This is a genomic window from Rhizobium sp. 32-5/1, from assembly GCF_029537235.1.
GTDB lineage: Bacteria > Pseudomonadota > Alphaproteobacteria > Rhizobiales > Rhizobiaceae > Pararhizobium.
The window spans coordinates 115,343-346,028 of the sequence record NZ_CP120639.1; the positions used below are offsets into that span (position 1 = coordinate 115,343).

The 230,686-nt window shown below is 57.6% G+C and carries 202 protein-coding genes and 51 pseudogenes (1 of these 253 only partly in view); 131 read left to right on the top strand and 122 right to left on the bottom strand.

What is annotated here, in order from left to right:
* The first annotated feature begins 190 nt into the window (after positions 1-190).
* From ccoN to P6U16_RS21990, 10 genes and pseudogenes are all read left to right on the top strand, one after another.
* Positions 191-1,843 (top strand): cytochrome-c oxidase, cbb3-type subunit I, encoded by a 1,653-nt coding sequence (gene ccoN / locus P6U16_RS21945; RefSeq protein WP_277704484.1) that lies wholly within the window; start codon positions 191-193, stop codon positions 1,841-1,843.
* 4 nt (positions 1,844-1,847) lie between these two features.
* Entirely contained in the window at positions 1,848-2,600 is a 753-nt protein-coding gene (ccoO, locus tag P6U16_RS21950; RefSeq protein WP_277704485.1) for a cytochrome-c oxidase, cbb3-type subunit II, read from the top strand.
* A 21-nt stretch (positions 2,601-2,621) separates the two neighbouring features.
* On the top strand, positions 2,622-2,792 hold the full coding sequence (locus tag P6U16_RS21955; protein ID WP_277704486.1) for a cbb3-type cytochrome c oxidase subunit 3: 171 nt from the start codon (positions 2,622-2,624) through the stop codon (positions 2,790-2,792).
* Positions 2,783-3,663 (top strand): annotated as a pseudogene (gene ccoP / locus P6U16_RS21960) (cytochrome-c oxidase, cbb3-type subunit III). Before P6U16_RS21955 ends, ccoP begins: the two are co-directional and overlap by 10 nt.
* A 210-nt stretch (positions 3,664-3,873) precedes the next feature.
* A complete protein-coding gene (locus tag P6U16_RS21965) occupies positions 3,874-4,689 on the top strand; it encodes a DUF2189 domain-containing protein (protein ID WP_277704487.1) in 816 nt (271 codons plus the stop codon).
* 98 nt (positions 4,690-4,787) lie between these two features.
* Entirely contained in the window at positions 4,788-5,075 is a 288-nt protein-coding gene (locus tag P6U16_RS21970) for a heavy metal-associated domain-containing protein (protein WP_277704853.1), read from the top strand.
* A 305-nt stretch (positions 5,076-5,380) separates the two neighbouring features.
* Positions 5,381-5,899: pseudogene (locus P6U16_RS21975) on the top strand (copper-translocating P-type ATPase); the annotation flags it as partial.
* A gap of 71 nt (positions 5,900-5,970) precedes the next feature.
* Positions 5,971-6,813, top strand: coding sequence for an HAD-IC family P-type ATPase (locus P6U16_RS21980; RefSeq protein WP_277704488.1), 843 nt, complete (start codon positions 5,971-5,973; stop codon positions 6,811-6,813).
* Between the two features lie 173 nt (positions 6,814-6,986).
* Entirely contained in the window at positions 6,987-7,139 is a 153-nt protein-coding gene (gene ccoS / locus P6U16_RS21985) for a cbb3-type cytochrome oxidase assembly protein CcoS (protein WP_277704854.1), read from the top strand.
* Positions 7,140-7,161: 22 nt separating this feature from the next.
* Positions 7,162-7,464 (top strand): hypothetical protein, encoded by a 303-nt coding sequence (locus tag P6U16_RS21990; protein ID WP_277704489.1) that lies wholly within the window; start codon positions 7,162-7,164, stop codon positions 7,462-7,464.
* A 357-nt stretch (positions 7,465-7,821) separates the two neighbouring features.
* On the opposite strand, the gene P6U16_RS21995 is transcribed toward P6U16_RS21990, so the two are convergent.
* Entirely contained in the window at positions 7,822-8,268 is a 447-nt protein-coding gene (locus P6U16_RS21995; protein ID WP_277704855.1) for a pseudoazurin, read from the bottom strand.
* A 902-nt stretch (positions 8,269-9,170) separates the two neighbouring features.
* On the opposite strand from P6U16_RS21995, the gene P6U16_RS22000 reads away from it, so the two are divergent.
* From P6U16_RS22000 to P6U16_RS22020, 5 genes are all read left to right on the top strand, one after another.
* Positions 9,171-9,665 (top strand): DUF1775 domain-containing protein, encoded by a 495-nt coding sequence (locus P6U16_RS22000; protein WP_277704856.1) that lies wholly within the window; start codon positions 9,171-9,173, stop codon positions 9,663-9,665.
* Between the two features lie 72 nt (positions 9,666-9,737).
* Positions 9,738-10,406 (top strand): copper resistance CopC family protein, encoded by a 669-nt coding sequence (locus P6U16_RS22005; protein WP_277704490.1) that lies wholly within the window; start codon positions 9,738-9,740, stop codon positions 10,404-10,406.
* A gap of 14 nt (positions 10,407-10,420) precedes the next feature.
* On the top strand, positions 10,421-11,302 hold the full coding sequence (locus P6U16_RS22010) for a CopD family protein (protein ID WP_277704491.1): 882 nt from the start codon (positions 10,421-10,423) through the stop codon (positions 11,300-11,302).
* Positions 11,303-11,470: 168 nt separating this feature from the next.
* Positions 11,471-11,761, top strand: coding sequence for a hypothetical protein (locus P6U16_RS22015; RefSeq protein ID WP_277704492.1), 291 nt, complete (start codon positions 11,471-11,473; stop codon positions 11,759-11,761).
* On the top strand, positions 11,703-12,197 hold the full coding sequence (locus P6U16_RS22020) for a hypothetical protein (protein WP_277704493.1): 495 nt from the start codon (positions 11,703-11,705) through the stop codon (positions 12,195-12,197). Before P6U16_RS22015 ends, P6U16_RS22020 begins: the two co-directional genes overlap by 59 nt.
* A gap of 45 nt (positions 12,198-12,242) precedes the next feature.
* Here P6U16_RS22020 and P6U16_RS22025 read toward each other — a convergent pair whose 3' ends face one another.
* Positions 12,243-12,395: a hypothetical protein gene (locus P6U16_RS22025; protein WP_277704494.1), complete on the bottom strand. Its 153-nt coding sequence runs from the start codon at positions 12,393-12,395 to the stop codon at positions 12,243-12,245.
* 8 nt (positions 12,396-12,403) lie between these two features.
* Positions 12,404-13,354 carry a ferritin family protein gene (locus P6U16_RS22030; protein WP_277704495.1) on the bottom strand — a complete coding sequence of 317 codons (951 nt, stop codon included), beginning with the start codon at positions 13,352-13,354 and terminating at the stop codon, positions 12,404-12,406.
* Between P6U16_RS22030 and P6U16_RS22035 the strand changes: the two are divergent.
* The 11 genes and pseudogenes from P6U16_RS22035 to P6U16_RS22085 form a co-directional block, all read left to right on the top strand.
* Positions 13,299-15,377: pseudogene (locus P6U16_RS22035) on the top strand (4Fe-4S binding protein); the annotation flags it as partial. The gene P6U16_RS22030 and the pseudogene P6U16_RS22035 sit on opposite strands and share 56 nt — an antisense overlap.
* 140 nt (positions 15,378-15,517) lie before the next feature.
* A complete protein-coding gene (gene nosZ, locus P6U16_RS22040) occupies positions 15,518-17,434 on the top strand; it encodes a TAT-dependent nitrous-oxide reductase (protein ID WP_277704857.1) in 1,917 nt (638 codons plus the stop codon).
* 20 nt (positions 17,435-17,454) lie between these two features.
* Entirely contained in the window at positions 17,455-18,807 is a 1,353-nt protein-coding gene (locus P6U16_RS22045; RefSeq protein WP_277704496.1) for a nitrous oxide reductase family maturation protein NosD, read from the top strand.
* Positions 18,804-19,726: pseudogene (locus P6U16_RS22050) on the top strand (ABC transporter ATP-binding protein). Before P6U16_RS22045 ends, P6U16_RS22050 begins: the two are co-directional and overlap by 4 nt.
* A complete protein-coding gene (locus P6U16_RS22055) occupies positions 19,723-20,550 on the top strand; it encodes an ABC transporter permease (RefSeq protein WP_277704497.1) in 828 nt (275 codons plus the stop codon). Before P6U16_RS22050 ends, P6U16_RS22055 begins: the two are co-directional and overlap by 4 nt.
* Positions 20,547-21,125 carry a nitrous oxide reductase accessory protein NosL gene (locus P6U16_RS22060; RefSeq protein WP_277704498.1) on the top strand — a complete coding sequence of 193 codons (579 nt, stop codon included), beginning with the start codon at positions 20,547-20,549 and terminating at the stop codon, positions 21,123-21,125. The genes P6U16_RS22055 and P6U16_RS22060 overlap by 4 nt, the downstream gene beginning before the upstream one ends.
* Complete coding sequence (locus P6U16_RS22065; protein ID WP_277704499.1) at positions 21,118-22,110, top strand: FAD:protein FMN transferase; 993 nt, start codon at positions 21,118-21,120, stop codon at positions 22,108-22,110. The genes P6U16_RS22060 and P6U16_RS22065 overlap by 8 nt, the downstream gene beginning before the upstream one ends.
* 158 nt (positions 22,111-22,268) lie before the next feature.
* Positions 22,269-22,541 carry a DUF2249 domain-containing protein gene (locus P6U16_RS22070; protein ID WP_277704500.1) on the top strand — a complete coding sequence of 91 codons (273 nt, stop codon included), beginning with the start codon at positions 22,269-22,271 and terminating at the stop codon, positions 22,539-22,541.
* Positions 22,542-22,553: 12 nt separating this feature from the next.
* A complete protein-coding gene (locus P6U16_RS22075) occupies positions 22,554-23,909 on the top strand; it encodes a hypothetical protein (RefSeq protein ID WP_277704501.1) in 1,356 nt (451 codons plus the stop codon).
* A gap of 4 nt (positions 23,910-23,913) precedes the next feature.
* Positions 23,914-24,423, top strand: a complete 510-nt coding sequence (locus tag P6U16_RS22080) for a DUF2249 domain-containing protein (protein ID WP_277704502.1) — start codon at positions 23,914-23,916, stop codon at positions 24,421-24,423.
* A gap of 41 nt (positions 24,424-24,464) precedes the next feature.
* Positions 24,465-24,575, top strand: coding sequence for an iron-sulfur cluster assembly protein (locus tag P6U16_RS22085; protein WP_277704858.1), 111 nt, complete (start codon positions 24,465-24,467; stop codon positions 24,573-24,575).
* Between the two features lie 210 nt (positions 24,576-24,785).
* Here the strand turns inward: P6U16_RS22085 and P6U16_RS22090 are convergent, their stop codons facing one another.
* Positions 24,786-26,012 (bottom strand): NnrS family protein, encoded by a 1,227-nt coding sequence (locus P6U16_RS22090; RefSeq protein WP_277704503.1) that lies wholly within the window; start codon positions 26,010-26,012, stop codon positions 24,786-24,788.
* A 296-nt stretch (positions 26,013-26,308) separates the two neighbouring features.
* Between P6U16_RS22090 and P6U16_RS22095 the strand changes: the two genes are divergently transcribed.
* The 3 genes and pseudogenes from P6U16_RS22095 to P6U16_RS22105 all read left to right on the top strand — a co-directional run bounded on the left by P6U16_RS22095 (position 26,309) and on the right by P6U16_RS22105 (position 27,988).
* Positions 26,309-27,001: a Crp/Fnr family transcriptional regulator gene (locus P6U16_RS22095; protein WP_277704504.1), complete on the top strand. Its 693-nt coding sequence runs from the start codon at positions 26,309-26,311 to the stop codon at positions 26,999-27,001.
* A gap of 142 nt (positions 27,002-27,143) precedes the next feature.
* Positions 27,144-27,437: a DUF6522 family protein gene (locus tag P6U16_RS22100; protein ID WP_277704505.1), complete on the top strand. Its 294-nt coding sequence runs from the start codon at positions 27,144-27,146 to the stop codon at positions 27,435-27,437.
* A gap of 87 nt (positions 27,438-27,524) precedes the next feature.
* A pseudogene (locus P6U16_RS22105) lies at positions 27,525-27,988 on the top strand (truncated hemoglobin).
* Here P6U16_RS22105 and P6U16_RS22110 read toward each other — a convergent pair.
* Positions 27,949-28,191, bottom strand: coding sequence for a hypothetical protein (locus P6U16_RS22110; RefSeq protein WP_277704881.1), 243 nt, complete (start codon positions 28,189-28,191; stop codon positions 27,949-27,951). The pseudogene P6U16_RS22105 and the gene P6U16_RS22110 sit on opposite strands and share 40 nt — an antisense overlap.
* 82 nt (positions 28,192-28,273) lie before the next feature.
* The gene (locus P6U16_RS22115; protein ID WP_277704506.1) at positions 28,274-28,528 is read right to left on the bottom strand and encodes a hypothetical protein; all 255 of its coding nucleotides are present in this window, start codon (positions 28,526-28,528) and stop codon (positions 28,274-28,276) included.
* Between the two features lie 326 nt (positions 28,529-28,854).
* Here P6U16_RS22115 and P6U16_RS22120 point away from each other — a divergent pair, with 326 nt between their 5' ends.
* The 4 genes from P6U16_RS22120 (at position 28,855) to P6U16_RS22135 (ending at position 30,477) form a co-directional block, all read left to right on the top strand.
* Complete coding sequence (locus P6U16_RS22120; RefSeq protein WP_277704507.1) at positions 28,855-29,304, top strand: hypothetical protein; 450 nt, start codon at positions 28,855-28,857, stop codon at positions 29,302-29,304.
* 200 nt (positions 29,305-29,504) lie between these two features.
* Entirely contained in the window at positions 29,505-29,936 is a 432-nt protein-coding gene (locus P6U16_RS22125; protein ID WP_277704508.1) for an OmpA family protein, read from the top strand.
* Between the two features lies 1 nt (position 29,937).
* Positions 29,938-30,168 (top strand): hypothetical protein, encoded by a 231-nt coding sequence (locus P6U16_RS22130; protein WP_277704509.1) that lies wholly within the window; start codon positions 29,938-29,940, stop codon positions 30,166-30,168.
* Between the two features lie 144 nt (positions 30,169-30,312).
* On the top strand, positions 30,313-30,477 hold the full coding sequence (locus tag P6U16_RS22135) for a hypothetical protein (protein WP_277704510.1): 165 nt from the start codon (positions 30,313-30,315) through the stop codon (positions 30,475-30,477).
* Positions 30,478-30,580: 103 nt separating this feature from the next.
* On the opposite strand, the gene P6U16_RS22140 is transcribed toward P6U16_RS22135, so the two are convergent.
* Complete coding sequence (locus P6U16_RS22140; RefSeq protein WP_277704859.1) at positions 30,581-31,288, bottom strand: helix-turn-helix transcriptional regulator; 708 nt, start codon at positions 31,286-31,288, stop codon at positions 30,581-30,583.
* Here P6U16_RS22140 and P6U16_RS22145 point away from each other — a divergent pair.
* The gene (locus P6U16_RS22145) at positions 31,232-31,384 is read left to right on the top strand and encodes a hypothetical protein (RefSeq protein ID WP_277704882.1); all 153 of its coding nucleotides are present in this window, start codon (positions 31,232-31,234) and stop codon (positions 31,382-31,384) included. The two genes, P6U16_RS22140 and P6U16_RS22145, sit on opposite strands and share 57 nt — an antisense overlap.
* Positions 31,385-31,777: 393 nt before the next feature.
* Here the strand turns inward: P6U16_RS22145 and P6U16_RS22150 are convergent.
* Positions 31,778-32,323: pseudogene (locus P6U16_RS22150) on the bottom strand (IS110 family transposase); the annotation flags it as partial.
* A 243-nt stretch (positions 32,324-32,566) separates the two neighbouring features.
* Between P6U16_RS22150 and vapB the strand changes: the two are divergent.
* From vapB to P6U16_RS22165, 3 genes are all read left to right on the top strand, one after another.
* The gene (gene vapB, locus P6U16_RS22155; protein ID WP_277704511.1) at positions 32,567-32,797 is read left to right on the top strand and encodes a type II toxin-antitoxin system VapB family antitoxin; all 231 of its coding nucleotides are present in this window, start codon (positions 32,567-32,569) and stop codon (positions 32,795-32,797) included.
* Positions 32,797-33,198, top strand: coding sequence for a tRNA(fMet)-specific endonuclease VapC (gene vapC / locus P6U16_RS22160; RefSeq protein ID WP_277704512.1), 402 nt, complete (start codon positions 32,797-32,799; stop codon positions 33,196-33,198). The genes vapB and vapC overlap by 1 nt, the downstream gene beginning before the upstream one ends.
* A gap of 109 nt (positions 33,199-33,307) precedes the next feature.
* Complete coding sequence (locus P6U16_RS22165) at positions 33,308-33,649, top strand: helix-turn-helix domain-containing protein (RefSeq protein ID WP_349017730.1); 342 nt, start codon at positions 33,308-33,310, stop codon at positions 33,647-33,649.
* 163 nt (positions 33,650-33,812) lie between these two features.
* On the opposite strand, the gene istB is transcribed toward P6U16_RS22165, so the two are convergent.
* Positions 33,813-34,589: an IS21-like element helper ATPase IstB gene (istB, locus tag P6U16_RS22170; protein WP_277704513.1), complete on the bottom strand. Its 777-nt coding sequence runs from the start codon at positions 34,587-34,589 to the stop codon at positions 33,813-33,815.
* A gap of 11 nt (positions 34,590-34,600) precedes the next feature.
* Positions 34,601-36,152, bottom strand: a pseudogene (gene istA, locus P6U16_RS22175) (IS21 family transposase).
* Positions 36,153-36,422: 270 nt separating this feature from the next.
* On the opposite strand from istA, the pseudogene P6U16_RS22180 reads away from it, so the two are divergent.
* Positions 36,423-37,722 (top strand): annotated as a pseudogene (locus P6U16_RS22180) (IS701 family transposase).
* A gap of 466 nt (positions 37,723-38,188) precedes the next feature.
* On the opposite strand, the pseudogene P6U16_RS22185 reads toward P6U16_RS22180, so the two are convergent.
* From P6U16_RS22185 to P6U16_RS22195, 3 genes and pseudogenes are all read right to left on the bottom strand, one after another.
* Positions 38,189-38,367 (bottom strand): annotated as a pseudogene (locus tag P6U16_RS22185) (DUF1515 family protein); the annotation flags it as partial.
* 77 nt (positions 38,368-38,444) lie between these two features.
* On the bottom strand, positions 38,445-38,588 hold the full coding sequence (locus P6U16_RS22190) for a hypothetical protein (protein WP_277704514.1): 144 nt from the start codon (positions 38,586-38,588) through the stop codon (positions 38,445-38,447).
* A gap of 31 nt (positions 38,589-38,619) precedes the next feature.
* Positions 38,620-39,297: pseudogene (locus P6U16_RS22195) on the bottom strand (M15 family metallopeptidase); the annotation flags it as partial.
* A gap of 748 nt (positions 39,298-40,045) precedes the next feature.
* On the opposite strand from P6U16_RS22195, the gene P6U16_RS22200 reads away from it, so the two are divergent.
* Positions 40,046-40,210, top strand: a complete 165-nt coding sequence (locus P6U16_RS22200) for a phage tail protein (protein WP_277704515.1) — start codon at positions 40,046-40,048, stop codon at positions 40,208-40,210.
* On the opposite strand, the gene P6U16_RS22205 is transcribed toward P6U16_RS22200, so the two are convergent.
* Together P6U16_RS22205 and P6U16_RS22210 are read right to left on the bottom strand one after the other, a co-directional pair.
* Positions 40,192-40,902, bottom strand: a complete 711-nt coding sequence (locus tag P6U16_RS22205) for a LamG-like jellyroll fold domain-containing protein (protein ID WP_277704516.1) — start codon at positions 40,900-40,902, stop codon at positions 40,192-40,194. The two genes, P6U16_RS22200 and P6U16_RS22205, sit on opposite strands and share 19 nt — an antisense overlap.
* A 76-nt stretch (positions 40,903-40,978) precedes the next feature.
* A complete protein-coding gene (locus tag P6U16_RS22210) occupies positions 40,979-41,434 on the bottom strand; it encodes a hypothetical protein (RefSeq protein WP_277704517.1) in 456 nt (151 codons plus the stop codon).
* A gap of 44 nt (positions 41,435-41,478) precedes the next feature.
* Between P6U16_RS22210 and P6U16_RS22215 the strand changes: the two genes are divergently transcribed.
* From P6U16_RS22215 to P6U16_RS22245, 7 genes and pseudogenes are all read left to right on the top strand, one after another.
* A complete protein-coding gene (locus P6U16_RS22215; RefSeq protein ID WP_277704518.1) occupies positions 41,479-42,180 on the top strand; it encodes an IS6 family transposase in 702 nt (233 codons plus the stop codon).
* A 61-nt stretch (positions 42,181-42,241) separates the two neighbouring features.
* A complete protein-coding gene (locus tag P6U16_RS22220) occupies positions 42,242-42,403 on the top strand; it encodes a hypothetical protein (protein WP_277704519.1) in 162 nt (53 codons plus the stop codon).
* Positions 42,404-43,199: 796 nt separating this feature from the next.
* Positions 43,200-44,059, top strand: a pseudogene (locus P6U16_RS22225) (xanthine dehydrogenase family protein subunit M).
* A complete protein-coding gene (locus P6U16_RS22230) occupies positions 44,059-44,535 on the top strand; it encodes a (2Fe-2S)-binding protein (protein ID WP_277704860.1) in 477 nt (158 codons plus the stop codon). The pseudogene P6U16_RS22225 and the gene P6U16_RS22230 overlap by 1 nt, the downstream one beginning before the upstream one ends.
* A 2-nt stretch (positions 44,536-44,537) precedes the next feature.
* A pseudogene (locus P6U16_RS22235) lies at positions 44,538-46,789 on the top strand (xanthine dehydrogenase family protein molybdopterin-binding subunit).
* 9 nt (positions 46,790-46,798) lie between these two features.
* Positions 46,799-47,043, top strand: a pseudogene (locus P6U16_RS28470) (MoaD/ThiS family protein).
* 80 nt (positions 47,044-47,123) lie between these two features.
* The gene (locus P6U16_RS22245; protein WP_277704521.1) at positions 47,124-48,545 is read left to right on the top strand and encodes an amidase; all 1,422 of its coding nucleotides are present in this window, start codon (positions 47,124-47,126) and stop codon (positions 48,543-48,545) included.
* On the opposite strand, the gene P6U16_RS22250 is transcribed toward P6U16_RS22245, so the two are convergent.
* The 12 genes and pseudogenes from P6U16_RS22250 to P6U16_RS22305 all read right to left on the bottom strand — a co-directional run bounded on the left by P6U16_RS22250 (position 48,542) and on the right by P6U16_RS22305 (position 56,226).
* Positions 48,542-48,745: a hypothetical protein gene (locus tag P6U16_RS22250; RefSeq protein WP_277704522.1), complete on the bottom strand. Its 204-nt coding sequence runs from the start codon at positions 48,743-48,745 to the stop codon at positions 48,542-48,544. The two genes, P6U16_RS22245 and P6U16_RS22250, sit on opposite strands and share 4 nt — an antisense overlap.
* Positions 48,746-48,825: 80 nt before the next feature.
* Positions 48,826-49,410, bottom strand: coding sequence for a plasmid pRiA4b ORF-3 family protein (locus P6U16_RS22255; protein ID WP_277700675.1), 585 nt, complete (start codon positions 49,408-49,410; stop codon positions 48,826-48,828).
* Positions 49,410-51,061, bottom strand: a protein-coding gene (locus P6U16_RS22260) for an IS66 family transposase (protein WP_277702652.1) whose coding sequence is annotated in 2 segments (ribosomal slippage) — positions 49,410-49,462 and positions 49,462-51,061 — 1,653 coding nt in all. Because the reading frame shifts where the segments join, the coding sequence is not laid out codon by codon here. The genes P6U16_RS22255 and P6U16_RS22260 overlap by 1 nt, the downstream gene beginning before the upstream one ends.
* 77 nt (positions 51,062-51,138) lie before the next feature.
* Positions 51,139-51,486 carry an IS66 family insertion sequence element accessory protein TnpB gene (gene tnpB / locus P6U16_RS22265; protein WP_277700677.1) on the bottom strand — a complete coding sequence of 116 codons (348 nt, stop codon included), beginning with the start codon at positions 51,484-51,486 and terminating at the stop codon, positions 51,139-51,141.
* On the bottom strand, positions 51,483-51,824 hold the full coding sequence (locus P6U16_RS22270) for a transposase (protein WP_277700678.1): 342 nt from the start codon (positions 51,822-51,824) through the stop codon (positions 51,483-51,485). Before P6U16_RS22270 ends, tnpB begins: the two co-directional genes overlap by 4 nt.
* A 204-nt stretch (positions 51,825-52,028) precedes the next feature.
* Positions 52,029-52,667 carry a glutathione binding-like protein gene (locus P6U16_RS22275; protein ID WP_277704523.1) on the bottom strand — a complete coding sequence of 213 codons (639 nt, stop codon included), beginning with the start codon at positions 52,665-52,667 and terminating at the stop codon, positions 52,029-52,031.
* Positions 52,668-52,698: 31 nt separating this feature from the next.
* A pseudogene (locus tag P6U16_RS22280) lies at positions 52,699-53,315 on the bottom strand (recombinase family protein).
* Between the two features lie 59 nt (positions 53,316-53,374).
* Positions 53,375-53,677: a transcriptional regulator gene (locus tag P6U16_RS22285; RefSeq protein WP_277704524.1), complete on the bottom strand. Its 303-nt coding sequence runs from the start codon at positions 53,675-53,677 to the stop codon at positions 53,375-53,377.
* Positions 53,649-53,990, bottom strand: a complete 342-nt coding sequence (locus tag P6U16_RS22290) for a type II toxin-antitoxin system RelE/ParE family toxin (RefSeq protein ID WP_277704861.1) — start codon at positions 53,988-53,990, stop codon at positions 53,649-53,651. The genes P6U16_RS22285 and P6U16_RS22290 overlap by 29 nt, the downstream gene beginning before the upstream one ends.
* A gap of 82 nt (positions 53,991-54,072) precedes the next feature.
* Entirely contained in the window at positions 54,073-54,360 is a 288-nt protein-coding gene (locus tag P6U16_RS22295; RefSeq protein WP_277704525.1) for a hypothetical protein, read from the bottom strand.
* 216 nt (positions 54,361-54,576) lie between these two features.
* Positions 54,577-55,029, bottom strand: a complete 453-nt coding sequence (locus P6U16_RS22300) for a hypothetical protein (protein WP_277704526.1) — start codon at positions 55,027-55,029, stop codon at positions 54,577-54,579.
* 267 nt (positions 55,030-55,296) lie between these two features.
* On the bottom strand, positions 55,297-56,226 hold the full coding sequence (locus tag P6U16_RS22305; RefSeq protein ID WP_277704527.1) for an AraC family transcriptional regulator: 930 nt from the start codon (positions 56,224-56,226) through the stop codon (positions 55,297-55,299).
* A 190-nt stretch (positions 56,227-56,416) separates the two neighbouring features.
* Between P6U16_RS22305 and P6U16_RS22310 the strand changes: the two genes are divergently transcribed.
* The 7 genes and pseudogenes from P6U16_RS22310 (at position 56,417) to P6U16_RS22345 (ending at position 66,322) form a co-directional block, all read left to right on the top strand.
* A complete protein-coding gene (locus P6U16_RS22310) occupies positions 56,417-57,889 on the top strand; it encodes an alpha-glucosidase/alpha-galactosidase (protein WP_277704528.1) in 1,473 nt (490 codons plus the stop codon).
* 211 nt (positions 57,890-58,100) lie between these two features.
* The gene (locus tag P6U16_RS22315; RefSeq protein ID WP_277704862.1) at positions 58,101-60,152 is read left to right on the top strand and encodes an ABC transporter substrate-binding protein; all 2,052 of its coding nucleotides are present in this window, start codon (positions 58,101-58,103) and stop codon (positions 60,150-60,152) included.
* 69 nt (positions 60,153-60,221) lie between these two features.
* Positions 60,222-61,234, top strand: a pseudogene (locus tag P6U16_RS22320) (ABC transporter permease).
* The gene (locus P6U16_RS22325; RefSeq protein WP_277704529.1) at positions 61,231-62,352 is read left to right on the top strand and encodes an ABC transporter permease; all 1,122 of its coding nucleotides are present in this window, start codon (positions 61,231-61,233) and stop codon (positions 62,350-62,352) included. The pseudogene P6U16_RS22320 and the gene P6U16_RS22325 overlap by 4 nt, the downstream one beginning before the upstream one ends.
* Before the next feature lie 10 nt (positions 62,353-62,362).
* Positions 62,363-64,033, top strand: coding sequence for an ABC transporter ATP-binding protein (locus P6U16_RS22330; protein WP_277704530.1), 1,671 nt, complete (start codon positions 62,363-62,365; stop codon positions 64,031-64,033).
* A gap of 23 nt (positions 64,034-64,056) precedes the next feature.
* Positions 64,057-65,427 (top strand): alpha-glucosidase/alpha-galactosidase, encoded by a 1,371-nt coding sequence (locus P6U16_RS22335; protein ID WP_277704531.1) that lies wholly within the window; start codon positions 64,057-64,059, stop codon positions 65,425-65,427.
* Positions 65,428-65,887: 460 nt separating this feature from the next.
* Positions 65,888-66,322, top strand: coding sequence for a hypothetical protein (locus P6U16_RS22345; protein WP_277704883.1), 435 nt, complete (start codon positions 65,888-65,890; stop codon positions 66,320-66,322).
* On the opposite strand, the gene P6U16_RS22350 is transcribed toward P6U16_RS22345, so the two are convergent.
* On the bottom strand, positions 66,279-67,517 hold the full coding sequence (locus P6U16_RS22350; RefSeq protein WP_277704532.1) for a HAMP domain-containing sensor histidine kinase: 1,239 nt from the start codon (positions 67,515-67,517) through the stop codon (positions 66,279-66,281). The genes P6U16_RS22345 and P6U16_RS22350 overlap by 44 nt on opposite strands.
* A 461-nt stretch (positions 67,518-67,978) precedes the next feature.
* On the opposite strand from P6U16_RS22350, the pseudogene P6U16_RS22355 reads away from it, so the two are divergent.
* Positions 67,979-68,561, top strand: a pseudogene (locus P6U16_RS22355) (transposase); the annotation flags it as partial.
* 304 nt (positions 68,562-68,865) lie between these two features.
* On the opposite strand, the gene P6U16_RS22360 reads toward P6U16_RS22355, so the two are convergent.
* Positions 68,866-69,909 carry an IS110 family transposase gene (locus tag P6U16_RS22360; protein WP_277704136.1) on the bottom strand — a complete coding sequence of 348 codons (1,044 nt, stop codon included), beginning with the start codon at positions 69,907-69,909 and terminating at the stop codon, positions 68,866-68,868.
* A gap of 78 nt (positions 69,910-69,987) precedes the next feature.
* On the opposite strand from P6U16_RS22360, the pseudogene P6U16_RS22365 reads away from it, so the two are divergent.
* Positions 69,988-70,602 (top strand): annotated as a pseudogene (locus tag P6U16_RS22365) (DDE-type integrase/transposase/recombinase); the annotation flags it as partial.
* Between the two features lie 689 nt (positions 70,603-71,291).
* Here P6U16_RS22365 and P6U16_RS22370 read toward each other — a convergent pair.
* Positions 71,292-71,609, bottom strand: a complete 318-nt coding sequence (locus P6U16_RS22370) for a hypothetical protein (RefSeq protein WP_277704533.1) — start codon at positions 71,607-71,609, stop codon at positions 71,292-71,294.
* 769 nt (positions 71,610-72,378) lie between these two features.
* On the opposite strand from P6U16_RS22370, the gene P6U16_RS22375 reads away from it, so the two are divergent.
* The 4 genes and pseudogenes from P6U16_RS22375 (at position 72,379) to P6U16_RS22390 (ending at position 77,036) form a co-directional block, all read left to right on the top strand.
* Positions 72,379-73,686 carry a UDP-glucose/GDP-mannose dehydrogenase family protein gene (locus tag P6U16_RS22375; RefSeq protein WP_277704534.1) on the top strand — a complete coding sequence of 436 codons (1,308 nt, stop codon included), beginning with the start codon at positions 72,379-72,381 and terminating at the stop codon, positions 73,684-73,686.
* A 34-nt stretch (positions 73,687-73,720) separates the two neighbouring features.
* Positions 73,721-74,736 (top strand): annotated as a pseudogene (locus tag P6U16_RS22380) (NAD-dependent epimerase/dehydratase family protein).
* 315 nt (positions 74,737-75,051) lie between these two features.
* On the top strand, positions 75,052-76,440 hold the full coding sequence (locus tag P6U16_RS22385) for a caspase family protein (RefSeq protein ID WP_277704535.1): 1,389 nt from the start codon (positions 75,052-75,054) through the stop codon (positions 76,438-76,440).
* Complete coding sequence (locus P6U16_RS22390) at positions 76,431-77,036, top strand: hypothetical protein (protein WP_277704536.1); 606 nt, start codon at positions 76,431-76,433, stop codon at positions 77,034-77,036. The genes P6U16_RS22385 and P6U16_RS22390 overlap by 10 nt, the downstream gene beginning before the upstream one ends.
* A 383-nt stretch (positions 77,037-77,419) precedes the next feature.
* On the opposite strand, the pseudogene P6U16_RS22395 reads toward P6U16_RS22390, so the two are convergent.
* Positions 77,420-78,259, bottom strand: a pseudogene (locus P6U16_RS22395) (IS3 family transposase); the annotation flags it as partial.
* Between the two features lie 64 nt (positions 78,260-78,323).
* Here P6U16_RS22395 and P6U16_RS22400 point away from each other — a divergent pair.
* Entirely contained in the window at positions 78,324-79,376 is a 1,053-nt protein-coding gene (locus P6U16_RS22400) for an IS110 family transposase (protein WP_277704537.1), read from the top strand.
* A 252-nt stretch (positions 79,377-79,628) separates the two neighbouring features.
* On the opposite strand, the pseudogene P6U16_RS22405 reads toward P6U16_RS22400, so the two are convergent.
* The 12 genes and pseudogenes from P6U16_RS22405 to P6U16_RS22460 all read right to left on the bottom strand — a co-directional run.
* A pseudogene (locus tag P6U16_RS22405) lies at positions 79,629-79,877 on the bottom strand (transposase); the annotation flags it as partial.
* Positions 79,878-79,985: 108 nt separating this feature from the next.
* Positions 79,986-80,618: an MATE family efflux transporter gene (locus P6U16_RS22410; RefSeq protein ID WP_277704538.1), complete on the bottom strand. Its 633-nt coding sequence runs from the start codon at positions 80,616-80,618 to the stop codon at positions 79,986-79,988.
* Positions 80,618-81,322 (bottom strand): MATE family efflux transporter, encoded by a 705-nt coding sequence (locus P6U16_RS22415; RefSeq protein ID WP_277704539.1) that lies wholly within the window; start codon positions 81,320-81,322, stop codon positions 80,618-80,620. Before P6U16_RS22415 ends, P6U16_RS22410 begins: the two co-directional genes overlap by 1 nt.
* A complete protein-coding gene (locus P6U16_RS22420) occupies positions 81,323-81,901 on the bottom strand; it encodes a peroxidase-related enzyme (RefSeq protein ID WP_277704540.1) in 579 nt (192 codons plus the stop codon).
* A 1-nt stretch (position 81,902) separates the two neighbouring features.
* A complete protein-coding gene (locus P6U16_RS22425) occupies positions 81,903-82,409 on the bottom strand; it encodes a CMD domain protein (protein ID WP_277704541.1) in 507 nt (168 codons plus the stop codon).
* 11 nt (positions 82,410-82,420) lie between these two features.
* On the bottom strand, positions 82,421-83,011 hold the full coding sequence (locus P6U16_RS22430; protein ID WP_277704542.1) for a 2-hydroxychromene-2-carboxylate isomerase: 591 nt from the start codon (positions 83,009-83,011) through the stop codon (positions 82,421-82,423).
* A 15-nt stretch (positions 83,012-83,026) separates the two neighbouring features.
* Positions 83,027-84,491: pseudogene (locus P6U16_RS22435) on the bottom strand (NAD(P)/FAD-dependent oxidoreductase).
* Positions 84,492-84,588: 97 nt separating this feature from the next.
* The gene (locus P6U16_RS22440; protein WP_277704543.1) at positions 84,589-85,659 is read right to left on the bottom strand and encodes an ABC transporter ATP-binding protein; all 1,071 of its coding nucleotides are present in this window, start codon (positions 85,657-85,659) and stop codon (positions 84,589-84,591) included.
* A gap of 3 nt (positions 85,660-85,662) precedes the next feature.
* Positions 85,663-86,454 (bottom strand): ABC transporter permease, encoded by a 792-nt coding sequence (locus P6U16_RS22445; RefSeq protein ID WP_277704863.1) that lies wholly within the window; start codon positions 86,452-86,454, stop codon positions 85,663-85,665.
* A 10-nt stretch (positions 86,455-86,464) separates the two neighbouring features.
* Positions 86,465-87,445 carry an ABC transporter permease gene (locus P6U16_RS22450; protein ID WP_277704544.1) on the bottom strand — a complete coding sequence of 327 codons (981 nt, stop codon included), beginning with the start codon at positions 87,443-87,445 and terminating at the stop codon, positions 86,465-86,467.
* A gap of 99 nt (positions 87,446-87,544) precedes the next feature.
* On the bottom strand, positions 87,545-88,645 hold the full coding sequence (locus P6U16_RS22455; protein WP_277704545.1) for an extracellular solute-binding protein: 1,101 nt from the start codon (positions 88,643-88,645) through the stop codon (positions 87,545-87,547).
* A 123-nt stretch (positions 88,646-88,768) separates the two neighbouring features.
* Entirely contained in the window at positions 88,769-89,749 is a 981-nt protein-coding gene (locus P6U16_RS22460) for a LysR family transcriptional regulator (RefSeq protein WP_277704546.1), read from the bottom strand.
* A 386-nt stretch (positions 89,750-90,135) separates the two neighbouring features.
* On the opposite strand from P6U16_RS22460, the gene P6U16_RS22465 reads away from it, so the two are divergent.
* Complete coding sequence (locus tag P6U16_RS22465; protein ID WP_277704547.1) at positions 90,136-91,218, top strand: NAD/NADP-dependent octopine/nopaline dehydrogenase family protein; 1,083 nt, start codon at positions 90,136-90,138, stop codon at positions 91,216-91,218.
* A gap of 93 nt (positions 91,219-91,311) precedes the next feature.
* Positions 91,312-92,532 (top strand): adenylate/guanylate cyclase domain-containing protein, encoded by a 1,221-nt coding sequence (locus P6U16_RS22470; RefSeq protein WP_277704548.1) that lies wholly within the window; start codon positions 91,312-91,314, stop codon positions 92,530-92,532.
* 6 nt (positions 92,533-92,538) lie between these two features.
* On the opposite strand, the gene ugpC is transcribed toward P6U16_RS22470, so the two are convergent.
* From ugpC to P6U16_RS22500, 6 genes are all read right to left on the bottom strand, one after another.
* The gene (gene ugpC / locus P6U16_RS22475) at positions 92,539-93,609 is read right to left on the bottom strand and encodes a sn-glycerol-3-phosphate ABC transporter ATP-binding protein UgpC (protein WP_277704549.1); all 1,071 of its coding nucleotides are present in this window, start codon (positions 93,607-93,609) and stop codon (positions 92,539-92,541) included.
* A 4-nt stretch (positions 93,610-93,613) separates the two neighbouring features.
* Positions 93,614-94,447, bottom strand: coding sequence for a carbohydrate ABC transporter permease (locus tag P6U16_RS22480; RefSeq protein WP_277704550.1), 834 nt, complete (start codon positions 94,445-94,447; stop codon positions 93,614-93,616).
* A gap of 4 nt (positions 94,448-94,451) precedes the next feature.
* Positions 94,452-95,360 (bottom strand): sugar ABC transporter permease, encoded by a 909-nt coding sequence (locus P6U16_RS22485; protein ID WP_277704864.1) that lies wholly within the window; start codon positions 95,358-95,360, stop codon positions 94,452-94,454.
* Between the two features lie 135 nt (positions 95,361-95,495).
* Positions 95,496-96,755 (bottom strand): sugar ABC transporter substrate-binding protein, encoded by a 1,260-nt coding sequence (locus tag P6U16_RS22490; protein ID WP_277704551.1) that lies wholly within the window; start codon positions 96,753-96,755, stop codon positions 95,496-95,498.
* 42 nt (positions 96,756-96,797) lie between these two features.
* The gene (locus P6U16_RS22495; protein WP_277704552.1) at positions 96,798-97,970 is read right to left on the bottom strand and encodes a PLP-dependent transferase; all 1,173 of its coding nucleotides are present in this window, start codon (positions 97,968-97,970) and stop codon (positions 96,798-96,800) included.
* On the bottom strand, positions 97,967-98,686 hold the full coding sequence (locus tag P6U16_RS22500; RefSeq protein WP_277704553.1) for a FadR/GntR family transcriptional regulator: 720 nt from the start codon (positions 98,684-98,686) through the stop codon (positions 97,967-97,969). Before P6U16_RS22500 ends, P6U16_RS22495 begins: the two co-directional genes overlap by 4 nt.
* A gap of 256 nt (positions 98,687-98,942) precedes the next feature.
* On the opposite strand from P6U16_RS22500, the gene P6U16_RS22505 reads away from it, so the two are divergent.
* Both P6U16_RS22505 and opgC read left to right on the top strand, forming a co-directional pair.
* Positions 98,943-99,122: a hypothetical protein gene (locus P6U16_RS22505; RefSeq protein ID WP_277704554.1), complete on the top strand. Its 180-nt coding sequence runs from the start codon at positions 98,943-98,945 to the stop codon at positions 99,120-99,122.
* Positions 99,123-100,398: 1,276 nt separating this feature from the next.
* Positions 100,399-101,568 (top strand): OpgC domain-containing protein, encoded by a 1,170-nt coding sequence (gene opgC, locus P6U16_RS22510; RefSeq protein ID WP_277702952.1) that lies wholly within the window; start codon positions 100,399-100,401, stop codon positions 101,566-101,568.
* 13 nt (positions 101,569-101,581) lie between these two features.
* Here the strand turns inward: opgC and P6U16_RS22515 are convergent.
* The 3 genes and pseudogenes from P6U16_RS22515 to P6U16_RS22525 form a co-directional block, all read right to left on the bottom strand.
* Positions 101,582-102,205: pseudogene (locus P6U16_RS22515) on the bottom strand (transketolase C-terminal domain-containing protein); the annotation flags it as partial.
* Positions 102,206-102,544: 339 nt separating this feature from the next.
* Entirely contained in the window at positions 102,545-103,579 is a 1,035-nt protein-coding gene (locus tag P6U16_RS22520) for a capsular biosynthesis protein (protein ID WP_277704555.1), read from the bottom strand.
* A 133-nt stretch (positions 103,580-103,712) separates the two neighbouring features.
* Positions 103,713-104,032: pseudogene (locus tag P6U16_RS22525) on the bottom strand (transposase); the annotation flags it as partial.
* Between P6U16_RS22525 and P6U16_RS22530 the strand changes: the two are divergent.
* The 17 genes and pseudogenes from P6U16_RS22530 (at position 104,030) to P6U16_RS22605 (ending at position 115,808) form a co-directional block, all read left to right on the top strand.
* Entirely contained in the window at positions 104,030-104,596 is a 567-nt protein-coding gene (locus P6U16_RS22530; protein WP_277704556.1) for a hypothetical protein, read from the top strand. The pseudogene P6U16_RS22525 and the gene P6U16_RS22530 sit on opposite strands and share 3 nt — an antisense overlap.
* Positions 104,593-105,063, top strand: a complete 471-nt coding sequence (locus tag P6U16_RS28475; RefSeq protein WP_349017731.1) for a transporter substrate-binding domain-containing protein — start codon at positions 104,593-104,595, stop codon at positions 105,061-105,063. Before P6U16_RS22530 ends, P6U16_RS28475 begins: the two co-directional genes overlap by 4 nt.
* Positions 105,060-105,431 carry a transporter substrate-binding domain-containing protein gene (locus P6U16_RS28480; protein ID WP_349017732.1) on the top strand — a complete coding sequence of 124 codons (372 nt, stop codon included), beginning with the start codon at positions 105,060-105,062 and terminating at the stop codon, positions 105,429-105,431. Before P6U16_RS28475 ends, P6U16_RS28480 begins: the two co-directional genes overlap by 4 nt.
* 356 nt (positions 105,432-105,787) lie before the next feature.
* A pseudogene (locus tag P6U16_RS22540) lies at positions 105,788-106,306 on the top strand (MobA/MobL family protein); the annotation flags it as partial.
* Between the two features lie 516 nt (positions 106,307-106,822).
* Positions 106,823-107,170 carry an AAA family ATPase gene (locus P6U16_RS22545; RefSeq protein ID WP_277704865.1) on the top strand — a complete coding sequence of 116 codons (348 nt, stop codon included), beginning with the start codon at positions 106,823-106,825 and terminating at the stop codon, positions 107,168-107,170.
* Positions 107,137-107,348: pseudogene (locus P6U16_RS22550) on the top strand (AAA family ATPase); the annotation flags it as partial. The gene P6U16_RS22545 and the pseudogene P6U16_RS22550, both read left to right, overlap by 34 nt.
* Positions 107,349-107,489: 141 nt before the next feature.
* Positions 107,490-107,954 carry a hypothetical protein gene (locus tag P6U16_RS22555; RefSeq protein ID WP_277704884.1) on the top strand — a complete coding sequence of 155 codons (465 nt, stop codon included), beginning with the start codon at positions 107,490-107,492 and terminating at the stop codon, positions 107,952-107,954.
* Positions 107,924-108,229 (top strand): hypothetical protein, encoded by a 306-nt coding sequence (locus tag P6U16_RS22560; protein WP_277704557.1) that lies wholly within the window; start codon positions 107,924-107,926, stop codon positions 108,227-108,229. The genes P6U16_RS22555 and P6U16_RS22560 overlap by 31 nt, the downstream gene beginning before the upstream one ends.
* 119 nt (positions 108,230-108,348) lie before the next feature.
* Positions 108,349-109,118, top strand: a pseudogene (locus tag P6U16_RS22565) (ABC transporter permease).
* Positions 109,115-109,774, top strand: coding sequence for an ABC transporter ATP-binding protein (locus tag P6U16_RS22570; protein ID WP_277704558.1), 660 nt, complete (start codon positions 109,115-109,117; stop codon positions 109,772-109,774). Before P6U16_RS22565 ends, P6U16_RS22570 begins: the two are co-directional and overlap by 4 nt.
* Before the next feature lie 2 nt (positions 109,775-109,776).
* A complete protein-coding gene (locus tag P6U16_RS22575; RefSeq protein ID WP_277704559.1) occupies positions 109,777-110,352 on the top strand; it encodes a hypothetical protein in 576 nt (191 codons plus the stop codon).
* Positions 110,346-111,101, top strand: coding sequence for a hypothetical protein (locus tag P6U16_RS22580; protein ID WP_277704560.1), 756 nt, complete (start codon positions 110,346-110,348; stop codon positions 111,099-111,101). The genes P6U16_RS22575 and P6U16_RS22580 overlap by 7 nt, the downstream gene beginning before the upstream one ends.
* A gap of 294 nt (positions 111,102-111,395) precedes the next feature.
* The gene (locus P6U16_RS22585; protein ID WP_277704561.1) at positions 111,396-111,938 is read left to right on the top strand and encodes a hypothetical protein; all 543 of its coding nucleotides are present in this window, start codon (positions 111,396-111,398) and stop codon (positions 111,936-111,938) included.
* A gap of 157 nt (positions 111,939-112,095) precedes the next feature.
* Complete coding sequence (locus P6U16_RS22590; RefSeq protein ID WP_277704562.1) at positions 112,096-112,482, top strand: hypothetical protein; 387 nt, start codon at positions 112,096-112,098, stop codon at positions 112,480-112,482.
* Positions 112,483-113,714: 1,232 nt separating this feature from the next.
* The gene (locus tag P6U16_RS22595; protein ID WP_277704866.1) at positions 113,715-114,089 is read left to right on the top strand and encodes a glycosyltransferase; all 375 of its coding nucleotides are present in this window, start codon (positions 113,715-113,717) and stop codon (positions 114,087-114,089) included.
* 394 nt (positions 114,090-114,483) lie between these two features.
* Positions 114,484-114,735: a hypothetical protein gene (locus P6U16_RS22600; protein WP_277704563.1), complete on the top strand. Its 252-nt coding sequence runs from the start codon at positions 114,484-114,486 to the stop codon at positions 114,733-114,735.
* Entirely contained in the window at positions 114,732-115,808 is a 1,077-nt protein-coding gene (locus P6U16_RS22605; RefSeq protein ID WP_277704564.1) for a DUF6716 putative glycosyltransferase, read from the top strand. The genes P6U16_RS22600 and P6U16_RS22605 overlap by 4 nt, the downstream gene beginning before the upstream one ends.
* A 118-nt stretch (positions 115,809-115,926) precedes the next feature.
* Here the strand turns inward: P6U16_RS22605 and P6U16_RS22610 are convergent, their stop codons facing one another.
* The 7 genes from P6U16_RS22610 to P6U16_RS22640 all read right to left on the bottom strand — a co-directional run bounded on the left by P6U16_RS22610 (position 115,927) and on the right by P6U16_RS22640 (position 123,008).
* On the bottom strand, positions 115,927-116,664 hold the full coding sequence (locus P6U16_RS22610) for a CatB-related O-acetyltransferase (protein ID WP_277704565.1): 738 nt from the start codon (positions 116,662-116,664) through the stop codon (positions 115,927-115,929).
* A gap of 29 nt (positions 116,665-116,693) precedes the next feature.
* Positions 116,694-117,719, bottom strand: coding sequence for a glycosyltransferase (locus P6U16_RS22615; RefSeq protein WP_277704566.1), 1,026 nt, complete (start codon positions 117,717-117,719; stop codon positions 116,694-116,696).
* Positions 117,706-118,269 carry a hypothetical protein gene (locus tag P6U16_RS22620; protein WP_277704567.1) on the bottom strand — a complete coding sequence of 188 codons (564 nt, stop codon included), beginning with the start codon at positions 118,267-118,269 and terminating at the stop codon, positions 117,706-117,708. Before P6U16_RS22620 ends, P6U16_RS22615 begins: the two co-directional genes overlap by 14 nt.
* Positions 118,270-118,277: 8 nt before the next feature.
* Positions 118,278-119,540, bottom strand: a complete 1,263-nt coding sequence (locus P6U16_RS22625) for a hypothetical protein (RefSeq protein WP_277704568.1) — start codon at positions 119,538-119,540, stop codon at positions 118,278-118,280.
* 125 nt (positions 119,541-119,665) lie between these two features.
* Positions 119,666-120,850, bottom strand: coding sequence for a DUF6716 putative glycosyltransferase (locus tag P6U16_RS22630; protein ID WP_349017759.1), 1,185 nt, complete (start codon positions 120,848-120,850; stop codon positions 119,666-119,668).
* Positions 120,851-121,119: 269 nt separating this feature from the next.
* Complete coding sequence (locus tag P6U16_RS22635; RefSeq protein WP_277704570.1) at positions 121,120-122,028, bottom strand: acylneuraminate cytidylyltransferase; 909 nt, start codon at positions 122,026-122,028, stop codon at positions 121,120-121,122.
* 41 nt (positions 122,029-122,069) lie between these two features.
* Entirely contained in the window at positions 122,070-123,008 is a 939-nt protein-coding gene (locus P6U16_RS22640) for an N-acetylneuraminate synthase family protein (protein WP_277704571.1), read from the bottom strand.
* Between the two features lie 914 nt (positions 123,009-123,922).
* Between P6U16_RS22640 and P6U16_RS22645 the strand changes: the two are divergent.
* The 4 genes and pseudogenes from P6U16_RS22645 (at position 123,923) to P6U16_RS22660 (ending at position 126,593) form a co-directional block, all read left to right on the top strand.
* A pseudogene (locus P6U16_RS22645) lies at positions 123,923-124,779 on the top strand (IS5 family transposase).
* Positions 124,780-125,151: 372 nt separating this feature from the next.
* The gene (locus P6U16_RS22650) at positions 125,152-125,901 is read left to right on the top strand and encodes a transposase (protein WP_277704572.1); all 750 of its coding nucleotides are present in this window, start codon (positions 125,152-125,154) and stop codon (positions 125,899-125,901) included.
* Positions 125,879-126,313 carry a hypothetical protein gene (locus P6U16_RS22655; RefSeq protein WP_277704573.1) on the top strand — a complete coding sequence of 145 codons (435 nt, stop codon included), beginning with the start codon at positions 125,879-125,881 and terminating at the stop codon, positions 126,311-126,313. The genes P6U16_RS22650 and P6U16_RS22655 overlap by 23 nt, the downstream gene beginning before the upstream one ends.
* 52 nt (positions 126,314-126,365) lie before the next feature.
* On the top strand, positions 126,366-126,593 hold the full coding sequence (locus P6U16_RS22660; protein ID WP_277704574.1) for a hypothetical protein: 228 nt from the start codon (positions 126,366-126,368) through the stop codon (positions 126,591-126,593).
* A 22-nt stretch (positions 126,594-126,615) separates the two neighbouring features.
* Here the strand turns inward: P6U16_RS22660 and P6U16_RS22665 are convergent, their stop codons facing one another.
* Together P6U16_RS22665 and P6U16_RS22670 are read right to left on the bottom strand one after the other, a co-directional pair.
* Positions 126,616-126,921: a hypothetical protein gene (locus tag P6U16_RS22665; protein ID WP_277704575.1), complete on the bottom strand. Its 306-nt coding sequence runs from the start codon at positions 126,919-126,921 to the stop codon at positions 126,616-126,618.
* A gap of 627 nt (positions 126,922-127,548) precedes the next feature.
* Complete coding sequence (locus tag P6U16_RS22670) at positions 127,549-128,862, bottom strand: UDP-glucose/GDP-mannose dehydrogenase family protein (protein WP_277704576.1); 1,314 nt, start codon at positions 128,860-128,862, stop codon at positions 127,549-127,551.
* Between the two features lie 81 nt (positions 128,863-128,943).
* On the opposite strand from P6U16_RS22670, the pseudogene P6U16_RS22675 reads away from it, so the two are divergent.
* The 3 genes and pseudogenes from P6U16_RS22675 to P6U16_RS22685 all read left to right on the top strand — a co-directional run.
* Positions 128,944-129,438: pseudogene (locus P6U16_RS22675) on the top strand (ABC transporter permease); the annotation flags it as partial.
* Positions 129,439-129,847: 409 nt separating this feature from the next.
* Entirely contained in the window at positions 129,848-130,090 is a 243-nt protein-coding gene (locus P6U16_RS22680; RefSeq protein ID WP_277704577.1) for a hypothetical protein, read from the top strand.
* Between the two features lie 896 nt (positions 130,091-130,986).
* Positions 130,987-131,843 (top strand): IS5 family transposase gene (locus P6U16_RS22685; RefSeq protein ID WP_277704867.1). Its coding sequence is split into 2 segments (ribosomal slippage): positions 130,987-131,782 and positions 131,782-131,843, totalling 858 coding nucleotides; the frame shifts between segments, so codons are not numbered across the junction.
* A gap of 81 nt (positions 131,844-131,924) precedes the next feature.
* Here P6U16_RS22685 and P6U16_RS22690 read toward each other — a convergent pair.
* The 11 genes and pseudogenes from P6U16_RS22690 to P6U16_RS22740 form a co-directional block, all read right to left on the bottom strand.
* Positions 131,925-132,248: pseudogene (locus P6U16_RS22690) on the bottom strand (transposase); the annotation flags it as partial.
* Positions 132,249-132,332: 84 nt separating this feature from the next.
* Positions 132,333-132,920, bottom strand: coding sequence for a hypothetical protein (locus tag P6U16_RS22695; RefSeq protein ID WP_277704578.1), 588 nt, complete (start codon positions 132,918-132,920; stop codon positions 132,333-132,335).
* Positions 132,826-133,386: a hypothetical protein gene (locus tag P6U16_RS22700; protein WP_277704579.1), complete on the bottom strand. Its 561-nt coding sequence runs from the start codon at positions 133,384-133,386 to the stop codon at positions 132,826-132,828. Before P6U16_RS22700 ends, P6U16_RS22695 begins: the two co-directional genes overlap by 95 nt.
* A 161-nt stretch (positions 133,387-133,547) precedes the next feature.
* Positions 133,548-134,019: pseudogene (locus P6U16_RS22705) on the bottom strand (DDE-type integrase/transposase/recombinase); the annotation flags it as partial.
* Positions 134,020-134,023: 4 nt separating this feature from the next.
* Positions 134,024-134,214, bottom strand: a pseudogene (locus P6U16_RS22710) (ABC transporter permease); the annotation flags it as partial.
* A gap of 5 nt (positions 134,215-134,219) precedes the next feature.
* Positions 134,220-134,523 (bottom strand): annotated as a pseudogene (locus tag P6U16_RS22715) (FtsX-like permease family protein); the annotation flags it as partial.
* Positions 134,511-135,784 (bottom strand): annotated as a pseudogene (locus tag P6U16_RS22720) (recombinase family protein); the annotation flags it as partial. The pseudogenes P6U16_RS22720 and P6U16_RS22715, both read right to left, overlap by 13 nt.
* 719 nt (positions 135,785-136,503) lie before the next feature.
* A complete protein-coding gene (locus tag P6U16_RS22725; RefSeq protein ID WP_277704580.1) occupies positions 136,504-136,890 on the bottom strand; it encodes a type II toxin-antitoxin system VapC family toxin in 387 nt (128 codons plus the stop codon).
* Positions 136,890-137,144 (bottom strand): type II toxin-antitoxin system VapB family antitoxin, encoded by a 255-nt coding sequence (locus P6U16_RS22730; RefSeq protein WP_277704581.1) that lies wholly within the window; start codon positions 137,142-137,144, stop codon positions 136,890-136,892. Before P6U16_RS22730 ends, P6U16_RS22725 begins: the two co-directional genes overlap by 1 nt.
* A 263-nt stretch (positions 137,145-137,407) precedes the next feature.
* Positions 137,408-137,521: pseudogene (locus P6U16_RS22735) on the bottom strand (IS5/IS1182 family transposase); the annotation flags it as partial.
* Positions 137,522-137,562: 41 nt separating this feature from the next.
* Positions 137,563-137,988 (bottom strand): annotated as a pseudogene (locus P6U16_RS22740) (DDE-type integrase/transposase/recombinase); the annotation flags it as partial.
* A gap of 621 nt (positions 137,989-138,609) precedes the next feature.
* Here P6U16_RS22740 and P6U16_RS22745 point away from each other — a divergent pair.
* The gene (locus P6U16_RS22745) at positions 138,610-140,037 is read left to right on the top strand and encodes an ISNCY family transposase (RefSeq protein WP_277704582.1); all 1,428 of its coding nucleotides are present in this window, start codon (positions 138,610-138,612) and stop codon (positions 140,035-140,037) included.
* Between the two features lie 295 nt (positions 140,038-140,332).
* Positions 140,333-141,706: an ISNCY family transposase gene (locus P6U16_RS22750; protein WP_277704583.1), complete on the top strand. Its 1,374-nt coding sequence runs from the start codon at positions 140,333-140,335 to the stop codon at positions 141,704-141,706.
* Positions 141,707-141,712: 6 nt separating this feature from the next.
* Here P6U16_RS22750 and P6U16_RS22755 read toward each other — a convergent pair whose 3' ends face one another.
* Positions 141,713-142,450 (bottom strand): hypothetical protein, encoded by a 738-nt coding sequence (locus P6U16_RS22755; protein ID WP_277704584.1) that lies wholly within the window; start codon positions 142,448-142,450, stop codon positions 141,713-141,715.
* A 792-nt stretch (positions 142,451-143,242) separates the two neighbouring features.
* Here P6U16_RS22755 and P6U16_RS22760 point away from each other — a divergent pair.
* Both P6U16_RS22760 and P6U16_RS22765 read left to right on the top strand, forming a co-directional pair.
* Complete coding sequence (locus tag P6U16_RS22760; protein ID WP_277704585.1) at positions 143,243-144,013, top strand: AraC family transcriptional regulator; 771 nt, start codon at positions 143,243-143,245, stop codon at positions 144,011-144,013.
* A 217-nt stretch (positions 144,014-144,230) separates the two neighbouring features.
* Positions 144,231-144,491, top strand: a pseudogene (locus P6U16_RS22765) (ATP-binding cassette domain-containing protein); the annotation flags it as partial.
* Between the two features lie 86 nt (positions 144,492-144,577).
* Here P6U16_RS22765 and P6U16_RS22770 read toward each other — a convergent pair.
* The 10 genes and pseudogenes from P6U16_RS22770 to P6U16_RS22815 all read right to left on the bottom strand — a co-directional run bounded on the left by P6U16_RS22770 (position 144,578) and on the right by P6U16_RS22815 (position 153,736).
* Positions 144,578-145,666: an ABC transporter ATP-binding protein gene (locus P6U16_RS22770; protein WP_277704586.1), complete on the bottom strand. Its 1,089-nt coding sequence runs from the start codon at positions 145,664-145,666 to the stop codon at positions 144,578-144,580.
* A complete protein-coding gene (locus P6U16_RS22775) occupies positions 145,663-146,463 on the bottom strand; it encodes an ABC transporter permease (RefSeq protein ID WP_277704587.1) in 801 nt (266 codons plus the stop codon). Before P6U16_RS22775 ends, P6U16_RS22770 begins: the two co-directional genes overlap by 4 nt.
* A gap of 1 nt (position 146,464) precedes the next feature.
* Positions 146,465-147,340, bottom strand: coding sequence for an ABC transporter permease (locus P6U16_RS22780; RefSeq protein ID WP_277704588.1), 876 nt, complete (start codon positions 147,338-147,340; stop codon positions 146,465-146,467).
* Between the two features lie 73 nt (positions 147,341-147,413).
* On the bottom strand, positions 147,414-148,424 hold the full coding sequence (locus P6U16_RS22785) for an ABC transporter substrate-binding protein (RefSeq protein WP_277704589.1): 1,011 nt from the start codon (positions 148,422-148,424) through the stop codon (positions 147,414-147,416).
* 135 nt (positions 148,425-148,559) lie between these two features.
* Positions 148,560-148,889 (bottom strand): NIPSNAP family protein, encoded by a 330-nt coding sequence (locus P6U16_RS22790; RefSeq protein ID WP_277704590.1) that lies wholly within the window; start codon positions 148,887-148,889, stop codon positions 148,560-148,562.
* A gap of 5 nt (positions 148,890-148,894) precedes the next feature.
* Positions 148,895-150,361, bottom strand: a complete 1,467-nt coding sequence (locus P6U16_RS22795; protein WP_277704591.1) for an aldehyde dehydrogenase — start codon at positions 150,359-150,361, stop codon at positions 148,895-148,897.
* A gap of 5 nt (positions 150,362-150,366) precedes the next feature.
* Positions 150,367-151,403 (bottom strand): annotated as a pseudogene (locus tag P6U16_RS22800) (LLM class flavin-dependent oxidoreductase).
* A 3-nt stretch (positions 151,404-151,406) separates the two neighbouring features.
* A pseudogene (locus P6U16_RS22805) lies at positions 151,407-152,332 on the bottom strand (flavin reductase family protein).
* A complete protein-coding gene (locus tag P6U16_RS22810; protein WP_277704592.1) occupies positions 152,329-153,126 on the bottom strand; it encodes an alpha/beta hydrolase in 798 nt (265 codons plus the stop codon). The pseudogene P6U16_RS22805 and the gene P6U16_RS22810 overlap by 4 nt, the downstream one beginning before the upstream one ends.
* Positions 153,127-153,133: 7 nt before the next feature.
* Positions 153,134-153,736 (bottom strand): amino acid synthesis family protein, encoded by a 603-nt coding sequence (locus tag P6U16_RS22815; RefSeq protein WP_277704593.1) that lies wholly within the window; start codon positions 153,734-153,736, stop codon positions 153,134-153,136.
* Positions 153,737-153,890: 154 nt separating this feature from the next.
* Between P6U16_RS22815 and P6U16_RS22820 the strand changes: the two genes are divergently transcribed.
* Both P6U16_RS22820 and P6U16_RS22825 read left to right on the top strand, forming a co-directional pair.
* A complete protein-coding gene (locus P6U16_RS22820; RefSeq protein WP_277704868.1) occupies positions 153,891-154,568 on the top strand; it encodes a GntR family transcriptional regulator in 678 nt (225 codons plus the stop codon).
* A gap of 156 nt (positions 154,569-154,724) precedes the next feature.
* Complete coding sequence (locus P6U16_RS22825) at positions 154,725-155,084, top strand: hypothetical protein (RefSeq protein ID WP_277704594.1); 360 nt, start codon at positions 154,725-154,727, stop codon at positions 155,082-155,084.
* Between the two features lie 78 nt (positions 155,085-155,162).
* On the opposite strand, the pseudogene P6U16_RS22830 reads toward P6U16_RS22825, so the two are convergent.
* The 11 genes and pseudogenes from P6U16_RS22830 to oiaX all read right to left on the bottom strand — a co-directional run bounded on the left by P6U16_RS22830 (position 155,163) and on the right by oiaX (position 167,539).
* A pseudogene (locus P6U16_RS22830) lies at positions 155,163-155,386 on the bottom strand (BrnA antitoxin family protein).
* 58 nt (positions 155,387-155,444) lie between these two features.
* A complete protein-coding gene (locus P6U16_RS22835; RefSeq protein ID WP_277704595.1) occupies positions 155,445-156,233 on the bottom strand; it encodes an SDR family oxidoreductase in 789 nt (262 codons plus the stop codon).
* 166 nt (positions 156,234-156,399) lie between these two features.
* Positions 156,400-158,334 carry a hypothetical protein gene (locus P6U16_RS22840; RefSeq protein ID WP_277704596.1) on the bottom strand — a complete coding sequence of 645 codons (1,935 nt, stop codon included), beginning with the start codon at positions 158,332-158,334 and terminating at the stop codon, positions 156,400-156,402.
* Positions 158,331-159,364, bottom strand: a pseudogene (locus tag P6U16_RS22845) (Gfo/Idh/MocA family oxidoreductase). The gene P6U16_RS22840 and the pseudogene P6U16_RS22845 overlap by 4 nt, the downstream one beginning before the upstream one ends.
* A 222-nt stretch (positions 159,365-159,586) precedes the next feature.
* Positions 159,587-160,651 (bottom strand): ABC transporter permease, encoded by a 1,065-nt coding sequence (locus P6U16_RS22850; protein WP_277704597.1) that lies wholly within the window; start codon positions 160,649-160,651, stop codon positions 159,587-159,589.
* On the bottom strand, positions 160,651-162,210 hold the full coding sequence (locus tag P6U16_RS22855; protein WP_277704598.1) for a sugar ABC transporter ATP-binding protein: 1,560 nt from the start codon (positions 162,208-162,210) through the stop codon (positions 160,651-160,653). The genes P6U16_RS22850 and P6U16_RS22855 overlap by 1 nt, the downstream gene beginning before the upstream one ends.
* A 1-nt stretch (position 162,211) precedes the next feature.
* Entirely contained in the window at positions 162,212-162,856 is a 645-nt protein-coding gene (locus P6U16_RS22860; protein ID WP_277704599.1) for a DUF2291 family protein, read from the bottom strand.
* A gap of 73 nt (positions 162,857-162,929) precedes the next feature.
* A complete protein-coding gene (locus P6U16_RS22865) occupies positions 162,930-163,871 on the bottom strand; it encodes a D-ribose ABC transporter substrate-binding protein (RefSeq protein WP_277704600.1) in 942 nt (313 codons plus the stop codon).
* Between the two features lie 77 nt (positions 163,872-163,948).
* Complete coding sequence (locus P6U16_RS22870; RefSeq protein WP_277704601.1) at positions 163,949-164,776, bottom strand: phosphogluconate dehydrogenase C-terminal domain-containing protein; 828 nt, start codon at positions 164,774-164,776, stop codon at positions 163,949-163,951.
* A gap of 145 nt (positions 164,777-164,921) precedes the next feature.
* Positions 164,922-166,271, bottom strand: coding sequence for a four-carbon acid sugar kinase family protein (locus P6U16_RS22875; protein ID WP_277704602.1), 1,350 nt, complete (start codon positions 166,269-166,271; stop codon positions 164,922-164,924).
* A 5-nt stretch (positions 166,272-166,276) separates the two neighbouring features.
* Positions 166,277-167,539 carry a 3-oxo-isoapionate-4-phosphate decarboxylase OiaX gene (gene oiaX / locus P6U16_RS22880; protein WP_277704603.1) on the bottom strand — a complete coding sequence of 421 codons (1,263 nt, stop codon included), beginning with the start codon at positions 167,537-167,539 and terminating at the stop codon, positions 166,277-166,279.
* Between the two features lie 207 nt (positions 167,540-167,746).
* On the opposite strand from oiaX, the gene P6U16_RS22885 reads away from it, so the two are divergent.
* On the top strand, positions 167,747-168,487 hold the full coding sequence (locus P6U16_RS22885) for a transcriptional regulator NanR (RefSeq protein ID WP_277704604.1): 741 nt from the start codon (positions 167,747-167,749) through the stop codon (positions 168,485-168,487).
* Positions 168,488-168,670: 183 nt separating this feature from the next.
* Positions 168,671-169,010 (top strand): annotated as a pseudogene (locus P6U16_RS22890) (transposase); the annotation flags it as partial.
* A 130-nt stretch (positions 169,011-169,140) separates the two neighbouring features.
* On the opposite strand, the pseudogene P6U16_RS22895 reads toward P6U16_RS22890, so the two are convergent.
* Positions 169,141-171,900, bottom strand: a pseudogene (locus tag P6U16_RS22895) (S8 family serine peptidase); the annotation flags it as partial.
* Positions 171,901-172,050: 150 nt separating this feature from the next.
* Between P6U16_RS22895 and P6U16_RS22900 the strand changes: the two are divergent.
* The 10 genes and pseudogenes from P6U16_RS22900 to P6U16_RS22945 all read left to right on the top strand — a co-directional run.
* Positions 172,051-172,575 (top strand): annotated as a pseudogene (locus P6U16_RS22900) (hypothetical protein); the annotation flags it as partial.
* A 242-nt stretch (positions 172,576-172,817) separates the two neighbouring features.
* On the top strand, positions 172,818-173,018 hold the full coding sequence (locus P6U16_RS22905; RefSeq protein ID WP_277704605.1) for an AraC family transcriptional regulator: 201 nt from the start codon (positions 172,818-172,820) through the stop codon (positions 173,016-173,018).
* A gap of 106 nt (positions 173,019-173,124) precedes the next feature.
* Positions 173,125-173,286, top strand: a complete 162-nt coding sequence (locus P6U16_RS22910) for a hypothetical protein (RefSeq protein WP_277704606.1) — start codon at positions 173,125-173,127, stop codon at positions 173,284-173,286.
* 11 nt (positions 173,287-173,297) lie between these two features.
* Positions 173,298-173,687 carry a hypothetical protein gene (locus P6U16_RS22915; RefSeq protein WP_277704607.1) on the top strand — a complete coding sequence of 130 codons (390 nt, stop codon included), beginning with the start codon at positions 173,298-173,300 and terminating at the stop codon, positions 173,685-173,687.
* A 320-nt stretch (positions 173,688-174,007) separates the two neighbouring features.
* Positions 174,008-174,196: pseudogene (locus P6U16_RS22920) on the top strand (IS6 family transposase); the annotation flags it as partial.
* A 276-nt stretch (positions 174,197-174,472) separates the two neighbouring features.
* Entirely contained in the window at positions 174,473-174,880 is a 408-nt protein-coding gene (locus tag P6U16_RS22925; RefSeq protein WP_277704608.1) for a DUF4360 domain-containing protein, read from the top strand.
* Positions 174,877-175,062 carry a DUF4360 domain-containing protein gene (locus P6U16_RS22930; RefSeq protein ID WP_277704609.1) on the top strand — a complete coding sequence of 62 codons (186 nt, stop codon included), beginning with the start codon at positions 174,877-174,879 and terminating at the stop codon, positions 175,060-175,062. The genes P6U16_RS22925 and P6U16_RS22930 overlap by 4 nt, the downstream gene beginning before the upstream one ends.
* A gap of 57 nt (positions 175,063-175,119) precedes the next feature.
* Positions 175,120-176,532: a DUF4360 domain-containing protein gene (locus P6U16_RS22935; RefSeq protein ID WP_277704610.1), complete on the top strand. Its 1,413-nt coding sequence runs from the start codon at positions 175,120-175,122 to the stop codon at positions 176,530-176,532.
* 298 nt (positions 176,533-176,830) lie between these two features.
* Complete coding sequence (locus P6U16_RS22940) at positions 176,831-176,971, top strand: recombinase family protein (protein ID WP_277704869.1); 141 nt, start codon at positions 176,831-176,833, stop codon at positions 176,969-176,971.
* A 976-nt stretch (positions 176,972-177,947) separates the two neighbouring features.
* Positions 177,948-178,660 (top strand): annotated as a pseudogene (locus tag P6U16_RS22945) (IS5 family transposase).
* 358 nt (positions 178,661-179,018) lie between these two features.
* Here P6U16_RS22945 and P6U16_RS22950 read toward each other — a convergent pair.
* From P6U16_RS22950 to P6U16_RS22980, 8 genes are all read right to left on the bottom strand, one after another.
* On the bottom strand, positions 179,019-179,915 hold the full coding sequence (locus P6U16_RS22950) for a heparinase II/III-family protein (RefSeq protein WP_277704611.1): 897 nt from the start codon (positions 179,913-179,915) through the stop codon (positions 179,019-179,021).
* Positions 179,916-179,932: 17 nt separating this feature from the next.
* The gene (locus P6U16_RS22955; protein ID WP_277704612.1) at positions 179,933-180,760 is read right to left on the bottom strand and encodes a heparinase II/III family protein; all 828 of its coding nucleotides are present in this window, start codon (positions 180,758-180,760) and stop codon (positions 179,933-179,935) included.
* Between the two features lie 272 nt (positions 180,761-181,032).
* On the bottom strand, positions 181,033-182,196 hold the full coding sequence (locus tag P6U16_RS22960; RefSeq protein ID WP_277704870.1) for a glycosyltransferase family 4 protein: 1,164 nt from the start codon (positions 182,194-182,196) through the stop codon (positions 181,033-181,035).
* A gap of 97 nt (positions 182,197-182,293) precedes the next feature.
* Positions 182,294-183,448 carry a nucleotide sugar dehydrogenase gene (locus tag P6U16_RS22965; protein WP_349017760.1) on the bottom strand — a complete coding sequence of 385 codons (1,155 nt, stop codon included), beginning with the start codon at positions 183,446-183,448 and terminating at the stop codon, positions 182,294-182,296.
* Complete coding sequence (locus P6U16_RS28485) at positions 183,397-183,561, bottom strand: hypothetical protein (RefSeq protein WP_349017733.1); 165 nt, start codon at positions 183,559-183,561, stop codon at positions 183,397-183,399. The genes P6U16_RS22965 and P6U16_RS28485 overlap by 52 nt, the downstream gene beginning before the upstream one ends.
* A 214-nt stretch (positions 183,562-183,775) precedes the next feature.
* Positions 183,776-184,882: a glycosyltransferase gene (locus P6U16_RS22970; protein WP_277704613.1), complete on the bottom strand. Its 1,107-nt coding sequence runs from the start codon at positions 184,880-184,882 to the stop codon at positions 183,776-183,778.
* Positions 184,883-184,888: 6 nt separating this feature from the next.
* Entirely contained in the window at positions 184,889-185,854 is a 966-nt protein-coding gene (locus tag P6U16_RS22975) for a GNVR domain-containing protein (RefSeq protein WP_277704614.1), read from the bottom strand.
* A gap of 44 nt (positions 185,855-185,898) precedes the next feature.
* Positions 185,899-186,525, bottom strand: coding sequence for a hypothetical protein (locus P6U16_RS22980; RefSeq protein ID WP_277704615.1), 627 nt, complete (start codon positions 186,523-186,525; stop codon positions 185,899-185,901).
* Here P6U16_RS22980 and P6U16_RS22985 point away from each other — a divergent pair, their 5' ends adjacent.
* Both P6U16_RS22985 and P6U16_RS22990 read left to right on the top strand, forming a co-directional pair.
* A complete protein-coding gene (locus P6U16_RS22985) occupies positions 186,526-187,197 on the top strand; it encodes a hypothetical protein (protein WP_277704616.1) in 672 nt (223 codons plus the stop codon).
* A gap of 11 nt (positions 187,198-187,208) precedes the next feature.
* Positions 187,209-187,847, top strand: a complete 639-nt coding sequence (locus tag P6U16_RS22990; protein WP_277704617.1) for a hypothetical protein — start codon at positions 187,209-187,211, stop codon at positions 187,845-187,847.
* Here P6U16_RS22990 and P6U16_RS22995 read toward each other — a convergent pair.
* The 6 genes from P6U16_RS22995 to P6U16_RS23020 all read right to left on the bottom strand — a co-directional run bounded on the left by P6U16_RS22995 (position 187,801) and on the right by P6U16_RS23020 (position 193,027).
* Complete coding sequence (locus tag P6U16_RS22995) at positions 187,801-188,457, bottom strand: hypothetical protein (RefSeq protein WP_277704618.1); 657 nt, start codon at positions 188,455-188,457, stop codon at positions 187,801-187,803. The genes P6U16_RS22990 and P6U16_RS22995 overlap by 47 nt on opposite strands.
* Positions 188,421-189,233, bottom strand: a complete 813-nt coding sequence (locus tag P6U16_RS23000; RefSeq protein WP_277704619.1) for a hypothetical protein — start codon at positions 189,231-189,233, stop codon at positions 188,421-188,423. Before P6U16_RS23000 ends, P6U16_RS22995 begins: the two co-directional genes overlap by 37 nt.
* A gap of 33 nt (positions 189,234-189,266) precedes the next feature.
* Positions 189,267-189,620, bottom strand: a complete 354-nt coding sequence (locus P6U16_RS23005) for a GNAT family N-acetyltransferase (RefSeq protein WP_277704620.1) — start codon at positions 189,618-189,620, stop codon at positions 189,267-189,269.
* A gap of 11 nt (positions 189,621-189,631) precedes the next feature.
* Positions 189,632-189,859 carry a hypothetical protein gene (locus P6U16_RS23010; RefSeq protein ID WP_277704621.1) on the bottom strand — a complete coding sequence of 76 codons (228 nt, stop codon included), beginning with the start codon at positions 189,857-189,859 and terminating at the stop codon, positions 189,632-189,634.
* Between the two features lie 528 nt (positions 189,860-190,387).
* A complete protein-coding gene (locus tag P6U16_RS23015; protein ID WP_277704622.1) occupies positions 190,388-191,383 on the bottom strand; it encodes a sterol desaturase family protein in 996 nt (331 codons plus the stop codon).
* A 162-nt stretch (positions 191,384-191,545) separates the two neighbouring features.
* A complete protein-coding gene (locus P6U16_RS23020) occupies positions 191,546-193,027 on the bottom strand; it encodes a polysaccharide biosynthesis C-terminal domain-containing protein (RefSeq protein WP_277704623.1) in 1,482 nt (493 codons plus the stop codon).
* Between the two features lie 74 nt (positions 193,028-193,101).
* On the opposite strand from P6U16_RS23020, the gene P6U16_RS23025 reads away from it, so the two are divergent.
* The 3 genes from P6U16_RS23025 to P6U16_RS23035 are packed head-to-tail and all read left to right on the top strand — an operon-like array spanning position 193,102 to position 195,640.
* A complete protein-coding gene (locus P6U16_RS23025) occupies positions 193,102-194,205 on the top strand; it encodes a glycosyltransferase family 4 protein (RefSeq protein ID WP_277704624.1) in 1,104 nt (367 codons plus the stop codon).
* Positions 194,202-195,185 (top strand): hypothetical protein, encoded by a 984-nt coding sequence (locus tag P6U16_RS23030; RefSeq protein WP_277704625.1) that lies wholly within the window; start codon positions 194,202-194,204, stop codon positions 195,183-195,185. The genes P6U16_RS23025 and P6U16_RS23030 overlap by 4 nt, the downstream gene beginning before the upstream one ends.
* Before the next feature lie 23 nt (positions 195,186-195,208).
* On the top strand, positions 195,209-195,640 hold the full coding sequence (locus P6U16_RS23035; RefSeq protein WP_277704626.1) for a hypothetical protein: 432 nt from the start codon (positions 195,209-195,211) through the stop codon (positions 195,638-195,640).
* Here the strand turns inward: P6U16_RS23035 and P6U16_RS23040 are convergent.
* From P6U16_RS23040 to P6U16_RS23050, 3 genes and pseudogenes are all read right to left on the bottom strand, one after another.
* Entirely contained in the window at positions 195,634-196,956 is a 1,323-nt protein-coding gene (locus P6U16_RS23040) for a cellulase family glycosylhydrolase (RefSeq protein WP_277704627.1), read from the bottom strand. The genes P6U16_RS23035 and P6U16_RS23040 overlap by 7 nt on opposite strands.
* Before the next feature lie 122 nt (positions 196,957-197,078).
* Positions 197,079-197,995, bottom strand: a pseudogene (locus tag P6U16_RS23045) (IS5 family transposase).
* A 1,057-nt stretch (positions 197,996-199,052) separates the two neighbouring features.
* On the bottom strand, positions 199,053-199,736 hold the full coding sequence (locus P6U16_RS23050) for an FkbM family methyltransferase (protein WP_277704628.1): 684 nt from the start codon (positions 199,734-199,736) through the stop codon (positions 199,053-199,055).
* A gap of 239 nt (positions 199,737-199,975) precedes the next feature.
* Between P6U16_RS23050 and P6U16_RS23055 the strand changes: the two are divergent.
* Both P6U16_RS23055 and P6U16_RS23060 read left to right on the top strand, forming a co-directional pair.
* Positions 199,976-200,646, top strand: a pseudogene (locus P6U16_RS23055) (IS5 family transposase); the annotation flags it as partial.
* A 9-nt stretch (positions 200,647-200,655) separates the two neighbouring features.
* Positions 200,656-201,080 (top strand): annotated as a pseudogene (locus tag P6U16_RS23060) (DUF4143 domain-containing protein); the annotation flags it as partial.
* Here the strand turns inward: P6U16_RS23060 and P6U16_RS23065 are convergent.
* A complete protein-coding gene (locus P6U16_RS23065) occupies positions 201,073-201,366 on the bottom strand; it encodes a hypothetical protein (RefSeq protein ID WP_277704629.1) in 294 nt (97 codons plus the stop codon). The pseudogene P6U16_RS23060 and the gene P6U16_RS23065 overlap by 8 nt on opposite strands.
* Before the next feature lie 509 nt (positions 201,367-201,875).
* Between P6U16_RS23065 and P6U16_RS23070 the strand changes: the two genes are divergently transcribed.
* From P6U16_RS23070 to P6U16_RS23080, 3 genes and pseudogenes are all read left to right on the top strand, one after another.
* Positions 201,876-207,320, top strand: coding sequence for an alpha-2-macroglobulin family protein (locus P6U16_RS23070; protein WP_277704871.1), 5,445 nt, complete (start codon positions 201,876-201,878; stop codon positions 207,318-207,320).
* Positions 207,320-209,403, top strand: a pseudogene (pbpC, locus tag P6U16_RS23075) (penicillin-binding protein 1C). The gene P6U16_RS23070 and the pseudogene pbpC overlap by 1 nt, the downstream one beginning before the upstream one ends.
* Positions 209,404-209,564: 161 nt before the next feature.
* A complete protein-coding gene (locus P6U16_RS23080; protein ID WP_277704630.1) occupies positions 209,565-209,789 on the top strand; it encodes a hypothetical protein in 225 nt (74 codons plus the stop codon).
* 51 nt (positions 209,790-209,840) lie between these two features.
* Here the strand turns inward: P6U16_RS23080 and P6U16_RS23085 are convergent, their stop codons facing one another.
* Positions 209,841-211,535 (bottom strand): caspase family protein, encoded by a 1,695-nt coding sequence (locus P6U16_RS23085; RefSeq protein WP_277704631.1) that lies wholly within the window; start codon positions 211,533-211,535, stop codon positions 209,841-209,843.
* Between the two features lie 660 nt (positions 211,536-212,195).
* Between P6U16_RS23085 and P6U16_RS23090 the strand changes: the two genes are divergently transcribed.
* From P6U16_RS23090 to P6U16_RS23100, 3 genes are all read left to right on the top strand, one after another.
* Positions 212,196-213,926, top strand: a complete 1,731-nt coding sequence (locus tag P6U16_RS23090; RefSeq protein ID WP_277704632.1) for a heparinase II/III family protein — start codon at positions 212,196-212,198, stop codon at positions 213,924-213,926.
* 143 nt (positions 213,927-214,069) lie between these two features.
* Positions 214,070-216,148, top strand: a complete 2,079-nt coding sequence (locus P6U16_RS23095; protein WP_277704633.1) for a caspase family protein — start codon at positions 214,070-214,072, stop codon at positions 216,146-216,148.
* 89 nt (positions 216,149-216,237) lie between these two features.
* Positions 216,238-216,522, top strand: a complete 285-nt coding sequence (locus P6U16_RS23100; protein ID WP_277704634.1) for a hypothetical protein — start codon at positions 216,238-216,240, stop codon at positions 216,520-216,522.
* A 54-nt stretch (positions 216,523-216,576) separates the two neighbouring features.
* Here the strand turns inward: P6U16_RS23100 and P6U16_RS23105 are convergent, their stop codons facing one another.
* The 4 genes and pseudogenes from P6U16_RS23105 to pncB form a co-directional block, all read right to left on the bottom strand.
* Positions 216,577-217,578, bottom strand: a complete 1,002-nt coding sequence (locus P6U16_RS23105) for a hypothetical protein (RefSeq protein ID WP_277704635.1) — start codon at positions 217,576-217,578, stop codon at positions 216,577-216,579.
* Positions 217,563-218,786, bottom strand: a complete 1,224-nt coding sequence (locus P6U16_RS23110) for a hypothetical protein (protein ID WP_277704636.1) — start codon at positions 218,784-218,786, stop codon at positions 217,563-217,565. Before P6U16_RS23110 ends, P6U16_RS23105 begins: the two co-directional genes overlap by 16 nt.
* Positions 218,776-219,114: a hypothetical protein gene (locus P6U16_RS23115; RefSeq protein ID WP_277704637.1), complete on the bottom strand. Its 339-nt coding sequence runs from the start codon at positions 219,112-219,114 to the stop codon at positions 218,776-218,778. The genes P6U16_RS23110 and P6U16_RS23115 overlap by 11 nt, the downstream gene beginning before the upstream one ends.
* Before the next feature lie 232 nt (positions 219,115-219,346).
* Positions 219,347-220,649 (bottom strand): annotated as a pseudogene (gene pncB, locus P6U16_RS23120) (nicotinate phosphoribosyltransferase).
* A 309-nt stretch (positions 220,650-220,958) separates the two neighbouring features.
* Between pncB and P6U16_RS23125 the strand changes: the two are divergent.
* The 10 genes from P6U16_RS23125 to P6U16_RS23170 all read left to right on the top strand — a co-directional run bounded on the left by P6U16_RS23125 (position 220,959) and on the right by P6U16_RS23170 (position 227,174).
* Positions 220,959-221,204: a hypothetical protein gene (locus tag P6U16_RS23125; RefSeq protein WP_277704638.1), complete on the top strand. Its 246-nt coding sequence runs from the start codon at positions 220,959-220,961 to the stop codon at positions 221,202-221,204.
* A gap of 39 nt (positions 221,205-221,243) precedes the next feature.
* Complete coding sequence (locus P6U16_RS23130; RefSeq protein WP_277704639.1) at positions 221,244-222,395, top strand: alpha-hydroxy acid oxidase; 1,152 nt, start codon at positions 221,244-221,246, stop codon at positions 222,393-222,395.
* 21 nt (positions 222,396-222,416) lie between these two features.
* The gene (locus tag P6U16_RS23135) at positions 222,417-223,790 is read left to right on the top strand and encodes an FAD-binding oxidoreductase (protein WP_277704640.1); all 1,374 of its coding nucleotides are present in this window, start codon (positions 222,417-222,419) and stop codon (positions 223,788-223,790) included.
* A 217-nt stretch (positions 223,791-224,007) separates the two neighbouring features.
* Complete coding sequence (locus tag P6U16_RS23140) at positions 224,008-224,334, top strand: hypothetical protein (protein ID WP_277704641.1); 327 nt, start codon at positions 224,008-224,010, stop codon at positions 224,332-224,334.
* A 245-nt stretch (positions 224,335-224,579) separates the two neighbouring features.
* On the top strand, positions 224,580-224,810 hold the full coding sequence (locus P6U16_RS23145; protein WP_277704642.1) for a hypothetical protein: 231 nt from the start codon (positions 224,580-224,582) through the stop codon (positions 224,808-224,810).
* A gap of 15 nt (positions 224,811-224,825) precedes the next feature.
* Complete coding sequence (locus tag P6U16_RS23150; RefSeq protein ID WP_277704643.1) at positions 224,826-225,005, top strand: hypothetical protein; 180 nt, start codon at positions 224,826-224,828, stop codon at positions 225,003-225,005.
* A 37-nt stretch (positions 225,006-225,042) separates the two neighbouring features.
* On the top strand, positions 225,043-225,306 hold the full coding sequence (locus P6U16_RS23155; RefSeq protein WP_349017734.1) for a hypothetical protein: 264 nt from the start codon (positions 225,043-225,045) through the stop codon (positions 225,304-225,306).
* Between the two features lie 130 nt (positions 225,307-225,436).
* Entirely contained in the window at positions 225,437-225,760 is a 324-nt protein-coding gene (locus P6U16_RS23160) for a hypothetical protein (RefSeq protein ID WP_277704644.1), read from the top strand.
* 39 nt (positions 225,761-225,799) lie between these two features.
* Complete coding sequence (locus P6U16_RS23165) at positions 225,800-226,006, top strand: hypothetical protein (protein WP_277704645.1); 207 nt, start codon at positions 225,800-225,802, stop codon at positions 226,004-226,006.
* Positions 226,007-226,352: 346 nt separating this feature from the next.
* The gene (locus P6U16_RS23170) at positions 226,353-227,174 is read left to right on the top strand and encodes a hypothetical protein (RefSeq protein WP_277704646.1); all 822 of its coding nucleotides are present in this window, start codon (positions 226,353-226,355) and stop codon (positions 227,172-227,174) included.
* A 309-nt stretch (positions 227,175-227,483) separates the two neighbouring features.
* Here P6U16_RS23170 and P6U16_RS23175 read toward each other — a convergent pair.
* Both P6U16_RS23175 and P6U16_RS23180 read right to left on the bottom strand, forming a co-directional pair.
* Positions 227,484-227,711: pseudogene (locus P6U16_RS23175) on the bottom strand (MFS transporter); the annotation flags it as partial.
* 5 nt (positions 227,712-227,716) lie between these two features.
* Positions 227,717-228,073: an antibiotic biosynthesis monooxygenase gene (locus P6U16_RS23180; RefSeq protein ID WP_277704647.1), complete on the bottom strand. Its 357-nt coding sequence runs from the start codon at positions 228,071-228,073 to the stop codon at positions 227,717-227,719.
* A 123-nt stretch (positions 228,074-228,196) separates the two neighbouring features.
* Here P6U16_RS23180 and P6U16_RS23185 point away from each other — a divergent pair, with 123 nt between their 5' ends.
* Positions 228,197-229,123: a LysR family transcriptional regulator gene (locus P6U16_RS23185; protein WP_277704873.1), complete on the top strand. Its 927-nt coding sequence runs from the start codon at positions 228,197-228,199 to the stop codon at positions 229,121-229,123.
* A 211-nt stretch (positions 229,124-229,334) separates the two neighbouring features.
* On the opposite strand, the gene P6U16_RS23190 is transcribed toward P6U16_RS23185, so the two are convergent.
* A complete protein-coding gene (locus P6U16_RS23190; RefSeq protein ID WP_277704648.1) occupies positions 229,335-229,766 on the bottom strand; it encodes a plasmid maintenance toxin (PemK-like) in 432 nt (143 codons plus the stop codon).
* Positions 229,753-230,031: a type II toxin-antitoxin system Phd/YefM family antitoxin gene (locus P6U16_RS23195; RefSeq protein ID WP_221127449.1), complete on the bottom strand. Its 279-nt coding sequence runs from the start codon at positions 230,029-230,031 to the stop codon at positions 229,753-229,755. The genes P6U16_RS23190 and P6U16_RS23195 overlap by 14 nt, the downstream gene beginning before the upstream one ends.
* 478 nt (positions 230,032-230,509) lie before the next feature.
* Between P6U16_RS23195 and P6U16_RS23200 the strand changes: the two genes are divergently transcribed.
* Positions 230,510-230,686 carry the 5' portion of a transposase gene (locus P6U16_RS23200; RefSeq protein WP_277704649.1) on the top strand. The gene runs 75 nt beyond the window's last position, so 177 of the gene's 252 nt are visible here — the first part of the coding sequence; the start codon lies at positions 230,510-230,512; its stop codon lies beyond the right edge, outside the window.

Consider the following 230,686-nt stretch of genomic DNA (forward strand, 5'->3'; position numbering starts at 1 on the left):
CGCTCTGGCGGCACAATGAATGTGCCCCGATTTGTTTCAACCGGCACCAATGCATTTCATGTTTCCCAGCGTTCTCGTGGAGGGAGTGGCGAAGTACTTTATCCCCGTTCCCCACATCAGGGGGTATGGTATTAGAGCTTGTTGCGTATTCCACGGTACTATTTTGACGTTCTATGGGAGAATAGACTTGATGGGTCAGCTGACGTCAGGAGAACGCGACCTTGCAGGCGCGGTTCTCGTTTTCATGGCCATCATGGGCGTAGCTATGGCTGCAGTGGGAGGGAGCGAACCGCTCGGCATCCACGGCGTCATGGTCCTTCTCTGCAGCGTCGGCCTTCTGTTCGTGCTGATGTCGACCGCGTTTGGTCCCGCCCCCGATCCGGCACGCCTCGGCAAATATTATGACGACCCGATCAAGGTCGGCGTGGGCTTTACCCTGGCATGGGCGGTCTTCGGCATGCTCATCGGCGTGTGGGCCGCAGCCCAGCTTGCATGGCCCGCCCTCAACTTCGACACGTCCTGGGCCAGTTTCGGCCGTATCCGCCCGGCTCATACCTCCGGCGTGATTTTCGGATTTGGTGGGAATGCATTGATCACGACGTCCTACCACGTCGTCCAGCGCACGTCCCGCGCACGCCTTGCCGACCAGTTTTCTCCCTGGTTCGTCCTTCTCGGCTTCAACCTGTTCTGTCTGATCGCAGTTTCCGGCTATTTCCTCGGCGTTACCCAGTCCAAGGAATATGCGGAGGCGGAATGGTACGCCGACATCTGGCTGGTGGTCGTATGGGTGGCCTACTTCGTCCTCTATGTGAGAACGCTGGCGCGGCGCAAGGAGCCACATATCTACGTCGCCAACTGGTACTACATGGCCTTCATCATCGTCGTCGCCATCCTGCATATTGTCAACAATCTCGCGGTACCGATTTCGTTCACCCAGGCCAAGAGCTACACGATCTGGGCGGGGGTGCAGGACTCGATGGTGCAGTGGTGGTATGGCCACAACGCGGTCGCCTTTTTCCTTACGGCGGGCTTCCTGGCAATGCTCTATTACTACCTGCCAAAACGGGCGGAGCGGCCGATTTTCTCCTACCGTCTTTCGATCCTGAGCTTCTGGGGCATCACCTTCTTTTATATGTGGGCAGGCTCCCACCATCTGCATTACACCGCCCTGCCGCATTGGGTTCAGAACCTCGGAATGACCTTTTCGGTGATGCTGCTGGTGCCGTCCTGGGCTTCGGCCGGGAACGCCCTGCTGACGCTCAATGGCGCGTGGCACAAGGTGCGCGACGACGCGACCCTGCGCTTTATGATGATGGCGGCGTTTTTCTACGGTCTCTCGACGTTCGAAGGATCCTTCCTCGCGATACGTCCCGTGAATTCCCTGTCCCATTACACGGACTGGACGGTGGGCCATGTTCATGCGGGTGCGCTGGGATGGGTCGCAATGATCACGTTCGGGTCGTTGTATACGCTCGTGCCGTCAATCTGGAAGCGCGAGCGAATGTACTCCGCAGCCCTCGTGGAAGTCCATTTCTGGCTGGCTCTCGTCGGGACGCTCATCTACGTGTTCGCGATGTGGAATTCCGGGATCATCCAGGGGCTGATGTGGCGGACCTATTCCGAGGACAATGCCCTGGTCTATTCCTTCGTCGATAGTCTGGTTGCGATGTATCCCTATTACATCGCCCGTGCGTTCGGAGGGTTACTGTTCCTCATCGGCGCGATTGTCGCATCTTACAATGTCTGGATGACCGTCCGCACCCCGAATCCCGCGCCGTCCCCCACGGGCGATGACTTGCCCATCGGGGAACACGCAGGCGCAATTCCTTCGGCCGCGGAGTAGACACATGACCGATACGCCCCATAGAAAACTGGAACGATCGGCAACGGGCTTCATGCTGGCGATTGTCGCCGCAGCCAGCGTCGGCGGGCTTGTCGAGATAGCGCCTCTTTTCACGATCGACGACACCGTCGAAAACGTGAAGGACATGCGGCTCTATACGCCGTTGGAGCTTGCCGGGCGTGACATCTACGTCCGCGAAGGATGCTACGCATGTCACAGTCAGATGATCCGGACGCTGCGCGACGATGTGGAGCGCTATGGACCTTATTCGCTCGCGGTCGAATCGAAGTACGACCACCCTATGCTCTGGGGTTCGAAACGCACCGGACCTGATCTTGCCCGCATCGGCGGCAAGTATTCCGACTTCTGGCATGTCGCCCACCTGAGCAACCCGCGCGACGTGGTTCCGGAATCCAACATGCCGTCGTACAGATGGCTGGCCACGACGCCATTGAAGCTCAGCAACCTGCCGCTGATGCTGAAGGCGCAGAGAACCGTCGGGGTGCCCTATACCGACGAGATGATAGCCAACGCCTCTGCCGACGCCCGTGGCCAGTCCGCGCCCGACAGCGAGCAGTCCGCGGGCGTATCCGAACGCTATGGCGAGGCAACGCAGGTGTCCGCTTTCGACGGCGTGGCGACGAACGTGACCGAAATGGACGCGCTGGTTGCCTATCTCCAGGTGCTTGGGCAGCTGACGAAGGCCGCCTACGAGAATACCGCCGCGCCTGAAAAGATGCCTGACCCCAACAACTAGCCCAACGACACGGAGGACGCGATGGAGTTCACCCACGATACGCTTGTCGAAGCCTCCAAAACCTGGGGACTGTTCTATCTGATCGGGTTTTCGATCTGCGTGCTCATCTACACCTTCCTGCCTTCGAACAAGAAAAGGTTCGAAGGCGCGGAAAGGGAAATTTTCGACAAGGAAGATGCCCCATGGAAGTAGAAGAAGTCGATCCCGTCACCGGCCGGAAAACGACCGGCCACGTCTGGAACGGTATCAAGGAACTCGACACGCCCATACCGCGGGGCGTGCTGCTGTTCCTGATCGTGACGCATATTTTCGCAGTGCTCTGGTGGTTCCTGCTCCCGACGTGGCCGCTCGGCACGACCTATACAAAGGGGCTGCTGGGCATCGACCAGAAGACAACCGTGGAGGAGACGTTGCGCGAGGGGTGGACGCCAGGGCCTCGTGGGTCAGCAAGATCGACAGCATGTCGTACGACCAGATCCGCGCGGACGAGCAGCTCATGGCAACCGTGCGCACCACCGGCAACCAGCTCTTCGGCGACAACTGCGCGGCGTGTCATGGAAGCGACGGGAAGGGCGGCAACAATTACCCCAACCTTGCGGACGACGACTGGCTTTGGGGAAGCGGGCCTGAGAAAATCCAGCAGACCTTGACGGTCGGCATCAATTCCCGCCATGCCGATACCCGTGTCGCCCAGATGCCCGCCTTCGGCAAGGACGAGATGCTCGACCGCCAGCAGGTCCGCGATGTGGCCGCCTATGTGATGGCGCTGAGTGATCCCAGCACGTCGACCGCCGAAAACATCGATCAGGTCGACAAGGGTCGTGAGGTTTTCCTGACCACCTGTGCTGCCTGTCACGGCGAGAATGCCAAAGGCAATCCGGACATGGGCGCACCGAACCTGACGGACGGCCAGTGGGTCTATGGCGGCGGGCTGCAGAACATCATCGATTCGATCCACGGCGGGCGACAGGGGCATATGCCGACGTGGGACGAACGGCTTTCTCCGTCCGAGATCAAAATCCTGGCGCTCTACGTGAACGCGCTCGGACAGCAGGAGCCTTGAATGACAGAGGCAGCGGCAAAGGGCCGAGGATGGTTCAGGCCTTTATGGCTGCTTTCTGCGGCGACATTGCTTGTGCTCGTTGCGAACGCGCATCTTGTTTATGTCGCTGTCTCCACCCAGCCCGACTGCGTCCCCCATCTCAAGGACAAGGGCAGTTCACCCAGCGCATACCGGGCCGCCAAATCGGCATGTTGATGTCAGGAGACCACGATGGCCACTAGAGACAATTCGACGGTTCTGGTTTCCGAGATGTCGGATATCGAGGAGACCCGCAGCGAAAGGTACAAGCGGGACGTTTCCTACGAAGCGGTCTTCGGCTGGCTGCGACACGGGTGGCGCGATCTCTGGACCCGGCCTGTCCCGAGCCTCCTTTACGGCGTGGTCGTGTTTGTCGCCTCCCTGGTCTTCATCGTATATATGTACAATACCGGGAGAGATTACTTCCTGTTTCCGGCCCTTGCAGGCTTCATGATCGTTGGGCCGCTGGTCGCGGCCGGGCTCTATCTGAAGAGCCGCAACATCGAAAACGGCCAGGATGTTACCCTCCGCTCGATGCTGTCCGTTCAGCCGCTTGCCGGCGCGCAGGTTTTCTTCACCGGAATGGTCCTGACGATGCTCATGCTCCTGTGGATGAGGGCGGCTGTCTTGGTCTACGCGCTCTTCTTCGGCCTGCGCCCCTTTCCGGGTCTCGACCACGTTGCGACGATGCTGGTCACCACCCCCGTGGGTTGGGCCATGCTTGTGGTCGGAAGCCTGATCGGAAGCCTGTTCGCAGGCTTTGCGTTCGCCATCAGCGTGTTCTCGATCCCGATGCTCCTCGACCGCCGGATCGATGCGATGACGGCAATGGGCGTGAGCATGGCGATCGTCTGGAACAACCTGAGGCCCATGTTGCTATGGGGCGCGATCGTGCTGGTGCTCTTCCTGCTCTGCGTCGCCACGGGCCTGATCGGCCTGATCTTGATCTTTCCGTGGCTCGGCCACGCGACGTGGCACGCTTACAAAGAAATGCGGGAGACGGCATGACCTGCTGCGCCTCAAGCACTGCTGCGATCGGCAGCGGGCGTCCTGAACGATGCACGCCTGAGGAAGTCGCGCTGTCGAGCAAGTCGCTGGCAGACGAAATGAGGCAGACCACCCTGTCCGTCCCAGGAATGCATTGCGCCTCCTGCATCCGGGCGATCGAGAACGCGCTGTCGGCGGTCGACGGCGTCGAAGCCGCCCGTGCCAACCTCTCGATGCGGACGGTCGTCGTGAACTGGAAAGGCGACTGTGGGTCACCCCCGATCTCACAGGCGCCTTGTCTGCTGTCGGCTATTCGTCCCATCTGCCCACCACTGATATGGGCGCGGAGGACCGGGTTCATGCCAGCCTGTTGCGGGCGCTTGCCGTCGCAGGTTTCTGTTCGATGAACATCATGTTGCTTTCGGTTTCGGTCTGGGCCGGCGCGGACGCCGGAACGCGGCAGGCTTTTCACCTTCTGTCTGCGGCGCTGGCTCTCCCCGCCGTGATCTATTCGGGAAGCGCCTTCTACGCCTCGGCGTGGCGTGCGCTAGTTCATGGCCGGATGAACATGGACGTGCCGATCAGCGCCGGCGTGCTCCTGTCCTTCGGGCTCAGTCTTTACGACGCCACAAGCAACGCGCCGCAGGCATATTTTGAAGCAAGCACGTCGCTGTTGTTTGTGCTTCTGGGCGGGCGCCTGCTGGATCACATGATGCGGCGCAAGGCAAAGTCCGCGGTAGCGGGGCTGGCGCGCCTCATGCCTCAGGGCGCGAACGTCGTGGCAGTGGATGGGTCGATCAACTACGTCCCCTTTAACGAGGTGGACGCTGGATCGCGGTTGCTGGTGCCCGTTGGCAGCAGAGTGCCCACGGATGGCTTGGTCGTCGAAGGCCGCTCCGAACTGGACAGTTCGCTTGTCACGGGAGAGAGTGTCTGGCAACCGATCGATGTCGGAAGCGAGGTGCGGGCCGGCGCGATCAATCAGGGCGCACCCTTCGTGTTGACGGCCTCCGTCGCGCCTGCGGATTCGCTTCTCTCGGAAATGACACGGATGCTCGCGACCGCTGAAAACGCCCGGTCGCGTTACCGACGGCTCTCTGATCGTGCCGCGGCCCTTTATGCCCCGGTGGTTCATTCCCTGTCTCTGCTTGCCCTGATCGGCTGGCTCTATGGCTCAGGCGATATCCATAGGGCTCTGACGGTCGCGATCACCGTTCTCGTCATAACGTGCCCTTGCGCACTGGGGATTGCGGTCCCGATGGTCCAGGTGGTCCTCGCCCGCCGCTTGTTTGACCGGGGGTCATGGCGACGGACGGCTCCGCATTCGAGCGCCTCGCCGAAATCGACACCGTCCTGTTCGACAAGACCGGCACCCTCACCACCGGGGAACCCAGGCTCCTTGATCGTGAGGAAATACCGGAAGAAGCCCTGGTCATTGCCGGATCGATGGCGCGCCTCTCGAGGCACCCGATATCCAAGGCATTATCGGCGGCCCACTCCCGTTCAGGACTGAAAGTGATCGCCTTTGACGACACGCAGGAGCTTGCGGGATACGGCCTCGAGGCCACCTTTGGCTCGGACATATACCGGCTTGGCAGGTCCGGTTGGGCCGTGGATAGCAAGATCGCGGCGACAGGGGAACTTTCCGCTGTCACCCTGTCACGGAACGGGCAGGCAGTGGCGAACTTCACCTTCGGGGAAACACTGCGTCCGGGTGCTGCCGATCTCGTTAGATCGCTTCGATCAAAGCGGATCGATGTCAGGATCCTGTCGGGAGACTCAGCACCGGCTGTCCGCAGGATCGCCCACATTCTTGGCATCGAGGAATTCTCGGCCGGGCTGCTACCCGGCGACAAGGTGAAAGCCATCACTGTGTTGCAGGGTAGCGGGCATAAAGTCCTTATGGTCGGCGACGGGATCAACGACGCCCCCGCATTGCGTGCCGCCGATGTTTCGATGACACCGTCCTCGGGCAGCGACATCGGTCGCAACGCCGCTGACTTCGTTTTCCTGGGAGACAGCCTGCAGGTGATCGACGAGAGCCTTGAAGCGGCGACCATCGCCATGAAGCTTATCAGGCAGAACTTCGCGCTGGCGGTGGCCTACAATATCGTGAGCCTTCCCTTGCGCTTGCGGGATTCGTGACGCCTCTCATCGCGACGGTGGCAATGTCGTCTTCGTCCATTCTCGTGGTGGCAAACGCGCTCAGGCTTTCGCTTCCGGGAAAAAGTCGAACAGGCGCAGATGCCTCGGCGCGGCAATGTGGTGGACGTTCACGCATGATGGCCCTTAACGTCCTCGTTCCCTTGACCCTGGCCATGGGAGCGGCAGGCTTACTGGCGTTTCTCTGGTCGATGCGGTCGAAGCAGTATGAAGATCTCGACGGCGCGGCCGAGCGAGATCCTCGTGGACGACGAGGAAGATATTGGCTGATACTTTCGGGAAACCAACCGGATATGACCGCGTTGTAGCATCGGGACGAAGGAGCGGAACATGATTGATGCGAGACAGGATTCGACGGCGAGTGCTTCCGAGGGGAAGGTCGCGCGGTGTGTAGGGGTTGTCGATCCGTCCGATGCTGTGACGGGCATCGGTATGGTGTTTGGAGCGATCGGTATGATCGTCGGCGTTATTGCCGCCGTTGTTGTGTCGCCCGACTTCAGCCTCTATCTCTTGGGCTACTGCGCTCTTGCGGCTCTTGCCGGAGGTTCGGTGGGCATCGTCACCGGCGGAATGATTGGTGCAATTCTGGCCGTAGCGAACGGTGTCGTTCCACAGCGGGACATTCGAAAATAGTCATGAGTGCAATTCTCTGGCTCCCACGACAAATTCGGCCGCGTTAACTGTAGGGTTCACAAAGTCTATGTCAGCGGCATCAACTTCTCAGGTTCTGTCCGATTTCTTCTTCTTCGGGGTAACCGAACTGCTGCCGGCGGCGGCGCTGAAGGAAACGATCTTCCCGTCCTCCTCGCTCACGATCGTCGCGTCGAGAACCATATCCAGAATAATTGAGGTGCGCCTCTCTGGCCCAAGAGCCTCTTGTGCCCTTTAGACATCGGTACGGACGACGTGTAGACACTCGGCAAGGCGGTTACGCCTGTACATACGAAAAAGCCTGCGCGGGGGCGCAGGCTTTTTTGTTCGTGCCGTCCGTTAGATGGCAGCGGCGGCAATGTCGGCATCGAGACGGGCACGCGCCTTCTTGGGAAGTTTCGCCGCCTTAATGGCATCGGCATTCGATTTTGGGTCGCCGACCACGATCAAGCCGACCATGCCCATCCCGACATGCGGCGAACACTTGACCACGTAGGCGCCTTCGACGTCGAATGTCACTTTGACCGCTTCGTTCATCTTGCCTTTGAACGCCGTTGCTCCGGCTGGCAGAAGGTCTTTCACTGTTTCCGCGTTGTGTGACTTATCGGTAGGGATGAAGGTCACGGTATCGCCCTTCGCGACTTTCGTAAGACTCGGCTCGAACACCATGATTCCGTCTTTGCCCTTGTTTAGCATATGGACTTCGAAGTCCGCAGCCGATGCGGCCGTGGTTATCGTGGCTAGTGCGGCGACCATTCCGAATGCCGCGTTGCAAATCATTCTCATCTTCGTGCTCCTTGGTGGCAGAATGCCTGAACCGATGGATGGAGAATAAAGCGCCCGGCACGGCTCCTCTTTGACACAGAACAAGCAATTTCCACATTTGTCCTGGCTTTCGTGCCGCCATTTGTTTTGGGCGGGAGTCGTTGGATCGGACCGCGACATCCTGCCTGACGAGACGCGCAGATGTGCCAACACTCCGGGCGAAACGATTGATGGTTCCTATAGCGGCGCTGCCTCGGCAGCGGGCCCGCACGCGGCGTTCGTCTCTTCATCCATCATCGCGTTTTTCTGCGTAACCTAATCCATATGGTTGACCGCGACATTAACTTGGAGAGGACGTGACGACTGTTCCTTGGCCGACGTGGCGATCGCTTCCATCTTTGTGTTTATGGTTTTGACCTGGCCGTCGATGTTTCGAAGGGCTTCCCCGGTGTTCTTCACCAATCTGAAACGGCTCGCAGCGTCGACCGTCTGTCTTTGGATTAACCCATTTGTTTCGCCGGTTATCCATGCCGCTACCATCGGCAATGTTTGTGCTGAAAGGGGCGTAGGACCGGGCGGAGGGGTTCCGTCACCCGGACAGAAAACGCGTCTTTTTAGCGCGAAATGGCGGGGAGGGCGTACCGCCGCAAGCCCGCCCCCGCGTGTTCCTCCAATGGACGAACGATCGAAACATAGACCGTCGAAACCAATCCTGTTTGTTGCAGATCAGACAAAACGACGATGCAGGAGATCGACGATCTGCATTTGGATTGACGTAGAACAAAGTTGGGGGCGGTCATCAAGAATATCCATGGCCATCGCTCCATTCGAAGCGAACGGTTTTCACCGAACAGTCGCCATGCGGGCGATGTCTGAAACAAAGGGTCAACCTAGTGTCCAAATTGAAGATTTGCCTCGCGGCTATGGCGCTGGCCGCCGTCACCGCGATCCCGGCACTCGCACACGTTTCGCTCGAAACTTCGACCTCCAAGGCCGCGGCAAACTACAAAGCGGTCCTGAGGGTGCCTCATGGGTGCGGCGGCAAGGCGACCGTCGCCATAAGAGTGCGGTTGCCCGAAGGCGTGATCTCGGTGAAGCCAATGCTCAAGGCGGGATGGAAGATGGAGAAAACACTTGGAGAGTATGCCAAGGCCTATGACCTCAACGGCGAGAAAGAGACCGGTGGCGTGAGCGAACTGAGGTGGTCTGGCGGAAGTCTCGGCGATGACGAGTACGACGAATTCGTTTTCCGCGCCTACATTACGGACGCGTTCAAGCCCGGCGACGTGGTCGCATTTCCTGTCGTGCAGGAATGCGCGGGCGGGGCGACGACGCGCTGGATAGAGATTCCACAGGTCGGCAAGGTCGCTGACGACTACGAGCATCCGGCCCCGTTCATAACGGTCGTCGACAAGTAATTCGAAACGACAGGGGACATGGGCATGTGCCGACGCGATGGACGTGCCCGTTTTCCGCTTGTTTGGACAGTAGTGACGCTTTTCGTTTTCGGATGGGCCTCGGTGATCGAAGCGCCCCAGGCGAAGGCCCACGCCGTCCTGGTCTCATCAACGCCTACACAGGGAGAGAGGCTCGGCTCCTCTCCCGTTGCCATGACGCTACGTTTCTCCGAACACGTTTCGAAGGTCGTGGCGACGTTGGTCGGACGGGATGGCCACGCGATCCCGCTCTCGACTGAAGTTTCGGGCGACGAGATCGCCATCCGGCTCTTGGAGCCGCTTGCCCGCGGCGCCTATGCCTTGAACTGGCGTACCGTTTCGGAGGACGGTCATCCGGTTGCAGCTTCGATCGTGTTCGCGATCGGCAAAGAGGCTGTCATTGGAGGGTTCGCGGATGGTACCGCATCCGAGGCCCTGCTCAAAATCCTGACGCTGGCCACGAAGTTCGGGTTCTACCTGGCCTGCCTCTTCGGCGTGGGCGGAACTGTCTATTCTGTCTGGATTGCTCAATCGCCGCCAACGAGGACGCTGACCCTGCACATTGTGGTCGGTTGGTTCTGCGGATTGCTTCTGATCGGGCTTGTCGGCCTTGAGGAAAGGGGCTTTCTTTCACCGCCCTGGGAGCATGGGAACCATGGGGCGCGGGCATGCAGAGCAGCCTGGCCAGGTCGGTCGCTCTTGTCTCGGTATCGCTCGGGCTAGCACTGGCCGCCCAGATGAACATGACCGCACGCGGCGCGCTTTCATCCCTCTCGCTGGCGACACTTGGCTTGGCTTTCGCGCTGACAGGACACGCCTCGGGTGCGGGCGTACGTTGGCTTTCGTTCATCGCCGTCGCGGCGCACGTGTGGGCCGTATGCTTCTGGATCGGGGCTTTACCAGGACTCTGGAAGCTGCTCGTTCACTGTGGACCGGAGCAGAAAAGGGCGTTGTGCAGGTTTTCGTCCGCCATACCGTACTCGGTCGCCGTGATGACCATAGCTGGAGGCTACCTCGCATATATCCAGGTCGAGTCTTCCGGGGCGCTGATCGATACCGACTACGGCAACATCCTACTCGTGAAACTGACGCTGGTGGCGCTCGCGCTCGGTCTGGGCGCTTGGAACCGGATTTTCCTGACGCGGCAAGTCGTGGGAGGACATCCGTCCGCAGCGGGAAAGATGAAAATCGTGATCGCGATCGAGATCGCTCTGATCGTCGGCGCACTGGCCGTCACGTCGCTGTGGAGATTTACGCCGCCTCCCAGGGCGCTGGCGTTAAGGCCCGTTCTGGCGTCCATCCATCTTCATGATCCGGCTGCGATGGCGACACTGTCGTTCGCAACGAAACCGAACCTTTCTTTTAATGTCGACCTGTCCCTTCAGACTGCCGACTTCAACTCTCTGGACACGCGGGAAATAAGGCTGAGGATGTCAGGGGCGGATGGCTCCGTTGCGGCTTTCGAAGTTCCGCTGAAAAGGCTCTCTGCGGGACGGTGGGCGGCACGGGACGTTCAAGCACCATGCGACTGCCAGTGGGCTGTTCGCGTCGATGTGCTTGCTTCCGATTTCGATATGATAGTTCTGGAAGGACAGCTGAAACTGATCTCCTCCAAATGACTGCCAAACGCACAGGACCCTCGTCCCGAATTGCTCGCCTTGTCTCGATAAGTCGCAACGTCCTTGTCCGAGCGCAAAGACGCGAAACCCGTCTCGGGATAAGCATGAGTTGAAGGAGACGAGAGCCATGGCGGCTATCGACGAACACCACGCCGTCCGGCGGGTGCGTTGCTTCTCGACTTTGTCGTGATGTCCTATCTCCACACGGATGATTTCTCGATGGCCAAGCTTCATCTGAACAGTCTTCTGGCGAGCATTAACACCCTGGTTCTCATTACAAGCGGCTGGTTCGCCGCCGAGGCCTCACGCGCGCGCGAAGACATGTTGCGCAGATGGTCGCTGGCGGGCTCGGCGGCGCTCGGTCTGGTGTTCGCCCTCGTAAAGCTGCTGGAGTATCAGGATGAAATACGCTTCCTCGGAGACGCCACATTCAACCCATTTTTCGACTTTACTTCGTAATAGCCGGACTTCATCTGGCGCAGGTGGTTTTCCTGAGCGTTGCCATGTTTATCGTTTTGCAAAGACCCCACCAAACCAGGGTCTCAGCCGTTACCACCGTCTCGCATGTCATCGGCATGGTCTGGCTGGTGATTTTTCCCGTCGTCTCCCTGGGGTGAGCCATGGAAAACAAGCAGCGCTGGCTGGTCGGGCTGGGGGCAATTATGATGCTGGTGGCTTTCGTGGCGGGTCTGGTTCCGGCACAGTGGAACCACCAGCCGTTGCCTCTCTACGCCCTTTTATCGTGCTGGCTTTCATGCTCGCCAACTCCCGCTGGGTGGTCTTGGATTTCATGGGGCTGCGCGGCGGTTACCGAGGACTGTCCGCCAGTTTGCTTGCATGGCCGACGTTCTTCGCTCTTGCCGCTGCCGCGAAGGTGTTGATGTTGGCGGCATGATCCGCCGACATTCAAAGCATTCGGGGGCGTCTTATCGCGGCGCCGTCAGAGAGCGAAACGACGGACGGTCTGAATACAGGAAATAAGCTGCGCCGCGAAATCCTGGGCCCGGTCTGCATCCTGCTCGCTTGCCGCATGGTCGCCGAGATACAGATAACAGTCCAGAATATGTTCGCTCAGCGGTAACGCCGCATCCATGGTCCCCGTCAGTCCGACATCGAGGGGAGGTCCACTTGAAAACCGCGTTCCTCCATGGACGTCATCCTCGATCGCGAAGCCAGACACTGCTCCTGCACGATCTCCCTTTCACCCGATTTGGCGTTTGCGGCCGTGGCTTCCAGCCGCCGCGACAGCCTGTCCTCGAGAACGCGGAGGTCGGGCCTGGCATGGGACACCTTTGCTCGTTCCAGATGGAACGCCCGGCGCCGCTCGCTTCGGAGTTTCGCGACATGTCCCAGCTCCTCGCGTGCCATCCGTTCGGCCGCATGCCTGATCTCGCGGGACTGGGCGTGTGCCGAGACGTAGGTCCAGAACATGAAGGCACGTTCTTCGTTTCGAACCGCCATTGAGAAGGCGCGGTAGGCAGATAGCAATTCGGGTGCGACAATGCCTGCGCCTTCGTCGTCGAACAGCTTTTCAGCGGTAGTTTCCGTCAACGTATCCTCGGTCCCGGATACGGCACTCCACTCGCGCACCTTGTCGAGATGATCCGTCTCTTCGGCGACGAGGGCATTAAACACCTCAGCAAGATCGGGCCGGCCGAACGCAGACATGCGCGCGCTCAGATCGAGGTAACCGTCGATGGCCTCCTTTTCCATAGAGGCGGCGATCGCGAGCATTTCTCCCAAAGTGTCGAAGTGCCACGACTCCGATTTCATAGCCGGCATATGCGTCCACTCCCTTTTGGCCTGTTTCAGAACTGTCTTCACATGTCGCAGAAAATTAAGCGCGCGCATTTGTTCCAAAACAAATTCGATCCGCGCAACTCGCATAGTTTCGGACTGACGTTGAACGACTTCAGAGAGATGCGGGTCGATGCGATACTTCGGTAAAACGCCCAGAACATTGCTCGCCGGCTTGATATTGCTGGCGGCGTTCTGCGTGTCTCTTTTGGACGCGCGGCAGGCATTTGCCGCCTCCCAGCTCCCAACTTTCATCCAGAAGGTACAGCCTGGAGAACTTTTCGAGGGCGCGGATCGCTTCGGAGAACCGACGGGCGAACCGCCCGTCGCGCCTGTCTACCGTGGCAAGGACCTGGCGGGCTATGCCTACCTCAATTCCGATGTCACCACGTCTATTGGATATTCCGGCAAGCCGATCCATATCGCGGTCGGCATCGATGCGTCGGGTGTGATCCACGGGTTCAAGCTTCTCGAACACCACGAGCCCATCGTTCTCATCGGGATACCGCAGGCTAAAGTCGTCGCCGTTCTGAACTCTCTTATCGGCAAGGACTTAGCACGGGTCGCCACAGGCGAGGAACGCCCGCCTCAGGTTGATATTGTCAGCGGTGCCACGGTGACCGTCCTGGTCATGAGCGACAGTGTCGTGCGGTCAGCCGTCACGCTTATCCGCAGCGGCCGCCTTGGCAAAAGCGACGCTGTGGCCGTCGAAGCCATCCCGGAAATCAGAAAACTGGACCTTTCTAAAGACAAGGCGAGCGACTGGCAGACCCTGCTCGGCGATGGGTCGATCCGGAGCTTACGCCTGACCGTGGGCGAGGTGTCCAAGGCTTTTGCCGATGCAAAACACCAGGATGGCGTTGCCCGCCCAGAAACCGACAATCCCGCCGATCGCTTCATCGATCTTTTCGTAGCACCCGTCAGCGTTCCGGCGATCGGTAAAACCCTGTTGGGCGAACCCGCGTATCGACGATTGGTAGCCACTCTTAAACCAGGCCAGTCGGCTATCCTGATTGGCGGCGACGGCGCCTACTCCTTCAAGGGCTCCGCATATGTTCGCGGTGGCATCTTCGACCGTATCGAACTTCTGCAAAACGAACAGGGCGTGCGGTTCCGTGACCGAAACCATACGCGGATCGCAGCTTTCGCACCGTCCGACGCGCCGCATCTAAAGGACATTGGCCTCTTCGTCGTGCCAGCGGACTTCATGTTCGACGTGACCGCGACCTGGGAAATCCAGTTGCTGGTGCAGAGAACCCTTGGCGCTCGAGAAAAGGCCGTCATCCCCTTCAATCTCGGCTACGCGCTTCCTTCGGGATATTATACGACGACGAAGGCCGCCGCCGTTGAACCCCGGCGGAAAAGCCAAGCGCCGCAGATCTGGTTGCCGACGAGCAGCCGCTCTGGGTCCGCATCTGGAATATGGACCGGGTGATAATCGGCATCACGGTTGCCGCCCTTCTGGTTCTCACCGGGATCTTCTTTTCCAGGACTGGCTGGTCAAACGGCCGCGACTGTTTGCCTGGGTTAGAAACGGCTACCTTTTGTTCACCCTTGTCTGGCTGGGCTGGTACGCCGGCGCGCAGCTTTCCGTGGTCAATGTCCTGACTTTCACCAGCGCTCTCGTCACCAATTTCAGCTGGGAGTTCTTCCTTGCCGCGCCTCTGATTTTCTTACTCTGGGCTGCCGTAGCGGCCGGGTTGCTTTTTGGGGGCGCGGGCCGTTCTGTGGCTGGCTTTGCCCCTTCGGCGCTCTCCAAGAATTGCTCAGCGCTGTCGCCAAACGCCTCAAGGTTCCCCAGGTCCGGCTTCCCTGGGGGCTGCACGAGCGCCTGTGGCCGATCAAATACATCATTTTCCTCGGTCTTTTCGGAATGTCTTTCTATTCGATGTCTTATGCGGAGATGCTTTCGGAGGTCGAACCCTTCAAGACCGTGATTATCCTGAAGTTCGTGCGTGACTGGCCGTTTGTGATCTTCGCCATCGCCCTTCTTGTGGCAGGCCTGTTCGTCGAGCGCTTCTACTGCCGCTATCTGTGTCCCCTTGGCGCGGCGTTGGCGATACCGGGACGCATCCGCATGTTCGAGTGGCTGAAGCGATACCCCGACTGCGGCTCGCCATGCCAGCGATGCTCGAAAGAATGCCCCGTTCAGGCGATCCATCCTGAAGGCCAGATCAACGTCAACGAGTGCATTTACTGCATGCATTGTCAGGAACTCTATCACGACGATCACCGCTGCCCGCACATGATCCAGAAGCGGTTGAAGCGAGAAAAATTCATGGCGCTTTCGACGCCGGAATCACGGGGGAGCAGCCTCCAAAGCCACCGAGGACCGTGGTCACCCATAACGGGCAACCCATCACCCCTCCTAATTCGGCGCGAGACATCCGGTCCGGGCCACAACAAAGGAAAATGAGCATGTCAGAAAAAGAAACACAGCATCGCTTCAACAGGCGGCAGTTGCTTGGCTCGACTGCCGCCGCCGCAGTCGCGGGGGTTGCAACGGCAGGGGGCGCCCTGACCATGTCGGGCGGGTTCGCGTCGCCAGCGAAAGCGGCCGCGCAGTCCGGCTCTAACGAGGTGAAGCCCGGCGAACTCGACGAATATTATACCTTCTTCTCGGGCGGTCAGTCCGGCGAGGTCCGCATCGTGGGCGTTCCGTCGATGCGCGAGATCATGCGTATCCCCGTATTCAACCGCTGCAGCGCAACGGGCTGGGGGCAGACCAACGAAAGCCGCAAAGTCCTCACGGAAGGCCTTCTGCCACGTACCGTCGAATTCCTGAAAGACAACGGCGGGGTCTATCACAACGGCGATCTCCATCACCCGCATCCGTCGTTCACGGACGGGACTTACGACGGGCGTTACCTGTATGCCAACGACAAGGCGAACACCCGGGTCTGCCGCATCCGTCTCGACGTGATGAAATGCGATAAGATCATTGAACTTCCGAACCAGCACACCGTCCACGGTCTGAGGGTTCAGAAGTTTCCCAAGACTGGCTACGTGTTCTGCAACGGTGAGGACGGCGTGCCGATCCCGAACGACGGCAAGGTGCTTGACGATCCGTCGCAGTACAGAGCCATCTTCAGCGCCGTTGACGGTGAGACGATGAAGGTGGCCTGGCAAGTCATCGTGGACGGCAACCTCGACAACGTCGATGCCGACTACCAGGGCAAGTACTGCTATGCGACGTGCTACAACTCGGAAAACGGCGTCAATCTCGAGCAGATGATGAGCAAGGACCAGGACTGGGTCGTCGTGTTCAACATCAAGCGCATCGAAGAAGCCGTCAAGAATGGCGACTTCAAGGAAATGGGCGGGGTTCCTGTCGTGGATGGTCGTCACGGCTCCCGCTACACCAGATATATCCCGGTCTCCAACGGTCCGCACGGTATGAACACAGCGCCGGACGGTATCCATGCGATGGTTGCCGGGAAACTCTCCCCGACGGTCACCGTGCTCGACGTCCGCAGGTTCGACGATCTGTTCGAAGACAAGATCAAGCCGCGTGACACGGTCGTAGCAGAGCCACAGGTCGGACTCGGGCCATTGCACACCGCCTTCGACGGCCGCGGCAACGCCTACACGACCCTGTTCCTCGACAGCCAGATTTGCAAATGGAACATCGACGACGCACTGCGCGCGTTCAAGGGCGAAAAGGTCGATCCCATCCGCCAGAAGCTCGATGTGAGCTATCAGCCGGGCCACAACCACACCTCCATGGGCCAGACCAAGGAAGCTGACGGCAAATGGCTTATCTCGCTCAACAAGTTCTCGAAGGATCGCTACCTGAACGTGGGTCCCCTGAAACCCGAAAGCGATCAGTTGATCGATATTTCGGGTGACGAGATGATCCTCGTGCATGACAACCCGACGTTCGCCGAGCCGCATGACGCGACAATCGTCCATGCGTCCAAGATCAATCCGGTCAGCGTCTGGAATCGTGACGACCCCATGTTCTCCGACGCGGTCGAGCAGGCAAAGAAGGACAACATCGACCTGCTGGCCGATTCGGAAATCATCCGGGACGGAAACAAGGTGCGGGTATACATGACATCTGCGGCCCCGGCTTTCGGTCTGGAGTCCTTCAACGTCAAGCAGGGCGACGAAGTCACAGTCTACGTCACCAACATCGACGAGGTGGAGGACCTGACGCACGGCTTTGCCATCGTCAACTATGGCATCAACATGGAAGTCGCTCCACAGGCTACCGCGTCCGTGACCTTCAAAGCCAGCAAGCCCGGTGTCTACTGGTACTATTGCTCGTGGTTCTGCCATGCGATGCATATGGAAATGAAAGGCCGTATGTTTGTAGAGCCTCAGGCGGCCTGATGCCCCGTTGGACAACCATAATGATGGCGGCCTTTTTGGCCGCCATCACCTCGGCCGCTGACGCTGTGGACCATATCGTCGCGCCGTCGGACCGGGTTACGCTTTCGAGCGTCGTCGACAAGGCGGCCGCCGGCGATCGCATTATCCTGCGCGCCGGCGCCTTCTCCGGCCGCTTGGTAATCAGGAAGACCCTGACCGTGGAAGGCGACCCCGGTTCGGCGATCGTCGGTGACGGAACGGGCACCGTCGTCACGATTGACGCTCCGGACGTTGTCCTAAGAGGAGTCGGCATCAGCGGCTCCGGGATGGACCTCGAGACAATGGACTCGGGTGTATTCGCCACTCAGGCGGCAACGGGGGCATTGATCGAGAACAACGTCCTGACAGGCAACCTCTACGGCATCTACGTTCACGGCGCGGCGAAATCTCTGACCCGCCGGAACCGGATCACCGGACTGACGGACGGGCGATTGAGCGAGTCCGGCAACGGTGTGACCGTTTGGAACGCCCCCGGTGCCAAGGTCCTCGACAATGACATCAGTTTTGGCCGCGACGGCATCGCCACCAATGCCAGCAAACGCAATGTCTTTAGCGGTAACCGCTTCACCAATGTCCGCTTTGCCATCCATTACATGTACACCAACGACAGCGAAATCAGCGGGAACGTATCGATCGGAAATCTCGTCGGTTATGCCATCATGTTTTCAAACCGCCTGAGGATCGTCGACAACGTTTCGGACGGTGACAGGGATCATGGCCTTCTCCTGAATTTCGCGAACAACTCCCTGGTGTCGGGCAATTCCGTGCGCGGCCATCTACAGCCGGAAAGCCGGTGGACACTGGCCGGGACACGCGCTTCGAGCGAGGACCTCCCGGTGGACGACAGCGCACCGCAGGAAGAGGGTGACCAGTCCGGGTTTCGACCGGGTCCCGAGAAATGCGTCTTCATCTACAACGCGAACAAGAACCGCATCCTGGACAACGAATTCAACGGCTGCGCGATCGGCATTCATTTCACTGCGGGATCGGAAGGCAACGTGATGACCGGAAACGCCTTCGTCAACAACCGCAACCAGGTCAAGTACGCGGGCACCAGATACGTTGACTGGTCGGTCGACGGCCGTGGCAACTACTGGAGCGACAACCAGGCCTTCGATCTCGACGGCGATGGGATCGGGGACAATCCATATCGCCCCAACGATCTCATGGACAAGGTACTGTGGACTTCGCCGCAGGCGAAGGTGCTGACCACAAGCCCCGCTGTCCAGGTGATCAGATGGGCGCAGGCTCAATTTCCGGCGTTGCTGCCGGGCGGCGTGGTTGACAGCCACCCGCTGATGGCGCCTCCGGCGCACAGGGAGGTGCTTCAGTGACGAAACCCGCAGTCATCGTATCCGGTATTGCGAAGCGCTACGGAAAGGTCAGCGCCGTAAGGGATGTCTCGTTCCAGCTGAACGATGGCGAGATCGTTGCCCTGGTCGGCCACAATGGAGCCGGCAAGACGACGATCGTCAAGTTGCTGCTGGGTCTGATACGCCCGTCGGAAGGTAGCGTCGAGGTCCTCGGAGAAGACCCCGCAAGAGGTGACTTCGCGGTCCGCCAGCGCCTTGGCTACCTGCCGGAAAGCGTCGCCTTCCACATGGCTCTGACGGGGCGCGAAACCCTCGCGTTCTACGCCCGGCTGAAACGGATCGAAACGTCGCGAGCCGAGGAACTCCTGGACAGGGTGGGTCTCGCGGCGGAAGCCGCGGACCGACCGGTCCGCACCTATTCCAAAGGGATGCGTCAACGTCTGGGCCTTGCCCAGGCTCTCCTCGGTCAACCGCGCGTCCTCCTCCTCGACGAGCCGACGAGCGGACTTGACCCCGCCTTACGGCGGAGGTTCTACGACCTGCTCGACGATCTTCGATCAAGCGGCACGACCATCCTTTGTCATCCCACGCGCTTACCGAACTCGAGGACCGCGCGGACCGTGTCCTGATCCTCAACGAAGGCGTCAAGATCGCCGACGGAACGATCGAAAGCCTGAGACGCATCGCACGGCTTCCCACGAAGATCAGCGTGACACAGACGGAAGGCGGTGACGCGTCCCTTTCCTGGATGACTTCATGCCATGCCTGGACGAAAACGGGACCCGAAACCTTCGAGACCGAGGTCACGATGGAAGACAAAATCTCCCTTTTGAAGGAGGTGACAGGCAATCCTGCTGATGTCGCGGCCCTGCACGTGACGGAGCCGACCTTGGACGATCTCTACGCACATTTCCTGAACAGTCGGAGGGCGGCCCAGTGAAGAACATCCTGATCATCGCACGCAAGGAAGTGCGGGAGGGCCTTCGAAACCGATGGGTCCTCGCGACGACACTCCTGCTTGCGGCGCTTTCGTTGACGCTTTCGTTCCTCGGAAGCGCGCCGACTGGCAACGTCGGGGTCAATCAGCTCGACGTGGTAATCGTAAGCCTGTCGAGCCTGACGATCTTTTTGGTGCCGCTGATCGCCCTTTTGCTGTCGCATGACGCGATCGTCGGCGAAATGGAACGGGGGACAATGCTCCTGCTGCTGAGTTATCCGGTAAGCAGAAACCAGGTCATCCTCGGAAAGTTCGTCGGGCACCTTGCGATACTCGCGTTCGCGACTCTGTTCGGCTACGGAGCGGCCGCCGCCGCGTTGGCTGTCACCGGTACCGAGATCGACACGGCAAGCTGGTCGTCTTTTGTGACGATGCTCTGCTCTTCGGTATTGCTTGGGGCGGTGTTTATCGCCATCGGCTACCTTGTCAGCGCCAGTGTCCGGGAGCGCAGCACCGCAGGAGGTGTGGCCATCGGCATATGGCTATTCTTTGTATTGATCTATGACATGGCGCTTCTCGGCGCCTTGGTCGCCTCGGGCGGGCACGCGCTGCCAGGCGGGTTGCTGGATGGGCTCCTGCTTCTCAACCCCACCGACGCGTATCGCATGCTCAATCTGGGCTCGGGAGAGGCGAGCGCCCTTTCGGGGCTTGGAGGGGTTGCCGAGCATACGGGGCTCACCGCCACCGTACTTGTCGGTGCGCTATTCGGCTGGGTCGTCCTCCCGCTTTCGCTGGCGGCCGCAAGATTCTCGAGGAGAGACCTATGAAGAAGTTCAGGATGCTGGCGCCGTTCGTGTCGATGCTGCTGCTGGCGGGCTGCGAAGGGGAGCAGAAGGCGGTCCCGCCCGCACCCTTCGCGCTGAATGCCGAGGCGATCGGTCGATACTGCGGAATGAATGTCCTGGAGCATGCAGGACCCAAAGGCCAGGTGATACTGGACGCTCGCGTGGGTGAACCCTTCTGGTTTTCTTCGGCGCGTGACACTCTGGCGTTCACAATGATGCCGGAAGAGCCGAAGGACTACGCCGCAGTCTATGTGTCGGACATGGGCAAGGCTCCCAGCTGGGAAACGCCGGGGGAGACAAACTGGATAGACGCCAAGTCCGCGTTCTACGTCATCGGAAGCGCGTTGCGAAGCGGCATGGGCGCGAGCGAGACCGTTCCGTTCTCCAGCCGCGACGCCGCCTTGAAGTTCGCCGTCGAAAACGGCGGCGAGGTGAAGTCATTCGACGACGTTCCGCGCGACTACGTCCTCGGTAATGGCGAAGCAGAAGCCCCGAACGACCAAGACTCCGCGAGAGAACCTCAGAAGAATGAGACGAAGGGACAGGATCATGGTTAAGACCTACAGTCGCCGAAGGGCCATTGCGATCTTCGCCGCGGTCGCGGGACTGCCGTTGCTGACAGGTGCAAGGTCGGTCGGCGATCCCGTGGCTTGGAACGGGTACGCTCTGGGAGCGCCCGCGACGCTGATCCTGAACCATCATGATCGCGCCGAGGCGGGGCGGCTCATCGAGCGTGTCGTGGCGGAGGTAGCCCGGCTTGAGGCCATCCTCAGCCTCTACCGCGAGGACTCGGCTCTGGTCGAACTCAACAGGGCGGGTTTCCTAATCGCTCCGCCATCTGATCTGGCGGCACTGCTGGATGCGTCCCGCGTATTCTGGAACAAGACGGGCGGCGCGTTCGATCCGACCGTCCAGCCGCTCTGGGCAACTTATCGGGACCACTTCAGCCGACCCGATGCCGACCCGTCCGGTCCTTCGCAAGGCGATCTCGGCCGCGCTCTTTCCCGTGTAGGCTTCGATGGTGTCAGGAATGACGAGGACAAGGTCGTCATGGGCAAGAAGATGGCCATCACCCTCAACGGCATTGCCCAGGGATACGTAACGGACAGGATCGTTGATATCCTTCGGGAAGCCGGGGTGACCAGCTGTCTCGTGGACATGGGCGAAGAACGCGCGATCGGTTCCAGGCAGGACGGAAGTCCGTGGAGGGTAGGGCTTGCCGAAAGTCAGGATTCCGAGAGGCCGGACCAAATTGTCCGAATCGTCAACAGGGCGGTTGCGACATCGAGCATGTCGGGTTTCCGTTTCGACGAAGCAGGCAAATTCGGCCACATACTCGATCCACGGAAGGGAGCTGTTGCGGCGTTGTACAGACGCGTCTCTGTTGTCGCGGATGACGCGGCTACAGCCGACGCGCTATCCACTGCCTTCAACCTGATGCAAGAGGATTCCATCGATTCGGCCATTCAATCGTTCCCTGAAGTGACAGTCGATCTCGTTCGCGCGGCCGGATCGAGGATTCGGCTAGGACGACAGATATAGAGGCCGTTAGAATTTCGATTTCGAGACTTCGCCTCTCTCGACCTGGGCAGGGCTATTCGAAGACCTGTTTGTTCTCCGACAAAGTCGCCATTGCGGGGTCTTCTATTGTCGAAGGGGCCGGCGCTTAGCGCCTTTATTCTCACGACAGGAGAGACCTGATGTCAAACCCGACCCCCGTTCCGGAAATAGACGTGCGGCAGATTCCGCCCGGTCATCGACACCCCGCCATCTTCGGCGTGCTCACCTCTCTACAGCCGGGAGGCGCTATGCAGGTAACGAGCGATCACGACCCGCGCCCGCTGCATACCCAGATCGAATCCCGGTATCCGGACGAGTTCGGATGGTCGTACCTCGAGCAGGGCCCAGACGTATGGCGGGTCGAGATCAAGCGGGCCGAAAGTTCGGGATGCGATTGCTGCTGCGGAAACTGATGGAGCTGGGCAATGCACGGAGCGTCGATATCCCGCTGGACAATGGCCTATTTCGCCGCTTCGCTCGCGTTTCTTATGAGTGGACTGGTACTGATGGGTTGCGGATATGGCCTGCCTATCGGCGCACTGGGCACTCCGGAAACACTGGCCGTCCTGCATGTCATAGCAGTTGGATGGCTGGGGCTGCTTTTTGCGGGAGCGCTTCTGCAGTTTGTCCCCGTCCTGGCAGCCACCCATCTTAGACTGCCGTGGTTGGCCGGGCCTGCGCTCGTTCTCCTGATCCTTGGCCTGGCGGTCCTCTCTCTCGGTTTCACTGCACTTTCGGGTCGGATAACCCTTCACCTCGAGGTTATGCCCTTGGGAGGTGTTTTCCTCTCGTCGGGATTCACAATGCTGACCGTGTCGCTCGCCACCACCATCATCGCTGAGAAGTCGTTCGACGTTCCCGGTATCCTTGTCTTGAGCGGACTAGCGGGACTTGTCGCCACGGCACTCACGGGAAGCGTATTCGCGGGTGTGCTTTCAGGCCTTGTCGATTTTCCGGATGTGGCTTTGCGTCTCTCAGACCTCGCTCCGTTTCATGCGGCGTCGGGCCTACTGGGGTGGATGACCATCACCGCCGTCGGAGTGAGCTATCGTCTGTTTGCGATGTTCCTGCTCGCTCCGGAGGTGAAAGGAAGCAGCAGACGCACGGTTTCAACCGCACTTTGCGCACTCTTGTTTCTGTGCGCGGCTGTCGCGTCAGGTCTGCACGGAACGAGCTTCTCGGCCATGTCGACAGCCGTCGCCGTCTTGGCGACCGGCGTCTCGACAGTCTTCTACGTCATCGACGTCTGGAGGATGTTTAGAGCCAGGCGGCGCAAGGTTCTGGAGCTCAACTCCGTCGCGGGTCTGGTGGCTCTCGGTTTTCTGGTGGCGGGCGTAGCGCTGCTGCAGTTGGCCTGGTTTTCCGGTGTCAGCATTCCTGTCGGTACCGCCGCCTTCTACGCACTAGCTCTGGGTTGGCTATCGGGTCTGGGCCTCTCCCAACTATTCAAGATCGTCCCGTTTCTGACGTGGCTGGAGACCTACGGTCCCGTCATGGGACGCGGGGCCGTTCCCAGGGTGCAGGACCTCGTCAACGAGCGCCGTGCGAGGGGATGGTTCGTCATATTCTATCTTTCGGTGACTGTCGGGGCAGGCGCCATCCTTGCCGATGCGGGGCTGTTTCTCCAGGCCGCAAGCCTCTGTCAAGGCGCTGCCGTCATCGGCCTGGCCGTGGAATACCTCCGCGCGCGCCGCTTGATCTACGCACCCGCCGATGTGCGCCTTCCCGACGGGGCGGTTATGCCACGTCTATTCTACGCCAAGACAAATCATCAGGAGTGAAAACATGGCACTGGAATTCATCGAGCTCGACGTGAGGCCAATTCTCGCAAACGGCGGCGCGCCTTTCCCGGCGATCATGACAGTGGTGGAGCGCCTCGCCCCCGGGCAGGGACTGATGCTGCTCGCGCCTTTCAGTCCGCAACCGTTGTTCAAGGTGATGGAGGAAAAGGGATACGTACACCGGGTTTCCGAACTCGATAGCGGCGACTTCGAAGTGAAGTTCACGCCACGCACAACCGAAGTTCTTGTCTCCGAGAACGTGCGTGATGGAGACGACTGGCCGGAGGCGACGCGCTCCTTCGATTTTTCCGAACTCGACCCGCCACAGCCGATGGTCCGCATCCTCTTAGAACTGGAGACCATGTCGCCTGGGGACGTGCTCTTCGCCGTTCTCGGACGCGAGCCGATCTTCCTGTTCAGGGAACTGACGAAAAGAGGCCACAAATGGGCTGGCAGCTATGACAGCGACGGTGAAATGTTCCGGCTGATGATCAAAACCGGGACCATGGCATGATGACCCGCGATACGGAGCTGTCGCTAGAGCAACAAGCGGTCATGGACGCCCTTCAAGGGGTCATAGACCCCGAGATCGGGCGGAGCGTGGTCGATGTCGGACTGATCTACGACGTCCATCCGGGGAGGGCCACATGTTGGGTATCACCATGACAACCACGACCCGGGGATGTCCCGCAACGCTGTTCCTGATGGACGCCGTCCGGGAACGCGCACTTGGCTTAGGAAATACGACCGCGTGGAAGTTCGCTTGACATACGAACCGCCGTGGTCGCCGGAAATGATGGCAGAATGATCGAGACATAGCGCGTTTCAGGACCCGAGCGGTGTCTCGAATTCGGGGTTTCGTCCGAAGGCGATATGTCACGCCGCGCGGGCGGAAGGCTTCCTTCTGAAGAGTAGCATCGGCGCGTACTCGATCAGGTACAGCCCAAATGCGCCGATCCACAAGGCGGCCGCAACGGAATAGACCGCGACGATGTGCTCCGGAATGAGGGTCGCGAGTGGCCTGGTCAAAGCGCATAGGAATATCGCGCCGTAGGAAAAGCAGGTTGGGAACGAAGCGGTGAGTTCCCTTCCCGTGTGACCTCTCGTGGCGCGGGTCATGACAGCAAGCATCATCGCGCTGACAGTGCCCACGGTGAAGACGTGTATGGCCGCCGACAGGTCCAATAACGCCGCCGCCGAAAGAGATATGGCCGTGAAGCCGATAGGCACGAAGGCATATGCGACGTGCAGGACCATCACCAACGGCTCGGCGGAAGTCTTCCATCCACCCCATCTCCTGAGCCGTACGGAGTGCAGCACGGCGGCAAGGCACGCGGCGATCGCTGTCGGAGTGCCTTCAGGCTGCGCGATCCAGAGCACGAAAACGGGAACGGTTAGAACAATGGTCGCCAGGTCGAACCTGTTATACGGAACGGGGAAATCGGTCCTGCCCGCTTTGCTCAGCCAGTTCCGGGTGAAGCTCGGCAACATCCTTCCTCCGACTATGACGATCATCATCGTGAGGCCCGCCAGAGCCAGCCGCGTGGAATGGTCAGCCCCGCCGCCCAGGACCGTCTCGTAGTGATAGCAGGCATTCGCGATCGCGAGCGCGCCGAGACCAGCGACGACTCTCAGGTCCGACCATTTTCGTCCGGCTAGGATCTCGCGCAAGCACACGACGAGCATGGTGGGCAGAAACGCGCTTTCCACCAGAATCGAAGGCAGCAGCCCAAATGCGTCCGGGGCCAGCATAACGGCTCGCCCGGCAAACCAGATAAGAAACAGAAGCATCAACGGCCTTCCGGATACAGGAAGGCGACCTGTCCAGTTCGGAACCGCTGTCAGCAGAAAACCTGCGACAATGGCCGAGCCGAAGCCGAATAGCATTTCGTGTGCGTGCCAGGCAGGAGCGCCATAACTGCCGCCGATGTCCATGCGGCCGGAAATCGCCGCTATCCAGACGGCCATCGCAACGCACGCCCAGGCGGCGCCTCCAAGAAAGAACGGGCGGAAGCCATACGAAAACAGAACGGGTCCCGTCGCTGACAAACCTCGAGGTATGCCGCCCTTGCGGCGCTGGGGTTCAATGGTGTCGTGGGCCATCTATCGCTCCTGTTGTTACCTGGAGGATAGGACAGCCATGATCACGGGTCTTTGCGCGAAAACAAGCTTAGGTCGGTGGACGAAGATGCCGATGCGTGATGCAGAGCAAAGATGTATTCCGGCAGCCGTTCCAAACGGTCGTCGTGATCCGATCCAAAAGAGCATCTCGCGCGCCCCAGCACTTCCTGGTCGTATGCGACCGATATTAGCATCGGCGCGGCACGGTGTTGTTCCATGTCAAACATTCCGCCACTGGAAACTGCTACGGTCGCCCCAGTCGCGCACGGGAGGCATCGTTGAAACTAGATAAATCGGTCGTCAAGTCCTTCCCCATGTTCGAGAAGATGCCTGACGGCGATATTGAGGCCTTACTCGCGCTGGCCGTCTCCCGACGCATCTGCCCCGGAGATGCGTTCTTTGAACAGGGCGGCCCGGCAACACACTTCTATCTGCTTATCAACGGCCGACTGAAAGTCACGCAGGTGACCCCTGACGGACAGCAGATCATCGTTCGTGTCGTCCATCCAGGCGATCTGTTCGGTTTTGCCAGAGCGCTCAGACGTGCCGACTATCCGGGCACGGCAATCGCGGCTATGGAAAGTCTGGCCCTTAGCTGGCCGACCGAGCTATGGCCGCAATTCATCAACCGAAGCCCCCATCTTGCCGTCAGCGCGCTCAATACCATAGGACAGCGGCTGGAAGAGGCCCACACCCGCATCCGTGAAATGTCGACGCAGGAGGTGGAACGAAGAGTGGCCCATACCGTCATCCGCCTCAGCAAACAGGCGGGCAGGGCGGAAGGGACGGGGATCAGGATCGACTTCCCGATTTCCCGGCAGGACATTGCCGAGATGACGGGGACGACGCTTCACACCGTGTCCCGGATTCTGAGTTCGTGGGAAGCGATCGGTCTCGTGAAAGGTGGTCGACAAAAGCTCCTCTTGCGAGACCCCGCCGGATTGCAGGCCTTGGCGAACGCGCTTGAATAGACGTCTGGAGCCATCATTTTTCGGCAGGGAGTCCCCCAGCCGCTACTGATCTCCGAGTAATGATATTAAATCTTGATATAGGAATGACGATAAGCAATCGTTCTCTTTTGGAGATTTTTGTAGCGTCACTGGCGCGTTTTGAATGGACACAAATTTGTTTGTCGAGTGCAGCCCAAACGGGGACTTCACCCTGGATTCGAGCGAGATCGCTTCCCGGTTTGGGGTGTCGCAATCGGATTTCCGCAGGTACATTCAGCGTGGTCTTGTCGCCAGTTCTGTAGAGATCGGTTCGGATGAGCACGCAGGGACGAGGCGTCTGTCGCTACGCTTCGGCAATCGTCAATGGTGCGCAATCGTCGATATGGAAAATACGGTTCAGCACGAGGAGCTGACGTTCCTCAGTGGTAGATCGTCGAGACGAACACCGCGTCCATGAATACTGTCTTCAAAGGAAGCGTGCACTGCATTTGCCGATGACAGGAGCAGGAATATGCCGCAAAAAATGCAGCGCATTGGTGGTGGAATGGACAATGAATTGCAAGCAAGGCCCGCTCATGATGTCGATATCGGCAATCGGGCGGATGAGGAAATGAAGGCGCTGGGCATTGATCGCGCCTTGATTAGCGCAGTGGTCGATACATTTTACGCGCGCGTGTTAAAGCATCCGGAGCTCGGTCCGGTTTTCGACGCACGTCTTTCGGGACGCTGGTCGGAGCACACACTGAAAATGAAAAGCTTCTGGTCAGCGGTTGCCTTCCGAGATGGCACATATGGGGGAAACCTGTTCAGGCCCATCTAGGGGTAGCCAACCTGACGCCAGAACTGTTCCCAAAATGGCTGGAACTGTTTGAAAAAACGCTGGACGACGTTGTGACGAATGAAGAAGCCAAGGCATGGTTTGTGGCGGCGGCGCAGCGTATCGCGCGAAGCCTGACGCTGTCATTATTCTACAATCCGGCACTCGATGACCCTAACCGGCGGTCATAAATGGCAACGAGCTTCTCGGCCGATCGCCGAGCTATCACCATTTGCAATGCCGACACACTCCTGAAATCGATGAGATCGAATAAATTGCCTCGCCTGACGAACGACAGGCTGATCTTTAAGTCGAGCTCCATAAGAGACAGGAATGCAAGCTTGAGCCAGAAGCCGTTCTCGTTCAGACCGCTTTGATCGATACTCCCACCCACCGGTGCCGCCTTTCGCCGGAACACGACCTCCAGCCAACATATTGTATCGTCCGTTGGCAAGACGGGATGTCAGGCATACCAGTCAACCAAATTCTCCTTGATGGCCTGTGGTCCATAAGCATTGCTCGCTCCTATGCTTGAACGCCGTTCGATATGGAAAAACAAACAAAAGGCACACGGCTGAGAGGACTATGCCGATCTCATGCCGTAAATTGCCGCCCAACGGTATCGAGAGCATCAGGCCGCTCGCAAAAACGAGGCTCCCGATCGTTGCTGCCAAGTTGGAATAAGTGAAGGTCACCGCCGACAACGCCAGACTGGCGGCGAGCGTCGTCATGACGGGTGTATGCACAGCAAGGGCATTGTTTCGGTAAAGGATCAGAAATGGGTTCCAGCTGAGCGCAATGGCCGCCGTTAGACAGACTGGAATGTGAGGTAGCGCTAAGCGAACTCATCGGTCGGCCGACCTGCTCGACATTGAGCTTCCCTTCGGTGGCGGCCTGATAAGAGACTTCGCCGAGATTGCTGTAGACAACCTCCTAAGCTCACCGCGGGGTTCTCCTTCATAGCGGAATTTTGTGTTGAGGGGAGCGGCCGCGTTATGTAGCTATGATCAGTCGCGACGGAATGCGGTAGTTTTCAATTGTGTAGCAGGAGGCATCTTTGCTGAAAAATCTGGTTTTCATCACGACAATGTTCTTTAGCAATTTTGCGCTGGCCGAAGAGCAGAGTGTCTTGCTGTCGGGCGGACAGATCAGTGTGCCGGTCGGCCTTACCGTACAGGTCAAAGCACTAAGCATTGGTAGCGATGCCACCAAAATACGCCTTCAGGCGAGCTTCGACAGCCACAAAACCAATTTTGTTAACATGAACGATCAGGAGAATGCTTACATATCCTGGGGAGACGGTGAGCAAGACCGGTTGCACATGCGCCAGATTGCAGACAACAAATGGATGAGGGTCGTTAATGGCACGACGATGGAGGGGGACTTGATCTTTCCCGGTGTCATTCCTGCAGGCGTCACGAAGGTCGCGCTCGTTTTCAATGCGGGAAATTCAGGTGAAGATACAAATGCGCCAGGGGTGACCATCCCGTTGGAACTGAAGAAATGAGGGCACCCGTCTTCCTTGCTCTCCTCATGGCCAGTCCGGCCGCCGCGTCGGACTACGCGGTGGTGTTCAAAGACGGTTCGTTGCTCGATCAGCAATCGGTATTCCGGGAAATGACTTTTCCAGCGTCGACTTTCGTCGAGAAAATGCAGCCTAGCAGCGAGTCCTTTTCCACGGCGGGCTCTTCGTTCGGATTGAAAGATATGAGCGAGGAAACGCGGGTAAGGACGGAAACGGCCCTTTCCGAACTCGGCGCAAAACCGGAGGGTGGCCGCATCATCGTCGACCTGCCAAGCGATATTCTCTTCGATTTTGACAAGGCCGACATTCGACCGGACGCGCGTCCGGTTCTTACGAAACTGGCAAACGTTTTGGCGGCGATGAAGGAAAGGCGCGTTTCTATCATCGGTCATACAGATTCCAAAGGAAGCGACGACTATAACGACCGCCTGTCGAGCCGCCGGGCAATTTCCGTGAAAACCTGGCTTTCGGAGAGCGGCATAACGTCGGAAATGACGACGGAGGGGAAAGGCGAACGATTTCCGGTCGCCCCCAATGAGACGGCTGGCGGTGTGGATGATCCAAAAGGCCGACAGTTGAACCGCCGCGTCCAGCTTATTATCGGAGACGAATGACATGGCACTGACGGCTTGCCCTGAATGCGAAGGCAAAGTGTCCGATAAGGCTTTTGCCTGTCCATCATGCGGTTACCGGCTGGCCCAGCAAAAAGGTGGGAGTGCCTGGCCTGGCGTGCTCGGCGGTGTTGCAGGGACCTATATCTCGGCGCAGACGCTTGTTGCGATCATCGTTGGAAGCATAATGTTCGTTGCGTTTGCCGCCATCATGATCGCCGCCATCTTGAGTTAGCGGGCAATCCGCAGACATGACGTTTTCGTCTTGGCGTTCGCTAACCAGCAGCGACACACCATTTCAGCGAGGTGCGGATATCCTCCAGCGAGCGTCTCGTAGTATCTTACCGAGTGGCCGGCCCCACTCCGCAAGGACGCGCACTTGTTTGAGATTTTGGCATGCAGTCCGACGCTGGGCGGTATTGAATTAGAAACCGCGCATGGCAAATTCGCGGCCTTCGCCGAGACACATGATCTGCTGGTGTCGGAAACAAATGTGCTCGCGGGATCACGCCCGCGGCGCGACCGGGATCCGCAGGTGCGGTAGGCGTTTGACTCTGCGCTGTCGGTTCAAAACCGGCCCTAGTGCAGGTGCTAGAGGCGCTCGATCCGTGTGGCCTGCAGGTAAAATTGGTTAGGGCGGCATGAGCTCATTTCGGCTCCGAGAAATACCGCCCGGGCGTTACGCCGAAGGCCTTGCGAAAGCCGGCGACGAAGGCGCTGGGCCCTTCATAACCCAGCCTGTCTGAAATCTCCGCGATCGGGATGCCGAAGGACAGAAGCTCCACCGCCTTCATCAGCCGCGCCTGTCGCCGCCAGGCTCGATAGCTCAGCCCCGTCTCGGCAAGAAAATGTCGCTCGAACGATCGTTCCGAAAGCGCAGCGCGCTGGGCGACATCGGCAAGACTATCCGTCCGCGCGGGATCAGCGATCAGTTCGCCAATCGCCCGGCGCAGGCGTTCCGAGCTTGGCATCGGCAAATGCAGCGGCGCAACAGGTACTGTAGCCAGTTGGTCGATTATCACTTGCGCGAGCCGGCCGGCTGGCCCCTGGCCAGCTTCCTCTGGCGGATAATCCAGGAAAGCCAGGATAAGCTCGCGCAGTAGCGGCGACAGGCGGATGACCGATGGCTGGCTGGGCAGATGCGCCACCGCCTCGGGCCGGAAAAACAGGTAGCGCAATGAGGACCGCTGAAGATACTGGACGGCGTGTAGCACATTGGATGGAATCCATAATGCTCGCTCTGGCGGCACTATGAATGTGCCCCGATTTGTTTCAACCGTCACCGAGCCCGAGACGATATGGAAAAGCTGCGCGCGCCTGTGGCCGTGCAGATCGAATTCAACGCCCCGGTCCATCACGCCCGCAAAGCCGACAACGGCGGCTGGATAGTCCACCGCTTCGTCGAGACTGAGATCGGGGTGCGTGAGATTGGCCGGATGGATCATCCCTGATGGTCTAGCCGGCAGCGTGGAATGGCGCAAGCACAGTGGCGACTCGAAAACATAGATCGGCGGAATGACGCTAACACGATCAAGGTCGATGGGAATAAGTTTCTTTCATGGAGCCGCAATGGCGGATGCAAGAACCTTGGGAGTAGCGGATATGTGCGAGATTACAGCGAGCAGCGATCATCAGCCGGCTGCGAATGCAAAGCGTTCTGTGGATCCAGTTTCGGCACGGAAGGTGCTGCAAGGCTTTATCGCTCATATTAGCCAGGAAGTCTGGATCCGGCGCGAAATCGCAAGGGCCCGCGCACTAGATGATCAGGTTCTCGCCGACATCGGTCTCGAACGTCGCGATATCAAACAGGCCGTTCGAGACGGGCGGTTCCGCGAGGCCAGCCACAACAATTCGAGGCGATCGAGTTCTCTGCAGATTTCCCCACTAAAGTTCTTTGAGGGTGGCCGACCATCACCAGTCCGAAGTTCTTCCAGACGTTGACGGCGATGAAGAGCAGTCCTTTGATGCGATTGACGTGGAAGACGCGCTCGGCGATCAGAGTTTTCCGCTCCCGGCCGATCCGTCGGTTGTCGTCTTCCTCGCGTGAGAGAAGTTTGACGATTGAGCACGCAGGTGGCTCGCCACGTTTCATGCCACCAAAGCGCGGATCAGCGTTTCGCCGTCGATACGGTCGGTCTTCGCCCGGCGATGTCGACGCGGCATGGCATTTGATGCGGCTTCTACAATGTGCTCTCGATCCAAGCTTCCTTGCTGAGCACTCGTCCCAGCCCGAAGCCGTCCGGCCCGGCCTCCTGGATCACTACCAGTGGGTAAAGCATGTTCTTTCGCCGAGTGGCTTTCTGACGAAGCGCTGCAAAGAACGAGAACAAGCCGGCAATATCCCCTCTAGTAACGGAGTGGCGGGACATCTTCTCGCCGCCAGGTGACAGGCACTTGAGCGCTTCGCGGCGGAGCGCGAGGGTTTCCGTATCTTGGCGGAACCGTTCCTGATTATCAGGCAAACGATCGCTGTGGGCTGAGCGGTGGTTCGGTTCCTGCAGTGCGAAGGCATCGGGCCATGTAACGTATTGAAAAATGACCGCGCGTGCGCCCAATGTATATCCCATTGACATATCCCGGAGGAAGCGCTATGTACATCATATAGTCTGTGATGCAATCTGGAGAGACGTAGGGTGGAACAGGGTGCAGTATTCCAGAGCAATCGAAGCCAAGCCATCCGTCTTCCCAAGGCAGTCGCTTTGCCTGATGACGTAAAGCGCGTCGATATTGTAGTCGTTGGACGCACTCGCATTATCGCGCCTGCAGGCGAGGTCTGGGACAGCTGGTTCGAAGGAGCGGCCGCCACATCCGACTTCATGAGTGAGCGTGATCAGACCGCCTCCCAGGAGCGCGAGGCATTTTAATGCTGAAGTACATGCTGGACACCAACATTTGTATTTTCACAATCAAAAATCGACCACAGCAGCTGCGCGAGGCGTTCAATCGTTTCCGTGATCAATTGTGCATCAGCTCGGTCAGTTTGATGGAACTGATTTACGGAGCTGAAAAGTCAGCCAGTCCTGAAAAGAACCTTCCCGTTGTGGAGGGCTTTGCGGCGCGCCTTGAAGTGTTACCGTACGATGAACCGGCAGCAAGCCATACCGGTCAATTGCGGGCCGAACTGGCGCGCAGTGGAACTCCAATCGGTCCATATGATCAATTGATTGCAGGACATGCTCGCTCGCGTGGGCTGATTATGGTTACGAACAATCGAAGGGAATTCGATCGCGTTCCCGGCTTACGGGTGGAAGATTGGACGGGTTAGTCTCAAACGTTTGCTCACCGTAGCCATCGACAACCCAGGATGATGTCTCTCCGCAGAAACCTACTGCCGGGTCAAAGGTTCGTATTGGTTCAAGGCGTAGGATGGATAGGTGCCGCTTACCCATCGCTCCCGTTTTTCGACCGGCGATGGCATCGCGGTCGGGAAACGAGGTTGTCGTCGATGCTCGCTGTTATGGTCGCCGCCATGGAGCTCGGGCCTGAAGGAGCATGATCGTCTGGCGCTGGCGCGTAAGATGACGGAGCGGCGGCTGGTCGGGAGGCTGACGTCGACAAAGCTGCCGGGGCCGATCGATTTGGTTGTCTCACGGCCGCTGGTGTCGGCCGGTATGATCGCGAGAGAACTTGCCGTCACGCTGCGGGCGGCGCTGCGGATTGTCGAGGTGTTGGGGTTGCCGGAATGGCGGGGAGGGACTTCCCGGTGTGGGGCGTGATCTAGCACTACTTTGGCAGATACGGGCAAGGCTGGTTTGAGATGATTTGCGCTCTCTTTGCGGATTTCGCTAAATCGGGACAGCGGTTTCAGCAAGTCGCGGACAAGCGTTTCGCTAAGTCGCGGACAACGGATGCGATCGAATCCCTGTTGCCTTGTTGCTGTTATGCGTGATTGATTTCGGTTATTTCGTCGCCGGTCAAGAGCGTCGGCGTTTTTCGTTTGCGCATGCTGTCGCCTTCGAGAGTGATGCGGTGTGCGTTGTGAACAATGCGATCCAAAATCGCATCGGCCAAAGTGGCTTCTCCAATCATTTCGTGCCAGGCGGCCACCGGAAGCTGAGCTGTGATCAGGGTCGATTTCCTTCGATATCGCTCCTCGAAGATCTCGAGCAAATCGAGGCGCTGTCGGTCATTCAGGGTATGGGTTCCCCAGTCATCCAACACCAGCAACTGAACACGTGCCAGCTTGTCGATGAGGCGCGGAAAGCGTCCATCGAGCCTGGCAAGTGCAAGATCCTCGAAGAGCCGCGGCATACGAACGTAGAGGACAGAGTAGTCGAGGCGGGCCGCCTGTCTCGCAAAGGCGCAGGCAATCCAAGTCTTTCCAGTGCCCGTTTGGCCTGTCAGGATCAGGTTCTCGTTTGCCTTCAGCCATGCACCCTGCGCCAAGGACAAGACATTGCGACGATCAAGGCCGCGGTGAGATCCAAAATCGATGTCTTCGATCGAGGCATTGGCAAATCCAAGCTTTGCCGTGGCGAGCCGGTTGGTCAGCCGTCGGTCGGTTCGGAGTGCGATCTCGCGGTCGAGCATGAGGCCAAGCCGTTCGTCGAAGCTAAGATCATTTCCATGAACTTGCTCAATAAGTTCGCGATAGGCGGTTGCCATTCCGGCAAGACCAAGCGCACTCATCTGGTCCAGTGTTGGATGTGTCAACATTTGATGTCCTTTCATTCGTAGTAGGTTTTGCCGCGGATATTGCCGTGCGGCGGTGCCGGCTTTACGGTCTCGCTTGCGGCAGGAGCCTGATCGAGACCAGATCTGAGAATGTTGGCGACGGACGAATAGGTCAGTGCATTGATGATCAACGCACGCTCACAGGCCAGCTCTAGCCGATCGGTTTCGTAACGACGCGCCAGGAAGAGAATGCCCTGAGCGGATCTGTAGCCTTGCTCCGGATGCGGCCGATCGCTAAGCAGACGCTCGATAAATATCGCCGTATTGGCCCCAACCTTCGCCGCTTCCTTGCGCAACGTGTGAGGCGTCATGTTTGCATAGCGCTGGTGAGCTTTCGGCATATGCTCATTGACCGTGATGTGGCCGGAACGCTGGGAGCTTCGGATGTGGCTGGCGACCCGCTTGTGGTCAAAGAAGATCTCGACCGCTCGATATGTCAGCCTGATATCGACCTTCCTGCCGATCAGACCGTGCGGAACGGAATAGAACGTCTTGTCGACGTCGACATGGTAATCGGGATGAACCTTGGTGACCTTCCATTCCGCGTATTCAAACGGCGTTGGCGGCAGTGGTTTGAGCTGGGAGCGCTCGACCTCATCGAACAGGGCTCGCCGGGATTTGCCATACCGGCGCATCGTTCGGCTGTTAAGGTCCTCGATCAGAGCGCTGATGCGGATATTGAGATCGACAAGGCTGAAGAAGCGGTCGTTTCGAAGTCTGGCCAAAACCCACCTCTCGACGATTAAAACTGATCCCTCCGCGGATGGTTTATCCCGAGGACGCCTCGGGCGTGCTGGCAGTACGGTCGTATCGTAGTGTTCGGCGAAGGCAGCAAATGTCGCGTTCAACGTCGGTTCGAACCAGAGAGCCTTGGCGACCGCGGATTTGAGGTTGTCGCAGATCGTCGTCTTCGTCACCCCGCCGAAGTAACTAAAGGCTCGCTGGTTTGCCTCGATCCAATCCGGCAGCTTCTGACTGAAGCTGGCATAAGAGAACGTCAATTGTGATGCGCTCAGGACGGCCACGTAGATCTGCGCTGCCCGGATCTCGCCGGAAGAGGGATCGATGATCGGGACAGTATGGCCGGCATAGTCGCATTCCATCGAGACACCAGCCACGTGACGACTTCGATAGGTGGGTTTGGCGCGGCTCTCATAATCGGCAAAGCGGCAGCAGAACCAGGTGTAGCCGTATCCATCCGGATGGGCCTCCCGGTATTCCTGCCATAGCAGGTTGAGCGTCACGCCTTTGCGTTTCAGCTCGCTGGCCACCTTCTGCCAATTCGGCTCATCGCTGTCCCGAGGAGGACGCCCCATCCGGCGGAAGAGGCGTTGCTCCAAGAGCTCGCCATCATCCGGCCGGGTGGAAGCGGCCATGCTGCAAGCCGGCCTCCCGCGCCCGCAGCAGATACGTCGAGACCGACGTCTTGCTCATCTTCAGCCGCTCAGAAACGGCGCGTATCGACAATTCCTGGTCGAACGTCAGCCGCAGTATCGATCGAATGTCTTTCACGCCAGTATGTCTCGCTTGCTTCCGTCTAGGCATTAGGTCCTCGCTTAAAACAAGAGAACAAATTGCCAGATCGGCGCTCACAAGATTCGATCGAAATCCGCTGTCGCTTCTGTCCGCGACTTACTGAATTTGCTGTCCCGAACTTTCTGAATTCGGTGTCCGCAACTTACTGAAATCCCTGTCCGGGACTTGTGAAACCCGCACTCTCTTCATTGGGAGCGCGATATGGCCGATTTGGATACGGAGCTTTCAGCATTTTTGCAGCCATTTTTGGACAAGCTGGGACACAAGAAACGACGACAGATGTGTCCGCTTTACCTATCCGGGCTCATTGGCCCTGGTGACCGCAAGAGCATTGAGCCGATGGCGGAACGGTTTGCTCCAGGCCAGTATGATCGCCTCCACCATTTCATTTCCGATGGCGTTTGGGATGCTGCGCCTCTTGAGACTGAACTCGCGCGACAGGCGGACAGGATCGTTGGTGCATCCGATGCGTTTCTGGTGATCGATGACACCGGTCTGGCTAAGAAGGGCGATCACTCGGTCGGGGTCGCGCCGCAATATGCTTCGATGCTAGCAAGAGAGCAAATTGCCAGACGTTGGTGTCGGTGACGCTTGCGCGAGATGAGGTTCCAGTTCCGGTTGGCTTGCGTCTGTTTTTGCCCGAGAGCTGGACCAGCGATACGGAACGGCTGATCAAGGCGGGGGTTCCGGACGGCATGCGAACGTCTCGTACGAAGCCGGAGATTGCTCTTGCCGAGATCGATCGGTTGACCGCGTCGGTGTCCGGTTTGGCACAGTGTTGGCAGACGCAGGCTACGGCCTATCAGCCGCTTTCCGACAGGCGCTGAGTAGACGTGACCTCACCTGGGCGGTCGGAATCCCCAAGCATCAGAAGGTCTATCCCTATGATGTCGGGTTGATCTTTCCCATCTCCGGGCATGGCCGCCCTCGTAAGCATCCGATCCCCGACACCCTGTCGGTCGCCGCAGAGACGATGCTGACACCTTCACGCTGGAAGAAGGTCAGTTGGCGTCGTGGCACAAAGGGCCGCCTGACGGCACGTTTTGCAGCATTACGCATCCGGATCGCCGACGGCACGCCGCAACGGATTCTCGACAAGGGACAGCAGCACATGCCGGGTGAGGAAGCCTGGCTGGTTGGCGAGTGGCGATCAAACGACGAGCGCAAATACTACCTGTCCAACTTGCCACCCGATGCGACATTGAAAGTCCTGGCGGCGGCCATCAAGGCGAGATGGGTTTGCGAGCAGGCGCATCAGCAGATGAAAGAGGAACTCGGCCTCGACCACTTCGAAGGCCGATCATGGCAAGGACTGCACCGACACGCCCTCATGACGATGATCGCCTATGCCTCCTCCAGCACCACAGATTGCAGACTGCAAAGCGGGGAAAAAAGACGCGACGAGTTCGTCATGGGCCACCTGAACCGACCTTGCCAGCCGTGCGGAGAGCAGTCATCAACGCACTTGCTCTACCGACAGCACAAATCCGATGTCCGCACTGTCGACAGCACTTTACAAGCAAAAATTCAATTCTGCCAAAGTAGTGCTAGCGTACAGCTCTCGCTTTCAGAGCCCTAGCGATCTGCTGCACGCTCTCTTGGGCTACTAGGGTGCGCGCTTTGTCTTTGCCGTCTTTATCTTGCGCAACCGATATGAAAGAAAGTTTAGTCCCATTCGGAACGGGGGTAATGTCGGACACCTTTGAGGCGTCTACTAGGATCTGTTCACCTCTGGTATTGGTTAAAAATAGCCACATACTCAAAACTCCACTTTGGGCCAGTAATAGATTAGTTATTACGCGCACTCTGCTTTCCGTCAACACTCTTTCAACTATGTGGTAAAATGCTAAGTTTTGCCAGCACCAATTTTGGGCGAGATATTGGACGTCTAGTGAACCGACGAAGAACGCTGAGCGGTTTGTTCGAGCGGCGATATTCCGCTCACACCGGCTAGGATAGCCGCACTCTGCGGCGCGGGGAATGGCGCCTAGGGCGCTGCCCAACCACCCGCATGGGGGTGTCAATCTTCGACGAGAGACCTGCGCGACGGCGCCCTCGACCTTGCCGACCCGCTCGACAAGATCATCCATGCGCCGGTGCATCGAAGACCGGCTGACGTCCGATTTATCCTCGGAGCGCCGAAAGTCCTCGCGGAGATTTTCACCTCCGCAAGGCGCGTACCCAGCTGCTGGTGCACGCTTTCATCGAAATCGCCCGCTGCCATCCGTATCTACTTCACCGGCGGCTGCGGCGTGGCGAGACCGGCAACACCGTCCCGCGTGATGTTGATGCCGAGCTTGATCACCTTGTCGGCCAGCAGAAAACCCCTGCGACCTTCGCCGCCGTGATCGGATCGAGCCCCAGTCCCGTCCAGTCGAAGGTGATCAGCGTTCCGACGATCAGGCCGATGAAGTTCAGGATGTTGTGAAACAGGTTCGTGTTCATGGTCATGTCCTTTCAGGTTTTGGAGAGAGTTTCAGAGACGCGCGGCCTGGACGTGCATCCAGTCGAAGTCGCGGGCCTTGCCGAGCGAAAGCCAGCCCTCGCTTTCCCAGACGACCCAGAAGTGACCCGCATCGGCATGCGAGAGGCGCGCCTGCGGCTTGTGCACATGCAACCCGTTGCGCAGCGGATCGAAGTCAATGGCGATGCCGTAGGCCTGCATGGAATAACTGTTGCCGCCGCGCATCTTGCGCACGTTCAGCGATCCACCGATCTGGTCGATGCCCAGGCTTGCCCGTTCCTTTGCATTGTAGATCTGCGCCACCCGTTGCAAAACGCGCTCGGCCGAGGCCGCCACTTTGCGATGCAATGTCATCTTGCGCAGACGCGTCGAGGGCGCCCATGCGAGGAACATGTCGAACGGAACATCGATCTGCACCTGGTTCTGCCCGACAGGACCATAGACAGCCAGGCACTCGGACTGCCGTGGCCAAACCGTCTTGGACGCCTGAAACGTTTCCTTGGCAGGCACGATGTCCCGGTTGGGGATTTCGGTCATGATCTTTGGCGGAACGGCGCTAGCCGAGGCACGCAGGGCTGCCACCACCTTCGGATCAGCGGTCCCGTCAATCGTCAGGCCGTTGGCCTTTTCGAAGGCCTTTAGCCCAGCGATCGTCACCGGCCCGATATATCCATCGATCATGCCCACCGGCCAGCCATAGCGATGTCCTTTGGTTTCGAGTTAAGGCCCGCAAAAGCTTGGTCAGGCATAGAGATGCTGACACAATTTTAGGCGCAGCTATGTGGAACAGAACGGTAACGATTGAACTACGTGGACGTGGAACGATTCATGTCCGCAATATTCGAAGCACCACTGAGGCAGCGAATTGCCTCTTGGGCGAGTGGCCGGTCAAAAGCGGGGGCCATTCAAGCAAGCCGTCGTTAGCTGCAAGATGGCTTTGTCGGGAGAACTCCCCGACGCACTCGCAAGATTTCTGTTTCAGGATGCAGCGCGAGCCGCTGGATTTGACGTTTCATTAAGTTCGGACATTGTGCAGCACGATCACTTCGTCACTGAGATTTCAGACGCCGCCGCAGAAATGTATGCCCAATCCTTATTAGGAGAGTCAAATGTTTGAAGATGACATAACGCGCCTAGCTTGGGCTATTGCGGCCAAACATTTCGCTCGCGGACAGACTGACCCCACACCCATGATAGCGGAAGGTATGCGATTAGAACGTGAGCGTTGGACTAGCCCGGAAACCAACGCGGACAATCAGCGGAAAACCGCTCAGTCATGACTTACGACTGGGACCGCAAAACAGTTCGGAGCCGCACAAAAGCGCAGCCGCACGTACCTATGTGGCAGAGATCGTCAGCATGGCGATGTCCTTTTAGGTTGCAGCGACAACAAAGCCGCTCTACATCCAGCGTTATGGATGTCTTTGCAAGACTTGTGATGAGAATGGCCTATTGGGTGAAACACCCGCCATCACGCACGCAGCTTTATATCGCGGCCGCCGTTATCGTTCTCGCTGCCGCGATCATGAGCATCGAATGGCTAGGTTACTGGCCGGAGTGGATGAAGGTCGAACGCCTCCCACGTCAGACCAAGCTCGGATAGCGGCTACCGATAGCGGCATCGACAAGAGCGCGTGACGCCGTGTCGCTCATATCACCAGCAAACACCTGCACGGCTGCGATCTTGCCCGAACGAAAATCGTTAGCATCCAGATTGTCTACCATGTCGCGGACGCCAAATAGCGAAAACCGGGATTGCCCATAGGTAAAATCGTATGTGACGGACCCAGCCAGCGTGCCGTCGATATAGATGCTCAATAACTTTGTTGTCTCGTTGTAGGTGACAAGCGCGTAGTGGAAAGCGGCGCTGCTCGCGGCCACGGATAGCCTCTGCGTCAGCGCCATCGCTGCATCCAGGGTCATGATCCGAAAAAGGTTGGATGTCCGAAGCTGGAATGCGATGCCGTTGCCGTCGCTACCGACAACACCGAATACGGTAGCTTGTGCGGAATCCCCGGCTTGGGCGACAATGGCGACGGACCAGTCAGCATTTGCCGGAAAATTGCTCGACGCCGTGTAAAGCCGACCCGCCGGGTTTGTTGCTGCACCAAGGGCATAAGGTTGCCCATCAGTCCCTCCTGATGCAACCCATGTTGGCAGAACTGCACGGGCAGGCTCCGCACGGATATTGCCGGTGCTGTCATACCACCCGTCGCTTTCGATTTCGCAGTGGGCCGCCGAATACCAATGTGTCATGCGGCTGTCCAGCACCAGAGCACGTTCCTGTGGCGTCAACACAATGTCGCCTGTACCGAGCGCGATATCGGGCGCAGCCTCAATGATTGTTGTCATTGCCATATCTAGAATCCTTTTAGAGTTTGATGTTTTGCGGAACGAGCCAATCGTAAACCGGCGTCGCGCTACCAGGGATGGCTAGGGCCACGGTGGATCGGAAGACGCCGCGCGGCATGTCTTCATTGGTGTCCGATACTGCTCCGGAGTGAGACCGGACGGCATACATGAGGGTGGTGGAGCCTTCCGCGCCCGCACGGGAAAGCGTGATGTCGATGCCGTTCCCGCTCACCACAGACGATATGACGCCGAAAGCGCCATCCTTGTCCTTGACCCACCATCCGCCGTCACGGCCTGTTGCCTCATCTCCGATCGGCGGCGGGCCGATATAGGCCGGATCAGTGTCGTCTGTCGGATAGCCGACGAGATCGCCGCTTTCGTCGCGTGTCAGTGTCCCGCCGTCTGGCAGGTAGCATTCGACGCGAATGGTGGTGTCAGATTGTTGATTTCCACTGAGAACTGAGCCAACAGGCATCGTCAACTTAACGGAATGTGGAATTCGATGTGCGATGACGGGGCATGCCACATCGTGACCCGCTCTATCGCCGCCATCGCTTTCCCGCTGAAATCATTGCTCACGCCGTGTGGCTTTATTTCCGTTTTCCTCTCAGCCTGCGGATGGTCGAGGACTTGCTGGCTGCCCGTGGGATCATTGTCTCCTATCAAACAATCCGGCAGTGGGCGGAGAAATTCGGCCGCACCTTCGCCAACGAGATCCGCCGTCGATCATCCGGTCAGCTCGGAGATAAATGGCACCTCGATGAGGCCGCCATTTCGATTCGAGGCAAGAAGCACTGGCTGTGGCGTGCCGTTGACCAGGACGGTTTCGTCTTTGAGGTGCTGGTGCAAAGCCGCCGAAATGCCAAGGCGGCCAAACGCCGGAGGCGCAAGCTCTTGAAGAGCCAGGGTCGAGCGCCGCGTGTAATGATAACCGACAAGCTTCGATCTTACGACGCCGCAAAGCGGGAGATCATGCCCGGTGTTGAGCATCGTTCCCACAAAGGCCTGAACAATCGGGCGGAAAATTCTCACCAACCAGTCCGGCGGCGAGAGCGGATCATGAAGCGCTTCAAGTCACCGCGACATCTACAACGCTTCGTCTCCATCCATGACCCGATTGCCAACCTGTTCCACATCCCGCGCCACGACATCACCTCCAGCCATCATCGCGAATTGCGTTCAGCGGCGATGAACCTGTGGGCGAAAATCGCCCGATCATGACCGACGAAATCGGCCAGCGCAGGTTTGCCCTCATTGTAGTTAAGGTTACGATGTCCTCACAGTGGTTGGTCAAGAGCGGTGGGAGTATTTCTACGCCTTCCGCACCATCAAGGAGACGGGGGCGCAGGTTGTTTTTGCCTCCGATTGGCCTGTTGCCGATCTGAACGTGATGCGGGGGCCACGCGTCGATGGTGCGCGCTCCCTATCTGCCGCATTCGCCTGACCAGCGTTTTACGCTTGATGAAGCGCTTCGGGGCTATACGGTTTAAGGTGCCTATGCAGAACACGGTGAGAATCTCAAAGGCAAGCTTAAAGCTGGCATGCTTGCAGACATCGTTGTGCTGTCTGCCGATATTGAGGCTGTGCCGACAAGTGACATTGCCTCAATTCGTCCCATCGTGACGATATTCGGCGGAAGGATAACCTTTTGAGACTGCACAATAGTGGCTCGCATCTGTGTCCACATGACTGGATTGCCTCGCTATGGGTTGCCCGATTTGACGATCGCGTTTGCTAAGGACGATGGCAACCTGGCGCGGCTTGCCGTCCTTTGAGAGATCAAGGAGAGCATCAATCAGGTGCAGCATGCGAGAACTTTTAAATCAGCAACAGGACGTGTATCAGAGTGCTACGTGAACAACTCATCTCCGGGCGTTTTGCACCGGCAACACGTGTAGCCTTGCGTGGTCTCGGCAAGAGCCCCGGAATTGGCCTGAGGCCGATCGGAGAAGCGATCGCCCGCATTATGGGGAAGGGACCCTTGAGATGAGACGGATTGGGCGCTTGTGTGTACTAGAGTTCATTCAGGAGCACGTTGAAGAACTGATCCTGGGTCGTTACAACTTCACGATTCCATCGCATTCTTGATGGAAGGGAGGATACCCTGCGCGCTTCCCGAGCCAGGGTCCTGATCGCCTCAATTGGGGCGGCACAAGCTGGAGAGAGCTGCCGCCAAACACTTTCGCTTTATTAGGTCGCAGATTGGTTTCTGTCCTAAGCTTATCACGAGGAGAACTCTATTGCGTTATATTCGTCCGAGTTCATTAGAGGATGCCATAGGCCTGTTGGCTCAGGCCACCGGCAAGGCGTCAATTCTGGCTGGCGGAAGCGATCTGCTGGTCAAAATGAAGGGCGGTTTTATCGAGCCAGACCTTATCATCGACATCAAAGCCATAGACGCCCTGGGGCACATTCGTGAAAGCGACGATGGTTTCGTCATCGGTGCCGCGGTGCCCTGCGCGGTTCTGGGAGAGAATGCAGCGCTGCGGCGCGCGTGGCCCGGCGTCGTGGAAGGGGCCAAGCTGATCGGCTCCAAGCAGGTGCAGGGGCGCTGCACGATCGTCGGTAACCTCTGCAACGCGTCCCCTGCGGCAGACAGTGTGCCTGCACTCGTGGCAGCAGGCGCCAAGGCTCTGATCAGGGGGCCAGACGGCTCTCGGACAGTCGCCGTGGAAATGGTGCCTGTGGGGCCTGGCAAGACATCACTTCTGCCCGGCGAGATCATCGAATCAATTTTGCTCGACAAGCGTCTGCCAAATTCAGGCGACGCCTACATGCGGTTCACACCGCGCACGGAGATGGATATCGCCGTGGTCAGTGCTGCGATATACCTCACCCTCGACGATCAAGGTATTGTCCAATTTGCGCGCGTCGCGCTTGGCGCTGCGGCGCCGACCGTGCTTGTCGTCGAAGAGGCCGCCGAAATCCTCATCGGTTCGCGTGTCGACGACGGGACGTTGGAGCGCCTTGCGCAGGCCTGTTCCGCCGCTTGTCGTCCGATTGACGACAAGCGAGGCACGATCGAATTCCGAAAAAAGTTGCGGGTGTGCTGGCCAAGCGGGTCGCGCTCACCGCCTATCAACGTGCAGGACAGAAATGATGGCAGGCATAGCAGTTTCGACGACAATTAATGGCGATATTGCCGAGTTCCTTTGTCACCCCGACGAAACGCTGCTTGACGCGTTGCGCGATCGCCTTGGATTGATGGGAGTCAAGGAAGGCTGCGGCACGGGCGACTGCGGCGCCTGCAGTATCATTCTCGACGACCGGCTGGTCTGCTCCTGCCTTGTGCTGGGGGCTGAGGCGGAAGGCAAGCACATCGAGACCGTCGAGGGCATGGCCCAGGGCGACACGCTTCATCCGCTGCAGCAGAAATTCCTTGAACACGCCGCCTTACAATGCGGAATCTGCACACCCGGCTTTTTGATCGCGGCCAAGGATCTGCTAGCCAAGAACCCGGATCCGACCGAAGAGGAAATCCGGTTCGGTCTTGCCGGCAATCTCTGTCGTTGCACTGGCTATGACAAGATCGTGCGCGCCGTTCAGGATGCCGCAAGCGTGATGAGAGGGGCATGACCATGAATTTCGATCCAACACACGCCAAGCACAGCTTCTCCTCCGTTGGCACTCGCCCCATCCGGCCGGATGGGGTCGACAAGGTGACAGGTCGCGCGCGTTATGGTGCGGACTTCAATATGCCGGGGCAACTGGTCGGACGCATTCTGCGTAGCCCCCATGCCCATGCGATCATTCGCAAGATCGACACTTCGAAGGCAGAGCAGCTTCCTGGCGTGAAGGCGGTTTTGACAGCGGCGGACTTGCCCGACTTCACCGATGGCGATGCGGCGATGTATGACATTCTCGATAACTGCATGGCCCGAAAGAAGGCGCTCTATGACGGGCATGCCGTGGCCGCCGTGGCGGCGATCGATGCACGCATCGCCAAACAGGCGCTCAAGCTCATCGAGATCGAGTACGAGCTCGTGCCGCACGTCACCGACGTTGACGAAGCCTTTGCCGAGGGTGCCCCGCTCGTCAACGACACGATCATCACGGCGGGGTGGAGCCGAAGCCCGAACGCGCTTCGAATGTCACGATGCGGAGCCAATTCGGCCATGGTGATGTCGAAGCCGGCATGGCAAGGGCCGACTTCGTGGTCGAGCGGACGTTCAAGACCGAACAAACGCATCAGGGTTACATCGAACCCCACGCTTGCGTGGCCAATGTCAGTTCCGACGGCACGGCGGATCTGTGGGTTTGTACGCAGGGGCATTTTGTCTATCGCCAGCATTGCGCACAACTGCTGGGCATCGATGCGTCCAGATTGCGGGTGACCGCGTCTGAAATCGGCGGCGGCTTCGGGGGTAAGACCCATGTCTGGGCTGAACCGGTGGCGCTTGCGCTGTCGCGCAAGGCAGGCCGCCCGGTCAAGCTGGTCATGACGCGTGACGAGGTGTTTCGCGCGTCGGGCCCGACAAGTGCCACATCGATCGACGTGAAGATCGGCGCCTTGAAGGATGGAACGATCGTCGCCGCCGACGCGACACTTCGCTATTCTTGCGGCCCCTATACCGGGGCGTGGGCGGAGACCGGCGCGATGACTGCATTTGCCTGCTACAAGCTCGAAAATGTCAGGACTGTCGGTTACGAAGTGCTGGTCAACAGGCCAAAGACTGCGGCCTACCGCGCGCCTTCCGCGCCGATGGCAGCCTTTGCGGTGGAAAGCGCCATCGACGAACTTGCCAAAAAGGTCGGCATGGATGCGGTTGACTTCCGTATCCGGAATGCGGCCCAGGAAGGGACCAGGTCCTCATACGGCCCGGTTTACGGTCCGATCGGCATTGGCCCGACACTCGAGGCTGTAAAAAACCACCCGCATATGAAAGCACCGCTTGGGAAGAACCAGGGGCGCGGCATGGCCTGTGGCTTCTGGTTCAACTTTGGGGGCCAGACCTGCGTTGATCTGAATATCGGGATGGACGGCACGATCTCACTCGCCGTCGGCACGGTGGATGTGGGCGGTTCGCGGGCGTCGCTGTCGCTGGTCGCGGCGGAAGAGCTCGGGATCGACTATTCCCATGTCAGAGCGGTGATCGCCGACACGTCAAGTCTCGGCTTTAATGACATGACGGACGGCAGCCGGGGAACCTTCTCATCCTCGATGGCTACCATTTCCGCCGCCCGCAACGCAATCAAAACCCTTCGCGAGCGTGCAGCGCAGATGTGGGACATTCCTGTCGAAGACGTGGCCTGGGAAAAGGGACAGGCTGTTGCCAAGGGGGACTCCCACGGAAATCTTCCGAACCTGCCTCTGAAGGAGATTGCGGCCGCATCGGGCACGACCGGTGGCCCAATCGCCGGTCACAGCGAGCTGGTGGCCGATGGCGCCGGCGTGTCCTTCGCCACCCACATCTGCGATATCGAGGTCGATCCCGAAACAGGGGCCACCAAGGTCCTGCGCTACACCGTCGTGCAGGATGCCGGCAAAGCCGTACATCCGACCTATGTCGAGGGGCAGTACCAGGGTGGTGCCGCGCAAGGCATCGGCTGGGCGCTCAACGAGGAGTATATTTACGGCACGGACGGCAGATTGCAGAATGCTGGCTTTCTCGATTATCGAATTCCCGTGTGTTCTGACCTGCCCATGATCGACACGCAAATTCTCGAAATACCCAATCCCAACCACCCCTATGGGGTTCGAGGCGTGGGAGAGACATCCATCGTGCCGCCGCTCGCGGCGGTGGCCAATGCGGTGTCCAATGCCGTGGGCGTCAGAATGCAGCACATTCCAATGTCGCCGCCGCGAATCCTGGCGGCGCTCGAAGCGTAAGGAGAGCACATGGTCGAGGTGACGCTCTGGGGCTCGCTTGCGGCAGCGGCGGGGGCCATAGCAAGGTCGAGATCGAGGCAAGGACCATCAGGGAACTGTTCAAAAGATTGAGCGAACGGTTCCCTGGGCTTGAGCCACTGATGGATCGCGGAATTGCGGTGGCGATCGACGGGACCATCTATCGTGACACCTGGTCGAAGAAACTGCCGACGGGAGCGGAAATCTATCTGCTGCCGAGGCTGGCGGGTGGCTGAAGATTCCACCGCGACCGCATATTGCTTGATCGAAACCATCCACACTGGATACGGCTTCATCGTTGCATTTGGAGCTTTCCTTGACGAATATCACCAGCCTGTCTGCCACCGAGTTGTCTGCCGCCATCCATGCCCGGCGTTATACCTGCGTTTCGGTTATGGGCGCCTTCCTCGCACGAATTGCAACCATCAACCCGGTCATCAACGCGATCGTCAGCTTGCGCGATGCAGATGCGCTCCTTGCGGAGGCTACAGCCGCAGATCGCGAGCTTGACCAAGGTCACTCGCGCGGCTTCCTCCACGGCATGCCCTTCGCGATCAAGGATCTGTCTGAGGCCAGGGGCATTCGTTGCACCTATGGCTCGCCGCTCTACCGAGATTTCGTGCCCGATTTCGATGACATCCATGTCGAACGCATCCGTGCGGCCGGGGCCATCATTATCGGCAAGACCAATGCGCCGGAGAAGGGGCTCGGCTCGCACAGCTACAATCCGGTTTTCGGTGTGACCTGCAATCCCTACGACCCGACGAAAAGTGCTGGCGGTTCCAGCGGTGGCGCGGCGGCAGGGCTGGCTGCGCGGATCCTGCCGCTGGCCGATGGCAGCGACATGATGGGTTCGCTGCGCAATCCAGCAGCCTTCAACAATGTCATCGGCATGCGTCCGAGTTTTGGCCGCATACCCGCGCTCGACAACGAGCTCTATCTTGGCCATCTCGCTGTCAATGGTCCGATGGGGCGCTCTGTCGCCGATGTCGCAGCCCTGCTCGACATCCAGTCGGGCTATGATCCCCGCGACCCCGCAAGCCTGCCGAAGGAGGATTTTGCGGGCGTCCGTCCAAAAGATGCGCGCGGTCTGCGCCTTGGCTGGCTGGGCGATTTCGGCGGCTACCTGCCCTTCGAACCGGGTGTTCTGCACCTTTGCGAGACGGCGCTGGAACGCTTCCGCTCCGTCGGCGCGACCGTGGAGACGGTTGACAACACCTTCGACATGGCCCGGCTTTGGCAGGCATGGAAAACCTACCGCCACTTCCTTGTCGCCAACGGCAATGCCGCTGACTATGCCGATCCAAACAGACGCGCGCTGCTGAAGCCGGAACTCATCTGGGAGATCGAAAGCGGGCAGGGGCTATCGGCCAGCGAGGTCCATGCTGCATCCTTGATCCGCAGCGACTGGTATCGCCACATGTTGACGCTGTTTGTCCGCTACGATTTCCTGATCCTTCCATCGGCCCAGGTCTTTCCTTTCGACGTCGATTTGCACTGGCCGAGCGAGATCGCCGGACGTCGGATGGATACTTATCATAGATGGATGGAGGTTGTGATCGGTCCGACCATGGCTGGCCTACCCGTCGCCGCGATGCCGACCGGCTTCGGTGCGGCGGGCTTGCCCACGGGCATCCAGATCATCGGACGCCCCCGCGCGGATCGCGCTGTGCTGGAACTGGCCATGGCCTATGAATATCTATGCGGGGCTTGGGTATTCCCCGAAGCCTTTCACTAGTCCTGCCGCGGCAAGCAGCTCTGCGGAAACATCCGCGGCGCGCCGCTTTTGAACCAGGCCTTGGCAATTTTTCCAAGTTCTATTTCGCAAAGACAGACACCATCGACGTCTCCCTTGCCCTTCGAAAATGTCCTCGTGACGGTTTCGTGGTCGATAACCAGATCGCCGACAACGATCCGGGTCAGCAAACGCGCGTGCAAATCCGGCTCCTTGAACCGCTCAATGTGACGGTCCCTAATTTCGATCGTTGAGCAGTAAGCATTCGCCGAAGGCCGCAGTTTCAGGCCTTCTTTCGCGTTCGGCGTTTCCATTTCGCAGCCAGAGCTTCGACGTTTTTGCCGAGACTTCTGGAATCGACCTCTCCGGGGTCGTAGTCTGAGCTTCCCCACCATTCGAGCAGTTCTTGATGTCGCTCATGGTTGACGTCGGCAAGAGCCTCGCGGAACTCTTCATAGCCCCAAGGGCCGCCAACATCCTCCGGAGGACACCGTCCGACAACCTCGAGAAGGAATGGATCGTCAAAGCCGGCCGTCGCTGGAAAGATCTTTTCGATTTTCACGGTGTGCGTCCAGCCGTCGCCGAAGTCATAGAGGTACTTGAATGATTTCGCGCCGATATCTTCGATGGCAGCAAGAAGCGTTTCCTTGCGTGCATCGATGGGACCATCAAAGTCACCATCAGGCACGCCAAACCCGATGTCACGGATCCTGAACTCATACAGATGACTGTTGGTCCAACCGAAAGCCTCCTGAAGAACTTCATGAAGCCGGTCAAGCCGAATGCGGAATGGGACGACAACGCGCCGCATCACCAAGGGATCAACGTCATCGAGCGTGATCTTCAAGCGAACGAGAGGACCTGCCATCAGGCTGCCTGCCTCAGTGGCGAGGTCTTGGTTTTCCGCCAATTCCAGGGAGAAGCTCATCAAGGCGGCTGGCTGGATGATCGGCGATGCGGGCGAGAACATCGGCAAGCCAAGCCTGTGGGTCAATGCGGTTCATTTTCGCGGTGACGATCAGGCTGTACATGGCCGCTGCCCTTTGTCCTCCGCGATCGGAACCGGCAAATAGCCAGGCTTTTCGTCCGAGCGCCACACCGCGCAGAGAGCGCTCCGCGCAATTGTTCGACAGGCAGATACGCCCGTCGTCGAGGAAGCGGGTGAAGGATTCCCAACGGTTCAGCATGTAGTCAAACGCCTTTGCCAAGTCATTGTCGCGCGGCAACCGGGCGCGGTGTTCGCGTATCCATATCTCCATGTCGCCGATCAGCGGTTTTGACAACTGCTGGCGGATTGCCTTTCGTTCATCTGCAGTGCGGCCATTGATATGGCGTTCGATTTCGAACAATGCGTCGATCCGCTGCACCATGTTCAAGGCGACCGGCGAGATGACGGCGGCACCTTTACCCTGCGCTTTTCGGCGCGCGTTGGCCTCCAGATCGGCTTGCGCAAAGAATGGTCGTCTGGCATGCGCCCAACACGCCGCCTCATGAATCGGGCCCGGACTTCGATCAGGAAGATAAAGCTGGCCATAGCCCGTATAGGCATCCGCCTGAAGGATACCGCTATAGTTGGCCAGATGCGCCTGTGGATGTTCGCCGGCCCGGTCCCGGGAATAATAGAACATCGCCGACGGAGGCGCCGTACCGCCAAACGGAGCATCGTCCTTGACATAGCTCCATATCCGACCGGTGACGGTCTTGCCGAGAGCGAGAACCGGCACGGTCGTGTCATCACCGTGGATCCGTTCAGACGCGAACGTATGGCTTTCAATCCGCCGCACCAGCGGGTCAAGGACCTGGCAGCACGCGCCAATCGCGTCTGCTGCAGTCGACAGACTGATCGGCACACCTTCCAGGGCAAAACGTTCGACCTGGCGATTGAGGGGAATGTGCTGGCCGAACTTGTCGCAGAGCATCATCGCCAAAAAGCTCGGACCAGCCCACCCTCTCGGTATGACATGGAAGGGTGCAGGTGCCTGGCTGATCTTCTCGCAGTCACGGCAGGTGAACTTTTCCCGCACCGTCTGAATGACCTTCCAGCTCCGCGGTACGCTCTCCATCGTTTCGGTGATGTCTTCGCCGAGCTTGCGAAGCCGTTCACCGCCACAGCAACTGCAGGTAACCGGGCCTGGCACCACGGCACGCTCACGCGGCAGATGTTCCGGAAATGGCTTCTTGACCGGCCGCTTGCGCGTAAAGCCGGTGACCGCAACCGCTGCAGCAACGGCCATTTCGGCGGCAAGCTCATCTTCGGTCGCCGTCGCTTCGGCGTCCTCAAGCATCAGCTCCATCTGCGCAATCAGCCGTGCCGTACGTTCCGACTTCTGACCGCGCAGTTCCCGTTGCAGCTTTTCGATATAGACTTTCTGGCGAAGAATGATGGCCTGATCGTCGGCCTCCTTGGCCTTGGCAACAGCCAATTCGGCCAAGGCTGTAGCCCGTTCCGCCCGCGCTGTCGCCAGCTCTGCCTCCAGGGCAGCGGCATGATCACGGTGATTTTCCGAGCCGGTTTCCATGCTCGAACTCAATCACAAAACCACTGATTTGCATAGGTTTTCTTGATGCCAATGGCGGCAAATCCCGCCCAAAAACACTATCCAGCGCTCGTCGGGCGCCATGTCTGCTGCGGGTTTCGCCAGTCAATTCCCTCAAGCAAATAGGACATCTGGCCAGCCGTCAGCGCAATCGCTCCACCCTCCGTCGTCGGCCAAATGAAACGGCCGCGCTCGAGCCGCTTTGCGTATAGCGAAAGCCCAATTCCGTCATGCCAAAGAGCCTTGATCAGCCGGCCGCTTTTCCCGCGGAAGACAAAAACGTCACCCTTGAACGGGTCTCGACCCAGACCTTCCTGCACGATCAGAGCCAGGCCCTGCATTCCCTTGCGCATATCGCAATGGCCGCTCGCAATCCAAACCCGCACGCTCGAACTGATCGGGATCATTTGAGCGCACGCATCACTGCTGCGGCAAGATCACAAGGCGCCCCGGACGCAATCCTCACCTTGATACCGTTCGCAAAGTCCACAACGATGGTCGCCGCACCACCATCGCCGTCGCCAGGAACGTCCAGGACAGTCGCTGGCACGAAAGCCGGCCCAACTTTCACAGACAGCGCTTGGCGCCGCCACGTGTAGAGCAGCCCCGTCGAAACATCAAAACGACGCGCTACTGCCGAGACATTTGCCCCCGGAGCAAATGCTGCTTCCAGAATTTCCAGCCGTTCATCCGGTGACCAACGACGACGCCGTTCTTGACCCGTCAGCAAAATGGCCTGTGCCATAGTTCCTCATTGCGCTCTTAAGTCCACTCTCAAGAGCGCAAAATCACAATCTCGGCAAATCCCCGCAAGGCGGTCCACACCGGAGGGATACGTTGAGAATGAGGCCGTAGCGTTGGTTTCCCGCTAAACAACGCTATCAGACATTTAAGCACGACCGCTAAGGATCGATGGTCTTGCGAATTTTTGGATTCGGCAACGCGACAGCTATTCCCAGAGGGATATTCCCTCTTGCGTTAAGGCTCGTTGCACAGCCGCTCGCTCCTCCAACCGACGTGCATGAGAGGTCCAAGCAGGGTAAGTATTTCGCATGTCAACGGCCATACGATTTCCCCACCTGTAGAATACGAGTAAATACGGATCAACGATTGAATAGGACTCTCCTACGGCCCAATCTCGGTCCGTCAACTTGGATTCTATAAGCGCAAACGCGGAAGCCAAGTGCTCCTTTCCTTTATGAACCAAGGGCTCGTACATAAATTGATCTGGTAAGAAAAAGTCGGCACGCCAGATCATTCGGACGGCGACCGCGTGAACCGCACTCGATAGCCAGTTAAACCATTCGATGGAATGGACGATGTTCTCTGTATCCGCCCCCAGCAGCCGCGCGTCTGGATTCGTCAGGCCCAGGTGAAACAAGATTGCCGGCGCTTCGGTGAGAGTGAAATTGTCGGCAATGAGAACAGGGATTCGCCCTTTCGGGTTTAAGCGGTGAAATTCGTCGGTCTTGGCTTCGGGATGGCCTGGCGACATCAACGCCAGCGAATAGGGCCTTCCTATCTCCTCCATGACGATGTGAGGTGCAAAAGAGCAAGAGCCTGGCGCAGCATGAAGTGTGTAATGCATCAATTCCTCCGAAATCCGCATCTTACCTGTGTCAATCTGTACTGAGTTGCCAACGACGTCTTGCTGGTTTGAAAGACGCTGAAGTTGGGCGGCTGATGCCCAGCCGGCGCATTTCCCGATAGACGGTGGAGCGCCCAAGCCCAAGCTGTCGGGCGGCTTCAGCCGGAGTTGTTTTTGCCTCGATGAGTTTAATCGCCGCCTCGACCCTCTTCATGTCGAGGGGCTGCCTACCAGGCAACTTTCCTTTTGCCCGCGCGGCCGCGATGCCGTCTTTCGTCCGCTCCGAGATTAGCCGACGCCCGAAATGAGCAATGGCGCCGAAGACATGAAAGATCAGTTCGCCAGCGGCCGAAGACGTGTCGATCTTCTCCTCAAGGCTCAGCAGGTCGATCTGCCGCTCGCGGAGCATCTTTACGGTTTCGAGCAATTCCGCCAGTGACCGGCCGAGCCGATCCAGGCGCACGATCGCAAGTGTGTCGCCGGCACGAGCATAATCGAGTAGTTCCACCAGTCCCGGCCTATCCATGGTTTTGCCCGACTTGATGTCTGTGAACACCTTGATCGCACCGGCTCCTTCAGACGTATCGTTTGACCGGCCACATCCTGATCGCCAGTCGAAACGCGCGCGTAGCCGAGAATGCCAGCCATAAAACTGCCCCCGAAACGGTCGTTCTGTGGACGATCACGAACGGACCAGCTGGCCTATCCTAGCGAAGGATATCCAGCCCTTTACGCTCAACAAGATCGAGAATCTTGATAGCTGTGCTGTTTGGTTTTTTGCTTCCCTGCTCCCACGCGGCAACAGTAATTTTCTTAACGTTGATGAAGCTAGCAAATACAGCTTGGCTTGCCTTCGTCCCCGCTCTGATCTTCTTGATCTCATCGGGAGAATAATCACGCAAAGGAGGGAGGCAAAGCGCGTCGAACTCTCTCATCGTCATGTCATCGACGAAACCTGCTTCGTGCAGTCGCTCAGCAGACTTATGTACGTTCTCCAGTATCCGGCTCATTGCACTCAATCTTCCGTATGGTGTTCTTTTTAATCATCTCAGCGAGCTTTTTGTCGTCAGCGCCCATGTAGACATCGCATAGCTTTCGAAGGGCGGCCTTCTCGTTCTTCTTAATGCTATCAATCTTGTTCTTCGCGAAACCATGAACAAAAATGAGCCTGTCAGCTTGCCGATGGCCAACGATGGTCCGATAATTTCCTGACTTGCCTCGACCCGGCGCGGCAACCCGTGTCTTTAGAAGAAAGCCGACGAGGCCCGCCTCGATCTCTTTTGCGGCCACACACAGCATCGCATCCGTTACGCCGTATTCGATGGCCTAGTTGTTGAGCTCCACATCTTTCAAAACTTCTCACTGGCAATTTGTATATTACTCCGTAATACAGATCTCAAGCCGATTATTGCAATAATTCAAAGAGGCGAACAAGCACGCCCCGAACCGGACGCTGACGCGAGTGATCATGGATGAGAACGGAAAGGACGCCTGGGCAGCTGTCGCCAAGCGTGTCGATCCGAAAGCGCTCCTCATCGCGGACGAACACAAGGCGAACGACGACCTCATCGGCCTTGTCTCCATGCACCGCGTGAACCACAGCCTGCACTTCCAGGAGGACGACGGGACGAATTCCAACGCTATTGAGAGCTTCTTCAGTCGCGTCGAGAAGGGCTACAAGGGCATCAACCACCGCTTCTCCGCCAAGTACCTTGATTGGTACATGGCGATGTTGTCGTGGAAGGAGGACACGCGATACATGGGCCTGCGCTGGCAGTTTGCCGGTCTGCTGAGGACGATCACCTCAAGGCCCACGTCGCGAAACCTCTGCGGATATTGGCAGTGCGCGGCCCCGAAACATCGTCGACCAAGTGTGGGTCCAGGGCGAGCCGCCGAACTAGCGGCTGATCTACCAGGGGTGGCGACGGCCATCCTCGGCGGTACCCGCTTGCCGAACCAGTCCCTGCCTCACCAGACCGTTCAACGTTGCGGAGAACCTGCTGGTGAGGGCGGACTCCAAGCGTGCTGTTTCGCTCCCGAGGCCTGCATCGCGTGCGAACTTCTCGGCAATCTCGGCCGTCGTCGCCGGACGCTCGGAGCGGCGCAGGATGTCGAGCACCGTGTGACGGTTGTTCTTGCCCTTCAGAAGCTCTGTCACGCGACCGCTTGCCGTTCGGCGTGACGAGGCGCGACGTGCCTTCGAAGGCGGCGCAGCCAGTTCAAAGTCAGGATCGCAATCCCTGATCACCGTCTCAAATGCCGCATTCTGATCATCGAGAACGACGATTTCGCGACGCAACACCTCCATCTTGCCGTCGATCTCGGCCGACTTCACTTTCGATTCGTCTACGACTTCCACCATAAGCAACACTCTCGAGGCAGCCTCAGGAGATAGCATCAGCCCTTATCGGAATCTTGTGGCACTTGCTTCATAATGCCCCAATTTCGTCTGACATCGGACCTCCCAATTCAGGATTTCATACCGCACGTCGATAGACTGCCCAATGTGTGCCAACTTCGCTGGCCGGTTGACCATATTCGCTTGAAGCCATGATTGAGAATCTGTCCCTACCCACCCCGCAGGGGAGGAAAAGCCACGCGCTTCGCTGCCCGGGCTGGCGTCGGCTTTTCAGTCCGCAGTTGCCAAGGATGAAACCTCTCCTTGCTGGCTTTTTGCGGCGACGCTGGAATACATGCCAGTGGTGCGGAACTCTGTCGGGCTTGCGCCAAAATAGCGGCGGAAGACCTTGGCGAAATAGTTCGGATCCTCGAAACCCGACATGAGGGAGACCTCCTTGACCGATAGGTCCGCTGCCTGGGTCAAAAGCTTCGTCGCGCGCTGCAAGCGCTTGCGCAATACGAATTCCGCAGGTGGCATGCCCTCGTTTGCGGTAAAGACACGGGAGAAATGGGCTCGGCTCAGGCCGGAAACGTCTGCCAGGGTTTCGACGGGAAGCGGTTTCTCCAGATTGGCTGCGATATAGTCGATAACGTGCTGCATCGTACGATATTCGTGGCTGAATGCTGGATGAGAGCCGAATACATCGTCATAGAGGACCATTGCGGCTTCGTAGGCGATCGCAGAAGCGCTGCCAGGCGCGTCTGCTCCGCCTGAGATCAGCCTGTAGCTGCAGTCTGCAAGCCGCTCGATCGTTTGCGGCTTGAGATTGAGGATGGGTCCGGCCGCAGCCAGGATGGCCTTGTGGATGCGCAGCGCCTCTTCGCCGTTCATCGAAATCCAGAAGAATTCCCACCGGCCGTGCTGCTCCAACCAGTAGCGGTGGTTGTGGGGCACGAGCACCAGCAGTGTCTCGCCCGCGCGCACACGGTAGTTCCGGTTCTCATACCGAAGATTTCCCGCCCCTGCGATGGTGTGCTGCAGGACTGTGAACGGCGTCTGGCCGCGTTTTCGGCCGTCCCAATCATAGCTTGCATCCGTGCGGATTTCGTAACCCGTGCTGGTCGGCATCGTATGCAGGCTATGACGTCCCCGCGGCAGTGAAACTGTCCGCATGACGGAGCCATTTTCGATGAGACGATTAAGCATATAATTACCCATGAAAGCACAATCCCTCTCTAGTGAGATGCCGCAATATACGCATAATGCCCCCGAGCAGCGCAAGATGGCCATCGGTGGCGTTACGCCTGCGGGGAGGATGGGGAGGAAAAGCGCGGGAGCGCAGGTCTTTCCATGCTTGAATTTTACCCTGTACGTTTTTCCCGGCCGAATGACCAGCGACGAGGATAGTATGAGCGACTTCAAGATTGCTATTATTGGCGCCGGCAGTGTCGGCTTCACCAAGAAACTCTTCACCGACATTCTCAGCGTGCCGGAGTTCCGGGGCGTGGAATTCGCGCTAACCGATGTGAGCGAGCACAATCTCGGCATGATCAAGTCGATCCTCGACAAGATCGTCGAATCCAACAATCTTCCGGCAAAAGTCACCGCATCGACCGACCGCCGCGAGGCCATTGCCGGTGCACGCTATATCATCTCCTGCGTGCGGGTCGGCGGGCTTTCGGCTTACGCCGACGATATCCGCATTCCCTTGAAATACGGCGTCGACCAGTGTGTCGGCGACACGATCTGCGCCGGTGGAATTCTCTACGGGCAGCGCAACATCCCGGTCATTCTCGACTTCTGCAAGGATATCCGCGAGCTGGCCGAGCCGGGCGCGAAATTTCTCAATTACGCAAACCCGATGGCGATGAACACCTGGGCTGCGATCGAATATGGCAAGGTCGATACGATCGGACTTTGCCATGGGGTCCAGCATGGCGCCGAACAGATCGCCGAAATCCTTGGCGCCAAGGATGGCGAGCTGGACTATATTTGCTCGGGCATCAACCATCAGACCTGGTTTACCGATGTCCGCGTCAAGGGCCGCAGGATCGGCAAGCAAGAACTGGTCGCTGCCTTCCAGGCGCACCCTGTCTTCTCGCAACAGGAAAAACTGCGCATCGACGTTTTGAAGCGGTTTGGCGTGTATTCTACCGAGAGCAACGGCCATCTTTCGGAATACCTACCTTGGTATCGCAAGCGGCCGGAGGAAATTACCCGCTGGATCGATATGTCCGACTGGATCCACGGGGAGACCGGCGGCTACCTTCGCTATTCGACCGAGACCCGCAATTGGTTCGAGACCGAGTTTCCGCAATTCCTGAAGGATGCGGAACGGCCGATCGATCCGGCACACCGCTCCAACGAGCATGCCAGCCATATTCTTGAAGCGCTGGAAACCGGGCGTGTCTATCGCGGTCATTTTAACGTCAAGAACAACGGCGTCATCACCAATCTGCCATCGGATGCGATCATCGAATCGCCCGGATTTGTCGATCGCTTCGGCATCAACATGGTCGCTGGCATAACACTTCCGGAAGCCTGTGCCGCCACCTGCATTTCTTCGATCAACGTCCAGCGCATGTCGGTGCATGCCGCCATATCAGGCGATATCGACCTGTTGAAGCTCGCCGTCCTCCACGATCCGCTGGTCGGCGCGATCTGCACGCCGGACGAGGTTTGGCAGATGGTCGACGAGATGGTGGTGGCGCAGGCGCAGTGGCTACCCCAATACGCCGATGCCATTCCGGCAGCCCGGGAACGTCTGAGCAAGGGAACGGTCAAGACCCGTGACTGGAACGGCGTTGCCCGTCGCGCGGTTCGCTCGATCGACGAACTTCGCGCCGAGAAGGAAGCGACAAAACTCAAGGCAGCCAGCTAGACGCATGGCGTGCTGACGATGCGGGACCTGTTTTCGGAGGAGGAGGCAGGTCTGGGAGTGGGCGATTTTTAGCCCGCTCTGTTCCGGCAGACGGCATGATGCCGCCCCGCCGGGTGCTTTTAGGAGGAGAGCCGCCCATACCGGCCGGCCCGAAGCATAAGGGAGAACCAACGACAATGAGCAGCTTTTTCACCCCAAGAAAACCGCCGCCCTGCTTTTGGGCGTATCGGCTTTCGCAGTAACGTCCTGGGCCTCAGAGCCCACGATTGTTCCGGAAGCCCAACCATTTCCGGGCCAGGGCAAGATCACGTACGTGCCGCGCAATTCGATCGAGGAATTCAAGGCGCTGCCGAAATATAGCGAACCGGAATGGGTCACGAAGAATTTCGTCGACACCGGAAAGTTGCCGCCTCTGGCCGAGCGCCTGCCCAAGGAGCCGCTGGTGTTCAAGACCGCCAACATGCCAGACGGCGTCGGCGTCTATGGCGATACGTTGCGCCATGTCATTGGCGGGCGGCCGGAAGGCTGGAATTACTCGGCGGGACAGACCCAAGGCTGGGGCGGCATCGATATTGCCATGTCCGAATGCCTGACCCGCACGGCACCGCTTTTCCAGGTGGAAGCGACCGACGTCGAACCCCTGCCGAACCTCGCCAAAAGCTGGGACTGGTCGGCAGATGGCCACAAGCTCACCATGCACCTAGTCGAAGGCGCAAAGTGGTCTGACGGTGTCGACTTCACCTCCGATGACCTGATGTTTTACTGGGACGACAATGTCGTCGACCCCAATGTGTCGCCGCTGAATGGTGCCACGCAGGAAACCTTCGGCGAAGGCACGACGCTCAAGGCCATCGACAAATACACCGTCGAATGGACTTTCAAGGAAGCGTTTCCCCGCCAGTATCTGTTTGCCATGGCCTATGGGACGTTTTGCCCTGGCCCGGCGCATATCCTGAAGACCAAGCACCCGAAATACAACAAGGACGTGACCTACGACCAGTACAAGAACGGTTTCCCGGCCGAGTACATGAACATTCCCGTCATGGGCGCCTGGGTTCCTGTGTCCTATCGGCCGGATGATATCATCGTGTTGCGCCGCAATCCCTTTTACTGGAAAGTCGACGAGAACGGTCAGCAGCTGCCCTATCTCAATGAGATGCATTACAAGCTTTCGACCTGGGCAGACCGCGATGTTCAGGCAATTGCCGGATCGGGTGACTTTTCCAACCTCGAGCAACCGGAAAATTTCGTGGAATCGCTGAAGCGCGCAGCCCAGGAAACCGCCCCAGCCCGTCTCGCCTTCGGCGCGCGGCTGATCGGCTACAATCTGCGCATGAACCTTTCCGCCAACGGCTGGGGTGAACCCGACCAACGCGGGCAGGCTGTTCGGGAACTCAACCGCAACACGGATTTCCGCAAGGCCGTGACCATGGCGCTCGACCGCAAGAAGATTGGCGACTCGCTGGTCAAGGGTCCATTTACCGCGATCTATCCGGGTGGATTGTCCTCGGGCACCAGCTTCTATGATCGCCAATCTACCGTCTATTATCCCTTTGATATCGACGGCGGCAAGGCGCTGCTCGAAAAGATTGGCCTGAAGGATAGCGACAACAACGGCTTCGTCAATTTCCCGGCCGACACCGCTGGCGGCCAGGACGTGCAGGTCGTTCTCCTGGCCAACTCCGACTACGGCACGGACAAGAACCTCGCTGAAGGCGTTATCGGCCAGATGGAGCAACTTGGCATCAAGGTGACGCTCAATTCGCTTGATGGGGTCAAGAAGGACAATGCCCATTATGCGGGCCAGTTTGACTGGACGATCCGGCGCAACGATCCGGAGCTGACATCCGTGGTGCAGAACACCACGCAGTTGGCTGCCACAGGTCCGCGGACGAGTTGGCATCATCGCGCCGGCAAGGATGGCACGGTCGATCTTCTGCCCTATGAGACAGAGCTTGTCGGCATCGTCAACAAGTTCATCGGCTCGCAGGACAACGGCGAACGGTCGGAGTTGATGAAGCAGTATCAGAAGATCGCAACGGAGAATGTTGATACGGTCGGCCTCACGGAATATCCAGGCGCGTTGATCATCAACAAGCGCTTCTCCAACGTGCCGGTCGGCGCCCCGATCTTCATGTTCAACTGGGCAGAGGATACGGTGATCCGCGAACGCATGTTCGTGGCTGCCGACAAACAGGGCGACTTCGAACTCTTCCCGCAGCAGCTTCCCGGCAAGCCCGGCGAGGCCGGCCCGATCAACTGATCCTCCCGACGCTTCGGGCCGCCCAGCGCGGCCCGAAGCCACCCTGACACACAAGAGAACCCAACAGCCATGTTCCGATTTCTGCTTGTGCGCATCGCATCCGCAATCCCCGTGCTCTTCGTGCTGAGCGTCGTCACCTTCGCGATCATCCAGGCACCGCCGGGCGACTACAGCGACTATATCCGCTCGCAAATGATCAATCAGGGGGCGCCACCTTCGAGCAGGCCGATGCCCAGGCACAGGCCTACAAGATCGCCAACGGCCTGGATAAGCCGATGGTCGTCCAGTACGTCAACTGGATCACGGGCATCGTGACACGAGGCGATTTCGGCCATAGCCTGTTCTACAACAAGCCTGTTTCCGAGGTTGTCGGCGAGCGTCTGCCCCGCACGCTCGCCTTGGCGCTTGTGTGCCATATTCTCGCATCGATCATCGGCATCACCTTCGGCATTCTTGCCGCCACGCGACAATATACCTGGGTCGATACGCTGCTTTCCGGCATTTCCTTCCTCGGCATGACGGTGCCGCGCTTCCTGATGGCGCTGATCATCGTCTATATCCTGGTGTTCCATTTCAACGTCACCGAGATCAACAGCTTCCACTCCGCCAAATATGGCGGGGCGCCGTGGTCCTGGGACAAGTTCGTCGATCTTCTCAAGCATGTCTGGCCGGTCATCGCCATCGCCACCTTCGGCGGCCTCGCCTACAATATGCGGGTCATGCGCGGAAACCTGCTTGATACGCTGAACGCCCAATATGTCGAGACCGCGCGCGCCAAGGGTCTGTCCGAACGCAAGGTCATCCTGCACCATGCCGTTCCCAATGCCTTGCATCCGCTGGTCATGTATCAGGGCGTCGTATTGCCCTACATGTTGACCGGCGAGATCGAGACGGCGATCATCTTCGCGCTTCCGACCGTCGGCCCGGCCATTGTCGGCTCGATGTGGGTCGGCGATGTCTATGTCACGGCAACCTTCATGCTGGTGCTCTCGGCCACACTGATCGTCGGCAACATCATCGCCGACATGCTTCTGGCATTGCTCGATCCGCGCGTCCGTCTGGGTGGAGGAGCCCACGCATGAACGTAGAGGTTCAAACAGCCGTCATCGTCCCGACACCACCGGCAAACCACGGCAATGAGACCTATTCGGCGCTGGTTTGGCGCCGCCTGAAGCGCTCTTGGACCGGCATGGCAGGCCTCGTCCTCGTGTGCATGCTCATGCTGATGACGATCTTCGCGGAGTTCTTTTCCCCTGTTGACCCGAAGCTCACCGGCGTTGCTTTCGCCCCGCCGCAGACAATCAGCATCACTGACCAGGAGGGCAGCCTCGTTTGGCCGCGCACCTATCAGGTCGGGGAGGGCACAGAACTCGACCCGATCACCTTCCAGCCGATCGTCGGCCCTGACTATGCCAACCCGCTCGACCTCGGCTTCTTCGTCAAGGGTTTTCACTACCGGTTCCTCGGCCTGGTCCCGACAGACCGCCACTTCTTCGGCGCAACGAACGGTACACCGGTGAATTTCCTTGGCACCGACAAATTCGGCCGCGATGTCTTGTCGCGCATCTTTCATGGCTCGCGCGTCTCATTGATGATCGCGCTCACCGTGGTCTTCATTGTCACCGTCGTCGGCACCACGGTGGGCATGGTGTCAGGCTATTTCGGCGGGCGCTTCGATACGTGGATGCAGCGCTTCGTCGAGCTGGTTCTCGCCTTTCCGCAGCTCCCGCTCTACCTGGCGCTGACCTCGCTCATCCCCGTGACGGCGCCGACCAATGTTTTCCTCGCCTTCGTCATCTTTGTCATGTCGGCGCTCGGCTGGGCGCAGATGTCACGCGAAGTGCGCGGCAAGACGCTGGCGCTGGCGCGGATCGACTATGTCCGGGCGGCGATGGCGATCGGCGCCACCGATCGGCGGATCATCTTCCAGCACATTTTCCCCAATGTCATGAGCCATGTGATCGTCTCGGTGACGCTGGCCATCCCGAGCGTCGTGCTGCTTGAATCCTTCCTTGGCTTTCTCGGTTTTGCGGTGAAACCGCCGCTGATGTCCTGGGGACTGATGCTGCAGGACACCTCGACCTATTCCGTCATCGGATCCTATCCCTGGATCCTATCTCCCGTGGCCTTCGTGCTGATCACCGTCTTTGCGTTCAATGCGCTGGGCGATGGCCTGCGCGACGCCGTCGACCCGTACTGAGGAGACGACCATGGCACCCGTGGACATTTCAACGCTGGCACCGGAACAACGGCACGATCACGCTGCAGCCGTCGGCACGCCGATCATCGACGCCCGGCATGTGGCCGTGAAATTCAAGGTCGAGAGCGGAACGGTGGACGCCGTGAAGGACGTCTCCTTCCAGCTTTATCGCGGCGAGACGATTGCAGTGGTTGGAGAATCCGGCTCGGGAAAATCCGTCACCGCCCGCACGATCATGGGTCTGCTGACCAAGCGGGCCACCGTCTCGGAGCGATCCAGCATCGAATATGACGGTAAGAACGTACTGAAATTCTCCGATCGCCAGCGCCGCGCGTTGCGCGGCAACCGCATTTCAATGATCTTCCAGGAGCCGATGAGTTCGCTCAATCCGGTCTATACGATCGGCACTCAAATCATCGAGGCAATCCGCGTCCACCAGAAGATGAGCAGCAAACAGGCGGCGGCGCGCACGCTGGAGCTTCTGCGCCAGGTGCAGATCCCCGATCCGGAATCGCGCATCAACCAGTATCCGCACCAGCTTTCCGGCGGCCAGCGGCAGCGCATTATGATTGCCATGGCACTTGCCAACAGCCCGGACGTGCTGGTGGCCGACGAGCCGACAACGGCGCTCGACGTCACTGTACAAGCACAGATCCTCAACCTCATCCGTGACCTGCAGAAAAAGCTTGGCATGGCAGTGATCCTGATCACCCATGATCTCACCGTCGTTCGCCAGTTCTCTGACTATGTCTACGTGATGCAAAATGGCGAGGTGAAGGAGCACAACACCACTTCAGCCCTGTTCCAGAATCCGCAGCATCCCTATACGCGCCACCTGCTCAATTCCGAGCCGAAGGGCATGGCCAACCCGATGCCGGTCGATTCCGCCGCCATTCTTGAGGGCCGCGACGTGCGCGTTTCCTTCATGCTAAAGGCAGGCGGTTTCTTCAAGCCCCAATTGAAGGAGCTGGTCGCGGTCGACAGCCTGTCGATCAAACTCCATCGTCACGAGACGCTGGGTCTCGTCGGCGAATCCGGCTCGGGAAAGACCACCTTCGGCCAGGCCCTCGTCAAGCTGCTGCGGGTGGACGGCGGTGAAATCCTGTTCGACGGCCAGTCGATCGAACACAAGACGCGTGAAGAAATGCGGCCTCTGCGCTCGCGCATGCAGGTGGTTTTCCAGGACCCGTTCTCGTCGCTCAATCCGCGCATGTCGGTCGGCCAGATCATCGAGGAAGGCCTTGTTGTCAACAAGCTCGGCGCGACACGCAACGAACGGCTGGAGCGGGTGCGCGAAGCGCTGAGCAGCGCCGGCCTGCCCAACAACATCCTGTCGCGCTTCCCGCATGAGTTTTCCGGCGGCCAGCGCCAGCGCATCGCCATTGCCCGCGCCGTGGCGCTGGAGCCCGAATTCATCCTGCTTGACGAGCCGACGTCCGCGCTCGACCTTTCCGTGCAGGCGCAAATCATCGAACTGCTGCGCAAGCTGCAGGACGAAAAAGGACTGAGCTATCTCTTTATCTCCCACGATCTGAAGGTCGTGCGCGCACTCTGCCACCGGGTGGTGGTGATGCAGCATGGCAAGATTGTCGAAGAAGGCGCTGTCGAAGACGTTCTGACCCATCCCAAGACCGCCTACACCGAACGGCTCGTCAGAGCCGCGTTCGAAGTAGCCGCATAACCGTTAGACGAGAGGCCTATTCCATGACCAGACAACCAAAGATCACCTTCATCGGCGCCGGCTCGACCGTGTTCATGAAAAACATCGTCGGCGACGTTCTGCAGCGCCCGGCGCTGTCGGGTGCGAAGATTGCCTTGATGGACATCAATCCGCAGCGGCTGGAAGAAAGCGAAGTGGTTGTGAGCAAGTTGATTGCGACGCTCGGTGCCAAAGCCACGATCGAGCTGCATTCAAACCAGCGCAATGCGCTTGACGGTGCCGATTTCGTCGTCGTCGCCTTCCAGATCGGCGGCTACGAGCCCTGCACCGTCACCGACTTCGAAGTGCCGAAGAAATACGGCCTGCGCCAGACGATTGCCGATACGCTCGGCGTCGGCGGCATCATGCGCGGACTTCGCACCGTGCCGCATCTCTGGTCGATCTGCGAGGACATGATGCAGGTCTGCCCGCAGGCGATCCTCTTACAATATGTAAACCCGATGGCGATCAACACCTGGGCGATCTCGGAAAAGTACCCTGAGATCAAGCAGGTCGGCCTGTGCCATTCGGTCCAGGGCACGGCGATGGAACTGGCCCATGATCTCGACCTCCCTTACGAGGAAATCCGCTACCGCTCGGCCGGCATCAACCATATGGCCTTCTTCCTGAAGTTCGAGCATCGCCAGGCTGACGGTTCCTATCGCGACCTCTATCCGGACCTGGTGCGCGGCTACCGCGAAGGCAGGGCCCCGAAGCCCGGCTGGAACCCGCGCTGCCCCAACAAGGTGCGTTACGAGATGCTGACGCGTCTTGGCTATTTCGTCACCGAAAGCTCGGAGCATTTTGCCGAATACACGCCCTATTTCATCAAGGACGGCCGACCCGACCTGATTGAGAAATTCGGTATTCCGCTGGATGAATATCCCAAGCGCTGCGTTGAGCAGGTCGAGAGATGGAAGGGCGAAGCCGCCGCCTATCGCACGGCCGACAAGATCGAGGTCGCGCAATCGAAGGAATATGCCTCCTCGATCATGAACTCGGTCTGGACCGGCGAGCCCTCCGTTATCTACGGAAACCTGCGCAACAATGGCTGCATTACCTCGCTACCGGACAATTGCGCCGCCGAAGTGCCATGCCTCGTCGATGAGAACGGCATCCAGCCGACCTATATCGGTGCGCTTCCGCCGCAGCTGACGGCCCTGATCCGCACCAACATCAATGTGCAGGAACTGACGGTTGCGGCGATGATGACGGAGAATCGCGAACATCTGTATCACGCTGCGATGATGGACCCGCATACGGCAGCCGAGCTCGATCTCGACCAGATCTGGTCGCTGACCGACGACCTGCTGGCCGCCCACGACACCTGGATCCCGCAATGGGCCCGTGTTTCGAAGAAGGTTCACGCTGGGTAAACGCACCCCGGTTGCTGGTTGCACCAGCGGCATGACCCATCACTCAGCCGTCAGATCGAACCGCATTCGGGGGGCAATTTCATGAGGTTGTTGTCGAATGCTTGCTCATTTTCTCGGTTGGCGGCAAAAGGAACCAGGTCCGACATAGCCGTGGACCTCAAGACCAGCTAGGCCGAAACGAAATTGGGAAGACGCAGGGACGCCGTCGACTTAAGGTTTGGGACGACTGGCACGATCTGCCGCTGACTATCGCTTCATGTCATCGCATGGCAGCCCCGCGTTGCACGCCGGCGGGGCTCCATGCGGCGACACATGTCGAACCGCTCGCTGGCGTGCCAACCACTCTGGCGCTATCACAAGCGACGGAGGTGCGAGACGCGCCCGTGACCTGATTGCTCCGCGCGCGACGGCGCAGCCATTCATCAAGACTGACATGCCCGCTATCGAATAGGTCGAGTTCATGCGCTTCATCAAGGAGCGTCGGGGCGGAAAGCACTATGTCTGCGAGGGTTTCGGTATATTCATCAGCCGCTCTAACCTTCACCGGTTGGCGCTGGTCGAGGACGGCCAGATACTGCGCATAGCTTTCGGAAACGACCAGAATAAGCGTTTAGTCAAGCACCGCGTCTTCCGCAGCGCGCCGCGTCAAATCATGAAGTGTGAGCGCGTTTCGCCATGCCCTCTCGCGGCGGGGTCGATCAGAACGCGCACATCGTCGCGCACCCACAATTTTTCCAAGGCGCGTCGTTCTATCCGAGGTGGATTTTGCTCCCATAGTGTTTGTCCTTCTCTGCCCACCACCAGTCCCCAGACCGGCGTGAAAGAAGCGCGTGGAACACGATCTAACCAGCCTATTCTTGTTCATCCTGAACAATCTGATCAGCAGGAATTGTAATTCTAAAACTTGTTCCCTGCATGTGTGCGGTTTCGACAACGATGCTCCAACCAAGTTGTTTCAGTGCCTTGGCGACGATTGCTAGCCCCATGCCAGTGCCAATCACACCGTTTCCCGGATTGAGACGGGTAAATGGTTCGAAGATTTTCTCCTTAAACACCGGATCAAAGCCAATACCGTTGTCCGTTATGACATATTCCATGCCTTCGTCCGACAATTGGGTGATTATCGATACCCTCAGCGTGCGGTCTACGGGTGTGTATTTGATTGCGTTACTGATGAGATTTTCGAGAATCTGTGAGACCAGCGTTGGGTCAGCGCGAACGCGAATATCGTGAATGTCAACTTTGACTTCGCCTTTACGGTCACGGATGGACAGTTCGTGCGTTTCCAACGCGTGTTTCGTTTCCTCCTTCAATGACAATTGGTGAATAACGGCTGTGTGCTGATCTAGCTCAGCGTGTTGAAGGATGTTGCGGACAAGATTGCGTGCCCGCTTTGCGGATTCGTTGATTGTCTCAAGGAACATTTTGAGGTCCGGACCTCTGGCTGTATCCTCCTCAATGGCCAATTCCGAGAAAGAGACGATTTTGCGTAAAGGTTCCTGGAGATCGTGAGACGCGAAATGGGCATATTGTGACAGGCTCGTGTTCATTTGCTCGAGCGCATCGGCTTTATCCCGCAGTTCCTGGGTTCGTTGCTGGATACGGAGTTCCAGTTCCGACTTTATCTGCTCCAATTCAGCATATGCACGCTGTTGCTCCTGGCCCGATCTCGCGAGTGCATCGTTCTTTTGCTCGAGCATGACTGTACTTGGCAGCTTCAGCGCCGACGGCATCAGCGTCCAACTGGCCACCGCAGTCGCGCCGGATACCACCGCTGTGGCCGCCTTGAGCACGCCTTCGAAGCTATAGACAGGCTCCCAAAGCGTGATAAATCCGACCAGATGTGTCATCCCGCAGGCGAAAATGAACACGCAAAACAACAGCGCTATGCGGCTGGGAACGAGGTCTGGCCGCCTAATGGTGATATAAAGAATGGCCGTGGGAATTATGAAATAAGAGGAGAATATGACGAGGTCGGATATCGCGTGAAGGGCTATAAGATCCGTTCGCCACGTCATGCAATAACCGTGGGCCAAGAACGAGTTTGTCTCGAAGTACTGGAGAAACTTTTCTAGCATGCCCTCGCCCATCCCCTATTCGGGAATGCCGAGCAATTCCCTTTGAATTGATTGCATGCCCAGCATTGTTTCCGGCTTTGCGAATGCACCGCTTGCCCCAAAGGACAGTGCCTGTTGTTGTGTCTTGTCGCTGTTGGTTGTGCTTACAATGTAGATTGGTACGACGTCGAGACGCCTCATTCTACGAAGGAGCTTCAGCAATTCCAAGCCGTTCATACCCGGCATGTTTATGTCAACGCATATGCAATCCGGAAGTTCGTTTTCTTGTTCGCCTAATGTATCAAAAAATCCAACGCATCCTGCCCACTATAAAAAACTGTAATCTTAACTTGCATGGCAGTCTTTATTTCAAGCCGCTTCAGCGAGGTTGACATCAGAAAGATATCATCTCTGTCATCATCAACTTGTAATGGCCCCATAAATATCCGGACACGATCTCCCACTTAACAAGTGTGCGAGGTAATGTGCCCATTATGACCAGTCACAGTCCTAAAATAGAAGTCCTGTCCGGCCCTGAGCGCCGCCGTCGCTGGTCGACGACAGAGAAGCTTGCCATCATCCAGGAGACATACGAGCCGGACGCGACCGTCAGCATCGTTGCTCGGCGTTACGGCATTCAGCCGAACCAGTTGTTCACGTGGCGTAAGCTCGCCACTCAAGGGGCTCTGACGGCCACGGCTGCGGAGGAGGATGTTGTCCCGGCGTCCGAATATCGTGCCCTTCAGAACCAGGTCAAAGAGTTGCAGCGCCTGCTCGGCAAGAAGACGATGGAAGGCGAGATTCTCAAAGAGGCGCTTGAGATCGCCACCGGCCCAAAAAACATCTGTTGCGCTCGCTGTCATTGCCGAAGGGAAGTTCCCGATGACGGCTGTGTGCGAGACTTTTGATGTTGCCCGGTCAAACATGGCTCAGCGTGTGAAACAGCGTCCCTCCAAAGCCCGTGGTCGGCCACCGCTCGCCGATGATGATCTCGTCGATGAAATCAAAGCGATCATCTCCGAGATGCCGACCTACGGATATCGCCGTGTTCATGCGATCTTACGCCGTAAAGCCCGCAGCGAAAGCCGTCCATGGCCCATATGTGGACGGCCCCCTACCTGCAAGAATTTATTTCGAATGATTTGATCGGATCGCTTGCGTTCATATGTCCGGCCTGTTGGTGCGTTCGCACATGAACGCTGGCCAAGATGGGTTCCGCACCACGAGTTCCAAACAATGCCTCGACCACATGGGCCATTGGGCCAAACGGAGTGTCTCGCGTCTCGGATCGATCGATCATACCATCTGTCGTTCTCTTGCAAGTTCACGTATCAGCGCACGGTAACTTCTGTATCATGCTCACCGTGGCCGACTGAGTTCTTCACGCCGCACAGGCCGGCGCCGACCGAGTCGCATTGCCCCTGTATGCCTCTCCGGTCACCATCATCTTCCAGGCAATGCGGGCGACCTTGTTCGCCAGCGCGACAGCCACCAGCTTGGGAGCCTTGCGCTTGAGTAATTCCATGAGCCATGGCGAGCCGTTTTTGCCGCGTCCCACTCTCACATGGCGAAGCAACGCGGTCGCACCCAACACCAGCGTCTTTCGCAGCACCTCATCCCCGGCTCTCGTGATAACCCCAAGCCTGACCTTGCCAGCGGTCGAATGGTCCCTTGGTGTCAGCCCCATCCACGCGGCGAACTGCCTTCCGGAGGCGAACTGTTTCGGCGCCGGCGCCTTCATCACCAGCAGCACCGCACCGATCGGGCCAACCCCCGGTATCTGAGCAAGCCGGCGGCAGCATTCGTTATTGCGATACCAAGCCATCAGCCTTGCATCCACCGCTTTCAGACGCTCGTTCGCCTGCGCGAACTCCGCAGCCAGGGACGCGAACAAATCGCGCGCCAGATCAGGAACGAAACCGTCCGCCATGATGCGTTCCAGCAGCAGCGAGATATGGCTTATTCCCTTGGCCGCGGTCAGCCCGAACTCGGCCGCATAGCCTCGGATCATATTGGCAAGTGCCGTCTGCGCCGCGACAGCGCGCTCGCGCATGCCAACCAGCATCAGTATGGCCTGCTGATCCGCGCTTTTCGTCGGAACGAACCGCATCGTCGGACGACTCATCGCCTCGCATAGTGCCTCGGCATCAGCGGCGTCGTTTTTTCCGCGTTTGACATAAGGCTTCACGAGCTGCGGCGCGATCAGCTTCACCTCATGCCCCAGCGAAGTCAGCAGCCGGGCCCAGTGATGCGAGGCACCGCAGGCTTCGATCGCAATCACCGTCGACGGGCATTTTGTGAAGTAATCCACCATTTCCTTGCGGCGCATCTTCTTGCGCAGGACCGGTTGCTCGGCAGCATTCACCCCATGCAATTGAAAGACACTCTTTGACGTATCCATACCGATACGGATAATCTGTTCCACGGACCGCTCCTTTGTTTGAGATCTTCAACGACTAAACTTGGCACATTTCGATGCCGTTCGGAGGCCGTCCACCCCAACAACGCCAAACGCGTTTATCGGGTGATGAAGGTGCACGGCCTGCTTCTCCAACGCCATACTGGAGCCATTGACAACCGCCGCCACGATGGTCGCGTTGCTGTCGCTCAGTCGAATTTGCGTTGGTGCTCAGACGGTTTCGAAATCGGCTGCGATAACAAGGAAAAGGTCCGCGTTGCCTTTGCGCTCGACTGCTGTGACCGCGAGGCCATTGCCCATGTCGCCACCACTGAAGGCATCAAGAGCGAAGATGTTCAGGACCTTGTCATAACGGCCGTCGAAAACCGTTTCGGCCGCATCAATATCCTTCCTAAGCCCATAGAATGGCTGACCGACAATGGATCGTGCTTTATTGCCGCAGACACGAAATCACTGCTTCTGGATATTGGGATGGAGCCTCGCACGACACCGGTCCGCAGCCCTCAGTCCAACGGAATGGCAGAAGCCTTCGTCAAAACCTTCAAGCGCGATTACATCTCGGTCAACCCCATCCCGGACGCCGAAACGGTCATCGCCCAACTGCCATTGTGGTTTGAGCATTACAACACGCTTCACCCCCACAAGGCTTTAGGATATCGATCTCCGCGCGAGTTCTTAAACCGTCAAACAGAAATCTGATCCTGTCCGGTTTTTATGGGGCAACTCCAATCACACCCTGACCGAGCCAACCCGTTGGTCTCCTCTAAAAACCTCCCTCTATCGCTTATTTTCTGGTTCAAGCGACCTGCGTGACTGGCGTGAGCGGATGATGCGTGGACAGCTTGGGAATCGGACGACAAAATCAGTATGTTTCGAGCCGTCATGATGCCCTCGAGGCGGCATTTTTTCCGCCGGGCCCTCTCCAAATGCGATCGGGATGCAAAACGAACTGGTGGAACAATGCGTCCACGACAAGGACAGCTACGGCAGCGTGGAGCATCTTGCCTTTGTCATGGAACTCCGCTCACAAAGGCCCTGGTAAACTGCGGGCCTTATCGAACGTTCCAGTTCTCCACTAAAGCGGCCATGCCTGGAGGTAGCCGGTAAGCCAGGTCGTTCCTCAGCAAGATCAAGCTGAGATTGTGGCGGTCGCCCCCAGAGGACGACACCGAGGTCATGGTCAGTTGGACAAGTGCAGAATTAATTCTCGCTCGTGCTCAATTCGGGCTAATGAGAACGCGCCTGCAGGTTTCGGCCCCCGTCGCCTGAAAAGATCACGGGTTTATCCTGAACCGCGATCGCGGTGGGGCGGGGCGTTGAACCGGAAGCGCGCGATGCCGCTGCACGACCTTGCGTTGGTGATACGCCCGCGCTCACCTACTTCGGATTTACACCCTAATCTGTCCGATGATCACTTCCACTTTGGCGTCGATCACGATTCTCAGATCGCGAAGCATTTCTGCCGACGACAAAAAAGCTGCGCGCACCTCGCTTTCGCGTCGCCGTTCCATGGACGCGGTGATGGTAGCAAGATTGATCAAATTGTCATCTGCCGTCCTGCTGCTGGCGGCTCTGGCGACGTCGCGCATGTCTCGGATGGCGGAGATTGCGCGCGTCAACAATTGGCGCCTCTCAAGGAGAGATGCCCGTTCGAGCGAATTTGCGGCCCGGACCAGTTCGGCGATCAAATCTGTTGTTGCGGTCATACGTGATCACTTGCAGGCCGTACGCAGTTGTCAACCAAATATTCTCGGTTCAGTGCTTAGCAGCACCATTTTACGACCTGGACCGGGCTAGGGATGCCGTCAACCGCATCGTGCTGGTAAGCCATGCCCGAGGCATCAACCCCTTGCCATTCGGGCCACATGCTGAGCGTATATTCCCAGCGTGCTGCCGACGCTGGCATCCCTGGTCTGCCGATTTTCCGTGTCCACGAACACCACCCCTGCCTGATCACTCGGACAGTCACCAAATCACGTCAAATCAACCGGGTCATGACGCAGAATTCCCCGCTTTGGATATTGCGGCTGTAAACACGACATTCCTGCCCGGAGTTTGAGCTTCGCCAAGAGCGGGCTCACTCGTCATCGAACGAAACAGTGCGCGCCCGTCGATACCCGGATGGCCCATGCTGCAGATGCGCTCGCAGCTAGGCTTTTCCTTTGCAGAGCCCCTACCGGATTATCACAAACATCATGCTGTCGGGCCAAGTACGACCGGGTTAGGACGACTATGCCGCTACGCAGACCGAAAGGTGAGGCACAGAACGCGTGGCAAGAATAGGCGATGATGTGGACATAGGGAGAATTTTCCCATCCTGCTGGCTTTGAAGATCATTTAGGGTGCTATAGAGTCGGAACTCGAAGGCGGTTCTGGCTTCCAAGCCGATGCGCGCATTTAAAAGGGAACAGAGTGTGCCGGGAATATCGGCCATTCTGTTTTTTATTGACTGAAACAGGCAAAGGGGATGGGTAGTTGCGCATTACAATGGTTGGCTCTGGCTATGTTGGTCTGGTTTCTGGGGTCTGCTTTGCCGATTTCGGGCATTCGGTTGTCTGTGTCGACAAGGACGTATCGAAAATCGAGAAACTGCGCGAGGGACACATTCCGATTTTTGAGCCGGGTCTCGATGCCTTGGTCGCAGACAATATTGCCGCGGGGCGCCTGACATTCTCCACCAACCTCGCTGAATGCGTCCAGGATAGCGACGTCGTTTTCATCGCTGTGGGCACACCGTCCCGTCGCGGTGATGGGCATGCCGATCTGAGCTATGTTTATGATGCGGCCCGCGAAATCGCAGGTCACCTGACGAAATTCACGGTCATCGTCACCAAGTCAACCGTGCCTGTTGGAACTGGTGACGAAATCGAACGGATCATGCGCGAAGTGAACCCCGACGTCGATCTGGCTGTGGTTTCCAATCCGGAATTCCTTCGCGAAGGGGCTGCAATCGACGATTTTAAGCGGCCGGACCGTATCGTCATTGGCCTGTCTGATGATCGCGCCGGCGCAATCATGACGGATGTGTATCGTCCGCTTTATCTCAATCAGGCACCGCTTTTGTTTACAACCAGGCGCACATCCGAGCTGATCAAATATGCCGGGAACGCGTTTCTTGCCATGAAGATCACGTTCATCAACGAAATGGCCGATCTGTGCGAAAAGGTTGGAGCCGATGTGCAGGACGTTGCGCGGGGCATCGGCCTCGACGGGAGAATAGGATCAAAGTTCTTGCATGCTGGTCCAGGTTACGGTGGCTCGTGTTTCCCTAAGGATACATTGGCACTGGTCAAGACTGCGCAGGATCATGAAAGCCCTGTTCGGCTGATTGAAACGACTGTGAGCATCAACGACAACCGAAAGCGTGCTATGGGCAGGCGGGTTATCGCTGCTGCAGGTGGGGACATTCGAGGCAAAAAAGTTGCCATCCTAGGGCTAACCTTCAAGCCGAACACGGACGATATGCGCGACAGTCCGGCAATCGCCATTGTTCAAGCCCTCGTCGATGCTGGCGCCAATGTCATTGGCTACGACCCCGAAGGCATGGAAAACGCCCGCAACGTTATTGAGGGGCTGGACTACGCATCGGGCCCTTACGAAGCCGCGAAAGACGCGGACGTTTTGGTGATCGTCACGGAATGGAACCAGTTTCGCGTACTGGATTTCGCGCGACTGAAGGGCATTATGAAAAGCCCCGTTCTCGTCGACCTACGAAACATCTATAGCAACGATGATGTCACAAAGCATGGCTTCCACTATTCCAGCCTTGGACGGCCGAACTAAAGAGATTCGACTGGCCACAATTGGGAGTAACCCCGTGCGATACCTAATTACCGGAACCGCCGGTTTCGTTGGTTTCCATCTAGCAAAGCGATTGATCGATGACGGCCATTTCGTGGTCGGCTTCGATGGAATGACGGACTATTATGACGTCAATCTTAAAAAGAAGCGCAAGGCAATTCTCGAAAGATCAAACGGTTACAGGCATTTCGATGGAATGCTGGAGGATGTTTCTGCGCTGCAAGAGGCAGCTGCTGATTGCCAGCCCGACGTCATCGTACACCTGGCAGGCCAGGCTGGAGTCCGTTACAGTCTGGAGTTTCCGGATACCTATATCTCTTCGAATCTGGTCGGAACCTTCAATATTCTTCAGATTGCGAAAGAATGCCAACCAAAGCACCTCCTGATTGCATCTTCGAGTTCAATCTATGGCGGCAATTCCGAGATGCCGTTCTCTGAATCCCATAAGGCGGATTGGCCCATTACACTTTATGCGGCGACGAAGAAATCCGTTGAGGAAATGTCGCATGCCTATGCGCACCTTTGGAAAATACCAACGACATGCTTCCGCTTTTTACGGTCTATGGGCCGTGGGGCCGGCCCGACATGGCGCTGTTCAAGTTCGTGTCTGCGATCGAGAAGGGCGAGCCGATCGAAGTTTACGGCGAAGGCAAGATGAGCCGCGACTTTACCTATATCGACGATCTCGTTGAGAGCATCGTCCGCTTGGCGGATGTCGTGCCCGCGGAAACCAGCCCGCTGGTGGCCGAGGACATCAAGGATTCTCTTTCCCCGGTGGCACCTTGGCGTGTCGTCAACATTGGCGGCGGCAATCCCGTCGGCCTAATGGCCTTCATCGAAACGATTGAGGCGTGCCTGGGAAAGCAAGCCGTTATGACCATGCTTCCCATGCAGAAAGGCGACGTCCAGTCTACCTATGCCGACCCAACTCTCTTGCAGGCGCTGACCGGCTACTTGCCCCAGACCAGCGTCGAAGACGGGGTTCGTAACTTCGTTAAATGGTTTTCTGTCTACAATCGGACGGGCTCTTAAGCGGAGCAAGCGCGAGTTTCGGCAGGCAAGCTTGAGCTTTTGCGGAAGGTCTCGACGAGTGAAAATCGAACCCTGACGAGTGGAACGGTAGGCCACCCAAGCTGCCGCACAGGGATTGCGAGACACGCTTGACTGGGAAGCATCCATGGTACTCACACAACGATAAAGACCGTTACCAATCGCAACCGGGACATATAGAAGCCAGCCATCTAGAGCTGATATTCTGTGCAATCATGAAAAGAAATCAAGCTTTTAGATGCTTGACTGGATCTTTGAGAAGTGCAAACTACGGCATCCTCCGGTCACGGTATTGCTATGAAGATATTTATACTAATAATTTTGATTTTTCTGTCAAATTCGACCCATACTTCTGCATCAACGAATATACTTAGTATAAGATCTCCCGAAAAGAAAATTGCGGTTGTCATTGGGAATTCGGCATACAAGTATGTTTCGCCCCTTAAAAACACGGCAAATGACGCCCACGGAGTGTCCAATCAGCTAAGGAATCTTGGCTTCGAGGTGATTTTATCGGTAGATGACGATCAGGATTTGTTTTTCTCAAAAATTGCGCGCTTCGTAGATTCGTCGAAAACCGCCGATGTAGTTCTGTTCTACTACGCGGGCCATGGAGCGCAGAGAAACAACCGCAACTACCTACTGCCAATCGACTATAGCGTTGGGGCCGCCGATCCTCTGGACTTCAATCAACTTGTTCAGACGCTGCAAACGGCAAACCCTGAGAGCGCGAAGATCTTTATCGTAGACGCCTGCCGAAACCTACCGGAAGCCTTTGCAGCGAAATTTGGCTTCGATGAGCAACGCGGATTGGCTCGGGTGACCCTGCCGGATAGTGCTGAAAATAGCGGATCTACAGGGGGTTATTTCAACATCATTGCATTCTCCACTGCTGCCGGGAATACTGCAGAAGATGGAAAAGGTGAAAATAGTCCCTACACGGCAAGCTTGATAAAATACCTCCCTCAACGAGGAATTGAGGTGGCCGAACTTTTCCGGATGGTCGCTGCTGACGTGCTTGTATCCACGCAGAGCACTCAGCGGCCGGAGTTTCTCGTTCAGACCAGCAGACCACTTTATTTCGCGGATCCCATTGTTACCGAATGCGACAAATTGGCGGTTGAACAGGAAAACTATATGGGCCTACCAGGAGTTCCATTCGAGGACGTCGATCCGCGAACAGCGGTGCCTGCATGCGAAAATGCAGTTCGGGCGGAGCCTACAAGTTCCAGACTGAAAAACAATCTAGGCCGGGCGTATGAGCGTGCTGGCCGACTGGAAGATGCGATGAGGCTTTATGATGAGAGCCACCGAGCGGGCAACGTTCAGGCGACGAACGCACTGGGTGTCGCATACATCGCCGGCTGTGGCTTACCATCACCGCTACTCGAAGAAGGCGTCGAGCTTCTTATAAGTGCTAAATTGCGTGGTAGCCGAGACGCGTTGGCATCTCTGACTGCTCATGATCTTGCAAACCACGTGACGCCTCAAACCTTGAAGCAGGTTATGTTTGTTCTGCAAAAAGCATCGTATGTGGAGCAAGTCGGGCAATGGGACGATCAAGCAAAAAATGCGTTGGAAAGATATCAGCGAGAACATGATTTGGCAGTCAAAGGACTAACGATTGAAACCTTGCACGCGATGAAACTGCACGGCAAGCTCCCAAAGGGTTTCAAATGTCACTGAAGAAAATTGCGGTCGTCACCTTAGTGGCGTTTTCCATGGGCTTAAGTCCGGTACGCGCTGGCGAGCTATTTGCAGACAGCTATTTTTCAAAAGAACAGAGACAAGCAATCGCGTTAATTACGAAAATCTTGAAGAAGCGAGGATTTGACGAGGATTCAATTTCCGAAATTGTCTCAGAAGGTTACATACCCCACCTCCAGGAAATCGCGCCGGACTTTAAGGCACGGCCGTATGGATTCGATCCGGAGACTGGAGTTCAGTATCCCTCTGATGTCCGTGGGTTCGCCGAAAATCTCAATAGTTGTTATTCCAAACTCTCGGCAAATAAATACTCACGAGACCTAGTGAAAAACGATAAAAATGACGATGGGACGCCAAGAAAACCGGTTGAGACATTTGGCTATTGCAACTACCGCTTCGATCCCGCCACAGGATGCCGACTGTCAGAGATTGAAGGATTCATTTGCAGGTATTTCTATCACAACGAGGCTGGCAGTATGACGTGTGACAATTGGGGTGCTGGCCCAAGTCTCGCTTTTGATCCAGATGGCGGGGGTCTGCAAAGCTCCAGTTTGAAGCCCCGAAAACGCAAATAGCAAGCGCACCGGAAAAGAAGACGAAGAAAAAACGGACGAAATCTAAGGTCTCAGTGAAGCAATGTAGTTTCTCCTACGTAAACGATGATTATTATTCGCCTAATAGAAAGTATCTGTTACAAGCGAAATCTGAAGGATATCCGAACTAGAATAACTCGATATCTACGGAGAACCAATTTTTGACGATAGATATTGGTTCGGTGCGTCGTATAGCAGACGCTGTGCGGATTTATTTCATCTTCCGGAGATTCCAGCTGGGACGTCATTGCGCAAAGTGATCGATGTCGCCCCCTATACGTGGCTCAGTGATGTGCTTGAGCACATTGACCTGAGACCCATCTTCCCTCCAATTTTCAGGAGAGTCTTGGGTTTTCAATCTGGCCTTATGCGGCCCGTTTTTCCAGAGCGATTTGCGATGCAAATTCACTGGGTGTGATGTTGCCTAGCGATGAATGTGGTCGGTTTCGGTTGTAGTCCTCCTTCCATGCGATGATTTCCGTCCTGGCCTGCGTCAACGACGAGAACAGGGTTTCGTTGAGGCATTCGTCGCGGAAGCTGCCATTGAAGCTTTCCACAAAGCCGTTCTGCATTGGCTTGCCCGGCGCGATGTAATGCCAGTCGATGTGCGTGTTTTGGCACCATTCCAGAATAGCCATGCTTGTCATCTCCGTGCCATTGTCGGAAACGATCGTTCGTGGCTTTCCTCGCTGGGCGATGACAGCATCGAGTTCCCGTGCAAGCCGACGACCTGAGAGCGACGTGTCGGCGACCAGCGCCGGGCATTCGCGGGTAAAATCGTCGACAACAGCCAAGACCCGAAAGCGACGACCATCCGTGAAGGCGTCGCTGACGAAGTCCAGGCTCCAGCGCTCGTTGGCACGCGAAGGCAGTGCCAGAGGCCGTCTCGTTCCCAAAGCCCGTTTGCGCCCGCCCCGTTTGCGCACGGTCAGCTTTTCCTCGTGATAAAGACGCCGAAGCTTCTTCAGGTTCATGACAATCCCCTGCCGATCCAGCATGACGTGAATGCGCCGATACCCGAAACGACGGCGCTCGGATGCGACCGCCTTCATAGCTTCACGGATATCAGCGTCATCAGGCCGGACGCTGCGGTATCGCACGCTCGACCGGTCGATGGACAAAACCTCGCACGCCCGACGCTGGCTCACCCCATGCTGCTTGCAGACATGAGCCACAGCGTCCCGCTTCACATCGGGCGTCACCATTAATGGGATGGTCCGCCTCGTCCTCCCGTAGCATTATGAGGCTGTCAAACCGAAGGAGGTTGCAATGCCACAACGCAATGTGCCGCGTTCAGCGGCTGTCTACGGAATTGATATCGGTAAGAACATCTTCCACGTCGTCGGTCTCGGAAGCGATGGCGTGCCAGTTCAGAAGGTTCGTTTCCGACGCGATACGCTGCTACAGTTCTTCGAGCGCGCAGCGCCAGCGATCGTGGGAATGGAATCCTGCGCGGGCTCTCAATGGATTGCCAGGAAGATAAAGGCTCTGGGACATAAGGTGCGCTTGATCCCGGCGCAATTTGTGAAGCCCTACGTAAAATCGAACAAGACCGACATCATCGATGCGGAGGCGATCGCTGAGGCAGCTACGCGACCAACGATGCGGTTTGCAGCACTCAAGAGCGAGGAACAAGCCGATCTTCAGGCTTTGCACAGGGTGCGAGATCAGATGATCGGAACGCGAACCCGGCTGATCAATCAGATGCGAGCCTTTTGCCTCGAATACGGGATCGCGCTGCGTCAGGGCGCAGGTCTGTTCAAGCTCGACCTGCCACAGGTTCTCGAAGACAAATCGAACGACCTTTCGTCGGCGATGCGTAAGCTGCTCGCAGATCTGTTTGCCGATCTACGCCAATTGGAACAACGTATCGGTGACGTCACACGCGAGATCGAAGCCATAGCCAGTCGAGAGGATGTGGCTCGACGGCTCATGACGATCCCCGGCATCGGAGCATTGGGGGCGACTGCACTTCTTGCAGCGATTGGCAACGGTCGGCAATTCCAAAAAGCACGCGATCTGGCTGCGTGGCTTGGCCTCGTGCCGCGAGAATACTCGACCGGCGGAAAGCAAAAGCTTCTCGGCATCAGCAAGCGAGGAAACCGCTATGTTCGCAAACTTCTCGTGCATGGCGCACGATCATGCTTTCGGCATCTCGACCGAACACGGGATCGACTGGGGAACTGGCTGGATGGCCTTCAAGCCCGGATGCACCCAAACAAAGCTGTCGTCGCACTTGCCGCAAAAATGGCCCGGATTGTCTGGGTCGTCCTGACCAAGCCTGGAGCGCTCTACGAACGCAGAGACCCTGCATTCGCCTGAAGCTCCAAGCTCGATTGCAAGGCTCGGGAATAGTGATGACGAAACAGTGGATCAACATGCCGTAAGTCCTGTGCAAAAAGCGGGCTTCGTGCCCGAACCATTTATTGGGAACGGCGTGTGCGGATCTCATCATGGCCTGGTTGCAACCGCAGCCCACTCGCGAGAGGCCGGATACATTTATGCAACTGGAATCGTCATTTGCGATGTCGCGAACCCTTGCACGGACGGGGCGGACCATACATTTTTTGAAGCGACATCCTTCAAAATGGCATTGTCCAGCATGGTCTCGGCCAGCAGCTTCTTCAGCTTGGCGTTCTCGTCTTCCAAAGCCTTCAGCTTGCGGGCATCGGAAATCTCCATGCCGCCGAACTTCGCCTTGTATTTGTAGAAGGTCGCTTCGGATATTCCGTGCTTGCGGCAGACATCGGCCGTCCTCAGCCCGTTCTCCTGCTCTTTCAATATCCCGATGATCTGCTCATCCGTGAACCGTGAATGCTTCATCCTGTCCGTCTCCTCAGAGGAACGGACTCTACCAAAATTTGGAGGAAGTTTTGGGTCTCAGGTCAATCACGTCACCAACAAAAATCGGAGCCAAGGCCTGAAACTCTCCTACCGGAAAGTTATTGCTGTAAGCTTCGGCAGCATGAGGCGGAAAGCGACGCTGCGCGCGCCCTGGAAAAGGAGGAGCGCTGCCCACAGGCCGTCATTGCCAAACAGCGGTTGCAAAATGGCCCAGGCGGCAAAATAGACGACGAGTGATGCCACCATCAGGTTGCGCATCTGCCGCGACCAAGTAGCACCGATATAGACACCGTCCATCTGGAAGGCGATGATCCCGACAAAGGGCAAGGCCACGACATAGGCAAGGTCAGATTTTGCAAGTGCCGCAACGGCAGCGGTCGGTGACGTGAGGTCGATCACCCATCCGCCGCCTGTGAAGAAAGCCAGTGAGACGAGTGCAGCGAAGATCAGACCCCAGATGGTGGTGAGCTTGATCGTGCGGTCGAAGGCCGGCCTGTATCGGGCGCCGACGGCCCGGCCCGCCAGCTGTTCGGCGGCTGTCGCGACACCATCGAGGAATGCGACACCGAAGAAATAGAAGCGAAGCAGGATCGTGTTGGCGGCCAGAACGTCTATGCCCAGGAAACCACTCTGGCGGGTAAAGAAGGTGAGGCCGATCAAAAGCGCGAACGAACGGATCATCATGTCGCCATTGACCGAGAAGGAACGCTTCAGCACCATCAGATCCGGTATACGCCATGCGGAGGGATCCGTTTTTTGAGGATCAAGAGCAGGCCAGCCATCGCTGTGACGGCCTCCGCCACCAGCGAGGCTATGGCGACACCTTCGACACCCCAGCCGAGACCGATAACCCAGTAATAACTGAGCCCCGCATTCAGGCCGTTAAGCAGCGTCTGCAGCACCATGCTCCACAGCGCTTCGCCGCGGCCGATAATCCAACCGAAAGCAACGAAATTGAAAAGCACGAAGGGCGCTGACCAGATCCTCCAGTGGAAATAGGTCGCTGCCGCGTCCGCGACTTCACCCCGTGCGCCCATTGCTGCAAGGCCCAGGCTCGCGATCGGCCCTTGCAGAAGAAGGAGGAGGAGACCCGCCACCAGCGCAATGATCAACCCGCTGGCAAGCATTCTCTGTTCGCCGACACGATCATTTGCACCCAGGGCCTGGGCTGTAAATCCGGTCGTCGCGGCCCTCAGGAAGTTGAAAGTGACGAAGATCACATCGAAGACCACGGCTGCAAGCGCCACGCCGCCGACCAATGATTCCCTGCCCATATGGGCGATCACGCCCGTTGCGACGAGGCCGACAAGGGGCGTGGAGAGATAGGCGATCATCATCGGGATCGCGATCTTCAAGACGTCCCGGTGGGCGATCTCGAAAGGGCGAATAGAGAGATCCTCTCCTTTCGTATGGGCTTTTTGCACTCAGTCTTTCCGATGCGGTTCGCCGAGCGTGTGCATCAGGCGGTTGGCCCATCCAAAAATGGAGATCGAGTGGATGAGGTCGAGAATCTGCAGGTCGTCGAGACCGACTTCGCGCAGATGATAAAACTGGTAGACGCCGACATTGTTCGGATGCGCTGTCATGTCGACGCCAAAGTTGAACAGGGCCTGCTCAAAGTCAGGCAGGTCCGCATTCAATCCGTTTTTGTAGATTTCCTCCACGACCTCGGGCCGCTTTTCGAGCTGGATATAGCGATTGGCATGGACAGAAGCACAGTAGATGCAATGGTTGACGAAGGAGGCCGCGAGCGCTCCGATTTCCCGACCGCCGCGTGACAGTCCGCCTTCGCTGTACATGATGTCGTTGAACAGCGGCGTGCGCTCTTCGAGGATTTCCGCCTCCTGGGCCAGGACCAGAACGTAAGCCGAAACTTTCGTATTGGAGGGCGTCACCTTCAGTGCCTGCAGCTGTTCCGGCGTTGCCGTGGCAAGATCCACCGGCTTGACGTAGGGGTTCCATTCCAGTGGCTCGAGCGTGAAATCATACACAACATCCGACATGTCAGTTATCCCTCAACATTTTGAGCCCGGCCACCACCAGCACTTGGTAGTTGACGAAAGCGATCAGCCCGGCAAGCGTGACGATATCCCGGTCGTCCAGACCCGCGGCTGCCAGCGCCTCAATATTGGCGCGGGTCGCCTGCTTCGGTGTCAGGGTCACCAGGTCGACATGACGCAGAACTGCTGCCATTCGACTTGTGCGATCGGCCGGCGTCCAGCCCGGTTCAGCCATGGCAATCCCATCGCCGACACCACCTTCGGCCTCAGCCAGTGCCTTGTAATGCGCGACCAGTTCCGACGAACTCCACAGGCCGGCCATGCGCGCGGCGACCGCAGCCCGCTCGGCATAGGAAAAGCTGCGTGGATCGGCCGGGTGAAGGGCTGCCACATAGCTCGTCTGGGTCAAATGCTTCAGCTTGGGGCGCTGTGCGCGCAGTTCGCAGAGCGGTGAGCCAGGCTGCAGGCCAAGAACCTTGTCGATCACATCGACCTCAATGGCTGTGGTCATAGTTTTTCCTTTCAGTCTGCCGACAGGGCTTCGTCGAGAAAGCTCAAACGATCCTGGCCCCAGTACAGAACGCCCCTATAGATCCACGTCGGTGTACCAAAGACACCCTTGTCTTGTGCTTCACGGTGACTGTCCAACCAGGCCTGCGTGATATCAGGCTCGTCCTCCATCACCTGCAGCTTCGCGCCATCAAGGCCCAATCGGTTGGCGACATCGATGCGCACTTCCGGCACGGTCACGTCAAGCTCCTCGCACCAAAGGGCACGCAGCAACGCGTGGCTTAGCTCCAGAGCCGGCAGACCCTGCCGTTCGGCGGCGATCACCATGCGCGCTGAGTATTCGTTGTTGGTCGGATAGTGCTTCGGCTTCAGCACCAGCGGCATGTTCAACCGCTTGCGCCAGCGATCCAGTTCCACGGCGTGATAATCCTGGCGCGGCTGTGGGCGCGAGCGCAGCGGTACGCCGCCGTTTTCAGTCACGATGCGGGTTGGCCGCACCAAGACATGGAGGTCATGTTTCTCGATCAGAGCCTTGAATTGCGGCCAGCCGAGATAGGCCCATGGTGAACTGAGCGCGTGATAGTAATAAACCGTTTTTTGCATGCCCCGCGCTTCCTCTCATGCCGTCTTCTGTCGATCGACAACAGCATCGGCATCCACCCATTCCGAGCCGTCCAGTTCAGGCTTTTCATAGTGCAACAGCTCCTGCCAATGATGATCGATGTCGCGGATGAACAGACGGCTGGCAATGCCACGGGCAAGCCACAAGGCACCTTCGCTAATTGCTGGAATGTCACCGCTGACCTTGCCCAGGCTCATCGTCGCGCCATAGTTGAAGCAATGGATATCCTTCAGCCAGGGCGCCGTACCCGGTTGCTTCTCGGTGAAGGAAAAGTCGTCGTTCAGCCAGGGAAAGCGGCCGAGCCCCGGGTTCTCTTCTCCGGCCGTTGGAACGTAGCGATCCTCCCAGCAGGCAATCGCCTCGCCATAGGGGCCAACTCGTCGCGGCTCAGCGGTTCGATATCGAAACCAGTGCCGAGAATGACGAAATCCGTGCTGAATGTGCGGCCGCTCATTGTGGTGATGACGACCTCCTCCGCCCTTTCTTCCATCGAGGCGATGCCGCAACCGAAGTGGAAGTAGGCATTGCTATGGCGGCTGACGCGCAAAGTGGAATTGTGCGGGGCAGGCGTCTGCTGCTTGGTGGAATAGTCCATGATGCGCCAGCGCCACTCTGGCGAAATCCGCGGAAAGCCCGCGGTCACGCCATAGGATCCGATGCCCATTAGCTTGTTGATGGTCGGCATCTGCTTGCGTCGCGCGAGAAGGCGCACCTCGCCGGCCCCGGCCTCCAGCGCTTCGGCTGCGTTGTCGACCGCTGACGCGCCGACGCCGATCACCACTACACGCTTTCCCTTCAATGCCTTGAGGTCGATGGCGTCGGCGGAATGCGCCCAGGACACATGGCGTTGCATGCCCTTGACGAACTCGGGGATGCTCGGTTCGCCCAGCCCGTCGCGGCCTGTCGCTAAAACCAGCTTGCGGGTAACAATCGGCTCTGCCTTGCTCCCGTCTATCTCAAGTTCCAGCAGCCCGTCGGGCCGCGGCGCAATCCGTGTCACATGGGTGCCGTTTTCAACCGGCACGCCCAGAACGTTGCGATACCAGGCGAGGTATTCCATCCACATCGGTCGGGGAATTCGGAACAGCGCTTCCCAGGCAGCTTCCCCGTGGTTGGCCGTGTACCAGGCGCGGAACGTGAGTGATGCCACGCCAAGTGCTGGGCCGAGCAGGTTTTAGGAGAGCGCAGCGTCTCCATTCGGGCATAGGTCAGCCACGGCCCTTCGAGCCCCTTCGGCGACCGGTCGACAATACGAAGGTTGCGAATACCGGCCCGCGTCAGCGACAGCCAGGCAACCAGACCGCACATGCCGCCGCCGATGATCACCACGTCGCTGACGCTGCGGCCGGTCTCGTCGGTGAAAGGCTTCGACCAGTTCGCCGGCGGATAGTTCAGATATTCCAGATCCTGCCGCACCCTCGCGTTCAGCTGCTCAAGCCGGGAAGCCTGTGGGATGGTCATGGTTGCGTCCTGTCTCTTCGTTCAAATCTTTGAGCATCCCGCGTTTCAAGGAACCGCGAGCTTGCTCCAAACTCATTGCTTCAGCGCAGCGCTTGCGTCAGTCGGCCAGCACCACGGCGTCGCTTTCCCACCAACCGATCCAGACCTGGTCGCCGGAAAGTTGCGACAGAGAGACGGGGTCGAGTTGCGCTACGATCTCCTGCCCGCCCGAAAGCTCGACGGTGACAGAGGTATGGTTGCCCTTGAAGATGCGCTGCTTAACCAGGCCCGGAATGCCCAGCCCGTCTTTGGGCTCGGCACCCAGGCAATAGAGTGCCTCTGGCCGCAGCGCCACCGTCACCATCCCGCCCGGCTTGTGCGCGGTTTCGTTCAGCGCAGCGTGGATCACCTTATCTTTCCAGCGCAGCGTTGCGAGATCGCCCTCGATCGAGACAAGTGCGGCTTCGAGGAAATTGCTCTCCCCGATGAAATTGGCGACGAAGCGGCTGCGTGGGCGCGAATAGAGCGTTTGGGGATCGCCCATCTGCTCGATCCGGCCATTGTTCATTACAACGATGACGTCCGACATGGTCAGCGCCTCCTCCTGGTCGTGGGTGACGAACAGGAAGGTCTTGCCGGTCGTCCGCTGGATCGATTTGAGCTCGATCTGCATCTGTTGACGAAGCTTGGCGTCGAGCGCGCTTAGGGGCTCGTCCAGCAGAAGCACGTTCGGGTTGGGCGCCAAAGCGCGCATGAGCGCCACGCGCTGGCGCTGGCCGCCGGAGAGCTGGTCCGGCGTGCGGTCGGCAAAGTCCTGCAGCTTGACTAGCGACAACAGTTCCATGGTGCGCTTGTGGATGGCATCAGAAGGCAGGCCTTGCAGTTCCAACCCGAAGGCGATGTTGCGACCGACTGTCAGGTGTGGAAACAGGGCATAGTCCTGAAAGACGATGTTGACGTTGCGCTTGTTGGGCGGCAGACGGGTGATGTCGTTGCCATCGAGATAGATCGACCCGGATGACGGCGTCTCAAACCCGCCCAGCATACGCAGCGTTGTCGACTTGCCGCAGCCGGAGGGGCCAAGCAGCGTCACGAACTGGCCAGCCTCGATTGCCAGGTCGAGACTGTCGACGGCCAGCGCCGTACCGTAGAATTTGTTGACGTTGCGGAAGTGTACGACTGGCGGCATCGGTCAGGTCCTTGAACGGCGGGTAAAGTGTTCGGCATAGAGACCGACGGCGGCAGTGACGACCAGAACGACCGTCGCCATGGCGTTGATTTCAGGCGACATGCCACTTTGCACTTTGGCAAAGATCAGCATCGGCAAGGTGGCCTGGTAGCCGCCAAGGAAGAAGGTGCGGACGAAATCGTCGATGCTGGTCAGCACGCAGAAGATCATGCCGCCGACTAGCGCCGGGGTCAGGTAGGGAATGGTGACGCGGATGAAGGCGATAAAATTGTCCGCGCCAAGATCGCGTGCGGCATCGATCAGGTTGTGCGGCATGGAGCGCAGCCGCGTCAGCACCATGATGACGACGAAGGGAACGGCATGCAGCGTATGGCCCAGAATGATCGCACCCGTGCCCGTCGGAATGTCAAGCACGCGGATGAAGATGCGCATGGAAATGGCATTGATCAGGCCCGGTACGACGGCAGGCAGGCAGGCGAGCGCGAAGATCGCGGCCCGGCCCCATATTCCTTCTGCCGAAATGAGCAGTGCGATCCATACGCCGATGATCGTGGCAAACAGGGTGGTCATGCTGGCAATCAGGACGGAATAGCCGACCGCATGGAGAAACTGCTTGTCTTGCAGAACCTTTGCATACCAGCTCAGTGTCCAGTCACTGATCGGAAACGCGATGAAATTGGCATCCTTGAAGCTCATCGCCATCATCAGGGTGAGGGGCATGAGGAGATAGATGACAAACAGCCAGTAGGACGCCGACAGGGCAGTCTTGGGTGCATCAGTGAAATAGGCGCGCATCATTGTCTCCTCACATCAGCCGCACGGAACGCCCGCCGGCGATCCGCATGAACAGTCCGACCGTGGACAGCGAAACGGCAAGCATGATCACGGAGAATGCAGCACCCTCCGGCCACTTATCGCTGGAGCCATGGAAGAGGGTTGCGATAATCTCTGGGAAAATCACGGTGTTGGGCCCACCTAGCAGCAGCGGGGCGGCAAAAACGCCGACCGAGGTGAGGTAAACCAGGCTGCAGCCTGAGACGATACCATCCCGCGATAGCGGCAGGATAACCCGGCGAAACCGCTGCAAGGGGCCGGCGCCGAGATCGGCGGCGGCATCGATCAGCGATACAGGTATCTTTTCAATCGCGGAATAGAGCGGCAGAAGCATGTAAAGCGCAATCAGATAGACGACACCAAAGGAGAGTGAGAAATAGGTGTAGAGCATCGGGATGGGGCGGTCGATGAAACCGAGCTCTCTCAAAAGCACGTTCACCGCGCCGCGATTGGCCAGAAGCATGATCACGGAGAAGGTGCGGATGATCTCGCCAGCCCAGAACGGCACCAGCAGCAGCAACAGCGCGCGCGTCCGGTTCCTTGGTGTGACCACCTTGGCGACGTAGTAGGCAACGGGATAGACAATCAGCAGCGTTACCAACGTCACCACGAAGGCGAAGATCAGGCTTCTGATGAAGGGAATGAAATAGAGAGGTTCCTGGAAGAACAGAAGGTAGTTATCGAGCGTATAGTCGGCGCCGCCGACGGCCGATGCGGGGTAAGTGCTCATCAGGCTGATGCGCGCCATCTGGTAGATCGGACCGATATGCAGCATCGCAATCCACGTCAGCGGGATCACCAGCAGCAGGACAAACCGGGCACGCCGACTGTTGGCCAGGAGACCTATCGTCAACTGGTAGGCGCCGGAGCCCATGACCTTACCAATCCATCCGGCATAGCGTGGGGCGCCGCGCTGCCGCGCAGGGCTAGTCTGCATCGTCGTATCCGCCATTCATATCGTTCCCGGCGCTGAAAAACTCTTGATATCGACCGGCCCTTCGTGAGGGCCGGCCTTGAGTATGGGCATGTCGCGTGAGCTACGAATAGAACCTCAGGCTGCCTTGATCTCGGCAGACGCCTTGTCGATCATCTCGTTCTTCATGTCGCGGTTCTTGGAGCTGAAGAACACGACCCGTTCCATCTGCTCCGCTGGCAGGGCGTTGGCGGCGCGCTCGCGATCGCTCAGCACCTTATCGACACCGTCGAAGGCGGAGGCAAAACCCGACTGACGCGTCATCGCCGCGCCGATTTCCGGAGACGACAACATGGCATCCAAGAAGGTGTAGGCAGCATCGGCATTCGGCGCGTTGTTCACCACATTGAAGGAATAGAGAAAGCCATAGGTGCCTTCTTTCGGCACGGACAGTTCAATTGGGTGACCATCCATGATCAGTTTGGCGGCCGGGCCGGACCAGGCCTGGGCCACATAGATGTCCTCATTCAGGAACATCTGCTGCACTTCCGATCCGGCGTCGTAGTATTTGCGCACCTTGTCCTTCTGGGCGATCAGGTAATCGCGCGCCTTGTTGGTCGCCTCCAGGGCGATATCCGGCTTGCCTTCATAGGTAACGTAGTCGCCATCATTGCCCTGATAGCGCATCACGATCGAGAGGAAGTCGGAGACGATGTAGGAGGTGAGGCCCTTGAACTCGTCCTCGAACATGATGCTCCAGCTGTCGGTCGGCTTGGTGTAGTCTGTGTTGCGGGCAAGGCCTTCAAATCCAGCCAGGAGCGGTACGCCATAGGTGGAGCCGTCAATCGTCAGCTGCGGTGCACCTTTGTAAGCGCTGGCCAGCTTGTCCCAATTTTTCAGGCGGCCGATGTCGAGCTTTGCAAGAAGGTCTGACGTAATGAACTGCGAGAGCCGGTGGCCGGTAACGGTCACGATGTCGGTGCTCGGCGCGGCGCCTTCGGCCGCCAACAGGTTGTATTGCTTGCCCTGGTCGTCGGTTAGGCGGACATTGACCTGGATACCGGTATCCTTCTGGAACTGGTCAATGAATTCCTGGGGCACGAACTTGTCGTAGGTGGTGATGTTGACCACCTTGCCCTGTGCATGGGCAGAGCGAATAATGCCCGGCGCCGCAAGCAGACCGGTTCCGGCAGCCAGAAGTTTGAGGGTAGACCGTCGGGTCGCTGCAAAGTCTCTCATGGCTCTCTCCTTGTTTGACGTGGTGGTTGTTGTCGTTCGGTTTTAAGGCCGCATACGTTGGTCAGTCATTTTAGACGCCGCCCTCGGGCACTCTTGAGCCGCGCTTGGGACGGTTTGTGCATTTCAAAGCGCCTCTTTGGCAGCGCCTCCCCCGTAGGTCATCTCCGCCACTTGGCCGGCCTTGGTGGGATCATGCGCCGTGAAATCAGGGATCCGGGCGGACGCGATCCGGATGATGAGCTGGATAAGTTCCTGAGCCGTCGCCGAAAGCGGTCGCGACGCTGCCGAAAAGATTCCCCAGAGAAACGGAATGTCGATATCGAGCGGCCGAACCGTGACGGGGGCCGACTGAACTCCGTATGCTGTGGCCGGCTCAACGATCGCGACGGCCATGCCGGTTGACGCAATCTGAACGGCATTCATGGCGACACTTGTGGCTATGATGCGCCCGGCACGGACATTGGCCGCCTCCAGAGCCTGATCGACGCGTCGCCTCAGGCGAAAAGGATTGGCCAGCGTAGCGATGGTCCGTCCGGCAAGATCGGAAATCGAAATGACATCTTTTGCCGCCAGCGGGTCTTGAGGCGATACGGCGGCCACACAGCGCCCCTGGAAAAACCCATGTGCTTCAAGACCGGGTTGTTCTGCAGGAAGCGATGTCACGCAGAAATCCGCGGTGCGGGCAAGAACGGCCTGAACGGCAGCCTCGGCGGGCATGCTCCTAAGATATATCGAATGTGGAAGCAGAGCTTCAGGAAGTTCAGCAAGCGCAAGCGGGATGATGCCGCTGGCGAATGCCGGCGTTGAGGCGATCTCGATAGGATCCGGTTCCATCAATGAGATGCGGCGTGCGCGTTCGCGCAGATGATCCATCCCGCTGATGAAGCGTTCTGCCTCTGCATGAAAGGCTATGCCTTTGTCGCTGGGTGTAATCCGCGGGCCGTTGCGATCAAACAGATTGAAGCCCAGGGAGGTTTCCAGATCCTGAACAAGGCGTGTGACCTGAGATTGCGAACGGTCCAGAAGGCGGGCCGCGCCGGTGATGCTGCCGGCGGACACAACTGCTAAAAAGACCTCAAGCTCGCGGATCTCCATGGATATCATGCGCCCTTTGCATTATGACATACTGATTGTGCATTAGACGCATGCTTTGCGCCAGTCACAAAAGACGTTTTTCTGATTTTTGCGGGCAAAGTAAAATCGGCTCCCAATGTTGCACTATTTTTGAGCGAAAACATGCACAAGGGTTCATGGGAAGTTCACCGGCAAGAAGGAGAGGGGCCTGCCTGCACAGCGAAACGTCCACTGATGAAATATGGGGCAGCGCCTGAACCGCCATGCGGCCGTGCCCGTGGCAGAGAAGCCACCTTTGCGACCCCGGACTTGTGACAAAATGACAACAGGGATGCGCCTTAGTCGAGACTGTGTCCGGTGGCTCCTCGACTTTAAAGTTTGTGCGGGTTCGTCCACACCATTTGAAAGGAAACAAAGTGCGCATTGCTATTCTTGGAGCAGGTTCCATCGCCTTTGGCATGGCAGCATTTTTGGCTGAGGCGGGACACATGCCCGTTCTCTGGTCGCCCTCGGGAAAAGGAACAGAAGCGCTTTTTGACAATGGCCTGCTGATTTCCACCGGCGCGGTGAGCTATTCCGGGCCGGTTGGCGTCGCCGCTGGATTTAGCGAAGCAGTTTCCGATGCGGACGTCGTTATCCTGGCCCTGCCTGCAAATGGCCATCGCGCGGTGTTCGACACTGTTGTCCCCCATCTCAGGGAGGGGCAACCTGTGATTATTAGTTCACACAGTTCGTTTGGTGCGCTCTATCTTTCGAAGCGTCTCGCCGCACAGGGCACGTCGCTGCCGATTATCGTATGGGGCACGACATTGCTCACTGGCCGCCGTCAGCCCGATGGTATCAGTGTATGCGTCAACACTGTGCGTCAGAAGGTTGATTTTGCAACGCTGCCGAAGACCGCGGCGCAAAGTGGCAGGACGCTCTGTACGATGCTCTTTGGCGATCGTTTCGTGGAGCGGGAAGGGCTTTTGGCCATTGCGCTGTCCAATTTAAACCCACAAAACCATCTTGGCATTGCGCTCCTCAACCTGACCCGAATGGAAAAGGGCGAAACCTGGGGGCAGGGCGAGCATGTTACGCCGGCCGTCGGCCATTTGATCGAGGCGCTTGATGCTGAGAGGCTGGCAATAGCTGCAAGCTTTGGTCTGAAGGTGAAGACCGTGCGCGAGCACTTCTCGCAATCGTTCCATGTGCCGATAGGTTCCGTGTCGGAGATGAACCAGCAAATGCATCGCGAAGGGCGCGGTGGCTTCGGTCCGACCACCACCGACAGCCGCTATATCCTCGAAGATGTTCCCTTTGGTCTCCTGCCAACCGTTCTTCTTGGACGAATTGCGGGGCGTCCGGCTATTCTTCATGAGGCGGGGATTTCGATGTTTGCCGCAGCGATCGACCGCGATCTGGAAGCCGACAATGATCTGCTGCCCGATCTTTTGCTGGCCAAGTTGGGGCCATCAGAGCTGAAAGCGCTTTGCGAACGCGGTTTCACCGGACGCTAAAGGTTGCGACGATGATGGCGGTCGCGGTCTTCTTCCCTGCTGTCACATTCCGTATTATGGGTGTCGCCTGCCGGAAGAATCAAGGATGCCCGCATGAACCCCATGAATATTGGCGATATCGCGTCCTGGCTCATCGCGCAGGGTCTGAAGGGATCGTCGGAGATGGAAATCCTCGACGGCTTCTGCGAACGCTGCCGTAAGAATGAGTTGCCCATAGACAGGGCACTTGCCCTTATTGACACGCTGCACCCGGTCTATGAAGGGCGGGCATTTCAATGGGACGGGATCGCAAGAGAGCATCGCGCCTTCGAATATGGCCCGACAGTCGACAGCACGGAGGCCGACAACTGGATGCGATCGGCCTTCCATCACCTGCGCACCACCGGCGGGGAGGAGGTTCGCAGAAGGATAGGTTTCGGCGAACCGGCGGATTTCTTCATGCTCGACACCCTTTTGGCCGCCGGCCATAAGGACTATGTGGCGATGATCCATCGCTTTGCCGAGGACAGCCATATCGGCGAGATGGATTGTTTCTATTCTCACTGGGCGACGACCGCGCCGGACGGGTTTTCCGAAGATGGCCTGTTTGCGCTACGCAAGCTCGTGCCGGTTCTGGCGCTGGCGATCAAGTCGGCGTCTCTGGCACGGATTTCCCGGACAATCGCAGAGGTCTATCTCGGTGAGGACGCTGCCAAACAGGTGCTCGAGGGCCGCATCAGCCGGGGCAAGGCGGAGCGGATCTCAGCCGCGCTTTGGTTTTCTGATCTGCAGAATTATACCCGCATTTCCGACAGCCTGCCGCCGGATGAGATCATTCCGTTTCTAAACGATTATGCCGATGCAGTGATCTCCTCGATCCATGAGGCCGGCGGCAACGTGCTGAAGCTGATCGGTGACGGGACGCTCGCCATTTTCAAGTCCGAAGAGGCCGAGGAGGCCTGCGGACGCGCCCTTCGCGCGGAGTATCTTTTGCGCGAAAAGCTTGTCGACCTCAACGCCCGACGCCATGCCGAAGGACGCCCGGTGACCGAAGTCTATCTCGGCCTGCATATCGGTGATGTCTTCTACGGCAATATCGGCTCGAGCGACCGGCTCGATTTCACCGTCATTGGCCCCGCCGTCAATGAGGTCAGTCGCATCGCCTCCCTGTGTCGGTTCGTCGATCGCAGCATCGTCATGTCATCCAGTTTCGTTTCGGCCGCCCCGCCAGCCCGCGATAGTGAAATGGTCTCGATCGGCCGCTATGCCCTTCGTGGCGTCAAGAAAGCCCAGGAGCTTTTCACGCTGATGCCGCTGGAGCCCGATGAAGGCTAAATTACCTCAAACCTTCCTTCCGCTCTCGTCGAAGAAATGCAGGTGGTTTGCCGGCAACCGGACCGCGACCGTGCCGGTGGCATTCAGGAAACGCCGGTCGAGCGTGAAGGCGTTGAGCGACACCGGGCCCAGTGTCAGGTGCAGGATGATGCCGAAGCCGGTGGGTTCGACGAGGTCGATCGCGGCCATTTGGGTTTCCGGCCCTTCCGCGCCGAGCACGACATGTTCCGGTCGGATTCCGAGCGTGGCACGACTTCCATCGCTAAGGTTTGCCGGAGCTTCGAGGGCAAGTTCCACCCCGCCGGTCGGCGCAAACACCGGCTTGCCGTCCACAAGCATATAGCGGCCTTCGAAGAAGTTCATGCCAGGCGAACCGATGAAGCCGGCAACGAAGAGATTGGCCGGATTGTCGTAGAGGTCGAGCGGGCTGCCAACCTGCTGGATGATGCCGCCGTGCATGGCGACGATACGGTCTGCCAGCGTCATGGCCTCGATCTGGTCATGGGTCACATAGATTGATGTGGCGCCAAGGTCCTTGTGCAGTTTCTTGATTTCGGCGCGCATCTGTTCGCGCAGGCGCGCGTCGAGGTTCGACAGCGGTTCGTCGAATAGGAAGGCTTTCGGCTCACGCACGATCGCACGCCCCATGGCGACTCGCTGTCGCTGGCCGCCGGACAGCGCCTTTGGCCGCCGCTCCATCAGCGGGTCGAGGCCCAATTTGTTCGCGGCACGAGCAACGACCGAGGCGATCGTTTCCTTGGCCGTCTTCCGCAGGCGCAGGCTGTAGCTCATGTTCTTGGCCACGCTCATATGCGGATAGAGCGCGTAGGACTGGAAGACCATGGCGATGTCACGGTCCTTCGGAGCAAGGTCGTTGACGCGCTTGCCGTCGATGCGGATTTCGCCGTCGGTGACGGCTTCGAGCCCAGCGATCATTCTTAAGAGTGTGGACTTGCCGCAGCCGGAGGGGCCAACCAGGACGACGAATTCACCGTCCTTGATCGCCAGGTCGATACCGTGAAGCACCGGATGAATGCCATAGGACTTGTGAATAGCGGCAATATCGATGGATGCCATGGGATCAGCCTTTCACGGCGCCGGCCGTCAGGCCCTGCACGAGATAACGTTGGATCAACAGGAAGAACAGGCAGGCCGGAACGAGCGCCATGACGCCCGCCGCCATCATCTGTCCGAAATCAACCGAGAATTTCGAGACGAACGAGAGAAGCCCGACCGGGAAGGTTGCCGCGTCATTGCCTGAGATCAGCATCAGCGAGAACAAGAGCTCGCTCCATGCGGCGGTGAAGACGAAGCCAAGCGTCGCGGCAATGCCCGGTAGCGTCAGCGGCAGGATGATCTGGCGGAAGGCAACAAATTGAGTTGCGCCATCGATCATTGCGGCTTCCTCCAGATCCTTCGGAATGCCGTCGAAAAAGGATTGCATCAGGAAGGTGGCAAAGGGCACGTTGAAGGCAGTGTAGACGATCACAAGGCCGGTCAGGCTGTTGGTCAGGCCGAGCGGCGACAACATCTTGAAGATCGGGGCGACCAGCATCACCAGCGGAAACATCTGGGTGAGGAGCATGAGCGCGACGATCCAGAATTTTCCGCGAAGGTTGAACCGCGAAAGGGCATAACCGGCCAGCGAGGCAAGCATTGTGACGATGACGGCGGTCGAGCCGGAGACGATCAGGCTGTTCTTGAAGAAAGTCGGAAATTCGCTGTGTTTCAGAACGAACTCGAAATGCTCAAAGCTGGTGCGCGACGGCCACATCTTGATGCCCTCGGAATAGAGCAGTTTGTTGGGTGTGACCGACACCTTCAGGAGCCAGTAAAGCGGAAACAGCGCGAAGGCGACATAGGCAAGGATGGCCAGTCGGTGCGCGAGTACGGAAACGATGCGTTTGGCTGTCATGGTCTCAATCCTTGCTCAGCAGCCATTGTCGCAGAACCACAATGAGCATCGAATAGGTGATCAGGAGTACCAGAAGCACCAGCGCGATAGCCGAGGCATAGCCGAAGTCGAGCCGCTTGAAGGCCTGGGTGAAGATGTAACTGGCGACGATCTGGGTGCGGTCTGCCGGTCCGCCATTGGTCATGACGATGATCAGGTCGGCGAAGTTTGAAATCCACACGGTGCGCAGCAGAACCGTGATGGCGATGGTCGGCGCAAGGAAGGGCAGGGTGATCGAAATGAAACGCTGCACCGGGCCGGCGCCATCGATGCTGGCCGCCTCGTACAGATCCCGTGGAATGGCCTGCAGGGCTGCGAGCAAGGTGACTGCAAAGAACGGAATGCCCCACCAGACATTAGCGATGATTGGTCCCCACATGGCCAGCTGTGGATCCGACAGGATGTTGTTCGGCTCGCTCATGATGCCGACTGCGAAGAGCCAATGGGGCAGGGGGCCGACAACGGGATTGAACAGCCAGGCCCAGTTAAGGCCGGCAAGGAAGCTCGGGACAGCCCAAGGCAGAAAGACCAGCGCTTGCACAATGGCGCGCCCAAAGAACGGCTTGTCGAGCAGCAGCGCCAGGATGAGGCCAAAGACGAACTGCAAAAGGACGGACCAGCCCGTCCACCACAGCGTGTTGCGGAGCGCCCGGTAGAAGTTCTGGTCCTGCGACAAAGTCCTGAAATGATCGAGACCAACAAAGCCGCCGGAAAAAGGATTGAGCAACTGGATATCACGGAATGCATAGGAGATGCCCAGCACCAGAGGCACCAGCATGACGGTGACGATCAGGATCAGCGCCGGCGCACTATAGAGATAGGGTGCAAGAGCATCAGCCAGGTGCTTTTTGGCGGCCGTGGGTCTCGTTGAGATCCGCCATTGCGGACTGCAAGTGAAGCCATCGTCAGGATTTCCGTTTTGCAACAAGCCTTAAAGGCTGCGTCTTCCAGTCAGAAAGGGAGCCGCAGGCGACGGTGTCCTGTCGCCGCCTGCGGTCAGTGACGGTGGTTACTTGCTCGCCAGGAACTTCTGCTGAGCCTTCGTCATATATTCGGCCCACTGCTTGGCCATCTCTTCCGGCGTGATATCGCCAAGCATGGCTTCCTGGCTGGTCTTGATGGCAAGCGAATCCTTGAAGAAGGCGAACTCTTCAAGATAGGTCGGCATGGTGGTCGGCACGGCGTCCTTGTCGGCCAGTTCCTCAAACCAACCTTTGAACTGTTCGCTAGCGTAGAATGGGTCCTTTTCGGCCACCTTCAGGGCGGGCAGGGCCCCGATCTTCTTGTTCCACTCGATATTGCCTTCCGGCCCCTCGAGCGTGGCGATCAGCTTCCAGGCGACATCCTTGTTGGCGCTGGCCGACATCATCGACCAGCCGGCATAGCCGATGGTCGGGAAGGTTTTGCCCGACGGGCCCTTCGGCATGGTGGCGACGCCATAATCGGCAGCGTCCATGCGCTCGGCAATCGCGATCAGCGCGTCTGGATCCTGGTCGAGCATGGCGCAGGTTCCAGTGTAGAAGCCGGCGACGATCTCGTTGAAACCCCAGTTGACGCTGTCTTTCGGCGCGTATCCGTTCTTGTAGAGATCGGTCATCCAGGTGAAGCCCTTGACCCAGCCCTCCTCGGAGAATTTCGACGTGCCATCCTCGTTGAAGAAGGTGTTGTCGCCGGCCATGGTGGCGCCGAACATCATCCAGCCGTTGAGACCGCCGGGACCGCCGCGCATGCAGTAGGCATATTTTCCAGGCAGCTTCTTGATCTTCTCGGCTGCGGCCACGAACTCGTCCATTGTCTTCGGCGGGCCTTCGACGCCGGCCTCAGCAAAGATCTTCTTGTTGTAGAACATGGCGCGCAGATAGAAGCCGTAGGGCAACATATAGGCCGTGTCCTTGACGTCGCGGCCGAGTTCCAGCGCGCGGTCGGTGAGACCTGCCGTCTGGTCCCAGTCCTTCAGGTAAGGCTCGAGGCTTTCCAGCATGCCGTTATTGGCATAGAGCGACAGCCAGGTATCAGGCATTTCCATGACGTCGGGGATTTCGCCGGCAGAAACCATGGTCGCGAACTTCTGGAAGGCTTCGCCCCAGGGCAGAGAGATGATCTCGACCGTCGTGCCGGGGTTTGCACTTTCAAACTTGGCAACGATCGACTTCAGCGTTTCGGTCCGTTCCGGACTGGTGATGACTTCCACCAGCTTCAGCTTGGTATCGGCAAGGGCGGTGCCTGCCACGAGTGTTGCGAGCAGCGTCGCAGCAAAGAGTTTCCTCATTTTCGTTTCCCTTTTATTGTTCACGTGGTTGCTACTTTCGCGTCAGCCTATTGATGCGGCAGCGATTGCCGCTTCGATATCGCTCCAGAGGGCCTCCGTTCCCTCCAGGCCGACATGGAGCCGTACCGACCGCGGGCTGATGCCGAAGGCGACCGCGGAATTGGGTTGTGCTTTTTGTGCCAGAACGACATCGCCAGGCACGATCAGGCTTTCGTGTCCGCCCCAGCTTACACCCAGCTTGAAGAGGTCGAGGTGATCCGAGAAAGTGCGGACATTGATGCCTTCCTTGAAGATGAACGAGAACAGGCCGGACGTGCCTTTCAGACCAGGCGGCAGGTGATTGGCAAGACCGGGATAGCAGACGGTCTGGACGGCTTCGTGCGCCTGCAACCGCTTGGCGATCTCGACCGCAGATTGTTCATGGGCTTTCATCCGTATCGGGAGCGTGCGCATGCCACGGATCAAGAGCCAGGCGTCGAAAGGCGAGAGCTTGCCGCCGAGATAGGGATAGGCTTCCGCGCGGACGCGGCCGATTAGTTCCTTCGAGCCGGCAACGACGCCGGCAACGACGTCACTGTGGCCGCCGAGATATTTGGATGCCGAATGGATGACCAGATCAACGCCGAGTGCGATGGGCTGCTGAAAGATCGGGCTTGCCCAGCTGTTGTCGATGGTGGTGATGACGCCGTGGCGTTTGGCGAGCGCGGCAAGGGCAGCAACGTCGTGAGTTTCCATCACCCAGCTTGTCGGGCTTTCCAGATAAAGAAGTTTCGCGCCGGGCAGGGCCTTCGCAACCTCCTCCTCGTCCTTGCCATCGACATAGGTCACTTCGATGTTCATGCGCTTGAAAAAGGTGCCGAACAGGCGAAACGCATCCGGATAGAGATGCTTGACGGCGACGATGCGGTCACCCGGTTGGACGAAGGAGAGAACCGTGGACGAGATAGCCGACATGCCGCTGGCAAAGCCGATGGCGTCTTCAGCCCCTTCAAGCCTGGCCAGCATCTCCTCGAACATGCGCACGGTCGGATTGAGACCGCGCGTGTAGATCGGCCGGATTTTCTCGCCGCGATAGGAGGCGATCATGTCGTCATAGTCGGTGAAGGTGAACAGCGATGTCTGCACGATCGGTGGCACGACGGCATCATAGGCATTGCTCATGTCGTGGGCGACGATGAGCGAGGCATCTTCGAGCGGATCGAACCCGTTGCTCATTTGGACATTTCCTTGATGTCTTCCTCGACGATGGCGAGGATTTTCAGTGTCTCGGCGCGTGCCGCCTCCGGATCCTGCGCTGCAATCGCGTTGAACAGCATCCGGTGAAAGGGGAAGGAGCGGTGGGCGAAATCCGGCCGGTCGAAGGGCTTATCCCAGAACCGCTCGAAGGCTTCGCGCATTTGCTCCAGAAGCTGTCTGAACAGCGGATTATGGGTGGCATCGTAGATGGCCAGATGGAAGGCCAGATCCTCCGGGCCAGATGTGCCTTTCGCCAGATGCACCCGTTCCATCTCGTCCAGCTTTTCCTCGATCGTCTTGAGGTCTTGCGGTGTGCGCATACGCGCCGCGACCATGCCGGCTTCCGCCTCGATGCCGCGACGGACCTCCAGGGTTTTCAGGAGTGCTTCGCGCAAATGTGTGGTCTCGAGCGAAAGCGGCATGTGGATCGTTGCCGCCGAGATAGCCCGGCGCAGATAGGTGCCGCTGCCCTTGCGGGCTTCGACGACGCCGAGCGCCTGAAAATGCCGGATGACCTCACGGATTGTGGAACGGCCGACACCGAGCGCAACGGCGAGTTCACGCTCTGTCGGCAGTCGTTCGCCGGCCATCAGCCGTGCCCGCTCGATGAAGTCCGCAAGTGCCGCCGTCGCCTGCCTCACCCGATCAGCCGGAGGCAAGGGTACGAGGGCCGCTTTTTCAACTTGATCTGGCATCGTTCCATCCAAGACTGGAATTGGTCTGACATCTGGACAATATGCAAAGTCTATGCGGCACGTCAAGCAGTCGGGAGGGAACAAGCTCGCTCAGTTCGACGCAGTCGGCGTTCTACCTCACGAGGATCGATCGTCGGATGATGTGATCTGTTCGGCGGCCTTCCCACTGTTGGCCATACTCTTGGCGGCTGATAGAACGCCAACGGCGGCTTGCTGACGCCCGCGTTCTACAGCGACAGGACATTGTCGCCGACAGTTGGGACCGACAATCACGGCGGCGATCGATTTCCTCGGTGGCAAGGTGGTGGCGCTCGCTACTTCGGGGAGGATGGCGGCTTTCCAGGCGTTCTATGATTGCAACATTCGCGCGTTGCGGACAGCTGTTGTTAACAGCGTTTTTACCGGAACACACGTGATGCAAAAAATAGCCAAATAGTGGTAGCTCCAGTCCGTACTTACTTACTACGCGGCAGATAACTTGATTGCTCGGTCGATGATCTATCTCGGTCGTGAAGGACGAGGTTTGGAGCAGGTTTTTCAGCGGCGCTTCTGCAGCGCAAATCAGCGAACCCTGCAGTGTTACAAGGACGCTCCAGCTATCTGCTCAACGGTGGTTTTCCAATCGGGCAATTCGCGGACCGCAGCATTCGACCGATAGCAATGTTGGAAGAACCAGAATAGGGCGGTGCGACGGTCGCTTTTGGCTGTTCCCCGGCGGCCTCGTCTCATCATCGTAGAGGGAAAAGTGCTGAAACAAGAAACATCGATTTCCGGTGGGCGTTGCTCACAGCGAAGTCGATTTCGATGCAAGCTTACGCGGACAATGTTCAAGAACGATGATAACGGCACATTCAACAGCGGAAACGTGTCGTAGAGACAAACCCGGAATTATGTAGCAAATGCCACGAAAGCCTTTTTATCATTTCGCCGGGGCTGAATTTTGCAGCCCAGTATCTACCCAGGTTCGACTCGAACACGATTTCCCAAGCCCTACGGCAGGGCTCCAGCCCATCGACGCAACTGAGGTACCAGTGGACACTTCACCGACTTCCCTAACTCGCTTCTCCTGACAACTCCAAATTTATTTTGGCGCTACCAAATATACATTACACCGAGCAACTAATAGACATTTCCCCGCATGTCTACTATACATTTGCCCGCTTCTGGCGGCGATGGCGGACCAATTTTCCCCGAATGGAAAACGGTGTCGAATTGGCCGTCATTAACCTTCACCTCGATGACTAGCTTGCTGGCAGTAACCACGCCGGTGTTTTCGAGTTTAATGCTGAAGGAAAGCTGATTGAACAGCGCTTGAAGGGTCGACGGTATACAGGCCGTAGCCCGTGGGACCGGCCTCATTGAGCGCGAACAGCTGGGGATAAATACAGGGGAATTGGCGCTTGTCGCTGCCGAGTCTGTAGGCCATGTCGCCGAAGTCGAGCAAACCAAGAGCGGAAGGATGGCTTTCCACCCATGGCCAACCAGGGCCTCTGTATTGACGCTCAGCTGCAACGGCCTCACGCGCTTGTCGCAACTTACCCTTGGTGCCAGCAGACCATAGGCGCACATTTCAGCAACTTGGTAGGTCGGAGTGTTTTTGCTGAATAGCTCAAAGACGGCGTTCTGGATTGCATTAACCGGAAAAACAAACGCCGCTCGATAGATGCCCGCAAAACTGGCATGAATGGTCAGAGCGGGAGTTGCGGTGCGGCATGGTCAAAGAGCGGGAAAATAGAATAGATCTGATCCGGGGCCTGTCGCTGCTCCTGATCTTCGTCGGCCATGCGAATTTCAGCTTCTCAGAGGGATTGCAGCATTCCCGCGGCTTTTCCGACGCATCCGAACTGTTTGTGCTGATGGCCGGCATTTCCGCAGCGCTCGCCTATTATCCGCGCACGGGCATTGTCGATCTTCGGTCATTGCTCGCCAAGCCGCTGCGGCGTGCGCGTAAGATCTACGCCGTTCACGTGGCCCTGATTCTGGTGCTTGTCGGCCTCTTCTCAATCGGGCTTGCCTCCGGCCTTCCGCTTTTCGTGCAGGCGAGCGCAACGCTGGAACTGACCAGTTTCTGGAGTGACCCTTCGGGCAATCTCGCGTCGATTTTTCTGCTGCGTTACATGCCCGGCAATTTCGACATCCTGCCGATGTATGTGATCCTCATCGCCTGCGTTCCCTTCTTCCTCTATTTTCACGATCGCCGACCGTTGTTGCTCTTTGGCGCTTCGGGAGTGGTCTGGCTTGGCGCCGGCTTCGGTCATGTCAACTTCGTCAACACGGCCCTTCCCGAGGGGCATTGGTATTTCGACCCGCTCTCCTGGCAGATGATCTTCCTGATCGGTCTCACCGTCGGCGTCCGCATCAAGACCGGCAGGCCACCGCTGCCCTATAACCGTTTGCTTTTCATTGCGGCGGCAGCATTCTGTCTCCTGGCCATCCCGATCAATATCCTGTTCCATTTTCATTTCGTCGAGCCACCATCGCAGTGGCTCTACCGCGCGATGACCAGCAAGACGAATGACGGCATCCTGCGGCTCGTCAATGCGGTGGCAATCCTCTACGTGCTTTGGAACATCGATGCCATCAGGCGCATGGCGAACGCTTCCCTGCTGCAGCCGATCTGCGTGATCGGCCGGCATAGCATGGCTGTCTTCGTCACCGGCCTGTTGCTATCGGATCTGATGACGGTGAGCATGGCGCTCGAGCATTCGCTCACTATCCCGGAGCAAATCCTGCTGATGACGACCGGCCTTCTGCTGCAACTGGTCGTCGGCCAGTATCTGGAGGCCCGCAAGTCCGTCATGCCCCATTCACGCCTGCAAACGGGTGAGTCCAGCGCGCGGCGCACAGGCCCGTTGGCACCATCCTCACACATCGCCGGCTGACGCCAGGTCTGCGCTATACGGCGGCGCCGACGTCGACCTGTTTCTGTCCGAGCGCCCTGAACACGGTGGAGACAATGCCGGCACGGTCGAGGCCGGCCTTGGCATACATGACCTCAGGCTTGGCCTGTTCCATCCAGACGTCAGGCAGGACCAGCGGGCGAACCTTCAGCCCGCTGTCAAGCAGGCCTTCATGGGCAAGGAACTGCATGACATGGCTGCCGAAGCCGCCGATGGCACCTTCCTCGATTGTGATCAGCACCTCGTGATGCCGCGCCAGCTGGCGGATGAGATCATGATCCAGAGGCTTGGCAAAGCGCGCATCGGCCACCGTGGTCGACAGACCGGCGGCGTCGAGGTCTTCGGCCGCCAGCAGGCAATCGGCGAGCCGCGTGCCGAAGGATAGCAACGCCACCTTGGAGCCCTGCTTCATCATCCGGCCCTTGCCGATTTCCAGAATTTCGCCCCGTTCGGGCATGTCCACGCCGACCCCTTCGCCGCGCGGGTAGCGGAACGAGATCGGCCCGTCATCATAGGCGGCTGCAGTACGCACCATGTGCTTCAGTTCCGCCTCGTCGGCGGCCATGACCACGAAGCCGGGCAGGGTGGCGAGATAGGTCGTGTCGAAGGAGCCCGCATGCAAAGAATGCGATCAGTGCTGGGTTGCTTAATTGTCAACTTTGATTTCAACGCGGCTATCCGTTGGGCTCGCTTTGATCGTATCGCATCTCGGCAAGACGCCAAGACGATGAACTCCCGTTCGTCAGCGATGGGGCAGACGGCGACCAAGAGCTTCTTCTCGATACGTGTGCTACATCGACGTCCTGCCGGGACGTGTGCCCAGCTGTTCTCTGTATGGGCATGAGAATGCTATGATGCGCGTCGGTGGCGATCCGTGGAATTGATATTAGGCAGATCGCGTCTTCAAGTCCCCAGAGCACCTCTTACGGCGATGAGTTTGAAACCGGTAGCAGGCGGTTCAACCGTCTGTCTGTTCCCGCGCTGCAAGCTCACCAACGAGCAAATCGATGGCCTGCAGTACATGTAATGGCTGCCACGTTACCGGATCTCTATAGGATGGGTAGAGCGAGAAGATAACTTCGACGAGTTCGTCCAGAGTGGGGCGTGCCTTTCGTCTTTGGGCAATCGCGGCCTTTGCCGCTTCGCTTGCCTTGTCCTGCGTGAGGCCCCATCCCGCGTAGAAGGGGACCGCATAACAGCGTACCGGCAGACCGCGTAACAATGCGTCCAGCCCAAATTGGCTCGATACCGTCCAAACCTCATCTACCACATCCAGGATCGAAGCCACCGAAACCGGATCGTCGACAAAGATAACACCCGGGGTTCGGGCGGCAGGTTCCGTCAGGTAGCCCTTGCAGTAACCGGCCATGACGTCGGGGTGGGTGCGGACCAGGCACTGACCGCCACTTGCGACAGCGTCGCGCAACATTTGTTCGAAAGAAGCAGCGTTTCCGAGTGCTCGCCCTACTGAGACATCGCCCACGACCTGGTCGACAAGCAGTATCCGCCGTCGCGTGCTTCTTTCCAGCTTTGGGGGCGTGTGTGGCAAGTGATTGTATTTCGAGAGTTTATGCTGAACGAGACGCTCGCGGATTGCCTTTCCAGATGCTGCGTTTCTCTCTAGGACAGGATCCTCAATCAAACGCTCCAGGCGCGATGGATGTCCGGCATCGACCGGCAAGCCGAGATCATCGGCGATGATTGACAAGGGAATGGATCCGGCTTTGCCCAAGCCAACCGAGCGCAGAAAACCATCCTCCAGATTCCAATGCGGCAGGCTGCGCAGATGGGCAATGCCTATCGCCGTCTTGGCGGGAATACGGCCGCCCCATGATACTATACCACCGATCCCCGGCGAGAGTGTCGAGCCTAACTCGGGCAACTCGAAATAGTGGTGCAACCATGGAAATGCCTTGCGAACAAAAAACGTTGCCCCTAGCCGCCCAGTTGGGGGAGGAAACCAATTCTTCTCCGGAATTTGCGTAAGCTCCACCCAGTATCACCTTTCGAGCTGGCTTCGTTTCCCGATGCAAACTATGGTGTGATCGTTTACAAGAACTGCACTGCCAGGTCCAGATGATGATCATGCGAGGTCGGCGTCGTTTAGAGTCTGACTCGAAAAGCCTTCAATGATATCGGTACCTTTCCAAGCGTCGTGTCAGCACCCGGATGTGAGCGATGGTGATCCAGGCCTCGGCTGATGCGACGGATTTTCCCAATCCTTGGCCAATCTTCGGCATCTACCAAGCAACGCGAAGGTGCGCTCCACGACCCAGCGACGCGGCAGAACCTCGAAGCCTTTTGCCTTATCGGTGCGCTTGAAGACCTGGAGGGTGAACTTTGCGATCTTTTGCAGGGCGCCCCTCAGCTTCGGTCCGGCATAACCACCGTCGGCAAAGTGAATGCGCACGCCGATGTGCAAGTGGAAGGTATCTACGCTCACATGAGCGAACTGCCGACGTCAAAGCCTTCTGACGCGCCAGATCAACTCGCTCGAATGCATACAGTTTTACAGCATGCACGAACTCTCGGTGTACGGCCGGCGGTTGCTATGATGTCGAGCACCGAAGGGGTGCTGAGCCACCCGGAGATGGATCTCGACGCGGTCGATCCGGGGGCGTTATTCGTTGGCCTTCCGGATTCCAATACGCCTGCCCGTCCGGTAAAGCTGAGGCATGCCCTGAAAGCAATCTCAACCAGCTTGATTGCGGTAAAGCGTCTCGATGGGTCGCTCGGGCCGGTGCCTGCCATTCCCGGCGTGGAAAGCGAGAAAGGTTGCTGCCTCCGACCCACTTGGAGCACCTACGCATTGATCTTACCGAAGTGCCAGAGGCTCGCTTTGGAGACCAGGTCGTACTGCTGGGCCGACAAGGCGATCAGATCATCACCCACGAGGACGTTGCCTGCCTTTGGGGCACCGACATGGTCGGCCTATGGCAAGCTACGGGATCACATCCCGAGAATCTACACAGGAAACCACAATTCAAACTCAAGAGAGGAACTTAAATGACCACGTTCAAAGTGATACTGCATTTCATGCTCGCAGTCATAATTGTCAGCCAGGCTCATGCGGAAGACAGCAAGACGATCAAGATCGCGACGGAAGGCGCCTTTCCGCCCTGGAATTCAGTCGATACGTCTGGAGAACCGGTCGGATTTGACATTGATGTCGGCAGGGCGCTTTGCGAGCGCGCGAAACTCGAATGCGTGTTCGTTACACAGGCTTGGGATGGCATCATCCCGGCCCTCAATGTTGGCAAATTCGATGCGATCATGGCCGGAATGTCGATCACGGAGAAAAGAAAGCAGGTCATCGCCTTCTCAAAGCCCTATGCACTGACATCCAACTATTTCGTCGTTGGTAAGTCGCTTGATCTTCCGGCAATGGATAGCGGCCTGAAGATCGACCTCTCTTCCGAAAATCAAGGCGACACCACCGCTTTGCACGCGCTGAAAAAAATCTGGAGGGGAAAGTGATCGGTGTACAGGGATCGACCAACGCTGAATCGTTTGTGCGGGACTACCTCGGCGATTCAGTCCAAGTCCGCACCTACGATAAGCAGGACAATCTCAATCTTGATCTGGTCTCGGGTCGCATTGATGGCGGATTGGCGGACTACTCGGTTTGGAAAGTCTTCCTGGAATCGAAGGAAGGTGCTACTGCGGGGCTCTACGGCCCTCGAATTTCCGACGGTGTATTTGGTCCCGGTGTCGGTATAGGTCTACAAAAACGGGACAAGGAGCTGGCTGCTAGGTTCAGTGACGCAATTGAAGCAACGGCAAAGGTCGGCACGCTGAAAGAAATAAGCCTCAAATGGTTTGGAGCCGATCTTGTTTCGCGGTAACAGCAGAGAGCGCTCGTGATCTTCGGCTTCTCGATCCGCGCAGATCGCGTTCGCTCATCGCTATCATCCCATCTACAATCTCTAACCCGGTGCGGCTGCAAGACATGCATGGACGTATCCATGCCAATTCGAGCCTCGGCGAGGCATTGTCGCCGCCAATCAGCAACGCCAGTGATGCGCGATATGCTTGTGGCATGGACGTGTCCTTGTTTGCCGCAAGACTACAGGCCAACGCAGCACCGGTAACATTGTAGAATCCTGCAATGGTTACGTCTGGCGAAATCCCTTACGCAGAGAGCGAAGCGAAAGGAGTTCCAAGGGCGCACTTACGAGTTGCTGCGCAACTCAAGTTCGCAATGCCCTTAACGGTCGGAGGCCCCGCGTTTGCCAATTTACCATTGCAGCATGAAGCCGATAGCCCGCAGCGGCGGCCGGAGCGAGGTCGCTTCCGCTGCCTATCGTGCTGCGGAAAAGCTGAGAACCGAAAGGACGCCCGTGTCGCCCGCGAATTCGAGGTGGCGCTACCGCATGAGCTATCGTCGGAACAGCGGATTTCGCTGACGCGTGAGTTTGCTCAGGAGTTGGCAAACCGTCATGGCGCGGCGGTGGATTTTGCGGTACATCAGCCGCATTCGCCCAGCGACGTTCGCAACCATCATGCGCATATCATGATGACGACCCGGCAGGTGACGGGGGAGGGGCTTAGCGAGAAGACCTACATCGAGCGCGAGAACAAATGGCTGCTGTCGAACGATCTTCCATAATCGCAGATGCAGCTTCGCGATGTCCGAAAATCCTGGGAAAGCCACGCCAACCGTCATCTGGTGCGGGCCGGTCTTGAGGTCAGGGTCGATCATCGTTCTCATCAGGAACGCGGGCTTGAGGTCGAGCCGACGGAGCATATGGGTGTCTTTGCCTCGCAGATGGATCGGCGTGGGCTGGACGTGTCAAGGACGCGGATCGACGAGAAGGCGGCACGCCGCAACGCGGAACTAATCCGGGGAAAGCCGGAGCAGGTGCTGTCGATCCTGACGGACGAAAAGAGCGTGTTCGACCGGCACGATGTGGCTCGGGCGCTGCATCGCTATATCGACGATATCAAGGGTTTCCAGACTGCCTTTGCAGCCGTCATGACATCACCGGCTCTGGTCGAACTGCGGCGCGAGCAGAATGGTGAGCTAGCGCGGTACTCGACACGGGAGATGCTGCAGATCGAACATACCATGGCCGCGATTGCCGGCCGGATGGGACAGTCCTTCAGCCATGGCGTTAACCGACATCATGTCGATCAGGCATTGAGCCTACAGGACGATGCGATCAGGGCAAGAACTGCGGCCTCACTTTCTGGAAAAGTTGAACGCGGCGAAATGCTGCTCGTCGATCGGGAGCGGATGATCGACCGTTCCAGGTTGAGTAAGGAACAACGCATAGCCGTTCAGCACGTCACCGGAAAAGCGCGAGTTGCGGCGGTGATCGGTTTTGCCGACGCTGGCAAGTCCACCATGCTTGCCGCCGCCCTTGATGCCTGGGAACGGCAGGGGTTATCGGGTTCATGGTGCCGCTTTGGCCGGCAAGGCGGCGGAGGGGCTGGAAGAGAGTCCTCGGGCATTGCTTCGCGCACCTTGACGTCCTGGGAATATGGCAGGCAGGCCGGAAGGGGACAGCTCGGGCAAGGGGCGATGTTCTCGTCATCGACGAGGCCGGCATGGTGGGCAGCCGGCAGTTGGCCCGGTTCGTGAAAGTGGCCGAGGCGCGTGGCGCCAAGCTGGTTCTTGTCGGCGATCACGGCAGCTTCAGGCGATCGGGGCGGGATCTCCATTCCGGGCGATTGCCGAGCGTGTTGGCGCGGTCGAACTTTCCGAAATCCGCCGGCAGAATGAAGGCTGGCAGCGAGAGGCATCGACTGCCTTTGCCACGCATCGGACGGGCGACGGGCTTGTCGCCTATGCCGATCGCGGTGCTGTAACCTTCGCGGACAACAGGGACGAGGCGCGCGCCGGTCTGGTCCGCGATTATCTCTCCGATCTGCGGGAGCGTCCGTCGGGATCGCCGATTGCATTGGCGCATCGCCGCGTCGATGTCCGGGCGATCAATGCCGATATCCGCGCATCGCTTCAGGACAGCCAGAGGCTTGGACGCGGCGAAGACGGTGGAGAGCGCGCGTTCCAGACCAATGACGGCAAGCGGTCTTTTGCGCCAGGCGACCGGATCGTCTTGCTGGAGAACAATCGCGACCTTGGCGTAAAAAACGGCATGCTCGGAACGGTGCAAGCCGTCGAGCCGGACGCACTACAAATACGTCTCGACGGCGCAGGGCAGGAGCACGCCCGTGTCCTATCCATACCGGTGAATAGTTACCAAGCCTTTGATCACGGCTATGCGACGACGATCCTTAAGTCCCGAGGTGCGACGGTCGATCGCGCCTTCGTCATGGCGTCGGGCACCATGGATCGGCATCTGACCTATGAGGCAATGACGCGTCACGGGACAGCGTGCAGCTTTACGCCGGCCGCGACGAGTTGAAGGACATGAAAGCGCTCAGCGCCAGCATGGGCCGATCGGGCGCGAAGGAAACACGCTCGATCATGATGGCGCCTTTGCCGAGCGGCGTGGTCTTGGAGGCATTCGGCGTTCGCAGTGACATCGCTGACGAACTCTCGCTTGGCCGGGCTGAAGATCGGCCTGCGGCTCACTACAGCGCTGTTGATGAGCGCGTTCGCTCGCAGGCCGATCTTCAGCCCTCATTATCTACACAGGTCCAACGAAGCGGAGAGAGTATCGAGGGGCCGGTGGTATGAAAAATGATCAGAATTTCATCGAGAACGATGCTGCCGCATGACGAGAGGGCTGGTGTAACCCTCGCAAAAGATATATTCTCATTGAATAAACCATAATCGAAATCAAGGTAGTGGCAGGGTTGAATTACATAGGAACGCACACCCGTGTGGTTGCCGCGTTGTTAATACGTGAAATGTCGACGCGATTCGGCAGCAAGCCTGGCGGCTACCTTTGGGCGCTGCTGGAGCCGATCGCGCACGTCACGTTTTTGTCAGTGATTTTCATGGCGATTTCCCGTACGCCGGCTTTAGGCACGAGTTTTCCGTTGTTCTTCGCCACCGGGTACATTGGATTCCATTTCTACCAGGCGAGTGCAGGCTACCTGAATACAGCAGTCACTGCAAACAAGTCCCTGCTGAGTTATCCTAATGTCGCACCCATCGACACGGTATCCGCTCGGTACATTCTCCAGTTATTGACGACGGTGGTCGTAGCCATTTTCTTGCTGACACCAATTGTCGCGTCGGTGCGGTTTCCGACCTTCATCCGCTTCCACTATTTGGTTGAAGCCGCGGTGATGGGAAGCACGATCGCGCTCGGTTTTGGGTTGGCCAACAACGTACTGTTTACAAAGTACCCGCTGTACGAGAAGATATTTGGTATCGCTAGCCGCCCACTCTTTATGTTGTCGGGAGTGTTCTTTTTGCCTGATTCGCTCCCCCAGGCGCCCGGGACATCATTTTGATGAACCCGATAGCGCATGTCGTCATGAAGTTCCGGATGGGATTTTACCCGCAATACAGGGCTGTCGGTTATGACGAGGATTATCTGCACGGCTTCGCACTTGTTTCACTGTTCTTTGGCATATTTCTGTTCACAATGTTCAGAACGGCATTGAGAGCACGATGATCCAGCTTGAGAACGCCACTAAGTTCGTCCGCATAAAGGGCGTCAAGAAAACCATAATCAACGATGTCTCGCTGACCATTCCTCGCGGCAAGAGCATCGCTTTACTCGGACGCAATGGCGCCGGCAAGTCAACTCTGCTGCAGATTATCGCAGGGACGCTTGACTTGGACGGCGGGCGCGTCGTTCGTAGGGGTAAGGTGTCTTGGCCGTTGGGTTTTGGGGGTGGCTTCCAGGGCAACCTCTCCGGCGAACAGAACGTTCGGTTTGTTGCGAGGATCTACGGTGTGGATACCAAAGAACTGATCGACTACGTGGCGGAATTTTCGGAACTAGGTGAGTTCTTCAGAGCGCCTGTTCGCACTTATTCCTCTGGCATGAAGGCTAGGCTTGCCTTTGGTGTTAGCATGGGTGTCAAGTTCGATTATTATTTGGTGGATGAAATCACTGCCGTCGGCGACACAAACTTCAAACGCAAGTCCCAAAAGGTCTTTAAGGAACGATTAAGCAATTCTGATGTGGTGATGGTCTCTCACAGTTCCTCCACGTTACGCGATTATTGCGAGACCGGCGTTGTGCTGGAAGAAGGCACGCTTACGTATTATGATAAGCTCGACGAAGCGATCGCCGCGCATGAAGGCAATCTTAAAAGGCGTTAACAGTGACGGAAATGGCATCAAGAACAAGCACGGTCGATCTTGTATCACAGCGTAGAGACCGCCCAGCGGCTCAATCTTCGGCACCGCGAAATCTTCGCTTGCTTAAGGCTTTGCTGGAAACGCCGGCTGTGGGAAAAACTTCGCAGCCCGAACATTCGCCTGAAATAGGTGTCGGGCTCGAACCGAAGCGTGGCTGGATCAGCCGGCTCAAGACACGGCACACCGTGATCGGAGCCGCCTTTTTAGCGCTCGTAGCCGTTCCATCCACGGGGACCTCGCTTTATATGGCTTTCGTTGCTGCCGACCAGTATCATAGCTCAGTGTCGTTCTCGGTTCGAAGTATCGATTCGGCGCAGCCTGCAGATCTTCTCGGGATGTTCTCGCAGTCATCGACCGGAAACACTGTATCCGATTCCTATGTGCTGCTCGACTACATCCTGAGCGAGCGCATGGTTCAGATGGTCGATGAGGCCTTCGGTCTCGAAACGATTTTGCGCCGCGCGGCGGCGACTTTTTCTTTGGTCTCGAACGAGATCAGCCGGTCGAAAATCAACTCGATTATTGGCGCAGCATGGTGACGGTCAATTTTGACCACACCTCCGGCATTATGAACTTACAGATAAAGGCGTTTGTTCCGGAGACGGCTCAGAAGGTGGCTAATTTTGTTGTGATGCAAAGCGAAAAGCTAATCAATGAGCTCTCGATCAGCGCTCGAGACGAAACGCTTCGCGTTGCTCAGTCGGAAGTTGCATCTTCCGAAATCCGGCTTTATGGGAGCCGCGCCGCGCTGAGAAACTACCGGGACGAATCGCAGGAGGCAGACCCGGTTGAAGGCGCTAAACTCGCAGCTCAACTCGTGGGGTCGCTGGAAACGCAACTAGTTCAATTGAAGACCGAACTTTCGACCGCTCTTACCCAGATGGGTGAAAACACGCCGCGTGTCCGGGTTATGCGGTCGAAGATTGCAAGCTTAGAAGAGCAGTTAAAGCACGAGCGGCAGCGGTTCGGTAGGGGCACGACCATCAAGCAGGGCCGTAACGCTGTGCAGTTCGCTGATGTCGCCGGTCGTATCCAGGAGTATGAAGGCCTGCAGACGCAGAACGAGTTTGCGGAGCGCGCGTATACGTCATCTCTGGTGGCGCTAGAGAAGGCACGTGTTGATGCAGCTGCTAAGCAGCGTTATCTCGCCGTCTTTATAAAGCCGACCCTGTCGGAGTTTGCCCAATACCCTCACCGCATCATGACCTCTCTTCTGGTTCTCTTGGGATCGGTTCTGACGTGGGGCATACTCGTAATGGGCTATTACAACATCCGCGACAGAAACTGATGGGAAGCCGACGGGTTTTCGGCACGGCAGATACCCCTGGGACGGCAACTTTGGCACCGATCGCGATAAAAGCGACACTTTTTCGGGACAATTTCGGGCGTGAATTTAAAGTCGATTTACGCAATCGCTGTTCTACAGATAGCCTGCTCTCCATCGGTATAAAAGGCCGTGCCAACTCCATTTGCCTGAGCGGTATGTAAAGAATGGATTTCTTCTCTCACTCATCTCCGCTTGTAGCGACAACAAGGCGACCTAGACCTTTTAACGATTTGCCATAATTCAAGGAGCCCGGGCGTGGGACTGGAAATACTGAATGCCGATAATATTTTATTTGTTCCAGCTTCGGAGAAATCTCATCGACTGCTGATTGTGTTTTCGGCGGCAAACTCTCGAAATTTTACATTTTATAATTCTTGTGCCGGCCTCCAAACGAATATGCTCTTTATTCGGGACCCACACTTTAATCATTGGTTTCAAAATGGATTTATAAAAAATCGGACGATTGATGACTCAATCTTATTTCTAAGAGAACTTTGCTCTGAATATGATTACATCTCGACCTTCGGCTCATCTATGGGTGGGTACGCCGCATTACTATTCGGTGAAAAGTTGAACGCCGACCGCATTATAGCGATTGGCCCACAAACCACGTTGAATCATAGTTATTCGAGGTCACCGAGAAGTAATGTTGTTTTACGCTATCCAAACTTGTCCTGTCTCGAACCATATTGCCCTAAAAGCAGGATACTAATTTTTGTTGGTATGCTTGATGGGGTTGACTTGCTCAACTCGATAAAAATAGATAATGCGACAGGAATGGATTTTTTACATTTATGATGGCGATCATTTCCTGCCAAAATCACTAGCGAACTCCGGGCACTTGCGTGGTTTACTTGAGTTTGCTTCTGATCCTAGTATAATCGAACCGAATCTTTCAGCGCTACATTATTTTAACAGGTTACCTTTTTCGACTGAGATTCGAGAGCTGTCTGTGATGACCACCGAACTATTACATGACAAAAAGGATTTTCACAAAGTCCGCTCGATAATAAATCCATATCTGTTTGATCCAGAACTCCCACCGTCGATTATGTATAGTTATGCTGCGGCTGCTTTTAGAGATGGACTATTTGGTGTGTGCTACAAACATCTCCGGCCTATTGCATTGAAATTTCCACGCTGTGTTGAATTTAACATGCTTGCGGCGGAAGCAGCTCTCCGATGCGGTAAGGTTGATTTTGCGAAAGCTTGTGCAAAACGCGTCCTAAGTGTGCGATCAAATAATAGAAGAGCGAGAGATATTTTTGAAGACGCTATCATCGCGCTTGGTTTGGCCGCAGATGTCTCCATAGCCGTTGGCTTGCCTGCTTTAGAGGAATAGGATCTTTTGGCAGCGTGTACGCCTCATCGCTGAATACCACTCTCGGGTTTCAGAATGGCGATGAAACTCAATCTCGGATGCAAACGGGAGGTTTGACATTGGAGCAGCGATTCCATTACAGGCATATATTGAGGCAAAAGATCTCGGCGTCCGGCTCGACAGAGTAAGCGTGACGCTCATGAGCGTCATCTTCTGGAGGCGGTCCCTGTGAGTGATCGCTACGTTCGATGACGGGTGTTTAACGTTGCTGCATACGCCCCTTTCGCTTCTTTTTGTATGAGATATCCAATGCTGCGTGTGTATGATCCGCGCGCATTAGAAGGTGACCAGAATGAACATAGAAGAACTTATTCTTAACCTTCATCGATCACGAGGACCTGATCGATCGCTGGATGAGGAGATTGCGACCTTGATGGGCTATGTTCGACAGGTTGGCGGTCCGAATGGTGTAGAGCGCGTTGTCTGGCTTGAGCCAGACGGAAAGCGGGAAGGCCGTATTCCAGTTTACACGAGATCGACTGAGCACGCTCGTGATCTCGCCGAAAGGCTCTTCCCAGGTCACGTAGGCGGCTGTAGTTGGGAGCCTCACATGGGAAGCGCCAGGGTTAACGAAGGGCCATTAATTCAAGCTGCGAACCCAGCGATCGCGCTTTGCATTGCCGTCCTAGTTGCTAAGCGAGATTTGGAACGATTGGGGACGCCTAAATGAGACTATCTTTGTTTTCCAGCATTTTTAACTCTTCGCCTGCGCCCGGCACGCAAGTTGAAGTGCCTCAGCGAAATAAGAAGGCCATAGTATCATGCATAACTGATAACTTCATCGGCCTAGGCGCGGCATTTGTTCAAAGCCTGATTGAGACTAACACTATACCTAAAGTTTGCGATCTAATTCTATTGACATGCCCCACATTCGCGCCTCTGTCCAAGCAGAATCGGACTGTCCTTCGGGAAATATTTCCTGCTGTTAAGTTTTTAAAAGTAGACACTTCGTTTCTTTCTGACGACTTGGTACGACGATGGTTTAAAGGCCAGCTGGTCAAGGAGAAGATAGATGCATCCCTCCCGAATAAGCGGAGCGTATATCTAAAACTTCATGTGCTTCGGATGACGAACTACGGATCTATTCTATGGCTTGATTCTGATATGATTGTCCTGCGCAGTATTGCGGGGATCTTCAGAGTACCTGCGGAGCTCAGCGTTGTTCCGGTCGGCCCCCCAGAGCGGAATTTGGCATCGACTACGGCCCATCAAAAAGACAATTCAACTCTGGCGTGATGCTGATTAAACAGAAATACATTTCGAATGAGTGGTTTGATAGAGCTATAGATCTTTTACATGAAAAGACACACACGTCTGTCCAGGATCAATCTCTACTCAACCATTTATGGCGCGATGAAAACAAGCTTTTTCTCCCGCACACATACAATTGGAAAGTGCCGCCGGATCTAACGGATGAGGTGGGTGAAAAGGCGATGTCAGATGCGCGCGTCGTACATTTCGTAGGCCCTGTAAAATTCAAGCTTGCACGGATGTCCGAGAACGTTCTAGTTGCCAAATTTCACGAATTGCGCGAAGCGGCAGGTGCACCGATTAGAATTGGTCGCTGAGCTTTAACCTGGCTCAGGTGCAACGCTATTGGAAAATTTAACAGTGACGGCTATGATGGAATGACAAAAAACTGCAACCGCTGCATCTGTACCCTTCACGCTAAAATGAACATTTCGAGCTGCTCGTAGCATTGGCCGAGTCGGTTCCAGCTCGATGCGAGCAAGCGGAAAAAGGACATCGAGAGACATGTTCAACCCCTTTTCCAGCGAAATTGTGTTTCAGTTCGGGCTACCGCGCCAATTTTCTAAATTCGTTTCTTTGACATGAACTTAGTAGATTTGCGCCGAGTACACTTTTACGGAAGAAAATTGAGGCACAGCTCCTTTGGTTGACAGCGAAAACTGGCGGTAGTTGCTCAAGCTTTCAAACCAAACCTAGCAGAATGAGGTTTCAGTGAAACTCTTGAAAAAGCTTGATAAACAAGCAGGTCTGACCCTGAGATGGGGGGCTGATCTCATCACTGGCAACTACTTCAAACGAATAGAGGTAAAACTCGGTTCGGTCGAACAGCAGTTGTCACAAATCAACAAGGCCTTAATGTATCGCGAAGACAGCGAAATTAAATCGCTAGTTCTCGCCATGTTCGACGAACAACAAGAGCGGATTTTGCGCGAATTCAATGCCAAGATGGAAAAACCAAATTGAAAATACTATTGCCGTTCCAAGAGGACTCGTCTCTAATATTTGCGGGCAAGGTCTTCCCAAAACTGAAAATGCGCGGTTTTGAACCAGAATTACTTCATATTGTCGACAGGAACGGGAAGGACGCAGTGTCTGATCGACAACTTTCGCAGAACATCGGATCGGCTGCCGTCCAGCAAATTGACATGGAATCATTTCCCGATTTTGATCGCCTTTCCGATTATCGAGGGGTGATAGTTTCACGCGTAATTGCTCCGATGCGCACGATGCTAAGTACACCTTGGTATAAATCTCGTACGGATCGTCCCTGTTTTCTCGCGTTTCAACCTGGTCTTGAATTTACTCCTTCTCGTGGTTTTACGAACCGCGCTGCATTTGATGCAATCTTTTTAAATAAGCAGCGACATGTGCATCTGTTTGAAGAGCAACATCCCACGAAGGACTGGCGATACGTGACCTGGGGGCACCCGTATTTTTCTCTGCCGTCGCAGTGGTACGATAAAGACGAGAGCCGCCGCAATATTTACTTCTTTGCTCAGGCAATCAGTCCGAAGTCGGTTCGTTCTCGCCAACATATCGTGCACGTACTTGCATCAATTGCTCGGGCTAACCCGGATCGTACTGTTTTCGTTAAGCTCAGGCACCTGCCAAGTGAAAACGTAAACCACGTTCACCGGGAAGAATTCGACTATCCTGCCTTGATGGAACAGCTGGCCGAGCCCCTGCCGCCGAACCTTAAAACGACAGACTGCTCCATGTCTGAAGCATTGGAAGATGCCGCAGCCGCCATTACTTGTACCTCAACCGCTGCGATGGACTCTATAAGTGCAGGCGTTCCGACCGCGGTCTACCTCGATTACGTGGACTTCATTTCAGATCCACTTCGCGACCCTATGCGTAGCGAATTCGAAACGAGCGGTGTCGTGACCCGATTACACGATCTTTTGAACTTGCGTCTGTCACTACCCAACGATGGTTGGCTGTCTGTCCGCTTCAGAGATGACTCTTTGTATGATGAAATATCTGCTGTTATTGCCGCGTTTAAAGATAGGAGAGAGCTTGCTCGACCAGCCTGAACACGGACCTGCAAAATCCGCTGACCGGACGCTCACGGACAAACTGAGCCACTCTCCTCAAGAAGCACGAAACTTCTTCAACTTCTGCGTATACCATCCAATATGAAAGGGAAACGCTTTAAAGAGCGAGTTCTTCGAGACCGATGTAGTTTCTCTCGAACGCCACCGCCCATTTTTTAACTTGACGTATTGGCGGATTACTCTCTTCGATAGCCGCTAAGCAACCTTCAACGTCAGAATAATCTGGAATCTTTCCTCCTAGCGACGAGATATCCCGATCCCACCAGCTAGTGACAATCAAGCGTTCAATAACGCCCGTAGAGAACCGATATTTGATAACTCTCGCTGGAACACCGACAACAATCGCATATGGCGGCACGTCACTTACGACCACCGCATGTGCTCCAATAACGGCACCATCACCGATCCTAACACCTCCTCTTATGAATGCGCCATCACCAATCCAAACGTCGTTCCCGATACGTGTTGGTGGGTAGTCGATTTTTGGTACACGGGTAGGCAGAATCTTTCTGATGTACGGATCTTGGTCAAATCCTGCTGCACTTCCAAAACTTACCGGATGCGTGGTCAAATTTCCAACAGGATGCTCTGTCAAACCTACACTAACCCGTCGAGCGATTGAGCAGAACCTGCCAATAGTTGCACTCCTGATTTCACTTTGTCGCCCAACATATGAATACTGGCCAATAGACACTTTACCATTCAAAGTAACTCCCCGAAGTGCAATGGGCGCCTCCAACTCAAGGCGCTTTGGTAGTCCTCCAGTTAAGCTGACGTCACAATTGTACCCAGAAAGATACTTTGAAAATTCCTGAAGAGAGTCAAACTGAATCATTGGTTCAACGCAGAACTCTATAATGCATGTTAAAGCCCCATTTGCTGATAAATCAGCTTTTCGATCTGCGCTGGATTCGCATTATGTTTACTATAGGCTTTTTGCAGCGCCAGATTGTAACGCGCTTGCCACTCTCTGCGCATTGTCTCGATCAAAAGGAAAAGTGATTTCTCGCCGAACTCATACGACAATTGATGCCACAATTCATCAATTGCAAGATAACTCTCTTCAGACTTTCTGACTTTAGCGTTCCAGGGCTTTTCGCCCACATAATGGAATACACAAATATCTTCCTCTTCCAGCCATCGCTTGATTGCATCAAGGTTCCCAACGTCACGGTTATGTCGGTTCATGTCGTGCAGCAGCATCCGTTTCGTATAGTTGAAGCGCGACGGCAAATACCCGAGAAATTCGTTTCTGAGAAGCATATTTAAAATTGCTTGATCAGCTTTCCCAGTGCCTGGCCGGGGTACGCGTCCACCGAGGTGCGACACCATACGATCGAACTCAAAACCTTTAATGAAGACCTCATTTAAAACCATCACTCCGGTGTTCACAAACCGCTGAGGTGATCCCGTCTCCGCGTGGGTCGCACGGACCGCAGAGAAAGGTGACGTGGCATGCAACAATGGCTCAAGCGAACCACAAATAACAATGTCACTGTCGAGCGCAATTATTCGTTTGAACGACTTCCAGCGCAAAATTTCAAGAACTGCGAAAGCTGGAAATAGGCGATCTGGAGTTCCAATGACATTGGTTGCATAATGATACAAAGGCGCCATTGCAATTTCAGACGTTGATACAAAGAAAACATTCTTGCAATGGTCAAAAATTACTTGCTTGCTGAATGTGGAAAGCGGTTTAATATTGCTCTCCACTACTATAACTGGAAAATCCCATCCGGGATTGTGCTTTCGCAGAGAGCGCTCCATCAAGACGAAGCCGGCTGCGAAGTCATCGCTCACAACCGAACAAATCACAGTTGGATGTTCTGCTGCTATTCTATCAATCTCTAATTGCTGTGCAGCCATGGCTCCAGTATCAAAATGCGTCATGACTTACACTCATAACTTGCGACCCGACAACATCCTCAAATCGAGCCCGAGGAAATACCTCAAGCCGACCGCCATCTGTACAATTTATGATCTTTATTCCTTCGTGTTCAAATCTCTTGCGAACTACTTCATAAGTTTTGAAGATCGGGCCATCATCTGCCCAGACACGCATCAATCCTTCGTATGAAGTCGTCGTAGTTTTGTGCTGCGAAAAGTCATAGAAGTACGACTTTGGGGAGTCTGGAGCGCTTAACCCATAATCACAGTCACACCCAACCAAGTAGATTTCTGAAATACCCATATAGTGCGCAAGTGGCAGGCAGAAGGTAACGATTCCAGTGTATCCGTCATCCATTGGCATGGTTAGATCAAGATTGATATCCCCCCGGATATCCACCTGATACTTGGGGCGATCAAAAAGCAGGAAATCGCACTCATTGGGAGAGAAGACGCCATCTCTTAACAGCTGATCTCTAAAGGGGTAGGATAGAAACTTATGCGACCCCGCTCCTTTTGCCTTCATCTGGGACAACCAATCCGGATTTGCCATCGGGTTCTTCACCCCCATCCACCAAACATTTCGTGGGACGAGACGCAGTAATAGTCTGGATTTATTGCACTGAAATTCGGGTGGTTAATAAACCAGTTGGTCGCAAAAGTAATTTCGTCTTTTAAAAGCGTAAGATCTTGTCCGTTTATAGAGGGACCATTTCCAATTATAAAAGCACGCTTACCAGCATGACAGTTGCGAAACTTCGTTAGGCTCTTGTATGCGCCAGATTGAAGATATTCATGTCGTTTAGCGGAACGCACTTTTTCAACAGCTGGCATAGAAATTTCATGAACAATCTTGCTGTCGACCTGTTGAGATGATTCAATATAATCATTTGCTGCTCCGGTGATGTTCTGCCGCTGATTTAGTCCACTAGACATAAGTACCTGTAGCGACCGAACGCCAAAGGCATTCCTACCGGTTCCTATTCTTTGACTCGATTTTGCGTTGACAGAATTTAGAGCGATCAATTCAATTTCAACTGGACCCGCACCAAGAGAAAGACTTGCCTCCAACAGAACTTGTATCCAGCCACCAGCGAGGCTGCGTATTACAATGTCGCGTTTTCCCAGATCGTATACGCTATTAAAATGTGCATACTTCAAGCTGTGAAGATCGATATTTACTTCAGATATATTTTCTGGAGCATCAATTTGACGAATGCGAATGCGAACAGAACGCGTTGTTTGAGGCTTAATTTCAAGCCGGAGGCCTCGAAATCCGGTTGCGCTTGTTTCAAGGACCGGAAATATTAAACTATGGACACCATTGTCTGTGTTCTCCTGAAGAACTGCTTGGGCCCGAGATTTATCGTCGGAAGTCTGATCAAAAATAAGTTTTCCACGCAAAGCTCGAACTTTGGTAGTTTCTGTGATTTGTACATTGATTTTTGAAAGTGTTTCGACGGCTTGCCCTGTAACAATTCGAGTAATGGTTTCGCTAAACAACGAAGAATGATGCTTTGCTTCCACAAGATCTCGAATTGTACTTTTGGAAAGTACAGGATTTGCAATAATTTCGGCTAGTAGATTATATATATTATCAAATTGACGACCTTGTTGTTCGTTCATTCTGAAGAGAATTGTAGCAAGAGACGTAAGGTCACTACCGATGCTGTTTTGCTTGTTATCGATGGCGACTAACTGAATCGCGTTGAGTCTGCTTACCTCGGAAGAAAGATGTTCATTCCGCTCTATTAAATCACCGATTGTCCGCTCGTAACGAACAACATCTTTCATAAGTGATTCAATCTCTTGGTTCTCTAACATAGTAGCTCCGTCTCAAATCTAATTTTCTTAGAAGCGCTTGAAGGCGCTAAGCATATAATCAGCAAAACTTAGCCGAACGTATTGAATGCAAACGATGTGGTCTTCGTAACGATCTTGTGCTGGAACTATGGTCTGAAGCGCCTTATCACGCCTGACCACATTTTCGTCAAGACACTGCGGTGGTGTTTCCTCACCTGATAACGCCGTAACAAAACGTTTTCGACGCCGTTTCGTTGGATCAAGAATTGTCGAAGTTCGGGAGACATTTCCGAATTCGGAGATCGCTCCGCCATCGACTGTCGCGGTTCGCCGGCCAATTGGATGGTCTCGACCACTAGGTTGTCTACGGTTCGTTTAGGATCCGTAATGAAGCGTGATTGCCACTCAATTGAAGGCTTTTGATCAAACGGAAATTTAAGGTCATCGAGCCGGCGCATTAAGCCCGACGAAAAGAAGTAAGGAAGCCCATAGTCTTCGTGCGCGCCAAAGTCAGAAATGATAGCAGTCGGTATCTTCGCAGATATGGCTTCTGCGGCGACAGTCGAGCTGATGGTCAAGCAGTGGGAGGCCTTGGCAAGAAGCTGTGAGGCGCTTTCCGCTGTCAAGCTAAGGTTTTTTGGCATTCCACCGTCTCGCTGAGCAACTTCTTTCAACAATCTATCGATCGGGTGCCAAGTCCGGTGGAGCGAGGTGTTGTCTCCCAATGTTCTGGCTTTAATCAAAAACGTTAGTTTTGGGTATTTCCGTGAAAGCTGAATTAATTTCTGTGCAAGGAAAAGCCGCTCGTCATGATATCGCGGAATAACGGCTTGCTCAAAGAAAACAACTGGCCCGTTACTAGCGTCTTTTGGTCGTTCGATGGACTGTAGCAGCGAGGGAATGCCAAAAACACGAGCACCATCTGAGTTTAGGCCAAATGCCGCGCACATTTGAACAAATGCGTCCCTGTCGGCTTCACAGTTCAGCCAAACGAGGTCGCTCCCTGTTCTCATAGAGTAGCCGTCATACTGATACCGTAGGACAAGTCCCGGATAGACGGAAATAACCAAAGGGCGCCTCGCTCCAAGCTTAGAGGAGTGATGTAGGAACCGGCGTGTTGAAGCGCCTTCTAAGCAGCAGATTACTATATCAAAGTAAGCTAGTCCATCACCGGAGCAAAGGTCTTCTACGGAGACCCATCGCATCTTGCCCTCTAACCCAAAGCCAGTAATTTGCGCCTGGCTTATCTGCTTCTTTCTTCTCGCCTTAACGAGCGCAAAGTCAACTGTACAACCATTCTTCTCGAAGTAAGGAGCAAGTAAGATTGCTATGTTTAAAAAGAGTCATAGCTGGCTAGGGCAAGTACACGCATCTAATATACTAAATCACGATGTCGTGTTTTAGAAGATAGTCTGACATTTCACGGATAGCACCGTTACCACCTAACTTTCTAAGAATAACGTGGGCGACTGAGCGAGCGCTTTCGTGAGCGTCTGCCGGGCAAAAGCTGATACCGCAGGCTCTCATGCAATCAACGTCGTTGATGTCATTACCAATATAGGCAATCTCAGACCAATCAAGACTATTGCTTTGACGCCAGCTATCGAGCGCTGGCAGCTTGTCGACTATATGGTGTTGAACATCCATTTTCAGCTTGGCGGCGCGCGCGCACTACCGGGTTCTGCTCGCGGGAAAGAATGAGCAAATGAAGTCCCCGATCGCGGAGCATTTCAATGCCCATGCCATCGGCGCGGCTGCATTTTACGAACTCTTCCCCGCTCTGGTTCACACTCACCTTGTCGTCGGTATGGACACCATCGAAATCCGTGACCACGGCCTTCAACTTGACCGCTGGCAAGACAAAGCGCTTCTCCTCGGATGCGGTGGCGAAAAGTTCTGCGAAAATCCAATCTTCAGCCGTATCGATTTCTATAGGCGGCATATTAGTTGGGACCAATATGCTTTTCCCGCAGAAGCGGGATCTTGTTTCGAGAAATGGCTTTACACGCATCGCGTAGATAGCGCCATTTTCCCGGTATCGAGGCGCCATGTCTTGGCGCCGTTGGCGCGGGCGCGTGTGATCATGGGTAATCCCTCTGGTGCTGCCGTCCTCGGCGACTTCCCATAAAAAGCCGTGATCCTCGATGACACTGAAAGCGCTGTCCGCGTTTTCGGAAATCATGCGAGCGACGAGCTCGTCAATTTGCTCGGATGTTGTGAATGGTGAGGTGCATTGTAGAAAGACCACGATATCAGGCAAAAACCCCGTTTTTTCAACTTCACGAAGCGCATGGATAATAGCCGATTCAGAGCTTGCCGTTGAATCTGATATTTCTGCCGGGCGCGTGATTGCCACGGCACCGAAACTTTCGGCGACATTCAGAATGTCCGCCGCATCAGAGGATACGTAGACCTCTTGCACAGCTGCACTGTTTTTAGCAGCTAAAACGGAACGCCCAATAAGGGGCGTCCCGTGGAATAGGCGAGTATTTTTGCCGGGAAGGCCCACTGAGCCTCCGCGAGCTGGGATAATCGCGACAACTCGCATTTTTACTGCACTTGACGGATCTGCTGCCCGTGCTTCTCTTCGCGCCATTTGAGTTTATTGCGCTGTACAAGCTCTACGTCTAACATCTCTTTTTCCTTGTAAGAAACGGCGAGACGAACATTCTTTAGATCGCGGCAGAGACGGCGCATGCCGTCTGGCTCCAGGCTGGCTGCATGGTCGGTCCCCTTCCAAGTACGGTCGAGCGTGAAATGCCGTTCGACATACTCGAACTCGCCCTTGCCATAAATATTACGGCCGATGATCCCTGCAGTCATGGCGGCGATGTCTGCGGCAATCCCGAGATGATGCCCGGAGAAGCCGATAGACTTCACTCGGTCACCGTAACGCTCCTGCAAACGGTTGATTTCGAGCACGCAGATGTCTTGAAACGCAACGGGATAACCCGAGGTACAGGCATAGATAACCAGATCCTTCGCGCGTCCACGATCCTCGTAGAATTTAACGAGGCGGTCTGTCTCGTCGTGGGTGGTCATGCCGGTTGAAACGTGGATCTCGCCATCGTAGTTCTTGCAGAGGAAATCCTGAAGTATGTAGTGCTGGTTCGTTGCCGACGGCAGCTTTATCAGGTTCGGCTTAAGCGTCGTGATTTCTTGTGCCGAAGTTAGGTCCCATACCGATGTAGAGTAATCGATACCGATCGCGCGGCACTCTTCCTGAAGCTCCTTGTGCTGACCCACAGAAAATTCAAGGAATTCGCGGTGTTCACCGTACGTTTTACCATAGGAATTCGCCGGAACCGGATGAGGCGTGTCAAATTCTTCCGGAGTCAGGAGTTCACGGTTGTTGCGCTTCTGAAACTTGGCAACATGAGCACCACAAACTTTGGCAGCAACGCCGATAAGCTCCTTTGCCGTGTCCATGCTGCCCATGTGGTTGCAGCCAATCTCAGCGATTACCTTGATTTCGTTGGATATGGTCATTTAAAAATTCCTATAGGGCGTGTGTCGTTCAGTTGATGTAACAGCCGCTGCGCCGTTTGGGGGAGACAGCGAGCCAAATATTCGACGTTACCTCTATCCGCCTGGTTGCTGTTTTGCAAGGTTCCAAAACAACCATGACATCAAATAGAAGCTCATAGCGTCGGTGTGCCATTGGCGCTGAGAATTAGCGCCGACGTACATGCTGCTGTTTCAAACGACGCTTTACTGTTTCTCATGGCCGTTTTCAAGGATTGAGGCATAGGTTTTCGTCTCGCCTTTAAACGCCGAGAAAACGGGCTGCCTATTGGAGGACGTGGCGGCATTGAGACGACGGTTGATCAGACTCTGATACGCGGGTTGGATACCGCAGGACCGTGGTTCTCGGGCCTTCCTCTGTCTCAAATGGCGCGTGTTACCGTTTCAGGTTCGCAGAATCAGAATGAGAGTTGCCCTGGCCGGCCGCCCCGCCCAAGATTAGGCAGCGCTATGATGTTGAAGGCTGTTTTCTCCTTCCGGCACCCGGTTGGGACCCATTCTCAGATTACCTTTGCTGAAGGGGTAAGCGATCTGTCGTGGCCCAGTCAGAACTCTTCCAGGCGCGACGCTCATTGTGAAGCGTCAGCCACAGCAACGCCAAAACCGCATCATCGATTTTGCCATCGTCGATCTCCACTCCGCAATGTTACCACGCACGATACCAAAAATCTTGCGGCCCACCTCGGGTGGATACCTTGGTCACTGACCGTGCCCAATCAAGGAACTTTGAGATCATCACCGAGATCCACGGGAAGCTATACAGCGGAGGATAAACGGCGCTCTGTTATAGCCGTAAGTGTCAGTCCACAAAGAAGTTGAATGATATGAATCGGTTGTGATTCCATGGAGTTGATTTAATTCGACGAGGCATGGAAGCTATGTGGACGAAGGCGAACCGTGGAAAGTGTCATCGGGATGGTTTGCGCTATCGCAGCGATTTGACGGACGCGGAATGGGCGCTGGTCGAGCCTTTAATCCCGCCTGCCAAGCGCGGGGGCCACACGCGTGAGGTAGACGTACGCGAAGTTCTCAACGGCCTGCTTTATGTTCTCAGCACGTGCTGCCAATGGCGAGCCGTGCCGAAGGACCTGCCGCCGAGTAGCACGCTGTTCAGCTATTTCGACCTTTGGAACTGGGACGGCACGCTCGGTCGCATTCATCAGGAACTCTATATGAAATGCCGTGAGGCAATGGGGCGCGAGGCCAGTCCGAGGGCCGCAATCATTGACAGCCAGAGCGTCAAAAGCGCTGAAAAAGGGGGCTGCATTGAACCCGAGCGGGTATGATGCGGGGAAGCCGCGACAAACGGCGTTTGCGCTGAGATCAAGGGCAAGAAGCGGCATATCCTCGTCGATACGGTAGGGTTGTTGCTGCACGCGCTGGTTCATCCTGCCGATATCCAGGACCGCGACGGCGGCCCGCTCGTCCTCAAGACGCTGTTCGGGCGCTATCCGTTCCTGAAGAAACTGTTCGCCGACGGCGGCTATCAGGGACCCATCTTGCCGAGGGTCAGAAGAAATCCATCCCCGGAATTGCGACAGCGATAGTCAAGCGCTCCGACACCGCCAAGGGCTTTGAGGTTCTTCCGAGGCGCTGGGTAGTCGAACGAACATTCGCATGGCTGGGGCGATGCCGAAGGCTGGCCAAGGACTTCGAGAACCTGTCTCGCAATGCGCTCGCCTTCCTCAAGATGGCGTCTATCCCCCTAATGCTGCGAAGGCTCGGTTCAAAATGAATAACTTTCCGGACCGACTCTAAGCTCGACTTTGTACAAAATCGGCCGCGATTTCGAGCTCTGCGGAGCGGCTCGGGTGAATCAATTCGCCGCAGTTTGCGTCCCTTGCGTCAGCGGTTCTATCGGATTCCAACCGATGGATAGCAAATCTCCTGATCGCAGAAATAATCTGGGCGACGCGGTTCCTCACATCCTTCGCCAACGGCTTTCACCATTTCGTGTCTGGTTTACCGCGTCGAGTTGGGACCATCTTCTGGTCCTCGTGATGGGTGCGATCCTTTCTCCCGGCAAGCGAACCGTGACGGCCTGTTTGCGGATCACCGCTCGATCAGAGGCCAGCAATTCAACCGCGCCCGCTGGAACCGCCGCCTGTTGTCGGCACGGCTGCTGTCCGTCATCGTTGAACGGCTCGTGCCCGCCGGCCCCGTCGTGATCGGCATGGACGATACCATCGAACGGCGCTGGGGCCAACGTATCACCGCACGTGGAATTTATCGTGACCCCGTGCGCTCCAGCCATGGTCACTTCGTCAAGGCCAGCGGTTTGAGATGGTTGAGCTTCATGGTTCTATCACCAGTCCCATGGGCCAGATGCATAAAAGCCCTGCCGGTGCTGACGATCCTGTGCCCCTCCGAGCGCCATGATCAGAAGAAGGGCCGCAGACACAAGCTGCTGACTGATTGGGCAAGGCAAGGCATCTTACAGCTTTGCCGCTGGCTGGCGAAGCGCGAGATCATATATGTCGGAGACAGCAGCTTTGCCGTTCATACATTGGCGGCAGCGCTTCCCGCCACGGCCACTCTCATCACGCGGCTGCGCCTGGATGCCAGTCTCTTTGCTCCACCGGATCAACGGCATGACCATACGCTCGGGCGACCGGCCCAAAAAGGCAGGCCAGTGCCTAAACTGAAAACACTTCTCAGGGACCCAAAGACCGAGTGGCAAAGGATTGTTGCATCCTCTTGGGTAACGCCAGGCAGACCGGCAAAGCCCTTGATGTCACGTCAGGAATGGGCCTCTGGTATCGACGTGGAACACCGCCGCGGCCCATTCGCTGGGTTATCGTCAAAGATCCGTCAGGTCGTGAACCCAGGCGCTCATGAGCACCAACGTCAATCTTGAGCCCGCTCACATCATTTCCTATTTCGTGCGGCGCTGGCAAATCGAGGTCACCTTCGCCGAAACGCGTGCATATCTTGGCGTGCAAACCCAACGGCAGTGGAACGACAAAGCCATCATGCGCACGACACCGTCGCTGCTGGGACTCTACAGTCTCGTCACGCTCTGGGCCTGCGATCTGCTCGGTCAAGGCGCTCGTCCCTATGCCGCCGCGTGGTACAAGAAAACGGACTTCACATTCTCCGATGCCATCGGCGCCGTTCGCGGCACTTTGTGGGATCAGAACATTTATCGACACTATCCGCCCAGACCCGGACATTCCCAAAATCCAAACAGAACGCCTCAAGCGCATGACGCAGGCGCTTTGCTTCGCCGCATAATGTACAAAGTCGAGCTAAGGAACTTTCCTCGATGACCGGACTTATGTCGCCGGGCGCGATTTGTCCCGACTGTATAAGGGAGGCTTGTTGACTACTGTCCATTTTGTATTCGATGATGGCTTGGGCGTGCAGCCGGATGGCTTACTAGAATTCCAGAGTTTGGATCATGCTAAGCGGAAAGCGATTAAGGCTCTTGCCGAGATGATGCATGAAATGGATGCCCAGCCGGGCGTCGCCGCGATGGCGGGCAACGACGAGTATGGAAAAGCGCTTTTCACGATTTCGCTACAGGTGACAACAAACAACGGCCTATAGTGGGAGTTGCGGCGAGATTCTGCTAGCGCTCGTCTCGACTAATCCCCTCGTCGAAAAATGCATCTACCAGCCGACCGGCTGTATTTTCCGATGTCTCGATCTCGAATGCTGCGTCTTCCGGATCGGGATTTTCTTCATAGGCCAATGCCCGATTTCGGATCACCTCCGCCAGCGCCTTGAAGGCTTCTCGCTTGCTCCAACCGGCCGCGCTGACCCGGTCGATTAGGTAGAGGACCGGGTAGCCCAACGCATCCTCAAGTTCAATATTGTAGCCAGGATCTTCTACCGAGCATTTTGGCGCTGCAATTTCCATAGCCGCGAATTCCATAGCCGTTCTCCTTTGCAGGAGAACTATGCAGCAGTGTGTAATGTTCCGCCTCAGCATACGCTTAGTCAACATTGGTCCACGTCAGCGTCCAATTCGTCATCGATGACCTGATTGTGCATGAACGTGTCACGCTCAGACGCGAACCGGCTTTCAATTGAAAGATGCCATCATGCGCGACCGCTTGCTGAACACGAACCATTGATGTCCATAGCCGTGTCAGTTTCTCGGTGGTAATGGTGAAGCCATCAGAGAGCCAACCCGGTTACCCCCTGCGTGCGCTCGCTTATACCGAAACGCTGCTCGATCTTAAGATTGAGAACGCCACCGATTGCCTGCCCATCCTGATAGGTCTCTGAGAGGTGTTAGAAGACAATCCGGCCAAAAAATGCCGGGCAAGATAGCGGTGACGAAAACCTGACGCGCACCGTACCTACCCCTTGAGTTCATCCGAAAGGGACGAGACCTCTCGCTACGCGTTGACTGCACTATCCTATTTCGAGTTTTTTGCGTCATAGGTGGTCTCTTGTGCGAACGCCCAGCAATCGATGCGCCCGCACTTGGCATAGATCCATGTGCGGGCAAGTTGGGTATGACGTAAGCAGTCCGGTATTTTTCCATCCGGCCGTGCTATTCAGTTTCCGGCCGGCCAATGCTGGTATATGTGAAGCCTTGTTTCGAGACATCGTCATTGCGGTAGATATTGCGGAGATCGACAATGACCGGGCTGTTCATGCAATGCCTTAAACGATCGAAATCGAGCGCCCGGAACTGGTCCCATTCTGTAACGATGACCAGCGCATCGGCGCCTTCGGCTGCGTCGTAAGGTCCGTCCGAATAGGTAATATCAGTGATCACCTTGCGGGCATTCGCCATGCCTTCCGGGTCGTAGCCCTTGACGGCAGCACCCGCATCTAACAGTGTCTGTATGATGGTAATCGCCGGGCTATCGCGCATGTCGTCGGTGTTTGGCTTAAAGGTCAGGCCGAGGACGCCGATTGTCTTGCCGCGCACGTCGCCACCAGTAGCCGCGATCACCTTGCGCCCCATGGCGCGCTTGCGACTATCGTTGATGGCAACCGTTGTCTCTATGAGGCGGACCGGGCTGTCATGGTCTTGGGCGGTCTTGACCAGCGCCAGAGTGTCCTTGGGGAAACACGAGCCGCCATAGCCGGGACCGGCATGCAGGAATTTCAAGCCGATGCGGCCATCAAGCCCGATGCCGCGAGCGACGTCCTGGACGTTGGCGCCAACCTTTTCGCACAGATCCGCCATTTCGTTGATGAAGGTAATCTTCATGGCCAGAAAGGCGTTGCCAGCATATTTGGTGAGTTCGGAGGTGCGGCGCGTGGTAAACAGTAGCGGCGCTTGGTTAAGGTAGAGCGGGCGGTAGACTTCCGTCATCACGTCGCGGGCACGCTCGTCATTGACGCCGATCACAATGCGATCTGGCCGTTTAAAGTCATCGATGGCGGCACCTTCGCGCAGGAACTCGGGATTGGAAACGACGGCGATGTCAGCATCGCGATTGGTTTCACGCATGATCCGCTCGACTTCGTCCCCAGTTCCGACGGGAACCGTCGATTTAGTGACGATAACGGTAAAGCCCGTGACATGGGCCGCAATCTCGCGGGCCGCATCGTAGACATAGGTGAGGTCGGCATGGCCATCGCCACGGCGCGAGGGCGTTCCAACCGCAATGAAGATTACGTCGCTCTCCGGAACGCATTTGGCAAGATCGGTAGAGAAGCTTAGGCGTCCGGAGGCGGCGTTGGACGCGACGAGCTGGTCCAAGCCGGGCTCGAATATTGGAATGCGACCGGCGCGCAACGCTTCGACCTTGCCTTCGACTTTGTCCAGGCAAACGACCTCATGGCCAAAATCGGCAAAACACGCCCCTGAAACGAGGCCGACATACCCGGCGCCGATCATCGTGATTTTCATATCAACTGTCTCCAAATAAAATCAAATCCGAATACCTACTGTCAATCTAGTGAAATGTGGTCTGTCAACCCTCATGCGTTCGGCGCCATTGCCGGCATGATTTGGCCTCTGCTGCCACTTTGGATGCGGTTGCGCTTCTCGGTCGACGAGGTGGTGACGACCTTGCTGCTCAATTTCGTCGCCGTGTTGATCGCCACGATGCTGATCGACAGGGTGCTCAACAACCCGGTGGCGTTCGGCTGGCCGCAGTCGCAACCGGTGGCCGACGCCGCCATGCTGCCGAAAGGTCTGGCCCGTTCCCGGCTTCACCTCGGCTTGGCGATTGCGGTCCTCCTGGCCTTCGTGCAGTCGCATGGTGTTCGGCATGCAGTCGCTTGCAGCGGGTTTCAATCCTCAAGGTGCCGCCTTCGCTGGCGCGCACCCTTGCCATCGTCGCCAACATTTCTGGCAGGCTTGCCGGTCTCGCTGGCGCGGTCGAGGTCATCGGCGTACAGAGCTAGGTGATGACCCCTGTCTCCCGGTTACGGCTATTCCGGCTTCGTGGTGGCGATGTTGGCCAGTCTCCACCCGCCCGGGCGTGGTTCACGCGCGGGTGAATACCTCGCCCGGACAGGAATGATGCCTGAAAATTCAATGAAGTTCGCCGAACCGGACGCCGCAATTGAGGTCGAAGGTGGAAGAACGCCTAACGCCTGGTTCGCTACATCGGCCGATCAACCTCTGATTTTCTTCGCCGGCATTTGGGTGCCGCGATGGGAAGCGTTCGCAAGGTGAAGGATGAGCGGTCATAACGGATCTCTTAGCCTTTCTGACAACCGAGCCAAACGCCATAGTCGTCGCCCCTATCCATCTGAAGGCAATGCCTGTACCCTCATTGAATGGGATGATGAGGTCAAGGTTTGGCTGACGGCGCCCTGGGAGCATGCAAAAGCGTTCCAGAGGCCCTTGGCTAATGACAAGCTGATCCTGTTGGAGGTCGCCTGACGTGCCCGATGAATATTACAGTGACTCGATCGCCCCACGGATGTCCCGCTGGCATTGGTGTGTGATGGAAGCTGCTATTGCCGAAGGCTATTTGGAGACTCTTGACACAGACGCCGCGCTACAAGACTTGCTGGCGCGGCTTCCGCAGCTCCCTGACCTCTTGGCCAACTATGTAGTCATACTGAAGGACACCGCTTCCGGCCTCGCCGATGAGATCGATGCGCTGAAAAGCACCCAAGAATAATACCCTCGCGCTCATTGGGCTCGCGGCGAGTTCGGAAAAGATCTTGGACGCGGCAGTTTCCGTTGCAAGGAACACCTACCGTCTGATGGCTTGGAGGGAACGACCCGTGGCGCACCTCGCGTGGAAAATTAGAAATCTTGGGGCGACAGAGCATTTAGAAGGTGACAAACGATCGACGAACTGGAAGACGTCTACGCGTTGCCGATCTTCCCGGTCTCGTGTCGGCCACATGATCACGATCGCCGGATAATTTTTTGAGTGATCACGTTCAGGACAGTCTCTTGGAATCCAAGCATTAGGACTTGTGAATAGCATGAACATAGGGGAACTTATCCTTAGCCTTCATCGATCAACGGGGCCGGATCGATCGTTGGATGAGAAAATTGCGATTTTGATGGGTTATGTTCGTCAGGTTGGCAGTTGGAATGGTAAAGAGCGCGTTGTCTGGCTTGAGCCTGACGGTAATCGGGAAGCTCGTATTCCAGCGTATACCAGGTCAACTGAGCACGCCTATGATCTCGCCGAAAGGGTCTTCCCAGGTCACCGAGGCGGTTGCAGTTGGGAGCCTGACATGGGAAGCGCTAGGGTCAACGAAGGCCCCTTTGTTGAAGCTGCTAATCCAGCGATCGCGCTTTGCATTGCCGTCCTCCTCGCTAAGCGAGATTTGGAGCGATTGAGGCCCTAGTATTTCAGGGCGGCCCCGCAGACCAGCTATTCGAACTTGCGCGCCATGCCATTGGATTTCGCGCGCTACATGAGTGCCGTCGCAGACCGGGCACTGATCGACAAGGCTATCTACAGCCGCTCTCCAAGCCTTAGAGCCTGACCGAAAAAGAGTTGAGTGAAATCAGCCAGTTGTGATTCTGTTTGTTTGCTTAGGACGAACGGAGGCCACAATGGGCTGGACTGATTTCACCCGTCGGCAATATGCCCGACGCGCAATGCGCTATGCAAGCGATCTGACGGACCGGGAATGGGGATTGATTTGGCCTTGCCTGCCTGGACCACGGCGGCTGGGCAGGCCGCGCAGCACCGATCTTCGTGAAGTCGTGAATGCGTTGCTGTACATCGCCACGACCGGTTGCCAGTGGCGAATGCTGCCGAAGGATTTTCCGCCTTTTACAACTGTGCAGTCATACTTCTACGAATGGCGAGCGACAGGGTTGTGGGCTCAGATCAATCATCGTCTGGTGATGGAGGCGCGTGAATTGGAGGGCCGGGAAGCCTCGCCGTCTGCGGGCGTGATCGACAGCCAAAGCGTGAAGACCACGGAAAGTGGTGGAATTTCAGGCTATGACGCAGGCAAGAAGATCAAGGGACGCAAGCGGCATATCGTCGTCGATACGCTCGGATTGATGGTCGGCCTCAGGGTTCACAGCGCCGAGATACAGGATCGCGACGGCGCACCTACTGTCCTCAAAACCATTCTCAAGCGCTGGCCGTGGCTGAGACATATGTTCGCCGACGGTGGTTATGCCGGACCGAAGCTGAGGGGCGCCCTGCAAAAGATCGCAAAGTTCACCCTCCAGGTCTTCAAGCGCACCGATAAGGCAAAAGGCTTCGAGGTTCTGCCGCGTCGCTGGGTCGTGGAGCGCACCTTCGCGTTGCTTGGTAGATGCCGAAGATTGGCCAAGGATTGGGAAAAATCCGTCGCATCAGCCGAGGCCTGGATCACCATCGCTCACATCCGGTATTGACACGACGCTTGGCAAGGTACCGATATCATCAAAGGCTTTTCGAGTCAGACTCTTAAGCCTTGAGCAAAGCTCTGAAGTTGGCTGCTATTCATTTCTCCCCGCAGTGCAACGCATTCTGATTGAAATTTTGGGGTCAATCCCATCCGCAACAACTGCGCGATGCCACGCGCATCTTTCCTCTCCGTCTTGATAATCATCGCCGACAGCGCGGCTTTCAAGTGACGGGTTTCCAGCAGAACAACATCAAAGCCAGCTTTCGTCAGACCTTCATACAACCATTGAGACAATTGGCCGGGTTCCAGACCGATCCGCTTCAAAGCAAGCCCCAGCGATGTAAAATGTTCGATGAGCGCATGCGGCTCGCCCGCCACCTTCGTCTCGCGGATGATCTTGCCTGCCGAATCCGCCAAACACACGCTGCTTGCTTCCAAAGAAACATCAATTCCAGCAAAGTACTCCATGGCGGTTCCTCGCTTGATGTTTGGGGCCGACCCGTTCGGAACCCGTTTCGACATCGTCATTCTGAGGGACAGCCACCAATCTGGCTACAATCTCGGAAGCGCCCGCCCATTACGGCGTCCAGTTTTGGTGTCTTTGGGCGCTTGCTCCAGCTTCATTCGCCCCAGCAGATCAAGCGCCTCTTCGAAGTTCAGTTCTGTCCTGAGCATAGGATCAAAGTACCTTGGGTAAAGAATGTAAGCCGCTGCAAATATTTCCTCCACCGTTCTCGTGGCGGTGCGGCGCGTGCAAGTTTGCCTATCATCGGTTACTCCCCAACCAGCATAGAAGGGCATTCCAATGCAACTAACCTTGCACCCCCGGATGAGCGCTTCGAAGCCCGATAGCGAGGTAATGGTATAAACATGGTCCACCGTCTCGAATGCATCGGCCAACGCGATGTCCTGTTTGAGGATCAAGCACAGATGCCGGACATCATCCGGGTTGGAATGGTTCCGCCGTGTTCCGTGCAGAATTTCCGGATGGGGCTTGTATATGATCTGCGCGCCCGGGTTCTCATCGAATGCAATCTGAACCAGGTCATTGTTGTCGATCTTGCGCGCGCAGCCCTTTTGATAGACGCATCTCCCTCCACCTGTCCCACAACCAAAATGCGCTTTCGATTTTTGGGCCATAAATCGCAGCGATGTCTCCCGCCTGCGAAGTATTGTACTTAGAGAGGCGCGAGTTGATCAGTTTGTAGATGCCGTCTCTTGCTCGTTGCATCAGAAACGGATCTGAAGCAAAGTCATACGCTTGCAGCAGGTTTTCAAGGTCGGAGGGACCTGTGGCATCAAAATACATACCGGACCTATCAAAGCACAAGGAGAGAGGCGGCGTCAGCGTAGCGCCCAGCTTCACAGAACGAATGAAACCGTCTTCGATGCGGATTAACGGGATCGACTGTCGCCGACAGAAGTCCTCGACGAAATAAGGCGCCTTGTAGCCCCAAACATAAACCTTTGAACCCTTGCGAGCGAGAATCGATGGCGCAATAAACGCGTGGAAGCGCCAGCGTGTGATCCAACGGCTGATACGCACGACTCTCTCGCCCCGAAGCCAATAGACGATAAACTTTTTCCAGGGACGCAGCCCGATCACGAACGATCGGGGAGGCAGCGCAAACCCGCGGCTCCGAAGAAAATCGCCAAATCTAATCACAAGCGTTTGCATAAAGCCCCGAGTTTTCTAAGCCTCTACCGGAAGATGCTCTTTGACATGTCATGAACCGCCCGGGTTTGCCGGAGGCTGTTTGGTTTAAGTTATGCGGCCAACGCTGGTTCGTCCAGCATGGTGTAATATCGCTCCTCGGCTTCGGTTGGCGGGATGTTGCCGAAGGGCTCCAGCAGCCGTCGGTGGTTGAACCATTCGACCCATTCAAGGGTGGCGAATTCAACAGCTTCGAAGTTTCGCCAGAGGCCGCGTCGATGAATGACCTCGGCCTTGTAAAGACCGTTGATCGTTTCGGCCAGCGCATTGTCGTAGGAGTCGCCGACGGAGGGTTCGATCCCGGTCTTCGCCAGTCGCTCGAAATATTTTATCGACACGTTGAACTCCCCTGTCGGAATGGAGGACGAGCCCGCCGCGCTGAACTGGCCGCCGATCATGGAGTGTCTGCACCCATGTATCGAGGACGAAACTGGCATGAGCGGTGTGGCTCACGCGCTAGGCGATGCGCCGGGCGAACGCGTCGACCACAAAAGCGACGTAAACGAAGCCCTGCTAGGTGGCCAGTGGAAACGGCGACCATGGGGGAGCCGGCACCTGTCCGTGCGGTCTCGAAGCCTTTCGCCATGGCGAGGAAGCCGGCCAGCATGCAGACGACCAACGCGACCGACAGGGCCATTGACACGGAGATGCGAGCCGGCGAGGCAGGCTAGAAAGATTGGCGCGGATCATCACGCGCGTTTGCCTGATAAGGGTGGACATGGCGGCTACCTCGTTCTGAAAGCGTTGAGGATAGGAGTGCGCATCGCGTTTATGGCCTGCAGCGCACCGGTGGCAAGGCCAAGGACGGCAATGATTGCGAGGGCCTTGGCGGCTATCAGGGGGAAAGACCAGGCCGAGCTCCGGGCCAGCAAGTTCCGTCGCAAGTTTGGCCAGCGCAAGGCCGATACCGCCGCCGACCACGAAGACGAACAGGCTCTCACCGAGCACCAGCGCCATGATCCTCAACCGCGAGAAACCGAGCGTCTTCAGGACGCCGATCTCGAAGCTGCGTTCGAATATTGCCAGAATGCCCGGTCGACCGGAAAGCTCGCCGCCTCGAGATCCCGCTGAAGGGCGTCGTGCACTTGATCACGACGGTTGGCTATGTTGCGTTCTGCTTCAGCGCTCGCAGCAATGGCTCCCGGTTCAACGACGCCAAGCAGCATCTCATCGATCGCATCGTCGACCCGCAGGCCGCCGAAGGCGATGCAGCGAGGCTCACCGTTGTCGAGCAGGCCACGCCAGCAGGAATAGCGAGGAATGTTATGATTGTTTCCAGTGTAGTGGACCCTCAGCTTCCGCCCGCACCTCTTACAACGGAAAAGGCCGGCAAGAAGAGCGTCGCCATGCTTCGGCGCCCCGTAATGTCGGCTGGCAGGCACATTACTGCTGACCATCTTGCGGATCTCCTCCGCCCGTTCCCAACTGACATAGCCTTCGTGGGCGTCCGGGATCAAGGCCAGCAATTCATTGCGCGCCTTGCGGCGAATTCCGGATCGGCCATCGTATCCCGGCACGGAGCGACGCTTACCATAAGCATACGCGCCTCCGTAGATCGGGTTCTCAATCATCCGATGGATGGTTGCGCAATTGGGCCTGCGCCAGGTGACCTCGCCATTGGCGCGCCTGACCGGCAGGTCCAGGCCCTGCTCAAGGAACCATAGCAGCGCCTGTCGTGCACTGCCGAGTTCGGCAACCTTGTTGAAGACGAGCACAATGGCCTCCTGTATGCGCCGGTCGGGATCCTTCTCGATCCTGTCAGGGCTTTCAAGAATCCAATCGGGACAGTAACGACAAGCTCACCGCGGCGAGCCTTCTCATAGCGGGCGGAAAGAGAGCGTTGACGCAAGAGATCCAGCTCATACTCGTTGAGGCTGCCCTTCAGCCCCAAAAGCAGGCGGTCATTACCCTGGCGCGGAGCATAGACCGCCTCTTGGTCGATCAGAACGGTGTCGACGACGCGGCACATCTCGATGAGCTGTTGCCAATCGCGGCTGTTGCGAGCAAAGCGCGATACCTCTCGTGCTGCAACCGCCCCAACCTTTCCAAGGCAGACCTCGGCGACCATCCGGTCGAAACCGACGCGGGTTACGCCCCCGGCTGCCGAACGGCCAACATCTTGATCAACTGTTTCGATGCGCGACCAGCCAAGTGCCTTCAAGCGATCACGCATAGCGTATTGAAGGGCGCTACTTTCGCGGTTGTGCAGAACCTGATGAGCCGACGATTGTCGAACATACAGAATAGCCCTGCGCTCAAGATGGTGGGCACTGATCTTCTCATGCATCATGACCGGCCTCCTTCGACTGGGGCGCGCTCAAGCCGTTTGCGTGGTCGACGAGCAGCCGCACGATGAGTGCCGTTACGCCTGTTGTGTTCCTTCCGGCAACGTCTGCCATTGCGCCATCGCTGGCGTCTTCCCGCTGCGTGTGCTCGAGAACAGATCGAACTGATATGTCGTGAACTGGCGTGGCATGGACATCTCCCCGACTCGTTTCGTGAGAGATCAATGCTGCGCTCATATCCGCGTCTTGCGAGGGGTGCCTGCCTCTTCCAGAAACTTTGCCAAAGCGAGCAGGCAAGCAAAATCGGCATACGCAATTGGGAAGACCAACCACGTGCACTCAGTGTTCGGTCAAACATCCACACCGGAACTTCGAGCAGCCGGCATGACCTCGAACCCGAAAGACTGCAGTGGAACACAGCAGATCCCTTGTCCACCAACCCATGGATATGGACGAGCCGTCCAGACCAAGGGTGCCACGGATACAGAAGCTCCCGAACCTCGGTCCCGTGGGTGTTCCGTCGCCTTGTTGTACAACACCGTGCGTCTGCATTCATCACTGAACTAAAAACACCGGCACACGAAGCCACCGTGTGGCCTCGCCAGAATGGCCCCGCTTCAACTCCAGCATCCAGCAGGGGCTCCCAGACCCAGCATGGGGGCAGGTCAAGAGGGCGCAACCTCTGGCGGCTGCTCTTGCTCCGCCACTATTTCGCCGTCACCTGTTATGCCGCTCGGATATTCGTCTGTTTGAAGTCGTTACCCTTGAAGAGAAGCGGCTCGCCGGCCAGCGTGGCAAGCGCGTAGGAGAAGCAATCCCCGTAATTCAGTGAAGCGGGATGACGGCCCTTGCCATAGCGACGCCAGGCCCGGCGAGCCTGGTCGGCGTGCTCGGCGGTCACCGCAACGACTTCCACGTTTGCCTTGTGCACCCAGAGATCGAGCTCTGCTCCGCCGGCTTCGCCAAAACGCCCCTCGATCACCATCGAGGCCTCGACGAGCGTTGCCGCCGAAATGAACCTGATAGGATCGTTGGCGATGCGTTCGCGATAGTTCGCGGCGTCCGGCTCATTGAAGAAGATCGCGACGATCGCGGACGTGTCGATCACCATCAGTTTGGAAGACCGTTTTCGTCGTACCCGATGATGTCATCAGCACTGCGGTCATCGAGAATAGGCAAAGCGATTAAACGCCGCTGCATCGCCTCCATGTCTTGCATGAGGGCATCTTTCTTCGCGTTTGATCCCATTCGCTTGAGGCGCTCTTCCAGCGCGCGCCGCGTCGCGATGGTGATGGTTTCACCGGTGCGTGCTGCGAGTGCACGCGCGAGTTTCTCCGTCTCGGGATCTTTGATACTTAGCGCCATAGCAGGTGTCCAGGTTCCTCAATATCTATATTATACCTAAAGGATCTCCACGACGCAATCGATCGGGACACCTGCGGCCGCGAATTCTCGCGGTGCTCACCCCACCCAGCGAGGGAGGGCGCGACCTCCGATAATCCTCACAAATTGCCGACTCGGACATTATGCCGCCTCGATACCTGTTAGTTTGAAATCTGCGCCGAAGAAGAGCAGGGCATTGGTGCGGGGATCATCAAATTTGCGGAATTCGGTCTTTGATGGGCCGATTATTTGGTTGCTCCCGTCGCGGCTTGGCAACGAACGGATTTCGGGCGTCCGCAGGCAAGCATTCGGTCGAGGATGGTGACGCCGATCGCAGCTTCCGTCTGTTGGGCACTGTAAACTTATCGGCCTCGGGTCAAGATACGGCACGCGGTCTCGATCAGGCTACCTGAACATGGGCGATCTCGCTCCACATCTGCATCGCGGCACCTCCCAGCTCACGATAATGGTGAGATGGAATGTGGTGGCGGGGAATTTGGAAGAGGTTGGCGATCGGGTCGTGGATTGAAACGAAGCGCTGGAGTTGTCGCGGTGACTTGAACCACTTCATGATCCTCTCCCGGCGCCGGATAGGTTGATGAGAATTCTCCGCCCGATTGTTCAGGCCCTTGTGCGAACGATGCTTGACGCCGGGCATGATCTCCCGCTTCGCTGCACCATAGGATCGAAGCTTGTCGGTGATCATAACGCGCGGGGCAAAGCCTTGCCCTTTCAGAAGCTTGCGCATCAGCCGCTTGGCAGCCCTGGCATCGCGGCGGCTTTGGACCAGAACGTCGAGGACGAAGCCATGCTGATCGACGGCGCGCCTACGGCATGGGCAATCACTTCCGCTGGAACCGGTGGCGACGATAGAGAGGATCACGTGCAGATCTGGTCATGCCGACAGATCCCACATCATCGTTTCTCGGTTAACGCTACAGTGCCCGTCAAACACATCCGTTCGCTGGCGCGCCAGCGTTGCATGCATGCATGCATCGACGCCAACAATCACGCATGCCAAAGAATCGAAGGTAATGAATTTCTCTTTCGTTGGAACTCCCATTCCACGCAAGCACCACCGGAAACCAGTTGGGCTGGCCATTTGACGTTGCGTACGATTGATGTCTATTCGCGTTTCCTTAGCGCGATCCGTCTCCACCGCAAGACGCAGTGTCTCTATTTCCGCTCCGTCGCTGATAGTCGTTGCATGTAATTGAGCAGATGCAGACGACGCATGGCTAATCGAGCGTTCCGGACTCAATCCAGATCATGTTCCATAATCTATCTTATGTGATCTTTGTCTGTAGCGGCATTTTAGAAATGCGACATATAGGCTAGTTAGAGACGCGACAGTCGTCGCCTCTTGGGATGCTGGTCGAACGTCAGCATTGGGAAGCAAGATAAGCGACGTGCATCGTGGTCGAGGCCATCTGTGTTCGGAGTCGTCATGTCTTGTTTGATTGTTATGTCTCAGAAGGAATTGCATCGTCTTGAACTAATCCAGCAGATTCGGGCTCGGAGGCTGACTGTCGTCGAGGCGGCTGGGTTGCTCGGTCTCAGCCGCAGTCAGGTCCACCGTCTGTTGCAAGCCTATGACCTGGCCGGCGCCGATGGTCTTGTCTCGAAGAAACGCGGCCGTGCGAGCAACCGGCGTCACAGCGAGGACTTCCGCAACCTGGTGCTCGACTTGGTGCGTGAGCATTACGTGGATTTCGGACCGACCCTGGCCGCCGAGAAGCTGCTCGAGCGCCACCGGATTGCCGTCAGCAAGGAGACGCTGCGTCAGTGGATGATGGAAGCCGGCATCTGGGTGACGCGCCGCGAACGCAAGAAGCGGGTTTTCCAGCCGCGCGGCCGGCGCGACTGCTTTGGCGAACTTGTGCAGATTGATGGGTCGCATCACTGGTGGTTTGAGAACCGCGGTCCCAAATGCGCCCTGCTCGTCTATATCGACGATGCCACCGGCAAGCTGTTGCATCTGCGCTTTGCCGGCTCGGAGAACACCTTCGACTATCTGCACGCGACGAAGGCTTACCTGCAGCAATGGGGCAAGCCGATCGCGTTCTACAGCGACAAGCATGGGGTTTTCCGCACCACCCATGCTTCGCAGCAGGACAGAACCAGTGGCCTGACACAATTCGGGCGGGCGCTTTATGAGCTCAACATCGACATCATCTGCGCCAATAGCCCGCAGGCCAAAGGGCGCGTCGAGCGCGCCAACCAGACGCTGCAGGATCGGCTGGTGAAGGAGTTACGGCTGCGTGGCATCGACACGATCGCGGCGGCCAATGCCTATGCGTCGGAATTCATGGCCGACTTCAATCGCCGCTTTGGCAAGGAGCCTCGCAATCCGAAGGACATGCATCGGTCGTTTGCCGCGCATGAGAACCTCGATCGCGCCATGTGCCGCAAGGAAGTGCGCAAGCTGTCACAGGCCCTGACGCTGCGCTATGACAAGGTGCTGTTCATCCTCGATCCGACGGATCTCGCCAAGACGCTCGCCGGTAACAAGGTCGTTGTCTGCGACTATCCCGATGGTCGCCTCGAGATCACCCACGAGGGGACGTCCCTGCCCTACAAAACCTTCGACACGCTGCGCTCGGTGCACCGCTCCGAGGTGGTTGAGAACAAGCGGCTTGATGACATGCTGGCCCTGGTGGCCGAGATGCAGGCCGGACGTGAGCAACAGCGCAGCCAGAGTGGACCACGCCGCACCGGTCAGACCGACCATATGTTCGGCATTCGCGACGGCAGTACAGCCAATGGCTACCAAAAGCGCGGCAGCAAGCCTGGCAGGAGGACGGATTTTACCAATGATCCAGTGGTAATCGCCCGGCGAGAGCAAGCCCTTGCGCAGTTGAAAGCGGCGGAGTGATCGGGGTGTCAAAGCTAAAGTTTACTCTTCCAGCTGGAGCCATCCGCCGCCGCCCGGCCTACGCAACCCCGACCAGCTCCACCCGGGCGGCGGCGTACGTCTGTGTATCGTCAAATATAGAATCTTGCAAAATCAGCAATAACGAATAGGATGGTGTCGCGTCTCTAAATTTCTTACTTTGTCTCATCTTTAAATAGCTGTGACAGGTATTGTAGCCGCAAAGTTGAAGTGTCCTGTTTCTGCAATATTAGAATGTCACACTCCCCGGGTCTGATTGACGTCTGGGAGATTGCAGATGGGATTGATTGCGATGAGCGAGCGTGACCTGCAGCGGATCGAAGTTTTGTCGAAGGTGGTGGCCGGCGGGATGTCGATGGTGACGGCCGCGCATGTACTTGACCTGAGCGAGCGCCAGGTCCGTCGTCTTCTGGAACGTATCCGTACTGGAGGTGCGGCAACGGTCCGGCACAAGGCAATCGGCCGGCCGTCGAACAATCGGATCAGTGATGGTATTCGTGATTATGCGGTGACGCTGGTTCGGGAGTGTTATGCGGACTTCGGTCCGACTCTGGCTTCAGAGATGCTGGCTGAACGTGATGGGCTGCGTGTGTCGCGCGAGACGTTACGGAAGTGGATGACGGCTGCTGGCATCTGGCTTTCGCGCAAGCAGCGTCGGACGTTTCATCAACCGCGATCGCGGCGCGAGGCCTATGGCGAGCTGGTACAGATTGACGGTTCGGATCATCGGTGGTTCGAAGACCGGAGTGATCCTTGCACGCTTTTAGTGTTCATCGACGATGCGACCGGCAAGCTGATGCAGCTACGGCTCGTTCGATCGGAAAGTGCGTTTAGTTATTTCGAGGCGCTCGAGCTCTATCTGCAGGATCACGGTGCACCGGTTGCGTTCTATTCGGACAAGCATTCGGTGTTCCGGGTGGCAAAGAAGGATGCCAAGGGCGGCCAGGGCATGACCCAGTTCGGGCGTGCGCTCTGCGAGCTAAACATCGAGATTCTCTGCGCAAATTCGAGTCAGGCCAAGGGGCGTGTCGAGCGGATGAACAGGACACTGCAGGATCGATTGGTCAAGGCACTGCGGCTGGCCGGGATCGATAACATGAAGGCTGGCAACGCGTTTCTGTCGAGTTTCATGGACCGTTACAATGCGCGATTTTCAGTCGTCCCTGCCCGACCCGATGATTTGCACCGGCCGCTGAATCTGGTGCCGGATCGATTGGCCGAGATCCTGTGCAAGCGCGAGCAGCGTTATGTCGGATCGCAGCTGACGTTTTCGTTCGAGCGCAAGCGGATCATGCTGGAGGAGACCGAGGTGACACGCGGTCTGGTCGGTCGTTATGTCGAGACCTATGCCTATACCGACGGTCGGCTGGATGTGCGCTGGAAGGGGTATTCCCTGGCCTATCGGGTGTTCGACAAGGACCAGCGGGTGACGCATGCGGCCATTACCGAGAACAAGCGGCTCGGCGAAGTGCTGGCCTATGTCAAAGAGCGCCAGGACCAGGATGTAAGGCCGAAGGTGAAGACCAACAGCGAGAAGATTGGCTACAAACCACGTGGACGCAAGCCAGGCAAGCGGACGGACTCCATGAATGATCCGGTGGTGATCGCGCGGCGAGAGAAAGCGTTATTGAGACAGCCAGCTGCGGACTAAAGATCGTCAATGCACGCCGATGTCACTTTGCGTATCCGATTCCAATTGCAGGCAGGCTGGCCAAAGTGGCGTCTTGTGGAAGGTTCCATCCTGAAGAAGCGTGAGCCCTTCGCGGGCTTCATAGAGTAAACCCAACCAGCACAAGCGCCGAAAGACGCCATACTGGAGGTCGGATTTCAACTGCCAGGCTTCTATGGTCATTTCGTTTTCCGTCAAAGGCACCAGGTCTGGACGGAGGATTTTGAGAACATCCATTGGGGCACACCCTTCTCTGGTTTTGATGTTGAGAAGGTTCAGAAACATGCGCCACCAACGTAACCGTGCGTGAACAGCCTGTTCACGTTCCGCGTCGTGGATATAGGAATAGAGATACTCCGTGGCGATCAGATCGAAGAAGGCTTGTGGGTTCACCAGAAACTCCCGGCCGCGTCTGGTTGGCAGCAGCACATCCTTTTTCCGGCGAAGAAGTTTTAGATGACGGGCCATGTCGCGCACGACCCAGAGCGGCGGCACGTCGCTCTCATTGAGCACCTTGTTCATGCTGTAGAGGTCTTCGGCAGTATACCCCGGCCACAGGAAGTGTACGGCGGCCCAATTCACGAACTTGCGGTTCATGGCGCCGGTCGCCGTCAATCCTATGCCACCCTCACCGTCAGCATAGGCGACCGAAAGAAGCATGCCGCGAACAAGGGGTGACAGCGCGGCGACATTGACGTCACCCTGCAGCTTGATTTCCGGAAGCATCGTGCGGCTTGATCCCTCGCCTGCCCCATGCAGGTGCCGCGAGTATCGACCGACAACGGAACAATTGCCAGTGAGAAAGCTAAAGCCGAAGGGGAGCGTCTCACCCGCCCCCGCCCTTCCCTTACAACCCGGCCCAGCCGGTCCGGTCGGGGGCTTGCTTCTGTGCAACGGGACATGTCGACTGTCGCATGTCTAACGGGCTGAAGACGCTGCCAAAGTGACATTTCAACTTTGCACCACGGCGGACATTCCAACCCTGCCGCCACATTGTCTGTAGAGATGCGACAGTCTCGCCTCTCGACGCACTGGTCAAAGCCAACGTTGGGAGCAAGGATGACGATCTTCAGCCTGGTCGAGACCACGAGCAGTTAGAGTCGTCATGTCCTTTCTGATCACCATGTCGCAGAAAGAATTATGCGTTTCATTGAGAGCACCCATCCCCTGCCGTTAATGAAATGGTGCCAAATTTCAATAATCTGGTCCTGATCTCCCGATCTACGAAGATTCTTGTCCCAAATGACTAGCGGAGCACCACAACGTCGAATATTTAGAAGCATGAGGCAGTACGCGCTGTCTCGGGGCGTCGAAACCCCTACGAGCGACTGGTGCTGATCGAAACAGCATCGAACTCTCTGACCTTTCGGGTCGGGGAGCCTGTGGCGTATGTCCAGGTTCCCCGGAACTAAAGGCCGCAGGGCTGTCTCGTACAGTTTCGAACTCCCCGATCATTCGGAGGTTTAGTGAGTTTCGCGGGGGCGTACCGCGACTAACTCTCATTCCGGGGAGCGACCGATGCAGAATCATGAGTCTCTGGCGGCCTTTTTCAAGTCTGGCAATTGCCGAACATTCTCTCGCCAAAGACGGTCTTGGGGCCGAGTCCATGCCGACCTTGTGCGCCGAACGGGGCTCGCAAAGGAAGAGACTGACATCACATCCACCCGCCACCTCATTCTCCTCAATTTGAAGGGAAATTCGGAACGCGGTGAGTATTTCCTGGATGGCAAGCCCACTGCTTTCGTGCCTAGAAGGCCTGGTGCAGTCCTCTTCGTACCTGCCGGATGTCGCTGGAGTGGATGGGAAGCTGGCGACGCGACCGCCGCCTATCTTTCAATTTCAGTGGAGCGAGTCTTCGTCACCAAGCTTTTTGAGCGAACCTTATCAAGTGATCTGCCGTCGCTTTCGCCCGATCTCGGATGCGAAGACTCAGTCATCATGAACGCGGGTCGCGCAATAGCGGCGGAGCTGGACGGGCGATATCCCCTGAGTACGCTGATCGTCGAAAGTTATGCCGCCACAATTTTCGCGCAACTGGTGCGCAAGCAAAGATATGTGCAACCTGCTCGCAAGGGCGGATTGGCATCGGCGAACTTAGCCCGCGTCCTACAGAGAATTGAGGACGATCTCGCCACCAACCTGTCTCTCCAACAACTTGCGGCTCTTGCCGGTCTGAGCATCCCCACTTCTGCCGGGCATTCAGGGCGACGCTTGGCTCTCCACCACACGCCTTCATCATTCATCGCCGGGTCGAGAGGGCGAAAGAGTATCTTCGTCACTCGTCTATGACTGTCACCGAGGTCGCTCTGGCATCTGGGTTTTCGAGCTCAAGTCACTTTTCAAATGCCTTTAGGCGGGGGTGGGAACAACACCGATCGGATACCGTGGCGCCTGGCGCGACAAATCCGGCGCATGATTTATCAGATCGCGCAGTCGTATCAAACGCTGCAAGCGCGAGCGCCTTAGACATTGCATCCTCGACAAAAGACCGCCGAGGATCATTCCAGTGAACACCAAACCTGCCGCCGAGAATTTCGAACCGGTTCAATCTGAGACGACGACGGCAGCACTCTGCGTAGTCGATTTGAAAAAGCGCTTCGGCCAACTCGAAGTCATCAAGGGTCTGTCCCTCCAGGCTCAGCGTGGCGACGTCATCTCCATCCTCGGCAGCAGCGGTTCAGGAAAAAGCACGCTCCTGCGCTGCCTGAGTTTTCTGGAGGAGCCAAAGGCGGGTGAGATCTGGGTTTCTGGACGGCAAGTGAAAATGCGGGCGGGTTGACCGGCGGGAAGGAAATCAACGAGCTACCCAAGACGCTTGGCGTCGGGCGGCAGAATTTCAATCTCTGGCCCCCTTTAGCCGCAAAAGACATGGGCGCCTGCCGGGTCGAACCCCAGGAAGACCGTGTCGCCGCGCGAAAGCCCCGCCGTTGCTGGATGGCCAAAGGGCAAGCGCACCGAGAGCGTTTCGCCGGACCCCGTAGATGCGGCAACGTGGATGTTGCTTCCCAGAAAGGTAATGTCGAGGACAGCGGCGGGAAGGCTTGGCATGGCTTGGGGCGCTGTGCCGCGCGTTAGGGTAAGGCGTTCCGGTCTCAGCATCAGGGATGCTGTCCCACCCGCGGTCGCGATTCCGTGCACAGGCACGCCGGCGATCGGCGCCCCGGCGCCTATCGACAGATCCGCAAGACCGTCCCGCATCGACAGAATCTTGCAGGTGACAAAATCACTGTCGCCGATGAATTCTGCGACAAAGCGGGTTGAAGGATTGGCGTAGAGCTCAGGCCCAGTGCCGATCTGATCGATGACCCCTTTCGAGAACACCGCGATACGGTCGGAAAGCCGCAGCGCCTCCTCCTGATCATGCGTCACGTATAGGATCGTGACTTCCGTTTCCTGATGAATACGGCGGATTTCATGCTGGATTTCTTCTCGCAGTTTTTTGTCGAGCGCCGAGAGCGGCTCGTCCATCAGGAGCACCGGCGGATCGTAGGCCAGCGCCCTGGCGAGCGCCACGCGCTGCTGCTGACCACCCGACATCTGTGCCGGCTTGCGCTCCTCGAAGCCTTCGAGCCGGACGAGCCGCAACATCTCCCGCACCCGTGCATCGATCGCCGCCTTGCCCCAGCGCCGTACCTTGAGCGGAAAGGCAATGTTCTCGCCGACGGAGAGATGTGGGAACAGGGTGTAGCGCTGGAACACCATGCCGATATTGCGCTTGTGCGATGGCGTAGCAATCAGGCTCTTGCCATCGAGAAGAATATCGCCTGCGGTCGGATTTTCGAAGCCGGCGAGGATATAGAGCGTCGTGCTCTTACCCGAGCCGGACGGGCCGAGAAAGGTCATGAACTCGCCGCGCTCAACAGTCAGGTTGATATTCTGGACTGCCGTGACGATGCCGTAATCCTTGCGCAGGCCTTCGATGTGCAGGAAGGGTTCCGTCATGATTTCAATCCTTTGCGCACCAGTGCAGCCAGAAGCATCAGGGCGATGGTAACGATGATGAGAAGCGTCGAGGCGGCCGCGACTACGGGGGTCAGGTCCTGCCGCAGCGTCGCCCAGATCTTAACCGGCAGTGTCTGCAAGGTCGGGCTCGCCATGAAGATTGCCAGCACGACCTCGTCCCAGGAGGTGAGGAACGAGAACACGGCTGCCGAAAACAGGCCGTGGCTGATCGCCGGCAACGTCACACGGATCTTAGCCTCCAGGGGATGGGCACCGCAGAGCACGGCAGCGTCTTCGATCGACTTGTCGAAGCCCTCAAGCACATTGGTGATCGAAAGAATGGAAAAAGGAAGCGCCACCACGAGATGGGCGATGACAAACCCGGTGGTCGTGCCGTTCAGTCCGATGCGCAGGAAGAAAGCGTAGAGCGCAACGGCCAGCACGACAACCGGCAGGATCATCGGTGTGAGGAAAAGCGCCCTCAGCGCCTCCTTGCCGATGAACCGGCCGCGCACAAGACCGAAGGAGGCGACGAGCCCGATCAGAACGGACAGCACAGTGACGATGGCAGCTATCCGAAAACTCGTCCAGGCGGCTTCCAGCCAGCGTGGGTCGGCGAAGAAGTCCGCATACCAGCGCAAGGTCCAGGAAGGCGGCGGGAAGATCAGCCATTGAGAAGAGCCAAAGGAAAGGGCCGCGATAAACAGGATCGGCAGGATGAGAAAAGCCGCCGTCAGGCCGGTGATCGCCAATAATATCCATTTCCAGGCGCCGAGCCGGTCGAAATTTAAGAGCATGTTAGCGCTCCCCAATGCGGGCGGGGCCGAACAGCCGAAGCTGTATGGCGTAGAGCGTCAGCGTCACGACGAGCAACACAAGGGCTGCCGCCCCGCCCATGCCCCAATTGACGAGCGATTGCACGAACTGGGCGATAAGTTCGGCGAGCATCATGTTTGCCGTCCCGCCCAACAGGGCCGGCGTGACGAAATAGCCAAGCGACATGACAAAGACCATCAGCGCGCCTGATACCATGCCGGGAGCGGCAAGCGGTATGAGGATGCGGGTGAGCGCCTGAAAACGTGTGGCCCCGCAAAGCGCTGCCGCCTGCAGGATCGCCGGGTCGATGCGACGGATGACGCCGTAGAGGGGAAGGATGATGAAAGGCAGCATGATGTAGGTCATGCCGATCGTGACGCCGATGAGGTTGTTGACGAGCGGCAGGGGTTCATTGATCAGCCCCAGGCCCATCAGCGTCTTGTTGATCACGCCGGTTCGTTGCAGGAGCACCATCCAGGCATAAGTCCGCGTCAGAAGATTGGTCCACATCGACAGGATCAGGATCGCGAAAACGACGGTAGACAGCCGCGACGGCATGATCGCAAGCGCCCAGGCGACGGGAAAACCGATCAGAAGCGAGACGACCGTGACGAGGGCCGAAACGATGAACGTATTGAGAAAGATCTTGAGGTAGGTGGTGGTCCCCAGCAGCTCGGCATAATTGCCAAATCCAGGCTCTGGTTCCATGACGCTCCGCAAAAGAAGGGCAAGAACCGGCAGGACAAAAAACACAAGGATCAGCAGCAGCGCCGGCAGGGTCTGCGCAAAATTGTACTGGCGTACGACACGCGACTTTACCGCGCCTGCACTGCTGCTCGTATCGGTCAGCAAAGCCATACCGAAATTCCTTCCGAGAAATCTGGAAAATGAGCGGGCACGCCTCAGACGCGCCCGCTGCATGAGTTTTCAGCTACTGTGCCTGCCAGGCGTACCAGCGCTCGCCGATTGCATCGCGGTTTTCAGCCCAGTAGCCCATATCGGCATTGACCTGGCTTGCGGTCTGCTGGTCCGGCAGGGATTTGGCGACTTCGGCATCCATCAGGGCCGGTGAGCCGACATTGATCGGCGCATAGCCGGTGCCCTTGGCCATTTCGGCCTGCGCTTCGGCGGAGGTGGCAAGCGCGATGAATTTCATCGCCTCATCTTTGTTCTTCGCACCCTTTGGCACCACCAGCGCATCGGCAGCGGTGATGTTCTGATCCCATGAGGTCTCGACCGTGACGCCGGTTGCGGCAAGTGCTGTCAGGCGGCCGTTCCAGAAGGAGCCGAACGGTGCTTCGGCGGAGGCGAGAAGCTGCTGCGACTGCGCACCACCCGACCACCAGACGATGTCGGCCTTGATCGTGTCGAGCTTCTTGAAGGCACGGTCGAGATCAAGCGGATAGAGCTTGTCGGCCGCCACGCCGTCGGCCAGAAGCGCCGCCTCGATCACGCCGGGTGCCGACCACTTGTAGAAGGTGCGTTTGCCGGGAAACTTTGCCGTGTCGAACAGGTCGGCCCATGTCTTCGGGCAGGCGGAAACCGCATCCTTGTTGCAGCCGATGACGAAGGAATAATAGAAGCTGCCGACGGAATAGTCGGTAACGAAGCGCGGATCGAGCTTGGTCTTGTCGATCACGGCGAAATCGAGCTTTTCGAGAAGACCTGCCTTGCCGGCCTGCACGGCATAATCTCCCTCGACGTCAACGACATCCCAGGTGACGCCGGCGGCCTCGACCATGGCTTTGATCTTGCCGTAGTCCGTTGGGCCGTCCTGTACGACCGTCGTTCCGGTCTTTTCGGTAAACTTGTCGGCCCAGGCGGCTTTCTGCACGTCCTGCGTCGTGCCGCCCCAGCTGGTGAAGACCAGTTCGGCGGCGCTGGCTGCTGTCGAAACGCCAAGCGTTGCGGCTAATGCCGCGATGATCGTAAAGTTGTTCATGTTCCCTTGCTCCGTTGCTTATGATTGTGTTCACGGTTTTCCGGACAAGCATCCGCGTTTCGTGCCGGGCTTTTCCTTTCCCCAGACGATGATGTCGTGCCCTGAAATGTTCTGGGCCTAAGGCCCCTGCCCGGCTCAGACCGGGCGCGCTCCTCCCACTGGCGAGAAGGCTGCCGGTTTCATGATCTTGTTTTCGGCCACCTCGATCAGGTCGCGGATTTTCGGGAGAAAGACCTGCCAGGCCGGATCGGCCATCAGCCGTCCACGCCGCGCCTCGCGATCATCAAGACTTGTGAAGGCCCAGATGTGGACGATTTCGTTGATGGGTCCTATTTCGGAGAAGAAATAGCCCACGAGTTCGCCGAGGTGCTGCTTCTGGATGGCGATGCCTTCGTCTTCGACGACCTTGAGATAGGTCGGGATGGCACCGTTTTTCAGCCGGTAGGTGCGGATCTCGTAAAACATGCCGGTCACCGCATCACGAAGGGATCGGGGATCGGGTCGTCGGAGGTTCTCAGCCAGATCGTTTTGGTGCGGGTGTAGCCCAGTGCGGCCTCGATGCCCCCTTCCCTGCCATCACCCGACAGGCCGGAGCCGCCGAACGGTGCGATCGGCGACACCGCGCGATAGGTATTGACCCAGACGATGCCCGCCCGGATCGATTTCATCAGCCTATGGGCGCGGGTCAGGTTCTGCGTGAAGATGCCGGATGCGAGGCCATAGGGCGTGTCGTTGGCAAGCGCCAGGGCTTCCGCCTCGGTGTCGAAGGATACGACGGAAAGCACCGGACCGAAAAATTCCTTGTCCATCGACGGCGAGCGGACGTGATCGCAATCGAGAATGGTCGGGGGATAAAAATATCCCTCGCCTTCCGGTTCCGAGCCACCCGTGACCAGCCGCGCGCCTGCATCGAGCGAAGCTGCGACTAGTGTTTCAATGTGTCGGCGCTGGCGCTCGGTGGCAAGGGGACCGACCTCAGTCTCCATCGACAACGGGGAACCGATGCGGATGGCTTCAGCCTTAGCAGACAGGATGGCGAGAAAACGATCCTTGACACTGCGCTCGACGATAAGCCGGGATGCCGCGACGCAACTTTGACCGGTGGCCGCGAAAATGCCGGCGATCTGCGCATTGGCAGCACTTTCAAGATCGGCATCGGCAAAGACCAGAAGCGGCGACTTGCCGCCGAGTTCCAGCGACGTCGAAGCGAGGTTTTCCGCGGAACCACGGACGATATGGCGCGCGGTTTCGGCGCCGCCGGTGAAAGCGATATGTGCAACCTTGGGATGGGTGGTCAGCGCCGTGCCGCAGGTGCCCCCGAAGCCTGTGACGATATTGACGACACCGGCCGGAAAACTCGCCTCGTCTACCAGTCGGGCGAATTCCAGCAGCGGCCCCGGACCGTCTTCGGAGGCCTTGACCACCAGCGTGCAACCGGCTGCAAGTGCCGGGCCGATCTTGACGGCCGCCAGAAACAGCTGGCTGTTCCAGGGCACGATGGCCGCAACGACCCCCACTGGCTCGCGTCTGAGCCAGACATCCATGTCAGGCTTGTCGATTGGGAGAGTAGACCCTTCGAGCTTGTCCGCGAGGCCCGCATAGTAACGATAATAATCGGCAACATAGGCGATCTGCGAGGAGGTTTCGCGGATGATCTTGCCGGTATCGCGCGTCTCGATCTCCGCCAGCCGAGGCGCATTGGCGGCGACGAGATCGGCCAGCCGATAAAGCAGCTTGCCGCGTTGCGTGGCCGTCATGCGCGCCCAGGGACCATTGCCGTAAAGTGCATCATGCGCCGACTCGACTGCGCGGTCGACATCGCCGGCGCGGCTCTCCGGCATTTGGGCCCATGGCTTGCCGGTCGCGGGATCAACGCTGTCGAAACGGGCTTCGCCGTCCTCGAACCGACCATTGATGTAGCATTGAAACTGGCGCATCCCGTTCACTCCGCAAAGGCCGGCATGACATCGGCGATAAAGCGCTCGAGCGAGACCTTCTTGCGCTCGAAGCTCATGCCCGTGTCGATCCAAAAGGAATATTCGTCATAGCCCATCGCCTCATAGGCTTTCAGGCGCGCGATGACCTCCTGGGAATTGCCGACAACGTTGTTTTTGCGCATGACGTCGCCCGACAGCATGGCATTGGCGACGATCTCTTCTGCAGAAATCCGTTCGATCAGCCCCTGGTGGATCGGCTTCTCGTTCTTGAACCAGGCGAAGAAATAGTTGTAGTAGACGCTCATCTCATACGCCGCCTGGGCGATGTCCGCCTCGTCCGATCCGACATAGGTGTGGCGCAGCAGCATGATCTTCGGGCGCTCGATCTCCGCGTGTTTGATGCAGGCGTCATTGAACCGCGCCATCAACGTTTCGACCTCGTCATCGCCCTGCCACAGCGGCGTGACCTGCACGTTGCAGCCGTTTGCAACGGCGAATTCATGGCTGTTGGGATCACGCGCCGCCACCCAGATCGGCGGATATTTCTGGATCGGCTTGGGCGCTGCCGTCGTTAAGGAAACTGGTAGAACTCGCCGTTGTGGGCATAATCGCCCTCCCAGAGCTTCTGGACAGCCGGGATCAACTCGCGCATGCGCTGGCCGGCACCCCAGGCATCGAGACCCGGCAGCAGGCGCTCATATTCGAAGGCATAGGCGCCGCGGGCAATCCCGATGTCGAGCCGCCCGTCGCAGATGAGGTCGGTCATTGCCGCTTCGCCGGCAAGCTTGATCGGATGCCAGAAGGGCGCAATGACCGTTCCGGTGCCCAGCCGGACGTTTTTGGTGCGCCGCGCCAGATCGGCGATGGTCACGAAGGGGTTCGGCGCGATGGTGAAGTCCATGCCATGGTGCTCGCCGGTCCAGATCGCATGCATGCCGCCCTTGTCAGCGATTTCGCAGAGTGCCACGAACTCCTCGTACAGGCTCTTGTGATCCTGTTCGGCGTCGAGGCGTTCCATGTGGACGAAGAGGGAGAATTTCATCGTTCAGGCTTTCCTTGCGACCGGGTGGACCTTGCCGGCGGTTTCATTGCCAAAATAGACGCCGAAATTGCCGATCGAACTTTCGGCGGTAAAGCGCCTCAAAATATCGGCAGTAGCCGGATTGGCCAGCCTCTCCGGTGTTAGGTCGGCGGGTTGGAGGAAGCGACCTTTTGCGGGCTCCCCTCGCCCCCCGAGGCGCGGTAGACGATATGCTGGCGACCATCGGTTCGGCTTTCATAGACCGAATAGAGAAAGCCGACGGAAACCGGAAGGCCGGTCAGTTCTTTCAGATAGGCGCCCAGTGTTGCTGGCGGATCGGCATCATCCATGGCGCAGGACGGCAGAGACAAGCGCTCATCCCCGAGCATCAGGACAGAGCCATTGCGCTCCAAGACGGCGCTCAGTTCCACCGCGCCATCCGCCGCGGCGGAAACCGCTTTGCCCGCCAGGGCCGGGGTAAAATAGCTGCCCTTGGCATAACCGAGGCCGTTCAGGCCATTGTCGGCGAAGGCCCGGACACGACCCATGAGGATCACATGATCTCCGGCCTCGATCACCTGTTCCATCGAACAATCGAACCAGGCGGCGGTATGGTCGAAGACCGGCGCACCGTGCGGTCCGGCTTTCCATTCCACAGCCGAGAATCGATCCTCGACGGGCCGCGCGAAGGTGTTGGAGACATCCTTTTGGGTCTCCGACAGGATGTTGACCGCGAAGCCATGAGCTTCCGTCATCACCGCAAAGTTCCGCGAGGTTTTCGCAAGACAGACCAGAAGCAAAGGCGGATCGAGCGACACGGAGGTAAAGGAATTGGCCGTGAAGCCGATCGGTTGGCCGGCCGGATCATGGGCGGTGACAACCGTCACGCCGGTCGGGAAGGACCCGAAGGCATTGCGCAGGGCGCGGGCATCGAAGTTTGCGTCACTCATTTGATCCTCTCCTCAAGAGCCAGCCAGTCCGACAGGATCGCGTTGACCTCACCGGGTGCCGTCAGATTGACCATATGTCTCTGCCCCTCAAGCACCACCGCGTAACCGGCTGGCGCGGCGTCTGCCATGGCCTTTGCCATGGCTGGCGTCGAGTTGGGATCATCTGCTCCCGTTAGAAACAGAGCTGGACAGCGAACTTTCGGCCAGCGATCGGCATAGGTGGCATCGCCGGTCGCAAAGGCCGTGTAGGCTGTCGCATATCCGTTGGGATCGACGGACGACAGCCAGTTCCTGGTCAGGCGGTAGGCCTCGCTTTCGCGGCTGTCTTCGCCGAACCAGCGCAGGAGTGGCCCCTCGAAATCGATGGCACCCTTGGAAATCTCTCTTGCCCGCGCAACAACCGCCGCGCTGGCATTTGCATCGCGGCGATAGACGCCATTGAGAAGAGCGACGCGTGCGACTTTCTTGCCCAAGGAGGCGGCAGCACCGCCGGCTATGAGAGCGCCCATCGAATGGCCGGCCAAGTTGACATGCTCCAAGCCCAGGTCGTCGAAAAACACCGAAAGCCAATCCACGAAGGCCTCAAGACCTGAACCTTCGGCAAGCGCGCGGCTTTCGCCGTGTCCCGGCATATCGACGGCAATCACCCGGTGCGTGCTACAAAGAGCTGCCATCTGCGGCGCCCATGCCTCCAGTCGCATCCCGACGCCGTGGATCAGGACAAGCGGTGCACCGCTGCCCGCTTCCGCCCAGGCCGTGCCGTTTCTGCTGTGGAGCCTCCGGATCGTATCCATGACAAACTCAAACCGCCGCCGGATTGTCGCTGTCGTGGCCGAGGTCTTTCAAGTCCTGGTATCGGTCTCCGATCCGGTGATGCGGCCGCCCGCCAACTGAAGCACCCAACGCAACAACAATTTCGCCAGCGGCTGGCGCATCGGGAATGGAAGTCTGGATCGTCAGATAGTGCGAGCGACGGCCCTCGTCGTTCTTGTCCATCAAGGGAATCATCAAGGGCGCATGGGCTGGGCCGCGGGTGTTGCAGAAGGCGAGATAGGACTTCGCGCCAACGGCCTGGCGATAATGATTGCCGAAGCGAAGCGTGTGGATCAGCGCCGAGGCGTGTTCAAGTTCGCCGTCCAGACCGACGACCGCAGCTTTTCCATAAGCTTCGACGAGGTCACCTGAACCGACGGCATCGAGGATCATCTTGGTGAGAAGTGCGCCGAGCACCGGCGCTGCCGCATGGATTTCGGGTTTGAGATCTTCGACATAGCCACGGCCGGCCCAGGGATTTTTGACGACTGCAATCGCGGCGAAGAGCCTGAGCGGCGTTGCAGCAGCCCTGCCGCCCTCGATCAGCGTCGTTTCGACCTGCAGTAGCGTTTTGCGGATCTCGATGGCCATGCCTGTGTCCTTGCGTCATTTCGATATTCCGTATGTTGGTATACCATCATATCAAGTGTCAAGCCTTGTCTTGAAACTTTCTAGCGTCTATGACTGGGTGATGAGCCAGAAGCTGTTTGCCGCCACCGCCGACGATCCCGTCCAGGACCCAGCCATGCTGCGGATCGACAATCCGCCCGTGACCCTGCGCGAGATGGCCCTGGAGCGGCTGCGCAACGCGATTATTGCCGGTATTTTTCGGCCGGGTCAGCGGCTGGTGGAGCGCGCGCTCTGCGACCAACTGGGCGTATCGCGCTCGGTCATCCGGGAAGTTCTTAGGCATCTGGAGGCCGAGGGATTGGTTGAGATGGCACCGAAACAGGGGCCGATCGTGGCATTGATCGCCTGGCACCAGGCCCGTCAGATCTACGACATCCGTATTGCGCTGGAAACGACGGCGGTTGCCGATTGCGCGCGCGGCGCAGATCCGGACACCAAGGAAAAACTGCGGACCGTGCTTGAGGATCTTGACCGGAACTCCCGCAAGAACGATGCACTGACGATCCTCGCCGCGACCAACGCTTTTTATGAAACCATCTTTCTGTCCGGCGGCCACGAGATTGCCTGGGATATCGTCAAGCGGCTGAACGGCCGAATTTCCCGCCTGCGCGTCATGACGCTCGCGACAGCCAACCGGACGATCTCCGGTCCGGCCAATATGCGCGCCATTTTCGATGCGATCCTGCGCAACGATCCGGATGCAGCGACAGCCGCCTGCCGGGCGCATATCACCGAGGCCGCGCGGATTGCGGAGGGTCTTCTTTCCCCAGAAACGCCAGCGACCATTGCCTGACTTCGGCAGGCTCTCAATCTTCAGGAATGTTTTGGAGCATTTCACCCAAAAAAGCGCGCGGGCAATCGGCGCTACGTCTTTCAAGCATAAGGATTGTCGCATATTGCTGCTTGTTGCTCGATGACCGAGCCAACCTACTATTTTGAGGGGACTTCCATGAAACGCGCTCTGTTTGCGATCCTGCTTGGTCTTGCAATGGCCGCACCTGCGGCGGCGCAGACCGTCAACGCCGGAAAATATAAAGTCGAAGGTACGAACCTTGACGGGTCCGCCTACTCGGGCACCGCCGAAATCACGCTGGCCAGCGAAACAACTTGCGTGATCGAATGGGAAACGGCCGGCACCAAGTCCACCGGCGTCTGCATGCTCAACGGCGATGCCTTTGCGGCTGCCTATATACTCGAGGACGCAATTGGTCTGGTTGTCTACAAGGTGAACGGAAACGGCACGCTCGACGGTGCATGGACGATTACCGGCAAGGACGGCAGCGGCACGGAAACGCTGACCGAGCAATAATCAAGACCTTTGCTCGGGGCACTGGATATCAAAAACGCACCGATGCTGGCGGGAGGGCGACCGACCGCCAGCATCGGTTTATGCGGTTCCGTTCATGGCGGCGCGTAAGACATCGTTGATGCGATCCTGCCAACCGGGACCATCTTTCTGGAAATATTCGAGCACGACGCTGTCGATCTTGATCGATACGAGCTCCTTGGTGTTGGGGATGGCGGCTGCTTCCCGCGCTGGCGCCACAGCTTTTTTGCGGGCTTGAACAAGGCTTCGGCTGCATCCATTGGGTTAAGCGGTCTGCGTGCCATAGGCGTATCCTCTTCTTCTGCAGAAATTTAGGTCAGCCAGAGCTGTTCGAAATCGCATCTACGGCATCAACTGTCCGCCATTGACTTCGATAATCTGCCCCGTGATGTAGCCGGACAGCATGTCGGAGGCAAGGAACAGGTACGCGCCGACACATTCGTCCGGCGAGCCAACGCGGCCCATGGGCACCGTCTTCCGCTGGGCGTCCAGCATTTCCGGACTGGTATAGCGATCATGGAAAGGCGTGGAAATCACGCCCGGCGCGACCGCATTGACGCGGATGCCATCCGCCACGAATTCCTTGGCATGTCCTCTGGTGATGGTCGAGACAAAGCCCTTGGAGGCCGCATAGAGGATGGCTCCGTTGCCGCCGCCATTGCGCGCGGCGATTGAGGTCGTGTTGATGATAAAGCCGCCTTGTTTGGCAAGGAAAGGCTGGGCTGCCCGGGTGGCGGCCAGCACAGAACGCGCATTGAGGTTCATCACCCGCTCATAATGGGCGTCGCTCATTTCCGCAGTCGTCATCCGGCCGAGCATGCCGCCGGCATTGTTGATCAATCCATCAAGACGACCAAAATGTGCCGCCGCTTCAGTGACCACACGCTCGGTTTCACCCTCGACCGACACGTCCCCCTGGACGAGCACCACATCGCCATCTGCGGCTGATACCTCTGCGGCGAGCTCCGTCGCTGCCGCACGGCTCTCATTGTAATGAATAGCGACCTTTGCGCCCTGCGCCGCGAAAGCCCGCACAAGGGCGGCGCCGATCCCTGTGGAAGCACCGGTGATAAGCACCGCTTTGCCTGCCAGGTCCGGAATCCGCATTCCGCTCCACACTGCATCCACCATATCCTAAACCTCCTCGTGCGTTTTTCCGCTCATGCGTTTGCTCCACCGCTGCAGCATCAGCTGAGTTGAAGGCGACGCTACTGCATATTGGCGGAAATCGGAATCGATATATGGTGCGAAGCCAGGCAACCTCAACACAGGTGATACAAGAGCGACAGTAGCCCTCTCAAAAATCTATCCGGGCAATGGCCAAGGGTGGCAGCGCCAAAAGTCCGCCTGAGAATTCGGCATCAGACAGGCTGTCCGACTGCCTGGCGGTCTCATCGACAATCGAAAGTCTGCCCTGCGACGACTGGTCCAGTGCAGACAGGTCGATCGTCTGCACATGAGCCGTGATGTTGACTGCCAGAAGCGCTGTTTCCTCATTCGCTTGAACCAGAAATGCCAGCGCTTTTTCTGGGTGAGAGGACAAACAGGCACGCCAGTTTTTAACCGAGGACTGGGCGAGCATGCGCACGACAGTGGCAAGTGGGCGTTCACCCCCGGCTGCAACCGGTTCACCCTTCCCGGCAATCAGGCCAAAACTGCCCGTCAGCGCCGAAAGCGTTAACGTCTCTAGTCCCGCATCGAGTACCTGAATTGCGTATGCCATGGCAAAGGCCGCCCCGAACAGGCCGTTGTGACGTGGATCGCGACCGGCCATGGGGATCCGGCCACCGTCAGCGTTTTCCATCGTCCGGCTGCCATAGGGATTCTGGCGCATGGGAATGGTCGAGGGCCCCAAGCGGTAGGCCATGTCCCCGTAGATGGCGCGCACCGACCGTGTGATGAAGGGCAGAGCTTCCAGGGTCTGCATGACACTCAAATCATCGGCGGCATGCACGATCGGATTGGTGCAGTGACTGATGAAACTAAGATCTTCTCCGGGCACGCGCTTGCGGTTGAGCTCGGTGAAATAGGACAACATCCCACCACCGAGCCGCACACCGGGAAACGCCATGTCTGCCGCCATGTAAATGTCTTGCAAGGGTGGGCATGCGGGCCACGGGCTGCCGGGTGGTGTTGACTGCCGATCGACGGATGGGCAGACCATGATGGCGTCAGGCACGAAGTCTGCGGCACGCATCCCGACCGCAATCTCCTGCATTTCCACGTCCAATGGGCGTTGGCAGGGAACGGCAATTTCCAGCGTGCTGGTGCCTTTGTGGATCGCGGATATTGCAGCGAAATCGATGAACGCACGGGCATCGTGCCCCGCGATTGGGTCGAAATGAAAGAGTAACTCCTGGACCTTTGGGGCGTCTGGCCGCGCGAGGACGGCAAGGCTCGCTTTGGCTTCCTCCGGCGTGATCAGCAGACCGACGGCGGGCATTTTCCCGGTAGCTTTGCTTGGGCTCAACCGGATTAGCCGTTCATGTCCGACGCCTGCTGGGTCACCGCTTGAGGCCGCGCGGCTGTCGATAATCGTGAGAGTGACCTGCTGGATGACCGGGTTGTTGGCGGGGATCTGATAGGGCCATGGCAAAGCCAGCGGCCGAACATAGGTCTTGTAGGATGCATCCGACCAGTTGCGCTGGTCCTCCATCTCGAACGTATCGCCGTCCAAGCGACATTCGACGCTGACGCCTGGCAGCGCCGTGTGACTGATGGCGCGCATGTCCTTGAAGGGCTGCCAAGGCTCGATGAGATCCGGTAGTTCCGTCTCTTCAAATGTGCCATCGACATGCTCGACGGTAACAGGCGTGCCGGCAACGCCGACGATCGGGTGCAGGATGCAGAAGCCACAGCGATTGGTCGTAAAACCGGTGGCCGAGCGAGCTTCGGCGGTGAAGGTCAGCCGGCCGTCCGCCGTACCGACGATCGAGGCGCCGATGTCAAGAAAGGTACCGCCGGGGCCCTCACAACGCGCATTGTAGGAGACGGTAAAGCCTGTCTCCGTTTCCGTGACGGCAAGGTTCGAGAGCGCGGGATCATACGTGCCCCAGTCACGGTCGCGCACCAAATAGGAAATCGCACGCAACACCTCCACGCCGTCATAGGCGATCATGCGCAGATTGCCATTGGCGAGTTGCGCAGTCAGTTTTCCGGCTCTCAAAACTCTTGGGACTGGTTCTGCTTGCGTGGTGCCATACAGTTTGAAGGCGAGATCGGCGGTGGTCATTTCAACAGGCTTCCGATGTCGACGGTGGCTTTCGAGGCGGCGCTTTCGTAGGCGGCTTCAACAAGCGCAAACGTCTTCAGATTGTCCGCTCCTGACGTCGATGTCTCCTTGCCGGCCTTCAGGCAATCGGTCCAATGCTGCTGGATGGCGAACACGCTTTCCTGGATATTGTGCCAGGGGCGAGAGGCCCAGGGCAGAAGCGACGGGGCGACATCGTTGTTGGCGGTGCCCTTGGCATGGGTGACCTGCAGCTTGTAACCCTGCGACAGCCGGATCGCGCCCTCGGTTCCATCGATCTCGATGAGCGTTTCGGGAAAAGCTTCGATAGACTGTTTCGTCGCATAGCTGACGTCGACGATGGAGGTGGAACCGTTCTCATGGTCGAGCAGGATGGTGGCGACATCCTCACCGTTGATTTTTGAATTGACGCGCCTTGTGCGAGCCGTCAACGCCAGCACATCACCGAGGATATAGCGGGCAATGTCCAGCGTGTGGATGCCGAGATCCTCAATGATGAAGCGCTTGCCTTGCGCGAGGTAAGGCTGGCCGGAAAAGACGTCGTAACCGGAGCGGAAGGAGAACCGACCCCAGAACGGTGTGCCGATCACACCCGAGTCCAGCGCCTTGCGCACAGCCTGGATCGGCGTCTGCCAGCGGAAATTTTCGTGGATCATCAGGGGAATGCCGGCGGCAACGCAGGCAGAGACCATGGCCTTGGCATCAGCAAGCGTCGGGGCGAACGGTTTCTGGCAGATGGCCGGAACCCTGTGGGCGGCCGCCATTTCCACAAGTGCGCGATGGCTGTTCACCGTCGTGGCGATATCAACGAAATCGAAGCCCCTTCGGCAAACATCTGCAAAGCGTCGGTATAGCGGCGCGCAATGCCGAACTGGTCGCCGACGATTTTCAGGCGCTCGGGGTCACGGTCGCAGATGGCGACGATGTCAGCGCCTGCGACGTCGTTCCAACCGTGCATCTGGTTAACGGCGAAGAAGCCGCAGCCGATCAGGGCACCCTTGAGGTCTGACATGTGTTTTCCTTCGAAACTCAAAAATCCCATTTCCGCATGAAAGGTGAGACAATTGCATATGTTCCATGGCCGCTAGCGATGGATATCCTCTTCTCCCCAACGGGGAGAGGTGCCGAGCGAATTCTAGGCGATGGACGGGACGGCGAAGACCCACAATGGTGGCAGTCACCCCCATCCGGCCCTTCGGGCCACCCTCTCCCGGCTGGGGAGAGAGCATCACAATCAGCCTTTCTTCGCCAGTTGCATCAATGTCACCTGCTGCTGCAGGCGACGTTGCGCCTGATCGACCACCACGGCGACGATGATGACGATGCCCTTGATGACCATCTGCCAGAAGGAGGAAACGCCCATCATGACGAGGCCATCCGACAGGATGCCGATGACGAAGGCGCCGATGATGGTGCCCCCGATCGTGCCGCGACCGCCGGACATTGAGGTGCCGCCGAGAACGGCTGCGGCGATGGCGTTGAGCTCAAACGAGTTGCCGGTGGCCGGATGCGAGGCCATCAGTTCCGACGAGATGACGATGCCGACGATTGCCGCGCAAAAGCCTGAGAACATGTAGACGAACATTTTCACGCGGTCGACGCGGATGCCGGACATGCGGGCGGCGCGCTCGTTGCCACCGACGGCAAATATCTGCCGGCCGATCGGCACATATTTGGCGACGTAAGCCGCGGCAAGGGCCACGACGATCAGGATCCAGATCGATACCGGCAGGCCTATGATCCGGCCGGAACCAAGGAAGCCGAAGCCGGTCGTGGCAAGCTCTTCCTTGCCGACCAGGTTCGGAAAGGTCTGACCATCGGACGACAAGAGCGCAAAGCCACGGGCAACATAGAGCGTGCCGAGTGTGGCGATGAACGGGGCGACATTCAGTTTGGTGATCAAAAGCCCGTTGACGGCGCCGATGAGGATGCCAACGACGAGCGTGATCAGGCAGACCTCGACCACGTTGAAAAACATCGTGTAGCCGAACTGCAGATCGATACCGTTCAAGATCAGGCCACCGGCGACCATGCCGCAGAGACCAACGATCGAGCCGACCGAAAGATCGATGCCGCCGGTAATAATGACGAAGGTCATGCCCATGGCAAGGAAGGCATTCAGCGCCACATGCTTCGACATCAAAATGATGTTGGCCGTCGAGAGAAAATTCGGCGCGAAGATCGAGAAAAAGGCGATGACGGCAAAGAGTGCGATGAAGGTCCTGGCCTTCATCAACGTCAAAAGGATCGAGCCGCTGTCCATCGCGGGGGCTTTTTCGGTCGCGGTTGCCGTGGTCATCACGCAGTTTCCCTTATCAATTTCTGTTCGGCCGACTTGTGTCCCTCGGACGCAGCCTTGACGATCAATTCTTCGGTGGCGTCCGCCCGGTCCAGGATTGTCGTGATCCGGCCATTGCTCATCACGGCGATGCGATCGGAAAGCGCCATGACCTCTTCGAGGTCGGAGGTCGAAAACAGGATGGCGAGCCCCTCGCCTGCCAGACGCCGCATGGTCCGGAAGACATCGGCCTTGGCGCCGACATCGATGCCGCGGCTCGGCTCGTCCATCAGCAAGACCTTGGGATTTGTCATCAGCGCCTTGCCGATGACGACCTTCTGCTGGTTGCCGCCGGACATCGAGGTGACCTCGAAATCCGGGTTCGGCGCCTTGATCGACAGGTTACCGATCGCATCTTTGATCGCCGAACGTTCACGGGCGCCAACGATGTGAAAACCAAATTTCACGAATTTTTCCAGGCTCGCCAGGGTCAGGTTGGAGGCGATCGACAGGACCTGAACAAGCCCCTCGCGCTGGCGGTCTTCCGGAATGAGCGCGAGCCCTTTGCGGATGCGCGTGGACGTATCCTTCGCGACGACCTCCTCGCCGCCGACGAAGATTCTGCCTGTTGAATGCGAATGCTGACCGATCACGCATTCGAAAAATTCGCTGCGCCCGGCGCCCATCAGGCCGTAGATGCCCAGAACTTCGCCTGATTTGACCGAGATCGACAAATGATCGACGGCGAGACCGCCGGTCCGGCGCGGCAGGCAGATATCTTCGGCGCGGAAGGCTTCCGCACCGAGCTTGTGATCGAGCGACTTTGCGAAATCCTTGGCGTCCGAGCCGATCATGGAGCGGACGATCCATTTGGTGTCGATATCGAGTACCATCGCCTGGCCGGTGATCTGGCCGTCACGCAGCACGGTGATGTAGTCGCCGATGCGCATCAGCTCTTCCAACCGATGCGAGATGTAGACGATCGCCACGCCTTGCGCCTTCAGCTCGTTGATCACCTTGAACAGGATATCGACTTCGGCAGCGGAGAGCGCGGAGGTCGGCTCGTCGAGAATGAGGATGCGCGTATCAAGCGAGATCGCCTTGGCGATTTCAACGAGCTGCTGCTGGCCGATCGGCAGGTCCTCGACCATGGTTTCGGCGCTGATACCGGCGTCCAGCTTGTCGAGAAAGATGTTGGCCTTTGCGATCTGCGCCTTGTGGTCGATGCCACGCAGGCCACGGGTGATCTCGCGCGTCGCAAAGATATTTTCGGCGACGGACAGATTGCCGAACAGGTTGAGTTCCTGGAAGACCATGCCGATGCCGTGCTTCTGGGCGTCGGCCGGCGAATTGAACTCGACCTCCTTGCCATCGAGCAGGATGCGGCCAAGCGAGGGCTTCTCGACGCCGGCAATCATCCGCATCAGAGTCGATTTTCCAGCACCATTTTCCCCGACCAGCACGTTGACCGCGCCGCGTTTCAGCTCGAGGCTCGCATGTTTGACGGCGACGATGCCGGAATAGACCTTCGTAACGTCGTCCAGTTTCAAGATCGTGTCTTGGGTGTCGGTCAGCGCCATTTCAGCCGCCGATCGTGATGGTGGCGGGCGTGAACAAAGCCGGCTGCCCCGAGGACGGCAACGGATAGGCGCCGAGCGCTTCGACCTTTTTGCCTTCCAGGCTCTCGCGCGGCAGCTTGTCGAGCGTCAGCCCGATGACATGGGTGTTGAGGGCCTTGCCGAATTCGGCCCATTGGATCTGATTCTTGAACTCATTGAAATTAACGAAATCGAGGCTGTCACGGATCGCGGTGCCCTTGATGACCGGGCCGATCTGAATGCGCACATCGCCCTTGCCGTCACCATCGACATCGGTTTCGAGATAGGCGGCGCGGGATTTGGTTTCGGCCTTGACGATCGTACCGGAGACCTTGGCTGCAAAGGTCCAGGGCGCGGTACCGTCCTTTTCCTTATGGCCATATTTTGCAGCGGCAGCATCGAGATCGGATGTCGCCAGACTTGAAACGTCCTGGAACGGGCCGGCACGTGCGATAAGAAACGGAATGACCTTGTCGTCCCACAGGCCCGCCACCTGACGCGCAGGATTGAAGCCGCCGCTTGCTTGCTCGGCAGCTTCTTCCGCCGTCGGCGTCTTGACGATCTTGCAGCCCGGCAAGGTCAATGCGATGGCGACCATGAAAAAGGCCGCAGCCCGGAACGTCGGCATGAAATTCAACTCCGTCACATGGAAAAAGACGCAGGGCGGAAAATTTCCGCCCTGCGCGCATCCTTTGGGAGGATCAGTTCGTGAGCGCGAAGGTTTCGAGCTTGGGGGCATTGTCGGCGTTGATCAATACGCAATCCATCAGCTGCTTTTCTTCAGCCGGACCCTTGCCCGTCTTGATATAGACGTCAGCCTGCTCGACGGCCATCTGGGCCTGGGCGTAGGCCGGCTGCAGAACGGTCGCCTTGATGCCACCAGAGGTGATCGAATCGCGCACGTCGTTGGAGCCGTCGAAGCCGACGACGATCACGTCCTTGCGGCCGGCAGCCTGAAGCGCTGCAATCGCGCCCATGGCCATCGTGTCGTTACCGGAGATGACGCCCTTGATATCAGGATTGGCCTGCAGGATGGTTTCCATCTTGGAATAACCTTCCGTCTGGCTCCAGTTGGCCGACTGCTGGGCCACCATCTTCATCTCCGGATATTCGTCGATGATGTCGTGATAACCCTTGGAACGAATGCCGGCATTGAGATCGGCTTCGCGGCCGAGAAGCTCGACATAGTTGCCGGCCTCGCCCATCAGCTTGACGAACTCTTCGGCGCCGAGCTGTGCGCCCTGGTAGTTGTTGGACACGATCTGCGAGACGGCGACGCCGGTGGCGTTGATTTCGCGGTCAATCAGGAAGGAAGGAACGCCTGCGTCCTTGGCCTTCTGGACGGCTGCGATCGAGGCTTCTGAGCCGGCATTGTCGAGAATGATTGCCTTGGCGCCGCGGCCGATGGCCGTGTCGATCAGCTGGCTCTGCTTGTTGGCGTCGTCGTCATGGACGAGAACCAGCGTCTCATAGCCGAGCTCCTTCGCCTTGGCTTCCGCGCCGACCGCTTCCGCTTTGAAGAACGGGTTGTCATGGCTCGGCGTGATGATGGCGATCAGGTCTGCAGCATAGGCCGGCATGGCGACGCTGAGCGAAAGAGCGCCGGCGAAGGCAGCAAGGGTCAGTCTGCGTGTCAGTTTCATAATATTCCTCCCGGTTGAGTTGAGCGGCCCCGTTCCCGGCGGAGCCGATGATTGTCGAGCTTGAGGCTCGAGTTCGATCAGGTGATCCGCCGAATGCTTTCGGCGATCTCCTCGGGTTCGAAGACTTTCTTCCAGTCGTCCTTCATGAGGACGGGGATGCCGAATTCGATCGCCTTGTTGCAAGCGTCGGAAAAGACGCCGGGCGTCTCTTCGAAGATCACCGCGCCAAGCACGTTCATATGGCCGAGCAGGAAGTCGCGCGCTGCCTGCTTCGGCACGCCGCGCGCGACGCATTCGTCCATCGCCTGGCGCATCACAACCAGAAGCGAGGCGCAGACGGTTTCAGACAGGCCCGGCTCCAGAAGTGCGATCTGCTCGACAGTAACGCGGTGCGAGCGCATGACAGGTGCCCAGATGACCTTGGCCACTTCTTCGCCGAGAGCGAAGTGCTCCTCCGGACCCTGCATCAGCGCGGAAACAATATGCTGCTTGGCCGCCACGCCACCAAAGAAGTCGCGCTTGGCGGCAGGATCGGTCTCGTCATTGAAGATCGGCGGATGGCACGGATGGGTGACGAAATAGGTGAGATCGTCACGCTGGGGCAGATGCCCGGCGGCCGGCGCAGCGGCGTCTAGGACGATGACGATGGTACCGGCTGCGAGCTTGTCAACGATACCTGCGGCGACCTTGCCGATGGCGGTATCCGGCACGGCAAGGACGACGACTTCAGCGCCCGAAAGGGCGACGTCGGCATCAACGCAGGAGAGGCCGAGGTCATCCTCGAGGCGTGCTTTGCCAGCGTCGCTGAGCTCGACATGGCGCACGTCGAAGCGCGAGCCCTTGAGGTTCTTGGCCAACCGGTAGCCCATTTTGCCGCCGGCGCCGAACAGTGCGATCGAAGTCATGTTTCCTCACCCGATGTCTCTTTCTCAAAGCACTACAGGCAACTGGTATGATGAGTCAATCAGTATGTCACGATATCGAATAGAATTTCGGAAAAGGCGCAGACACGTGCTGTGCGAAGGCAAGGCGGCACGTGAAATATGATGATCAGTCGCGCAATCCATCCCTGATCTGCGCGAAATAACCGTCAGACCCGACCTGCCCGCCCTTGAGGGCGATTTGCAGGCCGTTGGTGGCGGCATAATTGCCGTGGGCGGTGCAGAGCGGCGAGCCAGGGGTCTGCGGTAGCGGCAGAAGCGTCGTCAGTGCCTGCACGTGCAGTTCCCTCAGCGCATGGCTCGACGTATCCCCACCCGCGATCACGGCGCGGCCGAGTTTTTCCGTCTCCACGAGACGGCGCAGGATTTCGCCGAGCATGCGGCCGAGCCGGTGACGGCTGCCGGCAACGCGGTCGATCTCTCCGCCCTTGTCGGCCGATGGGCCGAGCGCCGTATGCAGGACAACGCTGCGGCCGGCCTTCAGGCTTTCGATACCTGTCGCGACGGCCTTTTCCAGTGCCAGCCCGCCGCCCTCCCCGACCAGTTCCACCGGATCAAGCCCGATACCATTAAAACCATCGCCGAGCGCCGTGCGGATCTGCCGCTCGGTGGTCGGCGAAACGCTACCGGAAACGACGGCCAGGCGATCGACCTTGCCGGGAAGCGGAAAGGCATCGACGGCTTCGGTGAGATGAGCCGCGTGCCAGGCGGACAGGAGCGCATATTCAACACCGGAGGAGCCGACGATAAACCAGCCTCCATCTTTCCGGATGCGCCAGAGCTGGCGCCCGGCCTGTTGCTGGGATTGAGGTCCATCGACGTCGAAGAGCAAAATGCCGTCATGATCGCGGCAGAGCGCATACACACGTTCGTCGGCATCCCGCCCAGCCAGCATCGAAAGGTCGGCGAGTTTTGTCTTCAGTTCCGTCTGCTTTGCCATATGCAAACGCAGATCGGCTTCAGTCATCGGGGTCACCGGATGGCGGCTCATGACCGGATGGCGATCGATGCGGTATACCTCGCCCTGATAGGCGGCAAAGAGATGACCGAAAGCGGTGTAGCGCTTCAACTGGGGCGCGCCGACCAGAAGCGGCACCAGGGCCTGCTCGAAGACCGATTTACCGATCTCGACAGCCGTTCCGATATTGCCGACCGTCGGGCTGGAATCGAAGGTCGAACAGACCTTGTAGTGACAGATGTCGGCGTTCAGCGATTTCAGCCATTCAAAGGCCGGCGTCAGGTTTTCGTGCATCCAGTCCGGCGTCTCGCTGCGGCTGGTGCCGGCAAGGCCGACGGCGCGACAATGGGAAAAGCGCTCAAGCATGGCCGCATCCGGCTGGTCCATGAACAGCACAGTCGGAACGCCATTGGAGGCGAGTGCCTCCATCACATCCGTGGAACCGGTCAGATCGTCGCCGTAATAGCTCAGCAAAGGGTGCAGACTCGTCGATATCGTCATTTGCCCTACTCGCCCTTGCCGCTGCCAAATTTTTCAATCGACGCAGCCAGTTCCGGATGGTCCTTCGCATAGACATCAAGCGGGATGTCGGCGACGGCAGCTTCCCAGGCTTGCGTAACGGCACGCACGCCTGCCGCCGGGCCGTCCGGATGGCTGACGATGCCGCCGCCGCAGAGATAGAGCAGGTCGGTGGTCCGTCCGGTGCGGCGGTAGGTCTCCGGCGCCTGCCCGCCCCATTGGCCGGAGCCGGCGACCGGAAGCGCGCAGTCCGACGCGTCAAAAAGCGGCGTCGTGACGGCTTCGAAGGAGTCCACGAAGCTTTCGTCCGGCTCCCAGTATTTGACGCCGATGCCGTTGATCTGGAACTGATCGACGCCAAGGAGCCGCCAGAACTGCTGCCAGACCTTGAAATCGAAGCCGATACCTGGATGACGCGTCAGCACATCCCAACCGTTGCGATGGGCGTGCAGAACAAGGCCGGACCGCTTGCGCAGGAACGCCAAGGCGCCCATGCCGATCGAGTTGATGTTGATGACGGCGCAGTTTCCGCCGGCTTCCACAACCATGTCGTGGTTGCGCATCATCTCGTCCGGATCGATCGCGGAGATGCCGAAGGCGTACATCACCTTCTTGCCGGTCTTCTGTTCATGATCGAGGATGCGCGGCATGATCGCGGCAATGCGCTCTTTCAACGGCGAATAGGCCGGGCTCATCAGCTTCTCGTCATCCTTGATGAAATCGACACCGGAGCCGATCAGTTCACCGACCAGCTCGGCGGTTTCCTGGGGCCGAAGTCCGAGTGCCGGCTTGACGATGGTGCCGATGATTGGCCGACCCGCAACACCGGTCAGTCGGCGGCTGCCTGCAACACCGAATTGCGGGCCGGGATAGGCACTTTTAAACGCCTGTGGCAATTGCAGGTTAACGACGCGGATGCCTGTCATGCCACGGATCGAGAAGACTCCACCGACCGCAATCGTCATCAGGGCCGAAAGATCGGTTCCGACAGCATCGAACGGAAAAGCGATATCGACGTCGGCTCGCTTGATCGGCCCATCCCCTGCCCGCAGTTCCGGCCAGGAGGGCTGCGCTGCGTCAGCAAGCGGCCTTATGGCGATGACCCGGGCAGCAACCCGCGCCTTGAGTTCTTCGGTTTCGCCGGGCACCGCAACGAAGGTGCCCGTAGACTGGTCACTTGCGATCTTGGCGGCCATGGCCTCGACGCTGCCTGTGGTTTCGATGCGATAGGTGATGGTGATCGTCGTCATGGAGGCCAGTCCCGGTGTTCGCAGAAATCAGATTATGAATGTGGAATGGGTCGGCCAACTGGTATAATGAGTACATCAATACATGCAACAGAAACCTTTCCGTTGCTAGATGAATGTGGACTGCCGGATCGCTATGCGTTTCCGGCTTTCGCTTTCCTCAAGCAACAGTGCATAATCCCACGAAGAAGCGTCAGGCAGCGAGAAACCATGGGCCCGCAAACAGAACAGATCGTCCGCCGCAAACTTTCCGACGAGGTTTTTTCGCGGCTGCGCAGCATGATCACCTCCGGCGAACTGGAACCCGGCGACGAAATGCCGTCCGAGCGCGAACTGATGGAACGCTTCGGCGTCGGCCGACCCGCGATTCGCGAGGCTATGCAATCGCTGGCCAATATGGGGCTGGTGGTCATTTCCCATGGCGAACGCGCCAAGGTGCTGGAGCTCACGGCGCAGTCGATCTTCCGCCAGGTCGACATGACCGCGAAGATCATGCTGTCGAAATCCTCCGATTCGCTGGAGCATCTGAAAAGCGCCCGCATCTTCTTCGAGCGCGGAATGGCGCGCGAGGCGGCGGCGAAGGCTAGCAAGCAGGACATTTCAGCCCTGCGGGAGATTCTGGAGCGCCAGCGCGCCGCGCTCGGCCAGGCCGAAGCCTTCATCTCTGCCGACATGGAGTTTCATACAAGAATAGCCGCCATTTCCGGCAACCCGATCTTCATCGCTATCAGCGAGGCAATGCTTGCCTGGCTCAAGGAATATCACACGGAAATGCTGATTTGGACCGGCAAGGAAAAGCTGACGCTTGCCGAACATGCGGAAATTATCACCTGCCTTGAAAGCAACGATCCGGATGCGGCGGAACACGCGGTGCTTCGACATCTGGAGCGATCCCGTGCTCTTTATGCCAGCAAGAACGCCCGGGGCGACATGGCTCATCTGGCTGGGTAAATGTCATTCGTCGTCACATCAACCTTGCAGATCTGGAATGTTATTCCAGTTTTGCAAGGATAATAATGCGAAACATTGTCCCTCATCTGGCGGAACTGATTGCCACGGGTGCTGGTGCGCGGATCAAATTTCGAGAGTTTCCGCCTATGTGGCTGCAATCGAAAAAAGCTTGAATGATCAACCATGCCACACAAGCATCACGCTGCCCGCCGTCATCACATCGGCAAGATGAAGTTCAAGTTGACGACTGGGTGGAATATGATGCGGGTCTGTGCCGACGTGGCAGTCTGCCCCTTTGGATGACGTCGGAGGCTGTTGACGGTTGCTCAGCACCACGTCGCAAGACAAGAGGTGGCCAGCCGCGTTATTCCGATCTCGCTATCGAGACGCCGTTGACGCTGGGCCTCGTGTTCGGAGTTCGGCTGCGGCAGACTGAAGGATTTTTGAGCTCCGTGCTTGCGCTGATGGGGTTGGATCTGCCAGCCCCCGACCACACAACACTAAGCCGTCGGGGAGAACCTGGAGCCCGCCCGCCAGACGTAGCAGGTGTCAGTCTCTGCCGGATGGTCTTTTGCCTCAAAACGCCACCTTGAAATCCCCCGGACTGAAGAGGCATCCGACGACCCCGAATATGTGCCGCGGTAGCCGATGCCGAGGTTGACGCGGTCGTTGAGGCGGTAGTCGGTGCCCAGTTCGATGCGCAGGGCATCGCGGGCAAGGGTTACGCCTTCAATGGCAAAGGGCGTGCCGCCGGCGAAGGCGACGTCAGACGAGCCCTGCCTGTCGCCGTAGAGGCGCTGCCAGCCGAGCATTGCACTGGCCTTGAGCTTGCCCTGGCCAAGATCGAAGTCCCTGGAGACGCGCAGGCCAGTGACGGTCAGGCCGAGATTGCGGTCCGCAACCGTACCGGAGAGCGCCGCCGAGCCGCCATTCTCGTCGAACGTGCTGCCGCTGACCGCCATGTAGGCAGCCGAGACGAAGGGCTTCAGCTCCATCTCGCTCACCGTTGCGCGGTAGCCGATTTCACCGAAGGCCTGTGCGGTTCGCGTCCGGTAGGAACTGGTTAAGCTGTCTGTAAAGCCGCCGAAGTCCGGGGAGCGGACGGTGTTCAGCGACGACCAGCTGTGCGCGGCGCCGATGCTGAGGTCGATGGCGTCGAACGACGTCGAAGCATAGGCAGCGATGTCGTAGTGATTGGAACTCAGGCTTGAATTCCTCTCGTCAACATCGCCGTTACTATGGCCCGTGCCCACGGCCAGGCCGACGCGGCTGACCTCACCGACCGGCATGTCCATGCCAAACAGCACATTGGCCATATCCCAATCGAAGGTCCCGACCCCGTTGCCGTCGACCGAACCTCCGCCGCCGTAGGCGGACGTCCAGAACGTCGCGCGTTCATCAACCGTATCGGCCTCGAAGCCGTTGCGGATGCGTTCGCCGACCGTATCCTGCAGCGCTGTCGCACGCGTCACCTGCAAGGCCGTGCCGCTGGCATGTATTTCGCCCGACATCTGGCCAAGGGCGCTGGAGAGCGCGCCGGCGCCTGTCGAGTACAACCCGGCAAACAACGGGTTGGTGCGGGTACCGGCCGTTGGCCGAAGCGCGTCGAGGGCTGAACCGACCGCATCCTGATTGTCCGTCGTCTCGAGATCGTTTGCAGAGAGGTTACCATAGGCGACCGGGGTGACGGCCAGCGACACCCCGGTCTGGCTGTAGACCGTATCGAAACGCGTAGCCCGTTCCAGTCCGGCGCCTGGTTGCGTCAATCGGTCGAAGCTCCCGCTTAAGCCGGCGCTTGACCCTATGATGTTGAACTGCGTGCCGAGCGGCGCAACATAGATGTTCGTCGCATTGCCAGTGATCCTGCGTGTTGCTGCGACTAACGTGCCGTCCACATGAATTCGACCGGAGGTGCCGGTCGTCACGAGGCGCGCATAGTTGCCCGCGCCTGTGCCGGTTCCGTCAATGTCGAACTGCGCGGTGGATGTCGACGTCAGGAAGACTGGGCCAGCGACGGTCAAGGTTCCGGCGGAATTGCCGGGCGCGATACGGCCAGCGACGCTGAGCGGGGCATTGATCAGGCCGGTACCGCGCAGCGTGCCGTTTTCGCCGACGACAACGAAAGCGCCAAGACTGCCATTGACCGACAGGCCGCCGCCATTGACGAGCGTGCCGCCGGCATAGGTGTTTGCGCCGGTCATCGTCAGCATGCCGGCGCCGGTTTTGGTCAGCGATCCCGCACCATTTATGTCATTGCCGAAGGTCGCGTCATAACCCTGCGTATCGATGGCGACATCCGACACGAAGGTGGCGTAGCCTCGAACGGCCTTGCGGGCATTGACCATACCCCAGCCATATATTTCACGATCGCCCATGGCGGTCGCCGTGGTCAGGAGCGTCTGCTGCAGGTCCTTGGCAGTGAAGAAGGGAAAGGCTTCCTTGACCAGGGCGGCGACACCCGACACCACGGGCGATGCCATCGATGTCCCATCCTCGAGACCGTAGTCTGGATCGGACGGTGTGCCTTTTCCAAGTGGCATGGTCGAATAGATGTCGACTCCCGGCGCGACCAGGCACCATTCGGCCGCAACGCCGCATCGATTGCTGAAGTCTGCGATGTTGCCATCGTCGTCCACGGCGCCGACGGTGATCCAATTGTCGCGCAGTTCCGGGATCCAGTAGGGCATTCCGCCGAGCGCATCCGGAGAAGGCTGACCTTCGTTACCGGTCGCAAACACCATGAGTACGTCTTTTTCCGCCGTGTATTTCATTGCTGCGATGGTGTCCGGCATCGTCTGTTCGAAATAGCCGGCATCGTAGTCGGTCACGTTGCAGGGCGGTGTCGTATTAATGGAACAGTCGTTGATGCCAAGGCTGTTGTTGACGATCGACACGCCCGAATCCGCGAGGTAGCGCCAGGATTCGGCGAAGACTGCGTCGGCGTTTGTCGCGCTTTGATTGAGGACGACCGGCAGGATTTCGGCGTCGAAGGCCACGCCGTGCATCCCTGTACCGTCGCGAGAGGCGGCGATAATACCGGATACATGGGTGCCGTGCGTGTCCGTGTCGAAATCGGCTTCGCGATCTATGGGGATATCATTTGTAAAGTCGTATCCTTCAAGCACCCGATCCTTGAATTCCGGGTGCCTTGCATCGATGCCGCTGTCGAGTACGCCGACGGCAACCCCTTTGCCGGTATAACCCAGAGCATACGCCTCGGCGGCATTAACTGCGCCCAGCTGCCAGCCAGCCCGGTACTCGCTCGTCCCCCATTCGGACGGGCTTTGGGCATTGCTGGTGTTCGGCACGAGAACGGCAAGACCGAGTGCCAGACCCGAAATCGTCGATTGTCTGATTTTTTCTTGCCCAAAATTGACCCTCCCACCGTTCACTGGAAATTGCCTTCCACGCACTTATCTCAAGTCTCGATAATCGTGATGAGCTTAAAATCTCATCTCTGGTATAGCCGTCCCATCGTTGTCAAACGGCTTTAAATTTGGGAGAGATACATGGCTGAGTCCGGCGAACCGGTTCTGCTGAGCCAGCGTTTTGATTCAGCGGGCATGAATTCGGCGGAAGCATTTCGCGGATGGCAGCAGGCAGTGGCTCCGGTGTTTGACATCGAGCCAATCGACGCTCACGGACCGTTCGCAGCTACTTACGACACCTATCATCTTGGCGACATTCTCGTCGGTATCGGCAGTTTCGATGCGACGGCCTTCACCCGCAGCCGACAAAAGGCTCTGTCGGACGGCATCGATCACGTGATGGTTCAGGTGTACACGGCCGGTGGCTATACGGGCATGCTGGACGATCGCCAGATCACCGTCCGGCGCGGCGATCTGGTCACGCTCGATATGGCTCGAGAGACAAGAACGGCCTCCGTCGCATCGACCAATATTACGGTCATGATTCCGCGCGATCTGTTGAAAGTTCGCGAGCTTCCACATGGGCATATGTCGCAGGGACCAAAAGGCTCCGTCCTCGGAGGGCTCATGGTCGACTTTCTTTCCTCGCTCAAGGACCGGCTTCCAACCATGCCGCGCTCGGTCGGTGCTGCCGCAGCGAATGCCACTTTGGCCTTGTATCATGCAGCGCTCGAGCCGATGGATGAGATGGGCGATACAGCGCCCCAGCCATTCCGGGACGCACAGTTTCAGCGCGCACGTCGCCTGATAGAGACACGGCTTGGCGACAGCAGGCTGGATGCTGAAACGCTCGCCCCGGCACTCGGCCTTTCGCGCTCGACGCTTTATCGCCTGTTCGAGCCTTATCGCGGCGTGGCGAGTTTCGTGCTCGATCGCCGTCTCGCCCATGCGCGGAAAGCCCTGTGCGATCCCCAGGATACGCGTCATATCGGGGTCATCGCCGGGATTTCGGCTTCGCCGACCCCTCTCATTTTAGCCGAGCATTTCGGCGCCGATTTGGAATAACGCCTATCGAGCAGAGGCGGCAGGGCCGCAATGCGCCCGCAAATAAAGACATGGGAGATGCCTTTGATCTGCGGCCCTGGATTAAGGACCTCTCCTGACGGACGTGAATATTCAACCCGACTATCGAAGCCCCCCAGTCGCTTCCGACTTGCCGTTGCTGAAACGATCTGCGAAGTGGACGTTATACACTGCAGGAGGATCTCGATGAGCGAAGCATTCGGCTTTATGTTCGCCTTTTATGGTTTGCTCCTTGGTCTGGCGGTTGCCGAAATCGCATCCGGCTTCTCGCGCGCTTACGACGAGCGGCACAAGCGGCGTCTGGGCATCATCGCACCCTCTTCGGCGCGCTGCTGCTCATCGATCTGATCACCTTTTGGATGAACGCGTGGGCCTACCGAAACCTGCCCGACATCAGCTATCTGCTCGCGCTGGTCGTCGCCCTTGTCGCCCTGCTGTACTACTTCGCCGCGACACAGGTGTTTCCCAAGGCCGCCGAAAAAGACACGCTGGACCACCACATAATGGAAAACAGGCGTGTCGTAATCTTTTGTGTACTCGCCAGCAACGTGCTCACACAGATTCCGAACGCAATCTCCGCTTTTTCGACGCCGTGGCCAATGTCGGAGGTCGTGCCTTGGGCCGGCCTCAACTTCATTTATTACATGCTTCTCGGGGTCGCGGCTTTGGCGAAAAGCAAGGCGACCGTCGGCGGTGCGGTCGGTCTTGCAATCCTGTTCGTGACCGGAGTGACGTTGATTTTCGCCTGAGTGTCTAGGTGAGATCAGTAACGGATTACGCGAGAATCGTGCTGGGAACAGGTTCAGTCTCCAAAGGTTCGTTTGGATGCACGGTGGTAGGGACGTCGTGCGTGCCGGTCAAACTGCTCCGGCATTGCTGATGGTTGTCCCGGAGTTTTGCCGATGATTGCAATGCAGCCATCGCTCGCGTCTTTTGACCACGGATGTACAGAATCGAACGGCCTACCGTTGGACAGGAAGGTTGGTGGGCTTGTCGCAGATTATCGGGCTTAACCGTGTGTTGACCATAGGCATGGAGTTTGAGGCTCCGAAAGTTGCCGAGGGAGCCCATGATTCTGAATTCTATTGCCGAGAAGCTGAAGCGCTAGTCGAAGGATGATTTCAAAGGCAGGCATTTCGCGCCATAGCTGATTGTACAGGCGGTTGCCTGGTAGCTTCGCTACCCGCTCGGCTATCGGGACTTGGAAGAGATGTTCCGCTGGCGGCGCTTCACGGTCGATCATAGCACCGGCAACCGCTAGGGATAATCGCGCGCTCCGAAAATGTTTGCGACAGGCCATTTCCAATCCCGTGCAACGCTTGCGCGGAGACTGCGAACATGCCGGAATTTGGCCGTAAACCGAGACCGTTTCGACCACATTTGGTTAAAAAGTTGTTTACGGGACTACGCTAGAAACAGGTCTGAACGTCGCTGAATTGTCTCTGAACACTTCACTCAGCAGGCATTCAGCAACACTTGAATAAAATGGACGCCGAACGAGGAAAACCTCGTTGGCCGTATCGAGGAAAAATCCATGAAAGCTCTTGCCGTTCTGCTCTCCACTGTCTTCATGAGTTCGGTCACCTATGCCGATGATATCTCCCTCGGAATTCCCGGCTATGGTGGCAGTGGTTGCCCCTCGAACAGCGTTTCCGCTACGCTCAGCCCCGATGCCAAGGCACTCAGCTTGCTGTTCGACGAGTATATCGTCCAGGCCGGCGGCGAGACGGGCAAGTCCTTCGACCGCAAGACCTGCAATGTCGCTATTCCCGTGCACGTTCCGCAAGGTCGTAGCGTCTCGGTGCTTGCCGTCGATTATCGAGGCTTCAATCAGCCGCCGCGCGGCGCCCGTTCGCAGTTCAATGTCGAGTATTTCTTTGCCGGCGCCCGCGGCCGACATTCATACAGAGCTTTACCGGTCCGAAGGAAAAGGACTACTTGATCTCCAACAAGCTGGTCGCCGACGCGCTCGTCTGGTCGCCATGCGGCACCGACGTCAACCTGCGCACGAATTCCAGCATCCGGGTCAACACCACGCGCGGTCAGGAGGCCATGGCGACGGTCGATACCCAGGACGTCAGGGCAGCCATTGTCTATCGCCTGCAGTGGCGCACCTGCCGGTAATTCTACACGAAAATGCAGGCGGCACTGCCCGCCGCCTGCAGCCTTGAGGAGAGTGTCTTGCGTATTCCTTTTCCCCTTGCCGCCGGTCTTGTCCTGACCGTCTTTCCGATTGGCCTGTCACCTGCACAGGCAGCCGATAGCTGTGCGCCTGGGACGTCGAGCACGGTAACGTCTCCGGATGGCAATGCAACCAGCGTTCTCTTCGACGATTTCTCTGCCGCCGGCGGCGGCACGGCGGGCATCGCACGCGGAACAACGACCTGCAATCTCAACATCGCCGTGACACAGCCTGAAGGCTACAGCGTATTCGAGGTCGATTATCGTGGTTTTGCGACTGTTGAAGACGGGCAGACAGCGACAATTACCAGCGGCAAGCCGGGCGAACAGAAAACCATCCGTACGAGCATCGACGGTCCTGCACAAGAGGACGTCCAGACCGGGGAAAAGATCGGCAGCTTCGGGTCGGACACGGTACAACTCGGCGTCACGATTATCGCCGAAGGGCCGGTCAACGAGACGGATTTTGCCGCCGGCCTCTTCCTCGACACCATTGACTTCGCGCGCATTGGCTTCACTACGGCAGATTCTGTAACGAACTCGCTTGATCAACTGGCCGACCAGAGACAGGCCGCCGCGATCGACCTCATGGACACAGCACAATTGATGCTGGGCGGTTACCAGAGCATTCAGGGCGAAACCAGCCTGGCTCTGTTTGGCAGTTCGAATGCGCCCGCTGCCGGCTTCAATGGGCGCTGGGAGGCTGGCAACGGCTTCAGCCTACTCGGAGGCGCCGCGCTCGCAGGCTCCGGCAACACGAATGTCGAGCGCGACAGCGCGCTGCTGATGGCCGGCGCCGTCCGCTATCTTTCTCCCGACAGCGGTTCTCCGCTGCGTGCCTTTGGCGAGATCGGCGCCTGGGGTTCGCCCGACATGTCGATCAGCTTCAGCCGCTCCTATTTCGACACGGGCCGAATGGTGTCTTCAATCGGCACGGACGAGGGCACGCTGTTTAGCACCTATGGCCGCATCGGTGCCATTTACGCGACTGACAATGCCAACGAACTGGCCGTGTCGGCCCGTTATACACGCAGCTGGCTTGATCTCGACGGCTATAGCGAGGCGGCCTCGAATGCCAATCTGTTTGCGGCGACCGTGGCCGGGCAGCGCACAATCACGGACACGGTGGCGGCCGAGATCGGTTGGACGCACGATACCGGCGGCAAGCTGGATTATACGCTGTCGGCGGCCCTCGGTCGCACATTTGGCACAAGCGCTGGCGCCCGTGCCGACATCGCCTGGGTCGGTTCAATCGAAGGCCGCTCGCAGGACCGTGACTTCGCCGCGATAGGCGGACGGCTCGGATGGAAATTCGATGAACGCTGGAAAGTCGACGCTACGCTCTCGGCTACATTTCGCGAGGGCGACAAGCCGAAACTGGGTATCGGGGGCCAGTTGAAGGCCTCCTTCTGAGGAGCGGGCCCTATCACTTCGAGGGTGCAGAGGGTTCGGCACATGCTAGCACTCTGCCCCTGCGAAAGCCGTCCCAACCCTTAGCAGTTTGTACGTTCACAATGGACAGTTCCCTCGGCAGAAATATGAACACGCGCCATCGATACGATAATTTCCAACTTGATCATGTCTTGTCTCCATTACCCGCGCAGCGATCAAGGCAAAGGACGATCCATGCGTTCAGGGACTGGTTGCTGGCCTCGGCCATTTCAGCCGAGCGGTTCCAAACAATGTCAGGAAGTCGGAGGGTGAACGTGGTATCACCGTCCGATCCCCGACGGAGGCGATCGATGCCACGAATCCGCACGGCGCATTTCTGTTCAACCTGTTCGCCTCGCTCTCCGAACACGAGAGAGTGCTGATCACCGAGCGGGTCAATGCGCCTGGCGGTGGCTCATAGCTGCTTCACATGCTGTGTAGCCACATGATGGGCGAGAACAAGCTCGCTTCGGCAGCGCTACAGACGACATCGTGGACTGCGCGCCTCAGTCGCGGACGTATTCATAGTTGCGCTTGTTTTGAGATCCTCGTCGCATAGAGCCTCACATGAAGTGCTAACCAAGAAAGAAACGGCCGCATTCTTACGTCTAAATGCCAAACGACACCATGTCATCTTCACTCATGGGGGATGGCTTGCTTGTCGTTTTGAGAAGATTTGGCGTCGCTCCGCGTGACCACATGATCGCGCGGAGCCCGCTCCGAAAACATGTCGAACTGTTCTGCGCAAAAGGGCCGACGAGCGACCTGCTGTTTGATAGCATTATGGCGTCCCAAAGCGGCGGTTCCGGAAAGACGTCGTCGAGAAAATCTAGATGCCGCACTAGTGGATCGCTGGGGTACAGCTACCCATTGTCTCGAAAGCAGGGTCTCACGAGGGACTTATTAGCTCGATAGCCAAGGTTCCAGCATCACCTCAGATTTAGCCCGATCGGGGCCACATTGCGCCGCTGCTGACGTCCCGCCCTGGTGTTACGGTCGGACTCGATTCGTTTAACCTAAGTCATGAACTGCAACAATTGCTCCGCATCTGCAAGAGCCTGCTCCCGTGTCGGGAACTTTCGGCTAGGCCAGCTACGTGATTCCCGTAGATACAGCACGTATACCCAAGATCCGCTCCAAGTCTCGCGCACCTCAATACCGTGCTCAAAAGCGATGTTTTTGAGCTTTATCATCGGAAATGCCTCCGCAGCGAACTCTGCGACGCCCTCGATGACTTAGCAACTGAAACCCGTCAAAACCTATTGTTAACCTTACCGCAGATCCAGCTTAAGGCTCGTTGACAGACGTCAGGTTTGTGCAAGCTTTTGGATTGAGTTTCGTCCTGTTGGACAGGAGGTCTTGATGCTGCGGTTCTTCGGGAATATCGATGGAAACGTCTGAAGGGTTTGCTGCCGGCAAGGTCAGTGATCCCGGACGTTGCGCCTACGACTATCGTCTCATTCTTGAGGCAATCCTCTGGAAGGTCCGCGTCGGTGCGCCATGGCGTGATCTGCCTGATGAATTCGGTCCTTGGAACTCCCTTTTCCAGCGCTTTCGCCGATGGGCAAAGAAAGGCGTGTTTGAGCGGATTTTCAATGTCTTGACAGGCGAGCGGGATTTCGAATTCGCGATGGTCGACGGCACGATCATCCGCGTTCATCAGCACGGCATGGGGGCAAAATGGGGGTCTTACCGTCAAGCCGTCGGCCGCTCGCGCGGCGGCTTGACGACAAAGATCGTCGCCCTCGTCGATACGCTCGGAAATCTTGCCCGCTTCGTCCTGCTTCCGGACAGCGGCACGACAGTACAGCGGCACTCGACCTGATCGAAGGCATCGACATGGAGGCGCTGCTGGCCGACAAGGGGTTCGACAACAACCGTCCGCGTCAAAATACTCTGTGAAACGCAAACACAGGCCGTCATCCCGCCGAGAGCGGATCGCAAAGACCTCATCCCTTGTGATTTCGCCATGTATCGCTGGCGGCATCTCGTCGAGAACGTCTTCTGCGATCTCAAACACTTCAGAGGCATAGCAACGCGTTACGACAAGACTGATGAAAGCTTCGCCGCATTCATCTTCCTTCGTGCGATCCAGCTCGCAATCAAATGAATGTCAACGGGCCTTAGTCAAGAGGCGACAATGAGAAGCGACAAATTCCTGTGCTGACAGCAAGGCTATAAGAGCAGCGATCATGACCGACGCGCTCATTCTCTGTGAACGATCGAAGTAATCTTCCAGCCCGATCGAGGACTGTGTTTCAGGCAATGCAACAACATTCGACGACATCATCATAAGCTTGAAGGTATGATTCGATAGCCAGTTGTTGCACATAAGTTACTAGCAGTTCTCGAGGGGTCCATTTTGGCGAGCGCTGCGGCAAGAGCATCAGGGTAATGTTATCTGGCACTTTCAGTTTCGGCCTCACGTGCCATCTTCCAGGCCTCGATAGGCGCTGAGACCGCGCGGATCATTGCGCTTGCCTCGCTACAGGTGTGCCACCAACAAGCTCTACCCTGGTTACCAGGCCATGCAGGGGTAGTTTTCCGCTCCAGACGATCCGTGGTGCTGGCAGCTTGGTTCCAAAACTGCCGGAAAACCAGCCGCCGCTACCAGGGGGCCCACCAAGGAGACTTCTAACCTCCCCCATGTGTGAGAACGATAGCTGTGCAAGCAATTGCCGGTCATAATAGATGTTCGCCCTTCGGGTCTCAATCTCCACAACCGCGCCGGGCGCCAGCTGGAAACAGACCTCCGCCATCTGATCATTGTCGCCTACTAAAGCATCGGCGATTGAAAAACCGCAAGGATCGGCCGTTACGGTCCTGCGATGAAGACACCCGAATCGCTTTTGGTATCCGTCGTGGGAGGCGACGATACGCCAATTTCGGCCTTCCTCGATTAGCTCCAAAGTGGCTGCCGCTTTGTGTGACCAGTTGAACGCACCCGACATGATACTTTGGTCGGAGCCGGCAAGTGCAAGCGTGTTATGAGCACGGGTGCTGCGGAACCAGTCCCGCCATGCTCCCCCGGAATGGTACAGATATGTGCCAGGGTCAATAAACAGCGGTTTCCCGTCCACGGTGACTACCAGAGAGAGGGCATCCGCATGGCCATGCGCCGCGATGGAGAGATAGCCTAACGGCGCGTGATCCATAATGATATGAACATCGTGCCCCTCCCTGGCCTCTCGTATGACCGTGTAGCCGCCGTCCGCAAAGGTCTTGAGGCCATAGGGGAGCGGAGCACCGGTAACAGGCGCTTGCAGCAGAGCATCGCGTAGTTCGGCTTGAGGGGGTCTCGGTCCTTGCATAGGTGCGCGGACGTAGCCGGAGATCGCGGACGAAACGGAACTTGGATAGGCCACCTCGTGTCCCCCGGAAGTCAGGACGCGCCCTTCGTCATCGTCGCAGATCCCCGGGACTCTGCCCTCGGCATCGGACAGCCAAGCGACGAACTCTGAAAAAGGGAAAGCCGTGCGGCAATAACAGCCGGAAGCGGCCGGCCCGTGGCGTCGGCGGCAAAACAACAGAGAAGCAGGAACTCGGCCGTGAAGGCACCATAGCTCGGCGACTGCTCAGATCCTACGCCGTCGGCGAGGATTTGCTTGCAAGCCTCCTCGGTGAGGATCCTACGGCTTTGGGCGTGGAGCCGGCTGGAGCGCGGCAGCTCCGGCATCGCGAGCGAGATCAGGAATAGACCGGCCGCTTCGGCGACGAGATGGTTGTTGGCCGAGGAAAATCGCGACGGGTACCGAGCCATCCAGACCTGATGGGCATGCAGGATCGTCCGGATTTTTTCAATTGTTGCTGCGGAAAGCGCTTCGCCGCACAGACTCATGACAATGAGGAGGCTGATACTCCGTAGGCTAAGCTCGATACCACTGTTCCAGCAAATTCCGCGGAACGGTGGATTTCCCTCGTACCAGCTGGAGACTGCCGCTTCGATGGCTGCGATCGCCGCAAGGTTCCCAGTCAATGCCGCGTCAGCAGCAAGCGGCTGCAGGAATTGCAGTCGGTTAAATTCCCAGACGTATTTAATATCGCCCAGCGCGCGCTCGTGGCGATACGCAATGTCGAAGCAATAGGCCCCGCTGCCTGGCCAAAAACCGCCAGTAATTGGATCAAGCTGCCATATATCGGAAGGAAAGAGGTTACTGCTATCCCGGGGCGGCCAGTCGGTTCCAAGCGCGCCGTAGCGCCCCTGGAGCACGTGGCTGCTTGCCGCAATAATGGCCTTCTTAATAGGTTCGGGTGCGGCTGCGAGATTGTCTGCCAGCTTCGATAGCCGGGGAGAGGACCGGTGGTTCGATAGCGCTCCCAACCCTCTAGGCGCCCCCGCGCGGTTATCTTCTTTGCTTTTTCAGCACACCGGTGGATGACCTCGGCGGGCCCCATTGCGCGTAGCCGGTTGATATACCAAGTCAGGGTCATTGTTCGTTCCGAAGGTTCGGTGAGATACCGATCGGCCAGTGACGCGGTCGCCTACGGCTGAACGTTCTTGTAGGCAGCGATCAGGTTCGGCACCTCGTATGTCCAGGCCATCTGGGTCTCAACGCGCTCACGCCCGAAGGCACCCATGGTCGCGCGCAGGGCCGGATCAGCCAAGAGCTCGATTATCTTTTCCGCAAAATCGATAGGGTCGTTGGCTTTTGCATAAAGCGAGGCGGCGCCGGCGCTGAAACGACCCTCGGTGACGTCAAATTGAACGATAGGCTTGCCGATGGCCATATATTCGAGGATTTTGTTCATCGTCGACTTGTCGTTCATCGGATTTACCCGATCAGGGTTAACACAAATATCCGCCGTCGACAGAGCCTCGAACAGGAGGCCATCGGGCGCTCGCCCGGTGAAAGTCACATACTCGGTGAGCCCCATGTTCTTCGACAGCGCTTCAAGGGCAGGGAGACTGGAACCGCCGCCGACCAGAATGAACTGGATGTCCGTGCGACCGCGGTCAAAGACGAGATGCCGAACGGCATCGAGCAGGAGATCGATGCCCTCCTGATCTCCCATCACCCCGACATAGCCGACTAGAAAGTCGCGGCCGTTCCGGAGCTTCGGATTCGAAGGAACAATTCGGACGCGGGAAAGATCAGGTCCGCTGCGAACGACGAAGACGTCTTCCGGCTTCTTTCCACCGCGCTCCAGAGCTATCCTGCGGTAGCTTTCGTTCGTGGAAATGACCGTGTCTGCTGTTTTGAAAGTCAACCATTCAAAGGCGAGCATCAAATACCAGAAAAGGCCGCGCTTGTTGAACTTGGCCTCATAGAGTTCGGGATTGATGTCGTGGTGATCGAATACATAGCGCTTGCCGAACAGCTTGAATTGCCAGGCGACGAGGAAGATGAGGTCAGGCGGATTGCAGCCGTGCAGTGTATCGAAGCCATGGCGAAACAGCACCTTCCAAGAGAGCAGTGTCTCCCACATCAGGGCAGCCCCGTATTCCAGCAGATAGCCGAGTGCGCCGCTTGCGTTGAGCGGTAGGGGATGGCGATAGACGTGGATGCCATCGAGCAGTTCATAGCGTGCGGAATATCCTTTGCCAGTCGGGCAGATGATCGCCACCTCGGCTCCGGCGCTTCGCAGGGTCCGAGCTTCTTGCCAAACGCGCCGGTCGAAAGGCACCGGCAAATTCTCGACAATCATCAGGACACGGCGACCCGCAAGAGTACCGGCGATCCAATCGTTATCTTCAGTTTTGGTAATCCCTTTTTCGTGAACTGTCATATCCATCCGGTAAACCTCACGAAAGCGTGTTCAGGTTGACGATGTTGTCATTCTTGCTGAGGTCCAGCATGCGATAAGTGTCATTGGTGATAATGACACAATCCCAGCTTCTTCGCTCTGCAGCCTCCCTTGTCACGAGGAGCCGCGAAAGCGTGGGAATGCGGGTATAGGCATAGCCAAGGTTGGCCCCAATCAGCTTGTTTGCATCGATCGCCGGATCAAAAACGGAGAGGTCGTAGCGTTCTTGCAGAAGACGGCGGGCAAGGTCGATATTCGGGCTCTCACGCAGATCGTCCGTATGCGCCTTGAAGGCGAGGCCGACCAAGAGGATGGAGGCGCCAGGTGCAAGGTTCTGCGTTGCATATTCAAAGAGCCTGTACTTGTGAGCTTCGTTGGAACGCAGCAGCGCGTCGACCAAATGGGCATTGGCTCCACAGTCGGTCGCGATGTATTGCAACGCCCGCACGTCTTTAGGTAGGCATGAGCCGCCGAAGGCGCCGCCCGGGCGCATGTAATAAGGTGAGATGTTGAGCTTGGTATCGGAAACGAAGATTTCGTGCACACTCTTCGTATTCAGGCCCAATTGCATACAGATGCGGCCGATTTCATTTGCAAAGGTCACTTTCACGGCATGCCAGGTATTGTCGACGAACTTGGTGATCTCGGCTTCAGCAACCCGTACATAAAAGGTCGCTGCCTTCAGGTTCTGGTTGAGGAGATCCATCCGTGCGCTAGGCTCGCCATCGACAGTGCCGATGACGATTTTTGGCGGATCGAAAAAGTCCTGCACGGCTGAGGATTCCCGAAGAAACTCAGGATTGTAGATGAGTTCCACAATATCCTCAAAAGAGTCGCCGAGCTCGGCAGCGAGAATTGGCACGATCAGACCCTCGACTGTTCCAGGACGGATCGTCGAGCGGTAAACCATGGTCAAAGGCGACGTCCGTTCCCTGCCGATCGCTACGGCTATCTGACGGGTTACTTCGGCGATGAATGTCATATTGTGCGCGCCGTCAGGTGCACTTGGAGTGCCTACGCAAACGATCGCCATATCGCAGTCGTGGAGGCGATCACCCACTTCGGTGTAGGCGGAGATCCGACCAGCTGCCAGGCCCTCCCTCAACAGTTCATCGACTCCAGGTTCCGTAATCGGAGAGATTCCTCGGTTGATCTGGCTAACTTTTTCTCGCTGATGTCGAAGCCAATGACTTCGCGGCCCTCCTTTGCGAGGCAGCACATGGCCGTAAAGCCCACGTAACCCAGACCGAATATCGCCACCCTCATCCGACAATCCTTGATTCAATGCCCAAAAAATAAGTCGCCCATTTCCGATACGCCAAAAGCCACCAGCGATCGGATATCGACATCCAATGCCTGGACTATCTGGCACCGTGCCATTACATCTTAATTGGCAGGGGTTGAATTTCGGTTCAGATTTCGCAGCAAATGCTTCCATTGTCTCAATTGTTTTACCGCCACCTCGAATCCGCTGCGCCGGCTAGAGCAGCGCGTCGTAACGGTCGCCGACGATGTCTATACTGAAATCCGCTGCGCGCCTGCGAAGGAGGCTCGGGTCCTCGGGGCTTGCCAGCGTTTCTTCCATGGCCCGTGCAAGGGCAGCCGCGTCGCCAACGGGCACTAGTCGGCCAAAAGCGCTGTCGGCGAGGATTTCGCGCGGGCCATAGGGTGCATCAGTCGACACGACCGGAACTCCCGCCGCCATCGCCTCGATCAAGACATTTCCAAAGCCCTCTTTTAAGGACGACAGGACGAACAGGTCGGCGCAGGCATAGCAGGCGGCCGGATCATTGACATAGCCTGGAAAGAGCGTGCGATTGGAAACGCCCAAAGCTTGCGCATGGGCAATGAGGTTCTCCTTAAGTGCCCCCTCGCCGAAGATCACCAGCCGATATCCGCGGCTAAGGTCGAGCTTGGAAAAGGCGTCCAGTAGTGTCCGGTGGTCCTTGACCGGCGCAAGGCGACCGACGGTAATGATAACCTTGCCCTTGCCCATCGACTCGAGCGCCGTGGTCCAAGAATGGACGCTAGACGTCCTAATGTGAGTTGGCGGCAGCGGATTGTGGATGATTGCGATCTGCTCGTCTCGGAAACCACGGACGGCAAGATCGCGTCCGACGCCTGCGGATACCGCGATCGCCTTGGTTGCACGGCGCACCGCCAACCATGTCAGGAGCGGCACGAGTCGCTCTCCGAGCCGATCTCCGCGTAGGGAGGCGGGCGCATGATAACTCGGGAAGAAGGAGGCACTGCTTCCGCCTGCCATTAGGGCGAGCGCCATTATAATGTTGGCGAATTCAGGACCGGAAAAAACCGCGTCGGGCCGCTCGCGGCGTAGAAACGCCGCCGATTTCACCAATCCTCGTAACGTTCCAGTTTTGCCAAAGCCCTCTCCACGCAAAGGCAGCTCTAGGCTGACTAGCCTGACGCCAGAATTAAGCAACTCTGCATTTGGGCCCTGGGCGTTCCACACGAAAAGCGTAACGTCGTGGCCGCGCACCTGCATTTCGTTTGCCATCAAGACGAAGACGCGCTCCGCTCCGCCCCCTACGAGGCTAGGGATGTGAAATATGATCCGCCTCTTCATAAGTCGCTACCGTGCCCCAGACCGAATGCCGGATGGCGTCCGCATGTCCGAAACAATCCCGCGCAGAAGCGAGAGACCGATGCCGAGTACCGCACCTGCGATACCGCCAAGGATCAGGAAAACAATTGCGCTTGGTGGCCAGGAACGACTAGAGGGCGGCAAGGGCTCGCTGATGACCCGAACGTTGTTCGTGTTAATCTGCTCACGCTCCGTGATCTGCCTTGTGCGGGAGAGGAAGCTTTCGTAGATCGCTGTCTTGGCTGCTACGTCGCGTTGCAGCTCGCGCAATTCGATCTGAGATTGGTTGTCGTCGAAAGTAGAATCTTCGAAAGCGTTCATCTTATTGGTAAGTTCGACAACAGTGGCATTGGCCTTGTCCAATTCCGCCTTGGCCGCGCTTCTAACGCGTTCAAGCTCTGCTCCGACCTGTTGCTGCATAGACAACCGGCGGGCTTGCAGGCGCACAATGGACGGGTGGCGTGGTCCCAGGATTGCAGCTTGGTCTTCATATTGTTGCTGCAACAGTCCAGAAGCTTGCAGCAACAAGGTTAGGGCTGGGGAAACGGCCGCCTGACTGCCAATCAGGGAATTGCCAGCCTTGAGCATCTCATCGTAACTCGATTGGGCGTTAATGGCGCGAGTGCGGGCGGCGATGATATCGTTGTTGAGCTGAGTGAGAGTTTGAGCGCTCACAAGCCCGCCGTTATCACCGATCGAGAGTTTGTGGGCGCGTTTGTAATTCTCCACGCGCTCGTCGGCGTCGAGCACGTCCCGTTTGAGGTCGCCCAGCCGGTCATCGAGCGCACGCGCCGTACGCGCCGCGTTCTCGGAATCCGCCGTCGCCAGCTCGACTTGAAAACCCTCAACGAGAGCTTCAGATATTTCAATCGCCTTCGCGGCCGTCTGCGCGTAAACGCTGAGGCTGGCCATAAAAGACTTTTCGTCGACAACGACAGAAACATGTTTTTGCAACGTTGACTGCGCCGCCCTGTCGCGGTCCGGTTTACCCGTAGGTTTCAACCCAAAAATGAACTTAGTCCGGAGGAATTACGGTAAAACTCTGGGTCATCAGCAAGTTTCAGATTTTTGACAGCTCTCATGATCACATTGCCCGACGTCAGGATTCTGACTTTGCTGCCGAAAGCGAACAGTGAAGCGTCTCCTTCGGCGGCTGGGGCGAAAGGGTCTTTGTTGAGGAGTTGGAGGTTGACTGGGTCAACGAGAATATCGGTGGTGACAGTATAGCTGCGCGGCTGCATCTGTGCCCACGCGGCGGCTGCGACAGCACCTGTAATGGCAAGCACGAGGGTGAGTTTGCGACCTGCCTTTAGCCACACGAGGCTACGCCGTAGATCTAACTCCATAAACCCCGCGATCCGGTCCAGGGTCACAGCTTCCTCTTCCGGGAGCGGAACTTTAGTTCGGCGACCGGGTAGCGTCTTGACTGGCTCCCGTTCGCGTGCGGAGGTGCCGGCGCGCACCGTATCCGGAATAAGATCGAGTAGGGAACCTTCCATTAGCATTAACGCCTCGTTTGCCATGTGGCTGTATATATAGAGAGGCATCGTTAAAGATTCGTTCCTTGACCGGTCAACGGGCGAGTAAACGAGCGCGGAGAAGCCAGCTTCGACAAGGATTTTCACATGGCCTACGCCACCTTCAAGGTCACCCCGGGATCGGCTGGCGTCGATCTAAGGGAAAATGCGTTCGCGATCCTGTTCCTGTTTCTGTCCATCGCAGCGGTTGCGTTGCGGTTGCTGGTGACGCCAGAAATGATGAATATGCTGATGAGCTATTCCATCGAGGGCGGGCCATTCTACCAGAAGCTCCACCTCGCCACCTATGCGATGTTGGCGGTGCTTTTCACAATTCTCGTAAATCGGCTAAGTAGACCACCTCAGCTTGCAGAAGAAGATGCCGATGTTTTGCGTTCCATGCTGCGCTATGGCGCCATACTGAGTGCCTTCGTAGTCTATTTTGTTGTTACTAGTCGGTTCAGCGCTATCGGATTCCTCATCGAAACCTATCTCACCGCGGTGCTGATGGTGATCATTCTCCTCTTCCAGAGCAAGCAGGCTCGCAGGCTCGTCGCCGTGGCGGTGCTTTGCATTCTCATCGCAAGTGCGTTCGTCGGTATCGTCGAGGCCATCCTTCAGCGTCATCTCGTTTCTATCAACGCGGGCGGGGACTTTTTCGTGCCTATGGACTTTCCAGCCATCCCCTGGCGCTCGGCGGACAATGTGCTCTCGCGATCGGCTTTGTCCCGCTCACACGATGGCCCCGCTGGGTTAAGGTCTCGGTCATTCTCACCCTGATCCTTGGCTGCGTGGCAGCAAACGCCCGTACTGCGCTGGCAGCTTGCCTCCTGGAATCCCTTCTCCTGATCGTGGTCCTGCGCTGGGATGGGCTTTCGCGCCGTCAGGAGCGACAGGCTAAGTTTATAACACTTTCCCTTGTGATAGCCTTCGGATTGGCTTTGGCGATGCTGCTCCTGTCTGTTGGACTACTCAGCCGTTTTTATTCCATAGTGGACGACAGCTCGCTGGCCCGCGTGCAGGTTTACGAGATCTTTGACTACGTTTCTTGGACGGACATTCTTTTTGGCATGGATGCCAGCGTGCTCTTGCAGGTCGTCAGAGAAAAGATCGGAATCCAGCATATCGAAAGCGCCCCTGTCTATTTCACCCTGTTGATGGGACTACCGATGGCGATCCTATTCACACTCATCGTTCTCAGCTATATGCGACGCCTTATTGGGGGAGCGGCAACATCGGCGAAGATAGGGTCTATTCTCATCATTCTCGTGGACCTTACAAATAACGCCTTTGCTACCAAGTCTGTCGACGTTCTTCTCGTCTCCGTTCTCCTCGTGGGATTGGGAAAGGTGGTTGACACGTCGGTAACGTCCAGAAGACAGGTCATGGCGAAAGCTGGTCGATCACCTCAAGTCGTCCTACGCGATTAAGTGTGTGAAGACTGGCATGCTCCTTGCCGGCTGTGTCAAGAATTGGCACGGTCGGGCCAAGCTGAATATCCCCGTCGTTAAGAGTGATAATTTCGCGCAGACCAAGCCCTCCGCCATAGGTTTTGGTCCCGTTCTGTACGGGTAGAAACAGTTTTCCGCCTGTTTCGATAACTCTTCCACCCGGCCGTGCACCAGCGCGGTCGATCGCAACAGGGTTCAAGGGGTGCGGCACCCACGGGCCGTTGAGGCGTTCGGCGCTGTAAATTGCCATCGTATCGGAAGCACTGCCGCCAGCGATTTGCTCGGTTCCGAAAATCCAAAGTCTGCCCCCAAAGGCAAGAAGGGTCGCGTCGGCGAATCTTTTTCCTTCAATCAGCACGCATTCCTGGCACCAACGATCGGGAAATGGGTCCGCTCGGTAGAGAACGACCCGATTTGCGGCACTACTTTCGGGGATCATGAAAATCTGCCCTTCATGTGCAAAGACGTTTGGATAGGACAGATGGTGCGCCTCTTCCAGAACGATTCGGGGACGACCAAAGCGTCCGTTCGCATCCAGTTCGGCCACCGAAATCACACCCCGGCCGCCGCTGTAGGAAAACTCCTCCACGAACAGATAGCATCGCCCCTGGTGCACGAAGGGAAACGGATCTGCATAGAAACGTTGGCCATCGTCCTCGATGAAGGTGAAGGGGGGCCCTCAATCTTTTTGGTTTCGCCGATGCCAGGCCCGTCTATAAAGCGATAGGCGGTCCTCCAGGAAAAATCGCGGCTCCCCGGCGTCATTCTTTTCAGCGCGCGCGTCGCAAGCCCGCCGATCAGCCGCGTCACATAGGCGAACTCCGGGCGCCGGACGGTCAGTTGAGTTGGCGGTACAGCGATCTCGTCGAGCACACCTGCCTTCATGCGAGCAAGACATTGAAGAATGAGGGATTGTATGCTTGCTAGCACTTCCTGGACGTCACGCGACAGCCACACCCGATCACTGATGAGCGGCGAGGCATGACCAACCGGGCGGCCATCGCAGCGAGCGAGAAGATCCACGAGGCCGGACCCAGATCGCAGTTTCATAAGCCCCTCGGTGAGACGGCGGCAGCCGCCGATTTCCACGGTCAGGACGGGTGCACGGTGTGAATTAGCCTCTCCTGTGAGATCGAGAACCACGTCCGGATCGCGAACTCGGGTCACGGGCAAAAGGGACACGGGTCTAACGGCGACACCCGTCCGGCGGCCCTCTAAGGCGATGACTGTCTGCAAGAATGGCGCCCTCGGGGCAGCTTCTCGGTAATCGGTATGGACATCATGCCCTGCCTCATGGAGCCGCGCAGCCAAATCCCTTTCCCAGTGTAGAATATTGCCCTGGAACGATATGATATCGACTTTCAACTCATCTCTCCAAGGCGCTTACGCTAGGGACAATCACGCCGGCTCCACCAGCTTTTTTGAAAATGCGGCCCCCAGCTTCTGGCGTACCCCTTGCGCCAGAAGCGCAAGCGAACCCTTCATCGTGCGTGCGCCGATGGTGGACCGCAACGGAACTACCTCGCTGGCAAGCCTGTCCTTGAACGTCTCGCCTCCGCAGAGCAAATCGACCACTCCCAATCCGTGGTCGAATGACCATTGCACATAGTCAAATATTAGGACCATGCCAGGCGAAGCCCGCCCGAAGTCAGGATCGTATGTCGTAACCCACGCCATCATCCTGTCGTTCTGAACGAAGTTGACCGAAATGGCCACCACGACGCCATCGAGTTCGATGACGAACAGACGCAAGAGTCCGGCCTTTACGAGCACGTCAACCAGAGCGTTGAGGAGCGGCGCCTCTCCATCGAAAAATCCGATACCAGCGAGTTCCGATCGAGCCATTTCCGTTTCAGCACAGCCAGCCGGTCGAGAACCGGCCCAAGCGGCTCATCGGGAGCCAACAACCGGAACTGCACGGTTCCAGCCTCTTCGAGCATCTTGAGACCACGGCGATAGTTCTGGCGAGCCTTCTTCGGGTGGCTTGCCAACCACGCCGCTCCGCTCTGCCAGCCGCCTATGCGAGAACTGATCTCTAGCCGATAGCCCGGATAAAGCCTCGTCCCATGTGCGCCTCTATCCGCGTCAATGAAACCTTGCGCCGCCGCGTCGGGGAGAAGGCGGTTTATGAAGGCAAGATCGAAGCCGCCCCTTTCCATAGTAACATCCACAATTTGTGCAGCTCTGCATCGGAACATTCCGGCGCACAAAGAAGATCGCAATAGTCGGTATAGGCGCTCGCCGCCCATTCGAGAATGCGTAATCCCTTGCGTCTGGTGATCGCAAAGGGAGGACGGCGATCAATCTGTCGCCGTTCCAGATCAGGCCAATTCGAAGCGTGACATGTTGCTGGTTTGCCGTGGTCCACCAGGCCGAAATCCAGGCATGACTTTGAAAAATGAGAGCGTCGGCAGAATGCCACAACTGCGTCCACTGTTCCTCGATCGCGGCCAGCCGATCGGATGCCACGACGATCTCCAGGCGCTGGACCGCCATGCCGTCTGTTGACGAGTACATGTTCATGATGAAGACGAATCCCTGGTTTGGACACCAACGCGCCTGGGTCGCCGGAAGTAGGAAGAGGCGCGGCGCCACATCTTCTTTAGTGGCAGGATATAGAGACCTGCCAGCGACTGATAATCTTTGGCGTCACGGTCGACGAGACCGAACTTCAGTTTCTCTTTCGGATCGGGAACGAATGAAGTGCCGAGCAGTCTGTCCCAGAACGAAAATAACAAGCCAAAATTCTTGTCGTAGTGCCGCGGGTCGACGCTATGGTGAACTTGATGCCAGTGCGGAGAAAGAATCACCTTGTCCAATGGACCAAAGGAAATCGGCAGGTGGGTGTGCCGCACGAAATCCATCATCAGTATGTTGCGCAGCACATAGACGTTCAGCCCGAAGACGACGACTTCCACGGGATTGAGAGCTATCACGCTCCATATGCCAAAGCAGATTCCAGGAATGACTGCATCCCATGCTCGGTTCATCAGTTCGTCCAACGGATGAACACGATCCTTGGTGATACCGACCATGACTTCGGCGGAGTGGTGGACTTTGTGCAGTTCCCATAGGAACGGAAAACGATGTTGCGCAACATGATATAAATAGTAGGAAATATCGTAGGCCAACAGCATGGTCGCTGTGAAGAGTACGAGCGTGACCGGACCAGGAGGACCGTCCATGAGAGGCGTCTCGCCGGCGAACGCCGAGCTTATCAGCCGGTTTGTCGCATAACCCGAGGCGGCTATAAACGTCGCTCCCGCCGGAATCAGCAGGAACGGCATCATCAGCCGTTTTGTGATCCAGAACATGGCATCGGCGCGCGCCGACGGATGCAGAATGATTTCTTCGGGAAACAGAAAGCCAAAGAAGTCCCTGATCGATCTGTCCTTTACCGTCCTGAAATAAACGATCAGAGCACAGAAAAGTGCAGTTCCCAAGATCAGCGCCAGAGTGACGTAATCTATATTATAAAGTTTTCCGATTATCTTACTGTAGATTTCACTAAACATCACACTGTCTTCCCCTCAAGGTAGGAAATCAATATACAAAAACGAAGTGAAGGAACCGTAAGAGCTAACTGATAATTTGGATGCAAATCCCATTTTCAAATCGCCGAATCTAAGAGGCCGGTATGAGCATGTCAGCCTCGCCCCATCGGAAATGCGTTGCTCTTATTGCAATACGCCGCAGGTGGCTGCGAACCGTCGCATGACAGAACGCGTCTGTTTCGGATAGCACAGCGCATTTGCTGCTATGAAGATGAAGACAGCTGCCGAGCCGGCAAGAGCTAGACGAGGGGCGACGTTTATATCCGCAAGCTTGTGACTAACGAACGATGAGACAATTCCCATCATTGTCGAAACTGCCAGTGAGATCGCAAGCGTACGCCAAGGCAAGGGTACCGGCGTCAGCCGTTCGCTGATTATCATGCATACCAGCAGGTTTGCCACAGCCCCGCCGGCGAGTGCCATCACGGCACCAGTTTCAGCAAGGTTCGGGATAAGGAGAAAACAAAGGAGGATGGCGGCCGCAGACCCGAAGAGCTTGCTGATGACGAACAACCAGGCCTTCTTGTGGGCGAGAACGACCGTGCTGTAGACGATGTCCGCAAGATTGATGCAAACCACGCTGCCTGCGATGACACCGAAAAGCAGGTTGAATGGTCCGTCATAACTTTTTGGCAGCAGCAGTTCGGCGATATCGTGGCCGAGCGCGGCAAGCAGAGCGGCGATAGGTAGACTGAAAGTGAAGATGAGCGCAAGGAACTGTGTAAGCAGCGCGGCCGCAGCGGGCCCTCCGTCCTCATCGAACCGGCCGACGATCTCAGGAAAGGCTCCCATGTTTAGGGCGTTTGCAACAAAGTCGACCGGCTGGCGGGCAAGTGCGTAGACGGCGGCAAACAGCGCGACGGCGGATGCGCCGTGATAGAACTTCAGAAAGACCCTTTCCATATTCGCAAGACCGAAACCGACGAGCGCAACCGCAACGATCGGAATGCCGAGGTAAAAGAATTCACGATGCGTGAAGCGTGCAGGACCTGGAACGACCTTGGTGGCCGCGGCAAAACCGGCGGCCAGGCCGGCAGTCAACATGCCCAGACTGGATGCGAGCGAAATTGCAAGGAAGGAATCGCTCTTCATCAGCATGATCGAGATCGGAAAGACGAGTTGCAGCAAGGCACGCAAGCCTTCCATCATGGCGTAAGTCTTGTGCCGCTGCTGCATCTGGAGGATGACGAGCCCATACCGAGCGACCGTCCCGGCGGCCAGATAAGCGCAGACGGCAATTGAAAAATCTCGCCAGCGCTCCGGCGCTACATATCCGCTGGCGATGACTGCCACAACGAGCGTGAGCAAGGTCGTGACTAGGAGGATGAGGCCAGAACGCGAAAGGCTGCCGCTTGTCACCGCCCCTTTCCACCGAGCCGGAGCAGAGAGGTGCGCAACCAACCCGTGAATGCAGCGTCCGTCATCTCCCCAACCGTGACAACGAGTGTCAACAGTCCAAACTCGGTCTGATCTATGAGGCGCGTGGCAACTACCAAGAAGAGAAGGGCCGACAGCCGCGTCAGCAAGATAGCGGGGCCGTAAATCAAAGTGGACTTGAGCAGCAAGGTTGTATCCTTGAAAGGCGGGACCAAGGTGCGGCGCCACGCATTGAATGCATACTACGGGAAAAATATTAACAGTTACGTGATTTCATCCCAAAGCGGAAACGGGAGAAAGACGTGCAACAGAAGGGCCGCGTGGTTGACGTGCTGGTGACCACGCCGTTGGGCGGAACTGGTCAAGGCGGCATTGATAGAATCATGGCTTCGCTGAAGCATGAGCTTGATCGCCATACACAGGATGATGTGCGGGCACGCTTCCTGCCCACTCGTGGCGAAGGACATGTCAGTGTCTCCGCCCTGTACCTTGCAGCTTTCTGCGCGAAAATGCTCAGCGCACGACTCCGTGGCAAAATCGACGTCGTTCACATCAACCTCGCCAGTCACGGAAGCACTTATCGCAAGCTGATAATTGCGGCATGCGCAACCATGCTGGCTGTCCCTTACATACTTCACCTTCACGGCGCTGAGTATATGACGTTCTGGTCGAAAGACGACACGTTCCTCAACCGGCGTATCCGGGCAATGTTTCAGAAAGCGGCTCGGGTCGTGGTGCTTGGAACGGTCTGGCGGGATTTCATAATTTCCAAATCGCCAGAGACCAAGAGGCAGGTTGTCATCGTCCCCAATGCCACGAGCGCGCCAGCTTTGCCGTGGAAAGGAGGTGGGGATCAGGTTCATATTCTTTTTCTCGGAAGAATCGGGAAGAGAAAGGGCGTTCCTGAACTTTGCGAGGCGCTTGCTTCGATGAAGGATTTGCCAGGCTGGCGTGCGACCATTGCCGGGGATGGCGAGGCGGAACAGTTGCGTTTTCGTCTCAATGAACTCGGACTTTCAGACAAAGCGACGGTTTTAGGGTGGCAAGGGCCGGACGAAGTCGCAAATCTGCTGTCCCGCGCAGATATTCTAACGCTTCCTTCCCACGCCGAAAACCTACCCATGTCGATCGTAGAGGGTATGGCGGCAGGCCTTGCTGTCGTGGCGACGCCTGTCGGCGCGGTCGAGGATATTGTGAGCGACGGAGAGACAGGTATTCTTGTTTCTCCAGGCGATGTGGCGGCACTAAAGAATGCGCTTGCGCGGCTTGTGGCGGATCCAGATCTCCGCCGACGAATGGGAGACGCAGGTCGGTCGCGGCATCGTGAATATCTCGACGTGGAGACGTTTACGGCCTCCCTTTGTGAAATCTGGCGGACAGTCGCACGGGATCGGATGGAAAAATGATGAAACCATTGGACGTTCTGCGCGGCTTATATGTGCGCAGCCCCGACTTCGTACGTAACGCGGCAATGCCCTTCCTCACCCTGGTACCAACGCGCATGAAGTTCGGCAAAACCTACGCCGATTGGCGCATGCGCATCTCAAGGGCAGCAGGCGATCCACGATTTGCGCATGAGCAGCATCTTGGATCGCTGCGAGCACTTCTCGCCAAAGCTCATCAGGGGAGCCCCTACTATCATGAACTCATCGATAAAGCGTTCGGTCGCGGTTTCGATGCGTCCACTTTGATGCCTGCAGACTTGCGGTGCCTGCCAGTTCTCGACAAGGAGCGATTGCGGCAAGCTGGCGATGGGGCGTTGGCGGTTCCGCTCTGGCAATTGGACAGAGCCGGGACGAACGGATCCAACGCGGAATCGCCCTTTTCTTTCTTCCTCGACAAAGACCGCAGCCCACGGGAAATGGCATTTGTCTACGACGTTTGGTCGCGGATCGGCTTTAGCGAGCAAGATGCACGTGTCAGGCTGCGCGGCTTTCAATTGAAGGACAGCGGGTCCGGTCACTATGAGTGGGATCCTGCCCTGCGGGAGTTAAAAATTGCCGTTTTCCCCATGCTGCCGGAGGACGTGCCAATTTATCTCGATGAGATCGATCGACGGGGGATTCGCTTCCTGTATGGCTATCCGTCCGCTATCGAGCTTCTTTGCCGCCATATGCGGAAGATCGGCAGGACGCCGAGTGCAGGCATTAAAGGCATATTGCCAATATCGGAGCCCCTCTTTGATCATCAGAGACGTCTGATCCGCGATGTCCTTGGCAATGTGGCTTTTAGTGCCTTCTACGGCCTGAGTGAAAAGGTGGCGTTCGCCGCCGAGGTTCTTGGAGAAGAAGGCCTCTACGAATTCAATCCACTCTACGGTTTAACCGAACTGTTGGATGAAAAAATGACCCCGTCACGGAACTTGGCCAAGAAGGGCGAATTGTGAGTACCGGGTTCCTATCGACGGGGATGCCATTCATTCGCTACGATACCGGGGATTTTGGCAAGCTAGCCCAATTGCCTACTCCCGAGAATGGAGAGCGTTTGCGCGTCCGGGCGCTGACGCCGCGTCGCAAGCCCGAGTTTTTGATCTCAGTCAGTGGTCAGCGCATTGTTACAGCGATGATGACGATGATGGTATCATCGGACGCCTATGATCCGGAGCTCTTTAGGGGCATCTCCGAGTTCCAATTCTATCAGGATACGCCCGGCGATGTTGTGATCCGCTATATGCTTGATCGAGATGGCTCGCAGGCAGATATAGAGCGATTCCGCAGTTACATGACTGAGCGGTGCCAAGGACACCTGGCATTTCAGGTGGAGGAGGTTTCCCAGATTGCCACCGGGCTGAGCGGCAAGCGGGCGTTTATCGATCAGCGGCTGGATGTCATGCGCTATTGAGTTGGAAGCCCGAGCGCTTGCAACATATCTTTGTCAGGTGATGCTTTCCCCTTGGGTTCGATTAGTGTCATACCGTACGGGTTCGCATACTCCCAGACAGACCACGCAATACCATTTTCTTCGGCCGTCTCACGAACCGTTCGCAAATAGCGAAGCCTGTCGCCGTCAAAGGCGCCGGAACGTTTATCGACAGCCATCCGGATGACACCGAACTCGCCCATAAAGAGACGTGACGGAGGAATGTCATTTCGCTCGGCCCAGGTAACAGCTTCACCGATGCGCGCTTTAAGCGTCGCTTTGCCCCAGTTCGTCTTAAAATACGTTTTGATCTCCTCCTCAGCCTTCGCCAAACTCCTAATCTCCTCCGCCCGGCTTACGCCAGCAATCCGCATCTGCGACTGGAGATGTCGGAGAGCTTGCTCGGGCGAGCCCCTGCTCGCGGGCCAAGGCAATCCAGAAGCAAAACCATTCGGCTCTTGCGCCTTTTGATGCGTAAAGCTGTGAGGCTCGTACATATGGAAGCTGTAAAGGATATTCGCATCGTCGAAGAATGGATCGATATCGAGGAGCCCAGTGATGCTACCACCACAGGCTCCGGTCGCTATTATGGTGAGTTCAGAACTGACTTTCCGGATATCGGCGACTGTATCTGCCATGATCTGCTGCCAGTCGCCGCTGCGGTTTTCACCGCAGGGATACTGGGCAGGCTCGTTATAAGGCTCAAAAGCTACCTTGCTCGTGCCAATCCGGACGAGCATGGCAGCGACATCCTTTGCCATGGCGCGGTAAAGCAACACGCCCTCGCTGTCGGGGGCCCCATCGAAGAAATCTCTGCTATAGGCAGGCACTTGTCCAACGGCATGTAGGTCGAAGACGACGCTCAGACCGACATCCGTCGCTTGCCTAACCGACTCGGAAAGGACATCCAGCGCCTCGTTTCGCTCCGCAGTCCCACCGGCAAGGAGCGGACCGGGATCGACGCTCAGGCGGATGAAGTCAAAGCCCATCGCCTTGATGCGAGAAAATTCATTTCCCTTCGGCCAGTCCGATAACGACCGGCCACCGTTGAGCCATTGCTCCACGCTGCGGTAGGGAGGTCTTCGATAGCTGCCGCTTGCTTCGACGGGCGACCAGTTCAGCCACTCATGCACGCCTACACCGCGGCTAAGCCGCAAAGGCGACGCCTGTAGCGTTGTGGCAATCATCAGGAGACTGAGAAGCGCAACAATCGATCTCATATTTAACCATTTTCTCTTTTCGCCTTTGATGCGTCGCTGCAGTAGGCAATGTTGGGGAGAACACTCGGCGGTTGCCAACCATGCGTGCCATTAGAGTGATCACTGCGCTATAGATCCCTGCACTCGGATTTGTCGGCGTTGTTGCGTTGGCCGATGAATGAACGGATTTCTGTCTTCAATGCTGTGCTATGCGGTTGCGGTCATGCGACGGACGGATTTTGGGCCTGCGACGCCAGCATGCAATTGTGGACGGCGCAGCCGAGGGCGACTACCCTCTTTTGCGCGGCCAATGAGCGCGCGCTTAGTCGGTGCCCAATTATAATGATCGATCGCGGTCTCGACCAGAGATCGCTTGCCGTAGTCAGTCGCGGCCTGCCATTTCATCCGTCCATCGGCGTTGATCACCGCGATGTCTCGTTGACAGGAGAGATCGGCGTCCGGCCTTTCCACCGCATTGGCGCGTGGCTGAATGCCCAACCGCTCACCCCATCTATGCTGGAGGACGGCGTCATGGGCTGGGTCGCCATCATAAGCGCCTTCGGCCGTGAACTGACCGATAGGGTCATCCATCTGGTCGAGCAGCGCCTCCACCTGCGAGGCGTGGCCAGCGTCCAGTTCGGTCATGAGGTGAGCGATGATCTCACCGCTGTCAGCATCCAGCGTCATGTGCAGTTTGCGCCATCGCCGACGGGACTTGGCACCATGCTTCTCCCCCAGCCATTGGTCGGCGCTGTAGGCTTCCAACCCGGTGCTATCGACCAATACGCGAAGCGGACCATCCGGCAGAGACTGACAATCGCTAGGTCTGGCGGGCGGGCTCCAGGTTCTCCCCCGACGGCTGAGTGTTGTGTGGTCAGGGACTGGCAGATCCGACCCCATCAGGGCCTTCACGGAGCTCAAAGATCCTTCAGTCTGCTGCAGCCGAAGTCCGAAGGCCAGTCCCAGCGTCAACGCCGTATCGATAGCGAGATCGGAATAACGCGGCTGGCCACCTCTTGTCTTGCGACGACGTGGTGCTGACCAATCGCCACCAGCCTTCGCCGTCATCCAAAGGGTCAGACTGCCACGTTGGCGCAGACCCGCATCATATTCCACCAGTTCGTCACCTTGAACTCATCTTGCCGAGGTGATGACAGCGAGCGGCGTGGGTTTCTGTGGCATGGGTGATCAATCAGGCTATTTTCGATTGCAGCCACATAAGCGGAAACTCGTGAAATCTGATCCGTACACCAGCGCCATTCTACTCTATTACGACGACGGTTCTCTAACGAAAATATGTAAACCAAAAATTTATTACAGAACCTGCAGTCTTTTTTATGGAGCATTTTCAGCCGCCTCATCCGTGGCGGCTTGTGCGCCCCTCAAATATTGCGATCCAAGCGATCAAAAATGGCCAAGCGAGACAAAGTAAAAGCCCGAGACAGCGCGCTCTGTCCCATCCCTTGGCCGACACCTCTCCCTCGATCATTGTTAACGTAACGCAGAGCAATGCGCCGAAGACCCAAAATATAATTACCGCCATAACAACATAATTCCCCTGATTTGATTTATATCCGTCAATCAGTCTCCTTCGAATGCAACTCCATTTCTGTTGAAGTCAGATCGCGCCTCACAGGGATAAACAACGGAACCGTCGACCCTGCGCAACTACCAAACTTGCACAAAAAATCTCTAACATCTGGAGACTCGGCATTGAAAGCACCTCCATTATATCTGTGCCATTCTACGATTAATCGACATCAAAACACCTTTGACTGGATCTACAACGGAGGCAACATGGTCAGCCTCCCCGAAGAAATACCGGTTTTCCACAAGTGACGTGGACACGCAAGACGCCGTCGATCGGCTGTACGAGGTAACGATGGCTCCTGAAAATTGGAGTAGGATCCGCGAGACTGCCAGCACTGGGATCGGAGGGTTTTTCGCCTCAATGACTTTGATTTTTCTCGGACTTCTACGCCTCATACGTCCTGCACCGCGGACGGCTACCATCTAGCCATTCGGTACTTTGGGCAAACACATCACATTCTGCCAGGGTAGAAGGTCATTCGCCGTGATCGGTGCTAAACGTCCATGGCGCGCTATGCGATAAAACGTGTAATCAGAAAGGGCTGCAAGAACGTCAGCTGGTTCGTATCCCGCAGCCTGGCATGTGTCTTGACCAATCTCAACGATCAACCAGGGCTTGAATCGCTGGATTGCTTCGGCGCCTCCCTGATCGCGGCCAGTTCAGCACCTTCAATGTCGAGTTTGATTCCATCTAACCGTGTAAGGTTCAAGTCTTTTACCGTCCGATCAATCGTGGTCAGCGCGATCATCCCGAGTTCAGAACCACGAGTATCTGTCGGGAAGATGGTGCCAAGTCCAGAATGTTGCGAGCCATCGCCGTAGCTCGTCGTGGCACCATACATTAAGTGGGTTCCTATCTGGTCCGAAAGACCTTGCTCTCGGACTGAGACAATCGATCCAAATTTGTTCCAGTCTATGTGTTGAATAAGCTTCTTCCGGATCTCCTCCACAGGTTCAAAACTTATAACTCTTCCCGCAGCCCCCACTCGTTTGGCAGCTAACAACGTCAACTCGCCAATGTTCGCTCCCCCATCTAAGAAGATGCCGCCGGCGGGAAGATAGTCCTTCAAAAGAACCGCCACATCCCGGCTGTAGTAGCCGAACCAGAAGATTTGGCTCGCCATGTGTTCTGATAAATCCAGCGTTATTATTAGGTCTTCATCGAAATCGGCAATTGTGACACTACCCATTCGATAGGACAGCCTTCGCACGACATCGATAATGCGATGCGTTCCCGGAAGTTTACGAATATTAACGCTTGCCTTGCGGGCCGCATGTAATGCCAGCATTCGCTTAATGTCCTATTTTTAGCCAAATTACATTTGGATCGAAGGTATAGTAATAATTGCTCGCCGACTAAAGATAGTTGATAAATGGTTAATTAGGGCGCCTGCTTCAGTAATTTTGGAACAGGGATTCCGGTAAATCGCGGACAGTGATTTCAGTAAATACGGCGCTGGTGCACGGATCAGATTTCACGAGTTTCCGCCTATGTGGCTGTAATCGAAAATAGCTTGATTGATCACCCATTCCACACAAACATCACGCCGCTCGCCGTCATCACATCGGCAAGATGAAGTTCAAGTTGACGAACTGGTGGAGTATGGTGCGGGTCTGCGCCAACGTGTCAGTCTGACCCTTTGGATGACGTCGGAGGCTGTTGGCGATTGGTCAGCACCACGTCGTCGCAAGACAAGAGGTGGCCAGCCGCGTTATTCCGATCTCGCTATCGACACGGCGTTGACGCTGGGCCTGGCGTTCGGACTTCGGCTGCAGCAGACAGAAGGATTTTTGAGCTCCGTGCTTGCGCTGATAGGGTTGGATCTCCCAGCCCCTGACCACACAATACTCAGCCGTCGGGGGAGAACCTGGAGCCCGCCCGCCAGACGTAGCGATTGTCAGTCTCTGCCGGATGGTCCGCTTCGCGTATTGGTCGATAGCACCGGGTCGGAAGTCTACGGCGCCGACCAATGGCTGGGGGAGAAGCATGGTGCCAAGTCCCGTCGGCGATGGCGCAAACTGCGCTTGGCGCTGGATGCTGACAGCGGTGAGATCATCGCTCACGTCATGACTGAACTGGACGCTGGCCACGCCTCGCAGGTGGAGGCGCTGCTCGACCAGATGGATGACCCTATCGGTCAGTTCACGGCCGAAGGCGCTTATGATGGCGACCCAGCCCATGACGCCGTCCTCGAGCATAGATGGGCTGAGCGGCTGGTCAAGTCACCGCGCGTTTACGTGCGCGACAGTGGCCTCGTCCACACGCTGCTTGGCCTGGGGTGATAAGGAAGCTGTACTCGGCCATCCGGTCGCCGGTGCAAGCTACGAGGGTTTTGTCATTTGAGACGCTCTGCGCCGCGGCACCGGAAGGAACGCAGGCAAATTTCTATCGCACGTCGGCAGGCGCGGAGATCGATCTGGTGCTGACCTTGCCCGGTGGCCGGATCGTCGCCATCGAGATCAAGCGCAGTCTTTCGCCGAAACTGGAGCGGGGATTCTACCACGCCTGCGAAGATCTCAAGCCGGAACGCCGTATCGTCATCTATCCCGGCATGGAGCCCTTCCCCTTGCGGGACGGTATCGAGGTAGTACCGCTTCAGCACGCAGCGCAAACCCTCAGGGATATTAGCTGACCTGACCGCCCAGGCGACCGTGTGGTGGAATATCGAAAGGTTCGCCATTCCCCCAGGCCTCGGCTGCGAGCATCAGCCGATTCATTTCGGCTTTCAGCGCGTGGCTGCGCGCGATCTCGTCCGCCCAGGCCCAGTTTATCCGCGGGTCATAGAAATCCGCAATATTGCTGTCGGCGGATTTTCGGGCCTCTTCCAGCCGTCGCTTGAGAAGAGCGGCTTGCGCCTTTGCCTCGAAGTACAATTTCATGCCCTGAAGGAAGCGGATGTCGTTTTCGCTGATATCCAAAAGCCTTGATACTCCACTGTTTAATTGCTGAACAGCGATCCCGAACTCAGGAATGGCCGATTGAGCGCAAATGGCCGATTGAGCGCAGCGTAGCTATTTGGCCGGCCTTCATGGCAAACTCGCGGCAGAAGCCATGAGATCTTCCGAAAATCAGAAAACGGCAAAGAAAAAGCCCGGTGCGGGAGGAGGTGCACCGGGCTATCAATTGGGACCGACAGCTGGGAGGAGGAGTGCTGTCCGTCAGATCGAAAGGGGTCCGGGAGGAGGTGAACCGCTTCGACGAGATTAGAATAATGCTGCGTCGCAGCAATTTCAAGCCGTGTTTACCAGAAAGTAAAATATGCGACAATTCGGCAACAGCACCTGTGGAGAAGCCCGTGCCGTGCCGCAACGAAACCGCCCTCTTCGAACCTCAAGGCCACGCACCCCACAATGTCCAGTTGACAATTTCCAGCGAAGTTTCAACATGCGGCCATCGAGACGAGCAGCAGTGGGAGGACTTGATGTCTATGCGCGCGTTCATCGGGTTTTCAGCCGTTCTTCTGATTGCTCTTGCTACCTCCCAGCCGGCGGGGGCCACGGATCCTTCTCGTGACATCGTCACGACGCAGGATAGCGACTATTTCGGCTTCGACCTGCGCACCGTTCAGGATGTTTCGCTTGACCAGTGCAAGACCTCCTGCCTCGACGATCAGTCTTGCCGGGCCTTCACCTATAATCCGAAGGTCAAATGGTGCTTCCTGAAGACCGACTTCAACCAGTTGAACACGTTTGCGGGCGCTGTCGCCGGCAAGGTCGTTAAAGTCGATGGCGACCCGGATATCGGTGCTGCGCCGAAACTCGACTTTGTCTCCGACGAGCTGTTGCAGCAGGCGCGCGAGCAGAAAGCCGGTCTCGCGCTGACGGCTGATCAGCAGAGCATGGGTTTTGAGGGCCTGCAGTCGATCGCCCGGGCCAATCTCGGTCTTTTGCAGATCGAGCAGGGGGTCAGCACGTTGAAAGGCGCGCTGGCTATCAATCCGGAAGACGGGGCGCTTTGGATTGAGGCCGCTCGCGCCGGCAACCGGTCCGCCGTCAGTTCGAGTATCGCAATCGAGGCGCAGTTGAGCGCGCTCAATGGCTACCAACTCAGTCGCACCACGCAAAGCCGCGCCGATGCATTGGCCGTACTTGCTGAAGCCTTTCGCAACACCCAGAATTTTCGCCAGGCGCTGAGCGCCTACAAGGCGAGCCTTGCCCTCGTGGATTCACAGACCGTGCGGGCTGCTTATGTCGACCTGAAGTCGCGCGAGGGCTTCCGCATGGTCGGAAACACCATAGATGCCGACAGCGCCAATCCCCGCGCCTGCGTTCAATTCTCGGAACCTTTGGTCAAGATCGGTACGGACTATGCGCCTTTTGTGACGCTTGATGGCGCACCACCCAAGGCCGTCGAGGCCAAGGGGAGCGAAATCTGCGTCGAAGGCCTGACCCACGGCCAGCGCTATAAGCTCGCCTTCCGCGCCGGCTTGCCGTCGTCCGTCGATGAAGCACTGGAAGCCCAGGTTGATCTCGACATCTACGTGCCGGACCGATCTGCCAGCGTGCGCTTCACCGGCGACAGCTTCGTCCTGCCGAGCACGGCCCGTCGCGGCATTCCGATCGTCTCCGTCAACACTCAAAGCGCCGATCTCAAGCTTTATCGGATCGGCGACCGCAACATTGCCAGCTTACTTACCAATTCGCAGTTCCTGACCCAGATGGACGGCTACAGCGCCCAGCGCATTCAGGATGAAAGCGGTGAGATTGTCTGGCAGGGCTCGATCGATCTGACCTCCGAACTCAACAAGGACGTGATTACCAGCTTCCCGGTCGATGACGCACTGCCGGAGCGTAAACCGGGCGTCTATGTCCTTACAGCCATGGCATCGAACAGCCGCGGGAATGAATGGGATACCAAGGCGACACAATGGTTCGTCGTCTCTGATATCGGCGTCACGACCTATGCCGGCACCGACGGCCTGAACGTCTTTGCGCGATCTCTTGCCACCGCCAAGCCCCTCGTCGGCGTGACGCTGGAGCTGCTTGCAAAGAACAACGAAATCCTGGGAACGGCGACCACGGACCCCGAAGGCCGCGCAACCTTCACCGCTGGACTGATGCGCGGAACGGCGGCCATGACGCCGGCAGTTATCACCGCCCGCAGCGGAACGCAGGACTACGTCTTCCTCGACATGACGCGTGCGGGGTTCGACCTGTCCGACCGCGGCGTCACCGGCCGCGCCGCCCCTGGCGCCATTGATGTGCTGGCCTGGACGGAACGCGGCATCTACCGTGCAGGCGAAACCGTACACGTCTCAGCCCTTGCCCGCGATAGTGAAGCCAATGCGGTCGAAAAGCTGCCGCTGACCTTCGTCTTCCTGCGCCCGGATGGTGTGGAAGATCGCCGCATCGTCAGCGATGGCGGGGTGGCTGGCGGTCACACGCTGGATCTTGCCCTCCAGAGCAATTCGATGCGCGGCACCTGGACGATGCAGATCTTTACCGATCCCAAGGGAACGTCGATCGCTGAAAAACAGTTCATGGTCGATGATTTCGTGCCTGATAGGATCGAATTCGATCTGACAAGCCAAGCCAAGGAGATCGACCCGGACGCAGTTACCCCGGTTTCCGTCGATGGCCGCTATCTCTACGGTGCACCGGCCGCCGGGCTGGAAATCGAGGGCGATGTCGCCCTGAAGCCGACCCGCAGCAGCGCTGCCTTTCCAGGATATGTCTTCGGGCTCGCCGATGAGGAGGCGAGCGAAGACAGCCGCACGACGCTGGAGGGCCTCAATGCTCTCGATGAGGATGGCAAGGCGACATTCGACGTCATGCTGGGCGAGGTTCCCTCGACAACGCAGCTCCTGAACGCCGATATCGTTTTGCGCATGCAGGAAGCCGGTGGCCGCGCCGTCGAGCGGACGCTGTCCCTGCCGGTCAAATCAACAGGTTCGATGATCGGCATCAAGCCGGAATTTTCCGGCGATCTCGCCGAAAATTCGATCGGCAAATTTCATGTGATCGCCGTTGATGCGGCCGGCCAGAAGCAGGCAATGTCAGCCCTTTCCTGGAAGCTCGTCAGCGTCCAGCGCAATTACCAGTGGTACCGCGAAGGCACGTCCTGGCGGTACGAACCTATAGTCTCGACCAAGCTCATTGCGAATGGCACGGTCGATGCAACCGTTGATGGTGCTGAAATCTCGGCTCCGGTCACCTGGGGCCGCTACCGGCTCGAGATTGAGACGGCGCAGATCGATGGGCCGACATCAAGCGTGGAATTCGATGCGGGGTGGTATGTCGAAGCAACATCGACAGAGACACCAGATGGACTGGAGATTGCGCTCGACAAGGAAAGCTATGCCGTCGGAGAGACAGCAAAGCTGAAGATCAGTTCACGTTTTGCCGGGGAATTGATGGTCACGGTCGGGGCGGAGAGCCTGATTGCGACAAGAAATGCCAGTATCGCAGCCGAGGGCGGCGAGATCGAGATCCCGGTTACTGCCGAGTGGGGCGCGGGAGCCTACGTGACCGCCACGCTGTTCAGGCCAGGAGATGCCCAGGAAAGCCGCATGCCGATGCGCGCCATCGGCATCAAATGGCTGACGGTAAACCCCGGCGAGCGCAAATTGTCGGTGGCACTGGATCTTCCGGAAAAGACGTTGCCACGCCAGACCTTGAATATCCCGGTCTCCGTTACGGGTGCAGGGCTGGAAGAAGCCTATGTCACGGTTGCGGCCGTGGATGTCGGCATTCTCAACCTGACGCGCTACGAGGCGCCGAACCCGGACGGATGGTATTTTGGACAGCGTCGCCTTGGCTTGGAAATCCGCGATCTCTATGGTCGGTTGATCGACGGATCGCTCGGCGCCACCGGGCGCCTGCGCACGGGTGGCGACGGCTCGGAAATGCCGATCCAGGGCAACCCGCCGACGGAACAACTGGTCGCCTTCTTCTCCGGCCCGGTGCAACTTGATGCGGATGGCAAGGCGATCATTAGCTTCGACATCCCGCAGTTCAACGGCACGGCGCGCATTATGACGGTTGCCTGGTCGAAGACCGGCGTCGGCCATGCAACGGCTGATGTGATCATCCGCGACCCGGTCGTGGTGACCGCAAGCCTGCCGAAATTCCTGGCACCCGGGGACCTCTCGGAATTGCGGCTTGATATCGCCAATACCGACGCATCGGCCGGCGATTATCAGCTGCAGGTGACCAGCAATCCGGTTGTCACCGTCGATCCGGTGGCCGCGACCCAGACGGTCACGCTTGCCGCCGGCGGCAAATTCAATGCCACTCTGCCCCTGATGGGCGGATATAACGGCGACGGCGTGATCTCCGTGAAGCTGTCGAATGCGGCCGGATTGTCATTGGAGCAGGTTCTGAACATTCCCGTTAGACCGGCCTCGCTGCCGATCACCACGCGCCGGCCCGTGACCATTCCACCGAATGGCAGCCTGCTGGTCGATGGCGAACTGCTGGCCGACAGCATCCTGCAGGGTGCATCGGTGAGCCTGAGTGTCTCGCGTTCCTCTGCCTTCGATATTCCGGCGCTGTTGATGACGCTCGACCGGTACCCTTACGGCTGCGCCGAACAGACCACGAGCCGTGCCCTGCCACTGTTGTATCTGAGCGAAATGGCCAAGAAATCAGGGATCGCCGATGATGGCGAGGTCAAGAAGCGGGTGCAGGAGGCGATCTACCGTGTCCTTGCCTATCAATCGTCGGCTGGCAGCTTTGGCCTCTGGAGCCCGGGATCCGGTGATCTCTGGCTCGATGCCTATGTCAGCGATTTCCTCACTCGCGCCCGCGAACAGAAATACGACGTGCCGGAAGCGGCCATGGTTCAGGCATTGGAGAACCTGCGCAATTCGCTCGCCTATGACGTCAATGTGCAGGATCAGGGCAACGAGATTGCCTATGCGCTCTATGTTCTGGCCCGCAACCGCAAAGCCTCGATCAGCGATCTCCGCTATTATGCCGATACGAAGCTTGCGGAGTTTCCAACACCGCTTGCCCGTGCGCATATCGCAGGCGCGCTTGCGCTTTACGGGGATGCGCAGCGCGCTATGAACATCTTCGAAAATGCGCTGCAACTGTCGACCGGTCTGGTGAATGTCAGCCTGAAACGTTCCGACTACGGTTCGTCGCTGCGCGACGATGCTGCCGTTCTGGCGCTTGCGGCTGAAAGCCGACCTGTGCCGACGATCATTCCGGAGCTTTCGAAGATTGTTGCGCGCAACTGGGAGCAGAAGCGCTATACCAGCACCCAGGAACAGACCTGGATGCTGCTTGCAGCGCGCGCCATTCAGGATGGGGATCAGGATCTGAAGCTGGAGATCAACGGCACCCCGCAGGCGGGCAGCTATTCCGCTCGCGTTACCGGCGACGATCTACTGGCTCAGCCCGTGACGATCCGCAACCGGACGAGCGATCCGGTCGCTGCAGTCGTGACGACAATCGCCGCACCTGTACAGCCGCTGCCGGCTGGTGGCGATGGCTTCGCCATCACCCGGACCTACTACACGCTGGATGGCGAGGAAGCCAATGTCAGCCAGGCGCAGCAGAACGAGCGCTATGTCGTTGTGCTCAAGGCCACCGAAACCAATGACTGGCCATCACGCGTGCTGATCACCGACCTTCTTCCGGCCGGTTTCGAGATCGACAATCCGGGTCTCGTCGATAGCGCCAAACTGTCGAATTTCGATTGGATCGGCGCAGTTGAGGCAGCCCACACCGAATTCCGCAGCGATCGTTTCGTTGCAGCCTTCGACCGGGGAAGCGGCGACAACAGGGAAATCACGCTTGCCTATGTGGTGCGCGCTGTAACACCCGGAACCTACGATCATCCGGCCGCAAGCGTCGAGGACATGTATCGTCCACAGTTCTCGGCCCGCACGGCGACCGGCCGCATGGAGGTTGTCGGAGCGCAATAATGGCGATCCTGCGGACAATCGGTATCGGCATGTCGGCCAGCATACTGCTGGCCGTGGCCGGGTTCTTTGGCCTGAGAGCGGCAGACAAGACCTATCCGCCGCCGCTCGACAGGGCTTATGAAGTCTCCACCGAAGTTCTCGATGCGGACGGGCAATTGCTGCGGGCCTTTGCCACGCGCGAAGGGCGCTGGCGTTTGAAGACCACGGCAAAGGACGTCGATCCACAATTCATTCGCATGCTGATTGCCTATGAGGACCAACGGTTTGCCGAACACCGCGGTGTCGATCCGCTGGCGCTTCTGCGGGCCGCAACGCAATTCATCGGCAATGGCCGTATCGTTTCCGGGGCCTCCACCCTGTCCATGCAGGTGGCTCGACTGATCGAACCGCGCGAGGGCCGCTCGTTCATCGCCAAGCTCCGGCAACTCGCCCGCGCGCTCCAGATCGAAAGGCGCCTGAGCAAAGCGGAAATCCTCGATCTTTATCTGACGCACGCACCCTATGGCGGCAATCTTGAGGGCATTCGCGCGGCCAGCCTGGCCTATTTTGGCAAGGAACCGAAGCGGTTGACGGTGGCGCAATCTGCGCTGCTGGTGGCCCTGCCGCAGCTTCCCGAGCGACGCCGGCCCGACCGGCACCTCGCTGCCGCCGAAGCGGCCCGTCTCCGGGTTCTCGAGCGCATGGCGGTTTCCGAGGTGATCGGCGAGGGCGAGGCCGGACGCGCAGCACTGGAAGCTGTTCCATCCCGTCGCCTGCAATTGCCGGCCTTCGCCGCCCATGTGGCCGAAGCGGCTCGTCGCAAGCAGCCGGCGGTTCAACAGCACCAGACGACGCTGCGTTGGCGAATGCAGCAGGGTCTCGAAACCGTTGCACGGGACGCGGCAGCCAGGCTCGGCCCGAAAGTGTCGATTGCCATGATCATGGCCGATGTGCGCACCGGCGAGATCATCGGCGAGGTCGGATCGGCCGATTATTTCGACGCCAGCCGCTCGGGCTGGATCGACATGACGCGTGTCACACGCTCGCCTGGATCGACCCTGAAGCCGTTTATCTACGGCCTTGCATTTGAGGAAGGCATTGTTTCGCAGGAAACCATCATCGAGGACAGGCCAGCCGACTTCTTCGGTTACCGTCCCCGCAATTTCGATATGAGCTACCAGGGCGATGTCAGTATTCGCCAGGCGCTTCAGCTTTCGCTGAACGTGCCGGCGATCCGGCTCCTGGATGCGGTCGGCCCGACACGGCTGATGGCACACTTTCGCCGCGCCGATGTCCGGCCGTCGCTGCCCAAAGATGAACCGCCCGGCCTTGCGATCGGTCTCGGCGGTGTCGGGGTTTCGCTGAAGGATCTCGTGCAACTCTATGCTGGCCTTGCCAATCGCGGCCAGCCCGTGCGCCTCGGCGACGGCATTCAGGATAAGCCCGAGCGAATCCTCGGCGAGCCGCTGATGGAAGCAGTCGCCGCCTGGCATGTGGCGGACATTCTCTCGGGCGTCATCCCGCCTGCCGGCAGCCGCCAGCGTGGCATTGCTTACAAGACCGGCACCAGCTACGGCTACCGCGATGCCTGGTCGGTCGGCTTTGACGGTCGCTACGTGCTCGGTGTGTGGGTCGGACGGCCGGACAATGGCGCAGTGCCCGGTATCACCGGCTATGGCAGCGCCGCGCCGATCCTGTTTGAAGCCTTTGCCAAATCCGGCGTAGCGATCACCAGTCTGCCCGGTGCACCCGCGGGGGCCGTGCGGATTTCGCAGACGCAGCTGCCGATCAGCCAACGCCGTTTTGCCATGACGCCAAGTGGGCTTCTCTCGTCGTCCAGCCGCGAACCGGCCCCGCAGATCGTTTATCCCCCGAGGGAGCACGGGTCGAACTCGGAGCTGCATCCGGGGGTGATCTGATGCCGCTGGCGCTGAAGCTCCAGGGTGGGCGCGCACCATTTCGATGGCTCGCGAACGGCAAGCTTCTTCCCGAAACCACACGCCGCCGCACCAGCCAGTGGATCCCCGATGGGGGCGGCTACTCGACATTGACGGTCATCGACGCGGTCGGCCGCGCGGCAAGCGTGCGGGTCTTCGTCGAATAGGCGCTTCCTTCGAAGCGTTGCGAACTTCGCCTACTCCCTGGAATTTCCACTCCAACGTGGCGCATTTTCGACGCAGGTCTTTTCGAAGGGAAATAGCGAATAGTCGCGATCGACGGTTTGTATGATATCGGTCACATATAAGGCTTCGTAGGAGAATCGCTATGTTGCCAGCAATCAGATTGAGTTCTTGGCATGACGGCTTCTTGGTTCGGCCACCAGCATTGGTCGAGTTTCGGGAGCTACGCAATATTCTGCTGTCGTTGACCGATTACGACGAGGGGAAGGTGGACATGATCTGCTCTTCCGTCGAAGAAGAGGGCGGCTGCGAGCTGGTGGATGAGGACGAAGACTGTCTCTTCGTTCTGGAACGGGTCCTGCATTCCTGAGACATCTTGGACAGAATCACGTGGGCCAGATGCCTGTAGTGGCACAATGTCTTATCCGAACTTCTGCCGGGACCAGTCGTCCAGCCGTTCATCAAGTTGCTGGCGGTCATCTTCGGAAAGACCCGACAAAATTCCCTTGAGTTGCGCAAGCGCCTCTTCGCGACCTTCCCGGGAGGCAAGCGTATACCAGAAGGCGGCTTCCATGGGATCAGCCTTGATGCCACTTTTGCCCTCGGCGTAGATATTCCCAAGATTGATATAGGCCGCGACAGCGCCGAGGCGAGCGGCGCGCGAAAACAGGTCGCGTGCGACCACATTGTCCTTCTTGACCCCGGTACCCTTCATATAGAGCGTGGCCAGATTGACCATCGAGCTCCGGTCGCCGACATTGGTCCCCCGCTGGAAATAATCTATGGCCCTGGCGATATCAGCCTTTGTTCCCAGCCCCTTGAGATAGAGCAGCCCGATCTTGTCCAGCGCCGAGGACCAGTTCTCATCCGCCGCGGCCGATAGCCATTTCATGGCAAGCGCATAGTCCTGCTTCACGCCCTGACCTTGCATATACATGAAGCCAACATTGCTCATATCCTCTACATGGCCGCGTTCCGCGGCATAGAGGTAGAGTTCGAATGCCTTGGAAATGTCCTTTTCGACGCCAAGGCCCTTGCGATACAGATTACCCATATTGTGATAGGCTGCCAGACTGCCAGCTTTCATGGCAATCTCATTCAGATCGCGCGCCTCCTCCCCTCGCCCGGCCTTGTCCAGTGCTCTCGCCAGCAGGGTCTTGAACCGCATGTTCGATGGATCCTGCTTCACGGCCGCTTCGCAGGCCGGGATGGCAATGTTCGGATCAAGGTTCGCATAGTCAACGCTGGGTCCGATCCTTTCCGGATCCGACGGATGCGCTGCGGCGAGATCGCAGGGGCTTGCCTCGATAATCGTTGGTTCGCCGGCGCGGGGCTGGAGAACGATATCGGTAATCAGGGACGAATTTTCCCAAGGGAGTTGTTTGCCTTCCGTGGCCTTGACGACCTTCACCCGCGCGCGTTTGAAAACGGTTTCGATGGATTGGCCCGGTTCGACTAGTGTTTCCGCGAGTGCCTCTGTGTAAGGGCTGTTCACACCGCTGCCATCTTGCGCAACGGCGCCGGGGGATGTCGAAAACGCGATCAGCGTGCCGGTCTTGTTGCTGGCAATCCTTGCAAGGCCGCGCGTTGCGCCGCCAGCAGCCGAGCGGGTCTTGGCTTGGCCGCTCCAGAACGGATTGTCGCGGCAGGCATCCAGGATGAAGATCAGGGAGCCTGCCTGGGACGCCTCGAACTGTCGTACGACCTCATTGGCGGCGATCGCGAACCAAGGCAGATCTTCAACGGAACTGAGCGCCGCATCCACCGGCACGAGATAGTTTTCCTCGTTCGCCTGTATACCGTGCCCGGCAAAGTAAATGACGATTATGTCGTCGGGCTGGATCCGGTTGCGAAAGTCGACCATGGCGCGGCCCATGGCGGTCTTGTCGGCATTGGTCAAAAGAGTGACGTCGAAACCGACCTGACGCAATGCCCCGGAGATTAATTCGGCATCGGCGACGGAGTTCTTGAGTGCGGGCAGCTTCTCATAGGATTTGTTGCCGATCACAAGCGCCAGCTTCCGAACAGCTTTGTCGGACTCCGCTGCGGCAAGAGGCCCGGCGAGAGCGAAGACCAGGGTCAAAATCGATAACATCAGCAGCTTGACGAATGTCACAGAGCGACCTCAACCATTGGGCGCTGACCGATCCTTAGCGCCGGATACGAAAATCAGTAATTCGACCTGTCACGGAACACCTCAACCTGCACTGGAGCCGTACTGGCCTTAATCCTATTTCTCGTGGTTCTGGCCTTTGCCTTCGGTTTAGCCTTTGGAGCTTTAACCGTAACGCAACGTTGCTTTGCGGATGATGCCTTGGTTCGGCAAATCTCAGGCTTTCCCGCAGTGGTTTCACAGCCGCTTATCACCATGCTTCCTGCCAGCATTGCGACCAAGGCAGTAATCTTTCCAGTCAAAAATTTCGTCATCACGACACCAGGTAACGAGAGGGGAAATTCATTTATGACAGAATGTAGCAACACACCTATAAGGCAAACAAACTGTGCTTAGCAAATGAGTATCTGTCAACTGGAAACCACAGAGTAAAGTGTTCTCTTTCCTGTTTTAACTGGGTGCTCACGTTCGCTACAGTGACCCCAGCAATTTGAATGCCGAAACTCAACCAGAGAGAGCGGGTTCAAGCGCGGCGCTTGCCGAGCGCTCGGGTCGGACACTTGTGGCTGACCTCCCACGCGAGTAGCTTGATGTTTGAGGCTATTGGTTTTTGAACCGGTTCCAGCCTTGCTGGTGGGGAAATCCGAATGAACGGAGGTCTGCGTGCTGTTCCTCAACGGAAACGATGCGTCCGTGCTCCGACATCGCGTCGTGGCAGAGCCCCATGCCAGAGCCCTGGCGGAGACTATTCTCGCACAGGCGCAAGCCATTATGGCCAAACCGCTGATAGACCGTCGTTTCGAGGTCGGGCGCCCCGTGATGCTCCAGACGTCACGGCTGATGGCGGATCGGGTCTTTCTTCTTGGCGTGGCCTTTTTCCTGACGGGCGGTCAGATCTACAGGCGGCGGCTGATCGATGAGATGCTTGCCGCCTGCAGCTTCCCAGACTGGAACAGGTCACATTTCCTCGATACGGCCGAAATGGTCGCCGCCATTGCCATCGGCCGCGACTGGTGCAAGCCGCTGCTGACATCCAGCGAAAAGAGGGTAATCGATGCCGCGATCGTCGATTTCGGACTTTTCCCGGGGTTGCGTTCGCTGATCAGCGGTTCGGCCTGGACAAAAACTCCGACCAACTGGAACATCGTGTGTTGCGGGGGTTTGATTGTCGCTGCGGTGGTCATGGACGACGCCGAAATTAGTGGCCCTGTTCTGGAAAAAGCCTGTAGCGCCATTCGGATTGGCCTTGCAGCCTATGGACAGGACGGCGGATGGCCTGAAGGTGCAAGCTACTGGGAGTATGCCACCCGGTTTGCCGTTCTGGCTTTCGCGGCTCTCGAAAGCAAGGGTAGCGCTTTGCTCACGGTGGATGAGTTTCCGGCCCTTGCCAGGACCTGGCGTTTTGGTCGAGCCCTTACCGCGCCCTCGGGAATGGTTTTCGATTCCGGCGACAGTATCGCGATCAGCCGCCGTCTGCCGGTCTATGGCTGGCTTGCACAGAAGAACAACGACAGGGAGGCAGCGCAGTGGCAGTGGCAGGCACCGGGTGACGTCCATCCGCTCGACCTTTTATGGTACACGTCCCCGTCGTCGACGCTGATATGCGAGGCGACACGCGCGACAGAACTATTCCGCGACGCAGGCTATGCCACACTGCAGAACACGGCCCCCCAGCAAGGGGTTTACCTTGCGATACAAGGGGGCTCAAATAGCACGAACCACGCGCATCTCGATCTCGGAACCTTCGTCCTCGAGTATCAGGGTATCCGTTTCGTGAGTGATCTCGGCCGCGGTGACTATTCAACCGCAGGCTATTTCGAACCGGACAAGCGGTTCACGCATTTCCTAACGCGGACCTGCGCGCACAACACCATCACCTTCGATGAACGCGATCAATCTCTCGACGCCAGAGCCGATTTCATCGCATCCCGCTCTGATTCGGAGGTCCAGGAAATCGCCTGTTGCATCGATGATCCGGGGGCATCCTTCCTTCATTATCGCGGGTTTGCATTGTGGGATGATGGCACCGTCGTCGTTCTTGATCGGTTGATGGCAAGAACCGCTGACGCAGCCCCATGCGATCTGGAATGGAGTATCCACACGCAGGCCACAGTGGCGGTCCACGATTCCAGGCTGGACCTCGTGCTCGCCGGCAAGCGGATATACCTCTGGGTCAACGGGTTCTCGAATACAGTACCCGCCGTAGAGCTCATCGGTGGCGGTGAATTTCCGTCGCGCGAGGGCGCATTTTCCCGCATCTCCCTGAAGACGGCGGCAGCAGGCGGCGCAGCGATCGCCGCTGTTTTCTCAGACAGGCCGGACGGCGATCATTCCGCAAGGACGAGGCGTCTGGATCGGTGGCTCGAAGAGCTCATGCACCCTGTCTTGCAATAGGCAATGAACGGACGATTGCCGCTGCCAATGCGACAGCCATATCGGGAATTCCGGCTCTTACTTGACCGGGCAGATGGATACCGTACCATTCATCCGATGGGATATTCCCAATTTCAAATGACAGGGTGAAGCATATGTTGGTGATGAAAATTCCAGCTGTCGTTCTATTCCTGCTGCTGAGCGCACTCGGTGCCCATGCCGAAGGCGATGCGAGGATCGCCCTGATCATTGGCAATTCAACCTATAAATCGCTGCCGAAGCTACCCAACCCGATAGAAGATGCGCGCCTGATGGAGAAGGCTCTGAAAGCCGTGGGCTTTGAGACAGTCACCATCGTCGATGCTACGCGGCAAAGGTTCATAGAGGGAATGAAGACGCTCTCGTCAAAGATCGGCCCCGAAAGCAGCGTGGTGGTCTTCTACGCCGGTCACGGAATACAGTACGAAAACGAGAACTATCTGATCCCGATCGACAGCGAATTGTCCGATGCGGCGAGCCTGCCCTTCGAAGCCTTCAGTCTGAAACTGGTGACGGACCAAATCGCGCGGCTGCAGCCGAAAATCGCCATTTTTATTCTCGACGCCTGCCGCAACAATCCCCTCGAGACCAACCGTTCCGCTGGAACCGCAGGGGCAACGCCGAATGGCGCGACACGCGGCCTTGCCCGAACGACGGGTCCCCTTGGGACCTATGTCGCCTATGCGACCGCGCCGGGCCAGGTGGCCACGGACGGACGGGGCAAGAACAGCCCTTTCACCCAAGCGCTGGCGCAGGTCATCACAACGCCCGGCCTTCCCGTCGAGCAGGTGTTCAAAAGGGTGCGCGAGCGGGTTGTTGAGGATACCAAAGGTGCACAGATTCCCTGGGACAATTCCTCGCTGATCAGGGATTTCTTCTTCAAGACAGCTTTGGCGGAAGAGCCCCAATTTTCGGTCGAGGCGACGCAGGATGCGCAAGCCTGGCAGGTTGCATCTGCGGCTGATACACAGAATGCCTACGCCACCTATCGCGATGCCTTTCCGCAGGGGCTTTTCGCTGAGATTGCCGAGGCGCGATTGAAGAGCCAGAAGGACAAGGAGCCGTCCACGGAGGTCGCAACGCTGCCCTTGCCGGTGGACCGGACGGTCGATGCTTCAAGTGATCTTCTGACCTGGAATGAAATTGCCGGCTCCAGCGATCCGGATCGGTATCGCGCCTATCTTGAAAAACACCCGAATGGTCTTTTCGCAAAGCTTGCCCGCCTGCGGCTGGAGGATCTTTCAAAGGACGGCATCAACGCGGTGACGAGCCTCAATGCAAAGCTTTCTCCCCAATTTGCTGAATTCGAGGAAACGCCGCTCTATCCGGAAATCACCGATTGCGATCGCCTGGCCGGCCATGTCCAGGAGATCGCGGATCCGTCCGTTGGTGTTTATTTCAGAGAAATCGTCCCGGAAAAAGCTATCCCGGCATGTCTTGAAGCGTTGAAGCAGTTTCCCGATAGCCTGCGCATTCTCGTCAATTATGCGCGGGCGATTGATGCGGCGGGCCGTCACGACGAAGCACGCGAAATCTACCGCATGGGTGCCGAGAAGGGTTTTCCAATTGCCATGCGGTCGCTCGGGGATGTCTATCGCGACGGGCGCGGCGTGGACAAGAACATGGACGAGGCGCGCTACTGGTACGTGCTGGGTGCCGCCAAGAGCAATGTATTTGCCGAGTTCAATCTCGGTCTCATTTTTCTGCAGGGCCTCGGCGTTCCCGAAAACAAGGAGAAAGCGGTCTTCTGGTTCTGGCGTGCGGCGCGGCAGGGGTTTGCACCGGCGATGCAACGGCTCGCCAATTTCTACATCACGGGGGAAGTGGTGAAGAAGGACGAGCAGCAAGGACGGATATTGCTGCAGGGTGCTGCCGAAATGGGCAATGCACCCTCCAAGCTCCGCTATGGCGAGGTGCTGATGCAAGGCATTGGTGGAGAAAAAGACCTCAAGGGCGGGAAGCAGTGGATCGAAAGTGCTGCTTGGAGCGGATATGGCGCCGCGCAGGTCAAGCTCGCCGGGCTTTACAGGGATGGGATCGGCGGAAAACCTGATGCCCAGCAGGCGCTGAACTGGCTTGTTGTGGCGGAAAAAGGCGGGGTCGCCACCGCGAAGGCTGCCGTTCCGTCGCTGGCGAAAAAGCTCGGCAAGGCTGGTCTCCAGAAGGCCGGAAAGTTTGCGGATAGCTTCGTTCCCAGGCCTTGAATCACCGCTGCGATCAGACCTGTTCCGTTTTTTGGAGGAAAAAGACCGCGTTGTTGTTGAGGCCGTACCAGGCGCTCCCCGGTATATTCATGGCGGTGAGGGTTCAGGAGAAAAACGGCGTCACGGACACTAGACCGGCCAACCTCCTTGTCGCCATGGATGTAGTTCTTGCCGAAGCGCGCCCGGAAGATGGATGCAAGGCAACGCTTAGGAGCGATATGCAGGACCCGGCGATTGCCGGTCAGCAGACCCTGTCCTTCAGAAAGGCGAAAACGAGGCGATGGCGCTCCAGCGAATGGCAGTTTTCACAGACGATGCCCTTGCGAACGAAGATCGATTTCTCCGTCCGGCGCGTGTCGACAAAGGTGCCGTGACCGCAAATATTGCCGGCTTTTTTATGGCGCCTCCCAAGTCACGCTCCTTATGACTTAGCGCCGGGTGATGTCGAAATCGGTGCGAACCAGCCGCGCATGATCCTCGATATACCGGGTGATTTCCCGCGCCCCGTTCGTCCATTTGATGAGGCGGCAGCGTGCGGCGATACGACGACGCTCGCCCGGATCCAGCAATTGCTCGACATGGGTCCGCACATGGGCAAGGTCATAGTCGCGGCGCATCAAGAGACCATGGCCTGTCAGTTCCGCCCATCGCGCGCGGTTCAGCTGCAGGTCCATTTCGTCGGCCTCATTGGGCATGAATAGCGTCGGGACCGCACCCAGGACATGTTCGTGGAACGTGTTGTAGCCGGCAGCGGTCACCGCTGCGTCGAAGGCACGGCTGTAGCGGAAACTCGGGAAAAGCTCTGCGACGCGGTAGCGCGGATGTGCCGGTCGCTCGGCAACCGCCTCTGCTGCGATGGGTGAACGCAAATCCAGAAGCACGGTGTCCGGGCGCTCAAGAACGGCGGCGATCACCGCTTCGCGAACGGGTCCAATGTCAAAATTTGCGCCGGATCCGAGTTGCAGAGCAACAACGGTGACACCGTCCGGCAAATCCAAGGCGGCGCGTGCCGCCTCGCGGCTCATCCGCTCGTCGGGCTCGATATGCAGTACGGGCTGTACAAGCAGAACTTTCCCACGCTCTTCCTTCGTCGGGCCGTGATCGAAATCCTCAGCCAGTTCCGCCGGTTCGACCACCGCATCGAAATGCGCGGAAAACTCCATAAACTGCCGGTGGTTCTCATGCCACATCGGCCGTCGGACCCAGATGGAGAAGATATTTGGAAACATCTTCAGCGCTTCGACTATGCCGCCATATACGGCGGTCGCGTCGTAGGCAAAAACCGCTGGTCGAAGATGGGTCAGGAGATCGAAGACTTCTTCTGCCAGGGTCCGGTTCCAGTCTTCCGTGGTGGCGTTCAAGTGTCGGTGATAGGTGAGGAAATGGGCCAGATAACCTTCTTGCACCAAAGCCTTCATGGAATGGGACATGGTCGCAAAGACCGCACGCAGGTCGGGGGAAGATGACGGGCGATCGCAAGTTGCCGAGCGAGGTGCCCCATACCTATGCCATTGGAGGAGACAAACAAAACGTTGCGTCGCGGCAAGGGGTCAGGCAGCCCGCTGGGTTGCGGCGATGCGATCCCGAACCGATCGCGCAGGCGGCCGATCCGCCCCTCGTAGACATCCGCAGAACAGATGTTGACGGCGAAACTACGCGCCTTGTGCGCTTGCGATTCGTAGGCTGCGGGATCTGCAACGAAGCGGCTGATTACCGTTTCAACCTGATCCGGTGTGGCATAAACGGCGGCCGCGCCGAATATGGTTTCGAAATGCGGTGGGATGATCACAACCAGGCCGACGGTTAGCGCTTCGAGGATTGTGCGGCCGAAGGCCTCCGACCATTTCTCGTCGTGATAATAGACATAGAAGTCCAGCGACGCGAGGAACGAAGCGATACCGGTAAAGGCAAAGGGCATGAGTTCCCAATTGCCAGGCAGCGGGCCGTATTTTCGCTGCAGGTAGTCGTCGGCTCCCAGTACCCGGATATGATAGCGTTTTCCGTCGGGCGGATAGGCCAGCCAAGCGTCTTCCCGCGAGGGCCATTTCAGTGGATCGGGCCGCGAATGCCGACCGATGACGATAGGCTCTCCGATCGGGCGGACGCCCCGTTCCGGCCATTCGTCGATGTCGATCAGGTTCATCCAGTCTTCTTCGAGGACCGTTGCCTGCTCCGGCAGTGTTCGCGACAAGCTGTTGCGCACCACCCCGCTGACCGGCGCGAATGCCGGCCACGGCCCGAAAGCGTCCCGGCAATTCCTGGAGATGATCGACAGATCGTACTGCCGCGCACCGTGGCGATCGAACATCGGGTGATGCAGGACCACGACCAGTGCACGGGTCTGTATGCGCAATGGGACCGTGGGGCGGTTCGCCATGATCGTCGGGTGATGGATCAGGACCAAGCCGGCCTCTATGGGCAAAGACGGATCGACCCGCTCCACGAGACCAGCATCAAGCATGCCGCGGATGTCGGGGTGCATCGGAAAGGGGAGCCCAAGAAGCGGCCCCTTGACCGTCAGGAGCCCGCAACGAAAACCGGCGCGGGCCGCGGCACGCATTTCTACCGCGATAGCAGTCGAGGTGCCACCCTCGAAGCGGGCGTCGGCGACGAACAGGATATCGAATTCAGCGCTCATCCGCACCGACCTTTGCCGTATCACTCGATACGGACGCAAGATAGGCCTCGACATTCTGTCCATAGGCCAGCAGGTGCAGCGGCTTCCATTTTGCCAGAAGCAGATCCCATCGCCCCTTCAGGTAACTTTCCCACGGCATGGTTTCTGCATGCGCCCTCTGTTGTTCAAGAGGGGGCAGATATTCGAACATGACGCCTTGCCGGCGAAACTGCATGAAATCGAGGCTGTTCGTGATGAACACCAGCCGGTGGCGGGGCAAAAATTTCCTTTTCGCGACCGAGATGATCTCATCGATATGGGAAGGATCGATCCCCAGAATGGTGATCATAACGACTGAGATGGAGGTGTCGGAGGCGTAGATATGGATTGTTTCGGGTTCTGTTGCCGCGGTGTCTTCTTTTTCCGAATTTCAAAAGCCAGTTTGGAACCACCACGAACGCCTCCGAAATCCGCCAGATCGGCTTTCCCGGCATTTAAACACGCGGCCTGGAAACAGGAAACAGATTTGCGGAAATTTGCTGTGGCTCAAAGTCTCTCCAAAGCTGATGACCCGGCGATCATCAGACTTTAACAGATTGTTCGATGAAATCCTCGGTTCCGAAGAACTTCAGGTAACGCTCGACCTCCGCCGGCTCCCCGGTCGCCTTGCGGGGATTATCCGATAGCTTGACCGCTGGGCGACCATTGGCATCACTCACCTTGCAGACGATCGAAATCGGGTTGAGCCCTTTGATTTCCATCGGCGCACAGTCGGCAAAATCATTGGTGAGGTTAGTGCCCCAACCGAAGCTCATGCGAACCCGGCCTTGGAAATGGCGATAGGTTTCGAGGATTGTTTGAGCGTCCAGGCCATCGGAGAAAATCAAGAGCTTCTCCCGCGGATCGCGGCCCATTTTTGTCCACCAAGCGATAATCTTTTCGCCCCCTCGATCGGTGGTGCACTGTCGGGCCTGAAACCGGTCCAGTCTGCAACCCAGTCCGGCGCACCGCGCAGGAACGCGGCCGTGCCAAAGGCGTCGGGTAGGACGATTAGAAGGTTGCCACCATAAAGGCGGTTCCAGTCCTGCAATACCTTGTAAGGGGCGACCGCAAGCTCTGCATCTGTCTTTGCCAGGGCTGCAACGACCATCGGCAGTTCATGTGCGTTGGTGCCGAGCGCCTCAAGGTCCGTATCCATGGCAAGAAGCACGTTGCTGGTCCCGGAAAAGGATGCGCCGATGCCTTCCTTCAACGCTTCCACGCACCAGCGCTGCCAGAGAAAACTGTGTCGACGCCGTGTCCCAAAATCGGATATCCTGAGATCGGGATAGACCTTCAACTGTTCGACCTTGGACCACATCTTGGCCTTGGCGCGGGCATAGAGAACGTCGAGGGCAAAGGGACCCATCTCCTTCATCGCCGTTCGGGATCGCAACTCGTTGATGATGGCCAATGCCGGAATCTCCCACATACTGGTGTGGGTCCATTTTCCTGGAAAAGTCAGTTCGTACTGACCATTGCGGCGCGAAAGCTCGTAGTCCGGCAATTGGAAGTCACCGAGCCAGGCGAGAAAGTCCGGCGCGAAAATCTGCTTTCGCCCATAGAATGTATTCCCAGCGAGCCAGATCATCTCCTTCTTGGTCAGCCGCAGACTGCGCACGTGATCGAGCTGCTCACGCAACTCCTGCTCGTCGATCTCGTCGGTCAAAAGCACAGTCTTGGTGCGGTTGATCAGGGAAAAGTTGCGTCCACATCCGGATAAAGCCGCCAAATCATCTGCAGCATCAAAAGCTTGTAAAAATCCGTATCGAGAAGGCTGCGCACGACGGGATCGAGCTTCCAGGCATTGTCGTAAACCCGCCGGGCGATATCGGTCTTGGTCATGTCCAGTCCTTTTCACGCACGGCGCTTATATGAAAGACCTACAGCGATCAACTTGGCCGCCTGCAGCCGCAACGGCAGATTTGCCGCTCGATACTCATGGCATGTTGGGGGCCGTTTTCGCAACAGCGCCCTTGCCACGCGACGAAACCTCATTCCAGAATGTGGATGGTCATTGTGCAGATTGTCCGGCCCTTGCATTCTCGCTTCGCCGTGCGAACGCCTTGATCGCGGCAGTGCATGGTGGTTTTTGGCTCGGCTTCGTGCAAAGAGCGAGCAGCGGCGGTCTTGATAAGCACCATCGGAATCACGATGGCGATCGGGATCGCCGGCATCAAAATCGGGCAAGATGATTTGCAGATGCATTGCCCGATGCGTGCGCGCGGTAGGGCATTATCGGATTGGGCCGAGGCGAAGCTCTACGAGATCATCGACAAAGTGAACTCGTCAATGTCGGCAGATGCATGTGTTGCGGGCGCAGGGGCAGATTGGGAGGAGGCGCAACAGGCATTTTACGACCAGCCTCCTCTTGAGGGACTTCCCGCTATACCTCCATAGCCGTTAAGGTCACCTCGAATCGAGGAGCATTCGGCCGGCATGAAGAACCTGCACAGACGTTTCCCCTGCATAACCGACATGGAAGCTTCCGCCGCGCGGCGCATGCCGGGGTTCGTCCATGACTATCTGGTCGGGGGCCTCGGGCGCGAGAGCAGCGTGCGGCGCAATATGGCGAGCTTCGATACGATCGAACTCATGCCCCGTTACTTGTCGGACGCACCATCACCGGATTTGAGCGTCACGCTTTTCGGAAAGCGTTTCGAGGCCCCGTTTGGGGTTGCACCACTTGGGCTTGCCGGGCTGCTATGGCCGGGGTGTGAAGTGCCTTTGGCGCAAGCGGCGAAGGCTCACAATATCCCGCATGTGCTCTCTACCTTCGCCAACCGGTCGATGGAAACCATCGGTCCCGAAGTCGGCGACAATGGCTGGTTCCAGTTCTATCCTCCAAACGACCCGGTGATGGAGCTCGACATGCTCGAGCGCGCAAGGTGCGCCGGCTATCAGACGCTGGTGCTGACCGTCGATGTACCAGCGCCCACCCGTCGCGAGCGCGATATCCGCAACGGTATGTCGGTTCCGCCGATCCTTGATGCGCGCACGCTGCTCCAGATCGCCACCCATCCGCGCTGGGCGCGCCATGTGCTGCGCCACGGCATTCCTGATTTCGAGAACCTGTCACCCTATTTTCCAAAGGGCGTATCGCTGAAGGAATCAGCTGCCTTTGTTGGCCGTGTTATGACCGGCCATCTCAGCACCGAGCGCGTGCGTCGCCTACGCGATGCCTGGAACGGGAAAATGCTGATCAAGGGCGTATTGGATGCCACCGAAGCCGAGGCCTATATTGCGCTCGGCACCAACGGCCTTATCGTCTCCAACCATGGTGGTCGACAACTGGATGCAGCACCCACCGCGGTCTCTGTTCTGCCCGGCATCCGCAGCAAACTCGGCCCCAGCGTCCCGATCCTCGCCGATGGCGGCATCCGCTCCGGCCTCGACATCGCCCGTATGTTGGCGCTGGGAGCTGACGCTGTCCTGCTGGGCCGACCGTTCATCTTTGCTAGTGCGGCCATCGGGGTCGAGGGCGGCGACCACCTGATGACCATTCTCAAAGCGGAACTGTCCGGCGCCATGGCGCAGCTCGGATGTCGGACCGTTGCGGAGCTGCCGTCATTCCTTCACAGCTCGCATTAAAATGGCGCATGAGATGTCTTCATGACCGTCCTTGATGACCTTATCGACGCTCTTGGCCCGGATGCAGTTCTCGTCGGTGTTGCCATCGGTGAACGCCATCGCAGCAATGCCAGCACCACCGGACGCGCACTTCCGCTTGCGGTGGTGTACCCATCGAGCACGCAACAGGTCTCGCGGATACTTGCCATCTGCGACCGTCACCGTCAGCCGATCGTGCCGCAGGGTGGCCTCACCGGTCTTGCAGGCGGCGCAAATGCGGCGGGTGGCGAGATTGCACTGTCGCTCGAGCGATTGTCCGGGATCGAAGAGATCGACGCCGATGCAGGCACGATGACGGTGCTGGCCGGCACACCGCTCGAAATCGCCCAGCGCGCTGCGGAAGAAGCGGGCCTGCTGTTGCCGATCGATCTTGGAGCGCGCGGTTCCTGCCAGATCGGCGGCAATCTTTCCACCAATGCCGGTGGCATTCGCGTCATTCGCCACGGGGTCACCCGTGACAACGTGCTCGGGCTGGAAGCTGTCCTTGCCGATGGCACCGTGTTGACCTCACTCAACAAGATGATGAAGAACAACACCGGCTATGATCTGCGGCAATTCTTCATTGGTTCGGAAGGCACGCTTGGCATCATCACCCGTGCCGTGCTGCGCCTTCGCCCCCTGCCCGCCGCCCGGCTGACAGCGCTCTGCGCCTTGGAAACCTATTCCGATGTCGTCGCACTTTTGAAATTTGCGCAGCGCGAGCTTTCCGGGCTGTCAGCTTTCGAGGCGATGTGGGAGAACTATTTCCGCTTTAATGCGGAGGCGCTGAGGCTTACGCTCTTCGAAAGGGCAACGCCATTTGCGGTGATCGTCGAACAGGATGTTGGCGGTACCGCCGAAGACAAGGACCGGTTCGAGGCCTTCCTCGGCAAAGCCGTCGAGGACGGCATCGTCACGGATGCTTTGATCGCCCAGTCGGAAAAGGAAGCCCGTACCTTCTGGTCGGTGCGCGAAGGTCATGCGATGGACCAGCGGCTGCCGGGCCTCGTCAATCTCGACATCAGCCTGCCCATCGGTCGGCTTGACGATTTCGCTCGCGACTGCGAGGCGGCCCTTCGGGCGCGTTTCTCCAACGCCCATGTCTCCTTCTTCGGCCACGTCGGCGACAGCAACTTGCATGTGGCTGTCTGGATCCAAAACAGGGGCGAACACGAGCTGCATGAAATTGATACGATCGCCTATGACCTCGTGCGGAAATACAATGGCTCGATTTCCGCCGAACATGGCATTGGCACGCTGAAACGCGATTTCCTCGATCATTCCCGCAATGAAGCCGAACTCGCCGTCATGCGACGGATCAAACGAGCGGTCGATCCGAACGGCATCCTCAATCCGGGCAAGGTTTTGCCGGTTTAACTAGCCTTACAATGACAGGCGTTGGCGTCCCCGTAGCAGACGGGACAGCCGGGTTCATCCCGTTTGACATCGCCCCGACAGATGAGGAATATGCTGTGATAGATCAACCAAGGGGTGTCGGGCCCTTCGCGCGTTACGAAAGCTGCGCTGGGTGGCTCTTTGGCTGATACTGGAACATTCTGCTTCGTCAATTCCTCAAATCCGGAGCAAGGGACCAATGGCCGATACAGGCAAGAACGCGAAGGCTCCCATCGCCCTGGCGGTGATTTCCGGCTATCTGATCCTGCGTTGTTTATGGCGGGTGTTCATCCCCGGCAGTGAATATGCGCTACCACCTTGGCCCATTCTCTCGCTGATTTTCGACACTCTTTTGATGGCAAGCCTCTTCATCTTCAAGCCGCAGGTCCCTGTCGCTCGCCCGGATGATCCGGTCCAAATCCGCTATGCCACCCCGTTGTTTATGGGTGGAATAGTAGCCACCGCAATCATGGTGCTGATCAGAATCTCGAGCGACAAGGGGTGGTGGACAGGGCACATGATGTAAGCATTCGTCAAAAACCGTAGGGCAGACACTGCAGGACATCCCGTTTCGCCATTCAACCGCACCATCTCCGCCCCCAGTGACTGTGTCACACGATTTCACGCTCAAGCTTTCCCTTGAAATCGCCCGCTGTGGCCACCTTCAATCTCGCCGACCCGACAAATAAACCGCCACGCTTAGGAAAATGTTCTTGACTCTCACGCAGAAAATGAGAACATTACGGGAACAAAACAGAGGAAATTTGCCCCATGAGTGAAAAATTCATCGTCATGCCATTCAAGAAAGTTCGCGGCGGGCTGGCGCCGGGTGAAATGCGTCAGGCGTCGAACGCCATCAGTGCGGAGAAGATCGCGACCGCCATGGCACCTCGACACGTCGGCGTTGCGGCCTACGCGGTTCAGGTTGATGAGGAAAGCGGCGATATGAGCAGCCCGCGCGTCCTTATCCAGTTCGGCGAGATCGCCGACTTGGCCGCATGAGGAAGGGAGACTGCCATGCGCAACACGCAAGAGGTCCTGGAGAGAACCCAACTTCTCCTCGCAAAGAACCGAGCATTTCGCGAGCGCTGTGAGGCGGGCCGCGATGAGCTTCGAGCGCGCATCGAAGTGGCCCAGATCAAACGCGGCCAGCTGTCTTTTGTATTTCCGACGAAAACTCAAAGTCGCAACCATTGAGCCGCGGCTAGCGTCCCACGTTCCGCCCCATTGAAAATTGAACATTCCCTGCGCTGTGAACCACACAGGAGAGCCGACCCGTGCGCCCAATGAAGTCCCTCCCCTGGAAACGGCAGAACCGCCGGAATTCGATGAATACGCCGCCACGCTGATCTGGCACGACGGTGACAAGGCTGCGGCGATCCGCACCTTGCTCGCTGATTGTCGCCATCTCCGCGAGCAACTGGCGCTGTCGCGTATTGCAATGAGCCTGGGATTTACGCGCGGGTGGATGCCTTCGCCGGACAGGAATGATGCCTGAAAAGCCACTGGCGTGAGATGATCCATTCGGCATTGCTGGCTGGCTGGCCAATCTCAAGATGAACGGCCAATTCACGTTGCATTCAGTCAGGAAGGCTCATGGTGAGCCACAGTCTTGAAAGGATGTCCAAATGAGAAAGATAATCCAGATCATCGGTGCCGCTGCTGTTGCTGTGGTGGTAGGCCTTACAACATTTACGCCGGTTTCGGCCGCTCCATTCGTCCCTGCAGGGAGGCAAGTGACGTCTGACGTTCAGACCGTCCAATATCGCCACAGAGACGACGACGGCCCGCGTTGGAAAAGACGATATGAACGTCGTCACTACCGTGCTGAGCGACGCTATGACCGTCGCGGCTACTGGAACGGGCACCGGGGTTATCGCGAACACCGCCGGCACAGGCGCCATTATGATGGCTACTACGGCGGCCCCGGTTTCCAGATCATCATTCGCTAGGTGGTCATAGAGTAAGAATAAGCTGTCATTCCGAAAGGCGTGGCGGCTTTTTCGCTGGCGGCGGTAAAAGGAACATTGGGCTTGGCAGCGCGGGTCTCCGGCAAAAGGGAAAAATCTCATGGATTTCGCATCTCGAAATGCCTGATTGACGACCCTCACCAAATTGTAGAATTGCAAGAAGCGCTGGACTACCCCGTCCTCGACTTGAGCCAGAGCGGCCGGCTGAACAGCTCGCGCCGCAACTGAGCGGACGTCCCGCTGATCGCTTACTCGTGCGTTTTGTCGATGGCCGCGACGTGGCCCGCTAGCATCCCAACCGGAGGGGGTGCCGATGGTTCACGAAAATCACGTTGCAGGCGCAATAGTTGCAGGCCTCAGGAACGGGAAACTGGACACATCTCCATTTTGGGAAAGACGACTGAATTGTTTTTTCGCGTAGGAAACGCAACTTCGCCGGTCTGAAACGGCACGCTAACGGGATCGACCCGCTTGGAATGGCCGCCGTATGCCGGCCTGCAAATAGCTGTTGACGCTGTGCAAGAATGCCGGATATCAGACAGCGGGTCCCGCTCCCGGCGCGAAATGGTTCTGCATGGACACTCTTCGGTATTATACCAGTGCGCAGGTCGCATCGGACTTGATCACTTACTCGTTCTGCACGCTGGTGACCGATTTCACCCGGTACGAAAGTATGGTCAAGTCGTTTCGGCATCTCGGGTTCGATGCGGGCGATTGCGAATTTCTTTACATCGACAATACGGTTCGCAACCAGGCTGACGCGTTTTCTGGTTACAACTCTTTTCTGCGCAAGGTACGAGGCCGCTATGTCGTCCTCTGCCACCAGGACGTCACCGGCCTTGACGACGGGCGCGAAGGCCTGGATCGACTGTTATCCCAGCTGTCCGGGCAGGATCGGTTCTGGGCGCTGTGCGGCAATGCGGGCGTGGATGGCAGTGGCCGGCGCTGCATCCGGATATCCGACCCCTATTCCCCCGACCAGTCTATCGGGGGCCCTTTTCCCCGCCGTGTCGTCAGCCTCGACGAAAATTTCATCGTGGTCCGGAACGAGGCAAATCTGGCGCTGTCGCGGGATCTGTCGGGCTATCATTGGTACGGGGCGGACCTATGCATCATCGCGGACATTCTCGGCTGGACGGCCTACGTCATCGATTTCCATGTGTGGCATGACAGCAAGGGGCATATGGATGATAAATATATGCTTCTTCGACGCGGCCTGCGCGAGAAATACCGCCGCGCGTTCCGGTCCAGGGTGCACAGGGTCGTGAGTGAACGCAACATTTACCTATCGGGGCAGCGGATTGTTCCGGCAATCATCAATGGAGCGCTGGATCTGTCCATCTGGCTCTATGCGCATTTCAAGCGGCTAGTCCTGTCGAAGATGAAGCATCGATAGAAAGAAAGCACGCCCACCCCACAAGCGCTGATTTCCCGCTCCGATTAGGGCAAGAGGGCTGGACTGGTCCGTCCATTGTTTGCGGACATTGGCACTCCTTTTCGCGGGTTCGCCAGCGCCGATTAATCTCCCTCCGGATGCACAGCACCTTCCCGAACACGATCAGTTGCCTCAACAAGCGCGCCGGTCTATCTGGCATGATCGCGAGCAAGGCACGTCACTGCTAGCGTGAAACCGGATCGTTTTCTCCGGCGTCATGCGCTGCTCCACCGCAGTGAATACGGGATAGATCCAATACCGACGATGCCGGATGGCCGCAACAAGCGAACCGATGGCGTATATCGTGACGAGCTGGCCGATGGCGGAGGGTGCGACAGCCAGGTCAGCGCTCATCTGCGGCAGAAGTCCTGCCGGCAGCGATTCCGTCAGAATGGTGATAAAGCCAGCCATGGCAAGGGCAAGCAGGGCCGCCATCGGCAATCGGCCGTCGCCTGGCCTTGCGTTCGCCGGACGCTTCTCCGGGATCGAACAGGACATGGCTTTCAACCGGTCCTTCCGAGTTTAGGCAGAACCAGGTCGCCGACGCTGTATGTGTGGAATTCGCTGGTCGAGACAGTGTCCAGCCTGCGGAATTTCTCAACGAAAACAGGATCCGAGAAGAACTCGTCCACATTGCCCGCGCCCTGGATCGCTTCGATGTTGACCACGGTCAGCCCGTCCGTGCTCTTGGCCAGATTGCTCCAGAGAAATCCCGGCTTTCTCTCTGCCACATAGTGGACGACGTCCTGGATGATCTGAAATGCCTCATCTTGCTTGCCCGGATGGGCGTGAATGACGTTGACGATAAAGGTGGTCGGTTCCGGCAATGCGACAAAGCCGGCTGGGGACTGCGTAGTCATGTATTTTTCCTTTCACGAAATCGGCCTTGTTCGCCGTGCCCCCTAGATATTGGTCGGCCGATAGGCGATAAATAGGCGCGTATTCCGATGAGTACGGAAACTTATTCCTTAATAGGCCCAGTTATGGACAAGCTTGGTACGCTCGGCATCTTCGTGCAGACGGCAGAGGGCGGCAGCTTTGTCGCCGCGTCACAACGGTTGGGTCTCTCCAGTTCGGCCGTTGGCAAGGCAATTGCGCGTCTCGAGCAGGAGATGGGTGTGCGCCTCTTCCACCGCTCGACGCGCAGCATGACGCTGACCGAGGAAGGCAGTTTCTTTCTCGACAGCTGTCGCCGTATCCTGTCCGAACTGGATTCGGCGCAGGCGCAGCTTTCAAGGTCGCACGGCAAGCCTCGCGGCTTGCTGCGGGTGAGCTTCCCGCTGACCGGGATGCTGCTCATGCCAGCGGTATCGGCATTCATGAAAGCTTACCCCGAAATCAATCTGGATCTGGATTTTACCGATCGTCTCGTTGATGTGATCGAAGAGGGTTTTGATGCCGTTGTCCGCACCGGCGAGGTGCGTGACACGCGGCTGATGAGCCGCAAGCTTGGCTCATTCAGACACCGGATCGTGGCCTCACCCGACTATCTGAGAACCGAGGGCAGGCCCCAGACCCCTGAAGACCTGCTGGGTCATCGCTGCATGCATCATCGATATGCCAATTCGGGCAAACTGGAACCATGGCCCTTGGCAAGAGACGGCAAGGACCTGCGCATCGCCCTGCCGACGACGACAATCGCCAGCACGCTTGAACCGCTAATTCATCTTGCCGAGAACGGCTTTGGCATAACCTGCCTGCCATATTTCGCGGTGGCTCAACAGCTGGGGGAAGGCAAGCTGATCCCGATACTGGACGACTTTACGGCCGAGACGGGTGTCTTCCGCGTCCTGTGGCCAACGAGCCGTTATCTATCCCCGAAAATTCGCGTGTTCGTGGATTTCATGGCTGATAATCTGTTCGCGTCAGAGAGGCCTACAGGTCATGCAAATGGAGAGAACGCTGGCTAGAGTTTTCAGCCACCTCAACGCTTCCTGTTGGCACATTCCGGTCAATCCGAAAGATTCCAATAATCCTGGCAGGTAATTAACTGTATCATTCCAAGGAAATTGATTCCGCTTAATCAAGCTGATCGACACGGTAGAATCGGGGCAAATCACAGCCCGTGAGGCAGGAAGCTGCGTCCTATGGCGTTCGAAAACGATGAAAATGGCAGACGAGCTATTCGCTGCGCACCGCCGCTTGGTGGCGCCGGCTTTTCGCCAATTCGACAAAACGGCGCTTCACCTGATCGAACAGCGCCGGCGGCAAAGGCCCGTGATAGCCGTTCTCGCTGTCGATCGGCCGAACATCGGGCCCGGGCCAGACAAAGCGATTGCTTTCCGTCAGCACGATCCAGGAGCGCTCGTCGTCAAGGCCGAGCCGCCGTTTGGTGGCTGCCGGGATTTCGATAGCATCAGCAGGATCAGAGGGTGGCGTGTGCGTTACCGGCAGCACGCGCACAATGGGCGTTCCGTCCTCAAGCGCCGCAACCAGCGCCAGCACAAGAACCGGGCGATCCTTGTCGCCTTCTTCACGGCCTTCCAGATGCTGCCAGTGCCAGAGGTAGGAATAGCGAAAGATCCAGCCGACTTTTGGTTCAGCTGGCAGCATTCTTTCCCGTCACCAGTTCGCTATCCAGATGATCGAAACCCGGCTCCATGTCCGACGCCTCGACCACTGCCAGATCGTCGTCGCCGAGCATCGCTGTGACCTCGACGCGTCGGTCGCGGCGGGCCAGGCGCAGATAGTCTTCGTAGGCGATCAAGACCGTCCGCGGCCGGCCGTTCTTGGTAATGATCACCGGCTCACGCACGGCGGCGTCCTGATAGGCGCCAAAGTTCTTGGATACGGCAGCTGCCGTTACGGTCGATGTCATCACCGCCTCCTGTTTTCCGTAAAGTACGGGATTTCCGGACTTTATTCAAGTCCACGACCAAAGACACGGAAGATCCATGACCAGTAATCCGCTTTCCGACAAAGCCATCGACACGCGTCGAGTCTACGGCATGATTTCGTTCCCTCGAGCCCAGCAGTCAAGTTCCGAGTCTTTCTGGTTACCGTCATGCCAAATTTGCCTTTGACGAAATGCGTCATGCGACTTTTTGCGCCCGGCACGTTGCAATTCGTGCTTAACATATCCGCGTGAATGCGGCGCGACCTGAACCACCCCCGCACCTTTGCGTCGTGGGATGGACGTCTGCAAGCATTTAGAGGTAGCCCTGAACTTAAAAGGACACAGATATACGGCTAGTCGACTAGGCTGTGTGGACGAATTGCGAGTGGTATAATTTGGGGTTTTCTTGGCGAATCTGTTGTGATTCATAGGGTTCCGACCGAATCGGAGGTAGGGATCGATGTCGACGCGGATGGACGAAGAAGATTGGGCGCACACACTGGCCGTGTTTCGGGCTTGCCTTCCCCGGCGCGGGCGCAAGGCTGCTGATGATCGCCTGTTCCTGGAAGCCCTTCATTTCTTCGCGGTTGAGAATGTGCGCTGGCGTGCGTTGCCGGAGCGTTTCGGCCATTGGAAC

What these genes read in the sequence shown, in the direction of transcription:
- ccoN (WP_277704484.1), top strand. Translation starts at nt 191, where the DNA reads ATGGGTCAGCTGACGTCAGGAGAACGCGACCTTGCAGGCGCGGTTCTC.
- ccoO (WP_277704485.1), top strand. Translation starts at nt 1,848, where the DNA reads ATGACCGATACGCCCCATAGAAAACTGGAACGATCGGCAACGGGCTTC.
- P6U16_RS21955 (WP_277704486.1), top strand. Translation starts at nt 2,622, where the DNA reads ATGGAGTTCACCCACGATACGCTTGTCGAAGCCTCCAAAACCTGGGGA.
- P6U16_RS21965 (WP_277704487.1), top strand. Translation starts at nt 3,874, where the DNA reads ATGGCCACTAGAGACAATTCGACGGTTCTGGTTTCCGAGATGTCGGAT.
- P6U16_RS21970 (WP_277704853.1), top strand. Translation starts at nt 4,788, where the DNA reads ATGAGGCAGACCACCCTGTCCGTCCCAGGAATGCATTGCGCCTCCTGC.
- P6U16_RS21980 (WP_277704488.1), top strand. Translation starts at nt 5,971, where the DNA reads ATGGCGACGGACGGCTCCGCATTCGAGCGCCTCGCCGAAATCGACACC.
- ccoS (WP_277704854.1), top strand. Translation starts at nt 6,987, where the DNA reads ATGGGAGCGGCAGGCTTACTGGCGTTTCTCTGGTCGATGCGGTCGAAG.
- P6U16_RS21990 (WP_277704489.1), top strand. Translation starts at nt 7,162, where the DNA reads ATGATTGATGCGAGACAGGATTCGACGGCGAGTGCTTCCGAGGGGAAG.
- P6U16_RS21995 (WP_277704855.1), bottom strand. Translation starts at nt 8,268, where the DNA reads ATGAGAATGATTTGCAACGCGGCATTCGGAATGGTCGCCGCACTAGCC.
- P6U16_RS22000 (WP_277704856.1), top strand. Translation starts at nt 9,171, where the DNA reads ATGGCGCTGGCCGCCGTCACCGCGATCCCGGCACTCGCACACGTTTCG.
- P6U16_RS22010 (WP_277704491.1), top strand. Translation starts at nt 10,421, where the DNA reads ATGAACATGACCGCACGCGGCGCGCTTTCATCCCTCTCGCTGGCGACA.
- P6U16_RS22020 (WP_277704493.1), top strand. Translation starts at nt 11,703, where the DNA reads ATGAAATACGCTTCCTCGGAGACGCCACATTCAACCCATTTTTCGACT.
- P6U16_RS22025 (WP_277704494.1), bottom strand. Translation starts at nt 12,395, where the DNA reads ATGGATGCGGCGTTACCGCTGAGCGAACATATTCTGGACTGTTATCTG.
- P6U16_RS22030 (WP_277704495.1), bottom strand. Translation starts at nt 13,354, where the DNA reads ATGAAAGTTGGGAGCTGGGAGGCGGCAAATGCCTGCCGCGCGTCCAAA.
- nosZ (WP_277704857.1), top strand. Translation starts at nt 15,518, where the DNA reads ATGTCAGAAAAAGAAACACAGCATCGCTTCAACAGGCGGCAGTTGCTT.
- P6U16_RS22045 (WP_277704496.1), top strand. Translation starts at nt 17,455, where the DNA reads ATGATGGCGGCCTTTTTGGCCGCCATCACCTCGGCCGCTGACGCTGTG.
- P6U16_RS22060 (WP_277704498.1), top strand. Translation starts at nt 20,547, where the DNA reads ATGAAGAAGTTCAGGATGCTGGCGCCGTTCGTGTCGATGCTGCTGCTG.
- P6U16_RS22065 (WP_277704499.1), top strand. Translation starts at nt 21,118, where the DNA reads ATGGTTAAGACCTACAGTCGCCGAAGGGCCATTGCGATCTTCGCCGCG.
- P6U16_RS22070 (WP_277704500.1), top strand. Translation starts at nt 22,269, where the DNA reads ATGTCAAACCCGACCCCCGTTCCGGAAATAGACGTGCGGCAGATTCCG.
- P6U16_RS22075 (WP_277704501.1), top strand. Translation starts at nt 22,554, where the DNA reads ATGCACGGAGCGTCGATATCCCGCTGGACAATGGCCTATTTCGCCGCT.
- P6U16_RS22080 (WP_277704502.1), top strand. Translation starts at nt 23,914, where the DNA reads ATGGCACTGGAATTCATCGAGCTCGACGTGAGGCCAATTCTCGCAAAC.
- P6U16_RS22085 (WP_277704858.1), top strand. Translation starts at nt 24,465, where the DNA reads ATGGACGCCCTTCAAGGGGTCATAGACCCCGAGATCGGGCGGAGCGTG.
- P6U16_RS22090 (WP_277704503.1), bottom strand. Translation starts at nt 26,012, where the DNA reads ATGGCCCACGACACCATTGAACCCCAGCGCCGCAAGGGCGGCATACCT.
- P6U16_RS22100 (WP_277704505.1), top strand. Translation starts at nt 27,144, where the DNA reads ATGGACACAAATTTGTTTGTCGAGTGCAGCCCAAACGGGGACTTCACC.
- P6U16_RS22115 (WP_277704506.1), bottom strand. Translation starts at nt 28,528, where the DNA reads ATGACGACGCTCGCCGCCAGTCTGGCGTTGTCGGCGGTGACCTTCACT.
- P6U16_RS22125 (WP_277704508.1), top strand. Translation starts at nt 29,505, where the DNA reads ATGAGCGAGGAAACGCGGGTAAGGACGGAAACGGCCCTTTCCGAACTC.
- P6U16_RS22130 (WP_277704509.1), top strand. Translation starts at nt 29,938, where the DNA reads ATGGCACTGACGGCTTGCCCTGAATGCGAAGGCAAAGTGTCCGATAAG.
- P6U16_RS22145 (WP_277704882.1), top strand. Translation starts at nt 31,232, where the DNA reads ATGGAAAAGCTGCGCGCGCCTGTGGCCGTGCAGATCGAATTCAACGCC.
- P6U16_RS22140 (WP_277704859.1), bottom strand. Translation starts at nt 31,288, where the DNA reads ATGGACCGGGGCGTTGAATTCGATCTGCACGGCCACAGGCGCGCGCAG.
- vapC (WP_277704512.1), top strand. Translation starts at nt 32,797, where the DNA reads ATGCTGAAGTACATGCTGGACACCAACATTTGTATTTTCACAATCAAA.
- istB (WP_277704513.1), bottom strand. Translation starts at nt 34,589, where the DNA reads ATGTTGACACATCCAACACTGGACCAGATGAGTGCGCTTGGTCTTGCC.
- P6U16_RS22190 (WP_277704514.1), bottom strand. Translation starts at nt 38,588, where the DNA reads ATGAACACGAACCTGTTTCACAACATCCTGAACTTCATCGGCCTGATC.
- P6U16_RS22200 (WP_277704515.1), top strand. Translation starts at nt 40,046, where the DNA reads ATGAGAATGGCCTATTGGGTGAAACACCCGCCATCACGCACGCAGCTT.
- P6U16_RS22210 (WP_277704517.1), bottom strand. Translation starts at nt 41,434, where the DNA reads ATGCCTGTTGGCTCAGTTCTCAGTGGAAATCAACAATCTGACACCACC.
- P6U16_RS22215 (WP_277704518.1), top strand. Translation starts at nt 41,479, where the DNA reads ATGCCACATCGTGACCCGCTCTATCGCCGCCATCGCTTTCCCGCTGAA.
- P6U16_RS22230 (WP_277704860.1), top strand. Translation starts at nt 44,059, where the DNA reads ATGGCAGGCATAGCAGTTTCGACGACAATTAATGGCGATATTGCCGAG.
- P6U16_RS22255 (WP_277700675.1), bottom strand. Translation starts at nt 49,410, where the DNA reads ATGGCAGGTCCTCTCGTTCGCTTGAAGATCACGCTCGATGACGTTGAT.
- tnpB (WP_277700677.1), bottom strand. Translation starts at nt 51,486, where the DNA reads ATGATCCCGATCAGTTCGAGCGTGCGGGTTTGGATTGCGAGCGGCCAT.
- P6U16_RS22270 (WP_277700678.1), bottom strand. Translation starts at nt 51,824, where the DNA reads ATGGCACAGGCCATTTTGCTGACGGGTCAAGAACGGCGTCGTCGTTGG.
- P6U16_RS22275 (WP_277704523.1), bottom strand. Translation starts at nt 52,667, where the DNA reads ATGCATTACACACTTCATGCTGCGCCAGGCTCTTGCTCTTTTGCACCT.
- P6U16_RS22285 (WP_277704524.1), bottom strand. Translation starts at nt 53,677, where the DNA reads ATGAGCCGGATACTGGAGAACGTACATAAGTCTGCTGAGCGACTGCAC.
- P6U16_RS22300 (WP_277704526.1), bottom strand. Translation starts at nt 55,029, where the DNA reads ATGGTGGAAGTCGTAGACGAATCGAAAGTGAAGTCGGCCGAGATCGAC.
- P6U16_RS22305 (WP_277704527.1), bottom strand. Translation starts at nt 56,226, where the DNA reads ATGGGTAATTATATGCTTAATCGTCTCATCGAAAATGGCTCCGTCATG.
- P6U16_RS22310 (WP_277704528.1), top strand. Translation starts at nt 56,417, where the DNA reads ATGAGCGACTTCAAGATTGCTATTATTGGCGCCGGCAGTGTCGGCTTC.
- P6U16_RS22325 (WP_277704529.1), top strand. Translation starts at nt 61,231, where the DNA reads ATGAACGTAGAGGTTCAAACAGCCGTCATCGTCCCGACACCACCGGCA.
- P6U16_RS22330 (WP_277704530.1), top strand. Translation starts at nt 62,363, where the DNA reads ATGGCACCCGTGGACATTTCAACGCTGGCACCGGAACAACGGCACGAT.
- P6U16_RS22335 (WP_277704531.1), top strand. Translation starts at nt 64,057, where the DNA reads ATGACCAGACAACCAAAGATCACCTTCATCGGCGCCGGCTCGACCGTG.
- P6U16_RS22345 (WP_277704883.1), top strand. Translation starts at nt 65,888, where the DNA reads ATGCGCTTCATCAAGGAGCGTCGGGGCGGAAAGCACTATGTCTGCGAG.
- P6U16_RS22350 (WP_277704532.1), bottom strand. Translation starts at nt 67,517, where the DNA reads ATGGGCGAGGGCATGCTAGAAAAGTTTCTCCAGTACTTCGAGACAAAC.
- P6U16_RS22370 (WP_277704533.1), bottom strand. Translation starts at nt 71,609, where the DNA reads ATGACCGCAACAACAGATTTGATCGCCGAACTGGTCCGGGCCGCAAAT.
- P6U16_RS22385 (WP_277704535.1), top strand. Translation starts at nt 75,052, where the DNA reads ATGAAGATATTTATACTAATAATTTTGATTTTTCTGTCAAATTCGACC.
- P6U16_RS22390 (WP_277704536.1), top strand. Translation starts at nt 76,431, where the DNA reads ATGTCACTGAAGAAAATTGCGGTCGTCACCTTAGTGGCGTTTTCCATG.
- P6U16_RS22400 (WP_277704537.1), top strand. Translation starts at nt 78,324, where the DNA reads ATGCCACAACGCAATGTGCCGCGTTCAGCGGCTGTCTACGGAATTGAT.
- P6U16_RS22410 (WP_277704538.1), bottom strand. Translation starts at nt 80,618, where the DNA reads ATGGTGCTGAAGCGTTCCTTCTCGGTCAATGGCGACATGATGATCCGT.
- P6U16_RS22420 (WP_277704540.1), bottom strand. Translation starts at nt 81,901, where the DNA reads ATGTCGGATGTTGTGTATGATTTCACGCTCGAGCCACTGGAATGGAAC.
- P6U16_RS22425 (WP_277704541.1), bottom strand. Translation starts at nt 82,409, where the DNA reads ATGACCACAGCCATTGAGGTCGATGTGATCGACAAGGTTCTTGGCCTG.
- P6U16_RS22430 (WP_277704542.1), bottom strand. Translation starts at nt 83,011, where the DNA reads ATGCAAAAAACGGTTTATTACTATCACGCGCTCAGTTCACCATGGGCC.
- P6U16_RS22440 (WP_277704543.1), bottom strand. Translation starts at nt 85,659, where the DNA reads ATGCCGCCAGTCGTACACTTCCGCAACGTCAACAAATTCTACGGTACG.
- P6U16_RS22445 (WP_277704863.1), bottom strand. Translation starts at nt 86,454, where the DNA reads ATGCGCGCCTATTTCACTGATGCACCCAAGACTGCCCTGTCGGCGTCC.
- P6U16_RS22450 (WP_277704544.1), bottom strand. Translation starts at nt 87,445, where the DNA reads ATGGCGGATACGACGATGCAGACTAGCCCTGCGCGGCAGCGCGGCGCC.
- P6U16_RS22455 (WP_277704545.1), bottom strand. Translation starts at nt 88,645, where the DNA reads ATGAGAGACTTTGCAGCGACCCGACGGTCTACCCTCAAACTTCTGGCT.
- P6U16_RS22460 (WP_277704546.1), bottom strand. Translation starts at nt 89,749, where the DNA reads ATGATATCCATGGAGATCCGCGAGCTTGAGGTCTTTTTAGCAGTTGTG.
- P6U16_RS22470 (WP_277704548.1), top strand. Translation starts at nt 91,312, where the DNA reads ATGAACCCCATGAATATTGGCGATATCGCGTCCTGGCTCATCGCGCAG.
- ugpC (WP_277704549.1), bottom strand. Translation starts at nt 93,609, where the DNA reads ATGGCATCCATCGATATTGCCGCTATTCACAAGTCCTATGGCATTCAT.
- P6U16_RS22480 (WP_277704550.1), bottom strand. Translation starts at nt 94,447, where the DNA reads ATGACAGCCAAACGCATCGTTTCCGTACTCGCGCACCGACTGGCCATC.
- P6U16_RS22490 (WP_277704551.1), bottom strand. Translation starts at nt 96,755, where the DNA reads ATGAGGAAACTCTTTGCTGCGACGCTGCTCGCAACACTCGTGGCAGGC.
- P6U16_RS22495 (WP_277704552.1), bottom strand. Translation starts at nt 97,970, where the DNA reads ATGAGCAACGGGTTCGATCCGCTCGAAGATGCCTCGCTCATCGTCGCC.
- P6U16_RS22500 (WP_277704553.1), bottom strand. Translation starts at nt 98,686, where the DNA reads ATGCCAGATCAAGTTGAAAAAGCGGCCCTCGTACCCTTGCCTCCGGCT.
- opgC (WP_277702952.1), top strand. Translation starts at nt 100,399, where the DNA reads ATGGTCAAAGAGCGGGAAAATAGAATAGATCTGATCCGGGGCCTGTCG.
- P6U16_RS22530 (WP_277704556.1), top strand. Translation starts at nt 104,030, where the DNA reads ATGAGCGAACTGCCGACGTCAAAGCCTTCTGACGCGCCAGATCAACTC.
- P6U16_RS28475 (WP_349017731.1), top strand. Translation starts at nt 104,593, where the DNA reads ATGACCACGTTCAAAGTGATACTGCATTTCATGCTCGCAGTCATAATT.
- P6U16_RS22545 (WP_277704865.1), top strand. Translation starts at nt 106,823, where the DNA reads ATGATCGACCGTTCCAGGTTGAGTAAGGAACAACGCATAGCCGTTCAG.
- P6U16_RS22570 (WP_277704558.1), top strand. Translation starts at nt 109,115, where the DNA reads ATGATCCAGCTTGAGAACGCCACTAAGTTCGTCCGCATAAAGGGCGTC.
- P6U16_RS22580 (WP_277704560.1), top strand. Translation starts at nt 110,346, where the DNA reads ATGGTGACGGTCAATTTTGACCACACCTCCGGCATTATGAACTTACAG.
- P6U16_RS22590 (WP_277704562.1), top strand. Translation starts at nt 112,096, where the DNA reads ATGACCACCGAACTATTACATGACAAAAAGGATTTTCACAAAGTCCGC.
- P6U16_RS22610 (WP_277704565.1), bottom strand. Translation starts at nt 116,664, where the DNA reads ATGATTCAGTTTGACTCTCTTCAGGAATTTTCAAAGTATCTTTCTGGG.
- P6U16_RS22615 (WP_277704566.1), bottom strand. Translation starts at nt 117,719, where the DNA reads ATGACGCATTTTGATACTGGAGCCATGGCTGCACAGCAATTAGAGATT.
- P6U16_RS22620 (WP_277704567.1), bottom strand. Translation starts at nt 118,269, where the DNA reads ATGGCAAATCCGGATTGGTTGTCCCAGATGAAGGCAAAAGGAGCGGGG.
- P6U16_RS22625 (WP_277704568.1), bottom strand. Translation starts at nt 119,540, where the DNA reads ATGTTAGAGAACCAAGAGATTGAATCACTTATGAAAGATGTTGTTCGT.
- P6U16_RS22640 (WP_277704571.1), bottom strand. Translation starts at nt 123,008, where the DNA reads ATGACCATATCCAACGAAATCAAGGTAATCGCTGAGATTGGCTGCAAC.
- P6U16_RS22655 (WP_277704573.1), top strand. Translation starts at nt 125,879, where the DNA reads ATGAGCACCAACGTCAATCTTGAGCCCGCTCACATCATTTCCTATTTC.
- P6U16_RS22665 (WP_277704575.1), bottom strand. Translation starts at nt 126,921, where the DNA reads ATGGAATTCGCGGCTATGGAAATTGCAGCGCCAAAATGCTCGGTAGAA.
- P6U16_RS22670 (WP_277704576.1), bottom strand. Translation starts at nt 128,862, where the DNA reads ATGAAAATCACGATGATCGGCGCCGGGTATGTCGGCCTCGTTTCAGGG.
- P6U16_RS22695 (WP_277704578.1), bottom strand. Translation starts at nt 132,920, where the DNA reads ATGGCCCAAAAATCGAAAGCGCATTTTGGTTGTGGGACAGGTGGAGGG.
- P6U16_RS22725 (WP_277704580.1), bottom strand. Translation starts at nt 136,890, where the DNA reads ATGGTGATCGACACGTCCGCGATCGTCGCGATCTTCTTCAATGAGCCG.
- P6U16_RS22730 (WP_277704581.1), bottom strand. Translation starts at nt 137,144, where the DNA reads ATGGCGCTAAGTATCAAAGATCCCGAGACGGAGAAACTCGCGCGTGCA.
- P6U16_RS22745 (WP_277704582.1), top strand. Translation starts at nt 138,610, where the DNA reads ATGTCTTGTTTGATTGTTATGTCTCAGAAGGAATTGCATCGTCTTGAA.
- P6U16_RS22750 (WP_277704583.1), top strand. Translation starts at nt 140,333, where the DNA reads ATGGGATTGATTGCGATGAGCGAGCGTGACCTGCAGCGGATCGAAGTT.
- P6U16_RS22755 (WP_277704584.1), bottom strand. Translation starts at nt 142,450, where the DNA reads ATGCTTCCGGAAATCAAGCTGCAGGGTGACGTCAATGTCGCCGCGCTG.
- P6U16_RS22760 (WP_277704585.1), top strand. Translation starts at nt 143,243, where the DNA reads ATGCAGAATCATGAGTCTCTGGCGGCCTTTTTCAAGTCTGGCAATTGC.
- P6U16_RS22770 (WP_277704586.1), bottom strand. Translation starts at nt 145,666, where the DNA reads ATGACGGAACCCTTCCTGCACATCGAAGGCCTGCGCAAGGATTACGGC.
- P6U16_RS22775 (WP_277704587.1), bottom strand. Translation starts at nt 146,463, where the DNA reads ATGCTCTTAAATTTCGACCGGCTCGGCGCCTGGAAATGGATATTATTG.
- P6U16_RS22780 (WP_277704588.1), bottom strand. Translation starts at nt 147,340, where the DNA reads ATGGCTTTGCTGACCGATACGAGCAGCAGTGCAGGCGCGGTAAAGTCG.
- P6U16_RS22785 (WP_277704589.1), bottom strand. Translation starts at nt 148,424, where the DNA reads ATGAACAACTTTACGATCATCGCGGCATTAGCCGCAACGCTTGGCGTT.
- P6U16_RS22790 (WP_277704590.1), bottom strand. Translation starts at nt 148,889, where the DNA reads ATGTTTTACGAGATCCGCACCTACCGGCTGAAAAACGGTGCCATCCCG.
- P6U16_RS22795 (WP_277704591.1), bottom strand. Translation starts at nt 150,361, where the DNA reads ATGCGCCAGTTTCAATGCTACATCAATGGTCGGTTCGAGGACGGCGAA.
- P6U16_RS22810 (WP_277704592.1), bottom strand. Translation starts at nt 153,126, where the DNA reads ATGGATACGATCCGGAGGCTCCACAGCAGAAACGGCACGGCCTGGGCG.
- P6U16_RS22815 (WP_277704593.1), bottom strand. Translation starts at nt 153,736, where the DNA reads ATGGCCATCGAGATCCGCAAAACGCTACTGCAGGTCGAAACGACGCTG.
- P6U16_RS22820 (WP_277704868.1), top strand. Translation starts at nt 153,891, where the DNA reads ATGCTGCGGATCGACAATCCGCCCGTGACCCTGCGCGAGATGGCCCTG.
- P6U16_RS22825 (WP_277704594.1), top strand. Translation starts at nt 154,725, where the DNA reads ATGAAACGCGCTCTGTTTGCGATCCTGCTTGGTCTTGCAATGGCCGCA.
- P6U16_RS22835 (WP_277704595.1), bottom strand. Translation starts at nt 156,233, where the DNA reads ATGGTGGATGCAGTGTGGAGCGGAATGCGGATTCCGGACCTGGCAGGC.
- P6U16_RS22840 (WP_277704596.1), bottom strand. Translation starts at nt 158,334, where the DNA reads ATGACCACCGCCGATCTCGCCTTCAAACTGTATGGCACCACGCAAGCA.
- P6U16_RS22850 (WP_277704597.1), bottom strand. Translation starts at nt 160,651, where the DNA reads ATGACCACGGCAACCGCGACCGAAAAAGCCCCCGCGATGGACAGCGGC.
- P6U16_RS22855 (WP_277704598.1), bottom strand. Translation starts at nt 162,210, where the DNA reads ATGGCGCTGACCGACACCCAAGACACGATCTTGAAACTGGACGACGTT.
- P6U16_RS22860 (WP_277704599.1), bottom strand. Translation starts at nt 162,856, where the DNA reads ATGCCGACGTTCCGGGCTGCGGCCTTTTTCATGGTCGCCATCGCATTG.
- P6U16_RS22865 (WP_277704600.1), bottom strand. Translation starts at nt 163,871, where the DNA reads ATGAAACTGACACGCAGACTGACCCTTGCTGCCTTCGCCGGCGCTCTT.
- P6U16_RS22870 (WP_277704601.1), bottom strand. Translation starts at nt 164,776, where the DNA reads ATGACTTCGATCGCACTGTTCGGCGCCGGCGGCAAAATGGGCTACCGG.
- P6U16_RS22875 (WP_277704602.1), bottom strand. Translation starts at nt 166,271, where the DNA reads ATGACGATATCGACGAGTCTGCACCCTTTGCTGAGCTATTACGGCGAC.
- oiaX (WP_277704603.1), bottom strand. Translation starts at nt 167,539, where the DNA reads ATGACGACGATCACCATCACCTATCGCATCGAAACCACAGGCAGCGTC.
- P6U16_RS22885 (WP_277704604.1), top strand. Translation starts at nt 167,747, where the DNA reads ATGGGCCCGCAAACAGAACAGATCGTCCGCCGCAAACTTTCCGACGAG.
- P6U16_RS22910 (WP_277704606.1), top strand. Translation starts at nt 173,125, where the DNA reads ATGAGCGAAGCATTCGGCTTTATGTTCGCCTTTTATGGTTTGCTCCTT.
- P6U16_RS22915 (WP_277704607.1), top strand. Translation starts at nt 173,298, where the DNA reads ATGAACGCGTGGGCCTACCGAAACCTGCCCGACATCAGCTATCTGCTC.
- P6U16_RS22925 (WP_277704608.1), top strand. Translation starts at nt 174,473, where the DNA reads ATGAAAGCTCTTGCCGTTCTGCTCTCCACTGTCTTCATGAGTTCGGTC.
- P6U16_RS22960 (WP_277704870.1), bottom strand. Translation starts at nt 182,196, where the DNA reads ATGATTGTCGAGAATTTGCCGGTGCCTTTCGACCGGCGCGTTTGGCAA.
- P6U16_RS28485 (WP_349017733.1), bottom strand. Translation starts at nt 183,561, where the DNA reads ATGAGGGTGGCGATATTCGGTCTGGGTTACGTGGGCTTTACGGCCATG.
- P6U16_RS22970 (WP_277704613.1), bottom strand. Translation starts at nt 184,882, where the DNA reads ATGAAGAGGCGGATCATATTTCACATCCCTAGCCTCGTAGGGGGCGGA.
- P6U16_RS22985 (WP_277704616.1), top strand. Translation starts at nt 186,526, where the DNA reads ATGGCCTACGCCACCTTCAAGGTCACCCCGGGATCGGCTGGCGTCGAT.
- P6U16_RS23015 (WP_277704622.1), bottom strand. Translation starts at nt 191,383, where the DNA reads ATGTTTAGTGAAATCTACAGTAAGATAATCGGAAAACTTTATAATATA.
- P6U16_RS23030 (WP_277704625.1), top strand. Translation starts at nt 194,202, where the DNA reads ATGATGAAACCATTGGACGTTCTGCGCGGCTTATATGTGCGCAGCCCC.
- P6U16_RS23035 (WP_277704626.1), top strand. Translation starts at nt 195,209, where the DNA reads ATGCCATTCATTCGCTACGATACCGGGGATTTTGGCAAGCTAGCCCAA.
- P6U16_RS23050 (WP_277704628.1), bottom strand. Translation starts at nt 199,736, where the DNA reads ATGCTGGCATTACATGCGGCCCGCAAGGCAAGCGTTAATATTCGTAAA.
- P6U16_RS23070 (WP_277704871.1), top strand. Translation starts at nt 201,876, where the DNA reads ATGCGCGCGTTCATCGGGTTTTCAGCCGTTCTTCTGATTGCTCTTGCT.
- P6U16_RS23080 (WP_277704630.1), top strand. Translation starts at nt 209,565, where the DNA reads ATGTTGCCAGCAATCAGATTGAGTTCTTGGCATGACGGCTTCTTGGTT.
- P6U16_RS23095 (WP_277704633.1), top strand. Translation starts at nt 214,070, where the DNA reads ATGAAAATTCCAGCTGTCGTTCTATTCCTGCTGCTGAGCGCACTCGGT.
- P6U16_RS23100 (WP_277704634.1), top strand. Translation starts at nt 216,238, where the DNA reads ATGGCGGTGAGGGTTCAGGAGAAAAACGGCGTCACGGACACTAGACCG.
- P6U16_RS23105 (WP_277704635.1), bottom strand. Translation starts at nt 217,578, where the DNA reads ATGTCCCATTCCATGAAGGCTTTGGTGCAAGAAGGTTATCTGGCCCAT.
- P6U16_RS23110 (WP_277704636.1), bottom strand. Translation starts at nt 218,786, where the DNA reads ATGAGCGCTGAATTCGATATCCTGTTCGTCGCCGACGCCCGCTTCGAG.
- P6U16_RS23115 (WP_277704637.1), bottom strand. Translation starts at nt 219,114, where the DNA reads ATGATCACCATTCTGGGGATCGATCCTTCCCATATCGATGAGATCATC.
- P6U16_RS23125 (WP_277704638.1), top strand. Translation starts at nt 220,959, where the DNA reads ATGGCGATCGGGATCGCCGGCATCAAAATCGGGCAAGATGATTTGCAG.
- P6U16_RS23130 (WP_277704639.1), top strand. Translation starts at nt 221,244, where the DNA reads ATGAAGAACCTGCACAGACGTTTCCCCTGCATAACCGACATGGAAGCT.
- P6U16_RS23135 (WP_277704640.1), top strand. Translation starts at nt 222,417, where the DNA reads ATGACCGTCCTTGATGACCTTATCGACGCTCTTGGCCCGGATGCAGTT.
- P6U16_RS23140 (WP_277704641.1), top strand. Translation starts at nt 224,008, where the DNA reads ATGGCCGATACAGGCAAGAACGCGAAGGCTCCCATCGCCCTGGCGGTG.
- P6U16_RS23145 (WP_277704642.1), top strand. Translation starts at nt 224,580, where the DNA reads ATGAGTGAAAAATTCATCGTCATGCCATTCAAGAAAGTTCGCGGCGGG.
- P6U16_RS23150 (WP_277704643.1), top strand. Translation starts at nt 224,826, where the DNA reads ATGCGCAACACGCAAGAGGTCCTGGAGAGAACCCAACTTCTCCTCGCA.
- P6U16_RS23160 (WP_277704644.1), top strand. Translation starts at nt 225,437, where the DNA reads ATGAGAAAGATAATCCAGATCATCGGTGCCGCTGCTGTTGCTGTGGTG.
- P6U16_RS23170 (WP_277704646.1), top strand. Translation starts at nt 226,353, where the DNA reads ATGGACACTCTTCGGTATTATACCAGTGCGCAGGTCGCATCGGACTTG.
- P6U16_RS23180 (WP_277704647.1), bottom strand. Translation starts at nt 228,073, where the DNA reads ATGACTACGCAGTCCCCAGCCGGCTTTGTCGCATTGCCGGAACCGACC.
- P6U16_RS23185 (WP_277704873.1), top strand. Translation starts at nt 228,197, where the DNA reads ATGGACAAGCTTGGTACGCTCGGCATCTTCGTGCAGACGGCAGAGGGC.
- P6U16_RS23190 (WP_277704648.1), bottom strand. Translation starts at nt 229,766, where the DNA reads ATGCTGCCAGCTGAACCAAAAGTCGGCTGGATCTTTCGCTATTCCTAC.
- P6U16_RS23195 (WP_221127449.1), bottom strand. Translation starts at nt 230,031, where the DNA reads ATGACATCGACCGTAACGGCAGCTGCCGTATCCAAGAACTTTGGCGCC.